The following is a 172,528-nucleotide window of genomic DNA, read 5'->3' on the forward strand; positions in this document are numbered from 1 at the left end:
GCACCACCTGGTCGACGAACCGGTCCACGCTCATCGGGATCGACGAGAACGCGAGCATGAAGCCGTCCGCGGCGTCCTGCTCGTAGCGCTCGGTCAGCCAGTCCGCGATCTGCTCGGGTGTTCCGGGCAGGAACCGGCGCCGCAGGATCGTCCGGTAGACCTCGCGCAGCGTCGTGGCGTCCGCGGCGATGCGTCGGATCGACTCGTACACCGACTTCGACTGGGTGATCGACGACTCGTCGAAGACGTGCTCGAACGGCGCGTCGAGCGGTCGGTCGGACAGGTCGGTCTGCAGGTAGTGCGAGAGCAGGTCGAGCGAGACGCGGTCCGGCGTGAGTTCCTCGATCTCGTCGAGTTGCCGCAGCGCGTCCGCCTCGGTGTCGCCGATGACCGGTGACACGGCCGGCAGGATGAGCATCGACGACGGGTCGCGGCCGTTGTCGACGGCTCGGCGCTTGTAGTCGGCGTACAGCGCCTGCGCGTCGGCGAGCTCGTCCTGCCAGAGCGTGAACACGCCCTCGGCCTTCGCCCCCGCCAGCGCTCGGCCGGCCTCGGACGCGCCGGCCTGGAACAGCACCGGGTGTGCCTGGGGCGGACGGGCGATGTTCAGGGGTCCCCGCACCCGGAAGAACTCACCCTGGTGGTCGAGGACGTGCAGGCCCTCGCGCTTGGCGAAGTACCCGGACTGCTTGTCGTGCAGGAAGGCGTCGTCGTCCCAGCTGTCCCAGAGTCCCTGCACGACGTCGACGAACTCGGCCCCGCGCCGGTAGCGCACCGCGTGGTCGAGGTTGGCGTCGCGCCCGAAGTTCCACGCCTCTTCGTCGGAGGCGCTCGTGACGAGGTTCCACGCGGCGCGGCCCTCGCTGAGGTGGTCGAGCGAGGCGAGCTTCCGGGCGACGTGGTACGGCTCGTTGTACGTCGTCGACACCGTGGCGGCGAGTCCGATGTGCTCGGTCCGTTGGGACAGCGCGCCGAGCAGCGTGAAGGGCTCGGTGCGGATGTTCACGACGTGGTCGATGCCCGAGTCGAAGCGGTCCCAGACGTAGAGCTCGTCGGCGATGAAGAGCGTCGCGAACCCGCCACGCTCGAGCGTCTGGGCGAACCGGACGTAGTACTCCACGTCGAGGTACTGCTCCGGTTCGCTGCCGGGCAGCCGCCAGCTCGTGACGTGTTCACCGCCCGGGTAGAAGACCATCCCGCCCAGCACGAGGCCGCCGTCGCGCGTCATGCCGTCACCGCCTCTCGTGTCCGTGCCGGTGCGACCGGCCCCACCGTCGCCCCGATGCGTGGCGCGACGTCCTCCGCGAACAGCGCGAGGGCCTCGCGCCGACGCTCCTGGTCGGCGTAACCGTGCTCGACCTGCACGTTGAGCTGCGTGGCGTACCGGGAGTACGGCTTCGACAGGATCGACTCGGCGATGTCCTCGGCGGTGCCGTAGTGCAGGTTCAGCGACGCGGCCTTCTCGGCCAGGGTCGACGCCGGGGGCAGGAACGACTCGCCCCACGCGTACTTCGCCTCGATGCCGGCACGGGCCTCGCGCAGCGCCGTGGCACGGTCACGGGCCGGGTAGATCGCGGTGGAGAGCGCCACCCGCGGCACCGCGCCGTCGGGCAGCGCGTCGAGGTAGGCGGCGGCGGTGACCTCGGCCGGTACCGTCTGGGTGGTGCCGACCAGGACCCCGTGTCCCCGGGTGGCGGCGATCGCAGCGCTGCCGGCGGTGAGGGTGGCGTCCCAGAGCCGGTCCAGCAGTGCGCTGCCGTCCGGGTTCAGTCGGGCCGTGCCGGTCCCGAGCGGCTCCCCGCGGAGCGCACCGAGCAGCGTGTCGAGCTGGGCGTCGAAGGCCGCCCGACGTGCCTCGTGCTCGGCGTGGGCGAGGTCCGGCGCGAAGACGTCCAGGGTCTCCGGGCCGCCGCCGTTCGCGACGCCGAGCTCGACCCGGCCGTCGCTGAGCGCGTCGAGCACCGCGGCGTCCTCGGCGACGCGGACCGGGTCCTCGTGCGGGAGCGTCACCGCACCGAGTCCGAGCCGCAGGGTCGAGGTGCGCTCGGCGAGGGCGGCGAAGAAGACGAACGGTGACGGCAGCCCGCCGCGGGTCGGGTCGTCGTCGTGCCGGAAGTGGAACTGCCGGACCCACGCGCTCTCGTACCCGAGTCGTTCCGCGGCCGCGAACAGGTCCAGCTCGTCGCGGTACGCCCGGCTCGCCGGCGGCGCTTCCGTCCCGTGCGAGAACACCGCGATCCGCAGTGGCACCGAGGCCACGCGGGCGGCCCGTTCGACGTGCGTCATGGAACACTCCCTCGTCAGTGGAGTGATGCAAACACGCACCACCGACGGTCCACGAGCGGCGACGTAACGGAGCGTTGCGCGACGTCACACAACGTAGGAGTGCGCACGGACGGCGTCCGAGGGGCATGATCGCCCCGTGCCGCAGCCCGCCGAATCCGACACCCTCCGCCGTCGTCACCCCGCCCTGCCGGATCACCTCACGTGGGAGCCGAGCAGCCGCTGGGTCCGCGCGGTCGTCGACGGCCTGACGGTCGTGGACACCCGTGCGCCGATCCTCGTGTGGGAGGCGGGCCACAAGGTCCTCGAGTACGGGATCCCACGAGCCGACGTCCGCGCCGACCTCCTGTCGCCGGCGGACGACGCACCCGCACCGGGTCGGTCCTGGCGCCCGGTCCGACCGGCACGACGCTGGTACCACCTCCGGCTCCCCGACCGGGTCGTCCCGCACGTCGCCTGGTCGTGGGACGACGACGGCCTCGACGGGTGGCTCGGCGTCACGTGGACCCCCGGGGTCCTGGACGCCTGGTACGAGGAGGACGAGCGCGTCATCACCCACCCCCGCGACCCGCACAACCGGGTGGACGCGCTCCCGAGCAGCCGGCACGTCCTGGTCCGCGACGGCGACCGGGTGCTCGCCGACTCCCGTTCGCCCGTCGCCGTGTACGAGACCGGCCTGCCGACGCGCTGGTACCTGCCCCGCGAGGACGTCCGGTTCGACGAGCTCGTCGCCACCGACACCGTCAGCGAGTGCCCGTACAAGGGCCACGCGACCGCGTACTGGGGCGTCCGGCGCGCGGACGGCACCGTCGAGGACGTCGCGTGGTCCTACCCGGACCCCTTCCCCGCGGTCGCCGCCGTCCGCGACCGCGTCGCGTTCTGGGGTGAGCGGGTGGTCGTCGAGGTGGACGGCGTCCGCGCGTCGTCCGCGGTGGACCTGCGCGTCTGACGGACGGGAGGCGCGGGTCGGGCCCGACCCGCGCCTCCCGTCCGGCACTGGTCGCGACCACCGCCCGGCGCGCGTGTGCGCTGTCAGCGCCCACCGCGTTGACTGGGGTGTCGGTCGATCGAGGAGTGCGTGTGCTGGGACCTGAACTGGTGGTCGTGCTCGGCCTCGCCATCGCCCTGACGGCGGGCATCGCCGACCGCATCCGGGTCGCCCCGCCGGTGCTGCTGCTCGTCTTCGGCGCGCTGCTCGCCCTCGTGCCCGAGTTCGCGGGTGTGCAGCTCCCCGCCGACGCCGTCCTGCTGCTCTTCCTGCCGGCGCTGCTGTACTGGGAGAGCCTGACGACGTCCCTGCGCGAGATCCGGAAGAACCTGCGCGGCATCGTCCTGATGGGCACGCTGCTCGTCGTGGTCACGGCCGGGGCGATCGCCGTCCTGCTCCACCTGCTCGGCATGCCGTGGGGTCCGGCCTGGGTGCTCGGTGCCGCCGTGGCCCCGACCGACGCCACGGCCGTCGGGGTGCTCACGAAGATGCTGCCGCGACGGAACGTCACGGTGCTGCGTGCCGAGAGCCTCGTCAACGACGGCACCACCCTCGTGGTCTACGGGATCGCCGTCGCGGTCACGGTCGGCACGCAGGAGCTCACGTTCTGGGGCGTCTCGGGCATGCTCGCGCTGTCCTACCTCGGCGGCGTGGCGGCCGGTCTGGTCGCGGCGTGGCTCGGCACGCAGGTGCTCCGGCGCGTCGACACGGTCGTCCTCGAGAACCTGGTGACCCTCCTCGTGCCGTTCGTCGCGTTCCTCGGTGCCGAGGCGATCGGGGCCTCCGGCGTCCTCGCGGTCGTGGCCGCCGGCATCGTGGTGAGCCAGGTCGGTCCGAAGCTCGACCGCGCCGAGACCCGTCAGCAGGTCCGCGCGTTCTGGTCGTTCCTGACCTTCCTGCTGAACGGCGCGCTGTTCGTGCTCGTCGGCATCGAGGCGATGGTCGCCGCCCGTGCGCTGGAGCCCGCCGAGCTCCTGCGCGCCACCGGCGTGATCGCCGCCGTGTCGATCGCCCTCGTGCTCGTACGGTTCGCGTTCCTCAACGCTGCCGGCGGCACGGTGTGGCTCGTCACCCGACGGTCCGGCGGAGCACCGCGCGAGGGCCACCGGGACCGGCTCGTCAGCGGTTTCGCCGGGTTCCGCGGGGCGGTGTCGCTCGCGATGGCCGTCGCCGTGCCCCGGACCCTCGAGTCCGGCGCGGCCTTCCCCGACCGGGACCTCATCGTCTTCGTCACCGCCGGGGTCGTCGTCGTCACGATCGTCGGGCAGGCCCTGGTGCTGCCGGCCGTCCTGCGCCGAGCGGCTCTGCCCGAGGACGAATCGGTCGGCGAGGAGCGCCGCTACGCCGAGCGCACCGCGATCGAGGAGGCGCTCGACGCACTCCCCCGCCTGGCCCGCTCGACCGGCGCGGACCGTGCGACCGTGGAGCGGGTGCGGAAGGACTACGAGGCGCACCTCGACGTCATCCAGGCCCGTGAGGAAGAGGACGACGACCACCCGGCCCTGCAACGGCACGACACCGCGGTCGCCCTCGAGCTCGCGCTGGTCCGACACAAGGCCGCGACGCTCCTGCGGTTGCGGGACGCCGACGAGATCGACGACCTCGTGCTGCGGCAGGTGCGGTCGGGGTACGACGCGGAGGAGGCGCGGCTGAGCGGCACCACGACAGTCTGATCCCGAGCCGCCCGAGCCGGGTCGACGGGTTCCCCGACAGGGCATCCCCCACGCGTCGACGATCCACGACCATCGGAGACGTGCTCCGCCCCACTGCTCCGCGCCTCGCCCTGCTCCTCGCCGCGCTGGCGTTCTTCCTCATCACGCTCGACGTCCTGATCGTCACCGTCGCGCTGACCCGGATCGGCCGTGAGCTGGGCGGCAGCACCGCCGGTCTGCAGTGGGTGATCGACGCCTACACGCTGCTGTTCGCGTCGCTGCTGCTCTTCGCCGGCAACCTGTCCGAGCGGATCGGAGCGGGACGCGCGATCGGGTGGGGCACCGTCGGGTTCCTCGTCGCCTCCGCAGCCTGCGCACTGTCGCCCACGCTCGGAGCCCTGGTCGCGGCACGTGCCGCCCAGGGAGCTGCGGCCGCGGTGATGCTCCCGGCGTCCATGGAGCTCGTCCGCGAGGGGTTTCCGGACGCCCGCGAACGGGCCCACGCCCTCGGGATCTGGGCGGTCGGCGGCGCCGTCGCGGGCGCCGTCGGTCCGCTGCTGGGCGGACTGCTCACCACGTTCGACTGGCGGCTCGTGTTCGCGATCAACCTGCCGGTGTGCGTCGCGATGCTCGTGCTGCGCTCGCGGCTGGCACCGTCGGTGACGCGGACGGCACGGTTCGACCCGCTCGGCCAGGCGCTCGCGCTCCTCACGCTGATCGGCCTCGTGTACGGCCTGATCGAGGGCGGGGCCGAGGGGTTCGGCACGCCACCGGTGGTCGGAGCCCTCGTCGTCGCTGCGCTCGCTCTCGTCGGGTTCCTGATCGTCCAGGCGCGCGGTGCACACCCGATGATGCCGCTCGACCTGTTCCGGTCGTCGAGCATGCGGATCGCCCTCGGGGTCGGGTTCGCCTTCATGGTCGGCAACTTCGGCAGCGTGTTCGTCCTCGGTCTCTTCCTCCAGCAGCACCTCGGCCTCGCCCCGCTGGTCGCCGGCCTCGTGTTCCTGCCGTCGGCGGTGGGCAGCGTCGTCGGCAACGTCGTCAGCGGCACGCTCGCGAACCGGCTCGGCACGCGCGTCCCCGTCGTCGCGGGGCTGAGCTGCATGGTGGTCGGCCTGGTCGTCGGGATCGTCGCCGCGCCGACGGGATCGGTCGTCGCGGTCGTGGTGTGCTCGATCCTCACCGGCGTCGGCGGCTCCGTCGCGATGCCGCCGGCGACCTCGATCGTCCTCGCGAGCGTCCCCGCCGACCGTGCGGGCACCGCCAGCGCCGTCTTCAACACGTTCCGCCAGGTGGGCGGGGCGGTCGCGATCGCGGTCTTCGGCGCGTTCCTGGCCGATCGGGCGCACTTCGTGACCGGGATGCAACTCGCCTTCGCCCTCGCCGGCGTCGTGATCCTCGCCGCCGCCGTCGCGGCGACCCGCATCCGCAGTGCGTGAGGCACTGGTCGCCACCGCGTGACGGACGGGAGGCGCGGTGCCGGCTGGCACCGCGCCTCCCGTCCGTCACGTCCTACGACTCGTCGGCAGCCGCCGGTTCCGAGGCGAGCGCCTTCCGACGCTGCGCGACCTGGACCGCGATCGCCACCGGGACCGCCGCGAGGGCGAGTCCCCGCAGCCACGGACGGTCGAAGACGTGGCCGGACGCGTGGTCGAGGGACACCGGACCGGGGCCGCCGAGGGCGAACATCGCCGCCGAGAAGCCGAGGAACGCCGGGAACTCGAACCCGCCGTCGGCGTTGAAGAAGCCGTTCGGAGTGTGCACGCTCGAGGCGACACCCATGGTCGTCGCGGCGCCTGCACCGGCGATCGGGGTGGCCAGGCCGAGCGCGAGGGCGGCACCGGAGCCGGCCTCGCCGATCCCGGCCAGGACGGCGTTGCGGCGGCCGGGTCGGAACCCCATCTGGTGCATGCCCTGGGCGGTGCCCTCGATGCCGCCGCCGCCGAACGCGCCGAAGAGCTTCTGGGAGCCGTGCGACACGAGGACGGCGCCGAGGGCGATGCGGAGCAGGGTCTTGGCGGTGACGGAAGCGGTCGTGGTGCGTGAGCTCATGCGTTCTCCCGGTGGTCGGTGGTCGGTAGCGGTGTCGCAGAACGTACGCCCCGCCGGTCCGGTGTGGACCGGCGGGGCGTCCCGCGATGCGGTGGTCGTCAGCTGGTGAGCTGGCGTCGACCGCTCACGCGGACGATGACACCGGCGACGACGGCACCGACGATCGGGGCGACGATGAAGACCCAGAGCTGCGCGAGCGGTGTCGCCCCGCCGTAGACGGCGGCAGCGATCGAGCGCGCCGGGTTCACGCTGGTGTTGCTGATCGGGATGCTCACGAGGTGGATCAGCGTCAGGGTGAGCCCGATGCCGATCGGCGCGACGGCCTGGTACTCCCGCTTGGCGGTGATCGAGAGGATGACGGCGATGAAGACACCGGTCAGCACCGCCTCGGCGAGGAACACCGACCCGAGGCCGTACCCGCCGGGGCTCGCCGAGCCGTACCCGTTCGAGGCGAAGCCCCCGTCACGAGCGGCCGCGAAGGCCCCCGGCTTGCCGGAGAGCACCGCGGCGATGATGCTCGTCGCGGCGAGTCCGCCGACGATCTGGGCCACGATGTAGCCGGCGACGTGGCGGGCATCGGTGCGGCCCGCTGCGAGCAGACCGAGCGTGACCGCGGGGTTGAAGTGACCGCCGGAGATGTGCCCGACGGCCGAGATCCCGGCCACGAGCGTGAGACCGAACGCGAGGGCCACGCCGAGGTAGTCGACGCCCTGCTGGTTGTCCGTGGCGCTCGGGACGTTCGCGGCGAACAGCGCGGTGCCGACACCGCCGAGCACGAGGAGGAACGTGCCGAACAGCTCGGACGCGTACCGGGCCACCGGCGACCAGGCGGCCGCGTCCTCACGGCGCTGCTCGGACGTGGACTCGCTGACGGGTTCGTCCGCGGCGCGGTCGTGGTTGCGGTTCGCCATCGTGGTGTTCTCCGTTCGGTGCGGGTGTCGGTGTTCCGGCCGGTCGTCGGTGTTCCGACGGCTGTCAGTGGACGCGGGTGGATTTGGCGAGGGTGGAGCGGGTGCCGCCGGTGAGGTGCACGAGGACCGGGATCTGCCGGCCGAGGGTGCGGTCCAGGACGGTGATGGCCCGGTCGACGGCGGTGAGGACGGTGACGGCGTCACCGCCGCGGCGGACCGCGACGCGGATGCGTGCGGCGCGTTGCCGGCGGACGAGGTACGTGTCGACGCGGGCGCTGATGACGTCGCGGACGCCGTCGAGTTCGTGGTCGACGACGTCGCGGACGAGGGCGACGTTGACGGTGACCTGGTCGTCGCCGGAGCGTTCCCGGACGGCGACGGACGTGCCGCCGCCACCGCGGGTGAACACCCACACCAACGCCAGGACGATCACCACGGCGCAGACCGCGACGATGATCCACAGCGACGACGCCGGCACGGTCAGGTTCCGGGGCAGCTGGATGGTGCCGGAGATCGCGTCGCGGACGGCGGGCAGGACGCCCGCGCCGATGGTGATGCCGACGATGACCGCGACGAGGCCGAGGACGAACAGGATGATCCGGTTCAGGGTCCGGTTGCTCTTGGTCATGCGAGGGTTCCCTTCTCCTCGACCGTGACGCTGACGCGTCGGCCGAAGCGTTCGTCCAACCCGGACAGGCGGTCCCGGACGGCGTCGCGGATGACCGCGTCGTCGACGGGGATCCCGCTGACGGGCACCACACGGACCGTGGTGGAGCGTCCGCGGGCGGTCGCGGAGGCGTTGCCCTCCGGGACACCCGCAGCCATCCCGGCGGCGTTCGCGGCGGTGGAGGCGAGGATGCGGGTGTCGATGACGACGGCACCGCGGTCGTGGTCGATGACGGAGCGGTGCTGCCGGCCGGGCTTCAGGGCCAGGACGATCAGGACCACGCCGAGGACCAGAAGGACCACGGCGATGACCTCCGCGATCGTGACGAACGCGGCGTCCGGGCGGAGCGCAGCGTCGACGACGGTCTGCGGGTCGGCGAGCAGCGGGGGCCGGCCGATGGCGGCGAGGACCGCTTCGGCGCCGATCCACGCAGCGACCAGGGCGAGCACCACGAGCGACACCGCCACGGCGGTCGAGCGGGAGCGGTGCACGCTCCGGCGACGGATGCGTCGTTCGACGGAACCGTTGCTCATGATGGCCTCCTAGGCGATCCGGGACTGGTGCTCGCGCACGATCCCGGTGAGTTCGATGTGGGCACTACCCACGCGGCGGCCGGTGAGTTCCCCGACACGGCCCTTGACCTCGTCCGCGACCCGGGCGGTGCGGGTGACGATGTCGTCGCCCGCGGCGATGGGGCCGGTGATGTCGAGCGCGAGCGCGCCGGCGGTGTCGCCGAGACCGACGCGCACCCGCTTGGCGGGGGCGCCGAGCCGTTCGGCTGCGACGGCCCGCGCCAGCGAGGTCAGTGCGCGAGCGGTGATCTCGACACGGCCCGGGACGTCCGGGCCGGCGTTCACCGGGAGCTCCGGCGTCCGGTCAGCACGTCGGCGAGGGCACCCCGGTCGATGCGGCCGGTGACGAGGGCGGCCACGAGGGCCCCGACGGCGCCGAACACGACCACGAGCACGAAGCCCCAGAACCCGAACTGCAGCGCCACGACGGCGAGGATCGCCCCGATGAGGGCTCCGATCAGTGTGTTGCTCATGCGACTCGCGCTTCCTTCTTCTCGTCGTCCTTGTCGTCGTCGTCACCCGGGATGAACACGTCCTGCACGGTCACGTTCACCTCGGCGACCTCCATGCCCACGATCTGCTCCAGCGCACGAGCGACACCGGCGCGGACACCGTCAGCGACCTGCTGCAGGGCGACGGGGTACTCCGCGACGATCACGATGTCCGCCGCGACCTGCTTCTCACCGACCTCGACCTTGACGCCCTGCCCGAAGTCACGCTGCCCGATCGCGTCACGGATCGCACCGATCGCACGCGCGGCACCGTTGCCGAGGGAGTGCACCCCGTTCACCTCACGCGCAGCGATCCCGGCGACCTTCGACACGACGGTGTCATCGATCGTGGTCTTGCCCGTGACGCCGCCGCTGTGGGTGCCCGTGTTCCGAGCGACCGCCGAAGCCGTCGCAGCCGAAGCAGTCGTGGTGGTCGTGGTGTCAGCCATGTTCGTTCCTTCCGTTGACCCGCCGGGCGTTCCCAGCGGTTGCTGTTCACGGATGAGACGGGGCCCACCAGACGGAAGTCACACCCGGCTCGTGCTGTTCAGCGATGTCCCAGGAACGGGGTCGAACGACGGGGTTCTTGTCCCCCGCCGACGACCGCGGCGGCACCTGGCGCGCAAAGCGGCCGCAGCGTCGCGCGGGCTGTCCCGTTCCCGCGCGATCCCGGGGCCGCACGGGCTCGAGCGTGCGGAGCGCCGGCGACGGGAGTAGCGGCTACAGGTCCTGCAGTCGGCGCCCGGTGATCCCCTCGTTCCACCGCGTGACCGAACCCCCGACAACCGACTCGTGGTGTCCCGCGTGCCCGTCGGCGAGTCCGCAACGCCACCGGTCGAAGACGCTGAGGCACGGGACGCGGGGAAGCCGGTCGGACCCGGTGCCGCTCGGGACCGGTTCGGCGGGGTACGTGGCGTTGCTGTCGTCGATCATTCCGCGGAGAAGACGACGCGACACCCGGTTCCGTCACGAAACGGTCGGCCTCCGGTCCGCCCGGGCGTTTCGCCGCCGGCCGGTGCAGGGTGGACGGACCACGGCCGGACGGCGACCGTGGACGACGACCGGAAGGCGGGGATGGACCACGACGATCCCCTCCTGCGTGCGGAGGACGCCACCCTCGTGGTCCGTGCCGTCGAGGGCGACGTGCGCGCGTTCGAGGTCCTCGCCCGGCGCCACGGCCCGGTGATGCGCCTCTACGCCGAGCAGATGCTCGGTTCGAACGTCGAGTCGGACGACGTCGTGCAGGACTCCTTCCTGACCGGCTGGCGTCGACTGTCCGACCTCAACGACCCGGCCCGGTTCCGTCCGTGGGTGATGCAGATCGTCACCCGGAAGGCGCTCGACCGGCTCCGCCGACGACGACACCACGACGACGTCGACACCGTGCAGCACCCGGCCGAGGTCGCTCGGCAGCCGGAGCGTATCGTCGAGACGCGGATGCAGCTCGACGCGATGTGGACCGCGCTCGACCGCCTCCCCGCAGACCAGCGGCGGTGCTGGCTCCTGCGTGAGACGGTCGGCTACAGCTACCAGCAGATCGCCGACGAACTCGAGCTGCCGGTGTCGACGGTGCGTGGGCTGCTCGCTCGTGCCCGTCGGTTCCTGACCGTGGAGATGGAGGCATGGCGATGAGCGACATCGACGATGTCCCCGTGCCCGAGGACGACCTCGACGGCCACACGATGGAGGAGCTCGCGGAGTACCTCGATCGTGGCCGGTCACCACGCGACCCCGCCATCGAGGGCTCTGCCTCGTGCCGCCTCGCCCTGTCGAACATGGAGCGGCTGCGCGAACTCTCCCTCGGCGCCCTGCAGCACCGGGCCGACGCCGAACCGGACCGCGAGACCGACTGGGTCGACCGGTTGCTCGCGACGATCCGCTCCGAGGTCCGCCCCGGTCGTGACGTGCCCGTCCCCCACCCCGATCCCCGACTCCGCCTGTCCATGACCGAGGCCGCCGTCCGTGGACTGGTCCGGCGGACCGGCGACACGATGGGCGGGGTCGTGATGGGCAGCTGCACACTCGACGGTGAACTCGGCGACCCCGGGGCCCCCGTCCACGTGCGCGTGACCGCCGGACTCGTCTACGGGGCGCCCGCGGACGAGACCGCCGACCGCCTCCGGGTGCGGATCGCCGCGGCGCTCGCACGCCACACCACCCTGACCGTTGCGTCCGTCGACGTGGTGTTCGACGACGTCTACCTGCCGTAGGAGTCCGACGTGAGCGACGAAGCGCTGTCCCGAGCCCTCACCGACCGGATCCGGAGCGTCCCCGGCGTCACGGGCGTGTACCCGACGAGGCCGATCGTGCACGCGGCCGCGGAGGCCGTCGCGTCGACCTTCGCGCTGCAGGAGCCCGACGTGCTCGTCGACGTGCACCGCGACGGCTCGGCGCTCCGGATCGGGGCGGGGATCGCCGTCGACGACGCACGTCCGGCACCGGAGACGGTCCGTGAGGTGGGCGAGCGCATCCGCGACCTGGTCGACGAGCGGACGGGCGCCCCAGCCGACCTGGTCGAGGTGACGATCCGGCTCGTCGAGGGCATCGGCGGACCGGTCGACGAATCGGCCGGTCCCGATGCGGGCGAGCACTTCGCGACACCCGGCTGACGGGGGACGTGCGGCCCTCGACGCACCGCGGAGGGACGGGAGGCGCGGTGCGGGCCCGCACCGCGCCTCCCGTCCGCACGTGGTCACGGACGAGGCGGTCGTCCTGTCGTTCCGTGCTCGTGTGGCGACGATCGACCGCAGCCGCCACCTCGACGCGTCAGGTCGCGGCGGACGTCGCCCCGTCCTCGGTGCGTACGGCCGACCTGGCGCCGGGGGTGGCCCAGACCGTGCCGTCGGCGGCGAACGCGAGCACGTCGACGTCGGCGTCGCTCGTGAGCCGCCGGAGGTCGTCCTCGTCGCCGGCGACGACCGCGGTCGCGAGGACGTCCGCCGTGACGATGTCGTCGGCGATGACCGTCGCCTGGACGAACGTCGGGGTCGCCCGGCGCCAGATGTGCTCGCCGCGCTCGGCGGTGCCGGAGGTCGCGACCGCACGACGAGGTGCCTCGAGCCGGACGACGCCGACGACGGTGTCCCGGTGCGCCGGGTCGACGACGCCGACGCTCCAGGGGTCGTCGGCGCGGTGGTGGCCGCGGACGAGCACGTCGCCGCCGGCGCTGACCATCCAGTCGCCGCTGCTGCTCGCGGCGTCGAGGACGGCTCCGGCGTCGCGGACCGCGAGCGCCTTCACGACGCCGGAGAGGTCGATCACGCCGTCCGGGCGGTGCGGGGTGAACGCTCCCCCGGTGCGCTCCCGCCAGTCGAGCGCGAGCGCGTAGACGTCACGCACCTCGGACGGGGTGTCCGCGAGCCGGACCGAACCGTCGGCGACGCGGCTGAGGACCGACGACGGGTCGTACAGGCTGTAGCGGTGGTCGTAGCCGGCGAAGACGGCGCGCACCTCGGATGTGGCCTCCGGGGTGGCACCCCAGAGACTCACGACGGTGCCCATCGTCTCGAAGGTCGCGACGCGGCTCACAGTCCGGCCTTGTCGATCGCGGACTGGAGCGACGTGGTGTAGCCCTCGCTGGTGAAGGTCGCGCCGCTGACGGACTGGATCTGCGCGGACTGCGCCTGCAGCGCCTCCTGACGGAGGATGGGGGCCGCCTGCTGACTGATCTGTACCGACCGCCCGTCGCTGTTCGTGAGCTGCAGCGGTGACGTCGGTGATCGTCCCGTTCGCGACGGTGATCTGGACCTGCACCGGGCCGTACCGGGTCTGCGTCGTGTCGCCGGTGAAGATGCCGGTGGCGGAGGACCCGCCGGTGGTGCCGGTGCCGGTGCTGCTGCCGGTGGTGCCGGCTCCGGACGTCGTGCTCTGCTGTGCCGGTGCGGTGACCGCGGGCTGGCCGCCGAGCTGCCACCCGACGACCAGGACCGCGATGGACGAGACGACCCCGCCGGCGATGACGCGTGCTCTCATGACTCGAACCGTTCCTGGTGGATCTGGTGCTCGGGGACACCGGCCGTTCGGGCTTCGCGGACGACCAGGTCGGACCAGGCGCGCGGCCCGCAGACGTACAGGTCCGACTGGAGCAGGTTCGGGAACACCGACCGGAGGGAGACCCCGCGCCGGACGTCCTCCTCGGTCATCCAGCTCTCACGGGAGCGGGACCGGTGACCGACCATCGTGTACAGCCGGCTGCCCGTCGCCTCGGCGAGGTCGGCGGTCTCGTGCCACAGGTACTGCTGGTCGGCGTCGGTCCCGCGCAGCAGCACGGTGGCCTCACCCGGACGGAGGTCGGTGTCCTCGAGCAGCGACCGCACGGGGGTGATCCCGATGCCGGAGGCGACGAGGGCGAGGTACGGAGCGGTCCGAGCCCGGCTGGTGAACAGGCCGTAGGGGCCCTCGAGGGAGACGAACGCACCCGGGGTGATCCGGCCGAGTCGCGCGGAGCCCGCGCCGAGGTCGCGCACCGTGATGCGGGCACGATCGCGGCCGGGGACGGCGGAGAACGACACCGGGTGGGCGTGCCACCAGGTGCGGGCGGTCCAGAAGCGCCACACCCCGTACTGCCCGCCCTCGGTCCCGAGGCGGTCGAGGTCCCGTCCGGCGAGGTGGATCGACACGACGCCCGGTGCGATGGGCTCGACGCCGACGACACGGATGCGGTGGCGGAGCGTCACGACGAGGGGCAGCGCGAACCGGTACAGGGCGATCAGGCCGAGGGCCAGGACGTACAGCGCGATCCAGTAGACCCGCTGCCACGTGCCCTGCGCGAGGACGCTGCCGACGCTGAGCATGTGCGGCAGCGCGACGAGTACCGCGGCGTAGCTGAGGAGGTGGATGACGTGCCAGGCCTCGTACGGCAGGCGACGGCGGACCGCGACGAGCGAGGACACCACCACGGCGACGAAGAGTCCGAGTGCGAGGTAGGCCAGCGGCATGTCCGGCGTGGAGAAGAGCGCGATCGTCTCGGCGATCGGCCCGGTGCCCGCCGAGGCGCCGTACCCGAGGGTCAGGAGCGCTCCGTGCGCGAGCAGCAGGTACAGCACGGGCTTCCCGAGCGACCGGTGCACCGCGATGGCGTTGTCCTGGCCGAAGGTCCGGTCGATGAGCGGCACGCGCGCGGCGAGCACGAGCATGACGAGCACGAGGTCGGTCGCGACGAGACCGGCGACGATCCCGGCGTCGGTGAGCCAGCCGCCGATGCCGACGACCGTGTGCGATCCCGGCGACACGAGCCAGAGCATGACGGCCACCGCTGCCGAGACCCAGGCGAGGATCCCGAGCAGGTCGGTGACGGCGTTGCGGCGGCGTCCGGCTCGGCGGCGACGACGGGCCGCGACCTCGAGGGGTTCGTCGTCTCCGACGGGTCTCGGAACGGGACGAGCAGTGGGGCGAGCGGTGTCGATCATCGGCTCGTTCCTCTCCAGCATGTGATCGGGTGGCTCACAGCATCGGCATCGGAGCTATGGAGGAACCCGGAACGGGACGTGTCCTTCGTTCGAGACCTCGAGTGATCGACGCCGGCGTCGGATCGGCGTCAGATCGCGGGCAACCGGACGGTCGCGATCGCGCCGCCGTACTCACCGTTCTCGCCGTTCTCTCCGTTCCGGAGCGACGCCGATCCACCGGCGCGCTCGGCGATCCCGCGCACGAGCGCCAGACCGAGTCCGCTGCCACCGAGCACCGCACGCCGCGCACTGTCCGCCCGGGCGAACCGCTCGAAGGCCTGGGGCAGGAAGTCCTCGGGGACACCGTGACCGTCGTCGACGACGGTGAGTTCGAGCGCGTGCGATGCGTCCTGGGCGAGCGTCACCCGGATCACACCGCCGTCGTCCCCCGCGGCGATCGCGTTCGCGACGAGGTTGTCGACGATCCGGGCGAACGCCGCGGGCTCGAGCGCGTACCGCTCGTCGGGGGCGTCGAGTGCCACGGTGAAGTCGATGTCACGGTCGACGGCGCCGCCGAGTGCTCGCGCGCGGTCGATCGAGCCCATCAGCTCCGTCACGAGCGCGGCCGCCGGGGTCGACGGTGCGGGACCGGACTCGTCGAGCCGGCTGAGCTCGAGCATCGTGTTCGCGAGCGCCACCAACCGCGCGGCGTCTCCTTCGGCGCCGCGCAGCTCGCGTTCGAGGGCCTCGGCATCGCCCGACGAGCGGTGCGCGAGTTCGAGCCGAGCGGTCAGGGCGGCGAGCGGTGTCCGGAGTTCGTGACTGGCGTCGGACACCATCCGCCGCTCCCGCTCGGCGTTCTCGCGCTGCCGGTCGATGAAGGCGTTGAGCGTCCGGGCGAGGGCGGCGAGCTCGTCGTCCGAGCTCCCGACCGGCAGGTGGCCGCCCGCGGTCCCGGCGCTCAGGTCCTCGGCGGTCCGCCGCATCCGCCCCACGGGTCGGAGGGCCAGCGTCGAGAGCAACCAGGCCGTCGCCGCGAACGCCACGAGCGCCAGGACCGTCCCGACGACGAGCGAGCGGTCCACGCGCTCGAGTGTCTCCTGCCCGGCACGGCCGTCGTGGGCCGCCCACACGACCGCGGAGCCGTCGTCGTTCGTGACCGGCACCCCGACGACGGTGACGAGCCGGTGCCCGGTGTGCAGACGGAGCGTGACCTCGTCCTCGGGGACGCCGGACGGCAGTGATGCCCGGACGTCGCGCGGCAGGGAGTCGACGAGCCACGAACCGGAGGAGGTCCGGATCCCGACCAGGACGTCCTCGGCGGGGCGGTCCGGCGCCTCGTCCGGGTTGTGGCGGAGGTCGGAGACGAACGGCGCGGCGTCCCCGGCGGCGAGGGACTCGTCGGTCGCGATCGTCGCCCGCTCGATCTGCACGTGCAGCACGACCGCGATCCCGGAGAGGACCACGGCGCCCACGACGAGGCTGCCGAGCGTGATGCGCGCGCTGATCGAGAGGCGGCGGAGGACCCTCATGCCGTCGACACGACCTCGAGCGCGTAGCCGACGCCGCGCACGGTGCGGATCGCGACGTCGGCATCCGCCGCCTGGAGCTTCTTGCGGACGTAGCTCACGTACTGGTCGACGATCGTCGGGTCGAAGTGCTCGGCGCTCCCCCAGACCTCCTCGAGGACCTCGGCGCGGGTCCGCGGTGCCGGCGAGCCCTGGATGAGGAACCGCAGCAGCGAGAACTCCTTGACGCTCAGCGGCAGGTCACGCCCGCGCACGGCGGCGCGGACGGCGACGGTGTCGAGTCGGACCGAGCCGGCCTCGACGACCGTCGCGGTCCCCGCCGCGCGACGGCGCAGGTGGGCTCGGATGCGGGCGTTGAGCTCGGCGATCGCGAACGGCTTCGTGAGGTAGTCGTCGGCTCCGGAGTCGAGCCCGAAGACCCGGTCGTCCACCGCGTCGCGCGCCGTGACGAGCACGACCGGGAAGTCCTCGCCCATCTCGCGCAGCCGACGGCAGACCTCGAACCCGGACATCTCCGGGAGCATGACGTCGATCGCGGCCGCGTCGAAGGACTGCGCGCGGGCCTGGACGAGCGCGGCGACGCCGTCGGACACGACGGTCACGGCGTGCCCCTCGCCGACGAGCCCGCGTTCGACGAGCGCACCCATCTCGGGGTCGTCCTCGACCACCAGGATGTTCGCCACGTCACACCACCCCGCTCGTCCCGAGGAGCGATCCGATGACGAACGTCGCCGTGGTGGTCATGCCCCCAGCGAACCAGGTCCGGGCGCTTCCGTTCGTGTGAGGTTTCGAACGATGCCGGCGCCCGGAACCGCTTGGCTGGAGCCACAGCGCCGGTGTCGATCGGCGCACGATGAGGAAGGCCGACATGGACTGGCAGTTCGGCGGGATACCGCTCCACCCCCTCTTCGTCCACCTCACCTCCGTTGCCGTCCCGGTCGCGGCCCTCACCGCGATCGCCGTCGCCGTGTGGCCGAGAGCACGGCGGTGGCTCGCGGTCGGTGCGCCGATCATCGGGCTCGTCGCACTGGTGTCCGTGCCGCTCGCGACGTCTTCCGGCGAATGGCTGGAGCACCACGAGCGGGAGACCGCCTTGCTCGAACGGCACACCGAGCTCGCCGACGGGATGCTCCCGTGGTCGATCGCGGTGTTCGCGCTCCTGGCGCTCTGGTGGGCCTGGCACCGGTTCGGCACCGCCCGGGTGACGAACCGCGGCGCGGTGCGGGCCGTCGGGATCATCGGGCCGGTGCTGCTCGTGGTGGTCGCCGTCGTCTCGATCGTCGAGGTCGTCGTCATCGGCCACGCCGGGGCCGAGTCCGTCTGGAAGGGGTAGGCGCCGCTCCACGTCGGACAGGAGGCGCGGTGCGGGCCCGCACCGCGCCTCCCGTCCGACCGTGCGCCGGTCAGTGCGTGTGATCGCCGGTGCTGGTGGCCACCGCGGGGGTCACTGTGAACCGGTCGACGTTGCGCATCGCGTCGCGGAGGTGCTCCTCGGCGTGCTCCGCGAGGTGCGTGGCGGCGTGCAGGTCGGTGGCCGCGACCTCGACCGTCGCGGATCCCGTGAGCCGGTGCCCGATCCAGCGGAGCCGGACGTCACGGACGGCGAGTACTCCGTCGGCGTGCTCGAGCGCGTGTTCCGCCCGGCCGACCAGCGCGGGATCGACCGCGTCCATGAGCCGCGCCCCGATCGACCGCACCGTTCTACAGAGCAGCAGCAGGATCGAGATCGAGATGAGCAGACCGATGATCGGATCGGCGAGCGGGAAGCCGAGCGTCACGCCGACCGCGCCGAGGACCACCGACAGGGAGGTGAAGCCGTCGAGCCGGGCGTGCACCCCGTCGGCCACGAGCGCCGCCGAACCGATGCGCTGACCGACGCGGATGCGGTAGATCGCCACGATCTCGTTGCCGGCGAACCCGATGAGCCCGGCGGCGACGAGCAGCCACGGCGCCTCCACCGGGCGTGGGTGCACGAAACGATCGATCGCCTGCCAGCCGGCGACGACGGCGGAGAGCGCGACGACGAAGACGATGAACATGCCGGCGAGGTCCTCGGCGCGACCGTACCCGTAGGTCATCCGGCGGGTCGCGAGGCGGCGGCCGAGGACGAACGCGATCCACAGCGGCACGGCGGTCAGCGCGTCCGCGAAGTTGTGGATGGTGTCCGCGAGCAGGGCGATCGAGCCGGTGAACGCGACGATCACGGCCTGCAGGACCGTCGTGGCGAGCAGGACGAACAGGCTGGTCTTGAGCGCGCGGACGCCGGCGGCACTGGCTTCCATCGCGTCGTCGATCGAGTCGGCGCTGTCGTGCGTGTGCGGGACGAAGAGGTGCTGGAGGAAGCTCCGCACCCCACCGTGCGGATGCGAGTGGTCGTGCCCGTGGTCGTGCCCGTGGTCGTGCGGGTGCGTGTGGTCGTGGCCGCTCATGCTCGTCCCGGCTCCCCGCGGTGGTGCGGTGGCGCCCCGACCACGTGTTCCGCCTGCTTGACCGCGTCGATGACGAGCTCGGACGCGTGCTCGTCCGTGAGCCGGTAGAACACCGTCGTGCCCTCGCGCCGCGTCGAGACCATCCGGGCGAGCCGCAGCTTCGCGAGGTGTTGCGAGACCGCTGCCGGAGTCTTGTCCACGACGTCCGCCAGGTGGTTCACGGACATCTCCTCGGCGCTCCGCAGCGCGAGGATGATCTTCACCCGGGTCGCGTCCGCGAGCATCGCGAACACCTCGACCGCGAGCTCGACGTACTCCGACTCCGGATCGAGTCCGCATGGTTGCTTGTCTACGTGCACACGCAGATAGTAATGCACTGGTGCGTCACCGCCACCCGGGGTACCCGCTCAGGGCATCCCACCCGGCCGCCCGGCACGCGACCATCGAACGGTGATCACCTCGACGCCCCGGGCCGCGCTCCTCCTGGCATCCCTCGGGTTCTTCCTCATCACGCTCGACATCCTGATCGTGAACGTCGCGCTGACGTCGATCGGCCGGGAGCTCGGCGGCAGCACCTCGGGCCTGCAGTGGGTCATCGACTCGTACACGCTGCTCTTCGCGTCCCTGCTGCTGTTCGCCGGCAACCTGTCCGACCGCATCGGTGCGAAGCGTGCCATCGGGTGGGGCATCGCCGGGTTCCTGCTCGCCTCGGTCGCCTGCGCGATCGCTCCGACGCTCGGCACCCTGATCGGAGCGCGCGCCGTCCAGGGCGCTGCGGCAGCGGTCATGCTGCCGGCGTCGATGGCGCTCGTCCGCGAGGGGTTCCCGGACGCCCGCGAACGCGCCCACGCCCTCGGCATCTGGGCGGTCGGCGGCGCGGTGGCCGGAGCGGTCGGGCCGGTCCTCGGCGGCGCCCTGACCACGGTCGACTGGCGGCTCGTGTTCGCGATCAACCTCCCGGTCTGCTCGGTCATGCTCGGCATGCTGCTGCGGGTGGCGCCCTCGCCCCGTCGCCCGAGCCGGTTCGACCCCGTGGGCCAGGTGCTGGCGCTGCTCACCCTCGCCGGACTCGTCTTCGGCCTCATCGAGGGCGGCGCGCACGGCTTCGGCACCGGGTACGTCGTCGCCGCACTCGTGGCCGCCGCTGCATCGCTCGTCGGGTTCCTCGTCGTCCAGGCCCGGGGTCGCTCCCCGATGATGCCGCTCGACCTGTTCCGGTCGAGCGGCATGCGGATCGCGCTCGGAGTCGGGTTCGCGTTCATGGTCGGCAACTTCGGCAGCGTCTTCGTGCTGAGCCTGTACCTGCAGCAGCACCTCGGGCTTTCGCCGCTGCTCGCCGGACTCGTGTTCCTGCCGTCCGCGGCGTGCAGCATCGTCGGCAACGTCGTCAGCGGCACCCTCGCCAACCGCTTCGGCGCCCGCGTCCCGGTCGTCGCCGGACTCACCACGATGGTCCTGGGTCTCGTCGTGGTGATCGTGTCCGCACCGTTCGACTCGTGGGTCGCCGTCGCCGTCTGCGCGGTCCTGACCGGCGCGGGCGGATCGGTCGCGATGCCGCCGGCGACGTCCGTCGTCCTCGCCAGCGTCCCCCCGGAACGCTCGGGGACCGCGAGCGCCGTCTTCAACACCTTCCGCCAGGTCGGCGGCGCGGTGGCCATCGCCGTGTTCGGCGCCCTCCTCGCCGACCGGGCGCACTTCGTGACCGGCACCCAGGTCAGCTTCGTCGTCGCGGGAGCCGTCATCCTCGTCGCCGCGGTCGCGGCCACCCGCATCCGCACCACGTGACGGTCGGTCCGGTCGGGCGGGAGGCGACCAGTGACGGACGGGAGGCGCGGTGCCGGCTGGCACCGCGCCTCCCGTCCGCTGGGTGGTCGCGTGGCGACCCGGTGTCAGCGAGCCGTCGTCACGCGCGTCCGTCCGCCGCAGCGGGGTCGGCGGCGTGCGCCGCGTCCCGGCGCTCGGTGGCGTCGAGGGATCCGAGCAGGCGGAGCGCATCCGACGTCGGCGAGCCCGGTTCGGCCGTGTAGAGCAGGAAGCTCAGCGCCGGGTCGCTCATCAGGCGGGAACCCTCGAACAGCAGGTCGAGCGCGCCGACGACCGGGTGCACGAAGTGCTTCTCGCCGGTGCCGTGCCGGCGGACGTCGTGCGCACCCCACTTCGTCCGGAACTCGGGGCTGCGTGTGGAGAGCTCGCCGACGAGGTCCTGCAGCTCCCGGTCGTGCGGGTCATGCCCCGCGGCGGCCCGGAGGATCGCCACGCTCTGGTCGGCGGCGAGGTCCCAGTCCGGGTAGAACGCGTCCGACCACTCGCGGTCGAGGAAGGCTGCGCGGGCGAGGTTCGGGCGCTCGGCCTTCCGGAAGAGGTCGGCGTAGAGGGCCCGTCCGAGCGCGTTCGCGCCGAGCACGTCGAGGCGGTCGTTGCGGATGAACGCCGGTCCCCCGGTGAAGGCGTCGAGCGCGTACTGCAGGCCGGGCCGCAGCGTCTTCGGGGTCGTGGACCGGCGGCGGGCGGCCCGCACCGGCGAGGCGTTCGCGGCACGGGCGAGGTCGAACAGGTGGTCGCGTTCGGCGTCGTCGAGGAGCAGCGCACCGGCGATCGCGTGCAGGACGCTCTCGGACACCCCGGAGAGACTGCCGCGCTCGAGCCGGGAGTAGTACTCGACGCTCACGTCGGCGAGCATCGCCACCTCGCCGCGGCGGAGGCCCGCGACCCGCCGGTTCGCTCCTGCGGGCAGGCCGACCTGCTCGGGGCGGACGCGGGCGCGCCGGCTGACGAGGAAGTCCTTGACGTCGTCGCGGTTCGTGCTCATGGACGGGGACTGATCCGGACGGTCGCCGAGGTCGGTCCGTCCTGCAGCATCGGGGGCAGGTAGGGGCTGCCGGCGTACTTCGCCTCGTAGGCGGCGTCGATGCGGCTGTTCAGGTCGGGGCCGACGGCCTCGAAGGCCGCCTCGTGCTCGGCCCCGGCGGCGCGGATCCTGCCGGCACCCTGCTCGACGGCGGCCCGGTACCACCGGGAGCGCCGACCGTTGTAGGCGCGGGCGTACAGCTCGCCGTCGACGACCACGGACCAGATCCACGTCGGCGTGCCGTACGTCGTGCCGTCCCCCCGGAACGGGCTGACGTGGAGGTCGTCGCTCGCGGCGATCGCGGCGATGGTGTCCTCGTCCCAGGTCGTCATCGGGTCACCGGCCCGCGAGGTCGTCGTCGGAGATGTGCTCGAGCCACGTGGTCGTGGTCGACGGGTCGTCGGCGCTCTCGAGCATCGCGAAGTGTTCCATGAAGGTGCCCTCGGCGGAGGCGTGGAAGTGCTCCTCGCCCGGTGAGACGTACACGGTGTCACCGGGATGCGCGGTCACCACCTTCCCGTCGCGGGTCCCGAAGCGCGCCACGCCCTGGGTGACGCGGAGGAACTGGCCGCGGGCGTGGGAGTGCCAGGCGGTGCGGGCACCGGGGGCGAACTTCACCAGCGCGAGCGTCGCGCGCTGGTCGCCGTCCTGCGGGGTGACGATCGGGTCGACCCACACGTCGCCGGCGAACTGCTCCGGCGGGTTCTTGGCGGTGGGCTGCTTCTGCAGGATCTCCTGCGGCATGGGTGCGTCCTCTCTCGGCGGGTGGTCGTGTGCCCGCTCGGTCCGACGCTACGACCGATGGCGGTCGGGAGGGATGTCCTGACAGGGTGACCCTGTCGGTCTAGCGTTGCGGCATGGGCAGTGACGCACCACGGACGACCGATCGCGGCGACTCCACATCGACGCGGTTCCTCCGCCGCAACCGCGTCCGACTGCAGTCCCTCGTCGACCGGGTCATGCCCGCCGACGAGTACCCGTCGGCGTCCGAGGCCGGCGCGCTCGAGTTCCTGGCGTCGGTCCTCGACGAGCGTCCGGACTGGCTCGACCGGATCCGTGCGGTCGTGGACGGCCACGACCAGGACGACGACCCCGACTGGAGGTGGTTCGCGGGGATCGTCGCCGCCGGCTACTACGCCGACGCGGGCAACGGCGGCAACGCCGGCGAACGCTCGTGGGAGATGGTCGGCTGGCAGCCCGGGCCGCCGGCGGGGTGGAGCGTCCCGGTACCGGTGCCCACCGCGCAGCCGGTGGTGGTGCGCCCGGCGGAGTTGGCCGAGCGGTACGACGCGATCGTCATCGGTTCGGGCGCCGGTGGGGGTGTCGCGGCGTGCGGGCTCGCCGAGTCCGGGCGCCGGGTCCTCGTGGTCGAGGCCGGGTCCTGGCCGGGCACCGCCGACCTCGCGCAGGACCACATCCGCAATCCCCGGTCGACGTGGGGGCTCGCACCGCGGTCCGGTCCCGTCGACCTCGGCAACCCGCGCGTGATCGCCACGCGCGAGGGAGACCGGGTCGCCCGGCCGTCCGACTGGGACTGGCACAACAACGCCTTCACGGCGGGCGGTGGCACGAGGGTCTACGGCGCGCAGGCGTGGCGGTTCGCCCCGAGGGACTTCACGATGGCCACCGACCACGGCGTACCGGACGGCAGTGCCCTGGCGGACTGGCCGATCGGCTACGCGGACCTCGAGCCCTGGTACGAGCGGGCGGAGTGGGAGCTCGGCGTGAGCGGCGACGGCGACGGTCCGTGGGCCGGTCCCCGCACACGGGCGCTGCCGATGCCGGCGATGGCGGCGGGACCCGCGCGGGAGCGGCTGGCGCGGGCCGCGACCGAGCTCGGCTGGTCGACGGTGCACGTCCCGCTGCTCGTCAACTCGGTCCCCTTCCTCGGGCGGGGAGCGTGCGAGCAGTGCGGGATGTGCGTCGGGTTCGCCTGCCCCGTCGACGCGAAGAACGGCAGCCAGAACACGATGCTCCCCCGGGCCTTCGCCACCGGGAACGCGTCCGTCCTCCTCGAGACCCGGGCCGCGCGGATCCGGACGGATCGGTCCGGCCGCGTCGTCGGGGTGACGCTCGTCGGGACGGTCGACGGCCTGGACTGGCGTTCGGACGTCGACGCGGCGGAGGTCGTCGTCGCGGCGGGAGCGGTGGAGTCGGCCCGGCTCCTCCTCAACAGCCGCAGCGAGCAGGAGCCGAACGGGCTCGGCAACGGCCAGGACCAGGTCGGACGACACCTGCAGGGGCACCGGTACGGCGGCGCGATGGGCATCTTCGACGACGTCGTCGAGGACGGCCTCGGGCCCGGGCCGTCCATCGCCACGACCGACTTCCGGCACGGCGTCCCCGGGCAGATCGGCGGCGGGATCATCGCGGACGAGTTCGTCGCGACGCCTTCGAACACCTACGCGTACCTCACCGGGTTCGGGCTCCTCCCCCGTGCGGGCATCGACAGCAAGCACGGGATGCGCGACCTCGCCCGCCGGAGCATGCGGCTGATGGGGCCGATCCAGGAGGTCACGTCCGCCGACTCCCGCGTCCGCGTCGACCCCGCCGTCACCGACCGGTGGGGCGTCCCCGTCGCACGGTTCAGCGGTGGTCCGCACCCGGAGGACACCCGTGCCCGCGACCACACCAGTGCGCGGAGCGGGGACTGGCTCCGGGCCGCGGGTGCGACGCGGGTCGCCGAGATGCACGGGGAATTGACCGGGACGAGTGGTGGCCAGCACCAGGCCGGGACCCTCCGCATGGGCGATGACCCGCGCACGTCGGTCGTCGATCCGTTCGGCCGGGTGTGGGGACACGACAACCTGCGCGTCGCCGACGGGTCGGTGCACGTCACGAACGGCGGGGTGAACCCGGTGCTGACGATCTTCGCGACGGCGATGCGGACGATCGACGACATGGTCCGGTGACGTCGGGGGTCCCGTCCGCTACCCGCGGCGACGGGTGCGGGGGCCCGTCGGGTCCGGCGGGTCTGGCGGGTCCGGCGGGTCTGGCGGCTCCGTCGGGTCCGGCGGCTGACCGAGGACGGTCCGTCCGGCGAGCACGGCCAGCGCGACCTCGGTGACCGGGAGCCGGTTCCGCCGCGCGTGGTCGCGCAGCAGCGAGAACGCGGTCGCGGGGTCCACGCCGTTCCGGTTGGCGAGCCACCCCTTCGCCTGCTCGATGACCGTCCGGCTCTCGAGTGCCGCCTGCAGCTGCGCCTGCGTCGTCACGGCGTCGTCGATGGTCCGCTGCTGCACGACCGAGATCGCGGCGATGTCCGCCAGTGCCCGCGCGGCGACGAGGTCGTCCTCGTTGAACGCGCCCGTGGACTCGCCGAACAGGTTGAGCGACCCGATGACCGTCGCCCGGAGCCGCAGTGGGATCGAGTGGACAGCGCGGTACCCGGCGTCCGCAGCGGCTCTGGAGAAGTGCGGCCATCGTGACTCCGCGGCCAGGACGTCTGGGATCGAGACCACGGTCCCCGTCCGGGTGGCTTCGAGGCAGGGTCCGTCGCCGACCTCGAGCTGCAGGAGTTCGAGCAGTCCACTGTGGTGCCCCACCGAAGCGGCGATGTGCAACCGGTCGTCCGACCCGAACAGCATCAGCCCGGCAGCCTGGACGTCGAACAACGCCGCCGACTCGTCCACGAGGAGCTGCAGGCGGCCCGCGAGGTCCCGTGGACCGGTGGCACCGCCGACCAGTTCGATGATCGTGTCGAGCAGTCGTCGTTCGCGGTCGACACCCAAGGGGTCACTCCAGATTCGGTGATCAGAAGTGGCCGGTCGTGCGCTGCTCCAGCGGCCGGGGACCGCGTGGTCCCACCGTACGGCCCGCACATGCGAACGGCCCGGGCGTCCGACGTGCCTGACCAGCGCACAACGGAAGGCACCGCGAACCGCGGTTCCCCGTGGTTCGCGGTGCCTTCCGTTGTGCGCAAGCACCCCGCACCGCGGGGCGCCGCCGCGACCGCCGCGCGCCCCCGCGCCAGCCGATCTGTCGGGAAACGGGGGTGTCTCTCCGTGTTGTTGGCGGAACACCTGTCTCCTCCGAGGGAGCAACGATTCTCGGCAATCTGCGTTGGGTGTCTCCTCGCATCGACCTCCGCCGGGTCCATGACGAAGTTGTCGGTTCGGGTCCTCTTCCCCCGGCGGCGCGGGCACCTTCACGAAGACTGGGGGCCGTGGGCCCGCAGCACCCGTCGCGACTGATGGAACAAAGGTCGGGCTGCTGCCCGACAGGACCTGATCAACACTGCGCTTGCCCACGACGACCCAATCCGTCTGATGACCGCGGGATCTCCGCCGTCACAGGAGGAATGCCCGGCACGCCCCGAAGTGTGACGAGGATGCCGCACCAGTGCTGAGCTGTCACGCACGATCGCGGACTCAATGAGTGTTGCCGGCGCGACGCGGAGGAGCACACCGAACACGGCGTCGAAAGGGCCGCGAACCCTTTCCGAGTCATCGTCCAGGTCGACGCGCGCGCAGACCATGGCCGATGGACAACGAATGCATTGCCCGCAGCGGATGCCAAGAACGCCGCCTACCGGCACATCCTACAGTGACCAGCACTGTTGCGGTTGGGCAGGGACCCGCGGGCATCACTATCACCCCAGACGGGAGCAAGGCATATGTGGCCAACAGCTCCAGCAAAACAGTTTCCGTGATCACGCTGCAGTGAGCCGCTGCATTGTACAGGAACGCGCCAGCCGCCTCAGCGTGTCAATGGCCTCGAGTCTCGTGTAGGAGCAGCGACGAGTCCAACAATTGTCCTGGTGTCAGCGAGCATCGCGGGTCGTTTTTGTTGGCCCCGATCAGCTTCGCCACGACGCTGCGCCTGTCTCGCAACCAACCTTCATGACAGCGATTCTGGCTGATACTTGCGACACATAGTTACGAGACTCGCCGCCCATGGAATCTCGCGGAACTCGGGTACGCGATCCCGGCACCTACGAAACGTCTCGCAACCGTAGGGATGTAAGTCGGATGGCCAGAACGGCCACTAACGGGACATTGCGGTTAAGTGCCAGTCACACCGCTCGTTGCGGATTTCTTTTGGTCGAACGCAGCGATGCTGGCCAGCACGCTCTTGCGGTGCTGGACTTCCAGCACCCGCACTGCGTCAGCCACACAACAGTCGTCGCCTGCGCACTGCCCGCACCGCCCCGCAGAGCTCCCCACCCTCCACGAAGGTGAGGAGCTCTGCACACATGGCCCGTGTCGAAGTGCCTTTCGTGGCACCGAACAGAGGATCGCTACTCCTGGATCTGCACTAGGTCCGCCGGCCCAAGTAGCAGCGGCAGGATCGTCGGAACATTCAAAATCGCAAACGCTCTTGAAAAGACATCCTGAACCTCGCGCAGCCACCCACTTCCAGGCCGCTCAGTGTTGGGGCAATGCAACCTTGAGAAAGACAACAGCTATTAAGGTGACCAAAACAACGACAACGACTGAGCCAAGGACGAATAGCGCACCACGACGACCAGTTCGGTGCCGACGCACACCGAGGAGCAATCCACCCGCCACCGCCCCAAATCCGATTGCAAGAGATAGAGCCATGCTGCCGTACCACCCCACACCGGAACATGGGACATTTTGCCTCTCCGCACAAAGCGCGTAGGCAGTCAGGTTCGAATCGAACACATAACCAGCCCCAATGATTGCCGCGAACAAACTTATGATGAAGAATACCCAAATCATAACTAAATCGGCGCGCAAGCTCGGTCGTTTACGATCGTCGTTGGTTAATGTGTTCATGCAAACTGCCTCAACCACTTCTCTTCATTACTAGGAGTAGGCTCATTCTTATACGAATTGTGGACGGGCAGCGACGTGCCGAGTGTTTGACAGAAGAGGTCATTCGGGAAACAGTAAGATCGAACTTGCGTTACCTTCTTTCCCTTATTGTTCTTGGCCTTGAGGAAGTCAACGCTATGGTGCCACGGGTAAAGCTTCCCGTTGAGGCCGCCATTGCCCGGTGCGTCCACGTACTCACCCCACCTGTACGTGGGATTGCCTGCGAGCACGCCACCCCGGAAATTAGCTTGCGCTGTCTTGGAGAATTTCCTACTCGCGAGGGTATCCTCGACCACTTGAGCCCCTTGGGAATGTCCGCCAATCCAAATCTTCGTGGAAGAGCAGCTTTTCGCTACGGCGTTAACCTCGGAAATGAGATTTGCTTGCCCCTTTGCTTCGCTATTCCAGTACACCGGACCAACAGACCCGCTCCAACTGGCAGGGTAGTTCAGGGACTCTACAGTGGCGCGAACATCGTTCCTGAGCTTTCGGGCAACCTGCTCCATCTCGCCGTACCCTCCGGATGTCCATCCGTGGCCCCACCTGGATTTTCCGGAGCCAGCTTTCTCATTTGTGCCACGCACGCCAATGAAAAGCCATGACGGACAGCTAGATGCTGCAGACGCCTGCGTCGACTCGGTTTGCGAGGAGTTTGTAGTGTCCTGAGTCGTGGCGCCTGTAATCAGATCCGAGTCTGTGGTTGCGGTGAATGACCAAGTTGGAGTGGTCACGTCTGCGATAGTCGAGCCATCGTTCAGTGGCCCTCTTGCCTCAGCGTGCCAGAAATATGTGCGCCCCGTTGTGAGGGTTCCTGACTCGACAGACAACGGGTGGGATGACCAGTCCGACTGGACGACGACACCGCTTCCGTCCTTATTAGCACTGACTGTGTATTGAAGTTCGACGTCATCACTGAACGGAGCACCGTCGGTGTCGACAAAAAGTGTGGGCGCGATATCCGCAGAAGCCCCTCCATCCTTGATCGACGGTACGTAGTCCGCGTTCGACCACAGTCCCGAGCCGAAAGCAAAGGTTGCGTCGGTGCTAGCGTTTGTCGCATCAATTGACGTCGTGGCAATGATCGAGTGCGCCGCAGCCCCCGCCGGGATTGTCACAGTCATTTGCGTGGGATCTCCAAGACTGAGAGGTTGGCTGCCGACATCGTTTCCGTCGAGAGCAACGGAAAGATTTGCCGCGTCCGTGTACGCCGGCGGCGCCGTAACCGTGCACGTCACGGGCGCATCGAGGGCGTCGTATTGCCAGCTACCGTCCTGATACGGAGAGGGGCAGGAAATAGCAGCGGTCGGTGCCGTGCTCGCTACGAACGACCATGTCGGCGATGTGACGGTCTTGACAGTCGTGGAGCCTCCGCTTGTGCCACGCACCGACACAGACCAGAAGTAGGTGTGCCCTGGCGCCAATGCAGTCGCTGGGATCGGGAAATCACCCGCGACCCAGTCGCTGTCGGCCACCAAATTGCTACCGTCGGCGTCGCTTGTGATGACGTAGTGGAACTGAGCGTCAGGGCCGAATGTGTCGTCGGCAGGAGCGACTGAAAGCGACCCGTCTGTATTGGTCTCCGCCCCGTCAGCGGGAGTCGGAGTCAGCGACTTCAACGACCAATCACCGAGGCCAAAGGAGTAGATATTCGCTGCAATAAAGGCGCCACTTGCGGTATCAACCTCTACCGAAATCGTGTGGACACCCCCGTGCGCCGGGACGGCAACGGAGGTCGTCGTCGTGCCGCTTTCGGACAGGTCATTGAGACTGTCAAGATCCCCGTCGAGGGTGACGGCGAGCTGTTGGCCGCTGCTCGATTCCGTGGGTGTCACGACAGTGCACATGATGTCAGCAGATGGAACCGCTGTTGCCCAGCTGCCCGCGAGATATGGGCTCGGGCACGAGATAGTCGGCGCTTGCGGGTTTGCGTACCAGCCCTGCACGTCGATGATGAAGTTCGTTGCCCCGTTGCCGATGTTGTGGAGGCTGATCTTCCCGTTCGCGCCGACGGGGACGGTGATCGTGTTGCTGCGGATCGTGCCGTTGTCGTAGCGGAGGGAAGCAGTGTCGGGCTCGCTGGTGCCGTTGGCCCAGACGCGACCCCACCCGGAACCGTTCGCAGCGCTGGCGGTCAGGGTCAGGACGACAGAGTTGATGCCCGAGCCCATGACGGGGACGCCGACCTGTCCGGCGACGTCGACTGCGCGGGTCTCGTTCCCAGCGAGAATCGTGTTCCCAGTCGCCCGGGTGTCGAAGATGCGGCCCGAGCCCGGCGTGAACACCGCACCGGAGCCCCCGGTGGCGGTGAAGTAGCCCTGCACATCGATGGCGAGGTCCATGGTGCTGTTGGCGTTGTAGACCGTGATCTTGCCATCAGCGGACAGCTGCACCTGCGCCTGCATCGTCGTGATGGTGCCGCCGGCGTAGTTGAACGAGTTCGCCGGACGCGCCGCACCCGTCGGGTACGGCGTCAGGAACCCCACGTTCGACGTCGCGTTCATCGCAACCAGGTTCACGATCACCGCAGACGCACCCGCCGGCACACCGGCGGTACCGGTGACCTGCAGCACGGCGCTCTTGCCGGTGGTGAGCTGCGCCTGCGGGAACCCGGTCCCGGAGCGGGTGTCCGCGACGCGCTTGCCGTTCAACGGCACGAACCCACCGGGGGCGGTGCCGTCCGTGTTCGCGGTGTAGTAGCCCTGCACGTCGAGGATCAGCCGCGCGCTGGTCTCCGCGTACACCTGGATGGTGCCGTCGGCCCCGACGGCGAGGACGGACGAGAACGACGTGTTCTGCTGCTGCTCGCCGCCGTAGATCCCCATCAGCGTGTACTTCGTGTCCGCATCCGGACGGCCAAACAGCTGCCCTTGCCCGGAGATGTCCGCCACGGTCGCAACGACCGATACCGCACCGACCGAGCCGTCGTCCGGCAGACCAGCAAGGCCGGCGACCTTGACGGTGCGCCACGTCTTTGCGGGCATCGGCGTCGAGTACCCGCCGATGTTGTTCTTCGTGTCCATGATCCGGCCCGTGGCCGGGACGAACACACCACCGGTACCGGTGTCGTTCAACGCGGACGCCGGCGTTGCCACCAGCAGTGAACCGATCAGTGCGAGCGCTCCGAGTGTGGCGGCAGCGATGCTGCGCCTCCTCGAGCGCGGAGCGTGCAACAACGTGCGCACGAGACCCCCTGAGCCAAGCGACAGCACGGTTGCTGTCAGTTCTCGGAGCATAAGAGGAAGCTGAGATCGACTCGGTGGCCCCCTTTCGGGGACGAAAGGAAAACCCCAGTTCAAAGGCTTAGTTCCGCGATGGGCTTAATGGACTCTCAGACCCAGGTGGTCGCGTCCGAGATTAACGGTCGTACTCCTCGAGGGCCGATCTCTCCCCTCAAGTGCGCCGATCCGCGGCGGGCTCTGGACGGGCCCCTCGGCACCCTCCTAGGCTTGTCAGCACAAACTCGAAGCCGCTTGGGCAGCCCATCAGTGGCCCCAAAGTCGTGCTGCGCCGCACCTGACTCAGGAGCAACGTCCATGGCCATGTTCGACCCTTCCGCGCGTCGTCCTGCGCTCTATGAGCAGTTCATCCGGCCCGTGCCAGGGTGGTTCCCCGCAGCCAGGTTCGGCATCTTCGTGCACTGGGGTGCGTACTCGGTACCGGCGTGGGCGATCCCGCTCGGCGAGCACGGCACCGCGCACGACGACTGGTTCCTCCGGAACCCGTACGCGGAGTGGTACATGAACACGATCCGGATCCCCGGCTCGCCCGCCGCCGCCCACCAGCGGGACGTGTGGGGCGGCGCCCCGTACGATGCTTTCCTCGACAAGTGGCGCGCTGAGGCGTTCGACCCTGCGGCGATGATCGACCTGTTCGCGCGCGCCGGCGCCGGCTACGTCGTCCCGACCACGAAACACCACGACGGCATCGCGCTCTGGGACGCGCCAGAGACCGGGAACCGCAACACCGTGCACCGCGGCCCGCGACGCGACCTCGTGCGCGAGTTCGAACGGTCGACCCGGGCGGCGGGGCTGCGGTTCGGCGTGTACTACTCCGGAGGCCTCGACTGGCACGCGGCGGACACCGGGCTGATCTGGGACGCCGACGACGACTCCGGTGCACGCCCGCTCGGGGTCGAGTACACCCGGTACGCGAACGCCCACGTCCACGACCTGATCGACCGGTACCGTCCCGACGTGCTGTGGGGGGACATCGACTGGCCCGATGCTGGGAAGCCCGACGGTCCGGACAGCTTCGCTCACGTCCTCGAGCACTTCTACGCGACGAACCCGGAGGGCGTCGTCAACGACCGGTGGGGCACGACGCACTGGGACTTCCGCACGAGCGAGTACCAGGCGGGCACAGACCTCGAGGGCGGCGAGCCGTGGGAGAACTGCCGCGGGATCGGCCTCTCGTTTGGGTACAACCAGCTCGAGGACGACCTGGACCTGGCGATCGACGGCCCCGGCGCGGTCCGGCACCTCGCAGACGTCGTGTCCCGCGGCGGTAACTTCCTGCTCAACGTCGGCCCGGACGCCGCCGGGCGGATACCGGCTCCGCAACGGGCGTGCCTCGAAGGATTGGCGGCCTGGATGGTGCACAACCGGCGCGCGGTGATCGGCGCCGGGCCGGTGCCTACCGAGGTCGCCCGCCGCGGCTCCACGCCGTGGGTGCGCTGGACCCAGGATGGCGAGGACGGGTCCCGGTACGCGATCGTCGACACGGCGGGCGCCGCGATCGACGTCAAGCTCGACGTCACTCCCGACCGGGTCCGGCTCGATGATGTCCACGTACTGCGGGCGGACGGTGGGCCAAGGCTCGACGCGACGGCTGCGGAGGACGGCGTGCAGGTCCGCATCCCGTCGACGGGGTCTTCAGCGCCAGTGGTGCTCCGTTTCGGCTGTCGCTGACACCCCGCGCCCCGGTCCTGCGCCGGGCCCCGCGCTCACGACGACGAGCGGAACACCATCTCGAGCGCGACCTGCCGCGGCCACAGCGCGAACCGCGGTAGCACGTCCGGTCCGCACGCCCGCGAGCCGAGCCCGTGCTGCGCGGCGTCGAGGTACAGGTGCAGGCGATCGGACGGAGCAAGCTCGTGCGGGTGCTCCGCCCGGTCCCACTGCTGCGCCGTGTGCCGGGCGAGCTGGAACCCGGGCAGGTCCGCACCGGCACCGCGCTGGGCGTCGATACAAAGCCGTCCGATGCGCAGCTCCCGGAGGCCAGGACGGTGCCCGGTCTCCTGCGGCCGTGCGTACCGGACGCCGAGGGCGTCGACGGAGGACGCGAACCGGCCGATGACGACGCCGTTGGCAGCGTCCGGATAGGACTCGTGCGGGCCGGTCCCCCACCACTCGACCGCGTCACCGAGGTCGTCCGGCAGGTCCAGGTGCAGGCCGATCCGCGGCCAGGTGCAGTCCCACGGCCCGACGGGCACGGCGCTCCAGCGCAGCCGCAGGTCGTCGCCGTCACCCGACCAGCGGAACTCCGAGTCGATGCCGGACCCCGTGCCGGCCGGCATCGACCGCAAGCGCTGCACGAGCACCCCGCCCTCGTTCTCCACCGCCGTCACACGGTGCGTCAGCCGGTCGAGTCCCCGCTCCCGCCACCGGTCGGCTGAGGGCGGCACGGACTCGTCACCCCGGCCAGCGCTGAGCTCCGGCGACGTCGTCTCGTAGGAGCCCTGGCCGCACGCCCGGTCGTTCTCGGTCGGTGCGCGCCAGAGCTCGGGCACCAGGACGGCGACGTCGATGCCGAACCACGACCGCAACGCCCCGTCCTCGCCGAAGACCGCCGCGGTCGGCAGCGTGCCGGACAGGCGCGCCGACGGCGTCAACGGCACGACCTCGACAGGGGTCTGGACCTCGGCCACAACCTGACCACGCGGCGCCCAGACGGTGTCCCGCCGGAGGGAAGCCCGGAGCGTGAGGTGCGCCTCCCGGCCCCTGCGCGGCGCGACCGCGTCGCTCGGCAACGCGACGATGACGTCGCGCCCCGGGCGGACGGGAGGCACGTCCAGCGCTCCGCCGTCGACCACCCGTCCATCGACGCGAAGCTCCCACGACACGGCCAGGTCCGCCGTGTCGGCATGCGCCCGCTGCGAGTGGACGATGAGCGACGACCCCGTGCGAGTGAAGCGGACCGGTGCCCAAAGCGCGCCGAGGTCGGCCAGTGCCGGGCTCGGCGTGCCGTCGGACAGGACAAGCCCGTCCATCACGAAGACACCGTCGTGCACCGGCTCGCCGAAGTCGCCGCCGTACCCGAAGTACGTGGACCCGTCAGCGGTGGTGGTCAGGATGCCGTGGTCTCGCCACTCCCACACGAACCCGCCGTGCAGCCGCGACCAGCGTTCGAAGCGGTCCTGGTAGTCGGCGAGCGAGCCGGGACCGTTACCCATGGCGTGGCCGTACTCGCACAGGACGAACGGCTTCGCGCGTTGCCGGGCACCGGCTGCCGGACCGACCTCGTGCACGGGCATGGCGAGGTCACCGCAGACCGAGTCGATCTCCTCGAGCGTCGGGTACATGCGCGAGTACAGGTCGGTGTACGCACCCTCGGTGTCGCCCTCGTAGTGGATCGGTCGGGACGGGTCGCGGCGGCGGATCCAGTCGGCCATCGCGGCGAGGTTGCGCCCTGTACCGGACTCGTTGCCGAGGGACCAGACCACGACCGACGGGTGGTTCTTGTCGCGTTCGACGGTCCGGCGGACCCGGTCGAGGTACGCGTCTCGCCAGGCGGGGTCGTCCGACGGGTTGCCCGACCAGCCGACCTCCCAGAAGCCGTGTGTCTCGAGGTCGCATTCGAGCACGACCCAGAAGCCGTACTCGTCGGCCAGTTCGAGGAAGCGCGGGTGCGGCGGCTGGTGCGCGGTCCGGATCGCTTGCACACCGTGCCGCTTCATGAGCGACAGGTCGGCGCGAAGGGTGACCTCGTCGAACACCCGGCCACGGTCCGGATGGGTCTCGTGCCGGTTGACGCCGTGAAACACGAGCGGCACGCCGTTGACGAGTAGCCGGTCGTCGACGACCTCGACCCGGCGGAACCCGACGCGGAGTCGCACCGTCTCGGCGTCTGTGGCGACAGCGACGTCGTAGAGCCGCGGCTCCTCGGCGGACCACGCGTCCACCGTCCCGACGTCGACCCGGGCAGGCGTGCCGGGAGTGACCTGTGCCTCCAGGCCGGTCTCGGGCAGACGGACCGTGACCTGTGTCGCGGTGGTGACCGTCTCGACGACAAGGGTGCCACGGCCGCTCGCCGGGTCGCGGTCGGCGGTGACGAAGACGTCATCGAGGCCGCCGTCCGGGCGGTGTTCGAGGGTGACGGAGCGGAACACACCGGGCAGCCACCACTGGTCCTGGTCCTCGAGGTAGCTCCCCTGCGACCACTGGTGCACGCGGATCGCCACCGTGTTCGCACCGGGCCGCAGGTGCTCAGTCACGTCGTACTCGGTCGTGAGACGGCTGCCCGTCGACCACCCGACCGCCCGGCCGTTCACCCAGACCCGTGCGAGGGACTCGGCCCCGTCCAGCCGGAGCAGCGTTCGGCCTCCGGCGGGCCACCAGTCCGGCAGGTCCACGGTCCGGACGTGGTCGCCCGTCGGGTTGCGGTCGGGCACGTGGGGTGGATCGACCGGGAAGGGGTAGCGGATGTTCGTATAGGCGGGCGCGCCGTGACCGTGGAGGACCCAGTGCGAGGGGACGGGGAGGTCAGACCAAACGGGCTCGGTTACGTCGGCCACTCCGGCCGGGGTGGCCGCGAACGGAGGGACGCCGTCGACCTCATCCCGCGGTACTCGGTCGTGCAGCCGGAAGCGCCACGTACCGTCCAGCGACAGTGTCTTGGCGTCCGAACGGAGTCGGGCGCGCGGTGGTAATCGCGAGTCGGACCCCGGAGCGGTCGTGCCGATCGGTCCGACGGCTCCGGGAGCCGTCACTTGATCGCGCCCTTCGCGATGTCCCCGATGAACTGCCGCGCGCCGATGAGGAACACCACGAGCAGCGGCAGAACGGACAGCAGGGCGCCGGCCATGACCATGCTGTAGTTGTTCGCGAACGTCGTGTTCAGCTGCGCCATCGCCACCTGCAGCGTCAGGTGGTTCGGGTCGTTCAGAACGATGAGGGGCCAGAGGTAGTCGTTCCATGAGCCGATGAACGTGAAGATGCCGAGGAATCCCAGGCCCGGTCGGATGAGCGGGATGCAGACCGTCCACCACTGCCGGAAGAACCCGGCGCCGTCGATCACGGCGGCATCCATCAGCTCGTCGGGAACGCTCGAAAGGATGTACTGCCGCAGCCAGAAGATGCCGAAGGCGTTCGCCGCCGCCGGGACGATGAGCGCCTGCAGGTGCCCCACCCAGCCGAGGTTTGTCATGGTGATGAACTGCGGGATGATCGACAGCTGCATCGGAAGCATGAACGTCACGAGCACGATCGTGAAGAGGGTCCTCCGCAGCGGGAAGTCGAACTTCGCGAAGGTGAAGGCGGCGAGCGAGTCGAAGAAGAGCACGAGCACCGTGACGCTCACCGAGACGATGACCGTGTTGAGCAGCGCGCCGCCGAAGTTGATCTTGTCGAAGACCTCGCCGATGTTCTGGAACAGCCACGGACCCGGAACGAAGACGGGCGGTGACTTGTAGATGTCACTCGTCGTGTTACTCGCCATCACGAACAGCCAGTACAGCGGGAAGATCGAGATCACCGCGCCGATGGTCAGCAGTGTGTAGAGCACCACGCGAGGAGCCCCGGGGCCGCGTCGGCGTCGGGGTCGACGGGTGACGGTTGCGCGGGTGGCAGGCACGGTGTTCGCGGGGCGGGTCAGGGCGGTCACGAGCGTGCCTCTTCCTTCCGGCCGGCGGTGAACCGCCAGCTGATGATGGTGAACACGACGACGATGAGGAACACGCCCCAGGCGATCGCGGCGCCGTACCCGAAGCGGTTGAAGCCGAAGGCCTGCTGGTAGAAGTACAGGACCATCGTCAGGCCGCCCTGCCCGGCACCACCGCTGTTCGTCGAGCCGGCTGTGGTGGTGAGAACCTGGGCCTCCGTGAAGCTCTGGAGGCCGGTGATGGTGCTGACGACGAGCACGAAGATCACTGTGGGACGCAGCAGCGGCAGGGTGATCGAGAAGAAACTCCGGAACGCCCCGGCGCCGTCGATCTTCGCGGCTTCGTAGACCTCGCCACCGATGGACTGCATGCCGGCGAGGAAGATGATCGCGTTGTACCCGGTCCACTGGTACGTGATGAGCAGCGACACCGTGACCTGGATGCCGAACGGCGTGCTCAGCCACGGGACGGCGGGGAGGCCGATCGCGTGCAGCAGCGTGTTCGCGAGCCCGAAGTTCTGCCCGAAGATCGAGCCGAACAGCACCGCCATCGCGACGACCGACGTGATGTTCGGGATGAAGTAGGCGATCCGGAACGCCGTGCTGTAGCGGACGGCGCTGTTAAGCATCGCGGCGATGACGATCGCGATGACGAGCATCGGGAACGTCGACAGCGCGAAGATGACGAACGTGTTCCTGATGGAGAGGTAGAACGTCGGGTCGGTGAAGAGCTTCTGGAAGTTCTCGAGGCCGACCCACGTGGGGTCGCCCAGTCCGTTCCAGTCCTGGAACGACAGGACGAGCGAGTACATCGTCGGGTAGAGCCCGAAGACGAGGAACAGGATGAAGAACGGTGCGACCGCGAGGTACATCGGCCAGGTGCGGCGGATGCCCCGCCGGCGAGGCCGGGTCGTGGGACCCGGCCCCGCCAGCGACGGCGCGACGGACGCGGTCACTTCGCTGATTCCAGGGCTGACTTCGCGGCCTTCACCGCGTCGTTCCACGCCTGGTCCGGGTCCTTGCCGCCCTGGATGTTGGTCAGCTCGACCAGGTACGGGGCCGACACCTGCGCGTCGTAGGGGCTGGTGTACTTCGTCGGCATCGACTCGATCGACTTCTGGAAGACCGAAACGGTGTCCTGTCCGCCGAAGAACGAGTCGCCCTTGGTCAGCGCCGACTCGGAGAGGGCCTTCGACGAGGACGGGAAGTTGCCGACCTGGCTGTACGTGGTGGCCTGCGCGGACGGGGCGACTAGCGCCTCGATCACCTTGAGGGCTGCCTTCTTGTCCGAGGTCGCCGCGGGGATGGTGAGGAACGAGCCGCCCGCATTGCCGGGGCCGCCCGGGGTCGCGGTAACACGCCACTTCCCCGAGGTGTCAGGTGCGGCGCTCTTGATGTCGCCGGCGTGCCACGCCGCGCCGATGACAGTCGGGATCTTGCCCTGGTTGACAGCCGACGCCCAGTCCGGGCTACCGTCCTCGATGTTCGCGACGATGCCGGCCTTCTCGGCGGTCACGGCGCGGTCCCAGGCCTCCTTCACCGTCGCGCTGTCGCCGGTGAACTTGCCCGACTTGCTCACGAAGCCACTGTCGGCCTGCGCCATCGACCAGCTGAAGACGTCGCCCATGGACACCTCAAGCGAGGCCCCGGTCTTCGCCTTGAGCTGCTTGCCGAACGCGAAGTACTTGTCCCACGTGCTCGTGGCGTCGGCGACCGCTGCGGGCTCGCTCGGCAGCCCGGCCTTGGCGAGGACGTCCTCGCGGTAGAACAGGGCCGAGGGACCGATGTCCGTCGGGATGCCGATGAGCTTGCCGTCCGACGTGGTGGCTTCGGCGAGCTTCCACTTCGGGAACTGCGCGAGGTAGGACGCGGGGACGAGCGACTTCAGGTCGGTGAAGAGGCTCGACTGCTGCAGGAAGTAGGGCATGTCCTCGCCCTTGACGCCGGTGATCGACGGCACGTTCGTCTTGCCGGTGAACGTCGTGACGAGCTTCTGCTTGAAGTCACCGCCGATCACGTTCACCTGCAGCTTGTCCGAGGCGAACTCCTTCTTCGCGCTCGAGACGACGGAGTCGCCGAGGGCGCCGGGCCAGAGCCACGCGGTGAGCTTGCCGTCGGAGGCGGACGATCCGGCGGAGCAGCCGGAGAGGATGAGTGCCGCGGCGACCGCGGTGGCGAGGACCGCGGCGGTGCGGCGTCGCTTCGTGGTGGTGCGCATGGAGTCTCCTGTGGTCGGGTGGAAGGGGGAGGAAGAGCGGGGAAACTAATGGGGCTTTGCTGGTGGGGCTGGGGTGGCGGAGCTGGGGGTTCAGTGGGCGCGGTCCGCCGGTTCGGCGGTCGCTGCCGGGAGGCCCGTGGTGACGAAGCCGTACCGGTCCCGGTCCGCGGCGGCCGGGTTGGCAGCCAGCCACGGTGCGAGTTCGTCCCGTCGGGGCGCGGTCGAGGCGCCGCCGGGTCGGGACACGGTGATCGCGGCGACGAGCGCCGCGAAGTCGATGCGCTCGCGCAGTGGACGGTCCTCGAGGGACGCGACCGCGAGCGCTGCGCAGAAGACGTCGCCGGCACCGGTCGCGTCGACGGCGCGCACTCGGACGGGCGGCGCGATGACCTCCTCGCCGGTGGACGAGTCGACGGCCACGACGCCGTCGCCGCCGAGCGTGACGACACTGAGCGGCACCCGCTCGGCGAGGGTCCGGGCGGCGGTACGGGCGTCGCCGGTCCGGGTGTAGGCCATGGCCTCGCGGTCGTTCGGCGTGAAGGCGTAGGCACCGTCGACGGCGTCGAGCAGGGCGGGGTCCCACGACCCGGTGGTGTCCCAGCCGACGTCGGCGAAGACCCGGGTCCCGCGGTTCGCGCTCGTCCGGACCCAGTCGGCGGTCGTCTCGTCGACGTGCAGGGCGGCGACCCGTCCGCCCTGCGCTGGGAGCAGTTCCGGCAGCGGGACGGGAGCCGCCGTCCCGCCGGTGACGATGGCTCGGTCGTGGTCGTAGCCCATGCAGGCGCTTACGGGAATCGACCATCCCGGAGCACGGCGGAGCAACGCAGTGCCGATCCCCTCGCGGGCGAGCGCGGCGCGGCAGAGGCCGCTGAGCTCATCGTCGCCGATCACCGCGGCGACGTCCGTGGACGCACCGAGTCGCGCGGCGGCGATGGCGAAGTTCGCGATGCCGCCTGGTGTCCAGGCGAAGTGCGGAGTCCAGTGCTCCTGTCCGAGCACAGGGCCGTGCGGCAGGTCGGCGAACACCGCGTCGAAGAAGAGCAGGCCCGCGACGAGCACGTCGGCATCGGTGCTCGAAGTTCGTCGGTCGTCCATCGCTGCTCCATCGGTCGGCGTGTGAGCACTTTCTAACACAGTTCGATCGAATACACGCATCTTTTTGGTTGAAAACAATTGCATCTTGAGCGAAGTTGATCGGTATGCTGATCGGCGTGAAGGACATCCGCGATCTCGCCATCCTCGACCACCTCCGGACGTCGCGCGCCGCGTCGGTCTCCGACCTCGCCGCCGCCACCGGGTCGAGCGTCGCGACGATCCGGCGTGACCTGCAGCGCCTCGACGACGCCGGTCTGCTGCGGCGGACGCACGGTGGCGCCGTCCTCCCCGACGCCCACGAGGGCGACTCCCCGTTCCTCGAGGTCGAGACCGTCAACCGCACTGCGAAGCGCCGGATCGCCGAGGCCGCGGCGCGCCTGGTCGAGGACGGCCACACGATCGTGCTCGACATCGGCACGACGGTGCTGCAGCTCGCCGACCTGCTCCGCGGCCGTCCGATCACCGTGATCACGGCGAACATGGCCGTGTTCGAGCTCCTCAAGGACGACCCGGCCGTACACCTCGTGCTCCTGCCGGGCGACTACGACCCCGTTTACCACTCGGTCTCGGGGCACCTGACCACCGACTCGCTCCGACTGATCCGCGCCGACCACGCCTTCCTCGGCGTCAGCGGGATCTCGACAACCGGGGACCTGCGCGATACCACGATCGCGCAGGTCCCCATCAAGCAGGCAATCGCGGATGCGTGCGACGAGGTCACCGTCCTCGCCGACAGCAACAAGTTCCCCGGCACCGGGGCGGCGCGCATCGACCTGCCTAGTTCGATCGTGCGGATCGTTACCGACGACGAACCGCCGGTCCCGGTTGCCGCCGCGTTCGCCGCGCACGGCGTGGAGGTTATCGTCGCATGAAGCTCGTCATGATCGGCGGTGGCGGCTTCCGCACACCGCTCGTGTACTCCGCCCTGATGCGCGACCACGAGCCCGGCCGCGTCACGGAAGTCGCACTCGTCGACGTCGACGTCGACCGCCTCCGCACGATGGCGCGGATCCTCACCGACCAGGCCGAAGGCGTGCCAGACGCGCCCACGGTGAGCGTGCATGCCGACGTCGAGGACGCGTTGCCCGGCGCGGACTTCGTCTTCTCGGCCATCCGGGTCGCGGGCATGGAGGGCCGCGCGACCGACGAACGGATCGGCCAGTCGCACGGCGTGATCGGGCAGGAGACCGTCGGATTCGGCGGGATCTCCTACGCCCTCCGGACGCTGCCCACCGTCATGGAGCTTGCGCACACCGTCAAGCGGCTCGCCCCCGACGCGTGGGTGATCAACTTCACGAACCCCGCGGGCGTCGTGACCGAGGCGATGTCCACGGTGCTCGGCGAGCGGGTCATCGGCATCTGCGACTCCCCGATTGGCCTCGCCCGGCGGGCGCTCGGCACCCTCGGTGTCCAGCACGGCCCCGACGTCGAGCTCGAATACGCGGGCCTCAACCACCTCGGCTGGCTGACCGCCGTGCGCGTCGACGGAGTCGACCGCCTGCCGGAGGTCCTCGCGGACGTCGGCAAGATCGAGTCCTTCGAAGAGGGCAAGCTCTTCGGCGCCGAGTGGATCCAGGCCCTCGGCGCGCTGCCCAACGAGTACCTGCACTACTACTCGTATCGCCGCGACGTCCTGCAGGCCGACCAGTACGCACCGCACACCCGTGCCCGGTACCTCGTCGAGCAGCAGGACCGCTTCTGGACCGTCGCCGGCGCGTGCGAGCACCCGTACCGGGCGTGGCAGGACAGCCGCAACGAGCGCGAAGCCAGCTACATGGCGACGAACCGGGACTCCGCCGGCATGGGCGAGCGCGACGTCGAGGACATGACCTCGGGTGGCTACGAGGACGTCGCGCTGTCGCTCATGCGCGGCATCGCGTACGACCAGCGCGCCCGGCTCATCCTCAACGTCCGGAACCGGGGCGCGCTCACTGGTGTGGACGACGACGCCGTCGTCGAGATCCCCTGCATGGTGGACGCCTCCGGAGCGCACCCGATCCCGGGCGCCCGTGTCCCGGACTTCGGACTCGGCACGGTCACCACCGTCAAGTACGTCGAACGCCAGACCGTCCAGGCGGCGCTGCACGGTGACCGGGCAGCAGCGCTACGCGCCCTCGCGCACCACCCGCTCGTCGACTCCGTTCGTGTCGCCCGCGCCCTGCTGGAGGACGCGCGCTCCTCATTCCCGCACCTGTCCTACCTTTCCTGAACCGCGCCTCCAGGTCGTTCCTGATCCGCGACCTGGAGGCGCCCGCCCGTGGAGACCCCGCCCATGCACCAGAACCAGAAGCTCGTCGAGGCGCGCATCGAGCGCGTCCTGAACGAACGCATCGTCCCGGCCGTCCACCAGGCCAGGACGCCCGTCGACCTCGCCGCGTGGCAGGTACCGGACGAACCCGTGCCCGCGGCCGAGGCACTGACGGCCGAGTACCAGCCGTTCGCGGTCGGCGAGCAGTGGGGCCGGGCATGGTCTACCTGGTGGTTCAAGGTCACCGGGACGGTCCCCGCGGAATGGGCCGGCCGAACGGTCGAGCTCCTCGTGGACCCGGGGTTCCAGGGCGACTGGCCCGGCAACCAGGCCGAAGGACTCCTGCACACGCCGGACGGCACACCGATCAAGGGCATCCACCCCCGCAACCACTACCTCCGCATCGCCGACGAGGCGCAGGGCGGCGAGCAGGTGCACCTCTACCTCGAGGCCGCGGCGAACCCGGACATCCTCGTCAACGAGTTCGTCCCGACGCGGTTCGGCTCGAAGAAGACCGCACCCGAGACGCCGATCTACACGTTCCGCACCGCTGTACTCGCGGTCTTCGAGCCTGAGGTCTGGGCGCTGCGCTTCGACGTCGAGGTGCTCTTCCAAATGGTCAAGGAGCTGCCGGAGACGGATCCGCGTCGCCAGGAGGTGCTCCGCGACCTCGAGCGTGCGATGGACGCCCTCGCGCTCGACGACATCGTCGGCACTGCCGCCGCGGCCCGGGCCGAGCTCGCCGGCGCTCTCGCGAGCCCGGCGAACCCGTCCGCCCACCGGCTCAGCGGTATCGGGCACGCGCACATCGACTCCGCCTGGCTCTGGCCGATCCGGGAAACGAAGCGCAAGACCGGCCGGACGTTCTCGAACGTGCTGGCACTGGCCGAGCAGTACCCGGACTTCAAGTTCGCGGCGTCGAGCGCCCAGCAGTACGCCTGGGTCAAGGAGCACTACCCCGCGGTGTTCGAGGGCATCAAGGCTGCCATCGCCCGCGGGCAGTGGATCGTCGTCGGCTCACAGTGGATCGAGCCGGACGGCAACCTGCCCGGCGGTGAGGCCATGGTGCGTCAGGTCACGCAGGGTCTGCGGTTCTTCGCGGACGAGCTCGGCGTCGAGACGCACGGCATCTGGTTGCCCGACTCCTTCGGCTACACCGCCGCGTTCCCGCAGATCGCCCGGCTCGCGGGACTCGACTGGTTCCTCACCCAGAAGCTGTCGTGGAACCAGACGAACACGTTCCCGCACCACACGTTCTGGTGGGAGGGCATCGACGGGTCGCGGATCTTCACGCATTTCCCGCCGATCGACACCTACAACTCGACGCTCGAGGGCGAGGAGCTGCATCACGCCGTTCGGCAGTTCCGGGAGAAGGGTGCAGCGACGACTTCCCTCGTGCCCTTCGGCTACGGCGACGGCGGCGGCGGACCGATCCGCGAGATGATGGAGCGCCAGCGCCGGGTCGAGTCACTCGAGGGCTCGCCCCGCGTCGAGATCGAGCGCCCCGACGACTTCTTCGCCCGGGCCCGCGAGGAGTACCCCGACGCACCGACTTGGGTTGGCGAGCTCTACCTCGAGCTGCACCGCGGGACGTTCACCTCGCACGCCCGCGAGAAGCGCGGCAATCGGAAAGCCGAGCACCTGCTCCGTGAAGCCGAGCTGTGGTGGACCGCTGCAGCGTTGCAGGGCGCCGCATATCCATACGAGTGCTTCGACGAGCTGTGGCAGGCCACGCTGCTCCAACAGTTCCACGACATCCTGCCCGGTTCGTCCATCCAATGGGTACACGAGGAGAACGAGGACACCTACCGGCGGAACCACGCCGAGATCGATCAGCTCATCCTGCGCGCGCTCTCCTATCTCGGAGCGGTCGGCGTCGTCGTGAACGCGGCGGACCACGACCGACGTGAACTCGTTGCAGACGAAACTGGCGCACCCGTCGGGGTGGTCGAGGCCCGCGCCCACGCGCTCTCTCCGCTGACGGTCCTCACACCCACCAATCCGGTGACCGCCACGCACGACGCGATCGGCGTCGTGCTCGACAACGGCCTGGTGCGCGTGCACGTCGACAGTGAGGGACTCATCGATTCGATCGTCGACCTCGCACACGATCGGGAGCTCGTGCCCACCGACCGCGCCGCGAACCTGCTGTACCTGCACGAGGACCTCCCGAATGCATGGGATGCCTGGGACATCGATGCGCACTACCGGAACTCGTTCATCGAGCTGCGGGGTGCACAGTCCGTCGAGCTCGTCACCGACGGTGACCTGCGCGCTACGGTGCGGATCCGCCGGCTGTTCGGTTCCTCCGAGCTCGTGCAGACCATCGCAGTACACGCCGATGACGTGCGCGTCCACCTCGGGATCGATCTGGACTGGCGCGAACGCGAGAAGCTCCTCAAGGCCTCACTGCCATTCGTCGTGCACGCGCAGCATCACAGTGCGGAGATCCAGTTCGGGCACCTGCGCCGCCCGACGCACACGAACACCTCGTGGGACGACGCCCGCTTCGAGGTGATGGCACACCGCTGGGTGCACGTCGAGGAGCCTGGCTACGGCATCGGCGTCACGAACGCCGGCACCTACGGGCACGACATCACCCGTCACGTGGGCAGCACTGGTGAGGTGGAAACCGAGATCCGCCTCAGCCTGGTCCGCGGCGCGCAGTCGCCCGACCCTCAGCAGGACCTCGGCCATCACACTTTCGCCTACGCCGTGCACCCTGGAGCATCGATCGCGGACGTTGTCGCAAGCGGGTACGACCAAAACCTGCCGCTCCGCGTCGTGAAAGGAGAACCTGCGGCGGCCGTGATCAGTGCTCCTGTCGTTGCAACTTCCTCCGGCATTCGGGTGGAATCCGTCAAGCTTGCCGATGACCGATCCGGAGATGTCATCGTGCGTGTGTATGAAGCACTGGGTGCTCGCACCGACGGAGAACTCGACCTCCGAATCGATGCTGTCTCGGTCGAGCAGGTGGACCTCCGTGAACGTCCGCTCACCGATCCGACCCTCACGGCCCGCCGCTTCACGAAGGACGGTGGGCGTGTCCGGCTCGGGCTACGGCCGTTCCAGGTCGTGACGCTGCGGATCCGACCGCGTGTCGCATCATGAAGGTAGCCTGACGCGGGCATCTCTCCCAAAGCGAAGAACGGCTGTGGCGGGCACTGCAACAGCTCAGCCAAGAGGTCGGTGCCGTGACGTGAGCCACACGATCGAGCGTCATGCGACGAACTCCGCCGGACTGTAAAATCCTCGAAGCGCTATCGACCGCCCCCGGTGGCCGCCTGCAAGCGCGGATCCTCCGAACCGGCTCGGGCTTAGACAAGAGCTGAATCGCTCACCGCATCAAGACACTTGAAGCCGACGAGCTCGTCAAACGCTCTACGTCGCGCGACGATCGCCAATCCGTACTCGTTCAGATTACGAGCGACGGTGCGCACACTGCCGCGAGACGCCGAGCTCCTTGGCGACATGAGCGACGGGACGGTGGTCCTGAATGCCACGAGCGACGAGCAATCGCCGTCCGTGCACCGTCAAACGGGCATTAGCGTGGGACACAGAGGCCTCCTGGTGACGGCAGAACTAGACAACTCCATCAAGCCAGGAGGGGCCGCAGGCCTCGGATGGTCTTCCGCCGCGGTCGACATCGACCTCACTCCCGACGAGATCACTGCGCTCGAGGAGCACTACCAGGCGCGGCCCGCCGGCGGATTCTAAGCGCCACGGATCTCCCGCGACCACCGATTGCGCCGCCAACCACTACATGTAGTGGTCAGCGGCGTGTCGCATCACAACATGCGCGATTACCGAGTGGCCATGGTGGTGTCGAAGAGGGTGGACCGTCCGCTCGTTCGCGGCAGGAAGGAGCGCGGAGTCATGGCCAAGTCCGGCAAGAGCAGCAGCGGTTCGTCGCAAAGCTCGATCACTGGCAAGTACGTGACGTCGAAGTACGCAAAGTCGCACCCCAGCACCACGCAGACCTCGCACAAGAAGAGCAAGTAACAAGCGCCGCGAAGCGGTGACTTGCTGGCGGGAATCCGGGAACCGGGTTCCCGCCAGTGCTCTGCATGAGCGTGCCTGAGGCCTGGGTCTAATGCTGCGACGGCTTCGGCTTTGGCGGCTGGATCTGCGAGTGGGGGCCGCACGGCCGGCGGTCGCTGCAATTGGCCTCCTGGCCCTCACTGGCAACCACCCCGACAACACGACGCTCAACCACCCCTGCAGACTCGTATTCGCAGACGGCGGACGAGACATCACCATCACGGGGCCACTCCTCGAGGAAGAAGCCGCCGCCACCCACACGGGGTTCTGGGGCTGAACCCCGAACAGCGCCCATCGCGGCGGAGGGTCACGTTCATGTCGTCGCTGACGGTTAATGCGGTGGTGCTGGTCATAGCCTCGTATCCCCTTGATGCTGATCGGGTGGGAGCTGTTCTTCTTCCTCGGGCCAGTAGTCCCACTGCAACAGGCGGGTGCGAGCACCCTGGTACGGGCCCTTGTTGGCGTGGATTGCACAGTCGTGGTTGTGGGGGTCGTACGCGGCTCGGTAGTACCGGTCGGCGTCGAAGTCAGCGGCGTTGTAGGCGTTCCACGCGGTGTCGACCTCGGCTTGCCGGGATTCCCAGCCCCACCGCTGTCCCTTTCGGAAGATCGCCCACTCCCGTTCGGTGAACTCCCCCATCGGGATCTCACGCGCTGGCGCCGGCGGCGCTGCGAGCTCGTCGTAGTCCGCAGGCCCGGCGAACACGTCGGCCGGCTGGGATGGCTCGGCGGCCGGCCTCGCCCATTCCCACCGTGGCGGGTTCGACGTGCTGTCGGTCATGGTCTGCATGTCCTCGGTCGTCAGGCGGCCAGCGCCGCGATCTTTTAGGACACACGGGGCTACGGGGAGGTATCCACTCTCGTGGGCACCTCCCCGTCTGTGTCACCGCTGCTTAACGAGCAAATCGAGGCGCTTGCCAGTGCGCCCCTCGGTCTCCACGTAGAGGTCAAACCCGCGCCCCGCCGCGTGCTCGTCAGCCCACGCAAGAACCTGCCGCACGTCGTCAGCACCCTCGAGCCTGTACTCGTCGGTTGACCCATTGCTGTCCACGAAATACACCCGATACACGGAGGTCTCGTACTCCGTCTGTACGTCCCGAGGGTCGACCTGCTGCGCACGCAGTCCCGAAGAGTTCATACGGATCAGGCTAAACGAGGACCGATCGCCGGCACACGACACCAACAGTGAGTGTTCACGCTGACCTGCTGGGTCACTTACCCAACCAACGAGAACGCGCTGGCCGCGGCTCACGCCGCAACGCGTCCTCGTACGCGCCCAACCACGCCAGTGCAGTGAGCTTGCGGACGTGTGCGGCTCCAGCTCGCTTGAGTACCCACAAGACGACACCAAAGAGGGCAGCCGCTTCAGCCGCGGAGACGAGAACAGACCAGCCATCGCCAGCACCACCCCGGAGAGCCGCGAGGATCACGCCGGCAACCGAGATCAGCAACGCAGTCCCGGAGAGCACCACCTCAGCGCCGTTCGCCGCGTGTGTCCGAAGTACTCCGAGTACGGCCATACGCGTGTCAGGATCGCCCGCTGTGGCCGACACGAAACGTTCCACCGCGGCCGCGTCGAGCTTGGCTTGCGAGTCTCCTGGGAGAAAGGGACGTGCGGTGACTTTCACACGCTCAGTGATATATGGAACGTCCTTATGGTCGAGAAGGAACCTGTCTTTCTCCTTAGACTGACCCACTATTTTCCATCCTCTGCAACAATGGACATTCCCGCCTCTCTTGATAGGAGAATTCTGTGGCACAGAAGGTCACCACTCACCTCATCGACGATCTCACCGGGGACACCATCGAAGAAGGCACGGGCAAGACCGTCCAGTTCTCCTTCGACGGTAACCACTACGAGATCGACCTCACCGCCAACAACGCTGACGCACTCCGCGAAGCGTTCTCGGATTACGTGGCCGCAGCGCGAAAGGTCAGCGGCCGCCAAACCCGCAACCCCGGCAGCACCGCACCGAAACGTGGCAACCCAGACGAGCTTGCGAAGATCCGCGAGTGGGCGAACGCAAACGGCTACGACGTCTCCAGCCGCGGCCGCATCAGCCAAGCAGTCCGCGACGCATACAACGCCGCACACTGACACGAAACACACTTCCTCAGGGGACCCGCACCCCCGAGCACCCAGACCGGCCGAACCGCCACGACACTGGCGGTTCGGCCGCTCCTACTACTGGCCGGCCGATACGAGCCTCTTATGTCAGTTTGGTCGTCCCGAGCCTGCCGCCCCACCGCCCCCCTCTTCTTCATCGCGGCCCGCGAGGAGCGCTAGGGCATGTACCGTTTGGCACCCCTCACCGGGCATTCTTGCGGGACCGCCATACGGAATGCCCAGGTCAACTAGCACACGGGCAAGTTGTGGCAATTGACGCCTCGTCCCCGTGCCCCATTAGCGACCGGCTATCGAGATGGCGCTGGTGGGCTGTCGAGCGCGAGGTGTTCGAGGACTCGCACCAGCGCAGCCTGGTCGGTGCCCTCGGTGCGTTGCAGGAGGTGTTTCCGGACCGCGTCGGCGTGGATCGGTCGGGCCACACGCACGAGACGCACTCCCTCGTCCGTGATCCGCACGAGCACGCCGCCATCGACCGCGGTGCGGCTGACGAGTCCGCGCTTCTCCATCCGCGTGAGCTGGTGGGACAGACGGGTGCGATCCCACTGCAGTGAGGCGCTGAGGTCGTTCTGTCGGAGCTCGCCGCCCCCGAGCTCGACGAGTCGGGTCACGATCCCGAAGTCTTGATCGGAAAGCCCGCAGCCAGCCTTGATGTCCTCGGCCACCCGCTGCCGGACGGTGTCCGCTGCGGTCTTCCACGCATGCCAGAGGCGTTGCTCGTGCTCGGTCAGCGGCGCGGTCATGAAGCGACTCTATCGACCCTCTGTTGACGCATCAACACGGAGCGAGCATGCTGTTGACATGACAACGCCAAACAGGATGCAGAAGGTCGCGCTCGTCACCGGCGGGAACAAGGGCATCGGGATCGCGATCGTCCGCGGTCTCGCGCGAGAAGGTTTCACGGTCCTCCTCGGCGCGCGCAGCGCCGAGGTCGGCCAGGCAGCCGCCGCCACCGTCGACGGTGACGTGCGCCCGGTCGTTCTCGACGTGACGAATCAGGACCAGATCGACGTTCTCGTCGCGGATGTCGCTGACGAGTTCGGTCGGCTCGACGTCCTGGTGAACAACGCCGGCGTGAACACGCTCACGTTCCGGCCGCTGGAGGACCTGCCCAAGCCGAGCGAGGAGACCGTCGACGACTTCAAGAACGTGTACGAGGTCAACGTCTTCGGCGTCGTGCGGATGATCGCCGCGTTCCTGCCGCTGCTGACGAACGCAGCGGCGCCTCGGATCGTGAACGTGACGAGCAAGCGCGGCTCGATCGGCGAGGCGGGGGCCTGGGTGGGGCAGCCCTCGATGGTGTACTCGAGCTCGAAGACCGCGGTCAACGCCATCACGGTGCACTACGCACGCGAGTTCGCGGACACCACGCTGAAGATCAACGGCGCCGCCCCTGGACACGTCGCAACGGACTTCAACGGCTTCCGCGGCACGCGCACCCCCGATGAGGGTGCGGCTGAGGCGGTGCGACTCGCGACCCTGCCTGCTGACGGCCCCACCGGCGCGGTCTTCGAGGACGACACGCAGCTCGCATGGTGACCGCGACCTCGCGCGAGATCCCGGTCGCCGGCAATCCCGAGATCCATCCGACGAGACAAGCATCCGGAAAGTAAGCGGTCTCAACCGGCACTCGGCTCCTGACGAGAGGGCGTCCGGTGAGGGGGTGCGATCAGTTCGAGGAATCCGCCGTGCGTACCCTCGAGATAGATAATGCGCGTGCCGGCGCGGGCACCGTTAGTCATCCGGTGTGGCGTCCCGACTGGTCGCCAGCCGTGTATGGCACACAACTCGAGCACCCGATCGAGGTCCGAGACCGTCAGCGCGATGTGCGCCGTGCCAATGCGCGCCGGGGAGCCCGCTCGCTTCGGCGGCTCGGGCGGGATGTACTGCAGGAGCTCGACTCGTTGGTGGCCGAGCGTGACCGTAGCTGCGCGGATCGTCGCCCCTCTCCGACGCCGGTGGTCGCGGCCGTCGTGTCTGCGTCGAGTGAGAAGACGCGTTCGACAGTGAAACCGAGCCCGGATCACCACAGCGACAAGGCGTCGTCCAGGTCGGTCACGGTGAGTCCGGAGTGAGCGACGTCCGAGACGAGCGGTGGTGTCATCAGATCAGTATCGGACTCGAACTCGTGATCACGATCGGCGTGTGACTGGTGCCGAGAATGTGACGAACGAACACCTCCGTCGGCGAATCGCCCGTGTTCGGGGCGTGCTGCGCCAGCTGGGGCGAGCCGTTCGGCGCTCGTACGCGGGCTGTCGATATCCGCGAACGACGCGTCGCGGCTTCATGATGGGCCGTTGCTCGTCAGTTCGTGGGCTGCGGTCTTCAGGAGTGCGGTGTCGATGCCTCGGCGGCCGAAGAGGACGAGCGCTTCGCGGTCGTCTCGGTCAGGGAAGACCGCGACCGCAGCGACGGGTTCTTGTGAGAGGCCGTCACTCCACGCCGTTCGTCGCCGCCGGATGGTGGGCAGGACCCGTTCGTATTCGTCGACGAGCTCCGGATGCGCTGGGCGCGCGTCGCGAAGCACGTTTGCACGCACGTCCTCTGGCGCAGCACTTAGGAGGAGCCGCCCGGCCGCCGTTGTGAGCGGGTTCCTCGGGAGGTACTGATCAGCAACGACAGCGAGGCGCTCGTCGAAGGGCCGCTGCGATCTTGCGGTGTAGACGACGTGGCGGCCGAGGAGAACGGCGATCGCACTTGCAGTGTTGAAGCGTTCCGCGATCGCGTCAACGTCGATCCTGGCCCACTGGACGTGCCGCGCGGCGAGGAGTTCGAGAACCAAAGGAGCCGGCCCGATACTGAGTCCACGCTCGGTGCGGATGAGCCAGCCGCGCGACACCAGCCCGAGGGCGATGTCATGAACGGATGACCTCGGGATGCGCAGTCGGCGCGCCAATTCACTCACCGTCAACGGGACGTCCGCGCGGGCCACCATGTCGAGTACGTCGACGATCCGGTCGACGCTGCGATGGAGACTCATGTGTTCAGGGTGCCGCAGATGCGGCAATTCTGTGATCTGCACCATCGGTGGCCCGAGGCTTCGCGTATGAACTCCACGCCGCTTCAGTACCTGTCCGAAGTTCTTTCCCTCGATCTCTCCAACGCGGAGATCGCTGGCTCCGAGCCCGAGACGACGTCCCCACATCGGCTCGCCGAGTGCATGGCGGCAGCGATGGCCGCACACGGGTCGGCGGCAGCGGGGTTCGGTGCGCTGCGAGGCGGTCCAACACGATCTGTGCGCGTCCGGACCGAGGATGCGCTGCTGCAGCTCATGGCTGTCTTTGCGACGCGGATAGGTGACGTGCCAGCCGCGGCCACCATGGAGGACCCGCATCTGTTGGGGGACAGCGACTTCTACACCTGCCGTGACGGCCGCGAGATCTTCATTCTCCTGTCCTTCCCGCACCTGCGCGATCGAGCCCTTCGCGTGCTCGACTGTGCGCCGGGAGCTGATCGGATCGCGGCAGCAGCCAAGGGCTGGGACGCGCTCGCACTCGAGGAAGCAATCGTTGCCGCCGGCGGGACGGCCACCATGGTGCGGTCCCGAGAGGAGTGGGCGGCGTCGGCCGCAGGACACGCGATCGCCAGAGAACCGTTGGTGCGCCTCGAACGCACCGGTGACGCCTCCCCCGTCCACCGTGCGCCGCTCGCGCCGTCCGGCCCACCGCTGTCCGGTGTCCGCGTCATCGACTTCACGCATGTGATCGCCGGGCCAATTGCCGCTCGTCTGCTCGCGGAACTTGGTGCAGACGTCCTCCACGTGTCGCGTCCCGACCGGGCCGACCCGAACGCCATGATCATCGAGACCGGCGTCGGGAAGCGGAACGCGTTCTGCGACCTTCGAACAGCAGCGGGCAAGGCGCAGTTCGAGGACGTTCTCGCCGGTGCGGACATCGTCATCCACAGCTACCGCCACCTCGCCAGATTCGGATTGGACGCAGCACAGCTCGCCACCGGACACCCGGGGCTCGTCTTCGCCGACGTACACGGCTGGGGCGACCGCGGGCCGTGGGCAGACCGAGGCGGGTTCGATCAGCTCGCCTGCTCCGCGACCGGTTTCGCTCTTGAAGAGGGCGGCGGGGAGCGTGCCGCTCTTCCGCCGACGTACCTGTTGAATGACTACGTCGCCGGGTTCCTTCTGGCAGCAGGGATCGAGACCGCGCTGACCCGGCAGGCGACCGATGGCGGTTCCTGGCACGTGCACGTCGACCTCGCACGGGTCTGCACCTGGGTCCAGTCATTCGGGCCGAACCCGAACCAAATCACGGCCGGACCCGACCTTCGCGCTGGGCTCGCCGCCGTTGACACGGTGCAGATCGACGGACCGTTCGGACGCACCAGTGCCTTTCCGAGTTTCGTGCAGATCACCCCACCCTGGGACTTCGTGCGCGGTGTTCCTTCCCCGTTGGGATCATCGGCAATGAAGTGGTCGGACGCTCACTGACCTTCCTGGACTGCCGCCCGGGCGACTAGTCGATTCGTGGACCGCGGCGAGCCCGATCACGTTCCTGAAGAGGCGAACTCGTCGGACTGGTCGGCGTGCTCGTGGTCCTCGCCGCGGCCGTCGGCACGCTTCAGGTCGCCAGCAGCGGGAACCTGTTCTAGCGGATTCGGTTCGACGCCGACCGCACCGGCCGGTAGCGTGCACGCCGTGCTCGAGTTCCCGATGACGACCGACCGTTTCACCCTCGCTCCGCTCGGCGCGATCGACGGCTCGTCGTTCACCGCCTACCGTCGCGACCCCGACACCGCACGGTTCCAGTCGTGGACGCCGGCCTGGTCCGAGGCGGATACCGATGCACTCCTCGCATCGCAGCCGAGCACGGTGCGTGCGCAGTCTGGCGAGTGGCTCCAGATCGCCATGTGCGACCGGACGACGTCCGCGCTCGTCGGGGACCTCGCCGTCCACGCCGTCGCGGACCAGCCGGACACGTACGAGGTCGGGATGACCCTCGCGCCGGCGTCGCGAGGCGTCGGCGCCGGAGCAGAAGCGATGGGTCGCCTCGTCGAGGGGCTGTTCTGTCAGCAGGGCGCGCACCGGGTGTTCGCCGTGACCGACGGACGCAACGCCGCGGCGGGGCGGCTCTTCTCGCGCCTCGGGTTCCGGCACGAGGGACGCGCCGTCGAGGCGGACTGGTTCAAGGGCGAGTGGACCACGCTCGATACCTGGGCGGTGCTGCGCGGCGAGTTCGACGACCGGAGTGGGCCCGCCTTCGCCCTCCGAGCGGGCGACCCAGCGGAGTACCCGGCGCTCGGTGCGATCTGGCGGCGTGCCGTCGACGCCACGCACGACTTCCTCTCCGACGAGGACCGCGATGCGATCGAGGCGCAGCTGGCGACCGCGTACCTCCCGGCGGTGACGCTCGTCGTGGCCGAGTCCGGCGGCGAGCCGATCGGGTTCGCTGGGGTGCTCGACGGCGTCCTCGAGATGCTGTTCGTCGACCCCGACCACCACGGGAGGGGTGTCGGATCCGCCCTGCTGGCTCGGGCGGTCCGCGAGCACGGGGTCACCCGCCTCGACGTCAACGAACAGAACCCGGACGCCGCCTCCTTCTACACCCGCCGGGGCTTCCGGACGGTCGGACGGAGTCCGACCGACGAGGCCGGGCGCCCGTACCCGGTGCTGCACCTGGAGCTCGGTGAGCCAGGCGCCGACCGAGCGCGCTCGTAATCGCGAGCCCCATCGGGGCTGGCGGGGCCGCGTGTCCCGTCCGCGCGGCCCCGCCGCGGGGAGAACCACTCCCCGAGCGGGATGAATCAGGGATCCCGCTCCGTCCGCCCGGTCGAGGGCGGACGTCTGGTCACCGCACGGACCGCGGTAAGAGCTCACCCGAGCACGGGTTCACCCCTTCACCGCCCCGGCTGCGAAGGCGTCGATGAGTCGTCGCCGAAGGATGGCGTAGAACACGAAGACCGGGACAACGCTGATCACGACTCCGGCGGCGAGCCGTCCGAGGTCGACGTCGGCGCCTTGGAACGCCCCTTCGCTGCGGAGGAGCGGCAGCGCGACCTGCACCGTGTAGGAGGTGTTGGTCGTGATCACCTGGGCGAAGATGTACTCGTTCCAGGCGGACAGGAAGCACAAGATCGCGACAGTGGACAGCCCCGGGGTGACGATCGGCAATAGGACGTGCCGCATCCGTTGAGCCGCCGTCGCCCCGTCCAGTTCCGCCGATTCCTCGATCTCCTTCGGCACCGCTCGGAAGAACGGGATCATGAGCAGCACCGCCAACGGAACGTTCATCGCCGCGTAGAACAGGACGAGGAACAGCAGCGGCGCATGGATCAGCCCCGTCTTCACCGCGAACAGGTACGTCGGCACGAGCACGGCGAACTGCGGAATGAGGAACGCGAAGCCGAACGCAACCTGCGCGAAGGTCGAGAAGGCACCGGCACGGCGAGCGATCCCGTGCGCCGCCGGAGCGGCGAGCAGGATCGTGAGGGCGACCGAACCGATAGCGACGCCGAGCGAGTTGCCGGACGACGCCAGCAGCGCGACCGACCGGTTCGCGTCGAGGAACTTCTCGAACGAGAACGCAGACGGCAATCCGAGCGGATTCAGGGTGATATCGAGGTTCGACTTGAACGCGCTGACCAGCAGGTAGTAGAGGGGCAGCAGGATGAGGATCGCGTAGACAACGACGGGGGTGTACGCCGCCGTCCATCCCAGCGATCGCTTCACCCGGGTGACACGTGATTGCATCATCACTCCCTGGTCCGGAAGGCGAATCGGATGACGCCCATGCCGATCAGCCCGACCAGCAGGCCGACGACACCGATCGCCTGGCTGTAGCCGATCCGCCCGGACACGAACGCCTGGTCGTACAGGTAGAAGGCGAGGGTCATCGTGCTCGAGCCCGGCCCTCCGTTGGTGAGCAGCAGGACGGTTCCCGCCGATCCGAGGAAGAGCCAGAGGAACTGCAACATCGTCATCAGTCCCACGAAGTCCTTCGTCATCGGGTATGCGATGGAGAACATCTCCCGCCAGACGCCCGCGCCGTCCAGCCGCGCGGCCTCGTACGTCTCGGGCGAGATCCGGCCGAGGGCAGCAGAGAAGATGACACCGGTCGCGCCGATACCGGCCCATGCTTCCGTGGCGATGACGGACCAGAGCGCGGTCGACGGGTTCGACAACCAGAGGTGCTGCAGACCACCGAGCCCGACCGCACCCAGGATGCTGTTGATCGCGCCGGACGGCTGGTACAGGCCGGTGAACATCATCGCCCGCGCGGACGCTGACACGATCCACGGTGTGAAGAGGATCACCGACAGCACCGCGTGGCCAGGTGGTCGTCGGCTGAGGAAGAAGCCGAGCAGGAACCCGCCGGGGATGATGAGCAGCAGCCCGACGCCGACGTAGAGGACGGTGTTGACGATGGCGGTTCGGAGGATCTCGTCCTGGAACAGGTACCGGTAGTTGGTCAGGCCGCCGAAGTGCGGCTGGGCGACGAGGCTGTTCCAGTTGAAGAAGCTCAGCGCGATCATCGCCAGCAGCGGCAGGACCATGAACAGCCCGTACCACGCCAGCGCAGGCGTCACCTCGGTGACCTGACTGCGCCGCTGTCGGCGGACGTGGCGCCGTCGAGCGATCGTGCTCGGCAGCGCAACTGACTCGATCAGTTGGCTTGCCATGCCTGCTCCAAGCTCTGCGTGACCTGCGCTGCGGTCGCACCCTTGACGAACGCCTGGGTCGACGCGCGGAAGAACGCCGAGGTCACCGTGGGTGAAAGGCTGTTGTAGGTGGGCTGGAAGACGGACGTGTCCTTCGGCAGTTCTTCCTGCGACTCGACGTTCAGTTTCGGCAGGGTCTTCGTGTCCAGGTCGAGGGTCCCGGTCTTCGCCGGCGACACGTACCCGAGGTTCGCGAACGCGGTGAGGTTCTTCTTCTCGTACATGAACTGCACGAACTTCTTCACCGCGTCGGCCTTCTTCTCGCCGTTCGGGCTGATCCAGACACCGGTGGACTGGCCGGCGAAGCTGATCGGCTTGTCGACGGGGCTGCCGCTCGGGAGCGGGAAGCCGCCGAGCCGGATGTCGAGGTTCCCGAACGAGGTCGCGGCGTTGCCGTACCCCCAGGAGCCGTCGAAGAGCATCGCTGCTTTCCCGGCTCCGAACGCAGCGACTTGGTCGGGGTACTTCATCCCGGCGGAGTCGTCATCGAACACACCCGCGTCGCGGAGCTGCAGCATGCCGTCGATGACCTTCTGGCCGTCAGCATCGGACCAGTCCCCGGTCGCGAACAGTTTCGTCAAGCGCTTCTCGCCGATCTTCGCGAGGCCCACGAGGGTGATCACGGCGGGCGCGGGGTAGTCGGCGGCGCCGACGGCGAACGGTTGGACGCCGGTGTCGCGGAGCTTCTTCGAGTCAGAGATCAGCTCGTCCCACGTCGACGGAGGCGTGTCGATGCCCGCCTTCTTCAGGAGGCCCATGTTGTACCACATCGGCCAGTTGTAGCCTTCGAGGGGGAAGGCCTGCAGTTGCCCCTTCGTGTTCGTCCACGCCTGCAGCGCGGACTTCGAGAACGTGTCGTCGAGGCCCCAGGACTTCAGGTACTTCTTCACGTCCACGGTGGCACCGTTCTGCAGCCAGGTCGTCGGATCACCGACGAGGTTCGTCATGACGATGTCCTGCTCGTTGCCCGCGACGATCGACTTGCCGTACGTCGTGGGGAGATCGGTCTGTGCGACGAAGTCGTTGCTCACGTCGATGCCAGGGTTCGCCTTCTCGAAGTCGGCACTGAGGCCGTTGAGCCACTTCCCGGCCGGGCTGCTACCGGAGTAGAGACTCAGGGTGGTGATCTTCGTCGTCCCACCGGACGTGTCCGCGGTCGTCGAAGTGGAGCAGCCAGTCATGGCGATCGCCACCGCAGCGGCAAGGACCGCCGCTGCGGCGCTCCTGCGTCGAATGGTCCGGCTGGTCTGGATGATGGTCATCGGGTTCTCTTTTCTCATCGTTGAGTGTGAGCAAGGTGGTGCGGAAAGGGACCGTCGACAGATCAGGCGTCGGCGGCGACCCCGGTCATCGACGTGCGTGCACGATCAGGGTCGAGATCGTCGTGGCGGTCCAGAACGACTGCCGCGAACGCGGGGAGATGCACCGCAGCCGTGTCGCCGTCGGCGTGGCGGACGATCGTGTCACTGTCCGACCCGGCCGTGTTGACGACGACTGTGTGGACGCCGCCGTCGTCGGTCAGGAGCGTGTCGGCGAAGGAGTCGAGGTCATCGGTGCTGACGTGCGCTGACACGCCTGCAACCACGGCCAACGCTCGGTAGAGCTGAGCCAGCGGGCGGTGGTCGACGTGCGGTGTGCGTGCGCAGAGGAGCTCAAGTGGGTACGTGGAGAGCACTGTGCGTCCGAGGCCGCGTTCGTGCACGAGGATCGCGGGACGTCCGTGCCCGTCCCGCGCCACGACCTGGGCCGCCTCAGCCTCGACGGGCAGGAACGCTCGCGCCTCCGAGGCACCTCCGGCGGGGAACTGCAGCACGGTGCCTTCTTGGATGTCGCCGAAGTCGGCGCAGAAACGGATCTCGATGAGGTCATCGGTGATGGGTTCCGTGACGCCGTAGCGCGATCGCTTCCAGATGCCGAACGCCTCGTCGGCGTCGGGCCACCACCACGCGCGCTGGTTCAACGTCTCTCCGACGCAGTGACTGACCCAGACGGTGGACCCCGCGGCGGCTGCGTTCAGGAGCGCTCGCGTTCCGGGAGTGGTGATGGCCTTCGCGGACGGGACGATCAGCAAGGACGCCGACGGGATGGCGGCATCGTCAGCGACCATGGCCGGTGGCGCGTCTGCAAGTCGTGAGGCGATGTACGCCTCGAGCAGTGCAGCGCGGATTGCGTCGTTCTCGGTCTCGGACCAGAACGGCTGGTGCTCGGTGAAGTAGCCGCTGACGACCAGCCCGACCTGCGCTGGGGCGCGGTGAGCAGCGGCGAGGCCCCGTTCTTCGACGGTCCTCGAGAACCGGGCGAGCTCCTCCAGCGCCGGCTTGGCTCGTCCGGTGGTATCGGTGAGGCCGAACGAGAGCTCGAAGGGGCGGTGGTCGTAGGGCTCCTGTGTGACAGCGGCGAAGTCGGTGTTGTTCCAAGCGATCCATCCCGTCACGCCGGCGGTGAGTGTCGTCCACAGGATCTGCCGGTAGTAGTCGGCGGCGTGGTCCTCGGCGACGAACGAGTCGCTCACACCGAATTCCTCGAGGACGACTGGCTTGCCGTACCCCGCGCAGAGCTCGGCATTGAAAGCCGGGATGAAGTGCTGCCGGAGCAGGTCGTCGCTCATGTGGTAGGCGTGCGGTCCGATCCAGTCGACCAACGGCGCGGTCCAGGAAAGCCTGAACCCGTTGTCCGCTCCCATGACCTCCTTACCCCACGCGCCGTCGCCCAACGAGACGGGCTGGTGACCACCTGCCGCACGGACGGCTTGCACCATGAGCTCTGCCCAGGACCGGATCGCGTCGCCGTCGACGTGTTCGGCGGGACTCATCAGCCCGCCGCCGCCGCCGTACAGCGGCATCTCGTTGGAGATCAGCCACCCGCTGACAGCCGGGTGATCGTGGAAGCGAGCCACCATCTCGCGGATGAACCACGCCTGACGCCCAACCATCCAGACGTCGCTGTAGAGGTCGCGCCCCCCACGCCAGGCCGGATCCCAGTTCTGACCGGACATGTGGCCGATCAAGAACGTCGGGATCGTGGTCATCCCCAGTGCCTGGTGCAAGTCGAGGAACTCCTCGAAGGCAGCACACCGCGTCTCGTCGATCGACCAGGGCTCCGGGTGGAAATCGGGCCAGAAGAAGAACGACCGCGTGAACGAGACACCGTGCCGCCGCATCACCTCCAGCTCCGTTCGGACAAGCGCCGCGTCGAAGTCGCGCCACATGAACGGGCCGCCGCCGCGTGACCAGAAGTTCACGCCCACGGGAGGGTCGAAGTGTGCGCGCATCGGGCGCTCGATCTGGGTCCGCATCACCCGGTCCTTCCGCTTCGTCGTCGGGGTGTCGGAAGAGTAACCACGAAAACCGCTCACCTGCAAGCATTTTGTTCGGGAGCGCGGTACGCTCGCCTCGTGACGAACGGGAAACGGCGCGGACCCTACGCGAAGACCGCCGCCCAGCGAGAGAACATCCTCGCGGCGGCGAGGCGCAGCTTTGCTCGGTTCGGGTACAGCGGGTCATCGATGCGCGGCATCGCCGAAGAAGCAGGCATGACTTTCGCCGGCCTCCGTCACCACTTCCCGACGAAGGACGAACTCCTCATCGCGGTGCTCGAGCATCGGGATCAGGAGCACCAGGACCAACAGCGGCAGCTGCACGGCTCGGCGTACGTCCGTGACTTGACTCGCCTGCTGATGCAGTCGCTCGGCGAGCCGGCCATCACGGAGGTGTTCACGACGCTCTCCGCTGAAGCGGTGGCGAGGGATCATCCAGCGCACGAGTTCTTCACGACTCGGTACGAACGCATCCGACACCAGTTTGCGGACGAGGTCCGCCGGGCCGAGGACGAGGGTTGGGCGCCGCGGATCGGCTCGGACGATGCGGCGGTGTTGATCGCCGCTGTGATGGACGGATTGCAGTTGCAATGGCTCCTCGACGAACGCATCGACGCACAGCGGATCTTCGGCGAGTTCATGCGCATCGCGGGTCTCGAGGCAGGAACCGCGGTCACCGCTCCCGCTGGCAGCTTCGACGACGCGTCGGAACACCCGCAGGCGCCCGATGACCGGCGCTGAGGTGCGCGGGTCCGTGTCAGCGGGCTTCGACGCCGTCGCCGACGCGTTCGGTGCGAATTTCGCGCGTGGGGCCGAGACCGGCGCCGCAGTGAGCGTGTACCGCAATGGGGAACCCGTCGTGCAGCTGTACGCCGGGGTGACAGATGACGGATCTGCCTTCACCGGGGTCACCCGCAGCGTGGTGTTCTCCGTCAGCAAGGGCATCACGACGATCTGTGTGCTCATGGCAGCCGAGCAAGGACTGCTCAGCCTCGACACCCCGGTCGCGGAGTATTGGCCGGAGTTCGCCGCAAACGGCAAGAGCACCGTCACACTCCGGCAGATGCTCGCGCATCGAGCAGGCCTGGTCGCCCCCGATGAACCGATTACGATGCAGCAGCTCCAGGAGTGGTCCCCCGTCGCGGACGCGCTTGCTGCGCAGGAGCCGACATGGGAACCGGGGACGGCGCACGCATATCACGCCATCACGTTCGGTTGGCTCGCCGGCGAAGCCCTCCGTCGCGCAACGGGCCACAGGCCAGCGGAGTGGCTGCAGCACCACATCGCCGAACCGCTCGGCATCCAACTGTCATTCGGCGTCGATCCGTCGAGCGCCGACTTCTCCTACCAGATCGTCCCACCGCCCAGCAGCACACCAGACCGTCCCGCTGCCACAACGGCCGATCTCGAAGCGGTAGCAATGCAGAACCGGATCATGGGGATGCACGGCGCGTTCGATGGTGCGCACCTGTTCGACAGCGCCAACCGACCGGACTTCCTCGCCGCGGAACTACCCGCCGCCAACTTGGTCGCCACGGCGGACGAACTCGCGCAGATCTACGCAGCCACGGTCGGCGGTCTCAACGGCGTCGAACTGTTGCAGCCCGCGACCGTGCGAGATGCCCTGCGGGTCCAGTCAAGCGGCCCACCGTTCCTTGGCGACGACTGGGGACTGCGCTGGGGCACCGGCTTCATGATCGACTCACTCACGCGCCGCATGGCAGGCGCAGGCAGCTTCGGCCACGACGGCGCCGGCGGACAACTCGCGTTCGCGCATGCGGGGACGGGTCTGTCTTTCGCCTACGTCACCAACCGACCAGGAGGCGACGCCGACAGCCGTGCGGAATCGCTCTGCGAGGCGCTCCGCTCCTGCCTGTGACCGTCTGACCACACACCTGCTGAGGACCACCACCATGCCGCTCGATCCGTTCCTCGTCCCCTTCCTCGAGACGCTCCCCGGGACCCCGCCGAGCATCGACGACTGGCCAGCGTTCCGCGCTGCCGATGACGCCGCCGCCAACGCACTGGTCGGACCGGTCATCGAGCCCGGACCGCCGGTCCAGAATGTCGAAACGGTCGTCATCCCTGTGAGGGGCGGATCCGTAACGGCCGCGGTGTACAAACCCTTCTCGGACAGCCCCCGGCCCCTGCACCTCTACCTCCACGGCGGCGGGTTCGTCTTCGGCTCCGCCCACACCGCCCCAGTCGACGCGCTCTGCCGGGAACGGACGGTGGCCGCCGACTGCGTCACGATGGCCGTGAACTACCGCAAAGCACCGGAACACCAGTACCCGACAGGTCTCGACGACGCCCAGGACGCGCTCCTCTGGGCAGTCGACCACGCCGAAGAACTCGGCATCGACCCCAGCCGTATCAGCATCGGAGGAGGCTCCGCCGGAGCGAACCTCGCCGCTGCACTGACGCTGAAGCTCCGAGACGAAGACGGCCCACGGGTCATGTTCCAACTGCTCGAAGTACCAGCCCTGGACCTGACCTTCCGGAGTCCCAGCGTGCAGGAGAACGCCACCGGCTACGGACTGGACTTGCCGACCCTGCACATGCTCGGCCCCCTCTACCTCGCCGACACCGCACGCGCCGCCGCAGACCCATACATCTCCCCCCTCCTCGCAGAAGACCTGTCCGGACTGCCCAAGACCTACGCAATGTCGGCCGAGTTCGACCCGCTTCGCGACGACGCCCCGCGCTTCGTCGACCGCCTCCGAGCATCGGGCGTACCCGCCTCCGGGTACCTCGGCCGCGGGCACATCCACGGCTCCGGCGCCTACACGGCCGCGATGGAATCCGCGCGCCGATGGCGGCAGCACGCCCTCACTGCCCTCACCGCCGCGCACCAGCCCGAGGCACCTCAGTGACGTTCAGAGCACGGCACGTGACCCCACTTGCCAGACACGCCCTGACGACAGCGGCAACCGTCGCGATCGCGTACACGCTGCTCGCCCAACTGCTCACCATCGTGCCGGTGTCGTGGACGATGCCGCTGCTGCAGTGGGACGTGTCCCAGTTCCTGATCATCCTGCTCGGGACCCTGCGCGATGCGCTCGGAATCTGGAACATGGTCGTCGGGCTCCTCGGCGTCGTCTGCGCCGCCATACTCTGGCGAACACCCGTGGCACAGCGCCGACGTGACCAACCTGAACGGGCGAGGCATCCCCGCCACCGGCTTCCGCTTGCCCTGCTCCTGACCGGGTCAGCCGGGACCCTCAGCGCGATCACAGCGACGACGGTCCTCGCGATCTCAATCGCCTCACTCGGCACCGGGTCAAGCGCACTACTGCCAACACTGCCCTTCACCGGGCTGAGCAGCTCCCCAGACCAGACCGTGACGGTCGGCAGGGCCGGGAACACCACACTCCGAGCCGACCTCTACCTTCCCCGTGGTACCGCTCCGGATGCAGGTTGGCCCGTTGTGGTCTCGATCCACGGCGGCGGCTTCTCCACCGGCACCCGAGGACCCAATGCGTACACCGGGTTCCTACCTGAGCACGGCTACGCCGTCCTCGACGTCGACTACCGCCTCGCCTCCTCGCACTACCACCCGTGGAGAACCCAAGTCACGGACATCGGCTGCTCACTCGCGTGGATCGGCAAGGCAGGCCACACGGAACAGCTTGACCCGAGCAGGATCGCAACACTGGGTCTGTCCTCTGGCGGGAATCTCGCTGTCAACGCCGCATACATGTCCGCGAACCAGACCCTCACCTCAAGCTGCGACCCATCGGACGCCGCGATCCCCACAGTGCGGGCAGTGATAGCGGGCTACCCGGCAGTCGACCTCAGCGGCATCGGGAACCGCAGCGCGATCGGCCGCCTCGTTGAGCAGTGGTACGTCGGCGGTACGCCCGCCCAGTACCCTGAACGGTACCGCTTCACGGACTCAGCCACCCACATCAGCGCCCATTCACCGCCGACACTGATCTACCAGGGCGGGCGGGACCACCTCGTCTTCGCCGACCGAGCACGCTCCTTCGCCCACATCCTTGCCGAACACCACATCACTTACCAGTACGTCGAGTACCCAGGATTGGAACACGGCGCTGGCGATGCGAATGGAACCCTCACTGCCGCAGCAGCCGCGAGCCGTCAGCTCGCCCTCGACTGGCTCCGACACCACGACACCTGAAGCAACCGGCACACCCGCACTCATCGAATCTTAGGACCGAATCATGAAGATCGACCACCTCGACCATCTCGTCCTCACCGTCGAGTCCATCAACTCCTCGGTGGCGTTCTACGAACGGCTTGGCTTCGAGCATGTCGTCACGGACGACCGGCACGCGCTGCGGTTCGGGCAGAGCAAAATCAACCTGCACCAACACGGACACTCGTTCCAGCCGTCCGCCGAGCACCCCACGCCCGGCAGCGGAGACCTCTGCTTCATCGTCGACGACGGCCCCGAGTCCATCCGCGCGGCCATCACCAGTGCCGGGATCCCAATCGAAGAAGGCCCCACCGAGCGCTCCGGTGCACTCGGGCCAATGACCAGCGTCTACATCCGAGACCCCGACCAAAACCTCCTCGAGCTCTCGACGTATCAATGATTTGAGGGTGCCGCCGATCACAACACAGCGCAGAACCACGTCGTCGGCGACCACGCTGCTTGTCCAGCCATCCTCGTACCGGCGCCGATAGCGTGCGCTTATGTCAGTTTGTCGAGTTCCCATACATTCCCCTTCGTCTAAGCGACCAAGTGGCTGGGGCGAGTATGCGAACCGCAGCTGACTGCCGACAACCAGGGGCAGCTCAGCCGGGCGACGACCCGAGGCCGGCGATGATGACCCCGATCGCGAAGTCGCGCCGGTCGTGCTCAGAGGGACCGACGAGTGCGCGGGCGGCGTGCGCCACGCGGGGGAAGCGCTCGGGGTCCATCGAGCGGTAGGCCTGTTCGACGCTGTCCCGGTCCTGCACGTCGCCGGGCGCACCGCGGAGTGTCCGTTCGGTGGCGGTCGCGGCCACGAACTGCGAGATCAGGTCGATCGCGAGGGCAGCCCGTGACTCCGGGACGCCACCGCGGCCCATGAGTGCGAGCTCGTGGTCGGCGAGGCGGAGCGCTCCGGGCAGGGTCGGGATCGAGCCGAGCGCCACCGCGCCGAGCCCCGGATGGTCGGCGAGGGCCTCGATGGTGTTGACGATCGTGGCCGCGAGCGCGCTCCGCCAGTCCTCGTCGACGGCGTCGACGAGGACGACCTCGCCGTAAACCTCGTCCAGCACGTGCTCGAGGAGGACGTCGCGGTTCGCGAAGTACGCGTAGAGCGACGCTGCGCCGGTCTCCACCTGCTGCGCGACGTCACGGAGCGAGACCGCGTCGGCCCCGCGCTCCCGGATCAGCCGCGCCGTCGCCTGGACGATATCGGCTCGCCCAATGACTGATCGACTGCGATGACGGCTGTCACACGTCCGCCGCGGACCGAGCCCGCTCGGGGTCTGCGGCGTCGTGCATCGCGAGATGCGACTTCGAGTCGAGACGGATCAGGTCCGCGGCTCGCTCCCCGACCATGAGAACAGTAACGACCGGGTTCACCGACGGCACTGTCGGAAAGACCGACGCATCGGCAATGCGCAGTCCTTCGATGCCCCGCACGCGGAGTTCCGGGTCGACCACGGCGAGCGGATCCGAGGGTGCGCCGATCCGGCAGGTACCGCTGACGTGGTACACGGTTTGGTGGTTCGCCCGCTGAACGGCGCTGAGCTCTTCGTCGGACTGCACCTCAGCACCGGGGAAGACCTCGCGCGCGATCCAGCGGCGGAAGGGCTCTTGCTCGGCGATCGCACGCGCGGCCCTGACGCCGGCGATGAGCATCCGTTCGTCGTGGCCGTCGTCGTCGGTGAAGTACCGGTAGTCGATGACGGGTGCTTCGTCGATGTCCGCCGAGGAAATCGTTACCCGTCCTCGGCTGTGCGGCTTCGCCACGTTCGGTGCGATCGCGACGATGGCCTCGGGGAACTCGACGCCCAGGGCCCGTGGATGGTCGACGACGGGCTGCACGGGGAAGTGCATCATTACGTCGGGACGCTGCGGACCGCCCTCGTGCAGTCGCAGCATCGCGCCGGCGTCCCATCCGCTCGCGCTCACCGAGGGCGGGACCTGGGTCGCCTCCCACACGACGAGCCCCTCGGCGTGGTCCTGCAGGTTCTCGCCGACGCCCGGGAGTTCCACTACGACTGGCACTCCGGCGTCGTCGAGGACTCGGCGGGGGCCGATGCCGGAGAGGAGCAGGAGGCGCGGTGTGTCGATTGCGCCGCATGCGAGCACGATCTCCCGTCGGGCGCGTGCGGTGCGCAGCGTCCCGGCCTCATCGCGGTACTCGACGCCCACGGCGCGACCGTCGTCGAACAGGACCCGGGTGGCTCGGACCCCGGTGATGACGTGGAGGTTCTGCCGCACGTCCAGCACCGGGTGCAGGTACGCGATTGACGTGGAGCCGCGAACGTTGGTCGCAGGGTCGTAGCCGAGCTCGAAGAAGCCGGTCCCTCGGGCATCCACGTCGGTGCGTCCGTCGTTCCAGCGGTCTTGCACGGGCAGGCCGAGTGCTGCCGCGGCCGCGGCGACGACGTCGGCGACGAAGGGATTGCGGTCCTCGGGCGCGACGGGGTGGATTGGGACGGCGAGCCGGTCGAAGTACGGCTGGACGGTGTCGGCGTCCCATCCTGCCGCGCCGGCAGCGACCCACTCGTCGAGGTCCGCGCGGAGGGGCCGCCAGGAGATCATCGTGTTCGTCGTGGAGCAGCCGCCGAGCAGTCGTGTCCGGGTCTGCCGGATGCGTGAGTTCCCTCGTTCCTGCGGCGTGCTGCGGTAGTCGAGGTCGTACTCGCTCTCGACCATCTCCGCCCAGCGGCGCAGGTACCGAGCGCGGTCCTCGCCTCGGTCGTCGGGTCCCCACTCGAGAACCCCGACGGTCACTGCCGGGTCTTCGGACAGGCGGGCCGCGACGACGCCGCCGGCGGTGCCCCCGCCGACCACCAGGTAGTCGAACAGGTCTGCGTCGTCGGTCATCGGTCGTCCGTCCGGGTGGTCTCGGCTGCGTCGATCGGCGTCGGCTGCGGGGAGAGCGTCGGCCGGCGGCGTCGCTCTGCGAGGTAGCCGACAACAGCGAGCAGGCACACGGCGACGAGGGTCCCGATCGTGAACAGTTCGAAGGTCGTCCGATCGACGCCCCAGGTGTCAAGGAAGTCGTAGTGGATGCCGAACACGGTCTCGAGCGTGCCCGGGAAGACGGCGACCCACGATCCGAGGAGCACCCACAAGAAGATGACGACGGTGCAGGTGACCAGGCCCGCCGCGCCGCCCGGGACTCGGAACGGGCGCTCGACCGACGGGAACTTCAGGCGGAGCGCCACGGCGGCGGGGAAGATCACCAGGTATGACACGAGCAAGGTTGACACCGCGACGGTCAGCACGACGGTGAACACCGCACTCGTGCTGCCGTGCAGGAGCAGCGTCGCCGCGATGCAGAAGGCGGTCGAGACGATGCCCGAGAGGACGTTCATCCGAACGGGCGTGCCGAGCCGGTCGGAGAAGCGACCGAAGTACCGGAAGAACGCCCGCTCGGCCGCGGCCGCCGCCTGTACGCGGTCGGACGCGACCATCCAGGCGCTGGCCTGGGTGAGGACGACGAACACGAACACGAGTGCGGCGATGACCCGGAGCGCCGGGGCCGCGGGTCCGTAGACGTCGAATACCAGGCTGGCGGCGTCCAGGAAGCCGGACGCGCCCTCGATCTTGGCGCTCGGCAGGACCGTGAGGATGGCGAAGACAGGGACGAGGTACGCGAGCGCAGCGATGGCGCCCGAGGCCGCGACGGCGCGGGGGACGTCGCGCTGCGGATCGCGCATCTCACCCCCGGCGCCGTTGGGCGCCTCGAAGCCGACCACGGCGAACAGGACGATCGGGGTGACGGCGAGGAAGCCGCCGAGCGTCGGCGCGAACGCTCCGGCGGCGGCGCCGTGCAGGCCGTGTTGCGCGGCGTACGCGGCGACGGTGACGACCACGAGGACGACGAGTGCGAGCTTGGCGATCGCACCGATTGCGATGACGACCTTCCCACGCTGCAGACTGATCACCGCGATGCCGATCGCTATCCAGATGAAGCAGATCTTGAACACCAGGTCGCCGGCGCTTCCTGCTGCCGACCGTGTGACGTACCCGTTCCACGTCTCGGCGGCGATGAACGCGAGGGAGCCACCCATCCAGATCGGGTTCGTGACCCAGTAGAGCATCGACGTGATCGCGCCGGCGAACCGGCCGAAGGCCATCCGGACCCATAGGTACGGGCCCCCTTCTCCTGGGAAAGCGCTCCCCAGCTCGGCGGTCACCATCCCGTAGGGCAGCAGGAACGTGACGACGATGACCAGCGTCCAGGTGAACGCCTCGGCTCCGCCGGACGCGGCGATCTGCGCGATCGTGTCGATGCTGATGATGGCTCCGACGGCGAGCAGGACGATGTCCGCCCGTCCGAGCGTCCTGCGGAGCGCACCGTGCTCGAGCATCTGGGTCGATCCCGGGCTGCCCATCAGCTGTGCTTGATCCACGTCGTCTTGAGTGCGGTGAACTTGTCGAGTGCGTGCGCGGACAGGTCGCGCCCGAAGCCGGACTGACCGAAGCCACCGAACGGCACACCGACGTCGATGGCGTCCACCGTGTTCACCGAGACCGTGCCGGCCCGCAGCCGTGGTGCGATGCGGTGGACCCGCGAGAGCCGGTCGGACCAGACGGACGCGGCGAGTCCGTACACGGAGTCGTTGGCCAGGGCGATCGCCTCGTCCTCGTTGTCGAACGGCATCACCGCGAGCACGGGCCCGAAGATCTCCTCGGTGGCGATGACGGCGCCCGGTGCGACGTCCGAGAAGATCGTCGGCGCGACGAACGCGTCACTGGTTGCTCCGGCGACGATCCCGTCGCCGTGCACGAGCGTCGCCTCTCCCCTGCCGGTCTCGATGTAGGCGCGAACACGCTCCGCCTGACGGCGGCTGACGAGCGGCCCCATGCTGGTGGCCGGGTCGAGCGGATCGCCGACGGCGATGGTCGATGCCCTCGTGACGACGCGCGCGAGGAGGTCGTCGTGGATGCTGCGCTCGACGAGCAGTCGGGAGTTGGCGGAGCAGACCTGCCCCTGGTTGGTGAAGATGCCGGCGATGACGCCGTCGGCCGCGGCATCGAGGTCGGCGGTGTCGGCGAAGACCAGGTTGGCGCTCTTGCCGCCGCACTCCGGCCATACCTGCTTGAGGTTTGACTGCCCCGCGTACTGCAGGAACAGCTTGCCGACCGGCGTTGAGCCGGTGAAGGCCACGACGTCGACGTCGGGGTGCACCCCGAGTGCGCGCCCTGCCACCGGGCCGGCTCCCGGAACGACGTTGAGCACGCCATCTGGCAGGCCAGCCTCGGTAGCGAGCTCGGCGAGCCGCAGCACCGAGAGCGGCGACTCCTCGGCCGGCTTCAGCACCACGGAGTTGCCGGATGCCAGGGCGGGTGCGAGCTTCCACATCGCCATCTCGAGCGGGTAGTTCCACGGGACCACGGCGGCAACGACACCGAGCGGTTCTCGCCGCACCAGGGCGAGTTCACCTTCGCCGGTCGGAGCGACCTCGTCCGGGACTTTGTCGACGAGGTCTGCGTACCAGCGCAGGATGGCGGCGGTCCCCGGGACGTCGATAGCGGTGGTGTCAGCGATGGTTTTCCCGGCGTCTACCGTGTCGAGGAGTGCCAGCTCGTCGGTGTGCTCGAGGATCAGGTCGGCGAGCCGTCTGAGCGTCGCTTGCCGTTCCCGCGGTGCGCGTCGGGACCACCGTCCGTCCTCGAAGGAGCGGCGGGCGGCTCGGACGGCGAGGTCGATGTCCGCCGCCCCGCACTCCGCCACCTCGGCGAGGACTGCGCCGGTCGCCGGGTTCATGGTGTCCCGGCGCTGCCCGTCGACACTTGCAACGGCTCGACCGTCGATCCAGGCATCCCGCCTGATCCGCAGCGCCGCAGCCGCCGTTGTCCAGTACTGTACGTCGTCGCGTGCGGGTAGCGCCACGGTGGTCATTCAGCGACCTCCACGGTCCTCGGGATCACGGTGCCTTCAGCAGCGGGGACGGGGTGCCTCGCCGCGCTCCGCCGCATCAGGAGGTAGTAGAGCGGGCAGATGACGGCGAGTCCGACGATCCAGGAGATGTCGACGCCGTGGAGTGCGGTCGCGACCGGTCCCGTGTAGAACGCGGTGGCGACGAAGGGGATCTGGACGGCGATGCCGACGAGGTAGCAGACGACCGCGTTGACGTTGACCCGGCCGTAGACGCCACCGTCCCTGCGGAACAGTGAGGCGATGTCGTACTCACCGTGGCGGAGCAGGTAGTAGTCGACCAGGTTCACCGCGGTCCACGGGATGAGAACGCACAGCAGCAGCACCATGAAGTTGCTGAGGTTGACGAGGAAGTTGTCCGCGAACGCGAGGCCGAGCACCAGAGCGATCCCGAAGAGCACCAGCGCGATCACCGCGCGGGCTCCGGCACGTGGGTGCCACCGAGGAAACAACGTTTGGCCGATCGTGATGACGGAGAGGCTGCCGCAGTACAGGTTCATGGAGTTGCTGATGCTGATGCCGACGCCAAACACCAGGATCGCGATCCCGCTGATCCCCGAAGTCAGAGCCGTCAGGCCGGCAGCCGTGTCGAGCTTCGGCATCGCGGCGCCCACGATGGCACCGAGAGCCATCGCGAGGAAGGACCCGGCGACAGCACCCGAGAAGGTCGCCCAGAACGCCGCGCGGGTGCCCGTCTCCTTCGGCATGTAGCGCGAATAGTCGGAGACGTACGGCGCGTAGGCGATCTGCCACAGCGCGGCCAGCGAGACCGTCGCCATGAACCCGGCCGGCGTCACGGAGCCGCCGGTGAACGTCCCCGCGGGCAGACCCTGGACAGCGAACATCCAAACGAAGACGAGCAGGAGCGCGCCACCTGCGACGAAGCTCATCACGGTCCCGAACACGTGCAGCAGCCGATACCCGAAGATCGCCCCAGCCACACTGACCAGTCCGATGACGACGGTGGAGATGCCGCCGCCGATATGAACAAGAGAGTTCAGCGCCTGCCCGCCGAGCACGATGTTCGACGAAAAGAACGCCACGTACATGCCGACGACGATGACCACGACGAGGAGGCTGCCGAACGACCCGAACTGCGCTCGCGTCTGGAGCATCTGCGGCACGCCCATCTGCGGCCCCTGCGCGGCGTGCAGCGCCATGACCACTCCGCCGAGCACGTTGCCGACGGCCATCGCCAGGAGCGCCGCCCAGACCGGAAGCCCGTAGACGACGGTGGCGAGCAGGCCGGTCGCGATCGTCAGCATCATAATCTGGCCGCCGAACCAGATCGTGAACAAGTTGCGGGCCTTCCCGTGACGCTCCGTCTCGGGGATGTAGTCGATCGTGTGCGACTCGACGCCGAGCGCGTCGGTGCGGAGTTCAGTAGCCATGCGGGCCTCCTCGGATAAACGGTGACCGAATCACCGTGGGGAGAAGCATCACGTGACTGGACCGCATCTCGCGAATGACGTTAGATGATGCAAGGCATCACCAAGGGAGATGCAGTCGCAAGGGAGATCATCCCGACACAAGTTCGTAACACACGCGAAACGGAGGTCCTTCGGATGGGCCGGAAACCTGACGTCACCCTGATGCAGCTGCGGTACTTCGTCGAGGCTGCCAACTGCCTCTCGATGACCGGCGCAGCACAGCAGCTGCTCGTTGCACAGTCGGCGATCTCCGCGGCGATCGCGCACCTCGAGGCGCAGATCGGAGCACAGCTATTCATTCGGCAACGCGCCCGAGGTCTGGCGCTCACCGCAGCTGGACAGCAGCTCCTGGGCGATGCCCGCGCGCTCATCCTGAACCTCGAGGAGGCGCTGGACACAGCACGCGGCATCGACAACCAGGTCCGCGGCTCGATCCGGATCGGGTGTTTCGTCACCCTCGCTCCGTTCGTGCTGCCTGCGATCGTGACGCGCGTCCGCGAGTCCCACCCGTACCTCGAGATCGAGGTCGACGAGGTCGATGCGGAAGGCGCTCGCGACGCGCTCCGGTCCGGCCGCGTCGAGCTCGTGATCGGCTACGACTTCCCGATGGGCCCGGACATCCGCACGACCGTGCTGCGTGACGTCCCGCCCCACGTGCTGCTCGCGGCAGACCACCCCCTCGCCGCCAAGCCGCAGGTCTTCCTGCGTGAGCTGTCCCGTGACCCAATGATCCTGCTCGACCTGCCACAGAGCCGTGACTACTTCATCGGCATCCTGGCCTCCGTCGGGCTGCAGCCCCAGATCCGACACCGGTCGATGAGCTACGAAACCGTCCGGGCCTTCGTCGCACACGGCCACGGGTTCTCGATCCTCAATCAGCATCCGCGCCACGATCAGACCTACGACGGCGCCCGGGTGGTCGCTCGGCCTATCGCCGACGACATCCCGTCGCTCTCGGTCGTCCTGGCCGCCATGCGTGCGACGCGGACGACCGCACGCGCTCGGGCGTTCTCGGAGGTCGCGGCAGAGGTCGTGACGGAGGCGCTCGCCACCCATTGATTTCGGTTGTGTTTCACGGAAGATCATCATCGTGTTTGCTGATGCAGTCAATGACCTTCTTCGATTTGACCGATTCATCGGATGACGGTCACGCTGATCCGCAACGGAACGAACCAGTTCCGAGTGGAGGTGGACATGTCCGACCGAGCAACCGAGGTCGTCGTGGTCGGCGCCGGCCAGGCCGGCGTGGCGATGAGCGAGCACCTGACGAAACGAGGAGTGCCCCACGTGGTCCTCGAGCGGAGCCGAGTCGCCGAGCGCTGGCGGACTGGACGCTGGGACTCCCTCGTCGCCAACGGGCCGGCCTGGCACGACCGCTTCCCGGGTATGGAGTTCGACATCGACCCGGACGGGTTCGCCACGAAGGACGAGGTCGCCGACTACTTCGACCGGTACGTCGAGCGGTTCGCACTGCCCGTCCGGTGCGGCGTCGAGGTCCACTCGGTACGCAAGCTCGTCGGGCGTCCCGGCTACCGGGTGGAGACGTCCGACGGTGCGTACGACGCCCGCTACGTCGTGGCGGCGACCGGCGCGTTCCAGACTCCGGTCGTCCCACCGGTCGTCCCCGCCACGGCGCCCGTCGAGCAGCTGCACTCGAACGCGTACCGCAACCCGGCGCAGCTGCCGGCCGGAGCGGTGCTGGTGGTCGGCGCCGGCTCGTCCGGCGTGCAGATCGCAGCCGAGTTGCGAGCCGCCGGCCGCGACGTCCTGCTGTCGGTCGGGCCGCACGACCGGCCACCGCGCGCCTACCGTGGGCGCGACTTCGTCTGGTGGCTCGGTGTCCTCGATAAGTGGGAGGCGGCCACGCCTCCGTCCGGCGCAGAACACGTGACCATCGCCGTGAGCGGCGCCGGCGGCGGCCACACCGTCGACTTCCGCGACCTGGCGGCGAGCGGCATCACCCTCGTCGGCCGGACCCGGACCTACGAGGGCGGCGTCGTGCGGTTCGCGCCGGACCTCCGCGAAAACATCACTCGGGGTGACGAGAACCACCTATCACTCCTGGCCGAGGCCGACGCGTACGTCGCTCGCAACGGTATCGACCTGCCCGAGGAGCCCGGGGCGCACGTCCTCGGCCCGCTGCCGGATGCGGCGGAGCACCCGCTCCTCGAACTCGACCTCGTCGCCGCAGGTGTGACCTCGATCGTGTGGGCGACCGGGTACTCGTCCGACTACGGCTGGTTGCCCGCCGACGCCACCGACGACGACGGCAGGCCCCGACACCAGCGCGGGGTCTCGACCGAACCCGGGATCTACTTCCTCGGGCTCCCCTGGCAGTCCCGCCGGGGATCCAGCTTCATCTGGGGCGTCTGGCACGATGCGGGGTACCTCGCGGACCACATCGACATCCAGCGCGCGTACGCGGCCCACTCGTCCCTCGTCCACCTCGAGCCCGCCGTCGCGGGGACCGGAGCAGAACGTTGACCGTCCACACCCGCATCCGTCCGTTCAACACGAAGGACACGTACCCGGAGCAGAACCTCGACAACGACCTTTGCCAGGCAGTCGTCGCGAACGGGGTCGTCTACATCCGGGGCCAGATCGGACAGGACCTCGACACCCGAGACTCGGTGGGGGTCGGCGACGTCGAGGCGCAGACCGAGCAGGCGATGGCGAACATCGACATGCTCGTCCGGGAGGCCGGCGGATCGCTCGAGCACATAGTGAAAGTCACCGTCTACCTCGTCGACGTCCGCTACCGGGAGACGGTGTACCGGACCATAGGCAAGTGGTTGCAGGGCGTCTTCCCGGTGTCCACCGGCATCGTCGTCCACTCGCTCGCCCGTCCCGAGTGGCTCGTCGAGATCGACGCCACCGCGGTTCTGCCGTGACGTTTTCGCTCGCCGTCCGCGATCCCGCCACCGGTGCGTTTGGATCGGTCATCTGCTCGTCGTCCCCCGCCGTCGCCGCCCGGTGCGTGCACCTGCGTGACTGCGTCGGTGCCGTGCACTCGCAGAACATTACGGACCCGCGGCTCGGCCGCCGACTGCTCGACGTCATGGAGGGCGGCTCGTCGGCCCTGCACGCCGTCGACCGCATCGTCGCGACGGACGCAACAGCGCAGTTCCGGCAGCTCGTCGCCGTCGACGCTCTCGGTCGCACCGCCGTCCACTCGGGTGAGCACGCGCTCGGTATCGTCGCATCGCATGAGGGCGTCGCCGCCGCGGCCGCGGGGAACATGCTCGCGAGCCCGGACGTCCCCGAGCGCATGGTCGAGGAGTGGGCTCGGGCGACCGGTTCCGTCGAGGAGCGGCTCCTCGCGGCGTTCGCTGCCGCTGTGGCCGCGGGCGGCGAGGCAGGCCCCGTGCACAGCGCTGGGCTCAGCGTGGTGAGCGGACACGGATGGCGCACCACGGACCTCCGGGTCGACTGGAGCGACGACCCGCTCACCGACCTCCGTGCGCTCCTCGCGGTGTGGCTCCCGCAGCGGGACGATTACGTCGTCCGCGCTGAGGACCCTGCCCGCTCCACCGGGTACGGAGTCCCCGGTGACGGCCGCTGACGTGGAGCGGGCAAAACGTGAACTCCGCGAGACCACGGCTCGCGGTCACGGAAAGCTCGTGGCACTCGCTGACCGCATCCACGCACACCCGGAGGTGGCCTGGGAAGAGCACCGCGCTGCCGCCTGGGTCGCTGGTGCGGTCGACGACGCCGGGTTCACGGCGACGGTCGGCGCGTTCGGGCTCGAGACCGCCGTGCACGCCACGGCGGGTTCCGGGAGTCGTCGCGTCGCGTTCGTCGCGGAGTACGACGCGCTGCCCGGCCTCGGTCACGCGTGCGGCCATAACCTCATCGCAGCGTCCTCGGTCGGTGCCGCGGTCGCCCTCGCCCGGGTCGCCGACGAGCTCGACCTCACCGTCGAGCTCTACGGCACCCCCGCAGAAGAGGGAGGCGGCGGCAAAATCGAGATGCTCGACCGAGGCGCCTTCGACGACATCGACCTGGCGATGATGGCGCACCCCGCCCCCGTCGACGTCGCCGAGGCGCGCCCCTTCGCCGTCACCCACTCGCACATCGCGTACGACGGGGTGAGCGCGCACGCCGGGGCCTACCCAGACCAGGGAGTAAACGCCAACGACGCCTTCGTGGTGGCGCAGGTCGCCATCGGCCTGCTCCGCCAACAGCTCACCCAGGGCACGCGTGTGCACGGCATCCAGACCGTGGGCGGTGCGGCCCCGAACGCCATCCCCGACCGTACCGAGGGGCGCTGGTACGTCCGGGCGGAGACCCTCGCCGACCTGCTCGAGGTCGAGGAGCGCGTGCTGCGGTGCTTCGAAGCGGGCGCCCTCGCCACGGGAGCAGCACTCACCGTGACACCCGAGAGCAAGCCCTACTCGGAGTTCCGGACCGCCGACGCGGCCCTCGAGGCCTACGTCGCCAACGCGACGGCACTCGGTCGCCGGTTCACCAGTGGCGACACCGCATCACGGATGAACCGCGCATCGACCGACATGGGCAACGTCTCCCAGCGGGTCCCGTCCATCCACCCCTACGTCGGACTGGAGGCACGCGGCGCGTCGAACCACCAGCCCGAGTTCGCCGCGGCGTGCGTCGGCCCGAGTGCCGAACGCCTGGTCCTCGACGCCGCGACGGCGCTCGCTTGGACTGCCGTCGACCACTTCACCCACTGACCCCCGATCGCCGGAGGACCCGATGCCCGACCTGATCATCAACGATGCGAACGCCTACCTCGGGGACGGCGTGTGGCAACGAACCTCGGTCCTCGTCCGGGACGGGATCATCGCTGCCGTCGGTGATCGAGACGACCTCGACGCTCGAGCATCCCCGGACGTCGAGGTCCGCAATGCGGGGGGCGCTTCGGTCATCCCCGGCGTGCACGACACGCACGTCCACCCCCCGTTCGCCGGCGCAGCCTTGCTCGGCATCGACCTCAGCCCTGTCCACGACGCCGACGCCTACGCCCGGATCATCCGCGAGTACGCAGCCGCCCATCCTGACGAACCCGTCCTCGTCGGCTCCGGATGGTACGGGGACTGCTACGACGGCGGGTTCCCGACGCGGTGGGCCCTCGACGAGATCGTGCCCGACCGGCCCGTGATCCTCACCGGTCACGACGGCCACGGCGCCTGGGTCAACAGTCGCGCGATCGAAGCCGCCGGGATCCCCGAGGACATCGTGGACCCCTCCGGGGGGCGCTTCGTCCGGACCGCCGACGGTGTGCTCACCGGAGTGCTCCTCGACACCGCGACCGCCGCCATCAACGGGATCCGCCCCGAACAACCCGACGACCACCTCGAGGCCGCGATCCTCGCGGCCCAGACGCACCTGCACAGCGCCGGCATCACGACTTGGCACGACGCCGCCGTCGGCAAGAGCGAGCTCGGACCCGACACCTTCGATGCCTACATGGCACTCGAACGACGCGGGGAGCTGACCGCCAAGGTCGTCCTCTGCCAGTGGTGGGACCGTCACCGAGGGCTGGAGCAGCTCGAGGAGCTCCGCGACCGACGAGACCGGGCCGCGTCCACTGAACACATCCGCGCGAACACGGTCAAGATCATGCAGGACGGCATGATCGAGAACCGCACGGCAGCGATGCTGGAGCCGTACACCACGCACCCGGACCACCGAGGGGACTCGTTCATCGAACCCGAGGAACTCAACCGGATCGTCACGGCGCTCGACGCCGAGGGATTCCAGGTGCACATTCACGCCGTCGGCGACCGCGCCGTCCGGGAGGGGCTCGATGCGATCGAGTCCGCTCGCGGGACGAACGGCGCGGCGGACGGGCGTCACCAGATCACTCACCTCGACGTCGTCGACCCGGCGGACACCACGCGGTTCGCCGCACTCGGCGTGACGGTGAACGCGCAGCTGCTGTGGGGACGGACGGACACCGAGATCGTCGAGCGCAAGCTCCCGCTCATCGGCGACGAGCGCGCGCAACACCACTTCCCCTACGGCAGCCTGCACCGCGCCGGCGCCCGGATCGCTGCGGGTAGTGACTGGCCCGTCTCCGATCCGAACCCCTTCTGGGCGATGCACACCGGGACGACCCGCCTCGCCCCGGCGTCCGACCCCCACGCGACAGGACCCGCGCTGGTCAAACCACTCCTGGCGGACGAAGCGCTCCCCTTCGCCGTCGCGCTGGACGCGTTCACCGGCACGGCCGCCTGGGTCGGTCATCTCGACGAGGTCACGGGACGGATCGCTCCGGGCTTCGCAGCCGACCTCGTCCTGCTCGACCGCGACGTCTCGAACGGGCACGGGCTCGACTCCGTGCAGGTCGTCGAGACCCTGGCGGATGGTCGGACGGTGTCCCGTCGGCTGTGAGCGGACGCACCGTCCGCAGCGACAGGACGACGAAGAGGGCGCCGCCCTCCTCGTCGTCCTGTCGCCCGCGATTCACATCGCGACCATGGAGAAGACCGCGGCAGTCATCGCGACGACCTCGCCGAGTCCGAACGCGAGACGCCTCGGATGTCCGGTGCAGGACCGGCCTGACCGTGCCTCCTGGATGACGGCGACGGTCACGACCGCACTCAGCGCGACGTAGCCGACGACGGCGACGACGACGACCGCCTCGGTCGCGCTGGTGTGGACGTGACCGGTCATCGTGCCGACGTGATCGCCGCCGATGAGCACAGCGCCGGCCATGACCACGGCGCTGATCCCCCGGTGCAGCCCCATTGGGTGCACGGCTCCACGCCGAGCACCGAGCGCGACCGGCGCACTCGCCAGCAATGCCACCGCGACCAGGAGCACGACCCGCATGTCCTGTCCGAGCGGCGACGACACGGCGACCATGGCTGCCAGCATCACCCCCGCAGCGACCAGGCTTCGGCGGGCCGGACGGGTTCCGACGACGCAGCAGGCGGACAAGGCCGACGAGATCAGCCCCGAGGCGTCGATCGCGGTCATCGTCATCACGCGCAGCCGCACCCCGCACCGCAGACGTGACCTCCGTCTGCACGGCACGATTCGGCAGACACGACCGGGACGTCGAGCGTCGGGTTCCTGTCGAAGAAGCCGTGCGGCTTCATGACGAAGCCGGTGTGGTCGACGGGCATGATCGGCCAGTCCTCGAGCCGCGGGAAGTGCGTGAGCCCGAAGGTGTGCCAGACCACGACGTCCTCACCGTCGACCTCCCGGTCCGCGGCCGCATACGAGGGGAGGCCGGCACCACCAGGGTGCTGGTTCACCGTGTAGCCGGCTGCCCACAGCTCGTCAGGCTGGTAACGCGTCACCCAGAGATGGTGTGCGGCGAAACCGGCCCGCTTGCGCGCCGGAGCGTCGATGTGGTTGAGCAGCGCCGCGTTGCCTTCGGGGTAGAGCACGTAGCTCGTCGGCTCGCCTACCCGGTTCTTCCGGTCAACGCTGCTGATGCTCCAGACCCGTCCGACGGTGCCGTCGGCATCGCGCTGCGCATCGGCTTCACGCCGCAGACGGGTGCGGGAGCGCCCAATCGCGTTGCCCCACGGGTTCGAGTCGTCCATCGGGACGCGCGCCACGTCGAGCTCGTCGACCGCATTGCGCTCACCGTCCACCATCATGTCCAGGCGCGCACAGAACAGGTGCTGGTGGACCGGGGCGCCCAGACCGGGCGCGAGCTGCGTCGCGTACGGGTAGTCGCTGCCATCGTGCCCACCCGTGAACACGATCCCGGTTGCCTTCGCCTCAACCTCGAACGTGCCGTCCAGGTAGAAGTAGAAGTAGAAGCCGTAGTCGTAGTTGCCGACCGTCGTGAAGAACGACACGACGAGTCGCCGCTGCCGGCGGGACTCCGACGTGTGGGTGAACTCGTCGGTGTGCTTCCAGAGGATGCCGTAGTCCTCCTCGTGGATGCACACGGCGTTCTTGATTGTCCTCGGGCGACCGAAGTCATCGGCGACCACGGCGTCGAGGTAGGTGATGTCGCCGACGCAGTCGCAGCCGAGCTCGAGCGAGTTCGCAGTGCGGCCGAACTGGTACTCCCCCGCGTCGAAGTAGTTCTGCCAGCCGTGCGTGGGCGTCGGGTCGGCGTAGTTCACGACCATCTCGGAGATCGAGGCGCGGTAGATGACGGGGCGCAGTTCACCGTGGTCGCGGAAGCCGATCTCGTGCAACGTCAGCCCTTCGCGTCCGTTGAACCCGACGCGGAGATCCCAGTTCTCCCACTGCAGCCGGTTGCCGTCGAGCGTGAAGCTCACGCCCTCGGGCTGAGTGATGGCGATGGGCTTGAGCGTCGCCCGCGTCGGCCCGCTGACCGCGGGGTCGAGGTAGTCGCCCGACTCCATCGGGATGTGCTCGAACCCGGTCTCGACGACCCGCAGCACCGTGCCGCTGATCACGTCGACGTGCGCCACGACACCGTCGATGGGGTGCGCCCAGGGCAGGTCTGCATCGTCGAGCTGCAGGAACGCGAGCACCCGGAGGACCCGTCGACCGACCTCGCCGTCGTAGCCGAAGACCCCGGCGCTCAAGGCACAGGTGCGGACCTGCGTGACGTCGGTGACGCCGCGACGGGTCATTGCCTCGACCCAGCGCTCGTCTGCCTTGACCAGGTCGTCGACCAACTGGAACTCTTCGTCGAGCACCGGTGCCGTGCCCTCGACGCGGGAGTCGATCTCTCGGTTGAGCACGACGACTCCGTCGGTCACGTCGGTGACGGTCTCTCGGAGCGCCCCGGTCGAGATGTCGAGGAGCAACGCCTCGACGTGGCGGTGCAGGCTCGCGTGACGAGCGACGTCGAGCACGTCCCGCTTGGCCGGCTCACGGAGCATGACGTACGCGAATCGTGTCGTCGCGGAGGCGAGGCCGCCCTGGTGCAGCACCGATCGTGCTCGGTCGATCTCGGCTGCCGTCAAGGGAGCGGTGGGGTGCCGGCCGGTCTCCGGCGCTGCTGGTGTCGTCACTGGGCCTCCAGGCTTGTGGCGGACTTCTTTCGTTGACTTTAGAGTCAAAATCATTTCGTCGGTGTTTCGGGCGGCGCGGCGGGTGCGACAGGATGGTGCGATGCCGAAGATCGTCGATCACGACCGCCGCCGCGAGGAGATCGTCGAGGCGTACCTCCACGTGCTCGGGGAACGGGGCGTCTCGGGCACGAACGGCCGGACGGTGGCGCAGGCACTCGGTGTCGTGCCTGGCACCATCTGGCACTACTTCGACTCAGTGGAGCAGATCGCCGAGGCCGCGGCTCGCCGGGGCGTGCAGCGGACCCTCGACCGCATCGCGACTCGGCTGCACCACCGCAGCGGCCTCGCCGCCCTCGTCGCGATCGCCGAGGAAATCCTGCCCGTCGACGACGTCACCCGTACCGAAGCACGGGTCGTCGTGGCGTTCTGGGGGCAGGTCACGCCCGACGCACAGGAGCGCAGAGCACTCGGCCGGGTGCGGGAGTTCACCGAACTGACTCGGACTGCCCTCGAACAGGCCGTCGACGCCGGGGACCTGCAGCCGTCGACGCCGATACGGGCACTCGTCCGTCAGGTCGACTCGGTGTACGCCGGCGAGCAGGTCATCCTGGCCGCGGACACCGGTTCGGGATCTGCAGCGGACGTGCGCGCGGTCTTCGCGATGGCCGTGGCTCCCTGGTTGACGCAACCCCTCCGCTCCGAGACTGCTCACGAACTCATCAGATGGTGCTCAAATGCCGTGGCTCAGCCGCCTACGTTCCACTGAGCTCTCTCCGCGAGAGAACGCAGGCGCTTGGCGCATGGCTTTCACGGCACGAGCCGATGGCTGGCTCTTATGTCAGATTGTCGATTTCTTATGCACCTGCCTTTGCGTAGCCGACCAAGTGGCTGGGGCGAGCGAGAGAACCGCAGCTGACTGCCGACAACCAGGGGCAGCTCAGCCGGGCGACGACCCGAGGCCGGCGATGATGACCCCGATCGCGAAGTCGCGCCGGTCGTGCTCAGAGGGACCGACGAGTGCGCGGGCGGCGTGCGCCACGCGGGGGAAGCGCTCGGGGTCCATCGAGCGGTAGGCCTGTTCGACGCTGTCCCGGTCCTGCACGTCGCCGGGCGCACCGCGGAGTGTCCGTTCGGTGGCGGTCGCGGCCACGAACTGCGAGATCAGGTCGATCGCGAGGGCAGCCCGTGACTCCGGGACGCCACCGCGGCCCATGAGTGCGAGCTCGTGGTCGGCGAGGCGGAGCGCTCCGGGCAGGGTCGGGATCGAGCCGAGCGCCACCGCGCCGAGCCCCGGATGGTCGGCGAGGGCCTCGATGGTGTTGACGATCGTGGCCGCGAGCGCGCTCCGCCAGTCGTCGTCGACGGCGTCGACGAGGACGACCTCGCCGTAAACCTCGTCCAGCACGTGCTCGAGGAGGACGTCGCGGTTCGCGAAGTACGCGTAGAGCGACGCTGCGCCGGTCTCCACCTGCTGCGCGACGTCACGGAGCGAGACCGCGTCGACTCCTCGCTCGCGGATGAGCCGTGCCGTCGCGAGGACGATGGAACGACGCGAGAGCGGGGACTTCGCCGGCCGTGCCCGCCGGGACACGGGCTCGCGTGCGGCTGGCATGCCGAGGACGTTACCACTTGACACGAGCAGGGTTTGTGACGAACACTGTTCGCGAACGTTGTTCGTTAAGGAGGCGAGATGTCGGTTCTGGTGGTCGGCGCGAGTGGAGCCGTCGGTGGCGCGGTCGTGGAGGGACTCGTGGGTCAGGGGGTCGACGTCCGCGCCGCGAGCAGGAGGCCCGAGCGGTTGCAGTTGCCGTCGCAGGTGTCCGCCGTGGCGGCTGATCTGCGGGATCCGGAGTCCTTCCGTGCCCCACTGGACGGGGTCGAGCGACTGTTCCTCTACGCGGACGTCGACGAGCCGGAGGGACTCGTGGCGACGATCGCCGCTGCCGGGGTCCGCCACGTGGTGCTGCTGTCGTCGTCCGCGGTGACGTTCCCCGGCGCCGAGACCGACTTCAACGGCGCCCGCTTCCTCCGGGTGGAGCGTGCGGTCGCCGGGGCGGGCCTCGAGTACACGTTCCTGCGTCCCGGCGGGTTCGCGAGCAACGCGGCCCGGTGGAGCTGGGGGGTCCAGCGCGACGGTCTCGTGCCGCTGCCCCATCCGGACGCCGTGCAGGTCCCCGTCCACGAGCAGGACATCGCCGACGTCGCCGTGGCGGCACTGACCGGTGATGCCCTGCTCGGTCGTGCACCGGTGCTGACCGGCCCGGAGCGGCTCACGCTCCGACAGCAGGTCGCGATCATCGCGGACGTCGTCGGACGACCCGTCCGGGTCCTCGAGCAGACGGAGGCCGAGGCGTCTGCGATGCTGTCCGAGCACGTGCCCGCCGTGTGGGTCGAACAGATCATCGCGGACTGGCGGAGAGCGGTCGGGACGACACCGGCGGTCTCCGACGAGTACCGGGCGATCACCGGACGGTCGCCACGGACCTTCCGCCAGTGGGTCGTGGACCACGCCCGACTCTTCACCGCGGCCGCGCGCTGACGTCGTCCTCGTCCTGACCCGACGCCGCGTGACCCGTGCTCTCGACGGTACGCTCAGCGGTGGCTGCGACCCCTTCTTCCCCACAGCCCAGGAGGCACGAGTCGATGTTCGGCAGGGTCCCGATGCTCCCGGCGGTCGTCCCGATGGCCGTCGTCCTGTTCGCGCTCCTGCTCTGGGGGCTCCACCGTCGCGGACGGCTCACACCGGCACGGGGCGCCGTCGCGGCAGCAGCGGCCCTCTACTCCGGCGGTGTCGCCGCGAACACGGTGTTCCCGATCTTCCTGGCGTGGCCGCGCTCCGACGGTCCCGATCCGCTCCCGCTCAACCTGGTGCCGGTCGTCGGGTACGAGGTCGGCGACGCGGTGACCAACGCACTGGTGTTCGTGCCGCTGGGGATCCTCGTCTCGCTGATGCTCGCGCGGCCGACCTGGGCACGCACGATCGCCGTCACGGCGGGGATCAGCGCTGCCGTCGAGGTGACGCAGTTCCTCACGGCGCGGTTCGCGCACGGCGGGCACATCGCCGACGTCAACGACCTGGCCTCGAACGTCCTCGGGGGTGCGGTCGGCTCTGCGGTGTACGCGCTGGCGATGCAACGACCGGCTCTCGCTCGCGTCGTCGAACGGTTCCGGTGGCACCGCGAGGTGACGGCGTGACGCCCACGTCGCCGAGCGGTGGCGGGTCCGCTGCCGCCCGTCCCCGCGTCGCCGTCATCGGCCCGGGCGCGATCGGGACGACGATCGCGGCCGTGCTCCACGCCCGTGGGTCGACGCCGGTGCTCGCGGGTCGCTCCGCGCGTGCGGAACTCCGGTTCGTCGGTGGGGACGGACCCGTCATGGTCCCCGGGCCGGTGCTGACCGACACGTCGTCGGTCGTCGCCCCGGTCGACGTGGTGTTCCTCGCGGTCAAGGCGACCCAGACGGCCGAGGCACGCGAGTGGTTGCGGGCGCTCTGCACGCCGGAGACCATCGTGTGCGTGCTGCAGAACGGGATCGAGCAGGCCGACTCGGTCCGGCCGTTCGTCCCCACGAGCACGGTCCTGCCCGCGGTCGTCTGGTTCCCTGCCGTCCGCGAGGAGGACGACTCGGTGCGACTGCTCGGTCCGGCCCGGCTGACCCTGCCTGCGGGCCCCGCGGCCGAGCTCGTCGCGAACCTGCTGGACGGGGACCGCTGTTCGGTCGAGCTGGTCGCGGACTTCTCCACCGTCGCCTGGCGGAAGCTCCTGCAGAACGCAGCCGCCGGGCTGATGGCGCTCATGACGCGCCGCTCCGGCGTCTTCCGACGGCCGGACGTCCAGGTCCTCGCACTCCGGTACCTGCGCGAGGGGCTCGAGGTCGCGCGAGCCGACGGCGCCGAGCTCGCCGACGACGTCCCCGACCAGATCCTGGCCGGCTTCCGCACGGCCCCGGAGGACCACGGCACCTCCATCCTCACCGACCGCGAGGCCGGCCGGCCCCTCGAGTGGGACGTCCGCAACGGCGTAGTCCAGCGAAAGGGGCGAGCACTCGGAGTGCCCACGCCCATCAGCGACGTGATCGTGCCCCTCCTCGCAGCTGCGAGTGACGGCCCCGGGTAGCACCCTGCACGCCCTGCTATCCCTCGTCCTCGGACGGGTTGCTGGATCCGAAACTAGCGTCCTCAGCGGACCCGCGAAGCGCTTGCGACAGTTCCGCTTCCGTCGGGAGCGCCGCTTGCACGGACGGTGGCAGGAGGTCGTAGCTGGCGACGCCGATTGGTGTCTGCTGCCCGGCAAGTGAGTACCGCACCACAGCGTCGTTCTTGTCCGCGACGAGGAGCAGCCCGACGGTGTCGGCGTGCTGGGGCCGGCGGAGTTTGTCATCGACGAGGGCCACGTAGAAGCCGAGCTGGCCGAGGTATTCGGGCTTGAACTTCCCCGTCTTGAGTTCGATCACCACGTAACGGAGTTGCTCGACGTGGAAGAACAGCAGGTCGACGTAGAATTCGTCGCCGTCAACATCGAAGTTCACCTGCCGGCCAACGAACGCGAACCCCTCCCCGAGCTCGCGGAGGGTGTCAATTATGCGGTCCACGAGGGCCTGCTCGAGGTGGCGTTCCTTTGCGTCCCCGTCGAGGGCGAGGAAGTCCAGCACGTACGGGTCCTTCGTGATCTGCTGCGCCAGATCTGACTCCCCCGGTGGGAAGACGTCGGCGAAGTTCGTCGGCGCCGCCTGCAGCCTCGTGTGCGCTGCGGAGCGGATCTGGTGCTCGAGCACGTTTCGCGACCAACCGTGTGCAGCCGCCTGGCCGGCGTACCAGTCGCGGAGCTTGTGGTCATCGAGCCGGTCAAGCAGGACCGTGATGTGTCCCCACGGGAGTTGTCCAACAGCCTGTTGGACAACTGCGTCCGCCGTCCACTCCCCCGCGAATCGGCGCATGTAGAACAGGTTCGCGCGGGAGAACCCTTTCATCTCCGGAAACTCTGCACGCAGATCCGTCGCGAGACGACCGATGACGTTACTGCCCCACCCCTCATCACCCTGGCGCTGCAGGATGATCGCGCCGATCCCCCAGTAGAGACGGACGAGCTCCGTGTTCACGCGGCGCTGCGCGGTGAACCGGGCGGCGCGAACCTGCTGCTTCAGTTCGGTAAGAGCGGCGGCATACCCGGATACGGCTGGCGACGAGTCAGACATCACTACTCAGTCTGCCCGACCACCATGCGGGAAGAACCCGACCACCATGCGGGAAGAAGGAGCAACAAAGCGCTCTCCGGGATCTGCTATGCCAGGGTGGATCTGATCCCCAGAGCGAAAGGCGGCCTCCTTATGGCGCAGAAAGTCACTACGCACCTCGTCGACGACCTCACCGGCGACACCATCGAAGAAGGCAAGGGCCGCACCGTCGCCTTCGGATTCGACGGCACCCACTATGAAATCGACCTCACCGACGACAACGCCGACGCACTCCGCGAAGCGTTGTCCGACTACGTCGCAGCAGCCCGAAAGGTCAGTGGCCGCTCCGGTCGTACCAGCGCCGGCAACGGTCCGAAGCGCGGCAACTCGGAGGATCTCGCGAGGATCCGCGAATGGGCGAACGCGAACGGCCACGAGGTGTCCAGTCGCGGACGCATCAGCCAGGCCGTACGAGACGCCTACGACGCCGCACACTGACAGAGCTCCCGGCACAGAACGGCCGATCACCCGCGGGTGGTCGGCTGTTCTAGTTCGTGCCGATAGGGCGCTCTTATGTCAGTCCATCAAACGGTGAAAGCTTGTCCGCAGAGGACGCAGTGAATCGGCATGGAAGCATCTTCGGGTACCTTGACCGGCTCCCAGGGGTGGCACGGCGGAGCAACCATGGCCATGTCGTCGGGCTCCACCAACGGGTCCGGCTCGGCCGGCCCGTCTGCCTTGCCGCGTTTGAATGTCAGGCCACTGTTCTTGCTGAATTTAAGTTCTTGCTCGAGCGCGTCAGCGATTATTCCCGGAGCTACTGCTGCGACGACAGCTTCTTGGTGCAAGATCTGCTCCTGAGTAAACCACTGGTCAGGCCCCGCGGCCCGACCAGGGTGGCCGAGGCTAGGACGTCGGCGGGCATCAGGCCGATTAACCCCCTCAGGCGTGATCAGCGAACCACTGCCGGGCTCGTCGTTGCACCTGCGGGGCATTGGGGTGTGCGTAGAAGGCGAGGTGTGTGCCGTCTTTCATCACAACGAGGGTGCTGTCAGGGATCGTGTTGTGTGCGTCGAGGCTGTATTGCGGGATGGCGTCGGTGTCGGCGTCGCCGTGAATGAGGAGCACTGGGCACCAGATGCGGTCGAGCTCGAGGGAATCGATCGCCCTGTAGTTGGCGACGTCGTTGTCCCATCCGGCTCGACGCGGTCCGCTCCAACTCATGGTGCGTGCTACCTCCAAGACCGCACGCCGCTGGTCCGGGGCCGCCATGACGCTCCTGGTGAGCGCCTGGAGGTCATCACCTCGGACAGAGCCCTCACCGGCAAGGGCCCCACCGACGATCTGCGCGGGGGCGAGGCGGCTGAGGAGGCGAACCATCCAGTTGCCAACCCTGGTTCCGAAGAGGAACGCATCGGACGGCGAGTATTGCGGAGCGGTCCACCGGCCACTGACGGCCGCGACCTGGACGAGACACGTTACGCGATTGGGGTGTCGGACGGCGAGACGGTAGGCGGAGGGCCCCCCACCCGACCACGCGAACACTCCGGCGCGATCAATGGCGAGGGCATCGAGCACGGCCGCGAGGAGGTCAGCTTCATGATCGATCGATGTGCCATCAGGGGGCAGCGGCGTGTTGAGGTACCCCGGCCGGGACAGAGCGATGGTCCGGAAGCGTTCCGCGGGCAGGAACCTGCCCATCATCCGTGCGCCGTCCACCCCGCCGGGACTGCCGTGGAGGACCAACACTGGCACGCCCTCGCCGTGTTCTTCGATCTCGACGGGTCCAAGCGCCGTGGAGACCGTTTCGGGGGAGCGGCTCACGCCAGGATCCCTGCGCGGAGGTCGTCGAGGTAGGCGCCGACCGCGCCCATCTCACCGGCGTCGGAGATGAGCGCGACATAGCCGTCCGGGCGGATGAGCACGAGCGTGCCGTCCGTCGCGCCGTATGCCGCAGCGAGGGACCCGTCGCTGTCGTCCACATCGATCACGGTGACGCCGTCGACGGCCCCCAAAGGTGCGCCGCCGAAGGGCAAGAGCGTCCAGGTCCCACCCGCCGTGAGTTCGAACAGCCGATGCACGGAACCGTCCCTCGCGGTGAGTCCAGTCGCGTCGGGGGCACGATCCCCGGCGCGAAGGACCCCCTGCCCGTTCCGGTCGTCGCGAGCGAGTGGGGAATCGCGGTAGGAGATGTCGAGCTGGATCGTGCTGCTGTCCCGGCTGGCGGGCAGGGCTTTGTCGCGGATCACGGCATTCATCCGACGGTTGGACATCGACAGCACACGTTCCGCGACCGGCCGGCGCTCCGCTTCGTACGTTGCGAGCAGGTTCGCGCTGGCACCGGCTTCGACCGCCGTGAGCTTCCAGCCGAGGTTCGTTGCATCCTGGATCCCAGTGTTCATTCCCTGACCACCAGCCGGCGGGTGGATGTGTGCAGCGTCCCCAGCAAGGAAGACCCTACCGTGGCGGTAGCGCTCTGCCAGCCGTGTGTTCGCCAGCCATACCGACGTCCAGGGAGCATCGACAATTCGTACATCGCCGCGGCCGGATACACGGTCGAGGACGGCTTGGAGGTTCTGGACACTGAGGTCCGGTTCGACGCCGGGCTCGATGCCGGCCTGGAACTGGAAAAGGTCCGTCGACGGCAGCGGACACAGCGAGGCCATCTCTCCCTCTGACCGCCACATGTACCAGGAGCCACGATCAAGCCCGTCGACCCTCACGTCCGCCACCAGCATGCGGACGTCGTCGCGGGTCTCCCCGACGAAGGCGATACCGGACTGCTTCCGAATCACGCTGTGTCCGCCGTCACAGCCGATGAGCCAACGCGCCCGGATAGTTCCGGTGCCTCCCCCGCTGGAGACCGTCGCGATGATGCCGTCGCTCTGCTCGGCGCACGAGTCGAACGTCGTCCCGAAACGCACCGTGTGTCCGAGTCCCCCGAGCAGGTCGCGCAAAGCTCCTTCGACACGCCACTCCGGCGTGATCACGCTCGCTGGGTAGGGGATGTCGGATCGGCCGAGCAGCGATTGCGGAACCTCGTCGACGCGACTCGTCGAACCGTCCGGTGCGATCGCGAGCATCGGCATGACCTGGGCGTCCGAGAGGACCGCCTCCACAACCCCGAGATCCTCGAGGACCTCCAACGATCGAGGTTGCAAGCCCTTGCCCCTCGATCCGGCGTGCGGCCCCGGGGACGCCTCGATGATCTCGAAGAGCACGCCGCAGCGTGCGAGTTGGCACGCGAGCGTCAGACCGGTCGGCCCGGCACCGACGATGAGCACCGCGGTCGTTACTTCACCCATAGGAACTCCAGAGATAGTAAAAGCTATCTAATAAACGTAGTACGCCTTTGAGAAGGAAGTCAAAGCTTTCTAAACTGGCCGAATGGTTGAAGCGAACCCGGGCAAGCGCCGTCGGGGTACGGAGCTCGTCGATGCGATCCTCGAGGCAGCTTGGGTTGAGCTCGTGGAGGTCGGGTACGGGCGGTTGACGATGGACACCATCGCTCGCCGTGCACGGACGAGCGAACCGGTCCTTTACCGCCGATGGCCTAACAAGGATGCCCTGGTCGTCGCTGCGATCGAGCACCGTCGGGTGACGCACCCGGTTTCGGTCGAGGACACCGGCTCGCTCCGCGGCGACCTCGTGGCCGAGCTCACCGCGGCAGCATCCGCGCGGGCTGAGTTTTACGCAATCACGATGGCCGCGGCGTACGCGGGACTCACCGTCGCCGGAGTGAGGACCCCGAGCGAGGTGCGTGACCGCCTCATGGGTCCGCACCGATCGGGGCGCGATCGACCGCTCTACCAGCGTGCGTCGGATCGCGGTGAGATCGATCTCCGAGCTACCCCGGACATCGTGCTCGAGATGCCGTTTGCTCTCGTCCGACTGGACCTGCTGATGAACCTTGCACCCCCAAGTGCCGCGCGGGTCCAAGCAATCGTCGACGACTGCTTCATGCCGGCGATCGAGCACCACCGCCCGCACTGAGCTGCACAGATACGATCTGTCTCGATGCGCGCCGCAAGAGCGGATGAACGACCGAAGCGTTGTCGCCTTCGTTTGAGCTGGACTGCCTAGCCGGCGCCTTGGGAGGGGTGAGCGAACCGTCAGAATCGGGGTACGGGCGCGATCGACGCGGCTTTCGCTGCTCGAGACATCTCGTCGACGAGGATCTCTTGCTCGCCAGCGGCGATGGCGGCCAGTGCTGCGTCGGCAACCGAACGGGGGTCGAGCTTCGCGCCGGGGAAGTCGGCCATCATGTCGGTGTCGATGAATCCTGCGTGGATCGCGGTCACCTGCACGCGCTGCGACGCCAGTTCGGCTCGCGTGTTGTTGGTCAGCGACAGCGCTGCCGCTTTCGAGACCGCGTACGCCATGTTGCCCGGACCGGCGAGCCAGGAACCGGCCGACAGGACGTTGGCGATGACGCCGCTCCCGTGCGCGATCAAAGCTGGGGTGAAGGCGGCAGTCACGGCGAGCATGCCGAGCAGGTTTGTCCGCAGCATGGAGTCGACGACCTCGATCGCGTCGTCATCGAACAGCGTCGCCCGCCGATGAATACCCGCGTTGTTGATCACCATGGTCACATCCGAGAGCTCTCGGGCGAGTGTCACGACCTGGCCACGGTCGGTGACATCGAGACGCACCGGGGTGACGCCCGCCGGTTGAGGTGCCCGCGGATTGCGAGCGGCTGCATAGACCTTCGACGCTCCGAGCTCTACGAGCGCGCTCGCGAACGCTGCCCCGAGGCCGCGATTGGCGCCGGTCACGAGGACACGGTGATCGCTGTAGTAGTTCATGCTTGCTCCTTCGATCGGTGTCACCGACGCTCGCAGAGACCACTCACACCTCACTGACGTCACCCTGACACACGTCGCGAGCCATCGAGTCCCGGCACTTGACCAGGCTCAGGCATGGCCGTACTGTGCTGGTGTACATACACAGTCTGTCAGGAGTGGCGTGCGGATCATCTTGTCGAGCACGAGTTCGGTGCCGATGTACGAGCAGATCAAAACCCAGGTCCGTAACGCGGTGCACGCCGGTGAGCTCGCCGAGGGTGCGCTCCTGCCATCACTTCGGCAACTGGCGCTGGAACTGCGGGTGAGTGTCATCACGATTACCCGTGCTTACAACGACCTCGTCGCCGAGGGGCTCGTCCGAAACGAACACGGACGTGGCTTCGTTGTGCGCGAGGTCGACGCCGACCTCGCGGGGACGGCACTCGCTGGACGGGTCGAGAGCGCCACCAACGAACTCGTCCAAGCAGCTCGAGCGGCTCACATGAGCATCAACGACATCCGAAAGAAGGTTGAGGACGCATGGAACCGAACCTGATCGACGCCGCCGTCGCGGTCCGTTCGCTCCACAAGCAGCAAGGGGCGTTCGCGCTCCACGATGTCGACGTCACTGCTCCCACCGGGCTCGTGACCGGACTCGTGGGTCCGAACGGCGCCGGCAAGACCACCCTCGTGAAGACCGTGCTCGGCCTTGTACGAGCCGACCGCGGATCCATCACACTGTTCGGCAACCGGTACCCTGCGGACGCCGCGGTCCACGACCGGATCGGGGTGGTGCTCGACCAGGCGACCGCCGCGCCCGAGTGGCGCGTCGGATCGGTCGGGCGGTACGTCGGCCTGCTCTTCCGGCGCTGGGACGACCGTCGTTTCCGCGACTTGCTCGACCGGTTCGACGTGCCAGTCGGCAACCGCGTTGGCGGCCTCTCACGCGGGCAGACCGTGAAGCTGTCCCTCGCGATGGCGCTTGCGCATGATCCCGAGCTACTCGTACTCGACGAACCGTCGAGCGGCCTCGACCCGGTCGCCCGGCGAGAACTTGCGGACACGATCCGAGAGTTCGTTCTCGACCCGGGCCACACGGTGCTCTTCTCGACGCACATCACCGAGGAACTCGACGACCTCGCCGACCACCTCGTCGTGCTCGCTGGCGGCGCAGTCGCCTACGAAGGTGGCGTCGACGAGCTCCATGACGCGTTCGCCGTCGTCCGCGGAGCAGGACCATTCCCCGAAGCCGCAGGACCGTCAACGATCGGCTTGCGCCGCGACTCCACCGGGCGATGGGAAGGCCTCATACGCTCCCGTGACACCGCCTGGTTCGGACCGGACGTCGTCATTGACCGGGCGAGCACTGACGATGTCGTCGTGCACGTCGCCCAAGACTCGCGCGCACATCAGAAGGTGTCCGCATGACCGCCGTACTCCAGTTCGCCCGGTTCGACCTGCGCACCATGGCACTCACCCAGCCGCTGCGCGTCCTGCTGCCGCTCCTGTTCACCGTCGTCTTCTGCGTCACGCTTCCCGTACCCGGCTTCGGGATCGCGATCGGCGCGGTCGTTGCGACAGTCTCCGCGTCCATCCCGTTCCAGGGCGACGAACGCGGACGACTCGACACCCTCTACGGCATCGCCCCAATCGGCCGGACCGCGGTGGTCCTTGGCCGGTACTGCTCGATGACCGTGTTCGCCCTAACAGCGATCGGGGTCGGCACCGCAACCACCCTCGTCATGCGAGTTGTTCGACACCAGGACTTCGGATGGCCACTCGTCGGCACGATGCTCCTCGCGTCGCTCGCATGCGTCGGCGTCGCGTACGCCGTGCAACTGCCCTGGTTCTTCGCCCTCGGCTTCACCCGCGGACGGCCGATGATCTACATCCCGGTCGGGATTATCGCCGTCGCCGGGACCATCGTCGGCCGGAGTGGGTGGTTCGCGACTCCGAGGTCGATCGACGTGCTCGTACCCCCACTGTGGCTCGTGGCCCTCGTCTTCGCTGCGGTACTCGTGCTGCTCGTCTCCGCCGGGATCGCCATGCGGGTGTACCGGAGGCGGGAGCTCTGACGCGCCCGCGAACAGCGCCGGCTTGTGCGCCGAGCGACCGGGCACTCGCAGTCGGATCACGTTGCCCCCTCGTACGGTCAGCTCCGTGCGAGCACGGCGACTGCGAGGAGACCGCCTCCGGCGGAGACGAGCAGGGCGAGCAGCGCGGCAGCGGTCACGGCCAACCCACTCCGATCATTCCCGACGAGGAGTCCCTTTGTCCGCAACACCCGCCCTCACCAGCACTCTCGATCTCGGTGGGATCACCCTGACCTACATTCCGGACGGCGAGTTCCGCGCCGAGCCAGCGCTTGCGTACCCCAGCGGCCACGAGGCGATGCTGTCCGACGACCTCGACGTCGTCGACGACGACGGCATGCTGGTCCTGAGCATCGGCGCGGTCCTGATCAGCACCCCGGACCGGAAGGTCCTCGTCGACACCGGCATCGGCATCGGCATCGGCATCGGCAACCGGACTATCCCGCTCGTCCGCCCCGGAACCGCCCGGGATGCCTTCATGCGAGGCGGCACGCTGCTCGACGAACTCCGCAAGCTGGGCGTCCAATCCACGGACATCGATGCCGTGCTCCTGACGCACCTGCATGCCGACCACGTCGGATGGATCGGGAACGAACACGCCGACGGCATCTCGACGTTCCCGAACGCGGACTACCTCGCCGACAGCTCGAGGACGGCTCCGAACCCGTGGCCGGTGTCACGGCGATCTCCTCGACCGGACACGCACCGGGACACGTCGCCTTCGCAGTCCAGGGAAGTCGTTGTCGCGCGCTGATCGTCGGCGACGCTGTGCACTGCCCGGGCGAGCTGATCCACCCCGACGTGGTGTGGGTGGGCGATCACGAACCCGCCGAGGCGGTCGACACACGGCGTGCCATCGCCGACCGTGTCGGGGACGGCGACATGGTCGTCGTCGGACCACACTTCCCAGACGCAGTGTTCCGACAGTTCCACCATGATGCACCAACGGCGCTCACCGAGGTGATGGCGGGCGTCAGCCACAGCAGCAGTCCGGCGCACAGCTCCTCGGCCTGACGAGATCGTGCGGACCGTCCCTGCTGCCGAGCGCGAGGACGGTCCGATCGGCCGTCAGCCGGTCACGGACATCGAGGCCGCGAAGCCGCGAAGCTGACGCCAGCATCGCAAGCAGCACCCTCCGCGCATACTCGATCGGCGGCTGCGTCATTACGGAACGACGCCAAGGTCGAGCGTTGAGGGGTCTACTCCAGGGATACGCCGGCGCGGGCCTCCTCGCGCTATCCCGACGAACCCGGCTGAGGCGAACACGCACCCGGCGGGGGTCACAGCGCGGATGAAGTCGATGATCTTCTCCAGATGCGCGAAGGGTCCCGACATGGGCACGAGCAGGGTTCGGACCGGCTCGTCTGGAACGAAGTACGAATCCCCCGGGTGGTACACGTTCTCCTCGACGATGTAGCCGACGTTCGCCGACACCGGCAGGTCGGGGTGGATGATGGCGTGTGCACCGCCGACGACCGCCACGCGGAACCCGGCCACGATGCCGCTGTCGCCTGGAGCGACCACGCGGACGCGGTCCGGGCGATCGGGCAGGAGAGCAGCGACGCTCGCTGGTGCCCAAACAGTCAGGGTGGGCTGGCCATCGAGGGCGGCGGTGACGAGGTCGACGTCCGCATGAACCGGGTGCTCGTGGGTGATCAGCACCGCGGCCGCGGCACGGATCAGCTCCGGTGCCGCGGCGGTGAAGGTCCCTGGGTCGATGAGCAGCGATTTGCCGTTCTCTTCGAGGAGCACAGTCGGGTGCGCGTACTTCCGCAAGATCATCGGTGCGAGGAGCTCTCCGCCGTCGTCGCAGTGCCGAGGTTCTGGGCGATCCAGGTGGCAAGCGTGGTGGTCGGGATGTTCCGCCGCGCGTTGAACGTTTCGGCCTTCGGCCACGCGACGCCGCGTCCCTGCGCGAACGCGGCCCGGTACTTCCGAGTCATGTTCTCCGGGTCAGCCGCGAGCTCCGCCATCAGCGTCGACTCGGACCACACCCGCAGCTCGAACGGACGCTCGAGGACCGTCTCGAGGGTCTCCGCGAGCTGGCCGTAGGTGATCGTGTCGCCGGCGACGTAGACGATCTCGTCGCGGATCCGCGGCTCGGTGAACACGATCTCCGCGGTCAGGGCGCCAATGTCCTCCGGAGTGGTGACCGTGACGGCGGTGTCCGCCGTGCCGAGGGCGTTCACGGTGGTGTTCGGCAGGTCGACCATGCCGGAGTCGGCGTCGAAGAGGTAGTTCATGAACATGCCGGTGGAGATGATCACCCACTCCGTGTCGTGCTGCGAGCGGAGCAGGTCACGGACGTCGAGCTGGGAGTCGAAGATGTCCTGGGGGCTGCCCCGGCCGATGACGTCGAAGTCGACGCCGAACTGCCACGGGAAGTACCGCGGCAGCTCCGCCACGAGTGCGGCCTGCGCGACCTTCATCGGGGTGTCGAGGCCGGCGGTGATGCCGGTGCAGCCGATGACGGTGTCGTAGTCGCGGAAGATCGCAGCGAGGTCCTCGACGCTGCTCTCCACCAGGTCGCCGCGGATGATGCCGATGCCGAGCTGGCGGATCTCGGCGACGTCGCGCTGCTTCGCTGGGACGGTCGAGTCAAGCGTTGTGCTCCGCAGCAGCACGTCGATCGTCGAGCCCTGCACCGCAGGTGCCCGGCGGGCGAGGTTTCGAAGGACGGGCATCCCGAGCTCTCCCGCTCCGATGACGAGGATCTTCCGTGACGTGCCGTCCCAGCTGCGCGCTGACATGTGTTCCTTCCTCCCGACTCCCGACTGTCGGGAACCGGTACGCCAGGAAGGCTAAACTTTGACATCACTGTCAAGGTCAAGTCGGAACCAGTGGAAGAGTCGAACAGCATGAAGATCAGCGACGCGGCGGAAGCGGTCGGAGCACCGGCGCGGATGCTCCGCTACTACGAACAGCAGGGCCTCATCCAGGCGTCCCGGTCATCGAACGGGTACCGGGACTACACGGACGAGCAGGTCGAGCACGCGCGCCACGTGCGTGCGCTCGTGGAAGCAGGCTTGTCCACCCGGATGATCAAGATCGTCCTCGACATCGAAGCACCCGACCCCGGGCCGCGAGAGTCCCCCGGCGGTCGCGCCGCGGCGGAAGAACTCGCCCGTGAACTGCGGGTAGTCGAGAACCGGATCGTGTGCCTCGAGAAGAGCCGCGACGCGGTCACCGAATACCTCCTGCGCTCCGAGCACGCCGACCTCCTCAGCCCCGCACTCGCCTGACCCGTCCTCGGGCGGCTCGACTCCGACCGCCGGCAGGGCAACGGAGCGCCCGACCACTGACGCGTCAACCCGCTCCGGGTGGCGCCGCATGCTCGGCCACTGACACGACATCAGGCAGCGCGTGCAGCTGTTGAATGCCGACGTCGTGCCGACGCACGCCCTCCTCTCCTCGCAGCACCGCAGCACCGCAGCACGCGTGACGGTGCGCTTCTTCGTGGCAGTCCCTCCGGTCCTGCCCGCCGCTCCTCTCGATCGACGCCGATTTGACCTTGACATTGATGTCAATGTTTACGCTGGCGAGCACGTGCGCTGACCCAGCGATTCCGCAACTCCCCCTTCAACGGGGATGGGCGCTCATGTCGAGCCCGTGCATCCTGAGCGGCGTTTCGGGTGACCAATCGCAGCGCCCACGGAAACGACTCACCATGTCGAGAGAGGAATCATCTGAGATGAGCACCATGAAAGACCTGACCGCCCGAGAGTTCGGCTACGGGCACCCCACGCCACTGTTCATGATCGGCACCTACGACGAGGCCGGCAGGGTCAACTTCATGAACTCCCACTGGGGCGCACTAAACCACGGCGGCTACATCAACCTCAACATCAACACCAACAAGAAGACCCATCGGAACATCGAGGCAATGGGAGCCTTCACGGTGACGCTTGCCACAGAGCAGCTGATGCCCTACGCCGACTTCTTCGGCATCCACTCGGGGTACCAGGTGCCTGACAAGTTCGCCAAGACGGGCTTGACAGTCCACAAGGCCAAGCATGTCAACGCGCCAATCATCGACGGCAGCACGCTCGTCATCGAGTGCGAGTTGGTCGAGGTCCTGTACGAGAAGCACATCCACACGGTGATCGGGCGCATCGCCAACGTCTCCGTTGATGAATCAATACTCGACGCGAGCGGCCGAGTTGATGCGGGACAGCTTGGCATGATCTTCTTCGACTCATTCAGCCGAGGGTATTTCACGCTGGGCGACAGAGTAGGCAACGCGTGGAGCGAAGGCCGGATCCTCTCGCCGCGATAACGCGAGGTCTCGGAGTGAGTCCCCGGTGAGGGATGACATCCGGAGCGTCCGCAACATCGGGAATACGCCGCGCCGACCGCCCGTTTGGTGACACGTCATCTAGATGCGGCGCCCCGCTGCCTTAGACAGCACCCACCCTCTTCCGATCGAAGGACACACCATGACGCTCACCGCCTCCGCCATCCCCGGCTACCAGACCGGCACCTGGAAGATCGATCCGACGCACTCCGAGGTCACCTTCTCGGTCCGTCACCTCGCCATCAGCAAGGTCAAGGGCTCGTTCGAGCGCTTCGACGCGACGCTCGTGACCGCCGAGAACCCGCTCGACACCAAGCTCGAGGCCTCGATCGACGTCGCCAGCATCAACACCAACCAGGCGCAGCGCGACCAGCACCTCGCCACCGGTGACTTCTTCCTCACCGAGGAGCACCCGCAGATGACCTTCGTGTCGACCGGCATCCGCGAGGACGGCGACGACATGCTCATCGACGGCAAGCTCTCCCTCCGCGGCGTCACCAAGGACGTGACCCTGAAGACCGAGTTCGGCGGCGTCACCACCGACGGCTACGGCCAGGTCAAGCTCGGCGCTGAGGCGACGGCGAAGATCGACCGCACCGAGTTCGGTGTGAACTGGAACGCCGCACTCTAGGCCGGTGGCTTCACGCTCGGCAACGACGTCACCATCAACCTCGACGTGCAGTTCGTCCTCCAGGCGGCCTGAGCACCTCCGGCAGCAGCAGACGGCCCGCTCGCCCGATAGGCGACGGGCCGTTTGCTGTTGCGTTCGGTAGAAGGAGGGCCCCGCCGCGTGGGCACGAAGCACACTGAGCGCCTCGCGACGGCCCGGCCCGAGCTCGCTCGCCCGTGCCGCACCGGCGTCGGCGTGGGCTAACCGAGGACGCCGGTTTCCGCTGCCACGGCGTCGCCGTCGGCTTCTTCTGCCGTGTGGTCGGCGTCGCTGCTGTCGTCGCGTTGACGGTGGGCCGGGTGCCGGTGTCGGCGGTGTGTGTGCCGGTCCGTGTGCGCAGGCCCGTCGCCGCTGACATGGACGGTGACTTCCACCGGACCGGATTCCGCGGACGCTGTCGCGGTGATCAGGAGCCCGCTCCCGACTGATGGCGCGACACTCGGCACGTCATGATGCGGCGTGTGGGGTCGCCGCTCCTGCTGCACGAGAACCCCACCGCCTCCGCCGTGCGTCTGCGGGGCTTCGGTGTCAGCGGCGTGCGTCGACGCGTTCGCGTCGCGGCCGATCGTGGTCCAGTCATCGACGGGGGTGACGTAGCCGGCGTGGGTCAGTGAGGCGATCTGTGCGGAGGCCATCATGGAGCGCTTCCCGGCCCTGCGGTGCCGGCGGGCCTTCGCGATGAAGTACGGGCGCCCAACCAATGCCAGCAGGACGCCGGCGGCAGCGTAGCAGCCGAGCAGCAGCCAGCCCTGCCATGACGCGGGGCCGACGTCGTAGACAGTGCGCCGGAAGAGGTCGACGGTTGCGGTGCCGGTGACGAAGTCGTGGAGGAACTGGAACGGCTGCGGCAGCAGCTCTGCCGCGTACGCGCCGCCGGAGGCGGGCACGTTCGCGAACACGAACACCAGCAGCGCCGCTCCGGTGACGAACCTGCCGAGGAAGTACGCCAACCCGTTCACGACGCATCCCACAGCGAAGCTCGTCGACGCGCCGACGAGCCACAGCATCCAGAAGTGCCCCTCGACCGCGTGCACGACAAACCGGACCAGGACGACGGCGACGAGCGGGAGGATGACGCTGCCGGCGGCGATGACGGTGAAGCGTTGCCAGTGTCGGAGTCCCCCGCCCATCATCCCGACGAACATCGCGACCATGTACCCGGCGATGGTGCACAGCAACGTCAGGTAGAACAACGACGTCCCAAACGCGTCCGCCTTCGGCAGCGGCGCCAGATCGTCAATGGTGACGGTGGCTTTTGACGCGGTAGCGACGGAGCCGAAGAACTGTTGGGCGAAGGTGGAGAGCTGATAGTTCGCCGCGCTCGCGACCACGATCGTCGCCCGGCCTGTGCTCGGGTCGGGGGCGTAGGCGGCAGCGATGCTGCCATCGCGTACGGCTGTTCGCGCCTGCTCGAGCGTGCTGATGGTCGAGATGTTGACCGTGTCGCCGGCCGAGGTGCGGATTGCTGCTGCGGTCGGTCCGGTGATCTGGCTCTGCCCGACGACGGCGACCGGGATGTGGTGGAACGCCGGGGCGTGGAAGGCGAAGAGGTAGCAGAACACGAACGCGATGACGAAGAAGATCGGCAGCCACAGCTGCAGTCCGATCATCTGCAGCGCTGGCGGCAGCGTCTCGTACCAGGACCGGTACCGGCCGCGAAGGGACGGGCGGGACAGGGGGGTGACTGCGGTGTCGGTCATGCGTGCTGGCTCCTCACGGTCGCGGTGAGCCGCTCGGCGGCGTTGGTGTTGAACCGGCCGAGGAGCTCGGCGAAGCGCTCGAGGTCCTCGTCGGAGAAGTCGTTGGTGACCTCGCGAATCGTCGCGGCGCCGCTCAGGGACAGCTCGTCGAGGTGGCGTTGTCCTTCATCGGTCAGCGTCAGCAGCGACGCGCGTCGGTCGGCTGGATCGGTGTCTGCGGATACGAATCCGTTCGCCTCGAGCGCGGTGATCCGGCGGCTGATCGCTGCCCGGGAGAGCCCGGTGTCGCGTGCTGCGTCGCTGGAGCGGACCGGGCCGTTCAGCGCGATCGACTTCAAGATCAGCCGGGTGAGGGTGTCGGATCGTTCGTCGCCCTCGGTGATGGCAGCGACGGTCACGTGGCGGTTCCACAGGCGGCTGACTTCTTCGTAGAGGCGGCGCTCGGATTGCTGTCGATGCTGGGTCATGTTGCGGACCACTATAGTTGCGCTGCGCACACAACCGATTCAGCATCCTTCTCCTGCACGCGGGAAGCGTCACATCAGGAGGCGCCTTGGGCGCTCACGAGGCGGGTAAGAAGGGCGGTGAGGGTGCGCTGTTCTTCGGTGGTCCACCCGTCGACGGACGCTCGAACCATGGCGGTTGCCGCGTCGCGCATCGCCGCGGCAACGTCTTGCCCCTGCTGGGTGAGGTGGACCAGTGCTGCGCGGCTGTCGTCGGGGTCTGGTTCCTGCCGGACGAGCTGCTGGTCAGCCAGGCGCCGCAAGGCTTTGGAGATGCCGGCTTTACCGATGCCGGTGGCTTTGACGATGTCGATCGCGCGAGCGGGCGGCTGCGCGTCGAGGCGCCAGATGATCCACCCTTCCGTGCTGTCGAGCGGAATCGGGAGCGTCGCGTTGAAGGCTTCCTGTCGAGCTCGAGAGCGCCAGAGGTCGGTGTAGGCGCGCAATGCGGTGATGAGCTCTGGGAGTGGATCCTCAGTAACAGGTTCCGGCGTGGGCACGACTCGACGGTAACACCGGCGTATGGTTTCCCAAGGAAACCAAAGCGGCGAGGGTGCCGCAGAACGGAGCAAGCATGTCTCGGACCATTGCTGTCACGGGAGCCGCGAGCGGCCTCGGCGCTGCAACCGCGGAAGCGATCGAGGCCGACGGCGACCGCGTCATCCGAGTCGATCTCCGCGAGGGAGATGTCACTGTCGACCTGAGCACCCGGGAGGGGCGCACCGAGGCGGTTGCGAAGATCGGTGAAGCAGCCGGCGACACCCTCGACGGGATCGTCACCTGGGCGGGCCTGGGCAGCGGAAGCGTGGCAACGCTCCTGGTGAACTATTTCGGATCGGTCGACGTCATCGAGGGCGTCCACGATCTCCTGGTCCGCTCACCGCAGCCCCGCGTCGTTGTCACCTCGTCACGGATGTCGCTCTACCCCGCCGATCATGGCCTTGTCCGACAGCTGCTCGAGCACGACCTTGACAGCATCGAGGCGCTCGGAGACGAGCCGGAGCAGTCGTTCTACTACAAGGCGTCGAAGACCGCGACGGCGAAGTGGATGCGGAAGAACGCTGTCGCACCCGAGTGGGGCGGGCGAGGGATCAAGATCAACTCGATCGCGCCGGGACTGATCGAAACTCCCATGACTCGGGGCACGCTCGACTCGCCGGAACACGCCCGCATGCTGCTTGACATGCACCCTCAGGCAGAGGACGTGCTCTCGCAGCCGTCCGAGATCGCGGCGATCGCACGCTTCCTCGCCAGCCCCGACGCTGGCCTCCTCGTCGGGCAGTGCCTGTGGGCCGATCGCGGCACCGAAGCCATTGAACGCGGCACGGACATCTGGTGAGCCCGGCAATCTCCACACAGTGCTCGCTGCGGCGCGACGTCGCGCGCAGGCAGTCTCAAGGAGCCCTGTCGTGAAAGCGTTCCGTCTCCTCGACGTTAATCAAGCCTCCGTCCAGGAAGTTGACCAACCTGTTCCCGGTCAAGGGCAGGTGCTGGTCAGGGTCGCCGCCGCCAGCTTCTGCCAAAGCGTGCGGCGGATCGTCGACTGATCCCAGTACCGATGTACACGGTGAGCCCTGCAACTACCGTCTGAACGCCCCTGCAGCGCTACTAGGCGTCCCTTCGCCAGACCGCGGCACAAGCGGGCGATCACGGTCTATCGGGATTTAGCAGGCGAAGGAGCTCCTGGAGCCATCGGGAACTCGGGCCGGCGGCGCCAACGGCGACGGCAACGGCGACGGCGGCGGCGCGGTGACGTCATGCTGCTCCAGCGGTACGCGGGATCCATGAACCTGATCACCGGCGTGAGCTCGTCACGAAGTTAGGTAAGGGCACGACGCTGGTGTGCCGGCGCGCGGCAGGGGGGTATCGGCTGTGTGCGCCGCATGACCCGGGCAACTCTCGGCCGTGCTCACGCTTCGCCGTGGAGCGTGTCCGGTTCTGGCCGCAAGGCGGAAACTAGATCAGCTTCTGAAGGAAGCGCCGCACGTGCCGCGGGCGGGAGTAGGTCATAACTGGCAACCCCGACCGGGCTCTGCTGGCCCGCGAGGGAGTAGCGGACGACAGCGTCGTTCTTGTCCGCGACCAGCAGCAGACCAACGGTGTCGGCATGCTGGGTGCGGCGGAGGCGGTCGTCGACGAGGGCGACGTAGAAGCCGAGCTGGCCGAGATACTCGGGCTTGAACTTCCCGGTCTTGAGCTCGATGACGACGTAGCGGAGTTGCTCGACGTGGAAGAAGAGCAGGTCGACGTAGAAGTCGTCGCCGTCGACGTCGAAGTGCACCTGCCGGCCGACGAACGCGAACCCCTCACCGAGCTCGCGGAGCGTGTCGATGATCCGGTCGACGAGCGCTTGCTCGAGGTGGCGTTCTTTCGCGTCGCCGTCGAGGGCGAGGAAGTCCAACACGTACGGGTCCTTGGTGAGCTGCTGCGCGAGGTCAGAGTCTCCCGCCGGCAGAGTTGCCGGGAAGTTCGTCGGTGCCGCCTGCAACCGGGCGTGAGCGCTGGTCTTGTTCTGATGCTCGAGGACGTTGCGCGACCAGCCATGCGTCGCTGCTTCGTGGGCGTACCAGTCGCGGAGGTGGTGATCATCGAGCCGGTCGAGGAGCACGGTGATGTGACCCCAGGGCAGTTGTCCAACAGCCTGTTGGACGACCGCGTCCGCCGGCCACTCTCCCGCCAGCCGGCGCATGTAGAACAGGTTCGCGCGGGAGAAGCCCTTCATGTCCGGGAACTCGGCTCGCAGATCCGATGCAAGCCGGCCGATGACGTTGCTTCCCCACCCTTCTGCCTCCTGCCGCTGCAGGATGGTGGCGCCGATTCCCCAGTACAGCCGCACGAGTTCCGTGTTCACTCGCCGCTGCGCAGTGAACCGCGCATTTCTCACCTGCTGCTTCAGTTCAGCGAGGGCTGATGCGTACCCGGACGGGATCGGCGTGGTGTTGGTCATCACGACCATTCTGCCTCGTAACCAGGTTTGATCGTCGCCCTCATGGCGCAGGGGTCGATCCAATTTCTATGCCACAGTAGAAGCGCAGTCCCTCGAATGAAAGGCGGCGTTCCTATGGCGCAGAAAGTCACCACGCACCTGGTCGATGACCTGACCGGCGACACCATCGAGGAGGGCAAGGGCCGTACCGTGTCCTTTTCGTTCGATGGCAACCACTACGAGATCGATCTCTCCGACGACAACGCCGAGACGCTTCGGGAGGCATTCTCCGACTACGTTGCTGCCGCTCGAAAGGTCAGCAGCGGCCGTCAAGCGCGCACCAGCGCCGGCAGCACAGCCAAGCGAGGCAACTCCGACGAGCTCGCGAAGATCCGCGAGTGGGCAAACGCGAACGGACATGAGGTCTCGAGCCGCGGCCGCATCAGTCAGGCAGTGCGCGACGCGTACGACGCCGCACACTGAGGATCTACGACGATAGGACGGCCGCTTTCCCCTCGGGGGGCGGCTGTTCGGTTGCGCCAAGATATGCGGCGGAGGCGCCCGGGATTTTCTGGTGGTACGGCCTGGTGCCATCTGGCCAAGCAGAAGGCGGGCGAGCAGCGTGGCAACCCGAATGCCGTGCTGCTCGCCCGACTCCACCCTCCAAAACCGGAAGCCAGACAGCAAGCATCGTTCGTGAAGAGGACTGGGTGTGGTGCTGGTCGTCCCGGCGCGACCGAGGCGGTCGCCACCGGTCGGGTGCGACTGCCAGCACCACACCAACCTGTCTAACCGGCCCCATTGCTCATCGCACCGGTCTACCCGCGCACTGGGGCCGTAGACGCTCAATTTCGTGGATGGGCGCCCACATGGGGTCGAACCGTGTGGGCGGTTATGCGCAGGATGCGGCTTGAGTAAGGGCGTCGGTGGTGACTTTGAGATCGAGACCCGGGCCGGCGGACGGAGTGCCGTGTTGGGTGACCTCCCACACGGCGCCAATGGGGTCGGCCCCCATGAGGGTCGCGACGGACGGGAAAAACTCGTGTCCCATCCCGCTTGATGAGGATGCCCATGCGAGCTCGAGTTCGTCATCGAACGCGGCGTGCATCGAGGGTTGGCGGTCGATGCTGACGTGCGGCGTGAAACCGCCTCGTAGGGGGTTCTCCGCACCATAGGTTGATAGGGCGGGCATGCAGGTGCCGTTAGCGAAGCGGGTGGCGTGGTTCGCGTTGACGATCGTGCCCGTGAGGGTGTCGCCGTCGGTGTGCTTCTCGAACTGGATCGCGACCGGGAGGGTGTCGTGTTCGTCATACCCGAGGCCGGATCCGCGGTAGGGGGAGATAGTGCCGGCGAGGATCTTGCCGCCGAAGACGCTGCTGAGGATCACGGAGTTCGGGATGCTGAGCACTGCACGAACACCGGTGACTGTGGATCCGACAACGTCAGCTTCGTACACGGTGGTCGCGTAGGCATTTTTCTCTGAAATCTGCTTCGACACGGCGCTGTTCATGGACAGCTTCTTCCCGTCAGCGCTCAGGAATGCCTTCCCGTCGCGCCCGACAGCGCCAACCACCGCACCGCTGGTGGGCAGACGGAGAGCCTTGCCGGTGGTGTACGCCGCCGTGCAGGCGAGCTTTCCATCGACCTTCGCGATGCTGGCGCATGCCTTGGACAGGTCAACGGTCTGCGGCTGCATCGAGCAGCCGGCAAGGGTCGTGACCGCGGCCGCTCCGACAAGGAGCGCGGCGATGGTTGTGGTCGTGCGGGGGGAACGCATGAGGGGTCCTGTCTGCTTGGGGCGCGAGAGCGTCGGTGGAGCGGGGGGTCAGGAGCGGGGTGGTCAGGTGAGGGTCTGGTGGGGTGGGGTCATGAAGACGTGCACGATGACATGGCAGATCGTCTCGGCGTGGTCGGATAACATCGCGGCGCACGGCCCGGCCCCGTCGGCGTGCGCGGGGCGGGCAGCGAGGAGCAGCAACGTGGCAGCGGTGACAGCGACCACCGCCAAGGCAACCGCGACTTGAACCCCGGCTGTGGCGGCGGGCTGCCGGTTGGTCATCGGTCGGTCACAGTCACGGTGAAGGTGGTGCGGTGGCCGTACCGGTCAGTAACCCATGCGGTCGTGGTCCCGGGCTTGGTGAAGGTGAACCCGGCGTTGAAATCGACACCATCGGAAAATTGAGCGGCGCGGAACTGGGCGATCGCCGGGACGGCCGATCCGCCCGTCCACTGGGTTCCGTCGGGACTACTCACGATGAGAACGTCACCGGTGCGGACGATCACTGATCCGGCTTCGAGCTGCTCTTTCGTGCGGAACAGCGGAGCCGGTACGCCGCCGAGCTCGTGTGTGCGAGAAACATCGGGAGTGGTGTGCACGTCTGCGTGTTCGTTCCCGTGGCGGTGGAGCGCTTCGTCGAATCGAGACGACGCGATCGCGGCGCTCGCGCCACCTCCGACGATGACGATCGTGGCCGCGGCAGCGGTGAGGAGGGCGGTTGTCCGTAGAGGCATGGTGATCCTTTCCGTGTCCGGAGCTGAGGACGAGTGGGCTGGTGTTCCAGCCCGTCGTCACCTACATGGCCGGTACCTCTCGGGGGCTTTCACACGGTGCGAAGTTTCTTGGACACGGGCCGGTGAAAGGTTGGGCCGGGGGTCGGCCATGATGTTGCATGTGCACCCGCCTGGCCGAACCGTTGCGTACGAGGTGTTCGTGCGGACCCACGGCGATGCGGTGCTGCGGTTCCTGCGCCGTCGAACCGATGCGGACACTGCGGATGACGTGTTCGCGGAAACGATGCTCGTCGTGTGGCGCCGCTTCGACGTGATCCCGTCCGAACCGCTGCCGTGGCTCTATACGACCGCGCGGAACTGCCTCCGAGACGCTGAGCGGGCTGCCCGTCGTCGGCACCGGCTCGTCAATCGGATCACCACCGTTGATCCGCCGGTGGTCGCGTACACGCACTCCGCCGGCGAGGACGATGACCGGGTGTCGAAGGCGCTGACAAGCCTCCGGCCCGCCGACGCAGAGATCCTGCGGCTCTGGGCGTGGGAAGAACTCACTCCAGCACAGATCGCCAGCGTGCTGACGATTACCGTTAACGCAGCAACCATTCGGCTGCATCGGGCGAAGAAACGCCTCCGCACACGCCTCGAGTCGATGGAGATCGATCCCGCGCAGCGCACCACCACGGAAGGAGCGGTGTGATGGACATCCGCGACGATGACGAACTGCGCGCTGCGCTTCGCCGCACCGATCCTCACCGTCACCCGTCCCGTCTCGACGACACGCGCATCCGTCGCCTCGTCGCGGCCGCTGAACGCGGCGAATCGCTCACGTCCACCGGCCGGCGTCGTCCGCGGACGACCCGCCCCAGATGGCTGCTCCTCGGCGGGGCCACGACCACGCTCGCTGCGGCCGCCGCCGCGTTCGCGATTCTCACCCCAGTGACGACTCCAGCCGGTGAGCACACCGGATCAGGAGTGATGCAAACCCCACCTTCCGCGTGCCCCACGCTGAGCGTCGACCAGATCCGCGCGAACGATACCGCGTTCGAAGGAACCGTCACCCGGCTCGACGGGGACACCGCAACCCTGCAGGTCTCGAAGGTCTACGCCGGCACACCAGGTACTACGCAAAGGCTCACCCAGATCCCGGACGACACCACCGGATCCGACACGCTGTTCATTGATGGGAAGACATATCTCGTCGCACTTTCCAACGGCGCCGTCACCGGATGCGGTGAAACAGGAGTCAGCACACCACAGCTTGAAGCACTGTTCAACGAAGCATTTCCACCCAGTCGTACCCACTGAGCAGTGCCCGATCAACGTCCCGGCGTGAGCGATAACGGCTGCCCCCGTCGGGAGCCGGCGGCCGCTGCTGCTGCCGGCAGAGCAGCAGTCCACGAGCCCAGTTACGAGTGAGGAGCCTGATCCTCGAGGGTGTGCGTCACGGCGTCGGCGACGATGTGCGCGACGTGCGCGTCAGCGAGGGAGTATTCCGCTTCGCGCCCGTGCCGGGCCACCGTGACAAGCCCGGCGGTGCGGAGGGTTCGCAGGTGCTGTGACACGAGGGGTTGTGAGAGCTGAGCTGCATCCGCGAGGTTCCCAACCGACGTGGGTTGCTCGCTGAGTAAGCACAACAAGTGCAGACGCGATGCCGACGACAACACCTTGAAGAGCTCAGCTGCAGGTTCGAGGTTCGCTCGGGGTGTCACACGGAAACATTAGTACTTGGACATGCGTTGCAACAGCAGCGGCGCTCTCCCGTCCGGGAGAGCGCCGCTGCTGAAGCGAGCTCAGTGCTCGTCGTAGTGGCCGTCGTGCTCGGCGTGCTTGTGGCCGTCGTGCAGATAGTCGACGTGGTCATCGTGCTGGACGGCTTCGTGGCCGCAGTCAGCTGCGTGCTGGTGCTCGGCCACGGTGTGCTCAGCGTGCGTCTCAGTGGCTGCCATGGGGGTCCTCCTGGTGTGGGTGTAGCGATGGTGTGGTCTCAGTACACCCGTTGTATGCATCAGTTGCAATGCTTTCATGTGAGAGCCTTCCAAGCTCGCTTGCCCTCGAGCACGGCGACGGCGCCGCCTCCGAGGGAACGCTCGTCGCGCTCACCCTCGTTGCCTTCGATCGCGCGTTCGCCGCAACCGACGACGCGAGTGGGGTCGCTGCGACGATCACGATGTCACGAACCATGGCCGGAACGGCCGGGGCGTTCGAGACGCGTACGAAGCTGCACACTAGGCCGAAACGCACTCCTCCGGGCTACGCTCCACTCGAGCACCGCTTGCCCGGAGCTCCGGCCGGACCGTCACGACACTGACAGTCCGGCCGTTCTCGTTAAAGCGCCGATAGCGGTCTCTTATGTCAGGTCAAGACAACCGGCCGCTCAAGAGTCAGGCACCCTGAGGCAAGACAACACCCGCGCTCACGCAGGATTTTCTGATCACATCTTCGAAGTCGGTGTTGGCGATTGCGTTGGCAAGCAGATATGGCTTGGATTCCGCTCGTTCGAGGACAGCAAGAATTTCGGGCTGCGAGTAAAGCCAGTCGCGGGAGTCCACATAATCTGCAGCCTCAGGAGCACGCTGCTTCAGCAACAGACTAATCCTGGACCTATTTGACTCACAGAATTTGTGCACCAGATCCTCCACGGGGTCAGCGTCCGAAGGATAGGCACTCAATAGGAGATTCATCAAGACTACGTCCACGGACGGGGGCGTGACCTCCCCGCTCAGATCCTCGTACTCCTGTTCCAGCGCTTCGAGAGCGAGCGCCGGCCTGTACATAGGCAGTTTCCTCCTCTTACGAATCATCCGCTGGACCTCGTCATCAAACAGTTCCACTAGAACGGTAAGCCTGTCGATTACTCGCCGCATCTTGCCGGGAGGTTTTACAAGCCCTTTGTACAGCAGCTTATGCGACACCACTGACCATGCATCCTGGGCACGAGTTCGTAGCTGCACCTCAGCCAGGATCAGTTCTTCCTTGTCATCAACAACACTCGCCGCCGACAAAATAAAGTGGATACCGGGATAAAACAGCTGGTCATGCTTGCCTCGCTTTACGGTGCGTTCAACGATGCGCCACGGACCTCGCTGTATGAGCCCGTCTGCGGAGCGAACGTCCTCATTCGTCGAGCAGACGATTCTCAGGCCAATCTTGTCCTGGATAGAGGTCCAAGAACGGGGGTTCGACGGGTCCGCACGCGCCTTCCGAATGAGGCTGCGTGCTGTCTTCACCCGCCCCGATACCACGTAGTCACTCAGAAGCGGTGACACGACCTCCTTGAGGTCGCGCTCGTACGTCACGAGCGCCTCATCCAGTGACGGCCTCGCATCTCGGTAGCGCGATCCGAGGTCCTCGGGGTCCGCCATCAGACTGGCGGACGTGACAGGCGGTAGGAGTCCGCCTCGCCCTTCACAATGATTCGGGGACCGTCCTCCGAAGTCGGGTCAACAACCACAGTTCCATTCTGCATGGCCTCGCTAGAGGCAGTGATCGTTACGCCTGACGAAGTCTTCACTTTCAATCCCCCAATTTGGCTTCGCACCAACCGAGTGTCTTTCGCAAATGTCGACGAACGAATTTGACTTGGGAGGCTCTGGGAGAAGTCATCTCGGTCCTCGGCATCCAGGAATTCTGAAATGAAGGAACTCGGTGTTAATTGAGCAGAAGGACTTTCAAGCACGGCCACGGCCGCCGTCGCATACCGCGCACGCTTCTCTTCCGGCATTCCAGGCGTGTTGATGAACTTGGTGACGGCCTTGACGAACTCTTCCGTCTGCACTTCCGCTCGATGCTTTAGTTCACATCCAAGAAATTGCTGTAGGAAGTAGTCTGCAAAAGAAACGCCGTTCTGCTTGTCCACCATTAGGCCAACAAGCTGATCCTGAGCATCAATCCAGAATAGTCCGATTTTATACACTCGAGAGTTTTGCCCCATGATGAGTTCAGTGAGATGTTCTACCTCAAAAACAACGTTCTCGCCGTTCGTCTCGTGGTTCAAGCGGACGCCTTCCTGGTGCTCAGCCTTCAGAATGACGAAACGATCACCGGTACTAGCTTTAGCGAGGGCTGCCAGAAATACGCCAGCAGAGCTACCATTTGTCTGCTTGCGATGCATCCAGTCGGCGATTTGCTTCGAGTTGTCAGCAAGGAGGTTAGGATTCTCAAGTGCAGCTCGCACCAGATTTGGTACCGGGCTGCCGTACTTGTCGGTTGCGACAATCTCTCGTGCGAACGCGAATGCTGGCTGCAGCATCTCTTCCCGAATGAAACGATCCGTCGCGGGGTTTAGTGGCGTCGGAGCTGAGGAATACAACGGCTCAGCCCCGCCCTTGTCCTGCCGGCGACCGCGAGGGATCTCATGCAGCATCGTCTGCTGAAGAGTCAGTGGTTCTACAGTCGGCACGATGGTCCTCTCCCGCCTCATCCGTGAGGCATGCTCGATGCAACTGTATCGAGTGCGCCGGGCGCGAGCGTCCCCCACAGTGACGCGCCGACGCCGCGCAGCGCCACTATCGCGACGACAATCCGTCTATCGCTTCAAGGTATGCCCTAGCGGAACGCCTTCTGGGCGGCCGTATCCCGTATTTCTGGGGTGGCAGGGCGTTCTACTGCGACGGATGCGTGCACGGGGCTAGCGATGGTGCAACGCTCGCAGCGACCTCACGCTGGCAGGTTCAGCAGCAGTGCGCCTACGTCATCGAGCGCTGAGGCTCGCGACGATTGCACGCTCCAGGCAAGGCCCTGCGATGTGGTGATTTCGAGCTGTCCGTACTGGACGACTGGTAGCACCGGGTTGTTCTTGAAGCGGCGGTCAGGCCCTCCCTTGACGTTGACGTACTGCCAGGTCTGGTCGACGAGCTGCGTGTCCTTGGGAACCTGGCCCGGTTGTTCGACGAACCGTGTCACGGATCGGCGCACGGCGAGGTGCCGGTAGGAAACGTCTGAGTAGTGCTTGCCGGAGCAGACCAGGAGGCGATCAGGCAGGAAGTACAGAGCGTCCTTGCCGGCGCGCAGAGTCGGGATGTCGACGTTGGTTGCGAGACCCTTGGGTTGCTGGATCCGCGCCGTGGCAGAGATCCGACGCACGAGCGCGCCGACGCCGGCGTTCGCTTTGTGCTGGTAGGTTGTCTGGACGCGGCCGGATTCGATGGTGCGCCAGAGCCGGTCGCTTGCGACAGCGGCGCTCCACGCTGTGCTGAATCGGTCGAACCATACAGCGCTAGCGTCCTCGAGGTCGTACAGCAGGACAACGTTCTTCTGCAGTGCGTCGCGGAGGAAGAACCACCAGCATCCCGGTATTGCGACCGCCCAGACGATGAGGCCCCAGGGCAGCAGCGCTGCTCCGACGATGAAGGCGGTGATTGCGGCGATCCAGCCCCATCGGGGGCGGCGTGCTGCTGTGTTGAGCTGCTGGACGATGTCGTCCCCGCCGGTCGGACGCAGATCGAGCGCTGTCAGACCGCTGACGTCGGTCATGTCCACCACGGCGGGGCTCTGCAGCATCCGCGGATGTGGCGGTGCAATGTGCGGCGCTCGTGATCCTGAGGAGGACAAATACGTGGCACCACCCGGCCCGACGCGCACGTAGTTCCCGCGAGGCCCTGTGCCCACTCGGAGTCCCGGAATGCCCGCGCTGACTCCGAGTCCGGACTTCGACAGGTTGAACCGAAGCGGCCCCGCCTTCACGCTTCGCCGGATCGTGATCCCCATGTTTCATCCCGTCTCGTCAGTGTCTCGTCCTGCCGGCAGGCTTGTCCGCGTCACGCGCAGCTTCGGCGCGAGGTACCCGCCACCCCTCGAACTGGGATGAGGTGATGCGGTGAGAGCTCACGCAGACTTGGGCAGTCCTCAGTAATTAGGAGCATCATGCCACCCCTCCCCCGCGTCCATGGGCCTTCACAAGGCGCCCCTCGGAAGAAGATCGCCCCGTCGACGTGGGTCGGATTGGTCGGCACGCTGCTGGTTGCGCTCCTTGGGCTGGCGTCGGGTGGTGTCTGGTCGATGCTGGTGATGGCTGCCCTCGTGGTGCTCCTCACGACGCTCTACGGGCTGCTGTTCCGTCGCACCACTTGGCTCCGCCTCCCGCGGAAGCGCTCCGCCGCTGCCCTCGGGGCAGGACTCGCCCTGGTGGTGCTCCTCGGATCCGGATCGGCCTTCGGCGCCACCCACCCAGCAGCACCGGCCTCCGCGGTCGACCCGACACCGATCGTTTCGTCTTCTCCTGCAGCAACCACAGCGCCGCACAACACACCGACACCGACACCGACACCGACACCGATCGTCACAACGAAGGACGTCACCGAGACGACGCCGATCCCGTTCGAGTCGACCACGGTTGAAAGCACCAGCCTCGCGAAGGGCACCTCGACCGTCACCACGCCCGGTATGGACGGTGTGCGGACGACGACGTTCCGCGTCACCTTCACGGACGGCGTTGAGACCAGTCGTCAGCAGGTCAGCGAGACGGTCACGACGCAACCCGTCGCTCAGGTGACCACGATCGGAACGTACGTCGCCCCAGCCGCACCGGCACCGGCACCGGCACCGGCACCGGCACCGGTCGATGGTGGTGGCGCGACCGCCCTCTGCAATGACGGGACGCTTTCCTACGCCGCCCACCACCAGGGAGCCTGCTCACATCACGGAGGTGTCGCCAAGTTCTACAGGTGACGTTGGCCCACTCTCCAACGGCAGCGTCCGTCCCGTCGCGTTGTCGCACCAACGGGTCCAGAATGTCGGCGCTCGCTCCTAAGGTGTGGGTAATGCTCACGTCCGTGAGCGCTGATGGCAAAGGAGCCGATCATGCGAGTCGCCGCGTACCACTCGATCAACCAGTCAGACCCCGACGTTCACCACGACGACAGCAACTGCCCCGTGGGTAAGCAGATCCCCGACCGCAACAAGCGCTCCGGGACGAACGGATGGCCCCGCTGCCAGCGCTGCGTCTGACGATCAGTGCGAGGCGCGGACGAGTTCGTCCGCGCCTCGCGCGCGTCGCAACCTGGTCCCTCCAGCAGCCCAGCGGTCGGTTCGGTAATCAGGAAAGCTAGTGGTCGCTATCAGCTGCTATCTGATGCTTGCGTGGAGTAGCGGCCTGTTCCAGGTCAACGCCGAGCGCTTGAGCGTCGTTCAAGATAACCGCGAGTCGAGTGAGCGCGTCGTCGACGGCGGCGTCGGTGCTGCCGAGCTCGGTATACGTCTCCTGCAGTGTCAAGGCGTCGAACCGTGACGGCCGCCGCGCAACCACTCCGAGGGTCTCCACAATCGGGCCGTCTGCGACTGCTGCACGTCGACTCGGGATGATGCTCGTCATGGACCGACCCGACAGGCTCACCCCGGTACGCGCCCATCCGTGAACGTCTAACGGCAACAGCAGCTGCTCCGCCCGGCGCCACTCCCCCGGCACCGGCTGCTCGCAGTCGTGCCGATCCAGGTTCCCCTTCGTCGGGTCCAGCAGTCGGATGACGTCGCCGCGGAACCCCGTCCAGACCGGTCCGACGATGCGCAGCCACCGAGTCACCGCGCACGCCCCGCAGGACGCCGGATCGTCGGAGGGCGGGACGACGTGGCCGCGGATCCGGACGATGCTCGTCACCGCGACATCGTCAGGTGCGATGGTGCGGGCCTGCTCGCGGGTCAGATGAAGGACTCCGAGGAGAACGATGAGGAAGGCGTCGCGGCGGCCGCGGAGCCCGATCGGGTATCGGTACTTGGGGATTGCCGCGAGCACCTCACCCACGGCCACCTGATCGGAGCCAGGGGCTTCTGGTCGTGGCCACACCCGGGCCGCCACGGTAGGTATCGGGACGGGGAGACCAGCTGCGAGGTGGTGTGCGCGGATCGCATGCCGGCGGAGTCGCTGCGTCGAGGTGGCGCCGGGGAACAGCGTCAGGAACTGCTCGATCGTTGCTGCCGTCGCAGGGAGCGACTCGTGACCTGCCGCCTCACACCAGGCGACGAACCGACCCCAGTGCGCCTCGAGCAGGGCCCTGCTGTCGGGCGCGAGTTTGGGGTCTGGTTTGGGGGAGGTTTGGGGGGTCACAAGCGCATCCGGGTGACGGCGTTGCGGACCAGGGGTGCGTATTCGCGGTCGTAGATCTGCAGGGTGGCGGCGTTGGTGTGGTGGGTCTGGTTCATGATCTCTATGTCCGTTGCGCCGGCGTTGCGTGCTTCGGTGACGAATCCGGCACGGAGGGAGTGCCCGGACCAGCCGTCCGCCCCGAGCCCGGCCGCGTGCGCGCGGCGGGCGACGGCTTTCCCGACGGCGGTCGGGCTGATCCCGGCGTCGCGGAACAGGCCCCACTTCGACACTGCGCGGAAGAACGGCATCAACGCCGGCAACCGGTCGGTGCCGAGCCCGTCGGTGCAGACGTGCATAGCGAGGCTCGCACCAGTGAGCGTGGCGAAGAGGCCCGCTTCCCCGCGGGCGTCCTGCGCGGCCATCAGCCGGGACAGTCGGACGTAGGCGCAGGGGGCGCAGGTGACCGGGTTCGCGCCTTGCTGCAGCACTTTGATCCGACCGAGGCCGTCCTGGTCGGTTTTCGACTTCCGCACGCGGGCGTAGACGCCTTCGCCGTCGACGAGGCGGAGGTCGGCGACGGTGAGGGCGGTGAGTTCGGATTCGCGGAACGCTCCGACGAAGCCGAACAGCAACAGCGCCTGATCGCGGGTTCCGAGCGCGCCGGTCTGCGGGTCGGCGACGTCGATCTTCAGCAGCGTCGTCTGCAGCGCCTTCAACGTCATGGGCTTCGCGCGCCGCACCGGCACGGACCGGGTGCGCCGGATCCCCTTCAACACGTCACGGACGATCGGCGTGGAGCCGGGTGGGGTGTGGCCGCGGCGGGCGTGTTCCCAGTCGATCGCGGCAACGTACCGGCTGATCGTGCCGGGTGCGTACCGCTGCCCACCATTAGGGAGGACGGCGTTGGCCTTGTCCGCGAGGAATGCCGCGACCTCGGTCGGGTCGACCGGTGCGGTGGTGATCTGCTCGAGCTCGTGCGGTTCGGAGATCTCGTGGTCGAGGAACCCGGCACGCCACCGGGCGAACTGCCGAAGGTCCGACCGATACGCGCGAACCGTGTTCTCCGACAGGGACGCTTCCGCGAACACCTGCGGCGTTGCGCCCACTGGCACCGTCACCGCAGCTGACCCGGCGGGGGCGCCATCGCCGGCGGCGATTCGGAGTCGCGCGGACGCGGTGCGGGAGCGTTCCGCAGCAGCACGCTGCTCCGCCGTCATCGACCTCCTGCTGACGGTGGCTGCGGAGGTCACGGACTGCTGGTCGGTCACGTCAGGCGAGGCCGAGTTGCTGCAGGATGCCGAGCTGGTCGGTGCTCCCCCATCGCTCCGCGGCGCGGCCGTCGCGGAAGCCGATGACCTGCACGTTGCGGATCCCGGTGAACCGGCGCCCGGTCGGTGCGTGCCCCATCCACTCCCCCGTGTGCGTGCCGGCGAGGGTGGAGATCGTGATCACCTTCGTCGGTGTCACGATCGTCTCGACGTCTTCCCTGTCGATGTCAGTGAACGCCTTCCCGAACTGCTCCCAGAACCATGCGATCCCGGACCCGTCCTGGGGTTGCCCGTCGGCGGCGTCGTGGTCGGTGAAGTCGGGCGTGAACCGCTCCTGCAAAGGCAACTCCTGCTGCCGCATCCGATCCCGCGCCTCCAGCGTCGGACCGCCACCCACTGTTACCTCAACCGCCATCGGAGCCTCCTCGTCGTGTGGTTGGAGCCTACGCACGGCTACCGGGTCAGTTCCGATAATGGTTCTTATCGGAATGTTTGGGCAGGGGTGGAAGCGACGCAGGAGGTGCAGACATGGTTGCGGCGCCTGATCTTCGCGCCGTAGCCTTACCGCGGCGGCCAGCCGCCAGGCCTCGCGCGTCCCGACCGATGCGCGACCGGCGAAGCCGTCTCGGACGCAGCTGGGCACGTCCCACGTCGAATCCCCTGAGGTGTCGACCTCCGAAGAAGCACGCTGGTCGGAGCGTCTCGGAGCACCATGTCTACACACGCCCGTCTTCAGCGCCGTGCCCTCCTCCGCTCGCGACTGCTGCACGAGCCCTACCACCTCGCACGGAGTCACGTGCTCGCCGTCGGTTCCGACGACGTCGTAGTGCCTGCACCGTCCGACGCGCAGAGCCGCCTTGAGGGTGCTGTGTTCCACGGCCTCGGCTACCTGCACGCCGTCGGCGGATATCCGGATGACTACCGGATCCACCGCCTGCTACCCACCGAGCATGCGCTCGAGGTGTGGCTCACCAAGCACTCGGATGGGTTCCTCCGCGGCCTGGTCGGTGCCCTGCCCACCTGGTACCCCGAGGACCGTGTCCTGGCCAACGGTCATCCTGGCCTGCGGTACCGCAGCATCCGAACCCAACCCGATACCGTTGAATTCTTCCTACTTCACGAGCAGTGCGCTGTCCGAGTCCACGGTGTCGACGTCGCCGCGTTCGAGGACGCATGCGCCGTCCACGACCCGGAGGAGGACTTGCAGGCAGACCGAACCGGCCATACCCTTTCCGCTGCCGAACTCGGCGAACTGGAACATCGCGACAGAAGGATCGACGCGCTCATCAGCCCGCTGATACGCCGTTTAGGGGCGCTCGGGATGGACGAAGTCCGCAGTATCGACCTCTGGCGGACGCACCCCGACGTCCTGAGCGTCGAAATGTTCACCGCCGACCGATCAGAGCGCACCTTCCGCAGACTCCTCGCCGATCTCATCTCCCCGCACCTACGTCCTCAGATGACAGTGGTGAGGACCGATGGAGCGGCCGGCTACCGAACTGTCTTTAGGGTCGACGGGCACACAGCGCAGCTACACCTACGGGTTCAAAGCTCCTAGCCCTCGCCGCGGCCTCACCGGCTCGACCCGCCAGATTCATGACTGCCGCCGATGATCCACATGCTCTGCGGACTGCGAACCGACCGGTTGACGATCGGCTATCGGCTATCGGCTATCGGCTATCGGCTATCGGCTATCGGCTATCGGCTATCGGCTATCGGACACGGTCATCGGCTTCGACGGGCCAGTCGGTTGCGGCGGTAGAAGCTCTCCAAGGCAGCGCGGTCCGGCAGAAACACCTTCGGCCCTTCGAACTCGTCGAAGGCATGCCGATAACGGAGCCGATTCCTCCTAGCGGGCCCGAGCATGAAGCGCAGCATGTCGACGCGGACACGGTCACGAGTGCCTTCCAAGCGTCCGGCGCGGTCGGGCTCGAAGAGGGTGCGGTGAAAGTAGCGGACGATGCCGACGGCGGTCGAGACATCCAGGAGCACTAGACCGGTTGCTCGCCGCAACCGGTCTGGCAACCAACGCGAATAGTTGCCCTCGATGACCCACTGATCGGTGCTCATCGCTTCGTTGTGCATGTATTCGAAATCAAGGTCCGGTCGCTCGAACCAGTCTGTTCCGGGTAGGTGTCGGTACTGGTCGAGGTGCACGACCGGCAGCGAGCGGGCTCGGCCGACAGCAGCCGCAAGGGTCGACTTGCCACTGTTGGACGGCCCCACAATGCAGATCCTTTGACCGAGCTCGTCGAGGTCCATCCTGCGAGTCTCGCAGGTACACGCAGAGATGTCGGGGCATTCGGGCAAGGAGACCGTTGAGGGATCCCCTGCCGGTACTGGGTGGGGTCGATAGCCTCGGCCGATGAACTCGACCACGCGGAGTGCGGGATACAAGTGGATCCTGCTCGACGCCGACGGCGTCCTACAGTCTCCCGAGCAGCCCTTCGTTACCGCGCTCGAACAGGTCGCAGGAGACGCGGCCGAGGCTTGGCTAGCTGACACGTTCCGCAGCGACGGTCCGGTGATCACCGGACGACAGGAAGTGCTCCCCGTGCTGGGCGACTTCCTACAAGCGGTCGGCTCCGACGCCGATCCCCGAGAGGTCTATGTGCGGCTGCGGGAGAGCATTCACCTGCACGAGGACGTGTTCGAACTCGTGGACAGCTGGCGCTCCATAGGACGTCGCGTCGCTCTCACAACGAACCAGGACCCTGGCCGCGCCCGCTTCATGGGCACCACGCTCGCCTTCGATGGGCGGTTCGACCGCAGCTACTACTCGTGCAACCTCGGAGCGGGAAAGCCCTCCGCGCGGTACTTCGAGTACGTGCTCGCTGACCTACAGGTCGAACCGGGCGAAGTGATCTTCATCGATGACACCTACGCGAACGTCGTGGCGGCGAAGCACCTTGGACTCGCTGCCCACCGCTGGCAGCACGGAGACAACCTCGGCGCACTCGCGAGGTACGTCGGAGCAGCACCCGAAGACGTTCCCCCTCACTCGATCAGCTAAGTGGATAGACGGCCGTGACTGCCAGCACGGCCAGCCGTTGCGTCCGGTTGCCGATCGGCCACCGAGACCTTCACCATCCACCTTCGGACCGGCCGAGGCAGACATTCGACGAGCGAAGACGACCAACGTCAGTCGACGCTGGGCCTCTTCCTTCGAATGCCCGCCAGGCGCGAGTCGCTGGCCTCGTCAGAACAGCGAGTTCAGCTCGCCGTAGTCGACGGCCGACGCCAAGGTCCCATACGTGCCAGCAGTCAGCAGCTCGGTAGCGGCCGATCGAGCAATCTCGTACGCGGCCTGTGCCATGCCCGAGCCGACGCTCACGCGGGCCACTCCGAGTTCTGAGAGCTGCGCGGTGTTCGGGGAGCCGGGACCGACCATCACGTTCAGCGGGCCGTCGATCGCCCCAGCCAGCGCCCTGATCGTGTCGGCGTCGCCAACTCCAGGTACGAAGACACCATCTGCTCCTGCTTCGAGGTACCGGTGCGCCCGATGGAGGGTCTCAGCGAGGCGCTGCTCCGGCGCGACCAGGCCGGCGAGGTACACGTCCGTCCGCGCGTTGATGAACGTCGGCACCCCGGCACGATCCGCTGCACGTCGAGCCGCGCCGATACGAGCTGTCAGCTCGGCTGGGGGCAGTGCGCCGTCCTCGATGTTGATGCCGACCGCGCCGGCCTCGAGAACTGCGTCGACCGTGTGCTCCACGCCGGCTGCGTCATCGGCGTAGCCGGCTTCGATGTCAGCGGTAATCGGCACGGTCACCGCGTCAGCGATCCGAGAGAGGGCCGCGACGGCCTCATCGCGCCCGAGCGCGTTACCGTCCGCATGACCGAGCGACCACGCGACACCTGCGCTGGTGGTAGCGATGGCTCGCGCACCCGCGCTCTCGACAAGTCGGGCGCTTGCTACGTCCCAGGCGTTGGCGAGAAGGAGCGGGTGTGCGGGGTTCTGGTGGAGCGTGTGGAAGGCGGCGGCCTGCGTGGTTCTGTTATTCACCCGCTCAGTTCATCCGAGCCGTGGGTCCATTTCTGGCGGATATCGGACGACGCGGTCAGCGCTACTACGGTCTCGATAGCCGATGGTGAACCGATACGGGCCCCGCCCGCCCGCGCCTTGGTCAATCTGGCCGAACGGGGGTGGAGGCTGCGGCTCCGACGACGGTGGTCCAGGGCTTCGCAGTCCATGCTTCGACGAGTCCGCCGGTGACGTACGGGTCGGTCTCCGCGAAGGCGCGAGCGCGCTCGAGGGCGCCGTCCCCGGTGAACACGATGAGGGCACTGAATGGTCCGTCGCCGGTACCGACGGCTCCGCCGAGGAGGAGCTCACCACGCTCCGCCGCAGCCCACGCTGCAGTGAGGTGTTGCTGGCGGAACGCGTCGCGACGCTCCAGGTAGTCGTCGACGTAGGTGTACTCGAGGACTGCGTGCATGATCCTTCTCCGATCTGGTCGTGTTCAGAGCTCGAGAGCCCAGGTCTGCTCGTCGACGGCGGTGCCGAAGAGCAGCGCCGGGGTCTCCGACTCCAGATGGAAGCCTGCCTGCTCGTAGCGTCGCCGCGCAGCCGTCAGGTTGGACGACGTCCAGAGGGTGAGTCTCCGGTACCCGGCCCTCAGAGCGAACGCGAGGGCTTCGTCGATGAGCCGGGTCGCGACACCGAGTCCGCGGGCACCGGGAGACACGAGCAGGACGCGCAGCTGCGCCGTCTCCTCCTCAGCGGACGGCGCGACCATGACGGATCCCACCCGTTCGTCGTCGACTTCAGCGATCAGCGTCGTCTCCCGTTGTGGGTTCACGGCGGCGCCGTGGGCTCCGACGATCTGCGCGACGAAGGCCTCGAACTCAACACCCCAGCCGAACTGGGCGGCGTAGACCTCACCGTGGGCCTGGACGATCCACCCGAGGTCGCCGGGCTCGCTCGCAGCCCGGATCGTCACGGTGTGGTTGATCGCCGTACGCATCGCGATGCTCGCTTCCTCCGCCGACGCATTCACGGCGGATCGTTCCACTGACACAAGTGTGTCAGTGCAACGGTACGCTACTCGAGTGACCGAGCGACCGCGAAACCCGTCCCCGCGTGAGCAGGAGCTCCTGGATGCCGCGTACGTGTACGTGCTCGAGCACGGCCTCGCAGCCACGTCCCTGCGCCCGTTGGCTGCTGCGATCGGATCGAGTACGCGGGTGCTGATGTTCCTGTTCGGGAACAAGGACGGTCTGATCCGTGCGATCCTGGCGCGTGCTCGTCGCGAGGAACTCGATGCACTCCGCTCGGCTGCTCCTGCTGACGCCGACTTGGCGACCACGACGCTGGCGCTCTGGCGTTGGCTCTCCGCCGAAGCGCACCGGCCGGTCCTTCGGCTGTGGGTTGAGTCGTACAGTCGGTCGCTGGTCGATCCCGACGGTCCGTGGGGCGGGTTCGCCGAGCAGACCGTGAACGACTGGCTCACGCTCCTGGACCGGGGAAACCCCGGGTCGCGGGCCGAAGCGACAGTCGCACTCGCTGTTCTCCGAGGTGCTCTCTTGGACCTCCTCGCGACCTCGGATCAGACGCGCACCGACCGCGCGATCACGGCTTTCACCGAGTCGATGGCCCAGCCCTGAGAATGATCTGGAAAGCGCCTCGCCTGATCCCAACAATCGATCGGTCACCGGGCGCGGCGAGAGAACAGATCCAAGGGGCGCTACTCAGCGGCCGGGCGCGTAACACGCCTTGCTGCAGTGACCGGCGCAGGTAGCGTCCCGGTATGGAACTGGAGAAGCTGTGGCCGCTGTTCGGACTCGAACTCCGAACCCCGCGGCTGGTGTTGCGTCCGGTGCGGGACCAGGACCTCCCGGCCCTGGCACAGGCCGCTCTTGATGGCATCCACGACCCGGACCGCATGCCGTTCGGTTTCCCCTGGACCGATGCGTCACCGGAGGAGCTGCCGCGGAATCTCGCGATGCACCAGTGGCGTCTGCGCCAGGTCTCCCCGCAGAACTGGACGATCCAACTCGCCGTCATCCTTAACGGCGAGGTGATCGGGGCACAAGACCTCGCCGCGTTCAACTTCGCGGACCGCCGAACTGTGAGCTCCGGTTCCTGGCTGACACGACGCGCCCAAGGCAACGGCATCGGCACCGAGATGCGCGCCGCCCTCCTGCTGTTCGCCTTCGACACTCTGGGTGCCGAGTGGGCGGAGTCGAGCGCTGCGGCCTGGAACACCCCGTCACTGACCGTCTCCTACAAGCTCGGCTATGAGCCGAACGGGGTCACGCGGGTATCACCTCGGCACGGGCAACCGGTCGACGAACAGCGCGTCCGCCTCTCCCGCGGCGCCTTCAAGCGCCCGACGTGGAACCTGCAGACCATCGGCGATGAATCCGTTCTCGCGCAGCTTGGCATCACTGCGTAGCAGGACGGAAGCGCCGCCGAGCTGCAGCTGGAGCGAGTGCGCTGACGGAGCCAGCCGTCCGATAGCCGATCGGCTATCGGACACCGAATCGGGCCCAGGAGTCGGCGGGTAGCTCCGGCTGGCCCGGGACGGCGTGGTGCTCGAACGTGCACGTCGGGTCGATTTCGGTCGCGACCGTGTGCCAGAATTTCGCTGCTACTTCGTTGCGGTCCTGGTAGGCCACCGCCCATCTTCCCGGGTGCGCCGCGGTCAGTTCCATCACGGCGGCACGTCCGATGCGAGAGCGTCGTGCTCCGTGCGCGATGAAGAAGCTACTGATGATGTGTTCCTCTTCGTGGAGGCCGCGGAGGACCGCGAGTCCGACCGGGTGCGGTCCGAGGTGCATTACGTGTGCCGACCAGCCCGGCTCCGCAAGGCCGGCGTCGAGTCGTTCTTGGCGGAAGCGGCCGCGCTCATCGGGGAGCGTGCCGGTGAATGCGGACATCTCGTGCCGGAACATGGTCCAGAGCTGTTCGAGCTGAGGGCGGTGTCGTTCGTCGGCGGTGGTGATGGTCAGGGGCGATGGGGTGCTCATACAAGAAAACCTCCGCCATGGTCGGCGGAGGTTCTGTCGCTGACAGTATATCGCCCCGTCCGGCTCCCGATCCTTCAGCGATGCAGCTCGGCACGCTCCGTCTCGGTCGAGATCCAGAAACGTTGGAACACTCGTCCGGCGGCGTCGGTCACCTCGTTTTCGAACCGGCCCCCGTTGCCCTCGATAACGCGGCGGGACCCGAGGTTCTGCGCCTCACAGGTGAGCAGCACTTCTAACAGTCCACGTCGGTGAGCGATGCGTAGCACGCCCTGGAGTGCCTGACTTGCAATACCTCGGCGTCGGGCACTCGGCCTAACGCTGTAGCCGATGTGGCCGCCGTAACAGCGCAGGAAATCGTTGAACTCGTGGCGAAGCGCGATGCTTCCCAGGTACTCGTCGCCCTCGACCATCCAGTAGTAACTACAGGTGACGAACCCCTCACCCGCTGGGACGTCTTCCTCGGCACGCAGCTGCATCACCCACTCAGCGAATCCGCCTTTGGTCGCCAGCAGGGCTGCGTCACGGATGCCGGCACCGTCCTGGTGCGCACCCTCCCACTCGAGCATGGACTGCTGGAACGATCGGAAGAGCCGTTCGGACGGCCGCTCGAGCTGCATCCAGCGATCCTAGGGCTGTCTCAGTAGCCGATCGGCATACGGCCACCGAGTACAACGGGGTTCATGCGTCGAAGCCCAGTGATCATGATCTTCTCGTCCCGCTGACCGGCGTGAAGATGTTCCGATAGCCGATAGCCGATCGGCTACGGAACGCCCGTTTCGCTCGGGTGTCCGCTGCGACCCTGTCGAGCGGTCGAGCGGTCGAGCGGTCGAGCCGGTTGAGCTCTGCGCTGGGATCGGCCGCGTCCTCGTCCTCGCGATGAGGATTGTGCTCTGTGGGAGGCCTTGCCGCGGGTGAACTCGGGGCTCGGCTAGCCGTTGGACGAGGTGGCGGGGACGGCGTCCTGTCGAAGGGCATCCGTGAGGATGGACGCAAATCGTTGCACCGCCGTCAACTCATCCTCAGTGAGCGTATCGATGGTCTCGACCAGCGGAGTACGGACGTGACCGTAGGCGCGTGTCAGGTCCTGCTCCGCGGTGCCGGCGGCGGTCACGATGATGCTGCGTCGGTCCACCGGGTTGGGTTGCCGCTCTGCCCGACCGTCACGCACGAGTCGGTCGATGAGCTTTGTGACCCCAGCAGTCGACAAGTGCAGTAACCGGGCGAGTTGCGTTGGTTTCAGTGCTCGTCCATCACGGCGCGCGAGCACCAGATGTCGCAACGCAAGAGCATCAACGGGCAGCATGCCCAGCGCGCGCAGCGCCTGCTCGTCCGCGTCGTGGACGCTGTCGCCGAGGGCTTCCAGGCTCAAGATGGCCGCTGCACCAGCGGCGGTACGCGGCTGGTGCGCGAACAGATCAGACGTCCCAGGAGCCTGATTGTCGGAGGTCATGTCATCCCGTCTGTCGCATGGTGGACAAACCCATGCTCCCCGACCCCACCTGAGAACTCAAACTGAGTAAGTAACCAGCCAGGTAAGACAACTGTTGGGGCCACGACGCCACCGATCTGCGGTCGCGAAGATCAGAAGGAGCGACAATGTCAAATACGACAGGTAACCCCGCACGACACGACTCAGCCGTCCGGGCCACATGGAACGAAACCAAGTCCGCGCTCAAGACCACCGAGTTCTACGCCTGGTTGGTCGTGTCGATCGCGATCCTCATCGCGTCGGCGGTCGTCGACAACGCAGACGAGGGCCACACCGGATTCGGCGCCGATCAGGCCTGGCTGTACGTCGCGATCGTGACGGCCGCCTACGTCGTCAGCCGCGGCATCGCGAAGGCTGGTGTTCGCAAGCCCGACTGGAACGACGACGATCGCCGCGATATCAACGGGCGTTCGAACTGACCTCTGGGCACGAAACGCCCCACCGCTCCTAACCGATGGTGTGCCAGCGAGCAGCTGCTCGCCAACTCCCAACTGGCATCTGGGTGACTGTGGGCTGCTCCGATTCATCGGAACGGCCCACACCTGCGTGTACCGCCGACGGCGAAGCCAGAGCGCCGTGCGCAGCATCCGCGCCCACTGCAATAGCTCTGAACTTCGATCCACCGCCTACCCACAGGCGCTCATCGTCGACAATCAGCGCGTCGCAGCGATACGTCGGCCCGGTCCGGCACACGCTTCAGAAATCGCTGCGGAACGCCTCATTGCCGAGGCCTGCATGCGACAACCTGCGTATCGCTCTGATGGGGAGCACCTCGGGGAAAACAGGGACGACCATGGTCATGCATACGGGCTGTGCGCCCCTCCGCGGGGCGCATCGCCCGCACTCGCCCGAACGGCGGGCACAGAGCTGACCGCCAACCGATCAGCTACGAGGCATGCCGCCCGGGACGGAGAAGGACCTCGTCCGGACCGTCATCTGCGACGTCGTCGGGAATGTGCGCGGTGGACTGGTACTCGCTGCTGCCACCAATTGTCGCGCCGGGCAGATCCGCGTCGTGCGCGGACGCGGACGCAGGTGAGAGCGCTGAGGGCTCCGGATGGTGTTCTGCAGGCGGGTCGGTAAGTGCCACGCGTCGACGGTAACCCGTGGATCACCGGTTCGAAAGGCAAGAGCCGGTTCTGGCGGCGACGGCCCACGTCATGGCCGATTCGCTACCCTCGAACGGGGGGGGGCATGAGGACTCACGGGCAGTCGAGGAGGAGATCGACCATGAGCAGCTACACGAGTAACGAGAACGTCGAACCCGCCCGGATCGGCACAGTGAGGTCGGCCCGCAAACAGTGGGGCCGCACCGGCACGCTTGATGTGCCGACACCAGACGGCGACTTCTTCCGCGACGAGTCACCGGAGGCTGTGCGCTCCTGACACGAACGCGTTCAGGCACACGCAGCGCCGAGCTCACACGAACGTCGTAGACGGCGTCATAGTGCTGCCTACCCGACGGCCCGAGTGTCTCCGTCCGGGGTCAGGTCGGAGCGAGTATCGGCATGGATCGGCTCGCTGTGGCCGAACGTCTCCGCTGCGGCGCGGAGACGAGCGACGAACTCGTCGTTCTCGAGCTCAAGGTCATCTTCCTCAGCGTCTTCGATGACGAGCTCGCTGGCCGGCCCGATGAGCACCTTCGTTGTGGTCATCGTTCCGTCCTCGGCCACGGCGGGAATCGCGACGGTGTCGGCGCGATCGCCGCCAGCAAGTGCCGCGGCGTACTCGATGACAGCATCAGCGACGTCGTCGCTCGTGAGAATCGTGGAGTGGTCGTAGCGGATGTGCTTCATCGGTTGCTCCTTTCGCCCACCGACCCAACCGCTCCGAAGCCGGATACCCACTCAGCGTCCACCCGCCTCCACTTCCCCGACAGGCGACACCATCAGCAGTCACCACCACCAGCGCCAGGTCTCTCGGTGCCCGACGTACTATCAACGCACCGCAGCGCGGGCTAGGAGGCTCTGATGGGTGACGTTGATTACGACCGCCCCTACGGCGACGATGGTTTCGCCGACCCCAGGAAGCGCGGGTGGTGGAGCACCGTGGCCAGCGCCGTTGTCCGATCTGTGATCGCCGTGTTTTCAGGCATGCAAGGGCGACAGTGGCCGCGACAACTACCTCTCGACCCTCCAGAAAAGAACCGCGACTACCGCCCCTAAGGCGGCTCGGACCGCGAGGCGGAGATCGAGGAGCACCCTCAGATCCGACAGCAGGCCAGCGCCAAATCAAGTAATTGACGCCGCTCTGGCGGCGATCACCTAGTCCTGCCGATGGATGGGCATCGCGTCGCGGACACTCCGTACGACAACTCCGCATGCAGGGGGCCGGTGCGGGGTTAGGGTTGCGTCCACCTGAGCAGGTCAGGACCCAGGGAGGCGTTGCCGATCGGCGTTCGGGTCGCTGGTCGGCAACGCCTGCCCGCCCTACCTGACCCCGGCAGCCGCACCCCGCATCATCCGACACGGACCACCACCGCCGACGCCAGCCCCGAGACGCGAACACCACGGGACACCCCAACGAGCCAGCCGGACGACGAGCGAGGAACACCCGGCCAGCCCGCAACGCGGCCACTGCGCACGCAGTGAAGACGAAACAGTCGCTGCAGCCGGGGTCTCGGGCTACTACTGCCGCCAGCATAGAGACCACCACGAAACCCGCAACCCCCAGGCCGCCCTTCCTGAGCTGACTGCCGACCCTCCGACGCACCGCCCCAGTCACCCGCCGACATCGACGGCGCCCGCAGCGTGAAGTGCTCCAGGGACGGGCCGAGAGAGGATGAACGCTCGATCCCGGCCCGCTGGGAAGTGGTGAGCTTCCCGCCCGGACACCAGCCGCCTTGACAGCCCGATGCCCGCGCCCGACCGTACTCGGCGCAGAACCCACGGGCGGGCTCCCGAACGCGATCCGGATGCGCTGCCGCACAATGAGCGTCTCGAGAACCGATCGGTCACCGGCAGTTGTTGCCCCGACCGTTACACAAACATGATGAGATGAGTGCTGTCGACGGGATTCCTGATCCGACCCGTCCATGGGGAGTGGTCCTCCCCCGAGGCGGGGCCGCGCATTCGGGTTGCACGGCCCCGCCTCTCCCCCGGCAGCAACCCTGCTCCGGCACGGGTGTGTACCCGATGGGCGCGGGGAGAGCACCGCCGGTGAAACGGGCCACCGCCGGCCCTCTACAGTGAACGGCACCTGCGCCGGATCAGGGTCGCAGGTGAGTGGCCAGCCGCCCTCGTCGGGCGGCTGGCCACACTCGTCTCAGCGTCCCAGTGCGTCGACACGCGAACCGCGCCCTCGGGGACCAGGTGCACCGTGTTCGAGGTTCGATCGGCGAACACTCCGAGCGCACACCTCGCCGACCTCGGCGTCTCGATAGCCGATCGGCTACCGGACACCGATAACCGCGCTGCTGTGGTTGCCGACGACGCCATCCGCTTAACAGACGCCATCCGCTTAACACTCGGGAGCTGCGTCTGCCCTGTCTCACAACTGATCACCATGACGCGTGAGCCACCGAGCTCCTACGAGGCATGGCAAGGTGACCCCATGAACACAGGAGCCGATCGGTGGGGCGTCCCAGACACAATGTTCGGCGGCCCCATCCCCGACGAGTTCGCCGCAGCGATCGCCCGCGTCGCGCTCCTGTCCGCACTCGTGGAGAGCAAACTTCACGGGCTGCTCTCGACCGTCGGAACCGACCCGCAGAGCACGTGGGCCGGACGTCCCGCTGGCGCTGTCCTCGACGAGCTCGACCAGATCGCACGAGCGGGCATACCCGCTCGACGGTCAGCACCTCCGAAGCTCATTCACGCCCTCCGAGCAGAGGTCGCAGCCGCCCGTACGGACGCTCACACCCGCAACGAACTCCTCCACGCCGTCTGGCCTCTCCCCCTCGTCGATGGCGGTGTGGGGTGGAAACCACTCCCCCCAAACCAACGGGAGAACCCCGCCGCCTGGACTCGATCCGTGACGGGCGAGTTCAAACCCCTCATCATCCGGCTCGTCAACCACGTCAGCACCATCGAGACGCTCCGAGCCAGGGTCGAGGAACTCCCTCGAAACCAGAATCCCCCGACCCAGTAGTGAGTGCCGAGTCAGCTATGGGGCAATGATGCGTCGGTACGGGATCTGGATGGCGTGAACCATCGGCTCGCGTACGGCGGCCCTGATCGTGCTGACGGTCCTGGCGGCATCCACGCACTCGTGCCTTGCAACCAGATTGCCCTTCGCACGGCAAGGGGTGGACGTCTCGGGACAGCCCCTCCTTGCGGGTCCGATAGACGGTCCTTGATTGGGCGCTCCGCTCTCCTGGCCGCTGAGGCCTATCGACTTGCGTGAGTCTGGGCGCCCCGTCTCACATAGGTGGTCCGAGACCAGTCTCATTGCGCGTGCCTTATACGGCCGCGCCACAAGCGTCGGCGCTCCCTCCTACGATCCAAGCCATGAGTCGTCGTCGTTCGGGTCGTTGGGTACCGCCGCAGCCGTTCTCGTTAGAGGAAGCAGCACGCGGCCCCGATGCGCGTGAGCTGGAAGAGCCACTGCCCGTTTACGTCTGGTTCCAGCTTCCGGATCGGTTGATTCGCCGGGACGACGCGGTTGCTCGGAGCATGACCCGTGACGCGGTCTGGGTGGAAGCGGGTCGTGGCGAGACGAAGCTCGAGGCGTGGGTGTGGAGAAGTAGCGTCCGCCATCGAGTGGCGGAAGAGAGGGCGCGGGACCTCCGCTCGTAGGAGGGTGGTCAGAGCGGCACGCGGAGGTGCTCGTTCGGATCGAGGTCGTTTTCGTGGCAGCCAGACATATCCGGGCACCTGCTCTTGGACCTGCTCCTCGCGTGGAGGGCGGGGCGGAGTTGTGTCACGGCGTCGTTGGCGGTGGCAATCCGCAGGTCGACGTGCGCCGTCGCCACCCCTGTTGTGACGATGAGCTGGTTGCGGCGGGCCGCTCGACGGCGTGTACGCGCCGGTTGTGTCAAATGCGCATCTGCGTCGCCACTGCAGGCGCGGCTGCTCGCATTTGGCGGGCATCAGCAGCGGTGGTGCTGCCGCGGCGCGCCGCACCGGCGCGTCCGTGTGGATGCCGCCGTCGCAGTCGACCGTGGTGGGAGCGCAACGCCTTCACTAACTGGCGCCTGCCTCGTGACGCCGTTGAGGGCGTACGGCGCTCGTCGCGACACGCCGACCGAGCGTTGTCCACAGCGGTGCAGAGAGTCGTCCTGCGCATGTGGAGGAGTGTCGGTGGTGGCGTCCAGATTGGCGGTATTCCGGGGTACACCGACCTGTCCACGCTGCGGAGGACATTGTGGAGAACTACACGGCTGTAACACTTTCTCTTGTGGTCGGTCCCGGTGTCGGCCACTACATGTACCGTTGAAGCTGTGAGGGCGGTCACCCGCCCGAACAGCAACAAACCCCCGACCGGATCTTCCAGTCGAGGGCTGTCACTCCACACAGTTCGCGCCGAAGTTTCCTAGGCCCAAGCGCTCACCGTGTATTCGAACTCAGATTGGAGACGCCAGATGGTCACCCGCACCGGTTGAGTCTCACTGTACCCATCGGGACGGCATACACGTCATACGCCGCAGAACGATGCGGGTTTCTCTGCCACGTCTGGGCGTGTCGACATCGTCGACAACCGACCGCCGTTCGCACGTCGCCTCCATCACAGGAGCTGACGTCTCGCAGCCACGACTCCGTGGCTGAACCTCCTTCGTTGCCGACGTCCGGCAACACCTTTTTCGCAGCGACGGCATCGTCGCTGCAGACACGGAAAGGAGAGGGCACAGTGACCCTCCGTTTCAAGATCAAACCTGCCCGAAACGGCCAGTGGTCGTGGTGGCTCTACGCCGCGAACAACGAACTGGTCGCATGGGCCGGCGAGACGTGCGCCTCGCCCACGAACGCGCAGCGCGCTGCCACATCGTTCAAAACCGGGTCCTTGATGGCCCGGTACGACGTGTACCTCGACACCGGCGCAACCTGGCGGTGGCGGGCATGGCGTTCCAGCGACAAGGTCGCGGCATCCGGTGAAGCGTTCGCATCCCACGCGAACGCGCAGCGCGCCGCGACGAACGTGCAGACGAACGCATTCGTCGCCGTCGGCGCGTAACCACAACACCCTCAGCGCGGTGGTCGGCGAGCAGCATCTCGGCGACCCCCCATCTCGCCGCAGTCGCGGCAGAACGGAACACAATCATGACGAACTCGAACGACCGACACGTCGTCCAGAACCCCAACGGCGGCTGGGACGTTACGGCACCCGGCGCGAGCCGCGTGTCCGCACACACGCCTACGCAGGCGGCAGCCATCGACCGGGGCCGGCAGATCATCGGCAACGCTGGCGGCGGCGAGCTGAACATCCACGGCCGTGATGGTCAGATCCGCGCGAAAGACACCATCGCACCCGGCAACGACCCGCGCAACATCCGCGGATAGCGCCTATTGCGGCGACTCGAGTGGCTCCGGCTACCCGTCGGAGCCACCCAAGTCGCTCCACCCCGTTCAAAGCAGCGTCACGCACCCCCTTGAAGGAAGATCGTCGTAGGTATTGATCGGCTCATCGAGCGTGGGGTGCCGGTGCTGCACCGTGTCACTGCCGATGTCCGTGATGGATCGTAGGGTGCTGCCATGCTTCTTCTAGCTTCAGGCGCAGACCCCGTTCTCGTCCCGACATGGGTCGGCGCGATCGCAGCGGTGCTCGCGGCCGCACTGGCCGGCTTTGCGCTCATCCCCGCAGCCATCCAGGTCCGGCAGAACAGCAAGCAGATCGCAGCCGCCGCGCTCCGCGAGGCGCAGGACAGCGAGGACCAGACCCGGCCCTACGTCGGAATGGACGTCGTACCGAGCATCGCCGGCGGCGGATCCTTCGACCTCGTCATCGAGAACTTCGGACGCACCACCGCGCGGAACATCCGCATCAGACTCGCAGACTCCGTCTTCGGTGCTCAGTACCAGGACGACTCCGTCAGCGCAGCGCTCGCTCGGGTATTCGCCAAACCGTTCGACCTATCACCCGGCGCCCGACGCCGGCTCTTCTGGCACCTGCCCGACGACCCGAAAGCTCAGCCACGTGGTGCCAAGGGAGCTCCAGCAGCCGACACCGTCATCGCCACGTATCAGTGGCAGCCCGGAAGCGACCGCGAAGCCCAGCAATACGAAGAACGCTACCCATACGACCTCACCGACTGGCCGACGATCATTCCACGGCCGTACACCGGAGCAGACGCGCAAGGATCAAACGACGACCCGAACAAGCACCTGCGGAACATTGCGCACGGGATCCGCGCTGTCGCACACCACGCTGGCGAGCAGCACCGGTAGCGAGCGAGATGTGAGCGCACACCGGGGAGCCCTCTGGTGAGACCGTCGCAGCCGCACGTCACGCCAAGCGCCAAGCCGACTGCACATCGTTCGCGATCGCGTTCTTCCGCCAAGTCTTCAGCTGGATGAAACGCCGGTGACTTGTGTCGAAGAGGTGCAGTACCGAGCGCTGCGGCTGGTGAACCCACGGCAGCTGCGGCAGACGGTTCTCGCTCAGCGGCAGCCGGTTCACCTTCCGATGCAAACGATCCGCTGCCACGACCAAGTCCCGTCCCGTCCGGAGATCAAGGACGCGGCCGACGTTCCGCTCTATCCTCAACCACGTGCGTGCGCTCCGCTCGATGACCGGCACGTGGAGTAGGACGAGGAGTTTGACGCGCAGACCCTGCTCGATCGCATCGAGGACGACGTTGCCGCCATGACTGTGCGCGTAGACCGTATCGAGCGCGCTGAGGCCGTACCGAGCACACCACCGCAGCAGATCCGCTGTTCCTTGCGCGCGGGCGGCGTCGCTTAAACCCGCAGTCCAGCGCGGGTAGTCCTGTCCAGCGTAGAGGTTGCGTGAGGCGTAGCTGCGGACGTGATTCGAAAGCGGTGACGACGGCGCGTACCAACGCTTCTGCGCAGATGTGAGCCGCGCGAACGTCCCGTGCAGCATCACACTGCATGACGCGGGATCGCTGTCGGCGCCGGCATCGGGCGATCGATTGCCGTCGTCGGCTACGTCGTCGTGGTCCGCATCGAAGTCATCCGCTGTCTCGTCGGGACCAGTGGACGCGTCGACGATGACGCTGCCGATCGCTGACACGGTGGCGTTTGACGAGCGGCGGGCCGTCTGAAGGATGACCTGCACGGTCTCCTCGTCGGTCCGGCCCAAGGAGTGCAGAACCGCGGCCGCGACGGTACGGACCAGCTCGTCCGCATCGCGTAGCGACTCGGTCAGCAGCGTTACTGCTGACCGAGCTGATGAAAACGACGCGATGTTGGCAAGCAGACGATTCGCGGTCGACGGTACGTCAAACTCGGATGGAACGTCGCCGAGTGGGCGAGTGAGTATGTATTCCTGCGGCGTCTGGTCCGCTGCCAGCCCGTACTGCGGGCCGGACGGCGCCGGGCGCGGTAGCAGGCCCAGTGCCGCTTGCCGTAACCAGTCAAGTGATCGTGTCCTCGCCTCGGTCGTCAAGGGCCGTGGTAACGGCGTCGCCCGGAGCAGCGGGTCCTCGGGACCAACGAATCCCGCCGGCGGCAGACCGGAGAGCGCATAGCCGATCAACATCAGCTGCGTACCGCGCACCTCGGCAGCTCGGTCTGACCAAAGCCTCGCAACCCCGCTGTCGTCCGCTTCTGCCATCTGCAGCGCCCCCTATTCCGGGACCTCTCGTCGTCCCACCCAAGCACTGACGGTAGCGCCCTAAACGCCCATCCGGGGATCCCCCATCCAGGCCGCAGGCAGTCCTGCAATGAGCCTTGTGAACTGTGAACCGCACCTGGCTATCTTTCGCCAGCCCGCCCTGGGACCGACCGGGTCCAGACGCGACAGCGACGACGTCGCTCACGCTGAAAGTCGTTAGACGTTCAGCTGCGGGCAGCGTCGCTTCGCTGGGATCTGACGTCGTCGTCCGTGCCACGCTCCGCACCGACAGGCGGTCTGGCCACGGGCTCAGGCTCGGGCTCGGGCTCGTCAGGAGGGTCCGATTCGAGGTGTCTCCAATTGCGGATGAGCCGGTAAATGAAGCGGATGAACAGCCCTAGGAGCCCGAGCGCTGTGCCGACGAATCCGCCCGACAGCGCTGACCGTGCCGTGTCCGCAGGCGCAACAGTGACGATCAACCATGCTCCGACGGCCAGCAGCAGCACTCCGAGCGTGAAGACGCCGGTGACGACACCGAGGGCAGCCCAACGGCGTGGGGAGAGGGCTTTACGGCGAACTAATGCCGCTAGCGCGGCGGCTTCTTGCTGCTGATGGGTAGCAACAGCTTCCGTAGCTGGGTGGTCCGCACCGAGCACCGTCAGGCACTCTTGTGCGGCGCGGATCGCCTCGACGCGACGACGAGGCGCGCGCTGCGCGGCCACTGAGCGGACACCGGAAGCCGCGGCAACGAAGAGAGCCCCGGCCGCTCCGGAGACGATGAACTGCACTGCGATACCGCTCACCGGCGAACCAAACGCATCTGGACGAGGATCACATCGGAGGGTCGCACTCTCGCGCGCCTTCTCGGTTCAGGTTGAAGCACCAGGTGCATGGCGGGAGCTCTCGGCGTGCTCACTTTTCGGACTGCGCGAACGTGGTGAGCGACTTGAAGAGGCGTTGATCGAGATCGGTAACGGTCCAAGGTTCGTCCTCGCCAAGGTGCGACTGCAGGAGCGATCGCAACAGCAGGACGGCGACGGCCCACGCGGACCACGCTTCGCCTTTCAAAGTGATCCTTGAGTTCTTCGGCTCTGTGCCGTGCACGATTTTCGACCGGTGGTTGTACACCTTCTTGAGGACGTCGTACGCGAACGCTGCGTCCATCCTGTCAGCGAGAGCGGTCGCAGCACGCAGCCCCATACGGTGCACCAACTCGTCGTGTTCCTCCCCAAGGAGTGCTTCGATCCCGATGCAGGCGTCGAGGAGCGCGTCATCGGGATGTGGTCGAAGTGATGCTTGCCGCAGTCGCCGTGCTGCGAGTTTTGCGCGAGCGTTCGTGGAACGTAACCGAGGAAAGACCTCGGCTGCGCGGTAGCAGCGTGCTGCGCTGATGGTCTTCGGCGCGCGACTCCAACCGTGATCCGCCAGAGCTGGAGGTAAGCGCGAGGCGATAATTGTGTTCTCAATCGGAGGAAGATCGCTCAGCCAACTGTAGGCCCAACCGCGTGGTCGAAGCGCCACCTGGACGTATCCGAGTTGTCGTTCTGTTGCGATGTCCAGTGCTTGGAAAACCTCGTCGATCTCGCTTATGAATGGTGGGTCGTTGTCGAACCGGATTCGCCGCGGGAGCGGACCGTCGGAGTTGTCGACCTCACGATTGCGGAGGACCACCGCGTGCGTTGCTGCCGACACGAGGTACGCGTTGATGCTTGAGTTGCGGTCAACGGCTCGTGCTCGTTGAGTGGGTTCGTCGAGCGCTTCGACCCACACGTCGTCTCCGAGGTGCAGCGGTTCGTCGATGTCAAGCTGCGTCAGCGTGATCGGCACGACCACGTCAACGGGCAGCGTGTCCGCTAGGAGTGCTCGTTCGTGCTCTCGGTACACCGTCTCGACGGGGAGGCCGGTCGCGTACACCCGCTCGGCAATCGTTGCGACGATCCTGGTCGCATCAAGTGTCTTGAACACGCGTGCGATGGCCGCGTCGTCCGGGTTGATGCCTGCGCCTGAGATGCGTGCGCACAAATCACCGTCAGCGAGGACGAACTCGATCATATCTTGAAGCTCGGCAATCTCAGACGCGTCGAGTCTGGGCTTACCTTCCGTCCCTCTGTTCGTGAAAAGACTCATTACGTCCATCGGACCGTCGGTGCTGTGCACGAAGCGACTCTTGCTGATAGATGGCCATCCATGCTCATTGAGCCGGTACTCGGGTACTTCCTGGCGTGTAACGTACCCGGGGGTGGTCGCGATCTCGGGAAGGAGCGCCGTGACCGCGTTGACGGCGGCGATTGCCCGGGTAGCGAGTTCCCGATTGATGGCGTCCTGCATGCCCGAATCTTAAGGTCTGACACTGTCATTCCTCCAATCTCGGCAGGCGCGCAAGGATAGGGGCATGGGCGCAGCGACGACCCTCGTTGACGTGGCCTTCTGCCGGCTGCGCACCTTCGGTCGAGGCGTCGTTAGTCCGGCAAGTTGTGCCGAAGGTCGTATCCGGTGTCGGCGAGGAACTGCAGCCGGTTGCGGACTTCTTCGAGTGATGCTGCGTCGTCGTCGTTGCGCATGTCGGCTCGCAGCAACGTGTTGGCGGTGATGATGTCGTCAGTGCGGTCCGTGTAGCCGGCCGCTGCTGCGGTCAGGAAGGTGGTGGGATCGGCGGGTCGAACCAGCTCGGTGCCCGAGTAGCCGACGGTGTCCGGTTCGAACCCGAGCGAGCCCATGTCGACCTCGTGTTCGGTGAACGCGACGAGCCGGTACGGCATCTCTCGTTTGCTGATGGCCGGGTAACCGGGCCGTTGGGAGATGGCGCGGCCGGAGATGCGGCAGCCAGCGCTGATGAGCCGTTTCGCCTGCTCGACGAGCGGCGCGTCCGATGTCCACCGCGTCCTGACGCCGCCGGGTCCCGGGTAGCAGGCGATGGCGAAGTCGACGAGGCCACCGACTTGCCGTGATTCCCATCCGATGTCGGTGCGGTGGACGCGTTTGCCGAGCCTGGCAAGGGCGTCGTCGACCTGCCCTGGCGTGAGTCCTGCGCGGACGAGGCCGTCAAAGGTGGATCCGTTGACGGCGAGCATCCGCGCAACGGCGAAGGTGATGTAGATCGGCGCTGCGTCCTTCCACCGGTCGTGGCTGCCGAGGACCTGTTTACCGTCGACCCATACGCGTCGTCGGTCGACGTCGACGAGGAGGACCGTTGTGGTCTGTTCGGCGAGTGCGATCTGTGTCGTCGTCACCGTCCGCGGCGCCAGCAACAGCATTTCCGCGGGCACAGCCGGCTCGTCGCGTGGTCTCTGCGTCAGGGTCGGGAATCGTGCGCGGCGGCCGTCGGCGAGGCGGATCGTGTCGTGCGTCTCCACGACCGCGGTGTGTCCGGCAACCTTAAGAACGGCGAGAGCGTCAGTGAGGTCAGTGGTGTCGCCGAGCCCGTACGGCATGGTGATCTGCGGCCGACCACCGTAAGCGGCGGCGACCCATTCGAGTGCGGGCCCCATCAGCTGCGCTCCTCTGGAGTGTCGGGGCGGATGAGCGCCACGATCCAGCCCGCCTCGGTTAGGAATGGGTCCCACCCGTCGCGGGTGTCGCCGGGGGCGGGTTCGATTCGGTAGGTGGCGGCGTCGCCGCTGCCGTGGACGATGACCTGTCGGAGTTCGGTGTCGGGTGGGTCGCGGAAGTACATGTGACCGTGGACGCCGTGCAGGTCGAAGGCGACGTTGATGAGGAACAGGTCCGGACGGTGGGTCGTCATCGCCACTGCCGTCCGCGGAACAGGGCGACGATCATTGCGAGCGGCCGCCCCTGCTGAATCCAGGTCAACGGCGTCAGCGGTTCGTCGTCGACTTCAAGGAAGGTGCGCGGTGTGGTCATGAACTCGGTCATGGCCGCTGCGTCAAGCAGCGGCTGCGGTGCCGCGGCGAGGAGGACGTCGAGGCCGGGTAGCAGACTGGACGGGTCGCCGAACTCGGGCAGGGCCGGTTTCACGAGTTGCCAGTCGGGGATGCGTTCTTCGCCCTCGAGGTCGAAGCTGAGGAGTCGATTCGACCCGAACAGCTCACCAACGTCATCGATGGTGACCTGTAGTGCTGCGGCGGCTTCCGCTTCGGTGAGGGTCGCATCGAGCAGGTGCCGGCGGATGCGGGCCTGCGTGTTCCGCCACCAGTCCTCCGGAACATCTGCCGGGTCGACTGGGGAGTCGGAGCCGCGAGTGAGTTGCCGGCCGTCGTCGGCGTAGGCGCTGAGCTGCTCCCGGGTGACTTCCCCGCGGGCGTACCTCCACAGCTGTGACTGCCAGGGCATGTCGTCGGGGAACCCTTCGAGGTAGCCGGAGTGGATGACCGCCCGGACTGCTTTCTCGCGTCTGGCGATTTCGGAGGCGGGGATGAGGATGGTCTGCACGATGCGGTTCGCCTCTCGTACCGCTGGCACGTTCAGGTCCGACAGAACCGCGTTGGTCCTGTCATAGAGCTCGTAGCCGGGTCCCGTGTCGATGGCGCGGACCATGATCTGCGTCAGATGCGCATCCGGGTTGTCGGTGTCCTCGAGGAGCAGGTTGCCCCAGAGGATCCGGTCGTTCGAGAGATGCAGCGACACCAGACGCATCATCAGCAGGTATCTCCAGTCGGGGGGGGGCGGGGCCGTCAGGGTTGCGGGAAGTCGGCGGGGGTGCGACCGATGCGATCGGGTGCGTAGCGGAGGATGAACCGCATGATCCGGTGCGCCTCGACCATCGCCGGGGGCGACGGATCTTGCTCGTCTGGGTCGACGCTGATAAGCCGAAACCAAGGCGGTTCGTCGGTGTGGTCGATGAGGACGGTTGTCGGTGCTTGATCGGGGTGGTCGGTGTCGGTGAACATCACGGATCCGAAGAACCGGGTGTCGTCGAACGCCAACGTCAGCGACAGCAGCTGCAACATCAGCCCGTTCCGTCCTCGTCGCCGCTGTCGGGGTGCCAGCGGAGGTCGTGGGCGAGGTCGGATCGGAAGCGCAGCAACTGCCGCAGCCCGTTCACCGCGTCCGTATTCGCGTCGTCGTAGCTGTCGGCATAGATGACATGCGCGGTGATGAAGTCATCCGTGCAGCACCCCTCGGCGGTGAGGATCGTGGTGTCTTGCGGGATGACGACCGTCACCGTGATGTCGTTCGCGGTGGCGGGCTTGTAGCCGACTGCCTGCATGTCGGGGTGCTGGGCGAAGAACGCTGTCAGTCGGTTTGGTGGGACGAAGACGCCGGTTTGCTGCGCCGCCCACCGGTCCGACATCAATCCACCGAGACCGATGAGCTGGTCTGCTTGGTCGTCGATGGTGTCGTCGCGTCGCCAGGAGGTGCGGATCCCGCCCGGCCCCGGGTACGCGGCGAGCGTCCAGTCCACGAGCTGGCCCAAATCGGCTGCTTCCCAACCGCGCTCGGTCGACACGACGTGATCTCCGAGCGTCCGAAGCACCTCCGAAACCTGCTTGACCGACAGGCCGGTTCGCGCTGCGATGTCGGCGGTGCTGCCGCCGTGCATCGTGACGGTGCGGGCGACGGCGAACACGTTCCGCCATCCCGGTGTCGCGTCGCGCTCCATCGATGAGCCGTAGACCTGCTTGCCGTTGGCCCAGACGCGTTGCCGTTTCCCGTTCACGACCACCAGGTCCGGGTACCGGCGCGCCAACGACAGGACACCACCTTCGGACCCGCCGGGCAGGACGATGAGGTCCTCGTCACGTTCGGCCGGCGGGCCGTCGTCGTTGATCGTGGCGGTCGGGTTCGGGGTGGACAGGAACCCGGACCGGCCGTCGTCGAACCGGAGCCTGTCGAACGCCTCCACCTTCGCTGGCATCCCCGCCGCCGCCAACGCCACCAGCGTCTGAGTGATGTCAATCGTCCACCCGAGCCCGAACGGCAACAACAAGATCCTCTGGTGATGGCGGATGTCCTGCACCCACTGCCGGTCACCCATCAACGCCACCACCGTCCGGCTCCGACGGCCGGTCCGAACCACGTCCGGCCAACCGTGGGTCGTCCTCGGAGAGCCGCTCGAGCCCCAGCCCGGACGCGTCGAGGATCGCGTTCTCGGACTCCTCAGTGGCGACGAACGACCCGATCTGCGCGTTGACCGCGACAAGCGTCCCGATCCGACTCCGCGCATCCAACACCACCGCAGCGACCTCCTCAGCGGTGCAATCGGAGGTCAGCTCCGGCTTCGACGGGTGGAGCGCGGGGAACTCGAGCCGCTGCACCGGTGGATGCCACGTCACCCCGACGCGCAGCACCCGACCATCGTCGTCGTTGCGGTAGAACATCGACCCGAAGGGATGACCCTGGTCGAGGGTCAGCTCGGCACCGTAAAGCGTCCAACCGGCGGCAGCGTAGGACGGGTCCCATCGCGTGACCGGGAGGGCGCCGATGCCCATCTTCAGACCCCCGATGACCGCTTGGCCTTCCTGAACTTCGGCGTAAAGCGCTCGGAGGTCCGGGGGCGGTGATTCGCGCATGAACGAGATCGGTAGCCTCACCAGCCGGGTCCTTGAACCGCCGTCTGCGCCCGGCGTCACAGCCGCTCCCCCGCCTTAACCTGCGGAAGTCGAGCTGCCCCGGGAAGCGGCTCGACCCGAGCTACGGGCAGACCCTCCACGGTCAGCACCACATGCCCGTGGCCATGCACGAGAAGCACCCACTCGACTGGATGAGCGCCGAAATCCGTCGCGTCGACGTACCGCACAGGAGGCTCGTCCGCGGTACCTCCCCTCGTCATAAGGCGCCCGCGAAGACGACCAGGCCGACACGGCGGCGCAGAGGCCTCCTCGTTAGCGTGTTCGGGTGAGGCACATTGCCGACGTCAACGAATCGTGCGGGATCCTGAGCGCCGCCGAGCCCTGCGATGCGTGCCGGCAGTGCACAAGCGCTCCACCGCGAACCTGCGGTGTGCACGACCTCCGGTGGCGTGCCTGGAGCGTCGTACCGACGCATCGATGCGGCGCTCGCCCTGTTTGCAGCACGTATTGCCATGCTCGACAAGATAGCGAACATTTGTTCACTGCGCTCTGGCAGTTTTCACGACAGCGTCGAATGGTGCCAGATCGCAGCGAGCCGAACCTCCCGGCACTTCGCCTCGCGGTGCAGCAAGCTCGGCACGAGGCAGGTCTGAGCTGGGATGAGCTAGCGGCGCGGTCTGGCCTGCAACGGCGAAGCGTGCAGTATCTCGCTTCCGGCGAGCGGACGGGGTCGCTGACGGCATGGTGGAAGCTGGCACAAGGACTTGGGCTGCGCTTCGGCGACCTGGTCGAGGCCCTCGACGCCCCGGACGCAACGGACGAGGTAGTCGTCGATCGTTGACAGTAGTCGACTCGGGCCCGAACCGTGGGACGAGCTCGGCAGGTTACTCGAGGATACGAAGCGGCCGCACCTGCCTACCTTCCGTAGACGCGACCTGGGCCTCGAGGTCATGCACATGCTGGTGCAGTGCCAGCGCGTAGCGCCGTACGTTCTCTAGGTTCTCGCTCGCCGTCGATATCTGTTCTCGGAGTGCTTCTATCGTCGCGTCGCGCTCAGTGAGCTCAGCGCGTAGACGAGTGACGGTGATCGGATCTCGGTCGTCGTCGTTCATTCGGCTGACCTCGAGCGGGATCCGATGTTGGAGTGCGACGAGTAACTCGTTGTAGTGCTTGTGCGCACTTCCGTGTGAATACTTGCCGATTCGCGCCATGCCAGCCTTGCTCACAGGCTCGCCGTTGCCTGAGAGCAGTGTTCCCGCGATGACGGCTTGCAGTGGTACTGGCAGGGGTTCGCTGCCGCTCATGACTGTGGCGAGGATCGCGGCCAGCTCCCGGTGCGTCGTCATGCGACCACCTGCCGCCGCGCCGCCGCCGCGTAGCTTCCCGGCAGCTCTGTGAGGATCAGCTCGATCAGCTCGGGATCCGTAAAGGACTCGAACTCTGGCTTGAGTTGTGGCATGTCTGCCTCGATTTTCTTTCGGGCGCGTTCGAAGATGCCTTCACGGCCGATGTGCTCCCTCCGTGCGAGTTCCTGCCGGGCTCGTTGCCCTTTCGTCATGGCTGAATTCTTGCAGGCTCCCGGTCGACAGAGCCGGAAGTTTGCTTCCGTCACGCCGCCGCACAGTCCGCCGGGGCCAAATACGCAGATGGTGAACGTGCCGGCAACGACGTTCTTGTTGCCCTTGGCGAGCTTGACGAGCTGCTTTCCCGTCACAGGCTCGTTGATGAGTTTGTAGGCGTCCGAACGGATGAGCGTGTCGTCCAGCCGTTGGGCACCTCGGCCGCCTATCGCGTCGCTCAACCCAAGCTCCGTGATGTCGGCGGCGACGTCGACGAGCGTCTGACCTAGGACGACCTGCCGAACTTCTTCGACGGACTCTGGGTCCGCGATGTAGACACTGTTTGGAAGGTGGCCGTAGTAGCCCTCTGCCACCTTCCGGCTGGACCAATGCCCCTGGGCTGCTGCGAGTGCGTCGCCCCATGGCTGGGACGCATAACACTGCACTCCAGTGATCCTGATTGTTCGATGGGACAGCCACGTTGGCAGTTCAGGGAGTGCAGCGATCAAGCCGCGATCGGAAAGGATCTCCCCGGCACGTTCGAAGCGACGAAGCCACTCGAACTGAAGCACCATCGAATCCGTCTTGGTGACCTTACCGAGTCCCAGACCAGGGTGGAAGAGGATTTCCTCACCGGTGGTCGGGTGCACTCTTGGCGCGAGGTGCAACGCTTTCTTCAGGCGCTTGATGATCTGAACGGCGCGGACGACGTCCTCGCTGACGACCCAGGTGGCGGGGCGCGGCTCTGGCACGTTCTTGACTAGGAAACCGCGCATTCGCGTCACAGGAACATCGGTGTCGCCTCGTTCGTAGCTTCCGGCGCGGATGCAGTCATCGGGCAGTGCCGCGAACTCTCGGTCCCGTACGGTTGTGAGCAGCGCTACGACGTAGGCGCATGCGAACGCAAGCAGAGATGTCCAATAGTCCAGCCCGTTTCCGTAGCGGGTCGCGATCAGCCCGTCGGTCCACGGACGAAGTGATCCGTCGAGCGCTGGAACGGGCTGTATCGGCAGGTCGAATCCGTCCTCCGTTACCGACACGCCTCGCTCACGTCGCAGGTCTGCCCAAACAGCTACCGCAGGGCCGACCGGGTTTTTGAGCACCTTGTTTGAGCAGCCTGCCATTTTGACGAAGGTGGCCCAGGAGGGAGCGGGATCGACTGTATCTCCGCGCAGTCCGACCGTTGCCGGGAGGGCACGACCGGTCTCCCGCCACCGTCGCAGGTCGTCCATGACCACCGCGAGTTGCTCGGGTCGGCTCAGGTGTGTTCTGTCGGGCACCTGGGCAAGATGTTCGCGGCGCGTCAGGATGTCCTCCGCGCAGTGGTCCATGATCCAGAGACTCAGGCCGAGGACTGCGCCGCAAATCTCCGGGTTGGGTCGCTCAGTGTTCGGGCCGCGCTCTGGCACTTTGAAGACCTTCATCACGCTTTCGCCGCCGAATGGGCGGCCGCCGAACATTTCCGGCGCCCCGAGCACGTGTCGAGCCTTCCATAGCGCCGGCAACTGCAGTGCGTACGTTGCGCTCGTTAGCGGCGCGTTGCCGGGGCTACGGTCCTCGATGGCCTGCGCCACGGACCGCCACCCAGCTGCGGTCAATACCGTGCCGTGGGCATCGATGATGGGCAGGGTGACCTTGAATGTAAGAGCGTAGGCGACCGCGGTCATCATCGAAACGGGCGCGGCAGCGGCAAGGGCGAGAGCGTTGGGGGCCGAGGTGTCGAGGCCACTGGCGCCGGTTCTTGCGAGCGTCGGGTTGAGGCGGAGGAGGATCCAGTCCTTGACGACGTGCCGCCAGCGCACCGGGATGTCAGCGAACTCGATGTTCCTCACGCTCTGGTTCACGAGTGGGTAGCCTTGGATGTCCCAGATGTCATCGCCGTACCGGATGGGAGTGCGAATCTGCACACCTCGCGGGATGAGCGCGCGCACATCGGTCCCGGGGCTGAGCCGTGGCCGCGCTCCTTGAACGGGGATTGTCGGAACCGCTGGAGTCTTATTCACGAATCCTCGTTTCATAGTAGGCGCAGGCAACTAGCGTGCGACCGTTGTCGACGGCGGTATCGGGCGCTGCGTCGACGAGCGACTTCGGAAACTGTTCGAGGCTGCGGGTCGCGAATGCATTCAAGAGCGGCGCGTCACCGTCGAGCCATTCGGCTGGTTCGTACTTTCTGATGTTTGCGCTGAACTCGACGGCCGCGACCAGACCCGGGATGACTTCAGGCGTGCGGTAGCCTTTCGGGCAGGTGAAGCACGCGATCGGCCCTAGACCGCAAGGGAGCGCGGGATTTGTTGGGGATTGCCCGTTAGTGATGCATGCTGCGACGCCGACGTCCATGATTCCGTCTGCTGCCTCGATCGCGGCCTTCGCGTCGCGCTCGTGTTGGTCAAGCTCACTCTCGTTCGGAACGTCCTCCAAGGTCAGTGACGTACGGTCTCGCCAATGTTGCGCGACGTTGTCCTGCGTGGCGAGAAGGAGGGGCACTCTGATGACGTCGGGAACGGCGTCCGCGAGGTAGATTCGGGACATCTCTTCGCTTTGCCCGCTGATTCGCTGTCCCGAGCTTCTCCCGCGGTTTGCGGCCCCTTTCCGTAGCTTACGGAAGCTGATCGAGCCAGGAAGGCCGCCGCGATCAGAACTTGCTCCGACGTGCGAGAACCACCATTTGCGAATATGTTTCTCGCTAAGCACTTCATTGGCACCGGTTGGGATGAAGAGCAGGCGGTCGAAGTCAAACGAGTGTTGACGGAACGCGCGGTCGACGTTTGTGGCGGCTGTGACAAAATTGAGCAGTCCGACGAAGCTGAAGAGTCCCCCGGCTGGCGCCGGTGTACGAATGACTTGGCCGTTGCGGGCCTTGACGCCGGTTGCGTATCCGGCTGTTTCGCTCGATTGCTCGGCAGAGTCGCATGTGAACGAACGAATGACGCTCAGGTTTGGGCCGAGATTGTCGAGGACGGCGAGCAGTATCATTGCCGGAACGAGGTCGTCCTCGTGTACTTCGAATTCTTTCGGAAGCGCTTCCTTCTGGGGAGCGAGGACGGTCGGTTCGAGCTGGAGCCAGTCCTTTGGCAGCGTCCCGTAAGCGCGTTCCACGGCTTCTTGATACCGCAAGAACCATGCGAAGACTCGTTCCTTCATTAACGTTTCGATGACGTCCATGATGTCCGGCGCGTAGCCGACCACAGACGGTTTTGTTACGGGGATCGTATAGGCGAAGAGCGCTTCCGACAATACTGCTCCGTCAGGATGCCACCGTTCCAAAGCGCCGCATACACAGCGTCTTAGGTTTCGGCGCTTGCTTGCATTGCCAGCGGCACGGACGATCGCATCCCACAGATTCACTTCTGTCAGCAACTCGTCGTCCAGACGAGTACATCCAGCAACGCGCTCGAGTTCCACCAGGAACTGACGCGCCCCACTTGCCACCGTCTTCACGGTGGTGGCTGAGGTCCATGTGCCACCCCGCAGATGTATCGAACTCAAAAGGTGCTCAGTGAGCTGGTCTCCCGCCTCCGTGGATCGAAGCTGACGAATGAAGACTGGATACCGAGCGCCGCTGACAGCGAGCCGAAGATCTCCGCCTGTGGTTCTCGAGGCTTCCGTGATGTAGTTCGGGTTGACTCCGCGTTGGTCCGTGTTGCGCGCACTGAGGTAGGTGCGGTCGTTGTCCATTCTCATTGTCGCGTCCGTCCGAGGAACGCGTCGATGGTGTATCGGCTGGCCATCAGTCCGACTTGTTGTATGTAGAGCTGGGTTGTGTTCTGGTCGATGTGACCGAGCCCGATCGATGCCATTTTCACTGCGCTTTGGATGTTAATGCGGTGGGGTCTGCCGTCGAGGTCTCGTCCAGCACTGGTCGGGACTCCGAAGTAGAAGAGCGCTGCGAGGTGCGTTGCGTAGGTTCCGCGAAGGTCGTGGGTCGTCACGTGGGGGAAGATGCTTCCGGCCTCCGCAGCGCGGCGTTCCGCCTCCGCGGAGACGTCGGCGACGATCTCTTCGGCCGTGCGCTCGCTGAGAGGGCGGCCGCGGTGGACGGTCAGGAAGATCATCGCTGGTTGTCCGGTTTTGGTGACGAGTCGCCGCCGTTCATCGGCGGTCATCGTGTTGAAGTTCCTGCGGATGCCGTCCGTGTCGACGATGCCGTGGAACTTTGCCGTGGGGCCGATCGCAACCCAGATCGGATTTGCGGGTGGCTTCCATCTGTCGAGTTGGAGCCGTCGGCCGCCTGTCTCCGGATCGACGTATTTGCGCACTCGGTCGAGGTGTCGACGGATGGCGGGGAGGACGACTTCCCGGGAGGTTTTTGAAACGGCGCCGGGGAGGCGCATCTGAATGAGATCGCCCTCGACTGGACTGGGGTTGCGTGGTGTGGATGAGGGAGCTTGAGGAAGTTCGTAGGTGAGGAGGTGGGCGAGCGTATCGGCTCGTGCGCCACAAGCGAGTCCGAGGGAGATGAAGGCGGCGTCGCGGGCAGCGGTGTAGTTCTGGCCGTTGTTGCGGGTGATTGCGGCGGCGAGGAGTTCATCGATCTGCGGTGGTTCGAGCGGCGTTTGAGCGGCGCTCGCTTTCGGGATACCCCGACCTTCGCGCATTGAGAGCACCGGACCGTTAGCTGTTCGCAGCTCGTCAATCGTGATTGGCAGAGGAATACCTCGCTCGTCGCGCAGCCATTCGTAGAAGCCGCGGATCGTCGCGCGGTCGGAGGCTATGGTGTTCCCTGACACGCGATTTGGCCCAGTCGTGCGCGTGTTGATGTATTCAATGATGTGCGCGTTTGTTGCGCCGCGGAGTGACGTGTTGTGTGCGGTGATGTAGTGCAGGAATGTTCGGAGGTTGTCGGCGCGGGTGATTGCGGTCTTGGTCTTGCGGAGTCCCGTGCGCGCGTCGACTTCGCGCAGCCACGCCGATGCGTCGTCCTCGACGATTCCGTCGATGGTGATCACGGGAGCCGTGACCGGTGGAACGACGTGCGGGACGACGCCGAGGGTGCGTTGCACGACCTCAACGTCCCAGCCGCCGCCGCGGTGCACTCGCACTCGTGCCATCGCCTGCCCCTTCGATAGTGGGAGCCAGTATGGCCCAGAGCGAGGCCAGGAGACAGGGGTTTTCCGGACTCATACGGCAAACACCCCCTGCTCGCTCGTGACGCGGAGACAGGGGGGTTTTCCGGATCTTTACCGCTTCAGGTTCGTCAGCTCCTGCAGCACCTCGTCCGAGGTCGTGATGATGCGCGCGTTCGCCTGGAACCCGCGCTGCGCCACGATGAGGTTCGTGAACTCCTGCGACAGGTCGACGTTCGACATCTCGAGCGTGCCCGACGCGAGCTGCCCGACACCGGGCGAACCCGGAGCGCCGACCGTGGCGTTGCCGGAGTTTGCCGTGGCGCGGTAGCCCGACGCACCGGTCTTCTCGAGACCGGCCGGGTTCGCGAACGTCGCGAGGGCGATCCGACCGATGGCGAGCGACGCACCGTTCGAGAACGTCCCGACGACCGTGCCGTCCTTCGAGATCGAGTAGCCCTGGAGCGACCCGGCCTCGTGGCCGTTCTGCGACGAGATGGACGCGGTGTTGAGCGAGGCGAAGCCCGTGAGCTGCCGCATGTCGACGGCGATGCCCCCGACGGCGAGCGTGCCACCGGCCGTGAGCTTGCCGTCGGTCCCGAACGTGAGCGACGTCGTCGCCTGGGTGCCCTGGCCGTCGGTCGCGGTGACGTCCCAGCCGGCAGCGGTGCGCTCGTAGGCGATCGACATGGTGTGCTTCGCACCGGACGCGTCGTAGACGGTGGCGTCGCGGGTGATGACCGCGCCCACGGCGGTCTCGGACGGCAGGTTGCCGGTCACACCAGCGGTGGAGGTGCGGACGGCGGGCGCGGCGGCGTCGAGCGGCAGGACGATGTCCGACAGGGCGCCGTTCTCGTTCACGACGCCGTTCGTGGCCGGGTAGCCCTGCACGATCTTCCCGTCGGCGCTGACGAGGCGGCCGTCGGCGTCGAAGTCGAACGCACCGGCGCGGCTGTACACGGTGTCGTTGCCGAGGCGCGTGACGAAGAAGCCGTCGCCGGAGATCATCAGGTCGGTGGCCTTGCCGGTGGCCTGGGCGGAGCCCTGCGCGAAGTTCGTGGAGACGCCGGCGACCTGCACGCCGAGGCCGATCTGGGCGGGGTTCGTGCCACCGATGCCGGTCTGCGGTCCGCCGGCACCTTGAGTCATCTGCGACAGGGTGTCCTGGAAGACCGTCGACGACGACTTGAAGCCGACGGTGTTGACGTTGGCGATGTTGTTGCCCGTGACGTCCAGCATCTGCTGGTGCGAACGGAGGCCGGAGATCCCGGAGTAGAGCGAGCGGAGCATGGTGCGTCCTTTCGTGGAGGTACCGAAGAAGAAGAAGGAGAGGGGGTCAGGAGGTCGTCTTGATGCCGGAGATCACGTCGAGGTTGACCTCCTTCCCGTTCACCGTCACGGTCGGCACGCTCTGGGCGTACGACACCGCGGTCGCCGTCCCCGTGATCGGTGTGCCGGACGTGGCGTCGGTGTAGCTGACCTGCTTCCCGACGAGGTTGGCCGCGGCGATCCGCATCTGCAGCGAGAAGTTCTCGTTCGCGGTCGTGGTCTGGTTGGTGATCTGCTCCATCATCGCGAGCTGCGTCTGCTGGCTGATCATCTGGTTCGTGTCCATCGGCGAGGACGGGTCCTGGTTCTGCAGCTGCGTGACGAGGAGCTTCATGAACACCTCGGAGTCCATCGTCTGCGACCGTGAGCTGGTCTGGTTCGCGGCGAGGGCCGCGGCCTGGGCGGCCTGGTCCACGGTGCCGGTGATGCCGTCGATCGGCATGGTCGTTCCCTTCGGTTCTGCCTGTGCTGGTGGTCGTCGCTCAGGCGAGGACGTCGAGTCCGACGGTGCGGACGGTGGGCGTGTGGGCGGTGCCGGGTGCGCGCGGGGTGCGCCGCGCCTCCTGGCCGGTGTCGACGCGTGGACCCGTCTGGGCGGGCCGTTCGTCGTGCCCGGAGTGGGTGTCCGGGTGGTTCTGCGAGGACAGGTCGAGCGTGGTCGACAGTCCGGAGCCGGCGGCGTCGCGGCGGAGGTCCGGCATGACCTGCCGGACCGCGTCGCGCCCCGGGTCGGAGGCGGCGAAGAGCTCGACGTGCATCCCGTGCGCGGTGACGTGCGCGCGGACGGTGACCGGGCCGAGCGTGTCCGGCGTCACCTGGACGGTGACGACGTGCTCCCCCGGGCCTGCTTGTGCGAGCGTGAACACCGGGCGGGCCAGCTGCTGGGCGAGGGGGGCCGGGGCGTTCGCGGTGGCTGCGCCGGACGTCGGTGTGGCCGGCGCGGCGGGCGCCGTCGGCGAGGTGGTCGGGACCGCGAAGGCGCTCTCGCCGCCGCGGGGCGTGGTGACGGCCTGGAGGCGCGGATCGCCCTGGTCGGGCGCGCCGCTGTCCGACTCGTGGCCGGTCTGGGCACTGCTGCCCGGTGCTCCGGTGGTCGGGGCGGTGGCCGTGGCCGTGGCCGTGGCGACGACGGGCTGCCCGGCGTCGGCGGGGTCGGCGCCGGCGCCGGTCGTGGCGGCCCGGGTGCCCTGGGCGCTCTGGCTGGCCTGGGTGCTCTGGGCGACCGGCGTGCTTGCTGCTGCCGGGGCCGTCGGTGCGGCCGTTGCCCCCGTGACGGCGGACGCGGGCGTTGCTGCCGTCCGGTCGGCCTCGTGCGGGGACACCCCCGAGAGGGCAGGGCTAGACGTGCCGAGCGGGGCGGCCGGGGTCGTCGCCGCGGCAGCTGTCGTTCCGGCGGCGGTCGTCGCTGGGGTGCCGCCGAGCGCCCCGGCCGCGGGGGTCGCGGCAGCGGTCGCCGCGGTCGGGTGTTCGCTGCTCGCGGCGTCGGCGTGCATCGTCGGGTCTGCGGAGTCGGGCGTCGGGGTCGCCCCGCTGCCCGGCGTGTGCGCGTCGAGCGACGCCACGGACGAGCTGGCTGCTGCGGGAGTCGCGAGCGGCTGGGCGGCGGTGGTCGGCGCGGCGGGGACCGCCTGGACCAGGGCAGCGACGATCGACGCGGTGTCGACGGTCGGCGCCGTCCCCGTCGCGGCGGGACCGGCGGCGGTGCCGTCGCTGGAGGTGCCGTCGGCGGAGGTGTCGTCGGCGGAGCGAGCCGCGGCGGCACGGGTCCCACCGTCCGTCGTGCCGTCCGTCGTCGTCGCGTCCGTCGCCGAGCGGCGGTCCCGTCCTGCTGCCGAGGCCGTGGACTGCGCATCGCGGTCCGCTCCGGGCGCCGGGGTGCGGCGGTCGTGGGACGGCCCCGTCGGCGTGCGGCGCTCCCGGGCGTCGGCAGCCGAGGCAGCGGACGTGGAGGACCCGGTGGCCGCGGCCGAACCCGCGTTCCCCGCGGCGGCCATCGCGGCGCTGAACGAGTCCGCGGACGCCGGCGCACCCGACGGGGACGCGGCCCGCGCCGGTGCCGGGGCGGCAGCGGACGTGGTGATGGTCAGGCTCATGCTGCGCTCCCCGCGTTCATGAGGGACAGCAGCGCCGCCGTCTGCAGGTCCGTCGCACCCGAGGCCGCGGTCGTCGCCGTCGTGGCGGACGCCTGCGCGGGCACGATGCGTCGGATCGTGGCGATGTCCGAGTCCTTGTACCAGTTGTCGACGATCCGGACGTCCTTGCCCGGGCGCGGCGCGTGCAGGACCTTGCCGTCGCCGACGTAGATGACGACGTGCCCCTCGCCCTTCGGGATGATGAGGTCGCCGGGCTGCGCGTCCTTGAGGGACCCCACCTCGACGCCCATCTTCGCCTGGTCCGGCACGACCCGGGGCATGGTCACCCCGAGGTCCTTGAACACCGTCTGGACCAGCCCCGAGCAGTCCATGCCGCTCGTGGTGGTGCCGCCGAAGACGTACGGCACGCCGAGGTACTTCTTCGCGTCCGCGACGACGTCGGCACCCGTGGCGCCGCTGCCCGTCGCGAGGGTCCCGGCCCCGGCGTCGACGGACGTGGCGGCGGTCGCGGGCGTCGCAGCCGATGTCGTGCCGGTACCGGTCGTCCCGGTCCCGCTCCCGGTCGCGGTCGCCAGGGCGTCGGCGAACGCGGTCGACGTGGCGGCGCCCGACGCCGCCGAGGTGGCCGCCGTCGCGGTGGTCCCGCTGCGCAGGGCATCGATCTGGGTCCGGATCTCGGAGATCCGGGAGAGCACGGCGTCCACGCTCATCGGGCACCACCTTCCGCGCGGCTGCGGGCCGCGATCTCGTCGAGGGCGTTCTGTTCGGTGCGGAGGTCCTCGGCGGCCTGCTGCTCGTCGTGCTGGACCTCGAGCTTCTCGAGCCCGAGGGCGGACCGGCGGGCGGCGTTGTAGTCGTCCTGTGCCCGGTCGGCGTCGGCGCGGCGGGTCCGGGCGACGGCGTCGAGCTCCTCGAGCATCCCGCGGGTGGCGGCACGGGCCGCGGCGACCGCGCTGAGGGTCGCGGCGTCCTGGATCGGCTGCGACCCCTCGGTATCGGCGAGGTTCCGACGCGCCGCGATCCGGGCGTCGGCGGCGTCGCGCACCCGCTCGTTGGCGGTCGCGAGGGCGGCGGCGGCACGGTCCTGTTCGGCGTGCCGGAGCCGGAGGAGCCCGGCGAGCGGGAACCGGCGGGCCATCAGGCACCACCCCCGGTGCCGAGCGTGCTGACGAGTGCGTCGAGGGAGCGCCACGACGCAGCCGCGGTCGCACGCTCGTCCATGCCCTGCCGCAGGAAGCCGTCGATCGCGTCCTGGTGGTCGACGGCGGCGTCCACGAGGGGGTTCGTCCCGCGCTGGTACGCCCCGACGTCGAGCAGGTCCTGCGCCGCCTTGCGTGCGGCCATGACCTTCCGCAGGGCCGTCGCCGCACCGCGCTGCCCGGGCGTGGTGACCTTCGAGGCCACGCGCGACACCGAGCCGAGCGCGTCGACGGACGGGAAGTGCCCGGTGATCGCCAGCTTCCGGTCGAGGACGACGTGCCCGTCGAGGATGCTCCGGGCGGCGTCGGCGATCGGTTCGTTGTGGTCGTCGCCGTCGACGAGGACCGTGTACAGCCCCGTGACGCTGCCGACCCGGTCGGTCCCGGCGCGTTCGAGCAGCCCGGCGAGGACGGAGAACGTCGACGGCGGGTAGCCCCGGGTGGCCGGCGGCTCCCCCACGGACAGCCCGATCTCACGCTGCGCCATCGCGACGCGGGTGAGCGAGTCCATCATCAGCACGACGTCCTGTCCGGCGTCGCGGAAGGACTCGGCGATGCGGGTGGCGACGAACGCGGCCCGCAGGCGCATGAGCGCCGGCTCGTCGGAGGTGGACACGACGACGATCGAGCGGGCGAGGCCCTCCGGACCGAGGTCGTCCTCGAGGAACTCGCGCACCTCACGTCCGCGCTCACCGACGAGGGCGATGACGTTGACGGCGGCGTCGCTCCCCCGGGCGATCATCGACAGCAGCGAGGACTTGCCGACGCCGGAGCCCGCGAACAGGCCCATGCGCTGCCCGCGTCCGACCGTGGTGAGGGTGTCGAGCACGCGGACGCCGAGCTGCATCGGGGTGTCGATGCGCGTCCGGGCCATGGCGTTCGGCGTCTCGTGGTCGAGCGGCACCCACGCGACCGGCTCGCCACCGATGCCGACGAGCGGACCGCGGTCGTCGATCGGGCGACCGAGTCCGTCGAGCACGCGTCCGAACAGTCCCGCACCGGTGGGCACGAGCACCGGTCGCCCGGTGGGCCGTGCGGGCGTGCCGGCGGTCACACCGGTCAGGCGCCCGAGCGGCATGCAGCGGACGCCGGTGACGTTGGTCGCGACGACCTCGACGAGGGTCTGCGGCGCACCCTCGGCACCGACGGCGACGACCTCGCCGACGTGCGCGTCGAGTCCGGCGATCGTGAGGCCGAGTCCGACCGCGCTCGTGACGACACCGACCCGCTGCGGAGCGGCCTGTCGGAGCGCTTCGTCGAGCCCACGGGGGCGGAGGAGCGTCGTGGTCACGGGGTCACCCCCAGCGCCGTGCGGGCACGGTCCAGGGCGGTGGCGATCCGCGCGTCGAGCAGCCCGTCGGGCAGGTCGACGACGGCGTCCCCGTCGCGCAGCGACGGGTCGGCGACGACCGGGACCGGCAGGTCGAGGTCGGCGACGCGCGCGGCGTCCGCGACGCTCAGCCGGACGGCCACGGCGACGGTGCGGTCGATGGACGCGAGCGCCCGCTCGACGGTCGCCTGCGCACCGGGGACGACCCGCGCCTCCCGTCCGTCATCGGCGGTGTCCGCGGTTCGGGAGGCGCGGATCGCGTACCCGACGACGGCTTCCGCCAGGTCGACGGCCGCGACCGCGACCGACTGCTCGGCCTGGTCGAGAACCGGTGCGACGTGCGACAGCATCGCGTTCGTCGCGGCGTCGAGGACCGCGATGCGGCGCGCGGTGTCGGCCTGCATCGAGGCGGTGCGGGCCGCGTGCTCGGACTCGAGCCGGGCGCGCAGCGCGTCGGTCTCGGCCTGCGCCTGCCGGAGCCCCGCGGCGTACCCGGCGGCGTGCCCGCGCACGTCGGCGCTGGCGGCGCGCGCGTTCCCGGACGGGTCCCCGATGACGGGGAACGCGACGCGCTGGACCACGGACTCAGTCAACGAGCTCGTCCTCCTCGGCGCGGTGGACCGTGATGACGCCCTGCGCCTCGAGTTCGCGGACACCGCGGACCACCTCGGCACGGGCCTCCTCGACCTGCGAGACCCGGACCGGGCCCATGGCCTGCAGCTCGTCGTCGAGGAGCTCGCGGTTGCGCTCGGAGACGTTCGCCCGGATCGTCTCGACGACCGGCGCGGCGGCACCCTTCATGGCGGTCGCGAGGAGCTTCGAGTCGATCCCGCGCAGGACCTGCTGGATGTCGCGGGACTCGAGCTTGACGATGTCCTCGAACGTGAGCATCCGGGAGCGGATGTCCTCGGCGAGCTCGGGGTCGCGCGCCTCGAGCCCGTCGAGCACGGCCTTCTCGGTGGCGACGTCGGAGCGGTTGATGATGTCGACGAGCGGGGCGATGCCGCCGACGACCTCGACGCTCTCGCGCGGCGACACGACGGCACCGGCGCGCTGGCGGAGGACGCCGGCGACGATCCCGACGGCTTCCGGGGTCGCGCTCCCCATGGTCGCGAACGCCTGGGCGACGTCGGTGCGGGCGCGCTCGTCCACCCCGGCGAGCACGGCGCTGGCCTGCGCCGGCTTCAGGTGTGCGAGCACGAGGGCGATGGTCTGCGGGAGTTCGCCCTCGAGGAGCGTGACGACCTGGCCGGGCTCGGCGTCGTCGAGGAAGTCGAACGACTGCCCGGCGAGGTTCGAGGCGAGCCGGTCCATGACGCCGGCGGCGCGTTCGGCACCGAAGGACGCCTCGAGCAGCCCGAGCGCGGTCTCCTTGCCACCGCGCTTCTGCGTGCGGCCGCTCAGCGTCATCCGGTGGAACTCGGTCAGGGTCTTGTCGACGACGGTGTCCTCGACGCGGCGCATCCGGACGATCTCGGCGGAGATCTCCTCGGCCTCGATCTCGGTGAACTGCTTCATCACCTCGGCGGCGCGCTCGGTCTCCATCTGCATGAGGATGAGCGCGACCTTCTGCGCACCGGTCAGCGCACGGTCGCCAGCGCCGGTCCCGCCGGCGCTCGGCACCAGGGCGCTCACACCGGTGCCCGGTCGTCGAGGAGCCCGCGGAGGAGCTCGGCCGTGCGCTTCGGGTCCCGCTCGGCGAGGGCGGAGATGTCCTGGCGACGACGCTCCGCGGTGATCTCCTCGGTGGTGAGGACCTCGGTGGGGGCGTCGTCGTGCGGGACGGTGGGCAGCGCGACGGTCGGGGCGTCCCCGGCCTGCAGGGTGCTCAGGTCCGCGGCGCCGTCGACGGCGAGCGGGAGCTGGAAGGTCTCGCCGGAGAAGGCGTCGAGCTCGCCGAGGTCGACCGCCTCGCGCTCCTGCTTCCGGCTGCGGCGGGCGAGGAAGACGATGATCGCGATGAGGGCGAGCAGCGCGCCGACGACGATCCCGGCGGTGCGGATCGACGACCACAGCGCCTCCTGCTGGTCCGCCTTCTGCTGGGCCTCGAGCGCCTTCGTCGCCTTGTCGGCGGCGCTGGTGTCGAAGTCCATCATCGCCACGCGGACCTGGTCGCCGCGGGTCTGGTCGACACCGGCGGCCGCGGCCACGAGGTCGTTGATGCTCTGCAGGTTCGCGTTCTGCACCGCCGCGGCCTTGGAGTTCAGCGCGACCGAGATCGTCTGGCGGGAGAGCCCACCGGCCGGCAGCTGCGTGGTCTCGGTGGTGTGGTCGACGGCGTTGTTCTTCGTCGCGGACTCGTTCTTGTAGCCGTCGTCGGCGCCGCTCGTGGCGGTGCCGTTCGGCACGGCGATGTTGTCCGGGCCGAGGACGCCGGTCGCCCCGGCCCCGCCGGCACCGGACCCCGCGCCGTACTGCTCGGTGGTGGACGACTCGTTGAGCGCGACCGGGCCGGTCGTCGGCGTCGTGTAGGACTCCGACGTGCGGGTGCCCGAGTTCTGGTTCATCGTGGCGGACACCACGACGCTGGCGTTCCCGGTGCCGAGGGTCGTGTCGAGCAGGTCCTGGATCTTCTTGCTCGTCGAGGCGTCGTAGTCGGCCGCCTGGTCCGCCCCGCTGCCGGTCGCGCCGGTGCCGACGGCGGAGAGCGTCTGGCCCTTCGCGTCGACGACGGAGACGTCGGTCGGCTGCATGCCCTCGACGGCGGCGCTCGTCAGGTGCACGATCGCCTGGACCTGGTCGGTGCTCAGCTCGCTGCCGTTCTTCGTGGCGATGAACACCGACGCGGTCGGGTCCTTCTCCTCGGAGACGAACACGGTCTTCTCGGGGATCGCGAGCTGCACGGTGGCGGTCTGCACGCCGTCCATCGCGCCGATGGTCTTCGCGAGCTCGCCCTCCATCGCGCGCTTGTACGTGACGTCCTGCTGGAACTCGGAGCTCGTCACGCCCATCTTGTCGAGCAGCGAGTAGCCGCCCTCGTTCGATGCGGGGAGCCCGTTCGACGCGGCCTTGAGCCGCTCCGAGTACACCGACCCCTGCGGGACGAGGATCGTGGCACCGCCGTCGGTGAGTTGGTACGGCACACCGTCGGTGGTGAGCTGGTCGGTGACGCTCGCCGCGTCGGCCGCCGCCAGTCCGGTGAACAGCGGGGCGTAGGACGCCTTGCCGAGCCAGCTCGCGAGCGCGATGCCGCCGAGCACGAGCGCGGCGATGACGAGGATCGCGATGGTCCGCTGGGCAGCGCTGAAGCCCTTGACGTAGGCGGCGAGACGACCGAAGAGGTCCTTGACGGCGACGGGCATCAGGCCTGCATCCTCATGATCTCGTTGAAGGCGTCGACGCCCTTGTTGCGGACGGCGGAGACGAGCTCGAGGGTGACCTGGGCGCGGGTGGCGGCGATGGTCGCGTCGTGGATGTCGTCGAGGTTGCCGGTGACGGCCTTGAGCGCGAGGGTCTTCGAGTCGCTCTGCAGCTGCTGGAGCCCGTCGACCGCGTTGCCGAGGCTGGCGGCGAACCCGCTGCCGTCGGACGTCGCGCCGGCGGCCGCGACTCCGCTCGTCGCGCTCGTGCCGACGTCGCTGGACGTGCCGCTCAGGCTCGTCATCGCGTTCGTCATCGCGTTGGTGGTCACACCGTTCACGGCGTCGATGGGCATCAGTTCTTCCCGATCTGCAGGGCCGCCTCGTAGGCGGTCTTCGCGCGGTCGACCACGGCGGCGTTCGCCTGGTAGCCCCGCTGGGCCATGATGAGGTCCGCCATCTGCGTGCCGAGGTCGATGTCCGGCATGCGGACGTAGCCCTCCGCGTTCGCGAGCGGGTTGTCCGGGTCGTACGTGACCCGGCCGGCGGCGCTGCCGAACGCGGCGCCCTTGACGTAGGCGCCGGAGACGCCGTTGCCCTCCTGGACCTCGACGTAGCGGGCCTGGAACGCGGAGTCGTCCATCGACTTCACCGTGTTGACGTTCGCGATGTTGTCCGACACGGCGTCGAGCCACTTGCGGTGCACCGTCATGCCGGTGCTCGCGATGCCGATCGCGTCGAACGTGGTCACGAGGTGGTCCGCATCGCCGCACGGACACTGGTGAGCTCGGAGTTCATCGCCTGCGTGGCGAACTGGTACCGGAGCACGGTGTCGATGTTCGAGAGCGTCTCCTCGTCGAGGTTGACGTTGTTGCCGTTCGTGTTCGTCGGCTCGAGGCTCCGCGCGACGGTCGGGGTCGTGCCGCCGTCCCCGTCGACGATCGACTTCGCCAGGGCGTCCTCGAACTGGACCTTCTCGGCGTGGTAGTTCGGCGTGTTGATGTTCGCGATGTTGTTCGCGATGACCTTCTGTCGCATCGACAGGCCGTCGAGCGCACTCTGCAGTGCGACGCTCGTCACGGAATCGAACACTGGTGGACCGTCCCCTCGCTGGCGACGTCCCCTGTTGACGTCGCCTGATGGCGGTGGCCGATCCGTGGCCGAACTGGTGAGCGATCCGTGCTCAGGGGGCGCTGTCGGCCGGGCCGTGGGGCGCGTTAGGGGTCGCCCCGAACGGGGGGCGGGGGCTCACGTGTACATGCTTCGACATTCCGCCGGTCGATCGACGCGTGCTTTGTCGCACGATGCACACGCATCCGGTGCGTGTGCATGCTCCGACATTCCGCCGGTCGATCGACGCGTGCTTTGTCGCACGATGCACACGCATCCGCGCGGCCGCCGCCCGCGCCGCGGCCCGCGCCCGCCCGGGCCCCGCGTCAGGCGGACGCGTCGAGGTACACCGAACCGCGCGGCTCCCGCGTCGCGTCCACCGCCCGGAGCGCCCCGAGGTGGTCGAGCGTCGCCCGACGGTCCCCCTCGAGCGCAGCGATCCGGTCCCGCTGCGCGGCGAGCAGCCGGGAGGCACGCCCCACCAGCTCCCGCGGCACCGGCCCCAGCCCGGTCGGCTCGGACCACCGCACGTCGCCGCCCGCCGTCAGGTCGGCTTCGAGCGCCTCGAGCACGGCCTCCCACGCGGCACGGCGTTCCGCGTCAGGCGACACCGAGTGCCCCGCCGGTCGGGTGCTGCACCGCGGTCGCCGCCGGGATCGACGCGGCGGCCTCGTGCCACGACTGCCGCAGCGGCTCGAGGATCCGGATGCAGTCGCGGGTGGCCTGGACGTCCCGGTGCACGTTCGCGGTGATGAGCGACGTCGACGCGTAGTTGTAGATCGCCAGCAGTCCCTCGCCGCCGTCCCACACGTCGATCTTCAGCGTCGAGGACAGCTCGCCGACGATGGCCTGCGCGTGCAGGAGCTGCTCGCGGGCCGCGTCCCAGTCGGCGGTCGTCTGTGCGGCCTCGGCGCGGTGCAGGTCGAGGAGCAGCCGGTCGTAGAGCATCGTGACGAGCTGCGCCGGCGTCGCCGAGAGCACGGCTTCGTTCGTGTACTGGGCACGGCGCTGGTCCGTGACGGTGCGGGGCTGCGCGGCCTGTCGGAAGGCGGCGGACTGGAGGTCGAAGGCGTTCATCGGTGTTCCTGTCAGCTCGTCGTCGACGCCAGCTGGCTCGCCAGCCAGCTGGACTGGGACTGGAGCTTGCTGAGGCTGGTCTCGAGGCTCGCGTACATCGTCTGCAACGCTGCGCGACGCGAGGTGAGCCGGTCGGTCCAGCTGTCGATCTGGGTGTTGAGGTCCTTCGCGACGGCCTGCTGTCCGGTGATCGCGGTGGTGATGGACCCGTCGTACTTGTCGGAGGCCGCGGTGGCAGCGGCGCCGACGTTCGCCGCGACGCCCGAGAGCATCGCCTGCGTGCCCTCCGGATCGGTCGCGAGGGCCTTCTGGAAGACGTCGGCGTCGAAGGTGAAGTCGCCGTCCTTCGTGATCGAGATCCCGATCGACGACGGGGACTTCCCGCCCACCGGCGCGGACATCGTGCTCGCGAGCCGCTGGACGACGTCACGCGTGGTGCCGTCGCCCGAGAGCACGCCGGCCGTCGTCGTGGTGGTGCCGGTCGTCGGGCTGGTCGTGCTCGCGACGGCGGTGTTCGAGCTGTAGTACGCGGCCACGGCGTTCATCGCGTCGACGAGGCCGGACGCGACGGTCTGCGCCTTCGTGGTGTCCTGCGCGATGGTCAGCGTCACCGGGTCGGTGGTGGGCTGCGTCACCGTGACGCTGACCCCGGGGACGAGGTCGGTGAAGGTGTTCGTCGTGCTCGTCACCGTCTGCGCCGCCGCGGTACCGGCCCACAGGGTCACGCTGGCGTCCTTCGCCTGCGTGACGACCGCGGCACCAACCTGGGTGAGGACGTTCGTCGCGGTGCCGGCGGTGACCTCGTCGGCCGTGCCGCGGTACACCTCGAACGCGCCGGCCGCCCCGGTCTTCGCCGAGGTGAGCTGCAGGCGGTAGAGCTTCGTGCCGTCGGCGTCGGTCCCGGCGGCGACCCGCGTCGCCGTGACACCGGCGCCCGACTTGTTGATCGCGGACACGGTGTCGTCGAGGGACCCGGAGGCCGGTGTGACGGTCGTCTTCGTGCCGTCGGCGCCGACGAGCGTGATCGGCTCGGCTGCGGAGGACCACGTCGCCATCGCCGCGGTGACGCCGACCTGGGCCGACGCGGTGGACCCGACCGTGAAGCTCAGCGACCCGGCGCTGGCGTTCGCCCCGGTGACCGCGGTGACGCCCGGCGACGAACTCGTGGCCGTGAACAGGTCGAGCGAGGTCGCCTTCGCCGCGTCCTTCGCCTTCGTCGCGAGGGTCTGCACGAGCCCGTTGATCGTCTGCAGTGACGAGATGAACGAGTTGGTGCTGGTGAGCTTGTTCTTGAGGAGCGTCTGCGGGACCCCCTCGACGCTCATCAGTGAGTTGATGAGGTCGGTGGTCTTGAGACCGCTGACGAGACCGTCGATCGCGAGACTGCTCGCCGATGACACGGACGACATCGATGGCTCCTGCCGCTACGAGGGGAAAGGGTGCGGGTGACGCCGCCGCCCGGGGTACCTGAACGATCCCGGACGGCGGCGTCAGCGCTGCTAGCGCAGGAGCGAGAGCACACCCTGCGTGCTCTGGTTCGCCTGCGCGAGCATCGAGGTGCCGGCCTGGCTGAGGATGTTGTCGCGCGTGTACTTGACCATCTCCTCCGCCATGTCGACGTCGGTGATGCGCGAACCGGCAGCGGTGAGGTTCTCCTTGGCCACGTTCGTCACGTTGATGGCGTGGTCGAAGCGGTTCTGGATGGCACCGATGTTCGAACGTGCCGTCGACACGCTCTTGATCTGTGCGTCGATCGTGGTGATCGCGGTCTGCGCACCGGTGGCGGTCGTGAAGTCGAGACCGGTGACGGCGGTCGCCACGGTCGAGACGTTCGCGCCCGACAGGTCGACGTCGATCTGGCTCGCCGCGTCGCCGTTGGCGCCGACCTGGAACTTCAGGACGCCTGCGGTGCCGGCGGAGCCGTCGAGCAGGTTGATGCCGTTGAAGTTGGTCGACTGGGAGATGCGGGTGAGCTCCTTGGACAGCTCGGTGACCTCGGTGGAGATCGCCGTGCGGGAGTCCGCGTTGTTCGAGTCGTTGCCGGCCTGCACGGCGAGGTCACGCATGCGCTGGAGGATCGAGTGGGTCTCGGTGAGGCCACCTTCAGCGGTCTGCACGACGGAGATGCCGTCCTGTGCGTTGCGGGCGGCGACCGTGAGGCCACCGACCTGGGACTTCAGCCCCTCGGAGATCGACAGACCGGCCGCGTCGTCGGCAGCACGGTTGATGCGGAGACCCGACGAGAGCTTCTCGAGGGACTTCGACAGGTCGTTCTGCGTCGAGTTCAGGTTCCGGTACGTGTTGAGTGCCGAGAGGTTGGTGTTGATGGACATACCCATGGTGGTTTCCTCCGTGAAATCTGGGTCGTACGTCTGCCCGTCCGTGGGCTGACAGGGGTGACTCTCGACCGGTTGGCCGGAGCCGTTAGGGAATCGGCGGAATTCGTCGTGCGACGAGACCGCCGAGGGCTAGCTCACCGCGACGACGGGGGCGGTCGTGACCGTCGTGGCGTCCTGCACGGCACGCGCCACGCCGGCTGCGGCGTTCGCGGCGACCCGTGCCAGGTACGCACTGCGGCGCGCGGCGGTGGTCTTCGAGGCCGGCTCCACGGTGACGCCGTCGTCCCCGTAGTGCGCGGCGAGTCCGTCGCGGAGCAGGCGCATCGCCTCGGAGCGCTGCTGCGACACGGCGGAGTGGGTGATCCCGAGCTCGGCGGCGACCTCGGTCACCGACCGGTCGCCGAAGTACACGTTCTCGACCACGAAGCGCATCCGCTCCGGCAGCGCCTCGACGGCGGCACGGAGGTAGCGGCGCTTCTCCGCTTCGAGCAGGTCCTCGCCCGGCAGCGGCAGGTCCGCGGCGAGGGTGTCGTGCACGGTCTCGTCGATCGGCGAGACGGTCCGGGCCGCGTCACTCATGGCGTCGGCGGCGGTCTGGCGGTCGACGCCCATCGCGTCCGCGATCTCCTGGACGCCGACGCTCCGCCCGAGCCGGGCCGACAGCGCCTCCTGCGTGGCGAGGGTCTCGCGGATCCGCTTCCGGGTGCCGCGGGACGCCCAGTCGGCGGAGCGCATGTCGTCGGCGATCGCGCCGGTGATGCGGGTGCGGGCGTACGCGCCGAAGGGGACGCCGAGGTCGGGGTCGAAGGCCTCGGCCGCGGCGACGAGGGCCAGCGACCCGACGGCGGCAAGGTCGTCACGGTCGAGGTGCGTGGCACGCGCCCGCACGTCGGCGACGATGTAGCCCACGAGCGGGAGGTGCTCCACGATCATCGCGTTGCGGTCGTTCCGGTCCATGCTGATCCCCTGGTCGCCTGACATGCCTGACCCGTCCGTGGGCGCGGCAGACGCCGGCCTCGGATGGCCGGTGCGTACGCCGAAGACCCACCCGGGTCCCTCCGGGTGGTGCACCGTGCGTCCCTGCGACGCGGTGCGGGGTGTCCCCCGCGGTGCGCTTCGAATGTATCGGCTGGCAAAGCCCTGAGTGGGTGCACAACCGTCCCCAAAGCGGGGGTGAGGGGGCGTTTTCCCGGTCGGCATTTGGGGGGACCCCGGCCTGGGAACGCGCGTTCTTGTCCCCCGATGTGGGTGATTCCCTGGAGGCGCGGGTCGTGTCCGGCAGGCGCGGTCACCCGGTCGGTGCTTACGCCCGGCACCCGCGACCCGATAGGTCCCGGTGTCCGCAGGATGACCGACACACCCCACCGGGAGGAGCTGATGAGCGTGAACGAACTGTCCGCCGTGCTCTGGCGCGAACGCGAACTGCTCGAGCTGCTCACCTTCAAGCTCGAGGAGGAACAGCTGCTCCTCGCGGCCGGTCGCTCCCGCTGGGTCTCGCACGCCAGCCGCGAGGTCGAGCAGGTCCTCGAGCGTCTCCGCAGCACCGGTCTCGAGCGCGCTGCGTCGAGCGCCGAGGTCGCCGAGGAGTGGGGCGTCGCCGCCGACGCTCCCCTGCGCGAGGTCGTCGCCGCTGCGCCGAACGGCCCCTGGGGCGAGATCCTCGCCGCCCACCTCACCGCGATGGTGGAGCTCACCACGCAGATCGGGGCGCTCCGCGACGAGAACGACCGCTTCCTCCGAGCCGCCGCGCAGGCGACCGAGGAGACGCTCGCCGGGTCCGTCACCGGTGCCGCCACCTACGACGCCAGTGGTACCTCGGGTACGGGCACGGACGGCGCACGACTCTTCGAGGGGACCCTGTAGCACCGTGGTCAGCACCTTCGGCTCCCTCGCCACCGCCTACTCCGGCCTCGCCGCGGCCCGCGCCGGCATCGACGTCACCGGGCAGAACATCGCCAACGCCGGCACCGCCGGGTACACCCGCCAGCGCGTCTCGCAGTCCTCGATCCCCGCCGCCCAGACCGGGTTCATGCGCGGGACCGCAGCGCTCGCGGGCCAGGGCGTGTCCGTCGACGGCATCGCCCGCCTGGCGTCCCTCACGCTCGACGCCGGCGTGCGGGTGGCCTCCGGCTCCTCGGCCTACGCCGACGCCCGCGCCACCGCACTCGCCGCGCTCGAGAACGGGCTGAACGAACCCGGTGACGACGGGCTCGCCAGCAAGCTCGACGCCTTCTGGTCCTCGTGGAGCGAGCTCTCCAGCCACCCGGACGACCCCGGTGCCGCCAGCGCCGTCATCGGCGCCGCGAAGACCGTCGCCAGCGCGCTCGCCAGCGGCTCGAAGGCGATCGACGCACAGTGGACGAGCGTCCGCGGTACCGTCGACGGCCAGGTGCAGCAGCTCAACGACGCCGCGTCGCAGGTCGCCGACCTGAACGGTCGGATCCGCACCGCGCTGGCGTCCGGCGGGAACGCGAACGAGCTGCTGGACCAGCGCGACCAGCTCACCCAGCAGATCGCCTCGCTGGCCGGCGGCACGGTCCGACAGAACACCGACGGCACCGTCGACGTGCTCATCGGCGGCAACGCCATCGTGCAGGGCACCGATGCCCGCTCCGTGGCGCTCGGCGGCGGGCAGCGCATGGCCGACGGTGCCGCGGTCACCCTCACCTGGACCTCGGGCACGGCCGGCGCGGTCGCCCTGTCCGGCGGCTCGATCGGCGGTCACCTCTCACTGCTCGCCCCCGCGACGGCGAACGGCACCGGCGGAGCACTCGCCGAGGCGTCCGCGTCGTACGACCAGGTCGCGACGAAGCTCGCCAGCGCGGTCAACGCCGTGCACGCCACGGGGACGACCCCGACCGGTGCCACCGGGACCCCGTTCTTCTCCCTCGCGGCCGGCGTGCCGGCTGCCCAGGGCCTCTCGGTCGTCCCGACCGACGGCAGCGGCCTGGCGACGCGGAACGCGGCGGGGGAACTCGACGACTCGTTCACCGACGCGCTCTCGCGACTCGGTGCGGCCTCCGACGGTGCCGACCGCTCCTGGGCGACGTTCGTGGCGGGGGTGGGCAGCGCCTCCAGGTCCGCCGCGTCGGAATCGACGCTCACCGGACTCGCGCTGACCAACGCGCGCACGCAGCAGCAGTCGAGTGCCGGTGTCGACCTCGACGAGGAGAACGTCAACCTGCTGAGCTACCAGCACGCGTACCAGGGCGCCGCGCGGGTCCTGACCGCCGTCGACGAGATGCTCGACACCATCATCAACCGCGTCGGACTCGTCGGGAGGGGCTGACCGTGATCACCCGTGTGACCACCCAGATGTCGATGACGGCCGCGAGCGCCAGGCTGCAGGCCGGTGCCGCGAAGCTCGCGCAGCTCACCGACCAGGCGACGACGCTGAAGAACATCCAGCGGCCGTCCGACGACCCCGTCGGGACCGCCTCGTCGATGCAGGTGCGCAAGGAGCAGGCGGCCGCCGCGCAGTACACGCGCAACGCGAACGACGCGGCCGGCTGGCTCGCCACGACCGACAGCGCCCTGTCGAGCGTGTACTCCGTGCTCAACAACGTGCGCGACCTCACCGTGCAGGCGGCGAACAGCGGCACCATGAGCGACACCGACCGCGACGCGTTCATCACGCAGTTCCAGTCCCTCAAGTCCGAGCTCGAGTCCCGAGCGAACACGACCTACGGCACGCGATCGGTGTTCGCCGGATCGTCCACCGCCGCCACCGCGTACGACCCGGCGACCGGGTGGGCGTCCTCCGGCACCGACGTCACCCGACGCATCGGCGACGGCACCACCGTGCGGGTCGACACCGCCGGCACCGCGGTGTTCGGCTCGGGGAACTCGTCCGTCTTCGCCATGATCGACTCGATCGTCGGCGACCTGCAGCACGGCGTGAACGTGAACCCCCGCATCAACGACGTCGACGCCGCGATCAGCACCGTCCGCGGCATCCAGGCCGACGTCGGCGTCCGGCACGCCGCGGCCCTCTCCGCGCAGGACTCCCTGAAGAGCGCGACCGTGTCGCTCGAGAACCGGCGCGCCGGCATCGAGGACAAGGACCTCGCGAAGGCCGTCCTCGACCTGCAGGTGCAGCAGACCAACTACCAGGCAGCCCTCGCCGTCACCGCGAAGGTCCTGCAGCCGACCCTGATGGACTACCTCCGATGAGCATCGACCTGACCTTCGCCGTCCCCCCGTTCGGCCTGGCGCCCGCCCCCGTCTTCACGCTGACGCCCGTGGACGGCGCCGACGGGCTCTTCACGCTCGTGGGCGACGACGCGCGCTTGTTCGTGCTCGACGCCGCGGTGCACCTGCCGTCGTACGCGCCGGAGCTCACGGACGAGCAGGCGGCCGGGCTCGGGCTGACCGCACCAGAGGACGCGATGCTGCTCGTCGTCGCGAACCCGGGCAGCGCCGACGGCGGGACCACGGTGAACCTGCTCGCGCCGATCGTCGTGAACGCCCGGACGTCGGTGGGGGCGCAGCTCATCCTCGAGGAGCAGGACCTGCCGCTGCGCGCGGAGCTCGCCGCGCGCTGAGCGCTGGCGGCCGCGGCGGCGCCCGCGCCCCGGGTTCCGCGCGTGTTTCGACATCGCGCGAGTCGATCGACGCGTGCTTCGTCGGAACCTGCACACGCATGAGATGCACGTGCATGGAGCGACATCACGCCTGACGATCGACGGGTGTCTTGTCGGTCGATGTACACGCACGAATCACCCTCGGTCCTCCACAAGCGGGTCGATGACCGGAGGTGTCCACGGATCCGGCGGCACGGACGCCCGGGGACCGACGCGGGCGCGACCCTGGGGCGGTGAGCAGAGCAGACGACATCGAGATCATCCGCACGACCGGGCTCCCGAGCGCGGAACGGCGGCACCTCGAACGAGCCGTCCTCCGTGGGCAGCTGGTCCGGATCCGGCCCGGAGTGCTCGTGCAGCAGGGTGCGCTGGACGATCTCCTGCCCGAGCATCGGCACCACGTGCTCGTGCGGGCCTCGATCCACCGCGCACGCCCGAGCGACCTGGTCTCGCACGAGTCCGCGTGCGCCGTGCTCGGACTGCCGTTCGTGGGGCCGTGGCCACCGAAGGTGCACGTGTGCGATCCGACCTCACCGAACACCCGCGTCACGGCGTGGTTCGTCAGACACGGTTCCGAACACCGACCGCCGTTGGGTCACACCCGCGCGGACGAGATCGCCGCGACCGATGCGGCACGGACGGCGGTGGACCTGGCAGCGTCACGACCGCTGATCCACTCGCTCCCCGTCATCGACCACGTGCTCGGCCGCGGCCTCGCCACCTCGACGGAGCTCGAGCGCGCGGCGGGTTCGCTGCGCAAGGGGCGGACGAAGGCGGCGGTCGCGATCGCGATGGGGTCGGGCCTGTCGGGGTCGCCGGCGGAGTCGGTGTGCCGGGTCCGGTCCCGGCAGCTCGGCGTCCCGCAGCCCGTACAGCAGCACACGTTCCGACGGCCCGGGGAACGCACGGCGATCGTCGACTTCTGGTTCCCCGAGGCCGGCGTCGTGGTCGAGGTGGACGGCCGGGGGAAGTACGAGGACCCGGCGATGCTGGGCGGCTCCACCACCGCCGACGCCCACTGGCAGGAGAAGCAGCGCGAGGACTTCGTGCGGTCCTTCCCCGAGGTCCGCGCCGTCGTCCGGCTGACCTGGGCGGACCTGATGGATCCCGAGCGGGTCCGGGCGAAGCTCCGACGGGCGGGGATCACGTGCCGGTGAACCGCGGAGCGTCCGGGTGGTGGGCCCGTTGGCGCTCGACATCGGAGACCGCGGCACGGCCGACGACCACGTCGCCCGCTCCGAGTCGGACGCCGTGGACCCGCCCCGTGCCCTTGACGACGGCACCGCGCCGGTCCGGGTCCGGGTCGTGGCGGTCGGCCCCGGCGCCGAGGACGACGTCACGGACCGCAACCGTCCCGATCACCTGCGCACCGGCCCCGATCGTCGCCGGTCCCTCGACGAGACAGCCACCCGACAGCCGTGCACCCGCGCCGATCTCCACGTCGGCACTCCCGGAACCGGACGAGGCCGCACCGACCGCGACGACCGTGACAGGACCTGGCCCGAGCTCCGCCCGACCGATCTCGACGCGCGCCCCGTCGGCGAGGACCGTCACCGGCCCCGGCCCCAACCGCGCCCCCGCGCGGACGACGACCGCCCCGGTCCCCCGGCTCTCGAGGACGGCACCCGGGTACACCACGACGCCCGGCTCGATGACCACCGAACGACCGACCAGCACGGACGCCGGGTCCAGGACCAGCACGTCCGGTGCCAGTGCCGCGACCTCGTCCGGCGTCAGGAATCCGGCAGCGCGCCGTGCTGCATCGAGTGCGTGTGCAGGGGTCATCCGACGAGCCTCCCATGCGTCCGGCGTACCGTCGTCCCCATGGCCCGAGAGCAGAAGGACCAGGCGATCGTGCCCTTGCCGGCAGCGCCTGTGGCCTCCACCCCCACCGACCCGAACGCGCGCACCCCCGAGCAGACCCAGCCGGCCGGCTGGGTCAAGATGCTCGACCGGGTGCTGAGCGTGCAACGCCCCGTCGTGGTGGCCCACGTGCGGGCACTCCGCCGTCGGCACCCCGACTCGACCCCGGCCGAGATCATCCAGATCCTCGAGCGGCAGTACCTCGCGGCGGTGACCACGGGCGGTGCAGCCGTCGGCGCGAGCGCGGTGATCCCGGGCGTCGGCATGGCGGCGGCCCTCGGGTTGAGCGGCGCCGAGACCGTCGGCTTCCTCGAGACCACGGCCCTGTTCGCGCAGTCCGTGACCGAGGTGCACGGTATCGCGCTCGACGACCCCGAGCGCGCACGCATGCTCGTGATGGCGATGATCCTCGGTTCGCCGGGCACCCAGCTCATCAACCAGCTCGCGGGCCAGATCGCCGGTGGACAGGTCCGCACCGCGTTCTGGGGCGAGATGGTGACGTCGTCCCTCCCGAAGCAGGTCGTGAACGGCATCGGCGGACAGGTGCGTGACCAGTTCATCAAGCGCTTCGCCGCGCGGCAGGGCACGACGATCGTCGGTCGGGCCCTCCCGTTCGGGATCGGTGCGGCGGTCGGTGGCCTCGGGAACCACGCGCTCGGGCGGAAGGTGATCCAGGCCTCGCGGACGGGGTTCGGGCTGCCCCCGGCGCAGTTCCCGATCGTGCTGGAACCGACGTCGGGCAAGGAACCGAAGCCGGCCAAGGAACCCAAGCAGGCCAAGGCGCCGAAGGAACGGCGGGCGATCGGTCGTCGGAAGGGCCGCGAGGACCTCTGGGCCGACACCCCGGACCGCACCGGCGACTGACGGTCACACCCACCGCCCGGGCGCGAACCACCGACCGGACGCAAACCACCGACCAGACGCGAACCACCAGCCGGACGCAAACCGCCGACCAGACGCGAACCACCAGCCGGACGCAAACCGCCGACCAGACGCGAACCAGCGACGGGACGCAAGCCACCGGCCGGACGTGAACCAGCGATCGGACGCAACCGCCGATCGGCCGGGCGCAACCGCCGATCGGCCGGACGCAACCCACAGACGGACGGGAGGCGCGGTGCCAGCCGGCACCGCGCCTCCCGTCCGTCACAGCGCAAGCCCGCCTCAGCGCCCCCGCACCGGCGTCGTCACCACCTGCCCAGCGTGCGCGAACCCACCGCCGAACCCGAAGAGCAGCGCCGGCACCCCCTCGGGGAGGTCCCCTCGGGCCCACGCCTTCGACAGCCCGAGCGGCACGCTCGCCGCCGACGTGTTCCCCGACTCGACGACGTCCCGCACCACGAACTTCGACTCCCCGCCGAGGGCGTGCACGAGCGGCTCGATGATCCGCAGGTTCGCCTGGTGGAACGCGAACACCCCGATGTCGTCCATCGTGAGCCCCGCAGCGGCAACGGCTGCCCGGGCGTGGTCGGCGGCCTCGGTGATGGCCCAACGGTAGATGGAGCGACCCTCCTGGCTGAAGCGCTCGGGGTCGCCGGAGACGAGCACGGCCTCCTCGAGGTGCGGCACGCTCCCCCACGACACCGGGCCGATCTGGGCCTCGTCGGACACACCGAGCACGGCGGCGCCAGCTCCGTCCCCGACGAGCACGCACGTGGATCGGTCGGTCCAGTCGACGATGCCGGACAGCACCTCCGAGCCGACGACGACCGCGATGTCCGTCGACCCGACCCGGATCGCCTGGTCGGCCAGCGCGACGCCGTACTCGAAGCCGCTGCAGGCGGTGTTGATGTCGATGGGTGCGGCGGCGGGCGACAGGCCGAGCGCCGCGGCGACCCGACCGGCGGTGTAGGGCGCCCGGTCGCGGTGGGTGGTGGACGCGACGATGACCAGTCCCACGTCGGAGGGCGCGACGCCGGCGTCGGCGAGGGCGTTCCGCGCTGCCTCGATCGCCATGGAAGTCACGGTGTCCGATGGTCCGGCGATGTGCCGGGTCTCGATCCCGGTCCTCGTGCGGATCCACTCGTCGTTCGTGTCGACCATGGTCGAGAGCTCGTCGTTGGTGAGGACGCGTGCTGGCTGGTGGTGGCCGAACCCGAGGATCCGGCTGCCACGGAGTGCTGGGGTGTTCACGAGACCGCACGCTACTCCCCTGCCCGACCCGCTCATGCCCGGCGCGGCATGGAGCGCACCCTCCGAGGCGGGTACCCACAGGGCCTGCCTGCGGAGACCGGGACCGCGTAGACCTGGACCATGGACTACACACACCTCGGCCGCACAGGGTTGTCGGTCTCACGAGCCGTGCTCGGGACCATGAACTTCGGCCCGGAGACCAGCGAGGACGACTCGCACGCCATCATGGACCGGGCCCACGAGCTCGGCGTCAACTTCTTCGACACCGCCAACGGCTACGGCGGCTCGGTGGGCAAGGGCGCCACCGAGGAGATCATCGGCCGCTGGTTCGCCAAGGGGGGCGGGCGGCGCGAGAAGACCGTCCTCGCGACGAAGGTCTACGGCGACATGATCGACTGGCCGAACGGCGGGAAGCTCAGCGCGTACAACATCCGCCAGGCCCTCGACGCGAGCCTGCAGCGCCTCCAGACGGACCACATCGACCTCTACCAGTTCCACCACGTCGACCGCGCGACCCCGTGGGACGAGATCTGGCAGGCGATCGACGTCGCCGTGCAGCAGGGCAAGGTGCTCTACGTCGGCTCGTCGAACTTCGCCGGGTGGCACATCGCCCAGGCCCAGGAGGCCGCCGCGCGCCGGAACACCCTCGGCCTCGTCAGCGAGCAGTCGATCTACAACCTCGTCGTGCGCGACATCGAGCGCGAGGTCCTCCCGGCCGCCCGCGAGTACGGCCTCGGCGTGATCCCGTGGTCGCCGCTGCAGGGCGGCCTCCTCGGTGGCGTCATCGAGAAGACCGAGAACGGCTCACGTCGCCTCTCGGGCCGCAGTGCCGAGTACGTCGAGGGCCACCGCGACCAGCTCACCGCCTACGAGTCCTTCGCGAAGGAGCTCGGGCACACCCCGGGCGAGCTCGCCCTGGCGTGGCTCCTGCACCAGCCCGGCGTCACGGCACCGATCACCGGCCCGCGCACCATGGAGCAGTGGGAGTCCGCGGTCCGCGCCGTCGACATCCGCCTCGACCAGCGTGCGCTCGACCGGCTCGACGAGATCTTCCCGGGGCACAAGACCTCGCCGGAGGACTACGCCTGGTGACGCGCTGACGCCACCAGGTCGCTGACGCGACCCATGACGGGAGGCGCGGTGCGGGTCCGACCCGCACCGCGCCTCCCGTCCGTCCGCACGTCCAGAGCCGGACCCGCGTCGCGCGCGCAGCCACCGGTCAGAGCGCGGCTATCTCCTCGTCCCGCAGCCCGATGCTGCGGAGGTACCCGTCCACCGAGCCCCACCGCCGCTCGACGCGCTCGATGACCGTCGTCATGATCTCCGGCACGCAGCGGTGGCCGATCGCCGTCGCCACGGGGTCCGTGCTGGCGGCGCGCTCGGCGGCGAACCGCTCGACGAGCCCGGCGGCGCTGGCCGCGTAGTCGGCACCGACGGCGTCGAGGTCGGCGCCCCAGTGCCGGGCGAGCAGCGCGCTCACGATGCCGGTCCGGTCCTTGCCCGCGGCGCAGCACACGAGCACGTCGCCGTCCGCGGTGGCGATCGTCCGCAGCGCCGCGGCGATACCGGAGCGGTGCCGGTCGAGCCAGTCGGTGTACTGGTCCTCGAGGTGGACGGCCTCGGCGGCGGACTCGATCGCCGAGGCCGGGTCGAAGAGCGGCACGGAGCGGTAGGCGGGCGTGGCGGCGAGCGGGTGCGGCACCGCGTCCGTCTCGTCCACGCGGCGCAGGTCGACCACGGCGGCGAGGCCCGCCGGGTACGCGGCGGGAGCGACCGGGTCGGTGTTCGCCCGGTACACCGTGCGTCGGCGGCCGTGCTGGAGGCCGGGTCCCCCGACCTCGCGGAGGTTCGTGAGCGTGTTCGACGTCGTCGTCATGGCTCCACTCTGCCGGACGCGCGGCGTCGGGCGCGCCCGCCGGCCGCGCGCTCGCCGCCGCGCCGCGGGCCCGGGCGGCCGGCCGCGCGCCCGCCGCCGCGCCGCACAACTAAAGTCACCCCGAACCACGCGATCGCGCGGCTCGGGGTGACTTCCCTTGTGCGAACCCGCGCCGCACCACCGGCGCGCGCCGCGCCACGCGCGCCCGCGCCGCCCCGCCGCGCCCCCGCGCCCCCGCGCGCTCGCGCCGCCCCGCCGTGCCGCGCGCCCCCGCGCGCCCGCGCCCGCGCCGCCGTCACGCCCCGCGCCCCGCACACGACGACGGGCCCCGCGCTGCTGTGTGCGCGGGGCCCGTCGTGACGGTGTGGCAGCGAACTACCGGACGGAGACCGGGGTCTCGTCGCGCTCCTCGTAGAGGACGTAGCCCTCTTCGCCGTGGACCGCGGTGTCGATGCCGGCGACCTCGTCCTCGGTCTTCACACGGAAGCCCATCGTCTTCTCGATGATCCAGCCGATGACGAAGGCGAGGATGAACGAGTAGAGACCGACCACGCCGGCAGCGGCGGCCTGCTTGCCGAGCTGCGTGAACGAGCCCGAGTAGATCAGGCCGGTGTCGTTGGCGAAGAAGCCGAGGTACAGCGTGCCGACGATGCCGCCGACCAGGTGGACGCCGACGACGTCGAGCGAGTCGTCGAAGCCGAGACGGTACTTCCAGTCGATCGCGAAGCAGCAGATGATGCCCGCGAGGAAGCCGAGCAGGATGCCCCAGCCCGGGGTGAGCGCGGCGCACGCCGGGGTGATGGCGACGAGGCCGGTGACGGCGCCCGACGCGGCACCGATCGAGGTGGCCTTGCCGTCCTTGAGCTTCTCGACGAGCAGCCAACCGAGGATCGCGGCGGCCGGGGCGGCGAGGGTGTTGACCCAGGCGATCGCGGCGATGCCGTCCGCGGCGCCCTCGGAGCCGGCGTTGAAGCCGAACCAGCCGAACCACAGGATCGCGGCACCGAGGAGCACGAAGGGCGGGTTGTGCGGCTTGTGCGCACCCTTGGCGAAGCCGACGCGCTTGCCGAGGACGATCGCCAGCGCGAGACCCGCGGCACCGGCGTTGATGTGGACCGCGGTGCCACCGGCGAAGTCGATGACGCCCCAGGTCGCTGCCCAGCCGGACGTGAGGTTGAAGACCCACGAGGCGACCGGGAAGTAGACGACCGTGACCCAGACGCCGGCGAAGACCATCCACGCGCCGAACTTGGCACGGTCGGCGATCGCACCGGAGATCAGGGCGACCGTGATGATCGCGAAGGTCGCCTGGAAGCCGACGAACGCCATCGAGGGGTACGCGGCGTTGATCGTCGAGGCCTTGGCCTCCTCGAACGCCTGCCCGAGGCCGATCTGGTTCCAGTCGATGCTGAAGAAGCCGACGACACCGGACACCGCCGTGCCGTCACCGTGGTTCGCGAAGGCGATGGCGTAGCCGTAGACGACCCAGAGGACGCTCACGAGCGCGATCGCCCCGAAGGACATCATCATCATGCTGATGACGGACTTGGCCTTCACCAGACCGCCGTAGAAGAAGGCCAGGCCGGGTGTCATGAACAACACCAGCGCCGCCATGACCAACACGAACGTCGTGTTGCCCTGATCAAGCATCTGTTCACCTCTCGATTGCACCAGCGGCTCTTGGTCCGCGTCGGGTGTCACCGAGTCTGGCGAGGCGAGGTTTCACGAGGGAGCACGAAGTGTTTCGCGGATGTAACGCGACGGCCCGGTGTGTAAACGTCGTGTTTCGTCCGTCGGGCAGTCCCCTGGACGGGGGCCACGAGTTCTCCCGGTCCGTCCGGACGGTGTCCGACAGCCGTCGCGGAACGGAGCCTGGAGGCGCGGCGCGGCAGGGCACCGGCTCCTCGCGACCGGCAGGCGGCTCAGTCCACGGCGCGGGTCAGCGCCACGACGCGGCTCGCCGCACGCAGGTACTTCTTGCGGTACCCACCGTCGAGCATCGACTCGGGGTACACCTGGTCGAGCGGGGTGCCCGACGCCACGATCCGGACCTGCGCGTCGTACAGCCGGTCCACCAGCGCGACCCACCGGAGCGCATCGGTCTGGTCGGTGAAGGGCTGCACGTCGGTGAGGCCGACGGCGTCGAGGTCCTCGACCATCGCGACGTACTTCGACGGGTGCACGGACGCGAGGTGCCCGACCACCGCCCGGAAGTCGTCGAGCGTGACGCGTCCGCCGGGGAGTCCCGCGGCGACGTCGGCCACCACGCCTGCCGACTCGTCGACCGCACGCCGGCGGAAGTCGAGCCCGTCGATGCGCATGGTGTCGAACCGGTCGGACATCGCCTGGATCTCGCGCAGGAAGTCCTGCGCAGCGAAGCGCCCCTCGCCGAGGGCACCCGGCGGCGTGTTCGAGGTGGCGGCGAACCGGGTGCCCGTCTCGGTGAGCTCCTTGATGAGGCGCGTCATCACCATCGTGTCACCGGGGTCGTCGAGCTCGAACTCGTCGATGCACACCAGCGCCGTCCCGCGCAGCAGGTCGACGGTGCCCTGGAACCCGAGGGCCCCGACGAGCGCCGTGTACTCGATGAAGGTGCCGAACGTCTTCCGACCGGTCGCGGCGTGGTAGGCGGCGGCGAGCAGGTGGGTCTTCCCGACGCCGAACCCGCCGTCGAGGTAGACGCCGGACTTCACGGTCGACTCCGCCACGGGCTTCCGGCGACCGAACAGCCCACGGCGAGGCTGGTCGGCGGGACCGGCGGCGACGAAGGCCTCGACCGCGTCGCGGACCGCCGCCTGCGAGGGGTACTCCGCGTCGGGTCGGTAGGAGGCGAACGACGCGTCCGCGAACTGGGGCGGCGGGACCAGCGACGCAGCCATCTGCTGCGGGGTCACCTGCGGGTCGCGGTCGACGAGGTGTTCAGGCGCGGTGTTCGCTGACAATCGGGGCAGTCCTTCGGGAAGCATGTCGTGGGGTGTCACGTTGCGTCAGGAGCACGGCACGCCCGCGTACCGTTGCCCACAGGCACCGACGACCGATCCTAGTCCGGTGCCGGATGACCACCTGGAGGTAGCCCACCATGACCGCACCGGTCGACACGTCCGAGAAGTTCACCGCCTACGCCCACCCGGAGCGGCTCGTCTCCACCGAGTGGCTGCAGGAACACCTGGACGCCGGCACCCCGGACCTGGTCGTCGTCGAGTCCGACGAGGACGTCCTGCTCTACGAGACGGGCCACGTCCCCGGTGCCGTGAAGATCGACTGGCACACCGACCTCAACGACCCGGTGCTCCGCGACTACATCGACGGCGAGGCCTTCGCCGAACTGCTCGGCAGCAAGGGCATCGGCCGCGAGACCACCGTGGTGATCTACGGCGACAAGAACAACTGGTGGGCCGCCTACGCCCTCTGGGTCTTCTCGCTGTTCGGGCACGAGGACGTCCGTCTCCTCGACGGCGGCCGGGCGAAGTGGATCGCCGAGGACCGCGCGCTCACCACCGACCAGACCGTGGTCACGCCGGTCGAGTACCCCGTCGTCGACCGGATCGACACCGAGATCCGCGCCTACAAGGACGACGTGCTCGCCCACCTCGGCAAGCCGCTGATCGACGTCCGCAGCGCCCCGGAGTACGCCGGCGACCGCACCACCGCGCCGGACTACCCGGAGGAGGGCGCCCTCCGCGCCGGCCACGTCCCCACCGCCGTGAACATCCCGTGGGCCACCGCCGCGGCACCGGACGGCACCTTCAAGACCCGCGAGGAGCTCGACGCGATCTACCGCGACGGCGCCGGCATCGGCGACGCGGACGAGGTCATCGCCTACTGCCGCATCGGCGAGCGGTCGAGCCACACGTGGTTCGTCCTGCAGCACCTGCTCGGGTACGAGAACGTCCGCAACTACGACGGCTCGTGGACCGAGTGGGGCAGCGCGGTCCGCGTCCCGATCGCCGTCGGCACCGAACCGGGTACGATCACCGACCGATGACCGACGCACTCCCCCAGTCCCTCGCCGAGATCCGCGACGACTTCCTCGAACTCTCCCAGCAGGACCGCCTGCAGCTGCTCCTCGAGTTCTCGAACGAGCTCCCGGCGCTTCCAGAGCGCCTGCAGGGGCACGAGGACGAGCTCGAGCGCGTCGAGGAGTGCCAGTCCCCCGTCTTCATCACGGTCACCGTGGGTGCGGACGGCGACGCGCCCGGCATCGTCCGGATGCACGCCACGGCGCCGCGCGAGGCACCGACCACGCGGGGCTTCGCGTCGATCCTCGCGCGGGGGCTGTCCGGCCTGACCGCCGAGCAGGTGCTCGCCGTGCCGGCGGACTACCCGCTGACGATCGGGCTGAGCGAGGCGGTCAGCCCGCTGCGGATCCGCGGCATGGTCGGGATGCTGGGTCGGGTGCAGCGGCAGGTGCAGGCGCAGGCCGCGGTCGCGTAGACGTCACCACACGCTGACGGGAGGCGCGGGGGCCCCGGGCCCCCCGCCGCCCGGCCGGGGGGGGGGGGGGGGAACCCCGGGGGGGGCGCCCGCGGTGCTTGTAGGGGGTGTCGGGTGGCGTGTGGACCCCCGGGGGGGCGCGCTAGGGCGGGGCGTGCGCG

At 68.4% G+C, this 172,528-nt stretch carries 178 protein-coding genes and 2 pseudogenes (1 of these 180 running past the window's edge); 69 read left to right on the top strand and 111 right to left on the bottom strand.

The window, feature by feature from the left end:
• On the bottom strand, positions 1-1,228 hold the 5' portion of the coding sequence (locus ACIPKM_RS09240) for an LLM class flavin-dependent oxidoreductase (RefSeq protein ID WP_402736618.1). Its footprint begins 116 nt before the window's first position; 1,228 of the gene's 1,344 nt are visible here — the first part of the coding sequence; the start codon lies at positions 1,226-1,228; its stop codon lies off the left edge, out of view.
• Positions 1,225-2,286 (bottom strand): LLM class flavin-dependent oxidoreductase, encoded by a 1,062-nt coding sequence (locus ACIPKM_RS09245; protein WP_070418888.1) that lies wholly within the window; start codon positions 2,284-2,286, stop codon positions 1,225-1,227. The genes ACIPKM_RS09240 and ACIPKM_RS09245 overlap by 4 nt, the downstream gene beginning before the upstream one ends.
• 136 nt (positions 2,287-2,422) lie before the next feature.
• Here ACIPKM_RS09245 and ACIPKM_RS09250 point away from each other — a divergent pair, with 136 nt between their 5' ends.
• From ACIPKM_RS09250 to ACIPKM_RS09260, 3 genes are all read left to right on the top strand, one after another.
• Positions 2,423-3,232 (top strand): DUF427 domain-containing protein, encoded by an 810-nt coding sequence (locus tag ACIPKM_RS09250; protein ID WP_402736619.1) that lies wholly within the window; start codon positions 2,423-2,425, stop codon positions 3,230-3,232.
• Between the two features lie 131 nt (positions 3,233-3,363).
• On the top strand, positions 3,364-4,944 hold the full coding sequence (locus ACIPKM_RS09255) for a Na+/H+ antiporter (RefSeq protein ID WP_402736620.1): 1,581 nt from the start codon (positions 3,364-3,366) through the stop codon (positions 4,942-4,944).
• An 80-nt stretch (positions 4,945-5,024) separates the two neighbouring features.
• Entirely contained in the window at positions 5,025-6,362 is a 1,338-nt protein-coding gene (locus ACIPKM_RS09260; protein ID WP_402736621.1) for an MFS transporter, read from the top strand.
• 73 nt (positions 6,363-6,435) lie between these two features.
• On the opposite strand, the gene ACIPKM_RS09265 is transcribed toward ACIPKM_RS09260, so the two are convergent.
• From ACIPKM_RS09265 to ACIPKM_RS09295, 7 genes are all read right to left on the bottom strand, one after another.
• Positions 6,436-6,975 carry a DoxX family protein gene (locus tag ACIPKM_RS09265; RefSeq protein ID WP_402736622.1) on the bottom strand — a complete coding sequence of 180 codons (540 nt, stop codon included), beginning with the start codon at positions 6,973-6,975 and terminating at the stop codon, positions 6,436-6,438.
• Between the two features lie 98 nt (positions 6,976-7,073).
• Positions 7,074-7,886 (bottom strand): aquaporin Z, encoded by an 813-nt coding sequence (gene aqpZ / locus ACIPKM_RS09270; RefSeq protein WP_402736623.1) that lies wholly within the window; start codon positions 7,884-7,886, stop codon positions 7,074-7,076.
• 64 nt (positions 7,887-7,950) lie between these two features.
• Positions 7,951-8,514, bottom strand: coding sequence for a hypothetical protein (locus ACIPKM_RS09275; protein ID WP_402736624.1), 564 nt, complete (start codon positions 8,512-8,514; stop codon positions 7,951-7,953).
• Positions 8,511-9,086: a DUF6286 domain-containing protein gene (locus tag ACIPKM_RS09280; protein WP_402736625.1), complete on the bottom strand. Its 576-nt coding sequence runs from the start codon at positions 9,084-9,086 to the stop codon at positions 8,511-8,513. Before ACIPKM_RS09280 ends, ACIPKM_RS09275 begins: the two co-directional genes overlap by 4 nt.
• Positions 9,087-9,095: 9 nt before the next feature.
• Entirely contained in the window at positions 9,096-9,410 is a 315-nt protein-coding gene (locus ACIPKM_RS09285; protein ID WP_070418040.1) for a hypothetical protein, read from the bottom strand.
• Positions 9,407-9,598 (bottom strand): DUF2273 domain-containing protein, encoded by a 192-nt coding sequence (locus ACIPKM_RS09290; protein ID WP_070418041.1) that lies wholly within the window; start codon positions 9,596-9,598, stop codon positions 9,407-9,409. The genes ACIPKM_RS09285 and ACIPKM_RS09290 overlap by 4 nt, the downstream gene beginning before the upstream one ends.
• Positions 9,595-10,065 carry an Asp23/Gls24 family envelope stress response protein gene (locus ACIPKM_RS09295; protein WP_261647440.1) on the bottom strand — a complete coding sequence of 157 codons (471 nt, stop codon included), beginning with the start codon at positions 10,063-10,065 and terminating at the stop codon, positions 9,595-9,597. The genes ACIPKM_RS09290 and ACIPKM_RS09295 overlap by 4 nt, the downstream gene beginning before the upstream one ends.
• A gap of 601 nt (positions 10,066-10,666) precedes the next feature.
• Here ACIPKM_RS09295 and ACIPKM_RS09300 point away from each other — a divergent pair.
• The 3 genes from ACIPKM_RS09300 to ACIPKM_RS09310 are packed head-to-tail and all read left to right on the top strand — an operon-like array spanning position 10,667 to position 12,225.
• A complete protein-coding gene (locus tag ACIPKM_RS09300) occupies positions 10,667-11,248 on the top strand; it encodes a sigma-70 family RNA polymerase sigma factor (RefSeq protein ID WP_261647441.1) in 582 nt (193 codons plus the stop codon).
• A complete protein-coding gene (locus ACIPKM_RS09305) occupies positions 11,245-11,826 on the top strand; it encodes a hypothetical protein (protein ID WP_139219831.1) in 582 nt (193 codons plus the stop codon). The genes ACIPKM_RS09300 and ACIPKM_RS09305 overlap by 4 nt, the downstream gene beginning before the upstream one ends.
• A gap of 9 nt (positions 11,827-11,835) precedes the next feature.
• A complete protein-coding gene (locus ACIPKM_RS09310; RefSeq protein ID WP_070418882.1) occupies positions 11,836-12,225 on the top strand; it encodes a hypothetical protein in 390 nt (129 codons plus the stop codon).
• Between the two features lie 157 nt (positions 12,226-12,382).
• Here the strand turns inward: ACIPKM_RS09310 and ACIPKM_RS09315 are convergent, their stop codons facing one another.
• From ACIPKM_RS09315 to ACIPKM_RS09335, 5 genes are all read right to left on the bottom strand, one after another.
• Positions 12,383-13,117 (bottom strand): FAD:protein FMN transferase, encoded by a 735-nt coding sequence (locus ACIPKM_RS09315; protein WP_402736682.1) that lies wholly within the window; start codon positions 13,115-13,117, stop codon positions 12,383-12,385.
• Positions 13,118-13,140: 23 nt separating this feature from the next.
• Entirely contained in the window at positions 13,141-13,320 is a 180-nt protein-coding gene (locus ACIPKM_RS09320) for an FMN-binding protein (protein WP_402736683.1), read from the bottom strand.
• Between the two features lie 264 nt (positions 13,321-13,584).
• Positions 13,585-15,024, bottom strand: a complete 1,440-nt coding sequence (locus tag ACIPKM_RS09325; RefSeq protein ID WP_402736626.1) for a ferric reductase-like transmembrane domain-containing protein — start codon at positions 15,022-15,024, stop codon at positions 13,585-13,587.
• A gap of 128 nt (positions 15,025-15,152) precedes the next feature.
• A complete protein-coding gene (locus tag ACIPKM_RS09330; protein WP_402736627.1) occupies positions 15,153-16,535 on the bottom strand; it encodes an ATP-binding protein in 1,383 nt (460 codons plus the stop codon).
• On the bottom strand, positions 16,532-17,215 hold the full coding sequence (locus tag ACIPKM_RS09335; protein ID WP_261647446.1) for a response regulator transcription factor: 684 nt from the start codon (positions 17,213-17,215) through the stop codon (positions 16,532-16,534). Before ACIPKM_RS09335 ends, ACIPKM_RS09330 begins: the two co-directional genes overlap by 4 nt.
• 185 nt (positions 17,216-17,400) lie before the next feature.
• Between ACIPKM_RS09335 and ACIPKM_RS09340 the strand changes: the two genes are divergently transcribed.
• A complete protein-coding gene (locus ACIPKM_RS09340) occupies positions 17,401-17,865 on the top strand; it encodes a DUF2231 domain-containing protein (protein ID WP_402736628.1) in 465 nt (154 codons plus the stop codon).
• Positions 17,866-17,935: 70 nt separating this feature from the next.
• Here ACIPKM_RS09340 and ACIPKM_RS09345 read toward each other — a convergent pair whose 3' ends face one another.
• Positions 17,936-18,961 (bottom strand): cation diffusion facilitator family transporter, encoded by a 1,026-nt coding sequence (locus ACIPKM_RS09345; protein ID WP_402736629.1) that lies wholly within the window; start codon positions 18,959-18,961, stop codon positions 17,936-17,938.
• Complete coding sequence (locus ACIPKM_RS09350) at positions 18,958-19,320, bottom strand: metalloregulator ArsR/SmtB family transcription factor (RefSeq protein ID WP_092387361.1); 363 nt, start codon at positions 19,318-19,320, stop codon at positions 18,958-18,960. The genes ACIPKM_RS09345 and ACIPKM_RS09350 overlap by 4 nt, the downstream gene beginning before the upstream one ends.
• 91 nt (positions 19,321-19,411) lie before the next feature.
• Between ACIPKM_RS09350 and ACIPKM_RS09355 the strand changes: the two genes are divergently transcribed.
• Complete coding sequence (locus ACIPKM_RS09355) at positions 19,412-20,746, top strand: MFS transporter (RefSeq protein ID WP_402736630.1); 1,335 nt, start codon at positions 19,412-19,414, stop codon at positions 20,744-20,746.
• 118 nt (positions 20,747-20,864) lie between these two features.
• Here the strand turns inward: ACIPKM_RS09355 and ACIPKM_RS09360 are convergent, their stop codons facing one another.
• From ACIPKM_RS09360 to ACIPKM_RS09370, 3 genes are read right to left on the bottom strand one after another with little or no spacing between them, the layout of a single operon-like run.
• On the bottom strand, positions 20,865-21,770 hold the full coding sequence (locus ACIPKM_RS09360) for a helix-turn-helix transcriptional regulator (protein ID WP_402736631.1): 906 nt from the start codon (positions 21,768-21,770) through the stop codon (positions 20,865-20,867).
• Positions 21,767-22,141: a DUF2255 family protein gene (locus ACIPKM_RS09365; RefSeq protein WP_402736632.1), complete on the bottom strand. Its 375-nt coding sequence runs from the start codon at positions 22,139-22,141 to the stop codon at positions 21,767-21,769. The genes ACIPKM_RS09360 and ACIPKM_RS09365 overlap by 4 nt, the downstream gene beginning before the upstream one ends.
• A 4-nt stretch (positions 22,142-22,145) precedes the next feature.
• The gene (locus ACIPKM_RS09370; RefSeq protein WP_402736633.1) at positions 22,146-22,553 is read right to left on the bottom strand and encodes a cupin domain-containing protein; all 408 of its coding nucleotides are present in this window, start codon (positions 22,551-22,553) and stop codon (positions 22,146-22,148) included.
• Positions 22,554-22,666: 113 nt separating this feature from the next.
• Here ACIPKM_RS09370 and ACIPKM_RS09375 point away from each other — a divergent pair, with 113 nt between their 5' ends.
• The gene (locus ACIPKM_RS09375; protein ID WP_402736634.1) at positions 22,667-24,721 is read left to right on the top strand and encodes a GMC oxidoreductase; all 2,055 of its coding nucleotides are present in this window, start codon (positions 22,667-22,669) and stop codon (positions 24,719-24,721) included.
• A gap of 18 nt (positions 24,722-24,739) precedes the next feature.
• Here ACIPKM_RS09375 and ACIPKM_RS09380 read toward each other — a convergent pair whose 3' ends face one another.
• From ACIPKM_RS09380 to ACIPKM_RS09390, 3 genes are all read right to left on the bottom strand, one after another.
• Positions 24,740-25,540: an ANTAR domain-containing protein gene (locus ACIPKM_RS09380; protein WP_402736635.1), complete on the bottom strand. Its 801-nt coding sequence runs from the start codon at positions 25,538-25,540 to the stop codon at positions 24,740-24,742.
• A gap of 1,635 nt (positions 25,541-27,175) precedes the next feature.
• Positions 27,176-27,550, bottom strand: coding sequence for a hypothetical protein (locus ACIPKM_RS09385; RefSeq protein ID WP_309887529.1), 375 nt, complete (start codon positions 27,548-27,550; stop codon positions 27,176-27,178).
• Positions 27,547-30,609 (bottom strand): cutinase family protein, encoded by a 3,063-nt coding sequence (locus ACIPKM_RS09390; protein ID WP_402736636.1) that lies wholly within the window; start codon positions 30,607-30,609, stop codon positions 27,547-27,549. The genes ACIPKM_RS09385 and ACIPKM_RS09390 overlap by 4 nt, the downstream gene beginning before the upstream one ends.
• Positions 30,610-31,122: 513 nt before the next feature.
• Between ACIPKM_RS09390 and ACIPKM_RS09395 the strand changes: the two genes are divergently transcribed.
• A complete protein-coding gene (locus tag ACIPKM_RS09395) occupies positions 31,123-32,496 on the top strand; it encodes an alpha-L-fucosidase (protein ID WP_309887525.1) in 1,374 nt (457 codons plus the stop codon).
• Positions 32,497-32,531: 35 nt separating this feature from the next.
• Here ACIPKM_RS09395 and ACIPKM_RS09400 read toward each other — a convergent pair whose 3' ends face one another.
• The 5 genes from ACIPKM_RS09400 to ACIPKM_RS09420 all read right to left on the bottom strand — a co-directional run bounded on the left by ACIPKM_RS09400 (position 32,532) and on the right by ACIPKM_RS09420 (position 39,719).
• A complete protein-coding gene (locus ACIPKM_RS09400; RefSeq protein WP_402736637.1) occupies positions 32,532-35,516 on the bottom strand; it encodes a glycoside hydrolase family 2 TIM barrel-domain containing protein in 2,985 nt (994 codons plus the stop codon).
• Positions 35,513-36,313 carry a carbohydrate ABC transporter permease gene (locus ACIPKM_RS09405; protein WP_309887524.1) on the bottom strand — a complete coding sequence of 267 codons (801 nt, stop codon included), beginning with the start codon at positions 36,311-36,313 and terminating at the stop codon, positions 35,513-35,515. The genes ACIPKM_RS09400 and ACIPKM_RS09405 overlap by 4 nt, the downstream gene beginning before the upstream one ends.
• 92 nt (positions 36,314-36,405) lie before the next feature.
• Positions 36,406-37,362: a sugar ABC transporter permease gene (locus ACIPKM_RS09410; RefSeq protein ID WP_309887522.1), complete on the bottom strand. Its 957-nt coding sequence runs from the start codon at positions 37,360-37,362 to the stop codon at positions 36,406-36,408.
• Entirely contained in the window at positions 37,359-38,624 is a 1,266-nt protein-coding gene (locus ACIPKM_RS09415; protein WP_309887520.1) for an extracellular solute-binding protein, read from the bottom strand. Before ACIPKM_RS09415 ends, ACIPKM_RS09410 begins: the two co-directional genes overlap by 4 nt.
• 90 nt (positions 38,625-38,714) lie before the next feature.
• Entirely contained in the window at positions 38,715-39,719 is a 1,005-nt protein-coding gene (locus ACIPKM_RS09420) for a PfkB family carbohydrate kinase (RefSeq protein ID WP_309887518.1), read from the bottom strand.
• A gap of 116 nt (positions 39,720-39,835) precedes the next feature.
• Between ACIPKM_RS09420 and ACIPKM_RS09425 the strand changes: the two genes are divergently transcribed.
• The 3 genes from ACIPKM_RS09425 (at position 39,836) to ACIPKM_RS09435 (ending at position 45,078) form a co-directional block, all read left to right on the top strand.
• Positions 39,836-40,591, top strand: a complete 756-nt coding sequence (locus ACIPKM_RS09425) for a DeoR/GlpR family DNA-binding transcription regulator (RefSeq protein WP_309887515.1) — start codon at positions 39,836-39,838, stop codon at positions 40,589-40,591.
• Positions 40,588-41,928: a 6-phospho-beta-glucosidase gene (locus tag ACIPKM_RS09430; protein ID WP_309887513.1), complete on the top strand. Its 1,341-nt coding sequence runs from the start codon at positions 40,588-40,590 to the stop codon at positions 41,926-41,928. The genes ACIPKM_RS09425 and ACIPKM_RS09430 overlap by 4 nt, the downstream gene beginning before the upstream one ends.
• A gap of 63 nt (positions 41,929-41,991) precedes the next feature.
• Positions 41,992-45,078, top strand: a complete 3,087-nt coding sequence (locus ACIPKM_RS09435) for an alpha-mannosidase (RefSeq protein WP_396127792.1) — start codon at positions 41,992-41,994, stop codon at positions 45,076-45,078.
• A gap of 318 nt (positions 45,079-45,396) precedes the next feature.
• On the opposite strand, the pseudogene ACIPKM_RS09440 reads toward ACIPKM_RS09435, so the two are convergent.
• Positions 45,397-45,525 (bottom strand): annotated as a pseudogene (locus ACIPKM_RS09440) (IS481 family transposase); the annotation flags it as partial.
• A 12-nt stretch (positions 45,526-45,537) separates the two neighbouring features.
• Here ACIPKM_RS09440 and ACIPKM_RS09445 point away from each other — a divergent pair.
• Positions 45,538-45,684: a hypothetical protein gene (locus ACIPKM_RS09445; RefSeq protein ID WP_309887509.1), complete on the top strand. Its 147-nt coding sequence runs from the start codon at positions 45,538-45,540 to the stop codon at positions 45,682-45,684.
• Between the two features lie 78 nt (positions 45,685-45,762).
• The gene (locus tag ACIPKM_RS09450; RefSeq protein ID WP_402736638.1) at positions 45,763-45,969 is read left to right on the top strand and encodes a hypothetical protein; all 207 of its coding nucleotides are present in this window, start codon (positions 45,763-45,765) and stop codon (positions 45,967-45,969) included.
• 388 nt (positions 45,970-46,357) lie between these two features.
• Here the strand turns inward: ACIPKM_RS09450 and ACIPKM_RS09455 are convergent, their stop codons facing one another.
• Positions 46,358-46,789, bottom strand: a complete 432-nt coding sequence (locus tag ACIPKM_RS09455; RefSeq protein WP_309887507.1) for a hypothetical protein — start codon at positions 46,787-46,789, stop codon at positions 46,358-46,360.
• Between the two features lie 102 nt (positions 46,790-46,891).
• Positions 46,892-47,146 (bottom strand): hypothetical protein, encoded by a 255-nt coding sequence (locus ACIPKM_RS09460; RefSeq protein ID WP_309887504.1) that lies wholly within the window; start codon positions 47,144-47,146, stop codon positions 46,892-46,894.
• 615 nt (positions 47,147-47,761) lie between these two features.
• On the opposite strand from ACIPKM_RS09460, the gene ACIPKM_RS09465 reads away from it, so the two are divergent.
• Positions 47,762-48,106: an Lsr2 family protein gene (locus ACIPKM_RS09465; protein ID WP_309887503.1), complete on the top strand. Its 345-nt coding sequence runs from the start codon at positions 47,762-47,764 to the stop codon at positions 48,104-48,106.
• 317 nt (positions 48,107-48,423) lie between these two features.
• Here ACIPKM_RS09465 and ACIPKM_RS09470 read toward each other — a convergent pair whose 3' ends face one another.
• A complete protein-coding gene (locus ACIPKM_RS09470) occupies positions 48,424-48,876 on the bottom strand; it encodes a MarR family winged helix-turn-helix transcriptional regulator (protein WP_309887495.1) in 453 nt (150 codons plus the stop codon).
• Positions 48,877-48,934: 58 nt separating this feature from the next.
• On the opposite strand from ACIPKM_RS09470, the gene ACIPKM_RS09475 reads away from it, so the two are divergent.
• Positions 48,935-49,672, top strand: coding sequence for an SDR family NAD(P)-dependent oxidoreductase (locus ACIPKM_RS09475; protein ID WP_402736639.1), 738 nt, complete (start codon positions 48,935-48,937; stop codon positions 49,670-49,672).
• 80 nt (positions 49,673-49,752) lie between these two features.
• On the opposite strand, the gene ACIPKM_RS09480 is transcribed toward ACIPKM_RS09475, so the two are convergent.
• Positions 49,753-50,163 (bottom strand): VOC family protein, encoded by a 411-nt coding sequence (locus tag ACIPKM_RS09480; protein WP_402736640.1) that lies wholly within the window; start codon positions 50,161-50,163, stop codon positions 49,753-49,755.
• 254 nt (positions 50,164-50,417) lie between these two features.
• The gene (locus tag ACIPKM_RS09485) at positions 50,418-51,113 is read right to left on the bottom strand and encodes a helix-turn-helix domain-containing protein (RefSeq protein ID WP_402736641.1); all 696 of its coding nucleotides are present in this window, start codon (positions 51,111-51,113) and stop codon (positions 50,418-50,420) included.
• A gap of 66 nt (positions 51,114-51,179) precedes the next feature.
• Here ACIPKM_RS09485 and ACIPKM_RS09490 point away from each other — a divergent pair, with 66 nt between their 5' ends.
• Together ACIPKM_RS09490 and ACIPKM_RS09495 are read left to right on the top strand one after the other, a co-directional pair.
• Positions 51,180-52,577, top strand: a complete 1,398-nt coding sequence (locus ACIPKM_RS09490) for a CoA transferase (RefSeq protein ID WP_309887490.1) — start codon at positions 51,180-51,182, stop codon at positions 52,575-52,577.
• Between the two features lie 207 nt (positions 52,578-52,784).
• Positions 52,785-53,804, top strand: a complete 1,020-nt coding sequence (locus tag ACIPKM_RS09495; protein ID WP_309887488.1) for an acetyltransferase — start codon at positions 52,785-52,787, stop codon at positions 53,802-53,804.
• A gap of 171 nt (positions 53,805-53,975) precedes the next feature.
• Here the strand turns inward: ACIPKM_RS09495 and ACIPKM_RS09500 are convergent, their stop codons facing one another.
• The 4 genes from ACIPKM_RS09500 to ACIPKM_RS09515 all read right to left on the bottom strand — a co-directional run bounded on the left by ACIPKM_RS09500 (position 53,976) and on the right by ACIPKM_RS09515 (position 59,051).
• Entirely contained in the window at positions 53,976-54,839 is an 864-nt protein-coding gene (locus ACIPKM_RS09500; RefSeq protein ID WP_309887486.1) for a carbohydrate ABC transporter permease, read from the bottom strand.
• Entirely contained in the window at positions 54,839-55,765 is a 927-nt protein-coding gene (locus ACIPKM_RS09505) for a sugar ABC transporter permease (RefSeq protein ID WP_309887483.1), read from the bottom strand. Before ACIPKM_RS09505 ends, ACIPKM_RS09500 begins: the two co-directional genes overlap by 1 nt.
• A complete protein-coding gene (locus ACIPKM_RS09510) occupies positions 55,750-57,066 on the bottom strand; it encodes an extracellular solute-binding protein (protein WP_309887481.1) in 1,317 nt (438 codons plus the stop codon). Before ACIPKM_RS09510 ends, ACIPKM_RS09505 begins: the two co-directional genes overlap by 16 nt.
• 62 nt (positions 57,067-57,128) lie before the next feature.
• Positions 57,129-59,051 (bottom strand): cellulase family glycosylhydrolase, encoded by a 1,923-nt coding sequence (locus tag ACIPKM_RS09515; RefSeq protein WP_402736642.1) that lies wholly within the window; start codon positions 59,049-59,051, stop codon positions 57,129-57,131.
• A gap of 147 nt (positions 59,052-59,198) precedes the next feature.
• Here ACIPKM_RS09515 and ACIPKM_RS09520 point away from each other — a divergent pair, with 147 nt between their 5' ends.
• The 5 genes from ACIPKM_RS09520 to ACIPKM_RS09540 are packed head-to-tail and all read left to right on the top strand — an operon-like array spanning position 59,199 to position 63,679.
• Positions 59,199-59,861 (top strand): TetR/AcrR family transcriptional regulator, encoded by a 663-nt coding sequence (locus ACIPKM_RS09520; protein WP_309887477.1) that lies wholly within the window; start codon positions 59,199-59,201, stop codon positions 59,859-59,861.
• A complete protein-coding gene (locus ACIPKM_RS09525; protein ID WP_309887475.1) occupies positions 59,848-60,999 on the top strand; it encodes a serine hydrolase domain-containing protein in 1,152 nt (383 codons plus the stop codon). Before ACIPKM_RS09520 ends, ACIPKM_RS09525 begins: the two co-directional genes overlap by 14 nt.
• A gap of 34 nt (positions 61,000-61,033) precedes the next feature.
• Positions 61,034-61,993, top strand: a complete 960-nt coding sequence (locus ACIPKM_RS09530) for an alpha/beta hydrolase (RefSeq protein ID WP_309887473.1) — start codon at positions 61,034-61,036, stop codon at positions 61,991-61,993.
• Positions 61,990-63,261 (top strand): alpha/beta hydrolase, encoded by a 1,272-nt coding sequence (locus ACIPKM_RS09535; RefSeq protein ID WP_309887471.1) that lies wholly within the window; start codon positions 61,990-61,992, stop codon positions 63,259-63,261. Before ACIPKM_RS09530 ends, ACIPKM_RS09535 begins: the two co-directional genes overlap by 4 nt.
• 43 nt (positions 63,262-63,304) lie before the next feature.
• Positions 63,305-63,679: a VOC family protein gene (locus ACIPKM_RS09540; RefSeq protein ID WP_309887469.1), complete on the top strand. Its 375-nt coding sequence runs from the start codon at positions 63,305-63,307 to the stop codon at positions 63,677-63,679.
• A 202-nt stretch (positions 63,680-63,881) separates the two neighbouring features.
• On the opposite strand, the gene ACIPKM_RS09545 is transcribed toward ACIPKM_RS09540, so the two are convergent.
• The 5 genes from ACIPKM_RS09545 to ACIPKM_RS09565 are packed head-to-tail and all read right to left on the bottom strand — an operon-like array spanning position 63,882 to position 70,587.
• Positions 63,882-64,502, bottom strand: a complete 621-nt coding sequence (locus ACIPKM_RS09545) for a TetR/AcrR family transcriptional regulator (protein ID WP_402736684.1) — start codon at positions 64,500-64,502, stop codon at positions 63,882-63,884.
• A gap of 25 nt (positions 64,503-64,527) precedes the next feature.
• Positions 64,528-66,132: a GMC family oxidoreductase N-terminal domain-containing protein gene (locus tag ACIPKM_RS09550; protein ID WP_309887467.1), complete on the bottom strand. Its 1,605-nt coding sequence runs from the start codon at positions 66,130-66,132 to the stop codon at positions 64,528-64,530.
• Positions 66,129-67,667: an APC family permease gene (locus ACIPKM_RS09555; protein WP_309887465.1), complete on the bottom strand. Its 1,539-nt coding sequence runs from the start codon at positions 67,665-67,667 to the stop codon at positions 66,129-66,131. Before ACIPKM_RS09555 ends, ACIPKM_RS09550 begins: the two co-directional genes overlap by 4 nt.
• Positions 67,649-69,160: an aldehyde dehydrogenase gene (locus ACIPKM_RS09560; protein ID WP_309887463.1), complete on the bottom strand. Its 1,512-nt coding sequence runs from the start codon at positions 69,158-69,160 to the stop codon at positions 67,649-67,651. Before ACIPKM_RS09560 ends, ACIPKM_RS09555 begins: the two co-directional genes overlap by 19 nt.
• A complete protein-coding gene (locus ACIPKM_RS09565) occupies positions 69,157-70,587 on the bottom strand; it encodes a cytosine permease (RefSeq protein WP_309887461.1) in 1,431 nt (476 codons plus the stop codon). Before ACIPKM_RS09565 ends, ACIPKM_RS09560 begins: the two co-directional genes overlap by 4 nt.
• Positions 70,588-70,761: 174 nt before the next feature.
• Here ACIPKM_RS09565 and ACIPKM_RS09570 point away from each other — a divergent pair, with 174 nt between their 5' ends.
• The 6 genes from ACIPKM_RS09570 (at position 70,762) to ACIPKM_RS09595 (ending at position 76,980) form a co-directional block, all read left to right on the top strand.
• Positions 70,762-71,685, top strand: coding sequence for a LysR substrate-binding domain-containing protein (locus ACIPKM_RS09570; RefSeq protein ID WP_402736643.1), 924 nt, complete (start codon positions 70,762-70,764; stop codon positions 71,683-71,685).
• A 135-nt stretch (positions 71,686-71,820) separates the two neighbouring features.
• Positions 71,821-73,110: an NAD(P)/FAD-dependent oxidoreductase gene (locus tag ACIPKM_RS09575; RefSeq protein WP_309887457.1), complete on the top strand. Its 1,290-nt coding sequence runs from the start codon at positions 71,821-71,823 to the stop codon at positions 73,108-73,110.
• Positions 73,107-73,517 (top strand): RidA family protein, encoded by a 411-nt coding sequence (locus ACIPKM_RS09580; protein WP_309887455.1) that lies wholly within the window; start codon positions 73,107-73,109, stop codon positions 73,515-73,517. The genes ACIPKM_RS09575 and ACIPKM_RS09580 overlap by 4 nt, the downstream gene beginning before the upstream one ends.
• Positions 73,514-74,188, top strand: a complete 675-nt coding sequence (locus ACIPKM_RS09585) for a DUF1028 domain-containing protein (protein ID WP_402736644.1) — start codon at positions 73,514-73,516, stop codon at positions 74,186-74,188. The genes ACIPKM_RS09580 and ACIPKM_RS09585 overlap by 4 nt, the downstream gene beginning before the upstream one ends.
• Positions 74,189-74,246: 58 nt before the next feature.
• Positions 74,247-75,317, top strand: a complete 1,071-nt coding sequence (locus tag ACIPKM_RS09590; protein ID WP_309887451.1) for an amidohydrolase — start codon at positions 74,247-74,249, stop codon at positions 75,315-75,317.
• A gap of 22 nt (positions 75,318-75,339) precedes the next feature.
• A complete protein-coding gene (locus tag ACIPKM_RS09595) occupies positions 75,340-76,980 on the top strand; it encodes an amidohydrolase (protein ID WP_402736645.1) in 1,641 nt (546 codons plus the stop codon).
• Positions 76,981-77,052: 72 nt separating this feature from the next.
• Here ACIPKM_RS09595 and ACIPKM_RS09600 read toward each other — a convergent pair whose 3' ends face one another.
• Complete coding sequence (locus ACIPKM_RS09600) at positions 77,053-77,574, bottom strand: hypothetical protein (protein ID WP_309887447.1); 522 nt, start codon at positions 77,572-77,574, stop codon at positions 77,053-77,055.
• Entirely contained in the window at positions 77,574-79,541 is a 1,968-nt protein-coding gene (locus ACIPKM_RS09605) for a primary-amine oxidase (RefSeq protein ID WP_402736646.1), read from the bottom strand. Before ACIPKM_RS09605 ends, ACIPKM_RS09600 begins: the two co-directional genes overlap by 1 nt.
• Positions 79,542-79,641: 100 nt before the next feature.
• Here ACIPKM_RS09605 and ACIPKM_RS09610 point away from each other — a divergent pair, with 100 nt between their 5' ends.
• Complete coding sequence (locus ACIPKM_RS09610; protein ID WP_309887442.1) at positions 79,642-80,307, top strand: TetR/AcrR family transcriptional regulator; 666 nt, start codon at positions 79,642-79,644, stop codon at positions 80,305-80,307.
• Positions 80,308-80,478: 171 nt separating this feature from the next.
• On the opposite strand, the gene ACIPKM_RS09615 is transcribed toward ACIPKM_RS09610, so the two are convergent.
• Entirely contained in the window at positions 80,479-81,153 is a 675-nt protein-coding gene (locus ACIPKM_RS09615) for a helix-turn-helix domain-containing protein (RefSeq protein WP_309887440.1), read from the bottom strand.
• Positions 81,154-81,231: 78 nt separating this feature from the next.
• On the opposite strand from ACIPKM_RS09615, the gene ACIPKM_RS09620 reads away from it, so the two are divergent.
• The 3 genes from ACIPKM_RS09620 to ACIPKM_RS09630 all read left to right on the top strand — a co-directional run bounded on the left by ACIPKM_RS09620 (position 81,232) and on the right by ACIPKM_RS09630 (position 83,656).
• A complete protein-coding gene (locus ACIPKM_RS09620) occupies positions 81,232-82,080 on the top strand; it encodes an NAD(P)H-binding protein (protein ID WP_309887438.1) in 849 nt (282 codons plus the stop codon).
• Positions 82,081-82,184: 104 nt separating this feature from the next.
• A complete protein-coding gene (locus ACIPKM_RS09625) occupies positions 82,185-82,736 on the top strand; it encodes a VanZ family protein (RefSeq protein WP_309887436.1) in 552 nt (183 codons plus the stop codon).
• Positions 82,733-83,656 (top strand): oxidoreductase, encoded by a 924-nt coding sequence (locus ACIPKM_RS09630; RefSeq protein WP_309887434.1) that lies wholly within the window; start codon positions 82,733-82,735, stop codon positions 83,654-83,656. The genes ACIPKM_RS09625 and ACIPKM_RS09630 overlap by 4 nt, the downstream gene beginning before the upstream one ends.
• A 16-nt stretch (positions 83,657-83,672) precedes the next feature.
• On the opposite strand, the gene ACIPKM_RS09635 is transcribed toward ACIPKM_RS09630, so the two are convergent.
• Entirely contained in the window at positions 83,673-84,734 is a 1,062-nt protein-coding gene (locus ACIPKM_RS09635) for a YhcG family protein (RefSeq protein ID WP_402736647.1), read from the bottom strand.
• 132 nt (positions 84,735-84,866) lie between these two features.
• Here ACIPKM_RS09635 and ACIPKM_RS09640 point away from each other — a divergent pair, with 132 nt between their 5' ends.
• Positions 84,867-85,211: an Lsr2 family protein gene (locus tag ACIPKM_RS09640; RefSeq protein ID WP_309887661.1), complete on the top strand. Its 345-nt coding sequence runs from the start codon at positions 84,867-84,869 to the stop codon at positions 85,209-85,211.
• 86 nt (positions 85,212-85,297) lie between these two features.
• Here the strand turns inward: ACIPKM_RS09640 and ACIPKM_RS09645 are convergent, their stop codons facing one another.
• From ACIPKM_RS09645 to ACIPKM_RS09655, 3 genes are all read right to left on the bottom strand, one after another.
• Positions 85,298-85,561 carry a hypothetical protein gene (locus ACIPKM_RS09645; protein WP_402736648.1) on the bottom strand — a complete coding sequence of 88 codons (264 nt, stop codon included), beginning with the start codon at positions 85,559-85,561 and terminating at the stop codon, positions 85,298-85,300.
• A 94-nt stretch (positions 85,562-85,655) separates the two neighbouring features.
• The gene (locus tag ACIPKM_RS09650; protein WP_309887430.1) at positions 85,656-86,537 is read right to left on the bottom strand and encodes an alpha/beta hydrolase; all 882 of its coding nucleotides are present in this window, start codon (positions 86,535-86,537) and stop codon (positions 85,656-85,658) included.
• Positions 86,534-88,018 (bottom strand): FAD-dependent monooxygenase, encoded by a 1,485-nt coding sequence (locus tag ACIPKM_RS09655; RefSeq protein ID WP_402736649.1) that lies wholly within the window; start codon positions 88,016-88,018, stop codon positions 86,534-86,536. The genes ACIPKM_RS09650 and ACIPKM_RS09655 overlap by 4 nt, the downstream gene beginning before the upstream one ends.
• A gap of 82 nt (positions 88,019-88,100) precedes the next feature.
• Between ACIPKM_RS09655 and ACIPKM_RS09660 the strand changes: the two genes are divergently transcribed.
• Complete coding sequence (locus ACIPKM_RS09660) at positions 88,101-88,706, top strand: TetR/AcrR family transcriptional regulator (RefSeq protein WP_309887426.1); 606 nt, start codon at positions 88,101-88,103, stop codon at positions 88,704-88,706.
• Between the two features lie 119 nt (positions 88,707-88,825).
• On the opposite strand, the gene ACIPKM_RS09665 is transcribed toward ACIPKM_RS09660, so the two are convergent.
• Positions 88,826-89,518 carry an SDR family NAD(P)-dependent oxidoreductase gene (locus tag ACIPKM_RS09665; protein WP_309887424.1) on the bottom strand — a complete coding sequence of 231 codons (693 nt, stop codon included), beginning with the start codon at positions 89,516-89,518 and terminating at the stop codon, positions 88,826-88,828.
• A gap of 160 nt (positions 89,519-89,678) precedes the next feature.
• On the opposite strand from ACIPKM_RS09665, the gene ACIPKM_RS09670 reads away from it, so the two are divergent.
• From ACIPKM_RS09670 to ACIPKM_RS09685, 4 genes are all read left to right on the top strand, one after another.
• Positions 89,679-90,053 (top strand): GntR family transcriptional regulator, encoded by a 375-nt coding sequence (locus tag ACIPKM_RS09670; RefSeq protein ID WP_309887422.1) that lies wholly within the window; start codon positions 89,679-89,681, stop codon positions 90,051-90,053.
• Positions 90,038-90,925 carry an ABC transporter ATP-binding protein gene (locus tag ACIPKM_RS09675; RefSeq protein ID WP_309887420.1) on the top strand — a complete coding sequence of 296 codons (888 nt, stop codon included), beginning with the start codon at positions 90,038-90,040 and terminating at the stop codon, positions 90,923-90,925. The genes ACIPKM_RS09670 and ACIPKM_RS09675 overlap by 16 nt, the downstream gene beginning before the upstream one ends.
• A complete protein-coding gene (locus tag ACIPKM_RS09680) occupies positions 90,922-91,572 on the top strand; it encodes an ABC-2 transporter permease (protein WP_309887418.1) in 651 nt (216 codons plus the stop codon). Before ACIPKM_RS09675 ends, ACIPKM_RS09680 begins: the two co-directional genes overlap by 4 nt.
• 196 nt (positions 91,573-91,768) lie before the next feature.
• On the top strand, positions 91,769-92,344 hold the full coding sequence (locus tag ACIPKM_RS09685; RefSeq protein ID WP_309887416.1) for an MBL fold metallo-hydrolase: 576 nt from the start codon (positions 91,769-91,771) through the stop codon (positions 92,342-92,344).
• Positions 92,345-92,754: 410 nt separating this feature from the next.
• Here the strand turns inward: ACIPKM_RS09685 and ACIPKM_RS09690 are convergent, their stop codons facing one another.
• Both ACIPKM_RS09690 and ACIPKM_RS09695 read right to left on the bottom strand, forming a co-directional pair.
• Positions 92,755-93,372, bottom strand: coding sequence for an MBL fold metallo-hydrolase (locus ACIPKM_RS09690; RefSeq protein WP_309887414.1), 618 nt, complete (start codon positions 93,370-93,372; stop codon positions 92,755-92,757).
• The gene (locus ACIPKM_RS09695; RefSeq protein ID WP_309887412.1) at positions 93,369-94,340 is read right to left on the bottom strand and encodes an aromatic alcohol reductase; all 972 of its coding nucleotides are present in this window, start codon (positions 94,338-94,340) and stop codon (positions 93,369-93,371) included. The genes ACIPKM_RS09690 and ACIPKM_RS09695 overlap by 4 nt, the downstream gene beginning before the upstream one ends.
• 108 nt (positions 94,341-94,448) lie before the next feature.
• On the opposite strand from ACIPKM_RS09695, the gene ACIPKM_RS09700 reads away from it, so the two are divergent.
• From ACIPKM_RS09700 to ACIPKM_RS09710, 3 genes are all read left to right on the top strand, one after another.
• Positions 94,449-94,832, top strand: a complete 384-nt coding sequence (locus ACIPKM_RS09700) for a MerR family transcriptional regulator (protein ID WP_309887409.1) — start codon at positions 94,449-94,451, stop codon at positions 94,830-94,832.
• 449 nt (positions 94,833-95,281) lie between these two features.
• The gene (locus ACIPKM_RS09705; protein ID WP_309887408.1) at positions 95,282-95,866 is read left to right on the top strand and encodes a flavin reductase; all 585 of its coding nucleotides are present in this window, start codon (positions 95,282-95,284) and stop codon (positions 95,864-95,866) included.
• 160 nt (positions 95,867-96,026) lie between these two features.
• Positions 96,027-96,515 (top strand): YceI family protein, encoded by a 489-nt coding sequence (locus ACIPKM_RS09710; protein ID WP_402736650.1) that lies wholly within the window; start codon positions 96,027-96,029, stop codon positions 96,513-96,515.
• 239 nt (positions 96,516-96,754) lie between these two features.
• On the opposite strand, the gene ACIPKM_RS09715 is transcribed toward ACIPKM_RS09710, so the two are convergent.
• The 3 genes from ACIPKM_RS09715 to ACIPKM_RS09725 form a co-directional block, all read right to left on the bottom strand.
• On the bottom strand, positions 96,755-98,254 hold the full coding sequence (locus ACIPKM_RS09715; protein WP_309887406.1) for an ABC transporter permease: 1,500 nt from the start codon (positions 98,252-98,254) through the stop codon (positions 96,755-96,757).
• Complete coding sequence (locus tag ACIPKM_RS09720) at positions 98,251-98,733, bottom strand: MarR family winged helix-turn-helix transcriptional regulator (RefSeq protein WP_402736651.1); 483 nt, start codon at positions 98,731-98,733, stop codon at positions 98,251-98,253. Before ACIPKM_RS09720 ends, ACIPKM_RS09715 begins: the two co-directional genes overlap by 4 nt.
• Positions 98,734-98,795: 62 nt before the next feature.
• Positions 98,796-99,257, bottom strand: coding sequence for a MarR family winged helix-turn-helix transcriptional regulator (locus ACIPKM_RS09725; RefSeq protein ID WP_204621124.1), 462 nt, complete (start codon positions 99,255-99,257; stop codon positions 98,796-98,798).
• A gap of 74 nt (positions 99,258-99,331) precedes the next feature.
• Here ACIPKM_RS09725 and ACIPKM_RS09730 point away from each other — a divergent pair, with 74 nt between their 5' ends.
• Together ACIPKM_RS09730 and ACIPKM_RS09735 are read left to right on the top strand one after the other, a co-directional pair.
• Positions 99,332-100,096, top strand: coding sequence for an SDR family oxidoreductase (locus ACIPKM_RS09730; protein ID WP_309887404.1), 765 nt, complete (start codon positions 99,332-99,334; stop codon positions 100,094-100,096).
• Positions 100,097-100,166: 70 nt separating this feature from the next.
• Positions 100,167-100,304: a hypothetical protein gene (locus tag ACIPKM_RS09735; protein ID WP_309887403.1), complete on the top strand. Its 138-nt coding sequence runs from the start codon at positions 100,167-100,169 to the stop codon at positions 100,302-100,304.
• A gap of 362 nt (positions 100,305-100,666) precedes the next feature.
• Here the strand turns inward: ACIPKM_RS09735 and ACIPKM_RS09740 are convergent, their stop codons facing one another.
• Entirely contained in the window at positions 100,667-101,704 is a 1,038-nt protein-coding gene (locus ACIPKM_RS09740; RefSeq protein ID WP_402736652.1) for a YhcG family protein, read from the bottom strand.
• Positions 101,705-101,818: 114 nt separating this feature from the next.
• Between ACIPKM_RS09740 and ACIPKM_RS09745 the strand changes: the two genes are divergently transcribed.
• Positions 101,819-102,166, top strand: coding sequence for an Lsr2 family protein (locus tag ACIPKM_RS09745; RefSeq protein WP_309887402.1), 348 nt, complete (start codon positions 101,819-101,821; stop codon positions 102,164-102,166).
• Between the two features lie 409 nt (positions 102,167-102,575).
• On the opposite strand, the gene ACIPKM_RS09750 is transcribed toward ACIPKM_RS09745, so the two are convergent.
• From ACIPKM_RS09750 to ACIPKM_RS09760, 3 genes are all read right to left on the bottom strand, one after another.
• A complete protein-coding gene (locus tag ACIPKM_RS09750) occupies positions 102,576-103,460 on the bottom strand; it encodes a hypothetical protein (protein ID WP_309887401.1) in 885 nt (294 codons plus the stop codon).
• A 63-nt stretch (positions 103,461-103,523) separates the two neighbouring features.
• Complete coding sequence (locus ACIPKM_RS09755; protein ID WP_309887400.1) at positions 103,524-103,742, bottom strand: hypothetical protein; 219 nt, start codon at positions 103,740-103,742, stop codon at positions 103,524-103,526.
• Entirely contained in the window at positions 103,739-104,059 is a 321-nt protein-coding gene (locus ACIPKM_RS09760) for a hypothetical protein (RefSeq protein ID WP_309887399.1), read from the bottom strand. Before ACIPKM_RS09760 ends, ACIPKM_RS09755 begins: the two co-directional genes overlap by 4 nt.
• Positions 104,060-104,345: 286 nt before the next feature.
• Here ACIPKM_RS09760 and ACIPKM_RS09765 point away from each other — a divergent pair, with 286 nt between their 5' ends.
• Both ACIPKM_RS09765 and ACIPKM_RS09770 read left to right on the top strand, forming a co-directional pair.
• A complete protein-coding gene (locus ACIPKM_RS09765; protein WP_402736685.1) occupies positions 104,346-104,888 on the top strand; it encodes an RNA polymerase sigma factor in 543 nt (180 codons plus the stop codon).
• Complete coding sequence (locus tag ACIPKM_RS09770) at positions 104,888-105,496, top strand: hypothetical protein (RefSeq protein ID WP_309887397.1); 609 nt, start codon at positions 104,888-104,890, stop codon at positions 105,494-105,496. The genes ACIPKM_RS09765 and ACIPKM_RS09770 overlap by 1 nt, the downstream gene beginning before the upstream one ends.
• 101 nt (positions 105,497-105,597) lie before the next feature.
• Here the strand turns inward: ACIPKM_RS09770 and ACIPKM_RS09775 are convergent, their stop codons facing one another.
• The 6 genes and pseudogenes from ACIPKM_RS09775 to ACIPKM_RS09800 all read right to left on the bottom strand — a co-directional run.
• The gene (locus ACIPKM_RS09775; RefSeq protein WP_309887396.1) at positions 105,598-105,900 is read right to left on the bottom strand and encodes a metalloregulator ArsR/SmtB family transcription factor; all 303 of its coding nucleotides are present in this window, start codon (positions 105,898-105,900) and stop codon (positions 105,598-105,600) included.
• Positions 105,901-105,981: 81 nt separating this feature from the next.
• Positions 105,982-106,137, bottom strand: coding sequence for a zinc transporter permease (locus ACIPKM_RS09780; RefSeq protein ID WP_204621140.1), 156 nt, complete (start codon positions 106,135-106,137; stop codon positions 105,982-105,984).
• A 435-nt stretch (positions 106,138-106,572) separates the two neighbouring features.
• Complete coding sequence (locus ACIPKM_RS09785; RefSeq protein WP_402736653.1) at positions 106,573-107,553, bottom strand: hypothetical protein; 981 nt, start codon at positions 107,551-107,553, stop codon at positions 106,573-106,575.
• Entirely contained in the window at positions 107,553-108,590 is a 1,038-nt protein-coding gene (locus ACIPKM_RS09790; protein WP_309887394.1) for a nucleoid-associated protein, read from the bottom strand. Before ACIPKM_RS09790 ends, ACIPKM_RS09785 begins: the two co-directional genes overlap by 1 nt.
• 257 nt (positions 108,591-108,847) lie before the next feature.
• The gene (locus ACIPKM_RS09795; RefSeq protein WP_309887393.1) at positions 108,848-109,663 is read right to left on the bottom strand and encodes a hypothetical protein; all 816 of its coding nucleotides are present in this window, start codon (positions 109,661-109,663) and stop codon (positions 108,848-108,850) included.
• 99 nt (positions 109,664-109,762) lie between these two features.
• Positions 109,763-109,897, bottom strand: a pseudogene (locus tag ACIPKM_RS09800) (DUF4236 domain-containing protein); the annotation flags it as partial.
• 300 nt (positions 109,898-110,197) lie between these two features.
• Between ACIPKM_RS09800 and ACIPKM_RS09805 the strand changes: the two are divergent.
• Positions 110,198-110,857, top strand: a complete 660-nt coding sequence (locus ACIPKM_RS09805) for a G5 domain-containing protein (protein ID WP_309887392.1) — start codon at positions 110,198-110,200, stop codon at positions 110,855-110,857.
• Positions 110,858-111,233: 376 nt separating this feature from the next.
• On the opposite strand, the gene ACIPKM_RS09810 is transcribed toward ACIPKM_RS09805, so the two are convergent.
• The 3 genes from ACIPKM_RS09810 to ACIPKM_RS09820 all read right to left on the bottom strand — a co-directional run bounded on the left by ACIPKM_RS09810 (position 111,234) and on the right by ACIPKM_RS09820 (position 113,816).
• A complete protein-coding gene (locus ACIPKM_RS09810) occupies positions 111,234-111,926 on the bottom strand; it encodes a hypothetical protein (RefSeq protein ID WP_309887391.1) in 693 nt (230 codons plus the stop codon).
• A 299-nt stretch (positions 111,927-112,225) separates the two neighbouring features.
• Entirely contained in the window at positions 112,226-113,326 is a 1,101-nt protein-coding gene (locus ACIPKM_RS09815) for a hypothetical protein (RefSeq protein WP_402736654.1), read from the bottom strand.
• A 151-nt stretch (positions 113,327-113,477) separates the two neighbouring features.
• On the bottom strand, positions 113,478-113,816 hold the full coding sequence (locus ACIPKM_RS09820) for an ester cyclase (protein WP_309887389.1): 339 nt from the start codon (positions 113,814-113,816) through the stop codon (positions 113,478-113,480).
• Positions 113,817-114,272: 456 nt separating this feature from the next.
• Between ACIPKM_RS09820 and ACIPKM_RS09825 the strand changes: the two genes are divergently transcribed.
• Complete coding sequence (locus ACIPKM_RS09825; RefSeq protein ID WP_309887388.1) at positions 114,273-115,034, top strand: hypothetical protein; 762 nt, start codon at positions 114,273-114,275, stop codon at positions 115,032-115,034.
• 167 nt (positions 115,035-115,201) lie between these two features.
• On the opposite strand, the gene ACIPKM_RS09830 is transcribed toward ACIPKM_RS09825, so the two are convergent.
• Positions 115,202-115,738, bottom strand: a complete 537-nt coding sequence (locus tag ACIPKM_RS09830; RefSeq protein ID WP_309887387.1) for a hypothetical protein — start codon at positions 115,736-115,738, stop codon at positions 115,202-115,204.
• 103 nt (positions 115,739-115,841) lie between these two features.
• Here ACIPKM_RS09830 and ACIPKM_RS09835 point away from each other — a divergent pair, with 103 nt between their 5' ends.
• Positions 115,842-116,489 carry an HAD-IA family hydrolase gene (locus ACIPKM_RS09835; protein ID WP_309887386.1) on the top strand — a complete coding sequence of 216 codons (648 nt, stop codon included), beginning with the start codon at positions 115,842-115,844 and terminating at the stop codon, positions 116,487-116,489.
• 186 nt (positions 116,490-116,675) lie between these two features.
• Here the strand turns inward: ACIPKM_RS09835 and ACIPKM_RS09840 are convergent, their stop codons facing one another.
• From ACIPKM_RS09840 to ACIPKM_RS09850, 3 genes are all read right to left on the bottom strand, one after another.
• A complete protein-coding gene (locus ACIPKM_RS09840; RefSeq protein ID WP_402736655.1) occupies positions 116,676-117,482 on the bottom strand; it encodes an isocitrate lyase/phosphoenolpyruvate mutase family protein in 807 nt (268 codons plus the stop codon).
• Between the two features lie 121 nt (positions 117,483-117,603).
• Positions 117,604-117,915 carry a YciI-like protein gene (locus ACIPKM_RS09845; protein ID WP_309887384.1) on the bottom strand — a complete coding sequence of 104 codons (312 nt, stop codon included), beginning with the start codon at positions 117,913-117,915 and terminating at the stop codon, positions 117,604-117,606.
• Between the two features lie 24 nt (positions 117,916-117,939).
• Entirely contained in the window at positions 117,940-118,476 is a 537-nt protein-coding gene (locus ACIPKM_RS09850; RefSeq protein ID WP_402736656.1) for a GNAT family N-acetyltransferase, read from the bottom strand.
• A gap of 52 nt (positions 118,477-118,528) precedes the next feature.
• Between ACIPKM_RS09850 and ACIPKM_RS09855 the strand changes: the two genes are divergently transcribed.
• Both ACIPKM_RS09855 and ACIPKM_RS09860 read left to right on the top strand, forming a co-directional pair.
• The gene (locus ACIPKM_RS09855; RefSeq protein ID WP_402736657.1) at positions 118,529-119,083 is read left to right on the top strand and encodes a TetR family transcriptional regulator; all 555 of its coding nucleotides are present in this window, start codon (positions 118,529-118,531) and stop codon (positions 119,081-119,083) included.
• 143 nt (positions 119,084-119,226) lie between these two features.
• Complete coding sequence (locus ACIPKM_RS09860) at positions 119,227-119,874, top strand: GNAT family protein (protein WP_309887381.1); 648 nt, start codon at positions 119,227-119,229, stop codon at positions 119,872-119,874.
• Between the two features lie 73 nt (positions 119,875-119,947).
• On the opposite strand, the gene ACIPKM_RS09865 is transcribed toward ACIPKM_RS09860, so the two are convergent.
• The 3 genes from ACIPKM_RS09865 to ACIPKM_RS09875 form a co-directional block, all read right to left on the bottom strand.
• Positions 119,948-120,448 carry a GNAT family N-acetyltransferase gene (locus ACIPKM_RS09865; RefSeq protein WP_309887380.1) on the bottom strand — a complete coding sequence of 167 codons (501 nt, stop codon included), beginning with the start codon at positions 120,446-120,448 and terminating at the stop codon, positions 119,948-119,950.
• Positions 120,449-120,522: 74 nt separating this feature from the next.
• Complete coding sequence (locus tag ACIPKM_RS09870) at positions 120,523-121,065, bottom strand: GNAT family N-acetyltransferase (protein ID WP_309887379.1); 543 nt, start codon at positions 121,063-121,065, stop codon at positions 120,523-120,525.
• Positions 121,066-121,376: 311 nt separating this feature from the next.
• Positions 121,377-121,898: a MarR family transcriptional regulator gene (locus tag ACIPKM_RS09875; protein ID WP_309887378.1), complete on the bottom strand. Its 522-nt coding sequence runs from the start codon at positions 121,896-121,898 to the stop codon at positions 121,377-121,379.
• Between the two features lie 254 nt (positions 121,899-122,152).
• Between ACIPKM_RS09875 and ACIPKM_RS09880 the strand changes: the two genes are divergently transcribed.
• Together ACIPKM_RS09880 and ACIPKM_RS09885 are read left to right on the top strand one after the other, a co-directional pair.
• Complete coding sequence (locus ACIPKM_RS09880; protein WP_309887377.1) at positions 122,153-122,356, top strand: hypothetical protein; 204 nt, start codon at positions 122,153-122,155, stop codon at positions 122,354-122,356.
• A gap of 811 nt (positions 122,357-123,167) precedes the next feature.
• Entirely contained in the window at positions 123,168-123,323 is a 156-nt protein-coding gene (locus tag ACIPKM_RS09885; protein ID WP_402736658.1) for a hypothetical protein, read from the top strand.
• Between the two features lie 68 nt (positions 123,324-123,391).
• On the opposite strand, the gene ACIPKM_RS09890 is transcribed toward ACIPKM_RS09885, so the two are convergent.
• Positions 123,392-123,733 carry a hypothetical protein gene (locus tag ACIPKM_RS09890; RefSeq protein WP_309887375.1) on the bottom strand — a complete coding sequence of 114 codons (342 nt, stop codon included), beginning with the start codon at positions 123,731-123,733 and terminating at the stop codon, positions 123,392-123,394.
• A gap of 1,522 nt (positions 123,734-125,255) precedes the next feature.
• On the opposite strand from ACIPKM_RS09890, the gene ACIPKM_RS09895 reads away from it, so the two are divergent.
• The 4 genes from ACIPKM_RS09895 to ACIPKM_RS09910 all read left to right on the top strand — a co-directional run bounded on the left by ACIPKM_RS09895 (position 125,256) and on the right by ACIPKM_RS09910 (position 129,259).
• On the top strand, positions 125,256-126,026 hold the full coding sequence (locus ACIPKM_RS09895; protein WP_402736659.1) for a hypothetical protein: 771 nt from the start codon (positions 125,256-125,258) through the stop codon (positions 126,024-126,026).
• A 1,698-nt stretch (positions 126,027-127,724) separates the two neighbouring features.
• On the top strand, positions 127,725-128,048 hold the full coding sequence (locus ACIPKM_RS09900) for a hypothetical protein (protein WP_402736660.1): 324 nt from the start codon (positions 127,725-127,727) through the stop codon (positions 128,046-128,048).
• 86 nt (positions 128,049-128,134) lie between these two features.
• On the top strand, positions 128,135-128,374 hold the full coding sequence (locus ACIPKM_RS09905; RefSeq protein ID WP_402736661.1) for a DUF2188 domain-containing protein: 240 nt from the start codon (positions 128,135-128,137) through the stop codon (positions 128,372-128,374).
• Between the two features lie 192 nt (positions 128,375-128,566).
• Positions 128,567-129,259: a hypothetical protein gene (locus ACIPKM_RS09910; protein WP_402736662.1), complete on the top strand. Its 693-nt coding sequence runs from the start codon at positions 128,567-128,569 to the stop codon at positions 129,257-129,259.
• A gap of 58 nt (positions 129,260-129,317) precedes the next feature.
• Here the strand turns inward: ACIPKM_RS09910 and ACIPKM_RS09915 are convergent, their stop codons facing one another.
• The 9 genes from ACIPKM_RS09915 to ACIPKM_RS09955 all read right to left on the bottom strand — a co-directional run bounded on the left by ACIPKM_RS09915 (position 129,318) and on the right by ACIPKM_RS09955 (position 137,140).
• The gene (locus ACIPKM_RS09915; RefSeq protein WP_309887371.1) at positions 129,318-130,610 is read right to left on the bottom strand and encodes a hypothetical protein; all 1,293 of its coding nucleotides are present in this window, start codon (positions 130,608-130,610) and stop codon (positions 129,318-129,320) included.
• A 224-nt stretch (positions 130,611-130,834) separates the two neighbouring features.
• Positions 130,835-131,413 carry a hypothetical protein gene (locus ACIPKM_RS09920; RefSeq protein WP_309887370.1) on the bottom strand — a complete coding sequence of 193 codons (579 nt, stop codon included), beginning with the start codon at positions 131,411-131,413 and terminating at the stop codon, positions 130,835-130,837.
• A gap of 109 nt (positions 131,414-131,522) precedes the next feature.
• Positions 131,523-132,938, bottom strand: coding sequence for a HEPN domain-containing protein (locus ACIPKM_RS09925; RefSeq protein ID WP_309887369.1), 1,416 nt, complete (start codon positions 132,936-132,938; stop codon positions 131,523-131,525).
• 131 nt (positions 132,939-133,069) lie between these two features.
• Positions 133,070-134,098 (bottom strand): hypothetical protein, encoded by a 1,029-nt coding sequence (locus ACIPKM_RS09930; protein WP_309887368.1) that lies wholly within the window; start codon positions 134,096-134,098, stop codon positions 133,070-133,072.
• Positions 134,098-134,352, bottom strand: coding sequence for a hypothetical protein (locus tag ACIPKM_RS09935; RefSeq protein WP_309887367.1), 255 nt, complete (start codon positions 134,350-134,352; stop codon positions 134,098-134,100). The genes ACIPKM_RS09930 and ACIPKM_RS09935 overlap by 1 nt, the downstream gene beginning before the upstream one ends.
• On the bottom strand, positions 134,349-135,194 hold the full coding sequence (locus ACIPKM_RS09940; protein ID WP_402736663.1) for an antitoxin VbhA family protein: 846 nt from the start codon (positions 135,192-135,194) through the stop codon (positions 134,349-134,351). Before ACIPKM_RS09940 ends, ACIPKM_RS09935 begins: the two co-directional genes overlap by 4 nt.
• Before the next feature lie 47 nt (positions 135,195-135,241).
• A complete protein-coding gene (locus tag ACIPKM_RS09945; protein WP_309887365.1) occupies positions 135,242-135,517 on the bottom strand; it encodes a hypothetical protein in 276 nt (91 codons plus the stop codon).
• Entirely contained in the window at positions 135,517-136,557 is a 1,041-nt protein-coding gene (locus ACIPKM_RS09950; protein WP_402736664.1) for a hypothetical protein, read from the bottom strand. Before ACIPKM_RS09950 ends, ACIPKM_RS09945 begins: the two co-directional genes overlap by 1 nt.
• Positions 136,538-137,140, bottom strand: coding sequence for a hypothetical protein (locus ACIPKM_RS09955; RefSeq protein WP_309887363.1), 603 nt, complete (start codon positions 137,138-137,140; stop codon positions 136,538-136,540). Before ACIPKM_RS09955 ends, ACIPKM_RS09950 begins: the two co-directional genes overlap by 20 nt.
• Before the next feature lie 514 nt (positions 137,141-137,654).
• Here ACIPKM_RS09955 and ACIPKM_RS09960 point away from each other — a divergent pair.
• The gene (locus ACIPKM_RS09960) at positions 137,655-137,921 is read left to right on the top strand and encodes a helix-turn-helix transcriptional regulator (RefSeq protein WP_396127789.1); all 267 of its coding nucleotides are present in this window, start codon (positions 137,655-137,657) and stop codon (positions 137,919-137,921) included.
• A gap of 43 nt (positions 137,922-137,964) precedes the next feature.
• On the opposite strand, the gene ACIPKM_RS09965 is transcribed toward ACIPKM_RS09960, so the two are convergent.
• The 21 genes from ACIPKM_RS09965 to ACIPKM_RS10065 all read right to left on the bottom strand — a co-directional run bounded on the left by ACIPKM_RS09965 (position 137,965) and on the right by ACIPKM_RS10065 (position 158,459).
• Positions 137,965-138,426 carry a hypothetical protein gene (locus ACIPKM_RS09965; RefSeq protein WP_402736665.1) on the bottom strand — a complete coding sequence of 154 codons (462 nt, stop codon included), beginning with the start codon at positions 138,424-138,426 and terminating at the stop codon, positions 137,965-137,967.
• Positions 138,423-140,483: a hypothetical protein gene (locus ACIPKM_RS09970; protein WP_402736666.1), complete on the bottom strand. Its 2,061-nt coding sequence runs from the start codon at positions 140,481-140,483 to the stop codon at positions 138,423-138,425. The genes ACIPKM_RS09965 and ACIPKM_RS09970 overlap by 4 nt, the downstream gene beginning before the upstream one ends.
• A gap of 151 nt (positions 140,484-140,634) precedes the next feature.
• A complete protein-coding gene (locus ACIPKM_RS09975; protein ID WP_402736667.1) occupies positions 140,635-142,314 on the bottom strand; it encodes a hypothetical protein in 1,680 nt (559 codons plus the stop codon).
• 2 nt (positions 142,315-142,316) lie between these two features.
• Positions 142,317-143,687, bottom strand: coding sequence for a site-specific integrase (locus ACIPKM_RS09980; protein WP_402736668.1), 1,371 nt, complete (start codon positions 143,685-143,687; stop codon positions 142,317-142,319).
• Positions 143,688-143,816: 129 nt separating this feature from the next.
• The gene (locus ACIPKM_RS09985; protein WP_070418840.1) at positions 143,817-144,992 is read right to left on the bottom strand and encodes a flagellar hook protein FlgE; all 1,176 of its coding nucleotides are present in this window, start codon (positions 144,990-144,992) and stop codon (positions 143,817-143,819) included.
• A 46-nt stretch (positions 144,993-145,038) separates the two neighbouring features.
• A complete protein-coding gene (locus ACIPKM_RS09990; protein WP_070418839.1) occupies positions 145,039-145,473 on the bottom strand; it encodes a flagellar hook assembly protein FlgD in 435 nt (144 codons plus the stop codon).
• A 40-nt stretch (positions 145,474-145,513) separates the two neighbouring features.
• Positions 145,514-147,124 carry a flagellar hook-length control protein FliK gene (locus ACIPKM_RS09995; protein WP_402736669.1) on the bottom strand — a complete coding sequence of 537 codons (1,611 nt, stop codon included), beginning with the start codon at positions 147,122-147,124 and terminating at the stop codon, positions 145,514-145,516.
• Complete coding sequence (locus ACIPKM_RS10000) at positions 147,121-147,834, bottom strand: C40 family peptidase (protein WP_402736670.1); 714 nt, start codon at positions 147,832-147,834, stop codon at positions 147,121-147,123. The genes ACIPKM_RS09995 and ACIPKM_RS10000 overlap by 4 nt, the downstream gene beginning before the upstream one ends.
• Positions 147,831-148,262: a hypothetical protein gene (locus ACIPKM_RS10005; RefSeq protein WP_071295367.1), complete on the bottom strand. Its 432-nt coding sequence runs from the start codon at positions 148,260-148,262 to the stop codon at positions 147,831-147,833. The genes ACIPKM_RS10000 and ACIPKM_RS10005 overlap by 4 nt, the downstream gene beginning before the upstream one ends.
• A complete protein-coding gene (locus ACIPKM_RS10010) occupies positions 148,262-149,614 on the bottom strand; it encodes a FliI/YscN family ATPase (RefSeq protein WP_402736671.1) in 1,353 nt (450 codons plus the stop codon). Before ACIPKM_RS10010 ends, ACIPKM_RS10005 begins: the two co-directional genes overlap by 1 nt.
• Positions 149,611-150,246: a hypothetical protein gene (locus ACIPKM_RS10015; RefSeq protein WP_139199310.1), complete on the bottom strand. Its 636-nt coding sequence runs from the start codon at positions 150,244-150,246 to the stop codon at positions 149,611-149,613. The genes ACIPKM_RS10010 and ACIPKM_RS10015 overlap by 4 nt, the downstream gene beginning before the upstream one ends.
• Positions 150,239-151,288: a flagellar motor switch protein FliG gene (gene fliG / locus ACIPKM_RS10020; protein WP_402736672.1), complete on the bottom strand. Its 1,050-nt coding sequence runs from the start codon at positions 151,286-151,288 to the stop codon at positions 150,239-150,241. The genes ACIPKM_RS10015 and fliG overlap by 8 nt, the downstream gene beginning before the upstream one ends.
• Positions 151,285-152,955: a flagellar basal-body MS-ring/collar protein FliF gene (gene fliF, locus ACIPKM_RS10025; RefSeq protein WP_402736673.1), complete on the bottom strand. Its 1,671-nt coding sequence runs from the start codon at positions 152,953-152,955 to the stop codon at positions 151,285-151,287. Before fliF ends, fliG begins: the two co-directional genes overlap by 4 nt.
• Complete coding sequence (gene fliE / locus ACIPKM_RS10030; protein ID WP_083403303.1) at positions 152,955-153,308, bottom strand: flagellar hook-basal body complex protein FliE; 354 nt, start codon at positions 153,306-153,308, stop codon at positions 152,955-152,957. The genes fliF and fliE overlap by 1 nt, the downstream gene beginning before the upstream one ends.
• Positions 153,308-153,703, bottom strand: a complete 396-nt coding sequence (locus tag ACIPKM_RS10035) for a flagellar basal body rod protein FlgC (RefSeq protein ID WP_070418832.1) — start codon at positions 153,701-153,703, stop codon at positions 153,308-153,310. Before ACIPKM_RS10035 ends, fliE begins: the two co-directional genes overlap by 1 nt.
• Positions 153,700-154,044 (bottom strand): flagellar basal body protein, encoded by a 345-nt coding sequence (locus tag ACIPKM_RS10040; protein ID WP_070418831.1) that lies wholly within the window; start codon positions 154,042-154,044, stop codon positions 153,700-153,702. The genes ACIPKM_RS10035 and ACIPKM_RS10040 overlap by 4 nt, the downstream gene beginning before the upstream one ends.
• Positions 154,045-154,388: 344 nt before the next feature.
• Positions 154,389-154,673 (bottom strand): hypothetical protein, encoded by a 285-nt coding sequence (locus ACIPKM_RS10045; RefSeq protein ID WP_071295371.1) that lies wholly within the window; start codon positions 154,671-154,673, stop codon positions 154,389-154,391.
• Positions 154,663-155,139 carry a flagellar export chaperone FliS gene (gene fliS, locus ACIPKM_RS10050; RefSeq protein WP_083295338.1) on the bottom strand — a complete coding sequence of 159 codons (477 nt, stop codon included), beginning with the start codon at positions 155,137-155,139 and terminating at the stop codon, positions 154,663-154,665. Before fliS ends, ACIPKM_RS10045 begins: the two co-directional genes overlap by 11 nt.
• Positions 155,140-155,150: 11 nt before the next feature.
• Positions 155,151-156,548, bottom strand: a complete 1,398-nt coding sequence (gene fliD / locus ACIPKM_RS10055; RefSeq protein WP_402736674.1) for a flagellar filament capping protein FliD — start codon at positions 156,546-156,548, stop codon at positions 155,151-155,153.
• Between the two features lie 90 nt (positions 156,549-156,638).
• Positions 156,639-157,478 (bottom strand): flagellin, encoded by an 840-nt coding sequence (locus tag ACIPKM_RS10060; RefSeq protein ID WP_070418828.1) that lies wholly within the window; start codon positions 157,476-157,478, stop codon positions 156,639-156,641.
• Positions 157,479-157,607: 129 nt separating this feature from the next.
• A complete protein-coding gene (locus ACIPKM_RS10065) occupies positions 157,608-158,459 on the bottom strand; it encodes a sigma-70 family RNA polymerase sigma factor (protein WP_229086786.1) in 852 nt (283 codons plus the stop codon).
• A 396-nt stretch (positions 158,460-158,855) separates the two neighbouring features.
• On the opposite strand from ACIPKM_RS10065, the gene ACIPKM_RS10070 reads away from it, so the two are divergent.
• The 5 genes from ACIPKM_RS10070 to ACIPKM_RS10090 all read left to right on the top strand — a co-directional run bounded on the left by ACIPKM_RS10070 (position 158,856) and on the right by ACIPKM_RS10090 (position 163,218).
• Complete coding sequence (locus ACIPKM_RS10070; protein ID WP_070419569.1) at positions 158,856-159,341, top strand: flagellar protein FlgN; 486 nt, start codon at positions 158,856-158,858, stop codon at positions 159,339-159,341.
• Positions 159,342-159,345: 4 nt separating this feature from the next.
• The gene (gene flgK / locus ACIPKM_RS10075) at positions 159,346-160,767 is read left to right on the top strand and encodes a flagellar hook-associated protein FlgK (RefSeq protein ID WP_402736675.1); all 1,422 of its coding nucleotides are present in this window, start codon (positions 159,346-159,348) and stop codon (positions 160,765-160,767) included.
• A gap of 2 nt (positions 160,768-160,769) precedes the next feature.
• The gene (gene flgL, locus ACIPKM_RS10080) at positions 160,770-161,651 is read left to right on the top strand and encodes a flagellar hook-associated protein FlgL (RefSeq protein ID WP_402736676.1); all 882 of its coding nucleotides are present in this window, start codon (positions 160,770-160,772) and stop codon (positions 161,649-161,651) included.
• Positions 161,648-162,022, top strand: a complete 375-nt coding sequence (fliW, locus tag ACIPKM_RS10085) for a flagellar assembly protein FliW (protein WP_402736677.1) — start codon at positions 161,648-161,650, stop codon at positions 162,020-162,022. The genes flgL and fliW overlap by 4 nt, the downstream gene beginning before the upstream one ends.
• 272 nt (positions 162,023-162,294) lie before the next feature.
• Entirely contained in the window at positions 162,295-163,218 is a 924-nt protein-coding gene (locus tag ACIPKM_RS10090; protein ID WP_402736678.1) for a hypothetical protein, read from the top strand.
• On the opposite strand, the gene ACIPKM_RS10095 is transcribed toward ACIPKM_RS10090, so the two are convergent.
• Positions 163,205-163,846 (bottom strand): hypothetical protein, encoded by a 642-nt coding sequence (locus ACIPKM_RS10095; RefSeq protein ID WP_071302923.1) that lies wholly within the window; start codon positions 163,844-163,846, stop codon positions 163,205-163,207. The two genes, ACIPKM_RS10090 and ACIPKM_RS10095, sit on opposite strands and share 14 nt — an antisense overlap.
• 39 nt (positions 163,847-163,885) lie before the next feature.
• Here ACIPKM_RS10095 and ACIPKM_RS10100 point away from each other — a divergent pair, with 39 nt between their 5' ends.
• On the top strand, positions 163,886-164,788 hold the full coding sequence (locus tag ACIPKM_RS10100) for a hypothetical protein (protein ID WP_261647380.1): 903 nt from the start codon (positions 163,886-163,888) through the stop codon (positions 164,786-164,788).
• A 300-nt stretch (positions 164,789-165,088) separates the two neighbouring features.
• On the opposite strand, the gene ACIPKM_RS10105 is transcribed toward ACIPKM_RS10100, so the two are convergent.
• Positions 165,089-166,057, bottom strand: coding sequence for a beta-ketoacyl-ACP synthase 3 (locus ACIPKM_RS10105; RefSeq protein ID WP_083413986.1), 969 nt, complete (start codon positions 166,055-166,057; stop codon positions 165,089-165,091).
• 120 nt (positions 166,058-166,177) lie between these two features.
• Here ACIPKM_RS10105 and ACIPKM_RS10110 point away from each other — a divergent pair, with 120 nt between their 5' ends.
• A complete protein-coding gene (locus ACIPKM_RS10110) occupies positions 166,178-167,149 on the top strand; it encodes an aldo/keto reductase (protein WP_071295380.1) in 972 nt (323 codons plus the stop codon).
• A gap of 127 nt (positions 167,150-167,276) precedes the next feature.
• On the opposite strand, the gene ACIPKM_RS10115 is transcribed toward ACIPKM_RS10110, so the two are convergent.
• The 3 genes from ACIPKM_RS10115 to zapE all read right to left on the bottom strand — a co-directional run bounded on the left by ACIPKM_RS10115 (position 167,277) and on the right by zapE (position 170,899).
• Positions 167,277-167,933: a tyrosine-protein phosphatase gene (locus tag ACIPKM_RS10115; RefSeq protein ID WP_071302921.1), complete on the bottom strand. Its 657-nt coding sequence runs from the start codon at positions 167,931-167,933 to the stop codon at positions 167,277-167,279.
• A 375-nt stretch (positions 167,934-168,308) separates the two neighbouring features.
• The gene (locus tag ACIPKM_RS10120) at positions 168,309-169,583 is read right to left on the bottom strand and encodes an ammonium transporter (protein WP_070418818.1); all 1,275 of its coding nucleotides are present in this window, start codon (positions 169,581-169,583) and stop codon (positions 168,309-168,311) included.
• A 272-nt stretch (positions 169,584-169,855) separates the two neighbouring features.
• Positions 169,856-170,899, bottom strand: a complete 1,044-nt coding sequence (gene zapE, locus ACIPKM_RS10125) for a cell division protein ZapE (protein WP_071295261.1) — start codon at positions 170,897-170,899, stop codon at positions 169,856-169,858.
• A 113-nt stretch (positions 170,900-171,012) separates the two neighbouring features.
• On the opposite strand from zapE, the gene ACIPKM_RS10130 reads away from it, so the two are divergent.
• Positions 171,013-171,918, top strand: coding sequence for a sulfurtransferase (locus ACIPKM_RS10130; RefSeq protein WP_071295260.1), 906 nt, complete (start codon positions 171,013-171,015; stop codon positions 171,916-171,918).
• The gene (locus ACIPKM_RS10135; protein ID WP_402736679.1) at positions 171,915-172,367 is read left to right on the top strand and encodes a SufE family protein; all 453 of its coding nucleotides are present in this window, start codon (positions 171,915-171,917) and stop codon (positions 172,365-172,367) included. The genes ACIPKM_RS10130 and ACIPKM_RS10135 overlap by 4 nt, the downstream gene beginning before the upstream one ends.
• The last annotated feature ends 161 nt before the right edge of the window (positions 172,368-172,528 follow it).

This window comes from Curtobacterium sp. NPDC086286 (genome assembly GCF_044746255.1).
Taxonomy (GTDB): domain Bacteria; phylum Actinomycetota; class Actinomycetes; order Actinomycetales; family Microbacteriaceae; genus Curtobacterium.

Excerpts from the sequence above, each read along its gene's own strand:
- ACIPKM_RS09860 (WP_309887381.1), top strand. The coding sequence starts at position 119,227 with ATGGAACTGGAGAAGCTGTGGCCGCTGTTCGGACTCGAACTCCGAACC.
- ACIPKM_RS09680 (WP_309887418.1), top strand. The coding sequence starts at position 90,922 with ATGACCGCCGTACTCCAGTTCGCCCGGTTCGACCTGCGCACCATGGCA.
- ACIPKM_RS09490 (WP_309887490.1), top strand. The coding sequence starts at position 51,180 with ATGAACTCCACGCCGCTTCAGTACCTGTCCGAAGTTCTTTCCCTCGAT.
- ACIPKM_RS09975 (WP_402736667.1), bottom strand. The coding sequence starts at position 142,314 with ATGGACAACGACCGCACCTACCTCAGTGCGCGCAACACGGACCAACGC.
- ACIPKM_RS09965 (WP_402736665.1), bottom strand. The coding sequence starts at position 138,426 with ATGACGACGCACCGGGAGCTGGCCGCGATCCTCGCCACAGTCATGAGC.
- ACIPKM_RS09395 (WP_309887525.1), top strand. The coding sequence starts at position 31,123 with ATGGCCATGTTCGACCCTTCCGCGCGTCGTCCTGCGCTCTATGAGCAG.
- ACIPKM_RS09740 (WP_402736652.1), bottom strand. The coding sequence starts at position 101,704 with ATGACCAACACCACGCCGATCCCGTCCGGGTACGCATCAGCCCTCGCT.
- ACIPKM_RS09370 (WP_402736633.1), bottom strand. The coding sequence starts at position 22,553 with ATGCCGCAGGAGATCCTGCAGAAGCAGCCCACCGCCAAGAACCCGCCG.
- ACIPKM_RS09730 (WP_309887404.1), top strand. The coding sequence starts at position 99,332 with ATGTCTCGGACCATTGCTGTCACGGGAGCCGCGAGCGGCCTCGGCGCT.
- ACIPKM_RS09930 (WP_309887368.1), bottom strand. The coding sequence starts at position 134,098 with ATGGGGCCCGCACTCGAATGGGTCGCCGCCGCTTACGGTGGTCGGCCG.
- ACIPKM_RS09625 (WP_309887436.1), top strand. The coding sequence starts at position 82,185 with ATGTTCGGCAGGGTCCCGATGCTCCCGGCGGTCGTCCCGATGGCCGTC.
- ACIPKM_RS09785 (WP_402736653.1), bottom strand. The coding sequence starts at position 107,553 with ATGGCGGACCCCGAGGACCTCGGATCGCGCTACCGAGATGCGAGGCCG.
- ACIPKM_RS10135 (WP_402736679.1), top strand. The coding sequence starts at position 171,915 with ATGACCGACGCACTCCCCCAGTCCCTCGCCGAGATCCGCGACGACTTC.
- ACIPKM_RS09910 (WP_402736662.1), top strand. The coding sequence starts at position 128,567 with ATGCTTCTTCTAGCTTCAGGCGCAGACCCCGTTCTCGTCCCGACATGG.
- ACIPKM_RS09365 (WP_402736632.1), bottom strand. The coding sequence starts at position 22,141 with ATGACGACCTGGGACGAGGACACCATCGCCGCGATCGCCGCGAGCGAC.
- ACIPKM_RS09345 (WP_402736629.1), bottom strand. The coding sequence starts at position 18,961 with ATGAGCGGCCACGACCACACGCACCCGCACGACCACGGGCACGACCAC.
- ACIPKM_RS10000 (WP_402736670.1), bottom strand. The coding sequence starts at position 147,834 with ATGAGCGTGGACGCCGTGCTCTCCCGGATCTCCGAGATCCGGACCCAG.
- ACIPKM_RS09620 (WP_309887438.1), top strand. The coding sequence starts at position 81,232 with ATGTCGGTTCTGGTGGTCGGCGCGAGTGGAGCCGTCGGTGGCGCGGTC.
- ACIPKM_RS09845 (WP_309887384.1), bottom strand. The coding sequence starts at position 117,915 with ATGCACGCAGTCCTCGAGTACACCTACGTCGACGACTACCTGGAGCGT.
- ACIPKM_RS09415 (WP_309887520.1), bottom strand. The coding sequence starts at position 38,624 with ATGCGCACCACCACGAAGCGACGCCGCACCGCCGCGGTCCTCGCCACC.
- ACIPKM_RS09435 (WP_396127792.1), top strand. The coding sequence starts at position 41,992 with ATGCACCAGAACCAGAAGCTCGTCGAGGCGCGCATCGAGCGCGTCCTG.
- ACIPKM_RS10005 (WP_071295367.1), bottom strand. The coding sequence starts at position 148,262 with ATGGCCCGCCGGTTCCCGCTCGCCGGGCTCCTCCGGCTCCGGCACGCC.
- fliS (WP_083295338.1), bottom strand. The coding sequence starts at position 155,139 with ATGAACGCCTTCGACCTCCAGTCCGCCGCCTTCCGACAGGCCGCGCAG.
- ACIPKM_RS09385 (WP_309887529.1), bottom strand. The coding sequence starts at position 27,550 with ATGAACACATTAACCAACGACGATCGTAAACGACCGAGCTTGCGCGCC.
- ACIPKM_RS09575 (WP_309887457.1), top strand. The coding sequence starts at position 71,821 with ATGTCCGACCGAGCAACCGAGGTCGTCGTGGTCGGCGCCGGCCAGGCC.
- ACIPKM_RS10100 (WP_261647380.1), top strand. The coding sequence starts at position 163,886 with ATGGCCCGAGAGCAGAAGGACCAGGCGATCGTGCCCTTGCCGGCAGCG.
- ACIPKM_RS09295 (WP_261647440.1), bottom strand. The coding sequence starts at position 10,065 with ATGGCTGACACCACGACCACCACGACTGCTTCGGCTGCGACGGCTTCG.
- ACIPKM_RS09745 (WP_309887402.1), top strand. The coding sequence starts at position 101,819 with ATGGCGCAGAAAGTCACCACGCACCTGGTCGATGACCTGACCGGCGAC.
- ACIPKM_RS09595 (WP_402736645.1), top strand. The coding sequence starts at position 75,340 with ATGCCCGACCTGATCATCAACGATGCGAACGCCTACCTCGGGGACGGC.
- ACIPKM_RS10070 (WP_070419569.1), top strand. The coding sequence starts at position 158,856 with ATGAGCGTGAACGAACTGTCCGCCGTGCTCTGGCGCGAACGCGAACTG.
- ACIPKM_RS09305 (WP_139219831.1), top strand. The coding sequence starts at position 11,245 with ATGAGCGACATCGACGATGTCCCCGTGCCCGAGGACGACCTCGACGGC.
- ACIPKM_RS10060 (WP_070418828.1), bottom strand. The coding sequence starts at position 157,478 with ATGGGTATGTCCATCAACACCAACCTCTCGGCACTCAACACGTACCGG.
- ACIPKM_RS09265 (WP_402736622.1), bottom strand. The coding sequence starts at position 6,975 with ATGAGCTCACGCACCACGACCGCTTCCGTCACCGCCAAGACCCTGCTC.
- ACIPKM_RS09540 (WP_309887469.1), top strand. The coding sequence starts at position 63,305 with ATGAAGATCGACCACCTCGACCATCTCGTCCTCACCGTCGAGTCCATC.
- fliE (WP_083403303.1), bottom strand. The coding sequence starts at position 153,308 with ATGCCCATCGACGCCGTGAACGGTGTGACCACCAACGCGATGACGAAC.
- ACIPKM_RS09610 (WP_309887442.1), top strand. The coding sequence starts at position 79,642 with ATGCCGAAGATCGTCGATCACGACCGCCGCCGCGAGGAGATCGTCGAG.
- ACIPKM_RS09865 (WP_309887380.1), bottom strand. The coding sequence starts at position 120,448 with ATGAGCACCCCATCGCCCCTGACCATCACCACCGCCGACGAACGACAC.
- ACIPKM_RS09665 (WP_309887424.1), bottom strand. The coding sequence starts at position 89,518 with ATGAACTACTACAGCGATCACCGTGTCCTCGTGACCGGCGCCAATCGC.
- ACIPKM_RS09460 (WP_309887504.1), bottom strand. The coding sequence starts at position 47,146 with ATGAACTCTTCGGGACTGCGTGCGCAGCAGGTCGACCCTCGGGACGTA.
- ACIPKM_RS09475 (WP_402736639.1), top strand. The coding sequence starts at position 48,935 with ATGACAACGCCAAACAGGATGCAGAAGGTCGCGCTCGTCACCGGCGGG.
- ACIPKM_RS09945 (WP_309887365.1), bottom strand. The coding sequence starts at position 135,517 with ATGTTGCAGCTGCTGTCGCTGACGTTGGCGTTCGACGACACCCGGTTC.
- ACIPKM_RS09245 (WP_070418888.1), bottom strand. The coding sequence starts at position 2,286 with ATGACGCACGTCGAACGGGCCGCCCGCGTGGCCTCGGTGCCACTGCGG.
- ACIPKM_RS10065 (WP_229086786.1), bottom strand. The coding sequence starts at position 158,459 with ATGTCAGGCGACCAGGGGATCAGCATGGACCGGAACGACCGCAACGCG.
- ACIPKM_RS09780 (WP_204621140.1), bottom strand. The coding sequence starts at position 106,137 with ATGGCAGCCACTGAGACGCACGCTGAGCACACCGTGGCCGAGCACCAG.
- ACIPKM_RS09500 (WP_309887486.1), bottom strand. The coding sequence starts at position 54,839 with ATGATGCAATCACGTGTCACCCGGGTGAAGCGATCGCTGGGATGGACG.
- ACIPKM_RS09470 (WP_309887495.1), bottom strand. The coding sequence starts at position 48,876 with ATGACCGCGCCGCTGACCGAGCACGAGCAACGCCTCTGGCATGCGTGG.
- ACIPKM_RS09315 (WP_402736682.1), bottom strand. The coding sequence starts at position 13,117 with ATGGGCACCGTCGTGAGTCTCTGGGGTGCCACCCCGGAGGCCACATCC.
- ACIPKM_RS09525 (WP_309887475.1), top strand. The coding sequence starts at position 59,848 with ATGACCGGCGCTGAGGTGCGCGGGTCCGTGTCAGCGGGCTTCGACGCC.
- ACIPKM_RS09755 (WP_309887400.1), bottom strand. The coding sequence starts at position 103,742 with ATGACCAACCGGCAGCCCGCCGCCACAGCCGGGGTTCAAGTCGCGGTT.
- ACIPKM_RS10110 (WP_071295380.1), top strand. The coding sequence starts at position 166,178 with ATGGACTACACACACCTCGGCCGCACAGGGTTGTCGGTCTCACGAGCC.
- ACIPKM_RS09990 (WP_070418839.1), bottom strand. The coding sequence starts at position 145,473 with ATGCCGATCGACGGCATCACCGGCACCGTGGACCAGGCCGCCCAGGCC.
- ACIPKM_RS10130 (WP_071295260.1), top strand. The coding sequence starts at position 171,013 with ATGACCGCACCGGTCGACACGTCCGAGAAGTTCACCGCCTACGCCCAC.
- ACIPKM_RS09870 (WP_309887379.1), bottom strand. The coding sequence starts at position 121,065 with ATGCAGCTCGAGCGGCCGTCCGAACGGCTCTTCCGATCGTTCCAGCAG.
- ACIPKM_RS09675 (WP_309887420.1), top strand. The coding sequence starts at position 90,038 with ATGGAACCGAACCTGATCGACGCCGCCGTCGCGGTCCGTTCGCTCCAC.
- ACIPKM_RS09430 (WP_309887513.1), top strand. The coding sequence starts at position 40,588 with ATGAAGCTCGTCATGATCGGCGGTGGCGGCTTCCGCACACCGCTCGTG.
- ACIPKM_RS09770 (WP_309887397.1), top strand. The coding sequence starts at position 104,888 with ATGGACATCCGCGACGATGACGAACTGCGCGCTGCGCTTCGCCGCACC.
- ACIPKM_RS09325 (WP_402736626.1), bottom strand. The coding sequence starts at position 15,024 with ATGATCGACACCGCTCGCCCCACTGCTCGTCCCGTTCCGAGACCCGTC.
- ACIPKM_RS09565 (WP_309887461.1), bottom strand. The coding sequence starts at position 70,587 with ATGGCTACTGAACTCCGCACCGACGCGCTCGGCGTCGAGTCGCACACG.
- ACIPKM_RS09485 (WP_402736641.1), bottom strand. The coding sequence starts at position 51,113 with ATGAGTCTCCATCGCAGCGTCGACCGGATCGTCGACGTACTCGACATG.
- ACIPKM_RS09420 (WP_309887518.1), bottom strand. The coding sequence starts at position 39,719 with ATGGACGACCGACGAACTTCGAGCACCGATGCCGACGTGCTCGTCGCG.
- ACIPKM_RS09925 (WP_309887369.1), bottom strand. The coding sequence starts at position 132,938 with ATGCAGGACGCCATCAATCGGGAACTCGCTACCCGGGCAATCGCCGCC.
- ACIPKM_RS09750 (WP_309887401.1), bottom strand. The coding sequence starts at position 103,460 with ATGCGTTCCCCCCGCACGACCACAACCATCGCCGCGCTCCTTGTCGGA.
- ACIPKM_RS09690 (WP_309887414.1), bottom strand. The coding sequence starts at position 93,372 with ATGATCTTGCGGAAGTACGCGCACCCGACTGTGCTCCTCGAAGAGAAC.
- ACIPKM_RS10120 (WP_070418818.1), bottom strand. The coding sequence starts at position 169,583 with ATGCTTGATCAGGGCAACACGACGTTCGTGTTGGTCATGGCGGCGCTG.
- fliF (WP_402736673.1), bottom strand. The coding sequence starts at position 152,955 with ATGCCCGTCGCCGTCAAGGACCTCTTCGGTCGTCTCGCCGCCTACGTC.
- ACIPKM_RS09550 (WP_309887467.1), bottom strand. The coding sequence starts at position 66,132 with ATGACCGACGACGCAGACCTGTTCGACTACCTGGTGGTCGGCGGGGGC.
- ACIPKM_RS09280 (WP_402736625.1), bottom strand. The coding sequence starts at position 9,086 with ATGAGCAACGGTTCCGTCGAACGACGCATCCGTCGCCGGAGCGTGCAC.
- ACIPKM_RS09635 (WP_402736647.1), bottom strand. The coding sequence starts at position 84,734 with ATGTCTGACTCGTCGCCAGCCGTATCCGGGTATGCCGCCGCTCTTACC.
- ACIPKM_RS09505 (WP_309887483.1), bottom strand. The coding sequence starts at position 55,765 with ATGGCAAGCCAACTGATCGAGTCAGTTGCGCTGCCGAGCACGATCGCT.
- ACIPKM_RS09765 (WP_402736685.1), top strand. The coding sequence starts at position 104,346 with ATGTTGCATGTGCACCCGCCTGGCCGAACCGTTGCGTACGAGGTGTTC.
- ACIPKM_RS09375 (WP_402736634.1), top strand. The coding sequence starts at position 22,667 with ATGGGCAGTGACGCACCACGGACGACCGATCGCGGCGACTCCACATCG.
- ACIPKM_RS09655 (WP_402736649.1), bottom strand. The coding sequence starts at position 88,018 with ATGGGTGAAGTAACGACCGCGGTGCTCATCGTCGGTGCCGGGCCGACC.
- zapE (WP_071295261.1), bottom strand. The coding sequence starts at position 170,899 with ATGCTTCCCGAAGGACTGCCCCGATTGTCAGCGAACACCGCGCCTGAA.
- ACIPKM_RS09715 (WP_309887406.1), bottom strand. The coding sequence starts at position 98,254 with ATGACCGACACCGCAGTCACCCCCCTGTCCCGCCCGTCCCTTCGCGGC.
- ACIPKM_RS09340 (WP_402736628.1), top strand. The coding sequence starts at position 17,401 with ATGGACTGGCAGTTCGGCGGGATACCGCTCCACCCCCTCTTCGTCCAC.
- ACIPKM_RS09935 (WP_309887367.1), bottom strand. The coding sequence starts at position 134,352 with ATGACGACCCACCGTCCGGACCTGTTCCTCATCAACGTCGCCTTCGAC.
- ACIPKM_RS09890 (WP_309887375.1), bottom strand. The coding sequence starts at position 123,733 with ATGAAGCACATCCGCTACGACCACTCCACGATTCTCACGAGCGACGAC.
- aqpZ (WP_402736623.1), bottom strand. The coding sequence starts at position 7,886 with ATGGCGAACCGCAACCACGACCGCGCCGCGGACGAACCCGTCAGCGAG.
- ACIPKM_RS09455 (WP_309887507.1), bottom strand. The coding sequence starts at position 46,789 with ATGACCGACAGCACGTCGAACCCGCCACGGTGGGAATGGGCGAGGCCG.
- ACIPKM_RS09360 (WP_402736631.1), bottom strand. The coding sequence starts at position 21,770 with ATGAGCACGAACCGCGACGACGTCAAGGACTTCCTCGTCAGCCGGCGC.
- ACIPKM_RS09695 (WP_309887412.1), bottom strand. The coding sequence starts at position 94,340 with ATGTCAGCGCGCAGCTGGGACGGCACGTCACGGAAGATCCTCGTCATC.
- ACIPKM_RS09995 (WP_402736669.1), bottom strand. The coding sequence starts at position 147,124 with ATGAGCCTGACCATCACCACGTCCGCTGCCGCCCCGGCACCGGCGCGG.
- ACIPKM_RS09875 (WP_309887378.1), bottom strand. The coding sequence starts at position 121,898 with ATGACCTCCGACAATCAGGCTCCTGGGACGTCTGATCTGTTCGCGCAC.
- ACIPKM_RS09885 (WP_402736658.1), top strand. The coding sequence starts at position 123,168 with ATGAGCAGCTACACGAGTAACGAGAACGTCGAACCCGCCCGGATCGGC.
- ACIPKM_RS09915 (WP_309887371.1), bottom strand. The coding sequence starts at position 130,610 with ATGGCAGAAGCGGACGACAGCGGGGTTGCGAGGCTTTGGTCAGACCGA.
- ACIPKM_RS09905 (WP_402736661.1), top strand. The coding sequence starts at position 128,135 with ATGACGAACTCGAACGACCGACACGTCGTCCAGAACCCCAACGGCGGC.
- ACIPKM_RS09700 (WP_309887409.1), top strand. The coding sequence starts at position 94,449 with ATGAAGATCAGCGACGCGGCGGAAGCGGTCGGAGCACCGGCGCGGATG.
- ACIPKM_RS09570 (WP_402736643.1), top strand. The coding sequence starts at position 70,762 with ATGGGCCGGAAACCTGACGTCACCCTGATGCAGCTGCGGTACTTCGTC.
- ACIPKM_RS09830 (WP_309887387.1), bottom strand. The coding sequence starts at position 115,738 with ATGGACCTCGACGAGCTCGGTCAAAGGATCTGCATTGTGGGGCCGTCC.
- ACIPKM_RS09805 (WP_309887392.1), top strand. The coding sequence starts at position 110,198 with ATGGCTGCCCTCGTGGTGCTCCTCACGACGCTCTACGGGCTGCTGTTC.
- ACIPKM_RS10095 (WP_071302923.1), bottom strand. The coding sequence starts at position 163,846 with ATGACCCCTGCACACGCACTCGATGCAGCACGGCGCGCTGCCGGATTC.
- ACIPKM_RS09330 (WP_402736627.1), bottom strand. The coding sequence starts at position 16,535 with ATGAGGGTCCTCCGCCGCCTCTCGATCAGCGCGCGCATCACGCTCGGC.
- ACIPKM_RS09615 (WP_309887440.1), bottom strand. The coding sequence starts at position 81,153 with ATGCCAGCCGCACGCGAGCCCGTGTCCCGGCGGGCACGGCCGGCGAAG.
- ACIPKM_RS09980 (WP_402736668.1), bottom strand. The coding sequence starts at position 143,687 with ATGGCACGAGTGCGAGTGCACCGCGGCGGCGGCTGGGACGTTGAGGTC.
- ACIPKM_RS09510 (WP_309887481.1), bottom strand. The coding sequence starts at position 57,066 with ATGACCATCATCCAGACCAGCCGGACCATTCGACGCAGGAGCGCCGCA.
- ACIPKM_RS09275 (WP_402736624.1), bottom strand. The coding sequence starts at position 8,514 with ATGACCAAGAGCAACCGGACCCTGAACCGGATCATCCTGTTCGTCCTC.
- ACIPKM_RS09985 (WP_070418840.1), bottom strand. The coding sequence starts at position 144,992 with ATGCTCCGCTCGCTCTACTCCGGGATCTCCGGCCTCCGTTCGCACCAG.
- fliD (WP_402736674.1), bottom strand. The coding sequence starts at position 156,548 with ATGTCGTCCGTGTCATCGGCGAGCAGTCTCGCGATCGACGGTCTCGTC.
- ACIPKM_RS10115 (WP_071302921.1), bottom strand. The coding sequence starts at position 167,933 with ATGACGACGACGTCGAACACGCTCACGAACCTCCGCGAGGTCGGGGGA.
- ACIPKM_RS09660 (WP_309887426.1), top strand. The coding sequence starts at position 88,101 with ATGGTTGAAGCGAACCCGGGCAAGCGCCGTCGGGGTACGGAGCTCGTC.
- ACIPKM_RS09290 (WP_070418041.1), bottom strand. The coding sequence starts at position 9,598 with ATGAGCAACACACTGATCGGAGCCCTCATCGGGGCGATCCTCGCCGTC.
- ACIPKM_RS09450 (WP_402736638.1), top strand. The coding sequence starts at position 45,763 with ATGCGCGATTACCGAGTGGCCATGGTGGTGTCGAAGAGGGTGGACCGT.
- ACIPKM_RS09960 (WP_396127789.1), top strand. The coding sequence starts at position 137,655 with ATGGTGCCAGATCGCAGCGAGCCGAACCTCCCGGCACTTCGCCTCGCG.
- fliW (WP_402736677.1), top strand. The coding sequence starts at position 161,648 with ATGAGCATCGACCTGACCTTCGCCGTCCCCCCGTTCGGCCTGGCGCCC.
- ACIPKM_RS09560 (WP_309887463.1), bottom strand. The coding sequence starts at position 69,160 with ATGACCACCGTGGCGCTACCCGCACGCGACGACGTACAGTACTGGACA.
- ACIPKM_RS09530 (WP_309887473.1), top strand. The coding sequence starts at position 61,034 with ATGCCGCTCGATCCGTTCCTCGTCCCCTTCCTCGAGACGCTCCCCGGG.
- ACIPKM_RS09600 (WP_309887447.1), bottom strand. The coding sequence starts at position 77,574 with ATGACGATGACCGCGATCGACGCCTCGGGGCTGATCTCGTCGGCCTTG.
- ACIPKM_RS09710 (WP_402736650.1), top strand. The coding sequence starts at position 96,027 with ATGACGCTCACCGCCTCCGCCATCCCCGGCTACCAGACCGGCACCTGG.
- ACIPKM_RS09705 (WP_309887408.1), top strand. The coding sequence starts at position 95,282 with ATGAGCACCATGAAAGACCTGACCGCCCGAGAGTTCGGCTACGGGCAC.
- ACIPKM_RS09640 (WP_309887661.1), top strand. The coding sequence starts at position 84,867 with ATGGCGCAGAAAGTCACTACGCACCTCGTCGACGACCTCACCGGCGAC.
- ACIPKM_RS09390 (WP_402736636.1), bottom strand. The coding sequence starts at position 30,609 with ATGGACACGAAGAACAACATCGGCGGGTACTCGACGCCGATGCCCGCA.
- ACIPKM_RS09795 (WP_309887393.1), bottom strand. The coding sequence starts at position 109,663 with ATGACCGACGTCAGCGGTCTGACAGCGCTCGATCTGCGTCCGACCGGC.
- ACIPKM_RS09835 (WP_309887386.1), top strand. The coding sequence starts at position 115,842 with ATGAACTCGACCACGCGGAGTGCGGGATACAAGTGGATCCTGCTCGAC.